Annotated in this window: 201 protein-coding genes, 1 tRNA gene and 1 other RNA gene (2 of these 203 only partly in view); 128 read left to right on the top strand and 75 right to left on the bottom strand. The window is 43.7% G+C overall.

The features are described 5' to 3' along the window. Positions 1 to 378, top strand: partial view of an endonuclease gene (locus Q4549_RS00520; RefSeq protein WP_303553528.1) — the final stretch only. 900 nt of this gene lie to the left of the window's left edge; 378 of the gene's 1,278 nt are visible here — the last part of the coding sequence; the start codon falls outside the window, past its left edge; it ends in the stop codon at positions 376 to 378. Between the two features lie 202 nt (positions 379 to 580). Here the strand turns inward: Q4549_RS00520 and Q4549_RS00525 are convergent, their stop codons facing one another. Beyond that, positions 581 to 892: a DUF2834 domain-containing protein gene (locus Q4549_RS00525; RefSeq protein ID WP_137675108.1), complete on the bottom strand. Its 312-nt coding sequence runs from the start codon at positions 890 to 892 to the stop codon at positions 581 to 583. A 53-nt stretch (positions 893 to 945) separates the two neighbouring features. Here Q4549_RS00525 and Q4549_RS00530 point away from each other — a divergent pair, with 53 nt between their 5' ends. Continuing rightward, complete coding sequence (locus Q4549_RS00530; protein WP_303553527.1) at positions 946 to 1,413, top strand: MarR family winged helix-turn-helix transcriptional regulator; 468 nt, start codon at positions 946 to 948, stop codon at positions 1,411 to 1,413. 2 nt (positions 1,414 to 1,415) lie between these two features. On the opposite strand, the gene Q4549_RS00535 is transcribed toward Q4549_RS00530, so the two are convergent. From Q4549_RS00535 to Q4549_RS00550, 4 genes are all read right to left on the bottom strand, one after another. After that, a complete protein-coding gene (locus tag Q4549_RS00535; RefSeq protein ID WP_303553526.1) occupies positions 1,416 to 2,195 on the bottom strand; it encodes a DUF4344 domain-containing metallopeptidase in 780 nt (259 codons plus the stop codon). Positions 2,196 to 2,316: 121 nt separating this feature from the next. Then, on the bottom strand, positions 2,317 to 3,372 hold the full coding sequence (gene arsB, locus Q4549_RS00540; protein WP_303553525.1) for an ACR3 family arsenite efflux transporter: 1,056 nt from the start codon (positions 3,370 to 3,372) through the stop codon (positions 2,317 to 2,319). Positions 3,373 to 3,478: 106 nt separating this feature from the next. Next, complete coding sequence (locus Q4549_RS00545) at positions 3,479 to 3,820, bottom strand: helix-turn-helix transcriptional regulator (protein WP_303553524.1); 342 nt, start codon at positions 3,818 to 3,820, stop codon at positions 3,479 to 3,481. A gap of 179 nt (positions 3,821 to 3,999) precedes the next feature. After that, positions 4,000 to 4,290: a DUF1330 domain-containing protein gene (locus Q4549_RS00550; RefSeq protein WP_303553523.1), complete on the bottom strand. Its 291-nt coding sequence runs from the start codon at positions 4,288 to 4,290 to the stop codon at positions 4,000 to 4,002. A 488-nt stretch (positions 4,291 to 4,778) separates the two neighbouring features. Here Q4549_RS00550 and Q4549_RS00555 point away from each other — a divergent pair, with 488 nt between their 5' ends. The 6 genes from Q4549_RS00555 to Q4549_RS00575 all read left to right on the top strand — a co-directional run bounded on the left by Q4549_RS00555 (position 4,779) and on the right by Q4549_RS00575 (position 9,375). Next, positions 4,779 to 6,848, top strand: a complete 2,070-nt coding sequence (locus Q4549_RS00555; RefSeq protein WP_303553522.1) for a bifunctional 2',3'-cyclic-nucleotide 2'-phosphodiesterase/3'-nucleotidase — start codon at positions 4,779 to 4,781, stop codon at positions 6,846 to 6,848. Positions 6,849 to 7,056: 208 nt separating this feature from the next. Next, positions 7,057 to 7,644, top strand: coding sequence for a TetR/AcrR family transcriptional regulator (locus Q4549_RS00560; RefSeq protein WP_303553521.1), 588 nt, complete (start codon positions 7,057 to 7,059; stop codon positions 7,642 to 7,644). A 60-nt stretch (positions 7,645 to 7,704) separates the two neighbouring features. Beyond that, the gene (locus Q4549_RS00565) at positions 7,705 to 8,019 is read left to right on the top strand and encodes a cupin domain-containing protein (protein ID WP_303553520.1); all 315 of its coding nucleotides are present in this window, start codon (positions 7,705 to 7,707) and stop codon (positions 8,017 to 8,019) included. Between the two features lie 252 nt (positions 8,020 to 8,271). Continuing rightward, positions 8,272 to 8,682 carry a hypothetical protein gene (locus Q4549_RS00570; RefSeq protein ID WP_303553519.1) on the top strand — a complete coding sequence of 137 codons (411 nt, stop codon included), beginning with the start codon at positions 8,272 to 8,274 and terminating at the stop codon, positions 8,680 to 8,682. A 66-nt stretch (positions 8,683 to 8,748) separates the two neighbouring features. Next, positions 8,749 to 8,856: a hypothetical protein gene (locus Q4549_RS21860; protein WP_336622630.1), complete on the top strand. Its 108-nt coding sequence runs from the start codon at positions 8,749 to 8,751 to the stop codon at positions 8,854 to 8,856. 93 nt (positions 8,857 to 8,949) lie between these two features. Further along, the gene (locus Q4549_RS00575; RefSeq protein ID WP_303553518.1) at positions 8,950 to 9,375 is read left to right on the top strand and encodes a hypothetical protein; all 426 of its coding nucleotides are present in this window, start codon (positions 8,950 to 8,952) and stop codon (positions 9,373 to 9,375) included. Between the two features lie 15 nt (positions 9,376 to 9,390). On the opposite strand, the gene Q4549_RS00580 is transcribed toward Q4549_RS00575, so the two are convergent. Next, on the bottom strand, positions 9,391 to 10,011 hold the full coding sequence (locus tag Q4549_RS00580) for a DsbA family protein (RefSeq protein ID WP_303515152.1): 621 nt from the start codon (positions 10,009 to 10,011) through the stop codon (positions 9,391 to 9,393). Between the two features lie 547 nt (positions 10,012 to 10,558). On the opposite strand from Q4549_RS00580, the gene Q4549_RS00585 reads away from it, so the two are divergent. The 5 genes from Q4549_RS00585 (at position 10,559) to Q4549_RS00605 (ending at position 14,625) form a co-directional block, all read left to right on the top strand. Continuing rightward, on the top strand, positions 10,559 to 11,635 hold the full coding sequence (locus Q4549_RS00585) for a GGDEF domain-containing protein (protein WP_303553517.1): 1,077 nt from the start codon (positions 10,559 to 10,561) through the stop codon (positions 11,633 to 11,635). A gap of 97 nt (positions 11,636 to 11,732) precedes the next feature. Then, positions 11,733 to 12,134 carry a VOC family protein gene (locus Q4549_RS00590; RefSeq protein ID WP_303553516.1) on the top strand — a complete coding sequence of 134 codons (402 nt, stop codon included), beginning with the start codon at positions 11,733 to 11,735 and terminating at the stop codon, positions 12,132 to 12,134. Positions 12,135 to 12,285: 151 nt separating this feature from the next. Further along, on the top strand, positions 12,286 to 12,534 hold the full coding sequence (locus Q4549_RS00595; RefSeq protein ID WP_137675097.1) for a DUF3297 family protein: 249 nt from the start codon (positions 12,286 to 12,288) through the stop codon (positions 12,532 to 12,534). 260 nt (positions 12,535 to 12,794) lie between these two features. After that, entirely contained in the window at positions 12,795 to 13,427 is a 633-nt protein-coding gene (locus Q4549_RS00600; RefSeq protein WP_303553515.1) for a LysE family translocator, read from the top strand. A 31-nt stretch (positions 13,428 to 13,458) separates the two neighbouring features. Beyond that, positions 13,459 to 14,625 carry an MFS transporter gene (locus Q4549_RS00605; protein WP_137675134.1) on the top strand — a complete coding sequence of 389 codons (1,167 nt, stop codon included), beginning with the start codon at positions 13,459 to 13,461 and terminating at the stop codon, positions 14,623 to 14,625. A gap of 1 nt (position 14,626) precedes the next feature. On the opposite strand, the gene Q4549_RS00610 is transcribed toward Q4549_RS00605, so the two are convergent. Continuing rightward, positions 14,627 to 14,881 carry a hypothetical protein gene (locus Q4549_RS00610; protein ID WP_303553514.1) on the bottom strand — a complete coding sequence of 85 codons (255 nt, stop codon included), beginning with the start codon at positions 14,879 to 14,881 and terminating at the stop codon, positions 14,627 to 14,629. 315 nt (positions 14,882 to 15,196) lie between these two features. Between Q4549_RS00610 and Q4549_RS00615 the strand changes: the two genes are divergently transcribed. Beyond that, positions 15,197 to 17,254 (top strand): methyl-accepting chemotaxis protein, encoded by a 2,058-nt coding sequence (locus Q4549_RS00615; protein WP_303553513.1) that lies wholly within the window; start codon positions 15,197 to 15,199, stop codon positions 17,252 to 17,254. Here the strand turns inward: Q4549_RS00615 and Q4549_RS00620 are convergent. Further along, on the bottom strand, positions 17,251 to 17,517 hold the full coding sequence (locus Q4549_RS00620; RefSeq protein WP_303553512.1) for a hypothetical protein: 267 nt from the start codon (positions 17,515 to 17,517) through the stop codon (positions 17,251 to 17,253). The genes Q4549_RS00615 and Q4549_RS00620 overlap by 4 nt on opposite strands. Before the next feature lie 191 nt (positions 17,518 to 17,708). On the opposite strand from Q4549_RS00620, the gene Q4549_RS00625 reads away from it, so the two are divergent. The 15 genes from Q4549_RS00625 (at position 17,709) to Q4549_RS00695 (ending at position 41,076) form a co-directional block, all read left to right on the top strand. Then, positions 17,709 to 19,454 carry an SgrR family transcriptional regulator gene (locus Q4549_RS00625; protein ID WP_303553511.1) on the top strand — a complete coding sequence of 582 codons (1,746 nt, stop codon included), beginning with the start codon at positions 17,709 to 17,711 and terminating at the stop codon, positions 19,452 to 19,454. Between the two features lie 491 nt (positions 19,455 to 19,945). After that, a complete protein-coding gene (catB, locus tag Q4549_RS00630) occupies positions 19,946 to 20,575 on the top strand; it encodes a type B chloramphenicol O-acetyltransferase (RefSeq protein ID WP_303553510.1) in 630 nt (209 codons plus the stop codon). Positions 20,576 to 20,804: 229 nt separating this feature from the next. Beyond that, entirely contained in the window at positions 20,805 to 21,170 is a 366-nt protein-coding gene (locus Q4549_RS00635; protein WP_303515129.1) for a DUF2200 domain-containing protein, read from the top strand. 292 nt (positions 21,171 to 21,462) lie between these two features. Continuing rightward, entirely contained in the window at positions 21,463 to 22,893 is a 1,431-nt protein-coding gene (locus Q4549_RS00640; RefSeq protein ID WP_303553509.1) for a Wzz/FepE/Etk N-terminal domain-containing protein, read from the top strand. A gap of 13 nt (positions 22,894 to 22,906) precedes the next feature. Beyond that, positions 22,907 to 23,989, top strand: coding sequence for a glycosyltransferase (locus Q4549_RS00645; RefSeq protein WP_303553508.1), 1,083 nt, complete (start codon positions 22,907 to 22,909; stop codon positions 23,987 to 23,989). 10 nt (positions 23,990 to 23,999) lie between these two features. Further along, positions 24,000 to 25,811, top strand: coding sequence for a sugar transferase (locus tag Q4549_RS00650; RefSeq protein WP_303553507.1), 1,812 nt, complete (start codon positions 24,000 to 24,002; stop codon positions 25,809 to 25,811). A gap of 348 nt (positions 25,812 to 26,159) precedes the next feature. Continuing rightward, on the top strand, positions 26,160 to 29,228 hold the full coding sequence (gene amt, locus Q4549_RS00655) for an ammonium transporter (RefSeq protein WP_303553506.1): 3,069 nt from the start codon (positions 26,160 to 26,162) through the stop codon (positions 29,226 to 29,228). Positions 29,229 to 29,366: 138 nt separating this feature from the next. Next, positions 29,367 to 31,277 carry a methyl-accepting chemotaxis protein gene (locus Q4549_RS00660; protein ID WP_303553505.1) on the top strand — a complete coding sequence of 637 codons (1,911 nt, stop codon included), beginning with the start codon at positions 29,367 to 29,369 and terminating at the stop codon, positions 31,275 to 31,277. Between the two features lie 262 nt (positions 31,278 to 31,539). Then, positions 31,540 to 31,902 (top strand): STAS domain-containing protein, encoded by a 363-nt coding sequence (locus Q4549_RS00665; protein ID WP_303553504.1) that lies wholly within the window; start codon positions 31,540 to 31,542, stop codon positions 31,900 to 31,902. Between the two features lie 21 nt (positions 31,903 to 31,923). After that, the gene (locus Q4549_RS00670) at positions 31,924 to 32,739 is read left to right on the top strand and encodes an OmpA family protein (protein ID WP_137675087.1); all 816 of its coding nucleotides are present in this window, start codon (positions 31,924 to 31,926) and stop codon (positions 32,737 to 32,739) included. Between the two features lie 11 nt (positions 32,740 to 32,750). Next, positions 32,751 to 34,889, top strand: a complete 2,139-nt coding sequence (locus Q4549_RS00675) for an SLBB domain-containing protein (RefSeq protein WP_303553503.1) — start codon at positions 32,751 to 32,753, stop codon at positions 34,887 to 34,889. After that, a complete protein-coding gene (locus tag Q4549_RS00680; protein WP_303515114.1) occupies positions 34,886 to 35,584 on the top strand; it encodes a hypothetical protein in 699 nt (232 codons plus the stop codon). Before Q4549_RS00675 ends, Q4549_RS00680 begins: the two co-directional genes overlap by 4 nt. 1 nt (position 35,585) lies before the next feature. Further along, positions 35,586 to 36,527 (top strand): phosphate/phosphite/phosphonate ABC transporter substrate-binding protein, encoded by a 942-nt coding sequence (locus Q4549_RS00685; RefSeq protein WP_303553502.1) that lies wholly within the window; start codon positions 35,586 to 35,588, stop codon positions 36,525 to 36,527. A 31-nt stretch (positions 36,528 to 36,558) separates the two neighbouring features. Next, on the top strand, positions 36,559 to 39,636 hold the full coding sequence (locus Q4549_RS00690) for a PAS domain S-box protein (RefSeq protein ID WP_303553501.1): 3,078 nt from the start codon (positions 36,559 to 36,561) through the stop codon (positions 39,634 to 39,636). A 9-nt stretch (positions 39,637 to 39,645) separates the two neighbouring features. Beyond that, positions 39,646 to 41,076 carry a sigma-54 dependent transcriptional regulator gene (locus Q4549_RS00695; protein ID WP_303553500.1) on the top strand — a complete coding sequence of 477 codons (1,431 nt, stop codon included), beginning with the start codon at positions 39,646 to 39,648 and terminating at the stop codon, positions 41,074 to 41,076. Between the two features lie 492 nt (positions 41,077 to 41,568). Here Q4549_RS00695 and Q4549_RS00700 read toward each other — a convergent pair whose 3' ends face one another. Beyond that, a complete protein-coding gene (locus Q4549_RS00700) occupies positions 41,569 to 42,222 on the bottom strand; it encodes an IS110 family transposase (RefSeq protein WP_303553499.1) in 654 nt (217 codons plus the stop codon). Continuing rightward, a complete protein-coding gene (locus Q4549_RS00705) occupies positions 42,219 to 42,365 on the bottom strand; it encodes a hypothetical protein (protein ID WP_303553498.1) in 147 nt (48 codons plus the stop codon). The genes Q4549_RS00700 and Q4549_RS00705 overlap by 4 nt, the downstream gene beginning before the upstream one ends. 376 nt (positions 42,366 to 42,741) lie before the next feature. Here Q4549_RS00705 and Q4549_RS00710 point away from each other — a divergent pair, with 376 nt between their 5' ends. The 6 genes from Q4549_RS00710 to Q4549_RS00735 all read left to right on the top strand — a co-directional run bounded on the left by Q4549_RS00710 (position 42,742) and on the right by Q4549_RS00735 (position 49,053). Then, entirely contained in the window at positions 42,742 to 43,896 is a 1,155-nt protein-coding gene (locus Q4549_RS00710) for a hypothetical protein (RefSeq protein ID WP_303553497.1), read from the top strand. Positions 43,897 to 44,150: 254 nt separating this feature from the next. Next, entirely contained in the window at positions 44,151 to 44,387 is a 237-nt protein-coding gene (locus tag Q4549_RS00715) for a hypothetical protein (protein ID WP_303553496.1), read from the top strand. A 111-nt stretch (positions 44,388 to 44,498) separates the two neighbouring features. Further along, complete coding sequence (locus Q4549_RS00720) at positions 44,499 to 44,912, top strand: GFA family protein (RefSeq protein ID WP_303553495.1); 414 nt, start codon at positions 44,499 to 44,501, stop codon at positions 44,910 to 44,912. Between the two features lie 408 nt (positions 44,913 to 45,320). Next, on the top strand, positions 45,321 to 47,435 hold the full coding sequence (locus Q4549_RS00725; protein ID WP_303553021.1) for an LruC domain-containing protein: 2,115 nt from the start codon (positions 45,321 to 45,323) through the stop codon (positions 47,433 to 47,435). Positions 47,436 to 47,442: 7 nt separating this feature from the next. Continuing rightward, entirely contained in the window at positions 47,443 to 47,985 is a 543-nt protein-coding gene (locus tag Q4549_RS00730) for a hypothetical protein (RefSeq protein WP_303553022.1), read from the top strand. Between the two features lie 12 nt (positions 47,986 to 47,997). Then, the gene (locus Q4549_RS00735; RefSeq protein ID WP_303553023.1) at positions 47,998 to 49,053 is read left to right on the top strand and encodes a glycosyltransferase family 4 protein; all 1,056 of its coding nucleotides are present in this window, start codon (positions 47,998 to 48,000) and stop codon (positions 49,051 to 49,053) included. A gap of 93 nt (positions 49,054 to 49,146) precedes the next feature. On the opposite strand, the gene Q4549_RS00740 is transcribed toward Q4549_RS00735, so the two are convergent. Next, positions 49,147 to 49,323, bottom strand: a complete 177-nt coding sequence (locus Q4549_RS00740; RefSeq protein ID WP_154675871.1) for a hypothetical protein — start codon at positions 49,321 to 49,323, stop codon at positions 49,147 to 49,149. A 359-nt stretch (positions 49,324 to 49,682) separates the two neighbouring features. Beyond that, positions 49,683 to 50,627: a glycosyltransferase family 2 protein gene (locus Q4549_RS00745; RefSeq protein ID WP_303553024.1), complete on the bottom strand. Its 945-nt coding sequence runs from the start codon at positions 50,625 to 50,627 to the stop codon at positions 49,683 to 49,685. Positions 50,628 to 50,697: 70 nt separating this feature from the next. Between Q4549_RS00745 and Q4549_RS00750 the strand changes: the two genes are divergently transcribed. From Q4549_RS00750 to Q4549_RS00775, 6 genes are all read left to right on the top strand, one after another. After that, the gene (locus tag Q4549_RS00750; RefSeq protein ID WP_303553025.1) at positions 50,698 to 52,095 is read left to right on the top strand and encodes an O-antigen ligase family protein; all 1,398 of its coding nucleotides are present in this window, start codon (positions 50,698 to 50,700) and stop codon (positions 52,093 to 52,095) included. A gap of 101 nt (positions 52,096 to 52,196) precedes the next feature. After that, positions 52,197 to 53,249: a glycosyltransferase family 2 protein gene (locus Q4549_RS00755; RefSeq protein ID WP_303553026.1), complete on the top strand. Its 1,053-nt coding sequence runs from the start codon at positions 52,197 to 52,199 to the stop codon at positions 53,247 to 53,249. Then, on the top strand, positions 53,249 to 54,214 hold the full coding sequence (locus Q4549_RS00760) for a glycosyltransferase family 2 protein (protein WP_303553027.1): 966 nt from the start codon (positions 53,249 to 53,251) through the stop codon (positions 54,212 to 54,214). Before Q4549_RS00755 ends, Q4549_RS00760 begins: the two co-directional genes overlap by 1 nt. Next, positions 54,201 to 55,640 carry a lipopolysaccharide biosynthesis protein gene (locus Q4549_RS00765; protein WP_303553028.1) on the top strand — a complete coding sequence of 480 codons (1,440 nt, stop codon included), beginning with the start codon at positions 54,201 to 54,203 and terminating at the stop codon, positions 55,638 to 55,640. Before Q4549_RS00760 ends, Q4549_RS00765 begins: the two co-directional genes overlap by 14 nt. Positions 55,641 to 55,985: 345 nt before the next feature. After that, positions 55,986 to 56,705, top strand: a complete 720-nt coding sequence (locus tag Q4549_RS00770; protein ID WP_303553029.1) for an acyltransferase — start codon at positions 55,986 to 55,988, stop codon at positions 56,703 to 56,705. A 1-nt stretch (position 56,706) separates the two neighbouring features. Next, positions 56,707 to 57,894, top strand: coding sequence for a glycosyltransferase (locus Q4549_RS00775; RefSeq protein WP_303553030.1), 1,188 nt, complete (start codon positions 56,707 to 56,709; stop codon positions 57,892 to 57,894). Between the two features lie 57 nt (positions 57,895 to 57,951). On the opposite strand, the gene Q4549_RS00780 is transcribed toward Q4549_RS00775, so the two are convergent. Beyond that, positions 57,952 to 58,578: a hypothetical protein gene (locus Q4549_RS00780; RefSeq protein ID WP_303553031.1), complete on the bottom strand. Its 627-nt coding sequence runs from the start codon at positions 58,576 to 58,578 to the stop codon at positions 57,952 to 57,954. A gap of 161 nt (positions 58,579 to 58,739) precedes the next feature. Between Q4549_RS00780 and Q4549_RS00785 the strand changes: the two genes are divergently transcribed. Together Q4549_RS00785 and fusA are read left to right on the top strand one after the other, a co-directional pair. Next, complete coding sequence (locus Q4549_RS00785; protein WP_137673096.1) at positions 58,740 to 59,081, top strand: YajD family HNH nuclease; 342 nt, start codon at positions 58,740 to 58,742, stop codon at positions 59,079 to 59,081. Between the two features lie 294 nt (positions 59,082 to 59,375). Then, complete coding sequence (gene fusA / locus Q4549_RS00790; RefSeq protein WP_303508248.1) at positions 59,376 to 61,460, top strand: elongation factor G; 2,085 nt, start codon at positions 59,376 to 59,378, stop codon at positions 61,458 to 61,460. A 136-nt stretch (positions 61,461 to 61,596) separates the two neighbouring features. Here fusA and Q4549_RS00795 read toward each other — a convergent pair whose 3' ends face one another. Continuing rightward, positions 61,597 to 62,040 carry an RNA-binding S4 domain-containing protein gene (locus Q4549_RS00795; protein WP_303553032.1) on the bottom strand — a complete coding sequence of 148 codons (444 nt, stop codon included), beginning with the start codon at positions 62,038 to 62,040 and terminating at the stop codon, positions 61,597 to 61,599. A gap of 166 nt (positions 62,041 to 62,206) precedes the next feature. On the opposite strand from Q4549_RS00795, the gene Q4549_RS00800 reads away from it, so the two are divergent. After that, positions 62,207 to 63,109: an alpha/beta fold hydrolase gene (locus tag Q4549_RS00800; protein WP_303553033.1), complete on the top strand. Its 903-nt coding sequence runs from the start codon at positions 62,207 to 62,209 to the stop codon at positions 63,107 to 63,109. Between the two features lie 3 nt (positions 63,110 to 63,112). Here Q4549_RS00800 and Q4549_RS00805 read toward each other — a convergent pair whose 3' ends face one another. From Q4549_RS00805 to Q4549_RS00820, 4 genes are all read right to left on the bottom strand, one after another. After that, the gene (locus Q4549_RS00805; RefSeq protein WP_303553034.1) at positions 63,113 to 64,024 is read right to left on the bottom strand and encodes a heparin lyase I family protein; all 912 of its coding nucleotides are present in this window, start codon (positions 64,022 to 64,024) and stop codon (positions 63,113 to 63,115) included. Positions 64,025 to 64,053: 29 nt separating this feature from the next. Continuing rightward, on the bottom strand, positions 64,054 to 66,078 hold the full coding sequence (locus tag Q4549_RS00810) for a methyl-accepting chemotaxis protein (protein WP_303553035.1): 2,025 nt from the start codon (positions 66,076 to 66,078) through the stop codon (positions 64,054 to 64,056). Positions 66,079 to 66,321: 243 nt separating this feature from the next. Beyond that, positions 66,322 to 67,095 (bottom strand): family 16 glycosylhydrolase, encoded by a 774-nt coding sequence (locus tag Q4549_RS00815; RefSeq protein ID WP_303553036.1) that lies wholly within the window; start codon positions 67,093 to 67,095, stop codon positions 66,322 to 66,324. A 200-nt stretch (positions 67,096 to 67,295) separates the two neighbouring features. Beyond that, entirely contained in the window at positions 67,296 to 67,418 is a 123-nt protein-coding gene (locus tag Q4549_RS00820; protein ID WP_303553037.1) for a hypothetical protein, read from the bottom strand. A gap of 482 nt (positions 67,419 to 67,900) precedes the next feature. On the opposite strand from Q4549_RS00820, the gene Q4549_RS00825 reads away from it, so the two are divergent. From Q4549_RS00825 to Q4549_RS00840, 4 genes are all read left to right on the top strand, one after another. Further along, positions 67,901 to 68,830, top strand: coding sequence for a GGDEF domain-containing protein (locus Q4549_RS00825; RefSeq protein WP_303553038.1), 930 nt, complete (start codon positions 67,901 to 67,903; stop codon positions 68,828 to 68,830). A 212-nt stretch (positions 68,831 to 69,042) separates the two neighbouring features. After that, positions 69,043 to 71,100, top strand: a complete 2,058-nt coding sequence (locus tag Q4549_RS00830) for a TonB-dependent siderophore receptor (protein WP_303553039.1) — start codon at positions 69,043 to 69,045, stop codon at positions 71,098 to 71,100. 8 nt (positions 71,101 to 71,108) lie between these two features. Next, positions 71,109 to 71,651 carry a YfiR family protein gene (locus tag Q4549_RS00835; protein WP_303553040.1) on the top strand — a complete coding sequence of 181 codons (543 nt, stop codon included), beginning with the start codon at positions 71,109 to 71,111 and terminating at the stop codon, positions 71,649 to 71,651. Next, entirely contained in the window at positions 71,648 to 73,690 is a 2,043-nt protein-coding gene (locus Q4549_RS00840; protein WP_303553041.1) for a bifunctional diguanylate cyclase/phosphodiesterase, read from the top strand. The genes Q4549_RS00835 and Q4549_RS00840 overlap by 4 nt, the downstream gene beginning before the upstream one ends. A gap of 19 nt (positions 73,691 to 73,709) precedes the next feature. Here the strand turns inward: Q4549_RS00840 and Q4549_RS00845 are convergent, their stop codons facing one another. Beyond that, on the bottom strand, positions 73,710 to 75,011 hold the full coding sequence (locus tag Q4549_RS00845; protein ID WP_137673087.1) for an inosine/guanosine kinase: 1,302 nt from the start codon (positions 75,009 to 75,011) through the stop codon (positions 73,710 to 73,712). Between the two features lie 161 nt (positions 75,012 to 75,172). Beyond that, a complete protein-coding gene (locus Q4549_RS00850; RefSeq protein WP_303553042.1) occupies positions 75,173 to 75,838 on the bottom strand; it encodes a tRNA (adenine(22)-N(1))-methyltransferase TrmK in 666 nt (221 codons plus the stop codon). A gap of 314 nt (positions 75,839 to 76,152) precedes the next feature. Between Q4549_RS00850 and Q4549_RS00855 the strand changes: the two genes are divergently transcribed. The 7 genes from Q4549_RS00855 to Q4549_RS00885 all read left to right on the top strand — a co-directional run bounded on the left by Q4549_RS00855 (position 76,153) and on the right by Q4549_RS00885 (position 81,885). Then, on the top strand, positions 76,153 to 77,211 hold the full coding sequence (locus Q4549_RS00855) for a porin (protein ID WP_303508279.1): 1,059 nt from the start codon (positions 76,153 to 76,155) through the stop codon (positions 77,209 to 77,211). Between the two features lie 106 nt (positions 77,212 to 77,317). After that, the gene (locus Q4549_RS00860) at positions 77,318 to 77,590 is read left to right on the top strand and encodes a hypothetical protein (RefSeq protein WP_303553043.1); all 273 of its coding nucleotides are present in this window, start codon (positions 77,318 to 77,320) and stop codon (positions 77,588 to 77,590) included. A gap of 368 nt (positions 77,591 to 77,958) precedes the next feature. Continuing rightward, on the top strand, positions 77,959 to 78,210 hold the full coding sequence (locus Q4549_RS00865) for a DUF4212 domain-containing protein (RefSeq protein ID WP_137673083.1): 252 nt from the start codon (positions 77,959 to 77,961) through the stop codon (positions 78,208 to 78,210). Continuing rightward, the gene (locus Q4549_RS00870; protein ID WP_137673082.1) at positions 78,211 to 79,947 is read left to right on the top strand and encodes a sodium:solute symporter family protein; all 1,737 of its coding nucleotides are present in this window, start codon (positions 78,211 to 78,213) and stop codon (positions 79,945 to 79,947) included. Between the two features lie 145 nt (positions 79,948 to 80,092). Further along, on the top strand, positions 80,093 to 80,533 hold the full coding sequence (locus Q4549_RS00875; protein WP_137673081.1) for a hypothetical protein: 441 nt from the start codon (positions 80,093 to 80,095) through the stop codon (positions 80,531 to 80,533). Between the two features lie 79 nt (positions 80,534 to 80,612). After that, positions 80,613 to 81,500 (top strand): LysR family transcriptional regulator, encoded by an 888-nt coding sequence (locus Q4549_RS00880; protein WP_303553044.1) that lies wholly within the window; start codon positions 80,613 to 80,615, stop codon positions 81,498 to 81,500. A gap of 139 nt (positions 81,501 to 81,639) precedes the next feature. Beyond that, on the top strand, positions 81,640 to 81,885 hold the full coding sequence (locus Q4549_RS00885; RefSeq protein WP_137673079.1) for a hypothetical protein: 246 nt from the start codon (positions 81,640 to 81,642) through the stop codon (positions 81,883 to 81,885). 3 nt (positions 81,886 to 81,888) lie between these two features. Here Q4549_RS00885 and Q4549_RS00890 read toward each other — a convergent pair whose 3' ends face one another. Beyond that, entirely contained in the window at positions 81,889 to 82,284 is a 396-nt protein-coding gene (locus Q4549_RS00890) for a SufE family protein (protein WP_303553045.1), read from the bottom strand. After that, a complete protein-coding gene (locus Q4549_RS00895; protein WP_303553046.1) occupies positions 82,277 to 83,491 on the bottom strand; it encodes an aminotransferase class V-fold PLP-dependent enzyme in 1,215 nt (404 codons plus the stop codon). Before Q4549_RS00895 ends, Q4549_RS00890 begins: the two co-directional genes overlap by 8 nt. Before the next feature lie 108 nt (positions 83,492 to 83,599). On the opposite strand from Q4549_RS00895, the gene Q4549_RS00900 reads away from it, so the two are divergent. Both Q4549_RS00900 and nhaD read left to right on the top strand, forming a co-directional pair. Continuing rightward, positions 83,600 to 84,775 carry a GGDEF domain-containing protein gene (locus tag Q4549_RS00900; protein WP_303553047.1) on the top strand — a complete coding sequence of 392 codons (1,176 nt, stop codon included), beginning with the start codon at positions 83,600 to 83,602 and terminating at the stop codon, positions 84,773 to 84,775. A gap of 60 nt (positions 84,776 to 84,835) precedes the next feature. Further along, the gene (gene nhaD / locus Q4549_RS00905; RefSeq protein ID WP_137673075.1) at positions 84,836 to 86,251 is read left to right on the top strand and encodes a sodium:proton antiporter NhaD; all 1,416 of its coding nucleotides are present in this window, start codon (positions 84,836 to 84,838) and stop codon (positions 86,249 to 86,251) included. An 80-nt stretch (positions 86,252 to 86,331) separates the two neighbouring features. On the opposite strand, the gene Q4549_RS00910 is transcribed toward nhaD, so the two are convergent. The 3 genes from Q4549_RS00910 to Q4549_RS00920 are packed head-to-tail and all read right to left on the bottom strand — an operon-like array spanning position 86,332 to position 91,051. Next, complete coding sequence (locus tag Q4549_RS00910) at positions 86,332 to 87,831, bottom strand: SpoVR family protein (protein ID WP_137673074.1); 1,500 nt, start codon at positions 87,829 to 87,831, stop codon at positions 86,332 to 86,334. A gap of 7 nt (positions 87,832 to 87,838) precedes the next feature. After that, entirely contained in the window at positions 87,839 to 89,110 is a 1,272-nt protein-coding gene (locus Q4549_RS00915) for a YeaH/YhbH family protein (RefSeq protein WP_303553048.1), read from the bottom strand. 18 nt (positions 89,111 to 89,128) lie between these two features. Further along, complete coding sequence (locus tag Q4549_RS00920; RefSeq protein WP_303553049.1) at positions 89,129 to 91,051, bottom strand: PrkA family serine protein kinase; 1,923 nt, start codon at positions 91,049 to 91,051, stop codon at positions 89,129 to 89,131. Positions 91,052 to 91,820: 769 nt separating this feature from the next. Here Q4549_RS00920 and Q4549_RS00925 point away from each other — a divergent pair. The 6 genes from Q4549_RS00925 (at position 91,821) to Q4549_RS00950 (ending at position 97,137) form a co-directional block, all read left to right on the top strand. Continuing rightward, a complete protein-coding gene (locus Q4549_RS00925; protein WP_303553050.1) occupies positions 91,821 to 93,500 on the top strand; it encodes a sodium:solute symporter family protein in 1,680 nt (559 codons plus the stop codon). 237 nt (positions 93,501 to 93,737) lie between these two features. Then, positions 93,738 to 95,150 (top strand): triacylglycerol lipase, encoded by a 1,413-nt coding sequence (locus Q4549_RS00930; protein WP_303553051.1) that lies wholly within the window; start codon positions 93,738 to 93,740, stop codon positions 95,148 to 95,150. A gap of 126 nt (positions 95,151 to 95,276) precedes the next feature. Continuing rightward, entirely contained in the window at positions 95,277 to 95,486 is a 210-nt protein-coding gene (locus Q4549_RS00935) for a DUF2061 domain-containing protein (protein ID WP_303508314.1), read from the top strand. Between the two features lie 126 nt (positions 95,487 to 95,612). After that, positions 95,613 to 96,014 carry a hypothetical protein gene (locus tag Q4549_RS00940; RefSeq protein WP_303553052.1) on the top strand — a complete coding sequence of 134 codons (402 nt, stop codon included), beginning with the start codon at positions 95,613 to 95,615 and terminating at the stop codon, positions 96,012 to 96,014. An 83-nt stretch (positions 96,015 to 96,097) separates the two neighbouring features. Next, positions 96,098 to 96,697 carry a hypothetical protein gene (locus tag Q4549_RS00945; RefSeq protein WP_303553053.1) on the top strand — a complete coding sequence of 200 codons (600 nt, stop codon included), beginning with the start codon at positions 96,098 to 96,100 and terminating at the stop codon, positions 96,695 to 96,697. Then, positions 96,697 to 97,137: a DUF411 domain-containing protein gene (locus tag Q4549_RS00950; protein ID WP_303508321.1), complete on the top strand. Its 441-nt coding sequence runs from the start codon at positions 96,697 to 96,699 to the stop codon at positions 97,135 to 97,137. The genes Q4549_RS00945 and Q4549_RS00950 overlap by 1 nt, the downstream gene beginning before the upstream one ends. An 83-nt stretch (positions 97,138 to 97,220) precedes the next feature. Here Q4549_RS00950 and Q4549_RS00955 read toward each other — a convergent pair whose 3' ends face one another. Together Q4549_RS00955 and Q4549_RS00960 are read right to left on the bottom strand one after the other, a co-directional pair. Next, positions 97,221 to 98,096, bottom strand: coding sequence for a radical SAM protein (locus Q4549_RS00955; RefSeq protein WP_303553054.1), 876 nt, complete (start codon positions 98,094 to 98,096; stop codon positions 97,221 to 97,223). A gap of 225 nt (positions 98,097 to 98,321) precedes the next feature. Continuing rightward, positions 98,322 to 99,167 (bottom strand): enoyl-CoA hydratase/isomerase family protein, encoded by an 846-nt coding sequence (locus tag Q4549_RS00960; RefSeq protein WP_303553055.1) that lies wholly within the window; start codon positions 99,165 to 99,167, stop codon positions 98,322 to 98,324. Positions 99,168 to 99,482: 315 nt separating this feature from the next. Here Q4549_RS00960 and Q4549_RS00965 point away from each other — a divergent pair, with 315 nt between their 5' ends. The 4 genes from Q4549_RS00965 (at position 99,483) to Q4549_RS00980 (ending at position 103,913) form a co-directional block, all read left to right on the top strand. Next, positions 99,483 to 100,472, top strand: coding sequence for a zinc-dependent alcohol dehydrogenase family protein (locus Q4549_RS00965; protein WP_303553056.1), 990 nt, complete (start codon positions 99,483 to 99,485; stop codon positions 100,470 to 100,472). A gap of 88 nt (positions 100,473 to 100,560) precedes the next feature. Continuing rightward, a complete protein-coding gene (locus Q4549_RS00970) occupies positions 100,561 to 101,934 on the top strand; it encodes an MATE family efflux transporter (protein WP_303553057.1) in 1,374 nt (457 codons plus the stop codon). Between the two features lie 4 nt (positions 101,935 to 101,938). After that, a complete protein-coding gene (locus tag Q4549_RS00975) occupies positions 101,939 to 102,868 on the top strand; it encodes a LysR family transcriptional regulator (protein ID WP_303553058.1) in 930 nt (309 codons plus the stop codon). Positions 102,869 to 103,025: 157 nt separating this feature from the next. Beyond that, entirely contained in the window at positions 103,026 to 103,913 is an 888-nt protein-coding gene (locus Q4549_RS00980) for a LysR family transcriptional regulator (protein ID WP_303553059.1), read from the top strand. A 49-nt stretch (positions 103,914 to 103,962) separates the two neighbouring features. On the opposite strand, the gene Q4549_RS00985 is transcribed toward Q4549_RS00980, so the two are convergent. The 11 genes from Q4549_RS00985 to Q4549_RS01035 all read right to left on the bottom strand — a co-directional run bounded on the left by Q4549_RS00985 (position 103,963) and on the right by Q4549_RS01035 (position 118,100). Continuing rightward, positions 103,963 to 104,427 (bottom strand): nuclear transport factor 2 family protein, encoded by a 465-nt coding sequence (locus tag Q4549_RS00985; protein ID WP_303553060.1) that lies wholly within the window; start codon positions 104,425 to 104,427, stop codon positions 103,963 to 103,965. 77 nt (positions 104,428 to 104,504) lie between these two features. Continuing rightward, positions 104,505 to 104,693, bottom strand: a complete 189-nt coding sequence (locus Q4549_RS00990) for a hypothetical protein (protein WP_303557068.1) — start codon at positions 104,691 to 104,693, stop codon at positions 104,505 to 104,507. A 276-nt stretch (positions 104,694 to 104,969) separates the two neighbouring features. Continuing rightward, positions 104,970 to 106,046 carry a DUF3179 domain-containing (seleno)protein gene (locus tag Q4549_RS00995; protein WP_303553062.1) on the bottom strand — a complete coding sequence of 359 codons (1,077 nt, stop codon included), beginning with the start codon at positions 106,044 to 106,046 and terminating at the stop codon, positions 104,970 to 104,972. A gap of 324 nt (positions 106,047 to 106,370) precedes the next feature. After that, positions 106,371 to 107,687: a lysine N(6)-hydroxylase/L-ornithine N(5)-oxygenase family protein gene (locus tag Q4549_RS01000; RefSeq protein WP_303553063.1), complete on the bottom strand. Its 1,317-nt coding sequence runs from the start codon at positions 107,685 to 107,687 to the stop codon at positions 106,371 to 106,373. 9 nt (positions 107,688 to 107,696) lie between these two features. Next, the gene (locus tag Q4549_RS01005) at positions 107,697 to 110,441 is read right to left on the bottom strand and encodes a GNAT family N-acetyltransferase (RefSeq protein WP_303553064.1); all 2,745 of its coding nucleotides are present in this window, start codon (positions 110,439 to 110,441) and stop codon (positions 107,697 to 107,699) included. After that, entirely contained in the window at positions 110,441 to 111,061 is a 621-nt protein-coding gene (locus Q4549_RS01010; RefSeq protein WP_303553065.1) for a nitroreductase, read from the bottom strand. The genes Q4549_RS01005 and Q4549_RS01010 overlap by 1 nt, the downstream gene beginning before the upstream one ends. Then, positions 111,058 to 112,977, bottom strand: coding sequence for an iron ABC transporter permease (locus Q4549_RS01015; RefSeq protein WP_303553066.1), 1,920 nt, complete (start codon positions 112,975 to 112,977; stop codon positions 111,058 to 111,060). Before Q4549_RS01015 ends, Q4549_RS01010 begins: the two co-directional genes overlap by 4 nt. Further along, positions 112,970 to 113,911 carry an iron-siderophore ABC transporter substrate-binding protein gene (locus Q4549_RS01020; RefSeq protein ID WP_303553067.1) on the bottom strand — a complete coding sequence of 314 codons (942 nt, stop codon included), beginning with the start codon at positions 113,909 to 113,911 and terminating at the stop codon, positions 112,970 to 112,972. The genes Q4549_RS01015 and Q4549_RS01020 overlap by 8 nt, the downstream gene beginning before the upstream one ends. Next, positions 113,908 to 114,678, bottom strand: a complete 771-nt coding sequence (locus tag Q4549_RS01025; protein ID WP_303553068.1) for an ABC transporter ATP-binding protein — start codon at positions 114,676 to 114,678, stop codon at positions 113,908 to 113,910. The genes Q4549_RS01020 and Q4549_RS01025 overlap by 4 nt, the downstream gene beginning before the upstream one ends. A 10-nt stretch (positions 114,679 to 114,688) precedes the next feature. Next, complete coding sequence (locus tag Q4549_RS01030) at positions 114,689 to 116,914, bottom strand: TonB-dependent receptor (protein ID WP_303553069.1); 2,226 nt, start codon at positions 116,912 to 116,914, stop codon at positions 114,689 to 114,691. Between the two features lie 28 nt (positions 116,915 to 116,942). After that, the gene (locus Q4549_RS01035) at positions 116,943 to 118,100 is read right to left on the bottom strand and encodes a hypothetical protein (RefSeq protein WP_303553070.1); all 1,158 of its coding nucleotides are present in this window, start codon (positions 118,098 to 118,100) and stop codon (positions 116,943 to 116,945) included. 144 nt (positions 118,101 to 118,244) lie between these two features. On the opposite strand from Q4549_RS01035, the gene Q4549_RS01040 reads away from it, so the two are divergent. Continuing rightward, on the top strand, positions 118,245 to 119,999 hold the full coding sequence (locus Q4549_RS01040) for an IucA/IucC family siderophore biosynthesis protein (RefSeq protein WP_303553071.1): 1,755 nt from the start codon (positions 118,245 to 118,247) through the stop codon (positions 119,997 to 119,999). A 159-nt stretch (positions 120,000 to 120,158) separates the two neighbouring features. On the opposite strand, the gene Q4549_RS01045 is transcribed toward Q4549_RS01040, so the two are convergent. From Q4549_RS01045 to nikA, 6 genes are all read right to left on the bottom strand, one after another. Further along, positions 120,159 to 121,463, bottom strand: coding sequence for an MATE family efflux transporter (locus tag Q4549_RS01045; RefSeq protein ID WP_303553072.1), 1,305 nt, complete (start codon positions 121,461 to 121,463; stop codon positions 120,159 to 120,161). Next, on the bottom strand, positions 121,460 to 122,242 hold the full coding sequence (locus Q4549_RS01050) for an ABC transporter ATP-binding protein (protein ID WP_303553073.1): 783 nt from the start codon (positions 122,240 to 122,242) through the stop codon (positions 121,460 to 121,462). The genes Q4549_RS01045 and Q4549_RS01050 overlap by 4 nt, the downstream gene beginning before the upstream one ends. Further along, positions 122,243 to 123,049 carry an ABC transporter ATP-binding protein gene (locus Q4549_RS01055; protein WP_303553074.1) on the bottom strand — a complete coding sequence of 269 codons (807 nt, stop codon included), beginning with the start codon at positions 123,047 to 123,049 and terminating at the stop codon, positions 122,243 to 122,245. Next, the gene (gene opp1C / locus Q4549_RS01060; RefSeq protein WP_303553075.1) at positions 123,043 to 123,873 is read right to left on the bottom strand and encodes a nickel/cobalt ABC transporter permease; all 831 of its coding nucleotides are present in this window, start codon (positions 123,871 to 123,873) and stop codon (positions 123,043 to 123,045) included. Before opp1C ends, Q4549_RS01055 begins: the two co-directional genes overlap by 7 nt. Beyond that, positions 123,870 to 124,814 carry a nickel/cobalt ABC transporter permease gene (opp1B, locus tag Q4549_RS01065; protein ID WP_303508383.1) on the bottom strand — a complete coding sequence of 315 codons (945 nt, stop codon included), beginning with the start codon at positions 124,812 to 124,814 and terminating at the stop codon, positions 123,870 to 123,872. The genes opp1C and opp1B overlap by 4 nt, the downstream gene beginning before the upstream one ends. A 74-nt stretch (positions 124,815 to 124,888) precedes the next feature. Then, on the bottom strand, positions 124,889 to 126,475 hold the full coding sequence (gene nikA, locus Q4549_RS01070) for a nickel ABC transporter substrate-binding protein (RefSeq protein WP_303553076.1): 1,587 nt from the start codon (positions 126,473 to 126,475) through the stop codon (positions 124,889 to 124,891). Between the two features lie 646 nt (positions 126,476 to 127,121). On the opposite strand from nikA, the gene Q4549_RS01075 reads away from it, so the two are divergent. Then, entirely contained in the window at positions 127,122 to 128,003 is an 882-nt protein-coding gene (locus Q4549_RS01075; RefSeq protein ID WP_137673043.1) for an NAD(P)-dependent oxidoreductase, read from the top strand. A gap of 110 nt (positions 128,004 to 128,113) precedes the next feature. On the opposite strand, the gene Q4549_RS01080 is transcribed toward Q4549_RS01075, so the two are convergent. Continuing rightward, positions 128,114 to 129,109: an HAD family phosphatase gene (locus Q4549_RS01080; RefSeq protein WP_303553077.1), complete on the bottom strand. Its 996-nt coding sequence runs from the start codon at positions 129,107 to 129,109 to the stop codon at positions 128,114 to 128,116. Between the two features lie 276 nt (positions 129,110 to 129,385). Here Q4549_RS01080 and Q4549_RS01085 point away from each other — a divergent pair, with 276 nt between their 5' ends. Beyond that, positions 129,386 to 130,930, top strand: a complete 1,545-nt coding sequence (locus Q4549_RS01085) for an arylsulfatase (protein ID WP_303553078.1) — start codon at positions 129,386 to 129,388, stop codon at positions 130,928 to 130,930. Positions 130,931 to 131,038: 108 nt separating this feature from the next. Then, positions 131,039 to 133,195, top strand: coding sequence for an ammonia-forming cytochrome c nitrite reductase subunit c552 (locus Q4549_RS01090; RefSeq protein WP_303553079.1), 2,157 nt, complete (start codon positions 131,039 to 131,041; stop codon positions 133,193 to 133,195). 647 nt (positions 133,196 to 133,842) lie between these two features. Here Q4549_RS01090 and Q4549_RS01095 read toward each other — a convergent pair. From Q4549_RS01095 to Q4549_RS01105, 3 genes are all read right to left on the bottom strand, one after another. Beyond that, positions 133,843 to 133,919, bottom strand: a tRNA-Pro gene (locus tag Q4549_RS01095). Positions 133,920 to 134,005: 86 nt separating this feature from the next. Continuing rightward, a complete protein-coding gene (locus Q4549_RS01100; RefSeq protein ID WP_303553080.1) occupies positions 134,006 to 135,820 on the bottom strand; it encodes a DUF3413 domain-containing protein in 1,815 nt (604 codons plus the stop codon). A 29-nt stretch (positions 135,821 to 135,849) separates the two neighbouring features. Then, positions 135,850 to 136,068 (bottom strand): DUF1414 domain-containing protein, encoded by a 219-nt coding sequence (locus Q4549_RS01105; RefSeq protein ID WP_303553081.1) that lies wholly within the window; start codon positions 136,066 to 136,068, stop codon positions 135,850 to 135,852. A gap of 75 nt (positions 136,069 to 136,143) precedes the next feature. Here Q4549_RS01105 and yejK point away from each other — a divergent pair, with 75 nt between their 5' ends. The 5 genes from yejK to Q4549_RS01130 all read left to right on the top strand — a co-directional run bounded on the left by yejK (position 136,144) and on the right by Q4549_RS01130 (position 142,461). After that, entirely contained in the window at positions 136,144 to 137,148 is a 1,005-nt protein-coding gene (gene yejK / locus Q4549_RS01110; RefSeq protein ID WP_303553082.1) for a nucleoid-associated protein YejK, read from the top strand. A gap of 286 nt (positions 137,149 to 137,434) precedes the next feature. Beyond that, entirely contained in the window at positions 137,435 to 138,616 is a 1,182-nt protein-coding gene (gene malE / locus Q4549_RS01115; RefSeq protein WP_303508404.1) for a maltose/maltodextrin ABC transporter substrate-binding protein MalE, read from the top strand. Positions 138,617 to 138,703: 87 nt separating this feature from the next. Continuing rightward, positions 138,704 to 140,335 (top strand): maltose ABC transporter permease MalF, encoded by a 1,632-nt coding sequence (gene malF / locus Q4549_RS01120; RefSeq protein ID WP_303553083.1) that lies wholly within the window; start codon positions 138,704 to 138,706, stop codon positions 140,333 to 140,335. A gap of 12 nt (positions 140,336 to 140,347) precedes the next feature. Next, entirely contained in the window at positions 140,348 to 141,238 is an 891-nt protein-coding gene (gene malG / locus Q4549_RS01125) for a maltose ABC transporter permease MalG (RefSeq protein WP_016402572.1), read from the top strand. 86 nt (positions 141,239 to 141,324) lie between these two features. Further along, entirely contained in the window at positions 141,325 to 142,461 is a 1,137-nt protein-coding gene (locus tag Q4549_RS01130; RefSeq protein WP_137673034.1) for an ABC transporter ATP-binding protein, read from the top strand. An 82-nt stretch (positions 142,462 to 142,543) separates the two neighbouring features. Here Q4549_RS01130 and Q4549_RS01135 read toward each other — a convergent pair whose 3' ends face one another. Further along, positions 142,544 to 143,239: a flagellar brake protein gene (locus Q4549_RS01135; RefSeq protein WP_303553084.1), complete on the bottom strand. Its 696-nt coding sequence runs from the start codon at positions 143,237 to 143,239 to the stop codon at positions 142,544 to 142,546. Between the two features lie 147 nt (positions 143,240 to 143,386). On the opposite strand from Q4549_RS01135, the gene Q4549_RS01140 reads away from it, so the two are divergent. After that, positions 143,387 to 144,259, top strand: a complete 873-nt coding sequence (locus tag Q4549_RS01140) for a 6-carboxytetrahydropterin synthase (RefSeq protein ID WP_303553085.1) — start codon at positions 143,387 to 143,389, stop codon at positions 144,257 to 144,259. A 45-nt stretch (positions 144,260 to 144,304) separates the two neighbouring features. Here Q4549_RS01140 and Q4549_RS01145 read toward each other — a convergent pair whose 3' ends face one another. Then, entirely contained in the window at positions 144,305 to 146,341 is a 2,037-nt protein-coding gene (locus Q4549_RS01145) for a methyl-accepting chemotaxis protein (RefSeq protein WP_137673031.1), read from the bottom strand. A 312-nt stretch (positions 146,342 to 146,653) separates the two neighbouring features. On the opposite strand from Q4549_RS01145, the gene Q4549_RS01150 reads away from it, so the two are divergent. From Q4549_RS01150 to Q4549_RS01185, 8 genes are all read left to right on the top strand, one after another. Then, positions 146,654 to 148,114, top strand: a complete 1,461-nt coding sequence (locus Q4549_RS01150; protein ID WP_303553086.1) for a COG3014 family protein — start codon at positions 146,654 to 146,656, stop codon at positions 148,112 to 148,114. 13 nt (positions 148,115 to 148,127) lie between these two features. Continuing rightward, the gene (locus tag Q4549_RS01155) at positions 148,128 to 148,520 is read left to right on the top strand and encodes a YcfL family protein (RefSeq protein WP_303553087.1); all 393 of its coding nucleotides are present in this window, start codon (positions 148,128 to 148,130) and stop codon (positions 148,518 to 148,520) included. Between the two features lie 14 nt (positions 148,521 to 148,534). Next, the gene (gene lpoB, locus Q4549_RS01160) at positions 148,535 to 149,125 is read left to right on the top strand and encodes a penicillin-binding protein activator LpoB (RefSeq protein WP_137673028.1); all 591 of its coding nucleotides are present in this window, start codon (positions 148,535 to 148,537) and stop codon (positions 149,123 to 149,125) included. A 7-nt stretch (positions 149,126 to 149,132) separates the two neighbouring features. Then, positions 149,133 to 150,155 (top strand): beta-N-acetylhexosaminidase, encoded by a 1,023-nt coding sequence (gene nagZ / locus Q4549_RS01165; RefSeq protein ID WP_303553088.1) that lies wholly within the window; start codon positions 149,133 to 149,135, stop codon positions 150,153 to 150,155. A 53-nt stretch (positions 150,156 to 150,208) separates the two neighbouring features. Next, positions 150,209 to 150,757, top strand: a complete 549-nt coding sequence (ycfP, locus tag Q4549_RS01170; protein WP_303553089.1) for an alpha/beta hydrolase YcfP — start codon at positions 150,209 to 150,211, stop codon at positions 150,755 to 150,757. A 179-nt stretch (positions 150,758 to 150,936) separates the two neighbouring features. Further along, the gene (locus Q4549_RS01175; RefSeq protein WP_303553090.1) at positions 150,937 to 152,232 is read left to right on the top strand and encodes an NAD(P)/FAD-dependent oxidoreductase; all 1,296 of its coding nucleotides are present in this window, start codon (positions 150,937 to 150,939) and stop codon (positions 152,230 to 152,232) included. Between the two features lie 156 nt (positions 152,233 to 152,388). Continuing rightward, positions 152,389 to 153,291, top strand: coding sequence for a LysR family transcriptional regulator (locus Q4549_RS01180; RefSeq protein WP_303553091.1), 903 nt, complete (start codon positions 152,389 to 152,391; stop codon positions 153,289 to 153,291). 225 nt (positions 153,292 to 153,516) lie between these two features. Beyond that, positions 153,517 to 155,601 carry an alkyl/aryl-sulfatase gene (locus Q4549_RS01185; RefSeq protein ID WP_303553092.1) on the top strand — a complete coding sequence of 695 codons (2,085 nt, stop codon included), beginning with the start codon at positions 153,517 to 153,519 and terminating at the stop codon, positions 155,599 to 155,601. A gap of 64 nt (positions 155,602 to 155,665) precedes the next feature. Here Q4549_RS01185 and Q4549_RS01190 read toward each other — a convergent pair whose 3' ends face one another. The 5 genes from Q4549_RS01190 to Q4549_RS01210 all read right to left on the bottom strand — a co-directional run bounded on the left by Q4549_RS01190 (position 155,666) and on the right by Q4549_RS01210 (position 161,908). Then, positions 155,666 to 156,109 carry a hypothetical protein gene (locus tag Q4549_RS01190; protein ID WP_303508452.1) on the bottom strand — a complete coding sequence of 148 codons (444 nt, stop codon included), beginning with the start codon at positions 156,107 to 156,109 and terminating at the stop codon, positions 155,666 to 155,668. A 193-nt stretch (positions 156,110 to 156,302) separates the two neighbouring features. Next, a complete protein-coding gene (locus tag Q4549_RS01195; RefSeq protein WP_303508454.1) occupies positions 156,303 to 156,686 on the bottom strand; it encodes a DUF2919 family protein in 384 nt (127 codons plus the stop codon). A 7-nt stretch (positions 156,687 to 156,693) separates the two neighbouring features. Further along, positions 156,694 to 157,881, bottom strand: coding sequence for a peptidoglycan binding protein CsiV (locus tag Q4549_RS01200; protein ID WP_303553093.1), 1,188 nt, complete (start codon positions 157,879 to 157,881; stop codon positions 156,694 to 156,696). Continuing rightward, complete coding sequence (mfd, locus tag Q4549_RS01205) at positions 157,865 to 161,320, bottom strand: transcription-repair coupling factor (RefSeq protein ID WP_303553094.1); 3,456 nt, start codon at positions 161,318 to 161,320, stop codon at positions 157,865 to 157,867. Before mfd ends, Q4549_RS01200 begins: the two co-directional genes overlap by 17 nt. A 9-nt stretch (positions 161,321 to 161,329) precedes the next feature. Beyond that, positions 161,330 to 161,908, bottom strand: a complete 579-nt coding sequence (locus Q4549_RS01210) for a hypothetical protein (RefSeq protein WP_303508460.1) — start codon at positions 161,906 to 161,908, stop codon at positions 161,330 to 161,332. A 216-nt stretch (positions 161,909 to 162,124) separates the two neighbouring features. On the opposite strand from Q4549_RS01210, the gene Q4549_RS01215 reads away from it, so the two are divergent. Genes Q4549_RS01215 through lolE form a run of 3 tightly spaced genes read left to right on the top strand, consistent with a single transcriptional unit; the run spans position 162,125 to position 165,240 of the window. After that, complete coding sequence (locus tag Q4549_RS01215) at positions 162,125 to 163,309, top strand: lipoprotein-releasing ABC transporter permease subunit (protein ID WP_303553095.1); 1,185 nt, start codon at positions 162,125 to 162,127, stop codon at positions 163,307 to 163,309. Next, the gene (gene lolD / locus Q4549_RS01220; protein ID WP_303553096.1) at positions 163,302 to 164,000 is read left to right on the top strand and encodes a lipoprotein-releasing ABC transporter ATP-binding protein LolD; all 699 of its coding nucleotides are present in this window, start codon (positions 163,302 to 163,304) and stop codon (positions 163,998 to 164,000) included. Before Q4549_RS01215 ends, lolD begins: the two co-directional genes overlap by 8 nt. Before the next feature lies 1 nt (position 164,001). Further along, the gene (lolE, locus tag Q4549_RS01225; protein ID WP_303553097.1) at positions 164,002 to 165,240 is read left to right on the top strand and encodes a lipoprotein-releasing ABC transporter permease subunit LolE; all 1,239 of its coding nucleotides are present in this window, start codon (positions 164,002 to 164,004) and stop codon (positions 165,238 to 165,240) included. Between the two features lie 43 nt (positions 165,241 to 165,283). On the opposite strand, the gene Q4549_RS01230 is transcribed toward lolE, so the two are convergent. Next, positions 165,284 to 165,787 carry a DUF2062 domain-containing protein gene (locus Q4549_RS01230; protein WP_137673015.1) on the bottom strand — a complete coding sequence of 168 codons (504 nt, stop codon included), beginning with the start codon at positions 165,785 to 165,787 and terminating at the stop codon, positions 165,284 to 165,286. Between the two features lie 68 nt (positions 165,788 to 165,855). Between Q4549_RS01230 and Q4549_RS01235 the strand changes: the two genes are divergently transcribed. The 6 genes from Q4549_RS01235 to Q4549_RS01260 are packed head-to-tail and all read left to right on the top strand — an operon-like array spanning position 165,856 to position 172,242. Further along, positions 165,856 to 168,039, top strand: coding sequence for a DNA internalization-related competence protein ComEC/Rec2 (locus tag Q4549_RS01235; RefSeq protein WP_303553098.1), 2,184 nt, complete (start codon positions 165,856 to 165,858; stop codon positions 168,037 to 168,039). A gap of 56 nt (positions 168,040 to 168,095) precedes the next feature. Beyond that, positions 168,096 to 169,844 carry a lipid A export permease/ATP-binding protein MsbA gene (gene msbA / locus Q4549_RS01240; protein WP_303553099.1) on the top strand — a complete coding sequence of 583 codons (1,749 nt, stop codon included), beginning with the start codon at positions 168,096 to 168,098 and terminating at the stop codon, positions 169,842 to 169,844. Next, positions 169,844 to 170,830 carry a tetraacyldisaccharide 4'-kinase gene (gene lpxK, locus Q4549_RS01245; RefSeq protein WP_303553100.1) on the top strand — a complete coding sequence of 329 codons (987 nt, stop codon included), beginning with the start codon at positions 169,844 to 169,846 and terminating at the stop codon, positions 170,828 to 170,830. The genes msbA and lpxK overlap by 1 nt, the downstream gene beginning before the upstream one ends. Beyond that, on the top strand, positions 170,814 to 171,002 hold the full coding sequence (locus Q4549_RS01250) for a Trm112 family protein (RefSeq protein ID WP_137673012.1): 189 nt from the start codon (positions 170,814 to 170,816) through the stop codon (positions 171,000 to 171,002). Before lpxK ends, Q4549_RS01250 begins: the two co-directional genes overlap by 17 nt. Beyond that, the gene (gene kdsB, locus Q4549_RS01255; protein WP_303553101.1) at positions 170,999 to 171,733 is read left to right on the top strand and encodes a 3-deoxy-manno-octulosonate cytidylyltransferase; all 735 of its coding nucleotides are present in this window, start codon (positions 170,999 to 171,001) and stop codon (positions 171,731 to 171,733) included. Before Q4549_RS01250 ends, kdsB begins: the two co-directional genes overlap by 4 nt. 32 nt (positions 171,734 to 171,765) lie before the next feature. Continuing rightward, entirely contained in the window at positions 171,766 to 172,242 is a 477-nt protein-coding gene (locus Q4549_RS01260) for a DUF2947 domain-containing protein (protein WP_137673010.1), read from the top strand. A gap of 70 nt (positions 172,243 to 172,312) precedes the next feature. Here Q4549_RS01260 and gltA read toward each other — a convergent pair whose 3' ends face one another. Continuing rightward, the gene (gene gltA / locus Q4549_RS01265; protein WP_137673009.1) at positions 172,313 to 173,584 is read right to left on the bottom strand and encodes a citrate synthase; all 1,272 of its coding nucleotides are present in this window, start codon (positions 173,582 to 173,584) and stop codon (positions 172,313 to 172,315) included. 336 nt (positions 173,585 to 173,920) lie between these two features. On the opposite strand from gltA, the gene sdhC reads away from it, so the two are divergent. The 9 genes from sdhC (at position 173,921) to Q4549_RS01310 (ending at position 185,766) form a co-directional block, all read left to right on the top strand. Further along, positions 173,921 to 174,364 (top strand): succinate dehydrogenase cytochrome b556 subunit, encoded by a 444-nt coding sequence (sdhC, locus tag Q4549_RS01270; RefSeq protein WP_137673008.1) that lies wholly within the window; start codon positions 173,921 to 173,923, stop codon positions 174,362 to 174,364. Further along, positions 174,358 to 174,699: a succinate dehydrogenase, hydrophobic membrane anchor protein gene (gene sdhD / locus Q4549_RS01275; RefSeq protein ID WP_137673007.1), complete on the top strand. Its 342-nt coding sequence runs from the start codon at positions 174,358 to 174,360 to the stop codon at positions 174,697 to 174,699. The genes sdhC and sdhD overlap by 7 nt, the downstream gene beginning before the upstream one ends. Positions 174,700 to 174,704: 5 nt before the next feature. Further along, positions 174,705 to 176,474, top strand: coding sequence for a succinate dehydrogenase flavoprotein subunit (gene sdhA / locus Q4549_RS01280; protein WP_137673006.1), 1,770 nt, complete (start codon positions 174,705 to 174,707; stop codon positions 176,472 to 176,474). Positions 176,475 to 176,485: 11 nt separating this feature from the next. Beyond that, positions 176,486 to 177,199: a succinate dehydrogenase iron-sulfur subunit gene (locus tag Q4549_RS01285; protein WP_137673005.1), complete on the top strand. Its 714-nt coding sequence runs from the start codon at positions 176,486 to 176,488 to the stop codon at positions 177,197 to 177,199. A gap of 124 nt (positions 177,200 to 177,323) precedes the next feature. Further along, on the top strand, positions 177,324 to 180,125 hold the full coding sequence (sucA, locus tag Q4549_RS01290; RefSeq protein WP_303553102.1) for a 2-oxoglutarate dehydrogenase E1 component: 2,802 nt from the start codon (positions 177,324 to 177,326) through the stop codon (positions 180,123 to 180,125). 21 nt (positions 180,126 to 180,146) lie between these two features. Next, complete coding sequence (gene odhB, locus Q4549_RS01295; protein ID WP_303553103.1) at positions 180,147 to 181,331, top strand: 2-oxoglutarate dehydrogenase complex dihydrolipoyllysine-residue succinyltransferase; 1,185 nt, start codon at positions 180,147 to 180,149, stop codon at positions 181,329 to 181,331. Between the two features lie 92 nt (positions 181,332 to 181,423). Then, on the top strand, positions 181,424 to 182,590 hold the full coding sequence (gene sucC, locus Q4549_RS01300; protein ID WP_303508495.1) for an ADP-forming succinate--CoA ligase subunit beta: 1,167 nt from the start codon (positions 181,424 to 181,426) through the stop codon (positions 182,588 to 182,590). Next, on the top strand, positions 182,590 to 183,462 hold the full coding sequence (sucD, locus tag Q4549_RS01305; protein ID WP_303553104.1) for a succinate--CoA ligase subunit alpha: 873 nt from the start codon (positions 182,590 to 182,592) through the stop codon (positions 183,460 to 183,462). The genes sucC and sucD overlap by 1 nt, the downstream gene beginning before the upstream one ends. 216 nt (positions 183,463 to 183,678) lie before the next feature. Next, on the top strand, positions 183,679 to 185,766 hold the full coding sequence (locus Q4549_RS01310; RefSeq protein ID WP_303508499.1) for a hypothetical protein: 2,088 nt from the start codon (positions 183,679 to 183,681) through the stop codon (positions 185,764 to 185,766). 53 nt (positions 185,767 to 185,819) lie between these two features. Here the strand turns inward: Q4549_RS01310 and Q4549_RS01315 are convergent, their stop codons facing one another. Beyond that, the gene (locus tag Q4549_RS01315) at positions 185,820 to 185,972 is read right to left on the bottom strand and encodes a hypothetical protein (RefSeq protein ID WP_303553105.1); all 153 of its coding nucleotides are present in this window, start codon (positions 185,970 to 185,972) and stop codon (positions 185,820 to 185,822) included. Between the two features lie 462 nt (positions 185,973 to 186,434). Between Q4549_RS01315 and pfkA the strand changes: the two genes are divergently transcribed. Further along, a complete protein-coding gene (gene pfkA, locus Q4549_RS01320) occupies positions 186,435 to 187,397 on the top strand; it encodes a 6-phosphofructokinase (RefSeq protein WP_303509126.1) in 963 nt (320 codons plus the stop codon). Between the two features lie 73 nt (positions 187,398 to 187,470). Here the strand turns inward: pfkA and Q4549_RS01325 are convergent, their stop codons facing one another. Next, complete coding sequence (locus Q4549_RS01325; RefSeq protein WP_303553106.1) at positions 187,471 to 188,262, bottom strand: DUF547 domain-containing protein; 792 nt, start codon at positions 188,260 to 188,262, stop codon at positions 187,471 to 187,473. A 59-nt stretch (positions 188,263 to 188,321) separates the two neighbouring features. On the opposite strand from Q4549_RS01325, the gene ffs reads away from it, so the two are divergent. Next, positions 188,322 to 188,418, top strand: an RNA gene (gene ffs / locus Q4549_RS01330) — signal recognition particle sRNA small type. 363 nt (positions 188,419 to 188,781) lie between these two features. Here ffs and Q4549_RS01335 read toward each other — a convergent pair. The 3 genes from Q4549_RS01335 to Q4549_RS01345 all read right to left on the bottom strand — a co-directional run bounded on the left by Q4549_RS01335 (position 188,782) and on the right by Q4549_RS01345 (position 191,696). Beyond that, positions 188,782 to 189,666 carry a hypothetical protein gene (locus tag Q4549_RS01335; protein WP_303553107.1) on the bottom strand — a complete coding sequence of 295 codons (885 nt, stop codon included), beginning with the start codon at positions 189,664 to 189,666 and terminating at the stop codon, positions 188,782 to 188,784. 61 nt (positions 189,667 to 189,727) lie between these two features. Next, positions 189,728 to 190,645, bottom strand: coding sequence for a hypothetical protein (locus tag Q4549_RS01340; RefSeq protein ID WP_303553108.1), 918 nt, complete (start codon positions 190,643 to 190,645; stop codon positions 189,728 to 189,730). Positions 190,646 to 190,691: 46 nt separating this feature from the next. Beyond that, a complete protein-coding gene (locus Q4549_RS01345) occupies positions 190,692 to 191,696 on the bottom strand; it encodes a hypothetical protein (RefSeq protein ID WP_303553109.1) in 1,005 nt (334 codons plus the stop codon). A 192-nt stretch (positions 191,697 to 191,888) separates the two neighbouring features. On the opposite strand from Q4549_RS01345, the gene Q4549_RS01350 reads away from it, so the two are divergent. The 3 genes from Q4549_RS01350 (at position 191,889) to Q4549_RS01360 (ending at position 194,826) form a co-directional block, all read left to right on the top strand. After that, positions 191,889 to 193,049 (top strand): arginase family protein, encoded by a 1,161-nt coding sequence (locus Q4549_RS01350; protein ID WP_303508530.1) that lies wholly within the window; start codon positions 191,889 to 191,891, stop codon positions 193,047 to 193,049. 54 nt (positions 193,050 to 193,103) lie between these two features. Next, the gene (locus Q4549_RS01355; RefSeq protein ID WP_303553110.1) at positions 193,104 to 194,333 is read left to right on the top strand and encodes an MFS transporter; all 1,230 of its coding nucleotides are present in this window, start codon (positions 193,104 to 193,106) and stop codon (positions 194,331 to 194,333) included. Between the two features lie 214 nt (positions 194,334 to 194,547). Next, positions 194,548 to 194,826: a DUF6356 family protein gene (locus Q4549_RS01360; RefSeq protein WP_303553111.1), complete on the top strand. Its 279-nt coding sequence runs from the start codon at positions 194,548 to 194,550 to the stop codon at positions 194,824 to 194,826. A 15-nt stretch (positions 194,827 to 194,841) separates the two neighbouring features. Here the strand turns inward: Q4549_RS01360 and Q4549_RS01365 are convergent, their stop codons facing one another. Together Q4549_RS01365 and Q4549_RS01370 are read right to left on the bottom strand one after the other, a co-directional pair. Beyond that, entirely contained in the window at positions 194,842 to 195,594 is a 753-nt protein-coding gene (locus Q4549_RS01365; protein ID WP_336622626.1) for a pseudouridine synthase, read from the bottom strand. Positions 195,595 to 195,667: 73 nt separating this feature from the next. Then, positions 195,668 to 197,281 carry a transmembrane adenylate cyclase gene (locus Q4549_RS01370; RefSeq protein WP_303553112.1) on the bottom strand — a complete coding sequence of 538 codons (1,614 nt, stop codon included), beginning with the start codon at positions 197,279 to 197,281 and terminating at the stop codon, positions 195,668 to 195,670. A 306-nt stretch (positions 197,282 to 197,587) separates the two neighbouring features. Here Q4549_RS01370 and Q4549_RS01375 point away from each other — a divergent pair, with 306 nt between their 5' ends. Then, positions 197,588 to 198,745 (top strand): Ldh family oxidoreductase, encoded by a 1,158-nt coding sequence (locus Q4549_RS01375; protein WP_303553113.1) that lies wholly within the window; start codon positions 197,588 to 197,590, stop codon positions 198,743 to 198,745. A gap of 135 nt (positions 198,746 to 198,880) precedes the next feature. After that, entirely contained in the window at positions 198,881 to 199,678 is a 798-nt protein-coding gene (locus tag Q4549_RS01380; RefSeq protein WP_303553114.1) for an SDR family NAD(P)-dependent oxidoreductase, read from the top strand. A gap of 78 nt (positions 199,679 to 199,756) precedes the next feature. Here the strand turns inward: Q4549_RS01380 and mepA are convergent, their stop codons facing one another. Further along, entirely contained in the window at positions 199,757 to 200,602 is an 846-nt protein-coding gene (gene mepA, locus Q4549_RS01385; protein ID WP_303553115.1) for a penicillin-insensitive murein endopeptidase, read from the bottom strand. Positions 200,603 to 200,747: 145 nt separating this feature from the next. Here mepA and Q4549_RS01390 point away from each other — a divergent pair, with 145 nt between their 5' ends. After that, a complete protein-coding gene (locus Q4549_RS01390; protein WP_303553116.1) occupies positions 200,748 to 201,293 on the top strand; it encodes a GNAT family N-acetyltransferase in 546 nt (181 codons plus the stop codon). Between the two features lie 186 nt (positions 201,294 to 201,479). Continuing rightward, positions 201,480 to 202,538: a hypothetical protein gene (locus Q4549_RS01395; protein ID WP_303553117.1), complete on the top strand. Its 1,059-nt coding sequence runs from the start codon at positions 201,480 to 201,482 to the stop codon at positions 202,536 to 202,538. 88 nt (positions 202,539 to 202,626) lie between these two features. On the opposite strand, the gene Q4549_RS01400 is transcribed toward Q4549_RS01395, so the two are convergent. After that, positions 202,627 to 203,556 (bottom strand): polysaccharide lyase family 7 protein, encoded by a 930-nt coding sequence (locus tag Q4549_RS01400; protein WP_303553118.1) that lies wholly within the window; start codon positions 203,554 to 203,556, stop codon positions 202,627 to 202,629. Positions 203,557 to 203,908: 352 nt separating this feature from the next. Here Q4549_RS01400 and Q4549_RS01405 point away from each other — a divergent pair, with 352 nt between their 5' ends. The 9 genes from Q4549_RS01405 (at position 203,909) to Q4549_RS01445 (ending at position 212,747) form a co-directional block, all read left to right on the top strand. After that, the gene (locus Q4549_RS01405; RefSeq protein ID WP_303553119.1) at positions 203,909 to 204,337 is read left to right on the top strand and encodes a GFA family protein; all 429 of its coding nucleotides are present in this window, start codon (positions 203,909 to 203,911) and stop codon (positions 204,335 to 204,337) included. Positions 204,338 to 204,449: 112 nt separating this feature from the next. Beyond that, the gene (locus Q4549_RS01410; protein WP_303553120.1) at positions 204,450 to 205,364 is read left to right on the top strand and encodes a dienelactone hydrolase family protein; all 915 of its coding nucleotides are present in this window, start codon (positions 204,450 to 204,452) and stop codon (positions 205,362 to 205,364) included. Between the two features lie 187 nt (positions 205,365 to 205,551). Next, positions 205,552 to 206,475: an arginase family protein gene (locus Q4549_RS01415; protein ID WP_303553121.1), complete on the top strand. Its 924-nt coding sequence runs from the start codon at positions 205,552 to 205,554 to the stop codon at positions 206,473 to 206,475. Continuing rightward, positions 206,475 to 207,005 carry a GNAT family N-acetyltransferase gene (locus Q4549_RS01420; protein WP_303553122.1) on the top strand — a complete coding sequence of 177 codons (531 nt, stop codon included), beginning with the start codon at positions 206,475 to 206,477 and terminating at the stop codon, positions 207,003 to 207,005. The genes Q4549_RS01415 and Q4549_RS01420 overlap by 1 nt, the downstream gene beginning before the upstream one ends. Before the next feature lie 112 nt (positions 207,006 to 207,117). Beyond that, on the top strand, positions 207,118 to 208,164 hold the full coding sequence (locus Q4549_RS01425; protein ID WP_303553123.1) for a bifunctional transcriptional activator/DNA repair enzyme AdaA: 1,047 nt from the start codon (positions 207,118 to 207,120) through the stop codon (positions 208,162 to 208,164). After that, positions 208,157 to 208,537, top strand: a complete 381-nt coding sequence (locus tag Q4549_RS01430) for a luciferase family protein (RefSeq protein ID WP_303553124.1) — start codon at positions 208,157 to 208,159, stop codon at positions 208,535 to 208,537. Before Q4549_RS01425 ends, Q4549_RS01430 begins: the two co-directional genes overlap by 8 nt. Before the next feature lie 115 nt (positions 208,538 to 208,652). Beyond that, positions 208,653 to 210,518, top strand: coding sequence for a putative nucleotidyltransferase substrate binding domain-containing protein (locus Q4549_RS01435; protein WP_303508559.1), 1,866 nt, complete (start codon positions 208,653 to 208,655; stop codon positions 210,516 to 210,518). An 8-nt stretch (positions 210,519 to 210,526) separates the two neighbouring features. Continuing rightward, on the top strand, positions 210,527 to 211,228 hold the full coding sequence (locus Q4549_RS01440; RefSeq protein ID WP_303553125.1) for a 3'-5' exonuclease: 702 nt from the start codon (positions 210,527 to 210,529) through the stop codon (positions 211,226 to 211,228). A gap of 1,003 nt (positions 211,229 to 212,231) precedes the next feature. Further along, positions 212,232 to 212,747: an adenylate kinase gene (locus tag Q4549_RS01445; protein ID WP_303553126.1), complete on the top strand. Its 516-nt coding sequence runs from the start codon at positions 212,232 to 212,234 to the stop codon at positions 212,745 to 212,747. 241 nt (positions 212,748 to 212,988) lie between these two features. Here Q4549_RS01445 and Q4549_RS01450 read toward each other — a convergent pair whose 3' ends face one another. Beyond that, complete coding sequence (locus tag Q4549_RS01450) at positions 212,989 to 214,767, bottom strand: sodium:solute symporter family protein (protein ID WP_303553127.1); 1,779 nt, start codon at positions 214,765 to 214,767, stop codon at positions 212,989 to 212,991. Positions 214,768 to 215,244: 477 nt separating this feature from the next. On the opposite strand from Q4549_RS01450, the gene Q4549_RS01455 reads away from it, so the two are divergent. After that, the gene (locus Q4549_RS01455) at positions 215,245 to 215,967 is read left to right on the top strand and encodes a FadR/GntR family transcriptional regulator (protein WP_303508565.1); all 723 of its coding nucleotides are present in this window, start codon (positions 215,245 to 215,247) and stop codon (positions 215,965 to 215,967) included. 551 nt (positions 215,968 to 216,518) lie between these two features. Next, the gene (locus Q4549_RS01460) at positions 216,519 to 218,354 is read left to right on the top strand and encodes a polysaccharide lyase family 7 protein (protein ID WP_303553128.1); all 1,836 of its coding nucleotides are present in this window, start codon (positions 216,519 to 216,521) and stop codon (positions 218,352 to 218,354) included. Positions 218,355 to 218,405: 51 nt separating this feature from the next. On the opposite strand, the gene Q4549_RS01465 is transcribed toward Q4549_RS01460, so the two are convergent. Continuing rightward, positions 218,406 to 218,660 (bottom strand): hypothetical protein, encoded by a 255-nt coding sequence (locus Q4549_RS01465; RefSeq protein WP_303553129.1) that lies wholly within the window; start codon positions 218,658 to 218,660, stop codon positions 218,406 to 218,408. 309 nt (positions 218,661 to 218,969) lie between these two features. On the opposite strand from Q4549_RS01465, the gene Q4549_RS01470 reads away from it, so the two are divergent. Beyond that, the gene (locus Q4549_RS01470) at positions 218,970 to 219,740 is read left to right on the top strand and encodes an SDR family NAD(P)-dependent oxidoreductase (protein WP_303553130.1); all 771 of its coding nucleotides are present in this window, start codon (positions 218,970 to 218,972) and stop codon (positions 219,738 to 219,740) included. A gap of 131 nt (positions 219,741 to 219,871) precedes the next feature. Here the strand turns inward: Q4549_RS01470 and Q4549_RS01475 are convergent, their stop codons facing one another. Genes Q4549_RS01475 through imuA form a run of 4 tightly spaced genes read right to left on the bottom strand, consistent with a single transcriptional unit; the run spans position 219,872 to position 225,644 of the window. Then, positions 219,872 to 220,501 carry a CDP-alcohol phosphatidyltransferase family protein gene (locus Q4549_RS01475; protein ID WP_303553131.1) on the bottom strand — a complete coding sequence of 210 codons (630 nt, stop codon included), beginning with the start codon at positions 220,499 to 220,501 and terminating at the stop codon, positions 219,872 to 219,874. A 48-nt stretch (positions 220,502 to 220,549) separates the two neighbouring features. Next, on the bottom strand, positions 220,550 to 223,609 hold the full coding sequence (locus Q4549_RS01480; RefSeq protein WP_303553132.1) for an error-prone DNA polymerase: 3,060 nt from the start codon (positions 223,607 to 223,609) through the stop codon (positions 220,550 to 220,552). After that, positions 223,609 to 224,991 (bottom strand): DNA polymerase Y family protein, encoded by a 1,383-nt coding sequence (locus tag Q4549_RS01485; RefSeq protein WP_303553133.1) that lies wholly within the window; start codon positions 224,989 to 224,991, stop codon positions 223,609 to 223,611. Before Q4549_RS01485 ends, Q4549_RS01480 begins: the two co-directional genes overlap by 1 nt. A gap of 26 nt (positions 224,992 to 225,017) precedes the next feature. Next, positions 225,018 to 225,644: a translesion DNA synthesis-associated protein ImuA gene (gene imuA / locus Q4549_RS01490; protein ID WP_303553134.1), complete on the bottom strand. Its 627-nt coding sequence runs from the start codon at positions 225,642 to 225,644 to the stop codon at positions 225,018 to 225,020. Between the two features lie 221 nt (positions 225,645 to 225,865). On the opposite strand from imuA, the gene fbp reads away from it, so the two are divergent. Then, positions 225,866 to 226,882: a class 1 fructose-bisphosphatase gene (gene fbp / locus Q4549_RS01495; protein ID WP_137672964.1), complete on the top strand. Its 1,017-nt coding sequence runs from the start codon at positions 225,866 to 225,868 to the stop codon at positions 226,880 to 226,882. A gap of 2 nt (positions 226,883 to 226,884) precedes the next feature. Here fbp and Q4549_RS01500 read toward each other — a convergent pair whose 3' ends face one another. After that, positions 226,885 to 227,703, bottom strand: coding sequence for a DUF1853 family protein (locus tag Q4549_RS01500; RefSeq protein ID WP_303553135.1), 819 nt, complete (start codon positions 227,701 to 227,703; stop codon positions 226,885 to 226,887). Between the two features lie 136 nt (positions 227,704 to 227,839). On the opposite strand from Q4549_RS01500, the gene Q4549_RS01505 reads away from it, so the two are divergent. The 3 genes from Q4549_RS01505 to Q4549_RS01515 all read left to right on the top strand — a co-directional run bounded on the left by Q4549_RS01505 (position 227,840) and on the right by Q4549_RS01515 (position 229,136). Next, positions 227,840 to 228,043: a DUF2517 family protein gene (locus Q4549_RS01505; protein ID WP_137672962.1), complete on the top strand. Its 204-nt coding sequence runs from the start codon at positions 227,840 to 227,842 to the stop codon at positions 228,041 to 228,043. A gap of 77 nt (positions 228,044 to 228,120) precedes the next feature. Beyond that, positions 228,121 to 228,873 (top strand): Nif3-like dinuclear metal center hexameric protein, encoded by a 753-nt coding sequence (locus tag Q4549_RS01510; RefSeq protein WP_303508587.1) that lies wholly within the window; start codon positions 228,121 to 228,123, stop codon positions 228,871 to 228,873. A gap of 71 nt (positions 228,874 to 228,944) precedes the next feature. Next, positions 228,945 to 229,136 (top strand): bacterioferritin-associated ferredoxin, encoded by a 192-nt coding sequence (locus Q4549_RS01515; protein WP_137672960.1) that lies wholly within the window; start codon positions 228,945 to 228,947, stop codon positions 229,134 to 229,136. A 13-nt stretch (positions 229,137 to 229,149) separates the two neighbouring features. Here Q4549_RS01515 and Q4549_RS01520 read toward each other — a convergent pair whose 3' ends face one another. Together Q4549_RS01520 and purT are read right to left on the bottom strand one after the other, a co-directional pair. Then, the gene (locus Q4549_RS01520; protein WP_303553136.1) at positions 229,150 to 230,511 is read right to left on the bottom strand and encodes a hypothetical protein; all 1,362 of its coding nucleotides are present in this window, start codon (positions 230,509 to 230,511) and stop codon (positions 229,150 to 229,152) included. Positions 230,512 to 230,513: 2 nt separating this feature from the next. Beyond that, positions 230,514 to 230,686, bottom strand: partial view of a formate-dependent phosphoribosylglycinamide formyltransferase gene (gene purT, locus Q4549_RS01525; RefSeq protein ID WP_303553137.1) — the end only. It continues 1,003 nt past the right edge of the window; 173 of the gene's 1,176 nt are visible here — the last part of the coding sequence; its start codon lies beyond the right edge, outside the window; its stop codon occupies positions 230,514 to 230,516.

Here is a 230,686-nt window from a genome sequence, read left to right on the forward strand (position 1 = left end):
TATGGGCACCCAGAACGAGGTAACCAAAATTATTTCGTGTTTGAGCCTATTAACGAGTTTAAAGGTGATATTGCTCGCGCGTTATTGTATTTGGCTATTCGTTATGAAGATAAGGTGTCTAATTGGATAGATGTATCCAACAGCAACGTATCGGTAAGCCGTATTCTTGATGGAAGTAACGATAAAGTGTTTAAAACTTGGCAGTTACGCACCTTAATGGAGTGGCACCTTAACGATCCTGTTAGTCAAAAAGAACGAGATCGTAACGACGCAGCTCAACGTTACCAAGGTAATCGAAACCCATTAATTGACCACCCTGAGTTGGTAAAACTCATTTGGCAAGTTGAAGGGACTACTGCATGGGAAGCCTTTGAATAAAAGGTACTAGCGCATGAGATGGTAATCATGAGGTTTAGTTAAGGGTAACCACTTTTTTAGTCAGCGTCTTACACTGGGTCGTGACTCCCTTTTTACATTTTTGCATATAGCCTTGTCCTGGGTGTCAACCAACCCAGGATAAGGTTTTTTTGTTCGCATTTACTTTTGATTGAAGCACTTTGAAAAGCTTAAACCTTGCTTGCTAAAGCAAACTGTCGGCTTTAGTTTTTGCATATAAGTAAGCAGGTAGCGCACAACTTAAGCCAATGGTGAGGTTCAGTACAATGAACAAGTAGGGCTTGGGTGAGTGAGCTTGTTGGTTTTTAAACATGAATAGCCAAAACACTAATGAGCTAATTAGCAAGTCGGCACTGAAGCCCGCTGCGGCGCCATTGGCAAATAAGGCACTAACAAACAGCGTTAAGCTTATTCCGTGTAGATTAAAAAACTCAAAGAAAAACAGGTAAGGAACTACCGCACCCACAATAGCTAACAATAAGTAGAGATGTTTCATATTCTGTCCTTATGTATACTTGGTTGACATAAGCCTAGTGAGAGGAAATGACTATGTCAACAAGGTTGACAAATAAAGGCGTGGCAATGGTAGATAGCCGCTCGCTGCAGTTGGTTATGACGGGTGCTAAGGTTCAAGATTTAGCGGGGCATTACTTGTGTACTGCATTGATGGGCAAAGGTTATCGCTCAATCACGCCAAATACTCTGCACTTCTTAAGTGCCTTAGAGTGCGGTATTAACTACGGTTCTGAGATTGCTCGAAACTTAGGTGTTAGCCGACAAATGGTGGCTAAAACAGTGAAAGATTTATGCTTAAAAGGCTATTTAGAGCAAACCGATGGCGTGGGTAAGCAAAAGCAAATAGTGTTTACTACGCAAGGCGAGTTGTTGATGGCCGACGCTAGGTTACTGCTGTCTGAGCTAGACAATAAACTCACTACAGAAATAGGGAGTGAGGGTTTAGCTCAAGTACTAAAAGGTTTATCGGCTATTCAAGCTGTGTTAGCCAACATCGAGTAAACTTAAGGCTGAGCCAAGTAGTAATGCCATGCATAGTTACTTTGCTCAAACTGATAAATACAAAACTCTTTTCGCTCTGCTTGGTAGTCTTTTTCTATTTCATCTAATAGCTGCTTATGGCGCTCGGGATCTGAACCATATACCAAGCAAAGGGTGGAAAAGTAACGTTGTAAATCAAAGCTATGCTCGGCGATGTATTCGCTCATTTCGTAATATCTGGGTTTTTCATCCGATTCAAAGGCAAACATATCAGCGGCACTTATCGCAATGTCATCGCCGTGCTCTACATAATTCAACAACATTAACGTTGCCAGGTTATCTGCTGCATCTTCTTCTTTGCCCAATATGGGAATCTGTTGGTCTGCAATATAAGCGTGGGCGGCCTCGTGCAATAGGGTATGTAATAGCGTATCTAAGGCGGCCTTTTCAGCGGAAACGCCTTGCTGCTCGGCGTAGTTATTGTTTGTGAAAAACTGCAGAGATTCACTAACAAAAGAGTAGGGGATGAAAATGGTGTGTTGCTCGGGATCATACAGTGGCCCATCGCTGCTGCCGTATTGCAGCGTAACAGCATGTTCAAAGGGAAAATGTTGCTCTAACAAACGCTCGAATTGCTGATTAACTTCACTGTGTTTAATAAGCTCATAGCTTGCTTGCTCTTGGGCGGCCGGCTGCTCTAAGACTATTGAAACAACCTTATCCGTTATTGGTGCAGGCGTTGCGCTTACACTTTGACTAAATGCTAAGCAAGTTAATACAAATAACAATCTAGAAAACGTCATAATAATTTTTACTCGCAGCATTTTTGTTTCTTAAAGCATACCGCAGTTTGGTTCGTGACATGAAGAACATACAGAAGGCTCAAGCAAAGTAACCAGAGCCTAATAAAGCCAAGCCCTTGCGTTAGCTAACCGTGAGCGGGTAGCGTTTTTTCATACGCAACGCGACGTTCACTAATGCAATCAATACTGGCACTTCAATCAGCGGACCAATCACGCCAGCAAAAGCTTGGTCTGAATTAATACCAAATACAGCAATAGATACCGCGATGGCTAATTCAAAGTTATTACCAGTAGCGGTATAAGCAATAGAGGCGTTTTTGTCGTAAGGAATGCCCATTTTTTTGCCCACCATAAAGCTGGCGAAGAACATTAATACGAAGTAGATCGCCAGCGGTATCGCGATGCGTACAACATCCATCGGCAGCTCTACAATCATTTCGCCTTTAAGGCTGAACATCAGCACAATGGTGGCGAGCAAAGCGACTAAGGTAATTGGCGAAATACGAGGAATAAATACCTCGTTATACCACTGCTCACCTTTAGCTTTAACCAAAATTTCGCGACTCAAAAAGCCTGCTAGAAAAGGAATGCCCAAGTAAATTAATACGCTGCTAGCAATCTCTAACATTGAAATATCAACTGCCATGCCTTGATACCCAAACAACGGCGGTAATACGGTAATAAACAACCACGCCATAAAGCTGTAGGTAACGATTTGGAACAGGCTATTTAATGCCACTAAGGCTGCGCCGTATTCTTTATTGCCGCCACCAATATCATTCCATACCAATACCATGGCGATACAACGGGCAAGGCCAATAAGAATAATGCCCACCATGTATCCTGGGTGGTCGCCTAAAAAGATCAGCGCCAAACTAAACATTAAAATAGGCCCAACAATCCAATTCATAATGAGCGAGAGCTTTATGGCTTGTTTGTCTTTAGCCACCTTGCCTAGCAAGCGGTAATTCACTTTCGCTAACGGTGGATACATCATCAAAATTAGTCCAATAGCTAAAGGAATATTGGTGCTGCCTACCGACATGGCTTCATTCAGTTCTACAACCTGTGGAAAGGCCACGCCAATTGTTACACCTACTGCCATGGCGACAAAAATCCATAGGGTGAGGTAGCGGTCTAAAAAGCTAAGGGTAGGTTGGTCGGTGTCAGTATTCATGGTTAAACCTGTTGTGAGTTAAGTGGTTTACTCGCTCTTTCGTTATTCGTCGAATAGCGATTGATTTATTTGTAATAAAGAGCAAATTGGTCGAACTGATCTGCTTTTAATCGGTGAGAGTATTCAGTAATTCTTTATATGCTGTCAGTGCGCTGTGATTTACTCGATAGCACATTTTAGGCGGCATTGGCTCTGCGCTAATAAACTCAGCTTGCTTAAGAATGCGTAAATGCTCCGACACGGTAGATTGCGCCAAACCTAGCTGTGAGACTAGATCACTATTCAGGCAGCCACCTAATTTATCCAAGTTAATCAGAATAGATAATATTCTTACTCGCGCTGGATGTGCTAAAGCTTTTGACCAAGCAGCAAATTGCTGTTCTTGAGCTAATTGTTGTTCGCTTGTAGAAAACGCTTGGTTATTGGCTTTGTTACATGCTGTTGTCATAAATCACTCGGTGATGGCTTATATATAGTTAATCGTCGATTTGCGATTGATGTTACGCCTTTCATTTTTTTTCTCAAGGTTTTTTATTAAGCAATTTAAAGAGCAAGCTAAGCACATAGCGCTAAGGCTAACAGAGGTTAAATAATTGGCCGATGATTAATCGGCCAATTATGAGTCTGTTATGCGGGTACCGCGTAGGTGCTAATACTCATATTTACGGCTTCTTCTCGCAGGGGAATAAGGGCTTGGTAGTTGTCACTTTTATACCAATTTTGCAGGGCGTCCATAGTGGGGAATTTAATCACACCTACTGCATCATGTTCGGCTGTTCCTGCAAGCGCTTCTGAAAATTTACCTTTAATTACCAACTCTCCTTGAAACTCAGAAAGTGTGGAAGCCGCCTGTTGCCCGTAGCGGGCAAATTTTTGAGGATCTTTAATTTGGCTTGTTGCAATAAAAAACGCAGTCATAGTTCGGTAATCCTTTTGTTTAGCTATCACACCACGCAGTGATGAATTGCGTAGACATGTAAAATGTACATGTGTGTACAATATATTCGCGATGTTTTATTTTGTCCACATGTGTACATAAATAATAACTATTTGTTGCTTGGATGCGTTGATTAGCAAAGAAAGAGGGCGCAAAGAGAAATCCAATTAACGCCACGAGACAAATGCTCAGTACTATCTTGTTTAGTTTTAACTAGTGAATAAATTTGCATGAGTTTGCTTTGTTGGTCTTAACGTTTGTTTTAAGTTTTAGATTTCTTCACAGGCTAAAAACAGGAGCTAATTTATAACTTATTGTTAAATATGGCTATATTTTACTTTCTTGTGAATTATTATTGTTTTTGTCATATATTTCTCACATATGGCTCTTATGCTTTTGTTCTTTAATTTATGTCTTCAAGTGGTTTTTAATACTTGAGTAAGTGTATGAAACATACAAAGGATTGATTGTGTTAAATAAAAAACTCCTGGCTGTAGTTGTTGCTTCGTCAACGGCTTTATATGGCTGTAATTCTGATAACGATACCCAAGTTGCAGAAGTAACAGTGAACCTACGAATTATTGAAACCAGCGATTTACATACCAATATTATGGATTTCAATTACTACAATAATCAGCAAGATCCAACGATTGGTTTAGCGCGAGCGGCTAGTTTAATTGCTGCTGCTCGCGACGAAGTAACGAACGCAGTGTTAGTTGATAACGGTGATTTGCTGCAAGGTAGCCCAATGGGAGATTACATTGCTAGTGTAGGCTTGAGTGATACCCACCCAGCCTATAAAGCCATGAATACCCTTGATTATGAAGTAGGGAATATTGGTAATCATGAGTTTAACTATGGGCTCGATTTTCTTGAAACCGCTATTGCTGGCGCAAACTTCCCTTACATTAGTGCAAACGTAATTTGTGCCAATAAAGAAGGGTGTTGGGGCACCGTTCAGTTTAACGAAAACATGTTCAAGCCCTACCTGATTAAAGAAACCTCGGTAGTTGATACTCAGGGCAATAGCCAAACGCTTAATATTGGATATATCGGCTTTGTTCCGCCGCAAATTTTGCAATGGGATAAAGCGCATTTAACCGGTGAAGTGGAAGTATTGGGCATTATCCAATCTGCTAAAAAGTTTGTACCAGAAATGAAAGCAGCCGGTGCCGACCTAATTGTTGCTATTCCGCACTCGGGCATTGGTTCTAGTGAAAACCCTGGGGACCCTTGGGCAGAAAATGCTACGTTTGCGTTAACCAGTGTAGCGGATATCGACGCGATAATGTTTGGGCACAGTCATTCGGTATTTCCAGCAGCGCGATATAGTGATTTACCCAATACCGATGTTGAGAAAGGTTTGCTAAATGGTATTCCTGCAGTAATGCCAGGCCGCTGGGGCGACAATATTGGTATTGTTGATTTACAGCTAAGCAAAAAAGGGAACTACTGGATAGTTGACCACTCTGCTGCGCAAACCGAAGCAAGGCCCGTTTACGACAATACTAACAAGGTAGAACTGGTGAGTGGCGAGCAGAGTATTCGTGATGCCGTCGCGTTAGAGCACCAAGGTACCGTTGAATTTGTTAGCCAGCCTATCGGTGTTGCGGCATCAGATATGTTTAGTTTTTTAACCTTGGTACAAGACGACCCATCTGTTCAAATTGTGTCGTTAGCGCAAATTGCCGGTGTAAAAGCAAAATTGCCTGACAACTTGAGCAGCTTACCCATTTTATCTGCCTCTGCACCGTTTAAAGCTGGGGGGCGTTACCAAGAAGGTGACGCTAGCCAGTTTGTCATGGTGCCTGCGGGGCCGCTGTCTTACAGCAATGCCGCAGACTTATATTTGTATCCCAATACCATGGTGGTACTTAAAGCCACAGGTGCCGAGTTAAAAGACTGGTTAGAATGTAGTGCTAATCAATTTAATCAAATTGATCCAAGTATTAGTACCCCACAAAATCTGATTAATCGCGATGGACACCCAACGTATAACTTTGATGTTATCGACGGTTTGAATTACAAGATTGATGTCACTCAACCGTCTAAGTTTGATCGTAATTGTGAAGTGGTAAACGCTACCGCTAACCGTATTGTTGAGCTTAGTTATACCGACGAGATGGACAATGTTATTAGCGGAGAAGACTTGGCGGCGAAAGAGTTTTTAGTGGCGTCGAATAACTATAGAGCTTTTGGTGGTGCTTTTGCTGGAACGGGCACCGACCACGTCGTTCTGGAGTTGCCTGATACTAACCGTGAAGCATTGGCTGCTTACATTAGCGAACAATCTCAACCAGATGGTTCTGGCGGTTATGCCAGCGAAGTTGACCCTACAGCAGATTACAACTGGGACTTCAAAACGATTACTGCAACAGCCGCGTTAGATGTGCGTTTTGAAACACAAGACAGTGAATTGGCCGATACCTTTATTGCTAATAATCAGCAACGTACCATGGAAAAACTGACTGGTGTAGATGCCGTCGCGGGGTTTGCGATTTACCGCATCGATTTAACTAGTGAACCTGTGCGCCCTTAAATTAAGCTAGTTTTAGCAAGACTAGCCCATGTTATTTGCCAAGTAACATGGGCTTTTTTATTTTTGTCCCGCTTTAACCAAATCACTAATAAACAAAGCATGCTCTGCAAATATCAACAATTGTTATTGAGCACTTAGCGAGCCGGTAACTCTTATGTTAATTTGTACATAAGTGAACAGTAATTAAGTAAAGTGCGCAGAGGCTAAAATGGGTAGAGCAATAAAGTTTGATAGGGCAGTTGCCGTAGAAACGTGCATGAACGAATTTTGGTTAAACGGTTATGAGGCCTGCTCAGTAAAAGCCTTATCTGAAAAGCTCGGCATTACCCGTTCAAGCTTTTACAATGCCTTTGGCTCTCGCCAAGATTTGTTCCTAGAAACCTTAGATTTATATGCGACCAAAACGCCAGACCAAGTGCTGAATCACGCTGAGTCGGCGAGTTCTGTACTGGGGTTACTATCTGACTTTTTTGCCGATGTTTGCCGCTTTAGAGCCAGCGACCCGCAAGCTCGCGGTTGTTTGGTGATCAACTCAGTTTCTGAGTTAGCGGCGGTTGATGAGGAATTGGGCGAGAATCTACAAAGTATGGTGTTAGAAAACGTTTCACGTTTTGAGCGTTTACTCGATCTAGCTGTCGCTAAGGGCGAGTTACAGCATATTAATGTTCATGAGAAAGCGCTAGCCTTGCAAAGCCTGCTGATGGGGGTAAGCGTGTTATCAAAAGTGCTTACTAGCGAACAAGAACTATTAGCCATTGTTAGGCAAACGCTGACTGGTTTGTTTCCCTCCAATTAACCACCGCAAACGCTATTTGACACCACACACTCTATTTTACGCTACCCAGGTCAACTCGTCATGGCTAATCTATTCGCTGAACTTCCTACAGATGTAAGCCAAGAGCACTTTAACGATTTGCTAAAAAGTGAACATGTTCGAGTTGAGCGAATTGTGTCTTATGGGCAAAGCTCCCCAGAACAAGGTTGGTATGACCAAGATGAAAACGAGTGGGTAATAGTGCTAGAAGGCTCGGCCACCTTAGCTTTTGAAGGCGGTAAAAGCCTTGAATTGGACAAAGGAGATTATCTGAATATTCCTGCACACCAAAAACACAAAGTACTTACCACAGCAGCCAAGGGCGCAACCATTTGGTTAGCTGTTTTCTACCGTTAAACCGCTGACAAAAAAGGCTGACTCAAGCGCTTAGAAATACAACCTAGCGCAATGATATTGTTACTTTTTAGCGTATGTTCAATTTATGTGTTCAGAAAGTGAGTGCCTTATTATCCTATACAAAGTACTGGCAGATATTGAAACGTCAATTGATGAAGCCTCATCTCACTATGAGGTGTGGTGGGCTTTGGGTTTTTCGGGTAATCGTAAAAAGTATCGGTAAGCGTTTGATAACTAAGAGTTTAATTATTTATGCATACTTGTAGTGTTGCTAATCAAATCGCAATGTTTATGGCTCTCAGCCGCGCTTTTGATACGAGTTCAAATTCTTCTAGGTTTAGGGAGTTGAAAACTTTGTTAAAGGCAGAAGGGTACAAGGAACTGGCTAATGTTGTTGATAAAGCTCTTTATCCTCACCAGTCATTAGTTGTCAAAATTTTAGATATTCGAAGTCAATTAATTGCTCACACTGAATCAAATCAAACGGATGAAGCCGTTCTTAAAAGAAACGGAGTCAAACCGGAAGAAATTAAAAACTTAATAGATGTCGCTAAACGAGTTCTGGTTAGAGTTTCGACCACTTTACGTGTTTATAACCGTTGTTTTATAACAGGATTTCATAATCAATCCACTTTGGATGTTTTAGCAAAGCTAAAGTCTTAGTTTATGCATTGTTATCTTTTAGTATCGTATTCAAATGGAAGCGGGTATGTTTAATGTAAGCAATGGATACAAACCATTAGTGAGTTGGAAGGTAAGCTCATTCCTGGCTTGAGCATTAAAGCCTTTGATATGAACCAAGTGGACCAAGCTGAATTGTGGCTGGCTAACCCTTAAACCTCGCAGGGTTCTTACAAATCTTTGCTATTCAAGTTTTACCTTTGCTGCTAGGGTTTAGCTATCTCGCCCAGCAGCTAATAAGGTTTATTCATGCAAGGTCAATCTGTTTATTTGTCTCGTTTTATTCAAGCATGCTATGTAGCCGCTAGCTTGTTGGTAACGTCGGTTTTTGCTAATGATGTCACCATTGTCGCCGCAGAATTTACCAAAGACGGCCAACGCACTTGGAAAGTAGATGTCTCTTTGCTGCATGAAGATAGCGGTTGGGATCATTATGCCAATATGTGGCGAGTGGTAGATGCTAAAGGCACAGTATTAGGTGAGCGTGAGTTACTTCACCCCCATGTTAACGAGCAGCCTTTTACTCGCAGCCTGAGCAATGTACCTCATCCAGAAGTGGGCTCTATCGTTTACATTGAAGCTCGCGATAAAGTTCATGGTTGGTCACCGCAACGCTTCGAAGTAGATTTAAGCCAAGCTCAACAAGGGCATTTGCTTATAGAAATGCCCAAGTAAGCGTTGGTAGGGGAGTTATGCTTGTAGAGCTAAGTGGCTTATTAACGCTTCTAGTTCGTCAAAACTCTTTAATGACTGCATAGATATTTGCTTGTTGCCATTCACCACAATAGTCGGCGTTGATCTTATTCTATAGTCACTCGCGAGTTGGTTGTAAGTGTTAACTTTTGCTTTTACTTCGTTGGCTTGGCAGCTACTCATAAAGTCGTTCATGTTTACCCCACAATCCGCTACCACTTGTTCTAGTTCTTGTACGGTTTTTGGTGCACCAGCTGCGCTAAAGTGGATCTTCTTCATCAGTGCTTGGCTAAATTGATGTTTTACGCCTAAATGCTCGGTGGCCGCCATTGCTAATTGAATCTCGCTAGCCATTGGGCCACCAACCGCTAGCGGAACATCTACCATGGCAATGTTTAGCTTCTGAGCAATGTTAGCAATGGGCTCGTGCACCATGGCACAAGGCGCGCAATAGTGAGTATAAAACAAAGTAATGCTGGGTTTTTCGCTAGCTGGCTGTTTTAACGTGGTGTAATGACGATTTTCAGTAAAATCGGCAGCGGCTGTTTTGCTCAGAACCGCAGAGCCACTTACAAGGAATAGCGAGGCGATAAAAAAAGACGATAGTTGTTTAAGCATAGAAGGTGTTCCTAGAGTAAACCCAAGATAGATTCAGTAAGGCTCGGGCAAGTTGATAGTTAAATATCTGTTTCGAACAGGGTGACGAATGAATTAGGTTTGAATGTTATTCGTTATTTTATTAAGAGCGGCCGACCACACTAAGTAGTTCTTTGAAAACAACTCTATTGTACCTCTCTTGGGACAACCTATCTCTGCAGGCGTGTGGGTATTTACGTCGTTAATCTGACGGTAATCAAAGTAATCCCCAAAACGGGCTTTGGCTTTTCGAATACATTGAGCTTGTGTAAAGCCTGCGTAATGGGGGCGGCCGTGACCACTGCCAGATTGGCGAGCGGGGTTAAATGCTTGTTGCCCTAAAGCAGTCTCTAGTTTGATGAAGTTTTAGTTTATGATAAATAAACAGTTACGCGATCTTACTGGCTTTTAGCGTATTTATTGCCGCGTTTTCCTACTTATTTTGTTTAATTATAAAAATAAACATTGCCACAATTTGTTCGCTGTTTGTGTGTTAGGCTGATGCCGGAAAGGAAGCAAGCAGAACAACATGGATATTCAAAAAATACTAAATGTGGGGGCCGAAGGGCACTCATTTGCAGCCGTTAGTCGTATACGTCTCACCAATATCATCACCCTAATTACCACCATTATTTCTGGTGTATATTCGTTAAACTATTGGTTACTGTTAGACAATACACCGGTAGCTTTAATCAATTTTGGTTTCACCTTAGCCTATCTCGCGACTATCGCTTTTATGGCTAAAGGTTATGTATCGGGCGCTAAAACCTGGTTTTTTTCTGTGCTGATGGTACATCTGCTTATCTGCACCAACGTGTATGTAACCAATGCTAGTGGCTTTCACCTTTACTACTTTTTAGTGCCAACCGGTGCATTTTTGCTGTTTGAATTGCGCCAGCGACGAGAAATGCTAGCGCTGAGTGCTGCCTCCGTAGGCTTATTTCTATATTGCGAAAATACAGCCAATTTAACACCGCTAATTGAATTAGATGCTGCCACCAATCATTTGCTTTATCAGTCGGTAGTGTTGGTGAACATGATTGAAGTGGTGTTTGTTTTAACCATTTTTGCTCGGCAAATAGAAGCCAACGAACAGCAGCTAACCTTGCAAGCCTCTACTGATTCACTCACTGGTTTGGCCAACCGCCATTGTTTTTTTGCTCAAGGCAATACCATGTTGCAGCAGTCGCATAAACTTCATCAGCCTTTTAGTTTGGTATTGCTCGATTTCGATTATTTTAAAAGTATTAACGATCGCTATGGTCACATAGTGGGGGACTTGTGCTTGGTTGAAATCAGTAAAGAGGTAAAAGCTATTTGCCGCGAACAAGATTTGTTTGCACGGATTGGCGGCGAAGAGTTTGTGATTGCCATGCCAAATACCAGCCTAGAACACGCTCAACAGGCTGCCGAGCGGATGCGAGAGCGTGTATCCAAACATATTATTCCTATTGTTGGTGAAACATCTTTTAGCTGTACCGCCAGCTTTGGTGTGGCTAGCAGCCTACGTAACCAAGCGCTAAAAGAAACCCTTCAACAAGCTGATAAAGCGCTGTATTTAGCCAAAGAACATGGGCGTAACTGTGTGCAGCTATATACTGCATAGTGAAGCGGCTTGCCTTTATATTTTACCGTTTAAAATACTCCCTAAAGTGTTTGTTGGGCGAGGGCGTAAGGTGTCTATTTTTACTTAGGGAGTTATTGTGAAAGACATTACAGGGATTAATCATCTAGGGTTGAGAGTTCAGGATCTTGAGCAATCAAGAGCATTTTACGAAAAGCTTGGCTTCGTATTTTTAATCGGCCCGCTAGGGCCAGAGCCTGTTGCTATTATGGAACACCCATCAGGGGTTAACATTAACTTCATCCTCAATGCCAACTCAGGCGTTTTGCACAATGTACTGATGGATGTGCCAGAAAAACACCCTGGTTATACCCATGTCGCCTTAACCGTTTCTGATATCGAATCGGTAGAGGCATCTTTGAAGAGTGAAAATATTTCAATCAGCGAAGGGCCAATTACTATGGATAGTGGCGCGGTGATGCTATTTGTACGAGACCCAGATAAAAACGTTATAGAGTTTCATCAAAACCCACGCGCATAGCCCAAGCTAAGATCTCAGGAGGTGGCAGTTTTCGGCTGAAAACTAGTGTGGGGCAAACGATAGATTGCACCTAAAAGCCTCAGCGTTACTGTTGAGCGTTTTCCCTATATTGACTACAATGACGCACTTTTATTTACCTTGAGCCCAAGCCATGAGCAATAACGAATCACAACCTACTTTACCTGATCGCCTGTCAGGCAACCCTCGCAGCCCGCACCATGTAGCGGAAGTGTTTGAGCACGACATCGGTATTAAACTGAACGGTAAAGAGCATTTTAATGTTGAGGAATACTGCATTAGCGAAGGTTGGGTAAAAATTCCGTCTCCTAAGGCATTAGACCGTCGTGGCCAGCCGTTAATGGTGACGCTAAAAGGCACTGTTGAAGCCTTTTATCTTTAGTCGAACGGCTAAATTTTTATAATTATTGCTTAGGCTAAGCGGTTTTCACTTGCTTAGCCTTAGCTTTCTATCAATTCGGTCGTCAGCCCTTTAAGCGTTAAGCATACTTAGTACTATCGCTGGCATAGCCATCTACTCACCAAACTTTCTACCAGTTTTTGCCAAACTAAATGGGCATTTCCTCTTAACGTATTAAACAAACTCCGTGTTAATCTTGTGAGCTAGGCCACATGGCGCACAAAGCTAACGGAGTAGTAGCAATGTTAGGCATTAATGATTTCTGGTTATTTGTGGTGTCGGGAATACTGCTTAATCTCATTCCAGGTCCCGATTCTCTATACGTTGTTGCACGCAGCGCTAGCCAAGGCTTTAAAGCCGGCTCGGTAGCGGCTTTTGGCATTGGCGCAGGAACATTTGTACATATTAGTGCTGCTGCATTTGGGCTTTCTGCCATTCTGGCGAGTTCTGCTGCGGCCTTTACCGTGTTAAAAGTGGTTGGCTGTATTTATCTTTTGTACATGGGGCTTTCAATGGCTTTACGTAAAGAGCAAAGCCAGCCTAAAACCGAACCACTCTGTAGTACGGGTTACGCAAAAATATTTCGCCAAGGCTTTCTTACCAATAGTCTAAACCCAAAGGTGGCGTTGTTTTTCTTGGCCTTTGTTCCCCAATTTATTGATGCAGCTGAGCCCAATAAAGCCTTAGCTTTTATTGTGTTGGGCTTGGTGTTTAACCTTAATGCGATGATTTGGGGGCATATATTGGCATGGCTGAGTGCGTCTATTTCTCATCGAGTGCAAACCAGCCAAGGGGCTAAGCGCTGGCTAAACCGCGCGTTAGGTGGAGTGTTTGCTGGTTTTGGTCTTCGTTTGGCATTTTCTGAGCTCAGTTAAGCCCGCTTGTTTGATGAATTAAAGGATTATGATGCAACGTTCTAAAAAGCAATTGCTGTTGATGATGGCATTTTTAATGCCGTTTAGCTTCTCGATTTGGATGGTATTGCTAAATAACTTTGCCATTGAAGTGGCGCAATTCACAGGGCGCGAAATTGGCATTTTGCAAAGCCTTCGCGAAATCCCGGGCTTTTTGGCTTTTACTGCCATTTTTGTATTGCTAGTGCTTAAAGAGCAAACCTTTGCCTTGATCAGTTTATTGGTGCTGGCTATTGGTATTACGCTTACTGGCTTTTTCCCCAGTGTATATGGCTTGTATTTTACTACCGTTTTAATGTCGGTGGGTTTTCACTATTTTGAAACAGTGAATCAATCGCTTACTTTGCAATGGATACCTAAAGCCGAAACCCCCGCTTTTATGGGGAAGGCCCTTGCGGTTAAAGGTGCTGCGGCGGTATTAGCTTATAGTTTGTTGTGGGTATTGCTGGAATACAGTGAGTTTGAGTATGTGTCGCTGTACGCCTTGTTTGGCGGCATTACCATATTAGCGGTACTGTTTATTGCCTTGCGTTTTCCGCATTACACCGCCGAGCACGAGCAACATAAAAGGCTGATTTTACGCCAGCGTTATTGGTTGTTTTATACCTTGGTGTTTTTAAGCGGCGCGCGCAGGCAAATCTTTGTGGTGTTTGCTGGTTTCTTAATGGTAGAAAAGTTTGGGTATTCAGTATCAGAGATTGCCTTACTCTACCTTGCTAACCAAGTTCTGAACATTATCTTTGCCGGTAAAATTGGCCAGCTGATTGGTCATATTGGTGAACGCCGAGCATTAATGATTGAATACACTGGCTTGGTGTTCGTTTTTGGCGGTTATGCTTTGGTAGAAACAGCAGAGTGGGCGGCAGGATTGTATATTATCGACCATCTATTTTTTGCAATGGCAATTGCGATTAAGAGCTACTTTCAAAAAATTGCCGATCCAGCAGATATTGCTAGTTCAGCGGGGGTGAGTTTTACCATTAACCATATAGCAGCAGTAATACTGCCTGCACTATTAGGTTTTGTTTGGTTATATTCGCCGTCGTTAGTATTTTGGTTTGGCGCTGCTATTGCTGTAGCTTCACTGGCGTTTTCATTCTTGGTTCCGCGTCATCCAGAGCAACATCGAGAAACAACCTGGGCGCTTAAAACCCAGTAATTTACACCATAATGGCGATGATGCTGCCTACCGTTCCAATGGCTTTAAGCACTTGGCCTGCGGTATAAGCACCATCTTCGTTTTCTTCTACTTCATTAGGCTTGTCCATGCCTAGTGCGCCATAAGCAAAAGATTTTACGCTGCTGTCTTCTTCTGCTTTATCTGTTTTTAACGGTTCTGGCATAGTGGGCTGTGCTTGCTTAGGCTCAACCGGTTTATCCATAACGGGCGTTTGTTTAGCTTTTGCCTGAGCCATGTATGCATTACTTGCTGCTGAGTTGATTGACGTTATCGACACTGCTGTTCTCCGATTAAATCCCTTTAACTCTTTCTATATCGGCGGTATTGAGTAAGAGTTGAGCAACAGTTTTGCTTAACTCAAGTTATTTTGAGAATTTAGATTTTTATTAATTAAATCAAAAGCTTGAAATATAAAAATAAAGCCATTATGAATTACCTGATAATTATTGATCGCAACCATAAAAAAACGTAAATCTGATTGCTGAAAATGTTTACCCTCGCTAAGTTGCTATCAGCGCTACGGAAAGTGATGTTGGTTATGGGGTACAGCATGTTTAAAAATTTTCAGGTTTTTTCATTTATTGGTCGTTTACGCAAAATGTCCATTCCTAGGCAGGTAGTAACGGTAGTTGCGGTGATCGCGAGTACCTTTGTTACCGCCATTTTAATTGCCATTATTGGCTTAAATACCATTCAAAATCGTAATCAGGAATTGGCTAGTCATTCGTTAGTTGCTTTGCAAAACGCCTCTGATGCCGAAGCTGCCTATTTGCAAATGAATCACTTAGTGCTGGCCATTCTCACGTCAAAAGACCAGTCCCAGCTTGATGTTCTTTATGCCGATTGGCAACTGTTGCGCGATAGCACTGAGCAATTACTGGCGCAAGCGGTCACTCGTTCACAAGTGCAACAGCAAACTAACGCCGCCACTGGTTTTGAGTCTTCTCGACAAATGATAGAGCACTTGGATAAGGAATTGTCTCTGGTTTACCAAGCGCTTTCTCAAAGCTATACCGAAGAGGCTGAGTTAAAGAAAATATTTAGCCAGTTTGTTTTGCAGTCTACCGAGTTATACAACGACATGGGCTATCAAGTAGAGCCTTACGCCTTAGAAGATCAATATATTCGCGACATTTATCGAAGCTATATGTCTTCATCTCAGCGGGTGCAATTAAAGAGCTTTGAGTTGGTATCTGTAGACAGTCCTGCGGCCATTGCTAAATTATTGGAAACGATTCGTGCCAGCACCAAGCGCTTAGCGAATAGTTTTGACGACCTTGGCTTTGAAGTGGAATCTATTACTAAGCATGCAGACATCACAAGTAACTGGGCGTTTTTTATCAAGCATGTAAATGAGCCACAAGGTTTGTTATCTAGGGTGCTTAAAAACCAGCAAAGCATTGAACAAGTTGGGCTAAAGCGTACCCAGCTAGAAGCTGATATCAAGGCTCAAATAGTTGAACTAAAACATTTGGTTACTAGTATTGACCAGCAAAGCACACAAATGGTGAATGATGCTGAGCAGCTCGTTACAAAGGTAAGCGTTAGCGCCAGCATTGCCGGTATTATTGCTTTGTTGGTTGCAGTTGGTTCGTGTATTTCAATCAATCGCTTGATTAAGCGGCCGATTGACGACTTAGCAACGGTAACCCGCGCGATGGCGAACGGCGACTTTACTTTGCATATGCAAAAGGGATGGAGCGGGGAGTTTGCTAAAGTGGCTGGCTGGGTGAATGAGGTAGCAAAAAATACCAATCATTCATTGAGTGAAATCGTTCAAGTGACTAGCGAACTAGAAACTATGGCCACCAGTAACGCCAGTATTACCGGTGACATTAAAGGTAAAAACGACAATCAAAATACTAGTTTAGGCAGTGTTAGCTCGGCGATTGAGCAAATGGCTAATGCCAGCCAAGAAATCGCCGGCATTGCGAGTGACTCTTTCCAGCAAACAGAGACCGCCGATAAACGATTGAAAAGTGGTACCGCGGTTATGCAGCAAAACCAGCAAACTATTCAAGCCTTAGATCAGCACATCAATAGCACTCATGGGGCAATGGAAAGTTTACTGAAAGATATTGGCGACGTTAAAACAGTACTAGAAGTGATTCAATCAATCGCAGACGCTACCAACTTACTGGCATTAAATGCGGCTATTGAAGCGGCTCGTGCTGGGGAATATGGGCGCGGATTTTCAGTGGTCGCTGATGAGGTGAGAATGTTATCTAAGCGCAGTGGCGAGCAAACCGAGCAAATAGCTAAAGTCATGGCGCGTTTAGAAGAACAAGCGAGTACCTCTATGCAGTTAATGGGTGAAAGCCGCAGCAAAATGGGCGATACACTTAACTTAAACAGTGAGTTGTCAGAGGCGATTACGGCGGTGAGTAAAGATATTCAAAAGCTTCGCGATATGTCGCATAGCATTAATACTGCCACCGAGCAGCAGCGAGAAGGTGCTGCCAGTATCACACAAGAAATGGGTTTACTGGCTCAGCAAGCTAAAGAAAACAGCCTAACGTTAGATACCCTTGCCGCGGAAGGACAGCGCTTAAACGCGCTGTCTAACCAGCAAGAAAGTAATGTAGGCAAGTTTAAGTTAGTGAGCTAAAAGTGTTCACTATAATCTTGCTCGTTTAGGTTCATTACATCCCATTGGCATAAGCTCAGCATTGATTGCAGCGCAGCTTGAGCCAGCGGGCTTTGGCTTTGCAAAGCACTATGTTTAGTATGTTGCGCCATGGTGGCTGGCGAAGCAGCTTTGATAACGCTGCGTTTTAGCTTTGCTTTGGGAGCTGCACTGTTTAAATGACTTACCTGGCAACGGTATTGGTTTAGCTGCTGGTTGTTGGCATGTATGTTTACGCTGGTCATGAGTTGGTTCCTCTATTACTGGTTGTTGATACCCTTATAGTTTGCGCGTTAATCGCGGAATTAAAAACAGATGGTGTTTCTTAATTTTGTTCCTTATTTTTCTTTTTATGCCTCTTTTTAATCGGTAAATCGTGAATACTTCAAACTATTGCGTAAAATAGGGAAGAGCTATGAAAATATAGGTGAGGGTTTTGCAACAACTTAAATTATTTAGGTACTACTTAAAACTCATTCAATTTGGTACTGAGCAGCCAGTAAAAGTAGCCTTGGCCGATATTGCAACGGCGGTGAGCACTAGCCCACGGCATGCACGCACGTTGTTAAAGCAAATGGCCGACGCAGGCTGGCTAAGCTGGCAGCCCAGTGTTGGTCGCAATCAGCGCTCTAGCTTGCAGTTGCAGTTTACAGAAACCGATCTAAGGCAAAGCCTAGCTAAACAGCAAATTGCTTTGGGTGACTACAGCGCTGCGCTTGGATTGTTAAACCATGACCAGCAATGGTTTGGCCGTATGCTGATTGCTACCTCTGGCGCTAGTCATCGCGATGGTACACTTAATCTACAGTTAACCTATTCCCGCCAGTTCTCTCCTATTTTGCCGCATTTGTTGCAGCGAAATAGCGAACGCTTTTTACTTCGGCAGCTCTATGCCAACTTAGTAAGCTGTAACGCTGAAGGAGTAATTAGTAGTGATTTAGCCCACCATTGGCGAGTGGATAACCAAGCTACTCGCTACTGTTTTTATCTTCGCCCGCAGTTACAATTTCATGATGGTAGCTCGATTAATGCCACCGCAATTGTCAATTTGTTTTCAGCTTTAATGGATGATCAACAATATGCCCAAGAACTGAAACATGTTGCTACCATTCGGGCACTAAACCCTTTAACCATCGAGTTCAATTTGTCACGCAGTGACAAAGGTTTTGCCGGCTTATTGGCCGATCCTAAGTATTCTATTCAGCCGGCACATCAATTAGCCAAAACCCACACCAATGATAAAGAACCTATAGGCTCTGGTCCGTTTGAGTTGGTTAGCCATAACTCTCAGCGCTTACATTTGCGGGCTAACCAAGCTTATCATGGCTACCGTGCCTTACCTGATGAGGTAAGTATTTGGTTTGTTGAGCGAAGTACCAGCATTAAAGAAGGGCAATATGCCTTTGCTAACAACGATAGTGGCGAGCAACAACATGTACAGCAACGTTTAGAATTTGGTTGCCAATACTTGCTGTTTAATCAACAAAATAACTCACTTAACTATGCCCAACGGCGCTGGTTAGCGGGTTATTTACAGCCAGAAAAAATTCTGGATGTTGCACAGAAAAGCTTACAAAGCTTAGCGCTAGAGCCGGCGTTAAGCTTGCTAGATATTTGGCCAGATTGTTTTAGCCTAGATGCAGAAGAAGTAGAGCTGCCTGCTCAGTTAAGCATTGGCTTCTACCAGCACGATGATTTGCAATTATATGCCGAGACGATTGCTCAGCTATTGTCACAATTAGGCGTAAGCACTGAGTTAAGTGCTTACTCTTACGCCGAGCTGAATCAAGCTGCTCACCACGGAGCACTGATACAAGATATAGTGATTACCAGTTATAACCTCGATGACAATCGCCCAGCCTCGGCTTTTCGTTGGCTATTTAACGACCCACTCATAAAGCATTGCGTAGGCCAGCAACATTGGCAGTGGATGCAAGGACAACTCGAACAAGTGCGAGCAAACCATCATCTACAAGACTATTTCTCTGAGATGGCAGCAGTAGCTAACACCATGGTGAGTGAATATTGGTGCTTACCTTTGTTCCACCATTGGCAGTCGCTACGTTTTCAGAATGTATTACAAGATGTGGCAATGACGGATTGGGGCTGGCCACAGATAAAAGATGTATGGACGCCACACGAGCAGCCATTAGAGAGCCAAAGTTTAGATATTCGTTGTTAGTTTAAGGAGTACTTTCCGGGTAAGAATAAGGTCAACGTTTTGTTGTGTTGCTTGGTAACAATTGAGCATGGCATCGCACTTGTTGGTTTAACCTTATCACCAAGTGCCTTAAAGATAAGGGTGGGGCATTCAATATCATGTTTCACTAAGTGGCGGTATAGCCAAAAGCCACCGCTTCATAAACTACCTAGAGATGGGTAGCCAAACCTTTGTATTTTTTATAAGTTTATTGATAGAACAGATATGGGGGGATGGTGCCATGGAAAATAGGCTCATCACTCGAATTATCAAAACAATAAGCGACATCAGTCGTCTCTTTGTTAACATCTAGTCCAATGAAAATGTGTTAGATGCGGCCATGTCGATCTCTAATTCAGTTATGACTTTGCCTCTAACAGCGTGGCCCTAGTTTAAATAAGCCACGATAAACGCAGAAGGTCGATACTTTCTCTGGGGATCGCTATGGCTATAAGCTTCCAAAAGGAATCAAGTTGAACAACTATTTTGAAAGCCCTTTTGTGGGTAAAACGTTGAAAGAACAAGTCACGAACCCAAATATCATTGTCGGTGAACACAGTTACTATTCTGGTTATTATCATAATCATAGTTTCGATGATTGTGCTCGTTACTTGCTACCAGATAGAACTGATATTGATAAGTTAATTATCGGAAGTTACTGCTCGATTGGCTCTGGTGCTGTATTTATGATGGCAGGAAATCAAGGGCATCAAAACAACTGGGTCAGCACATTTCCATTTTTCTACCAAGATAATGAAAATTTTTCGAATGCTAAAGATGGTTTTGAGCGTTCGGGTGACACGGTTATTGGTAACGATGTATGGATTGGCACTGAAGCCATGATTATGAGTGGCGTATCTGTGGGAGATGGTGCGGTTATCGCCAGTCGTGCAGTTGTTACGAAAGATGTGGCTCCATATTCAATAGTTGCTTCAAATCCTGCGAAACTTATACGTTACAGGTTTACAGAAACTGAGATATCTCTGCTTTTAGAGATGAAATGGTGGGAGTGGAGCGACGATCAAATTCAAAATGCGATGGGCTTAATGTGTTCGTCAGATATCGAAAAGCTTTATGATTATTGGCAAACGTCAGTACGCTGATGATAAGGGACTGTGGTTTAACGTTATCAAGCTTTTTCCCGATTGCTTTTGCTCACCTAAAACTCAATTATTAAGCTAACGTACTCAGATATAAAGTTAGTGATGTATATTTTGTAAGGGCTAACATGATAAATGAGTATTTGTGTTAATCCCAATAAATCAGCATGCGCACTATAGAGATGCTATTACAAGGTTGTCCGATATATCGGACTGAATTTCTAGGCAAAAAATGAAAACTACTCAAAAACAAGATGACCAAATCGCAGGAATGACTTTTTCAAAGATTTACCCTCTTTATGCGGCAAAGGTAGAAAAGAAAGGGCGTACTACTGAAGAGCTTAATCAGGCGATTCGTTGGCTTACTGGCTATAGTGAAGCCGAGCTAAAAGCCCATATCGAAGGTTCTGCTACATTTGGGGAGTTCTTTTCTGGTGCCATGGTTAACCCTAACTCCAGCTTAATTACCGGAAAGATCTGTGGTTATAAAGTTGAAGAAATAGAAAACCCTATTACGCAACAAGCTCGGTATCTTGACAAGCTAGTCGATGAACTTGCTAAGGGGCATACAATGGAAAAAATATTGCGTGGCTCTTAATGGAAGCAAGTAACAAGGTGTTTAATCAGCCGCTTCGCATCATAATGTTAATGATTTCGTTTGTGCTGGCAATAGCGCTTGGGAGTTAATGGCTTTACTCGAAAAAAACGCAGCCTAGGTTTAACGGGTTTTAATTTTCCCCTTCACTTTTTCCCCTAGGCTAGTTTTGCCATTGCAAAATGCAACTGGTCTTTTCCCTCTACATGTTTTCCCCCTAAGTTACTGATAATTAAAAACTAAAATTGTTGGTACGGAATTCGCTATTCAAAGCTTGAATCAAGTGGAGAATACAATGGGCGAATTACTACCAAGAATATATTTAATTGTTGATGCCCTATGGCGTCGACGTTACTTAATTGCTCTACCTATTCTATTGATGCCGATTGCTGGGGCTGTTGTGTCACTAATGTCGGACAAACAATATGCATCGCATACCAGTATGTTGGTGCAGGAAACTGCCAGTCTTAATCCATTTTTAGAAGATTTAGCCGTATCGGCCAATGTAGAAGGCCGAATGGAAGCGCTGACCACCTTGTTGCATAGTCGCCACGTATTGAGCGAAGTGGCTATTGAGCAAGGCTTGATGTTTGAAACCGACAGCCCGCAGCGTAAAGAACAAGTGATTGCGCGTTTATCGTCGGCCTTAACGGTTCGCCAAGTGGGTAAGGATTTGATTCGAATTGATTACAAATCAACCACTCCGCAGGGCATGAGTCAGTTATTAGAAACGGTGTCTAAACATTTTATTGAGCAACTTTTAGCCCCTGAGCGCTCGTCTATTCAAGAGTCTGAGCGTTTTCTTCGCGAGCACTTAAGTACCAGTAGCATAGAGCTTGAAGAAGCAGAGCAAGCGTTAGCGAATTATCGCACGTTACATTCTGATGGTTTGCCCGAGCAACATGCTGCAAATACAGAGCGACTATCGCGAGTGCGCCAGCGCTTAATTGAACGCGAGGCCGAATTGGCGGGCGCTAAGCAAAGCTTAGGCAGCATTGACCAACAGTTATCTCGTACTAATCCTGTGTTAACCCGCTTAGAAGAACAAATTGTGCTTAATCGTGCTGAGCTGGCCACCCTCATGTCTCGCTACACCGAGGGGCACTCTAAAGTTTTGGCGATTAAACGGGTACTGCGCCATTTGGAGCAAGAGCGAGAAGAAGTGCTCGCGTTGCCGGAATCTGCGGTAAGTAAAACCGATAGTTCTGCCTTATTACAGCAGCAAATCTCAATTACTGAATCCAACGGTGAAATGCTAATTGTGCAAGTAGAGGCCTTAATGATTGCTCGCCAGCGAGTAGACGCCTTAGCAGCAGAGGTATCGCAATTAAAAAGTTTGGCAAATTCTATACAGCAACAAATTGGCTCGGTGGGTGAGCAAGAGAAACAACTCCGTATTCTAAATCGCAATTTGCGAGTGAAACGCAGCCTATATGAAAACATGTTAACCCGCTACGAAATGGCGCAAGTCACCGGAGCATTAGGTGTGTTTGAGCAAGCAGACCGAATCAAAATTATTGACCGCGCTTATACCCCTAGTGGTCCGTCTACCTTGCCATTATGGATGTTTGTTGTTGCTGGTTTTGTGGGTGGCATTGCTATTGGTATCAGCTTAGCGATGATTGCTGAGTTAACTGATTCAAGTTTACGCACCATTAAAGATATTGAAGCTATAGCTGGAGTGTCGGTGTTAAGCCGTATTCCTCCGCTTAATGAATCGCATTAAAGAGGATTACCTAATGAGTATTTGGATCCAAGTCGTACAGCACTTACAGCCCGGTGGCATAGAAACCATGGCCTTAGATTTACAACGGATGGAAGAGACGCATGAGCAGGGGGTAATTATCTCACTGGAAGGCAACAAAGAAGAAGCACTGGCGGCATGGCCGCGCCTTCGCCCCTTTGCTGACCGCTTGATGTTTTTAGACAAAAAGCCGGGTTTTCGACTTTCAACCTTGTGGAAGTTGGTTAACTTGTTTCGCCGCTGGGCAGTGCCTGTGGTGCATACCCACCATATTGGCCCGCTTATTTATGGTGGCATAGCCGCACGTTTAGCTGGCGTGAAAGTAGTGATTCATACCGAACATGATGCATGGCATTTACGCCAGCAACGCCGCCGCTTGGTACAAGCTGCCGCACTCAAATTTGTTAAACCCATGCTGGTCGCCGACGCCAACTTAGTGGCTGGTGAGTTAAAAGCAGCCTTAGGTTTTGATGATGAAAAAGTGCAGGTGATTAAAAACGGTGTGGATACCCGCAATTTTGCGCCAGGTAGCAAAGTAGTGGCTCGTCGGGAGCTGGGTTTACCAGAGCATTTTCGTTTAATTGGTTGTGCAGGCCGCTTGGAACTGGAAAAAGGCCAAGCAGTATTGATCGAGTCGTTATCGTTTTTACCCGAAGATGTGCATTTAGCATTTGCCGGCGATGGCAGCCAACGTAAGCAATTAGAACAATTGGTTGAATCTTTGCACTTACAAGAACGGGTGCACTTTTTAGGTTCGATTGAGTCAATGCCACGTTTTTACCAAAGCTTAGATTTGTTTTGCTTGCCTTCATATTTCGAAGGTCTGTCGTTGGTGATTTTGGAAGCGCAGTCTTGTGAGGTCCCCGCTGTTGTGACCAATGTTGGCGCATCTACTGAAGCCTTATGTCCTCGCACCGGCACATTAGTTGAGCCGGGTTCAGCGTTTGCTATGGCCCAAGCTTTAGAGAAAAAGTTGGAAAAGCCAGCTACTGGCAACCCGCGCCAGTTTGTTAAGCAGTCTGGTGATTTACGCACCACCGCGCGTAACTACGCTGCACTCCGTCATCGTTACTTATAAGGGCATAATTATGAATATTCTCATTTACTTAACCCTCATCGCGATGTTTTTGGTGGTTTATCATCATGCACTTTATCCTTTATTGCTTAAGCTTCTCAGTAAAGGGCATAAACAGCCAGCGCAGGCGGTACCTGTTTCAGTAGTGCGTAAATATCACCATTGCGAAGACGATGCTCAGTTACCGCTTATTGAGTTGTTGATTCCGGCTTACAACGAGCAAGATTACATTGCCGCTAAGTTAATTAACCTAGCCACGCTGGATTACCCAGACGACCGTTTAACGATTAAGATTATTTGCGATGGCTGCACTGATGATACGGCTGCAGAAGCGCGAGCGTGTTTGGAAGAGCTCACTTTTTGCAGTTTTGAAATAGAAGTCTGTGAGCAGTTACAAAATCAAGGCAAGGTGGCGGTATTAAATCAGCACATCAGTCAAAGCAAAGCCGACATCGTGGCCTTGTCGGATGTATCAGCCCTTATCTCGGTAGATGCCATGCTGATTGCGGCAAGCCAATTTAAGCAAAGCGATGTTGGTGTGGTTTGTGGTTATTATCACTTGCTTAGCCCTGGTTCGGTAGGTGAGCAGGCATATTGGAACTATCAGCGCGAAGTGAAACGTTGTGAAGCAGAAATGGGCGCGCCACTAGGCGCTCATGGGGCATTTTATCTAATTCGCAAATCGCTATTTAGACGTATGCCTGAAGACACCATTAACGATGATTTTGTTATTCCTATGGATATTGTAGCGCAAGGCTACCGCGCCATATACGAGCCCAATATTCGCGCCTTGGAGCTTGAGCATGCGGCCGATAGCCAAGATCGTAGTCGCAGAAAACGCATTGGTGCCGGTAACTTGCAGCAATTAATTCGCTTGCGTCATATGTTGTTACCGCGTTTTAAAGGTGTGGCTTTTACTTTCTTCTCGGGCAAGGCTTTACGCGTAACCATTCCTTTGTTTATGTTAACTAGCTTCTTTGGTGCAATGATATTAAGCACTCAATCTACCGTGTTCGCGGTACTCTTTACCTTGCAACTGTTAGGTTACAGCCTTGCCATGTTGCCAAGAATATTGCCTAAGCTGACGTTGCCTGGTGCCATCGGTAGCCTTAACTATTTAGTCGAAGGCCATTTTTCTAGCATGTTGGGCTGTGTGGATTATGTGGCTAAAAAGCTTAAGAAAAAGCGTTTAACATGTTTTGTTAGTCCATGGGTTAGTGCAGGCAAACGGTTTTTCGACATAGTGGGCGCCAGTGTATTACTGGTTGTGTTTAGTCCCTTATTTCCGCTAATGGCCTTAGCGATAAAGCTAGATTCAAAGGGGCCTGTGTTTTACCAGCAAACCCGAGTAGGGCTAATCACTAAAGACTATGTGCAGCTATTTGATATTTATAAATTTAGAAGTATGCGCAGTGATGCCGAGCAAGTGAGTGGAGCGGTGTGGGCCACCAAGCAAGATAGCCGAATTACTCGCGTAGGTAAGTTTCTCCGTAAAACACGCATCGACGAATTGCCGCAGTTAATCAACGTACTCAAAGGTGAAATGTCTTTGGTAGGGCCGCGCCCAGAGCGCCCAGTGTTTTATCAAAGCTTGGAGCAAGCCATTCCCTTTTATAGCGAACGCACGGTAGGCATTAAACCAGGAATCACTGGTCTAGCACAAGTGAATTTAGCTTATGACTCAAGTATTGAAGACGTAAAACAAAAGCTAGCTTATGACCATTGTTATGCCTTAAGCCTAAGCCAGTGTGGTAGTTGGTTAATACAAGATATGGGAGTGTTAATAAAAACAATATGGGTGGTAGTGGCTGGTAAAGGGCAGTGATAAGGCTGTAATAGAGCAATTAATCAGTAGGGTAATCTTCGAGCGTTTGCTGCTTGCGTTGTTAAAAACCTGTATTTTTCGCTAAGTATGAAGAAATGCTTGGTTTTTTGCTTTGAGTCAGTGTTTTCTAGACTGTTTCTACTAACAATTAGTTTGTTAATATTGGCTTCTTTTACAGCAACTTATGAAGATCTAGCTGCACAGTTTGCTCTTGCTATGCTGTATTATTGTATGGATACTGAACAGATAAATGTAAGCAAATATGCATTACCTTGCGGCTAGGATGCCGCTTTCTGTTGCTAGATTAGGATTTATTCTGAACCTAGCTCGATACGATGAGGGTAAGTAATGGACTACTCCTGGCTGTTGATCGCGTCATTTTTAGTGTTTTTAATGCAAGCCGGTTTTCTATGTTTAGAAAGCGGAAAAATTCGCAGTAAGAACAGCATTAATGTTGCGGCAAAAAATATCTCCGATTTTGTTATTGCTGCACTCATTTATTGGGCATTTGGTTTCGCTCTCATGTTTGGTGACTCTACTCATGGTTGGTTGGGCGGGAGTAACTTTTTCTTTGGTGAGCAGCAATCCGCCTTTCAAATTAGTTTCTTTCTATTTCAAATGATGTTTTGCGGTACCGCTGCCACTTTGTTATCTGGTGCAGTGGCGGAGCGCATGTCTTTTATGGGCTATTTGGCCGTAGCAATAATGATCAGTGCCGTGATTTATCCGGTAACGGGTCACTGGGCTTGGGCATCGGTCTACCAAGCAAGCAATCAAGGTTGGCTTGAGCATCTGGGTTTTGTCGATTTTGCCGGCTCTACAGTGGTTCATTCAGTGGGGGGCTACGTTGCTCTTGCTGCGGTGTTGGTGATTGGACCACGAATCGGTCGATTTGATAGTGACAAACCTTTGCCAGTTGGTAATAACCTGCCCATGTCGGTACTTGGCGCATTGCTTATTTGGCTCGGTTGGTTTGGCTTTAATGGAGGTAGCACCTTGGTGCTTAACCAGCAAGTACCGGGCATTATTCTTAACACCTGTTTGGCAGCAGCAGGGGCTGGCTTAGTGAGTTCGGTTTTTCACTACAGCGTAAAACGTTACGTGGATGTGGGTTTTATTCTAAATGGAATCATTTCTGGTTTAGTGGCAATTACCGCCGGTTGTCATGCTGTTTCGCCTCGCTATGCTTTACTGATCGGCATTATTGCTGGGGCTGTGTTGTATTTAGGTACGCAGCTAATTGACCATTTAAAAATTGACGACGCATTAGGCGTCGTTCCTGTCCATTTGTTCGCTGGTATTTGGGGAACTTTGGCTGTTGGTATTTTTGCTGATGTAGACATGCTAGGCACAGGTTTAAGCCGTAGCGAGCAAATTACAGCTCAGATTTATGGCATAGCGGCTATTGGTTTATACAGTTTTGGTTTGAGTTTTGTTGTGCTTTACGTCCTTAATCGCTTTTTTCCTTTGCGGGTGAATGCCGAAGAAGAACGACAAGGCATGAACGTGAGTGAGCACCGCGCATCTACCGAGCTTATTGATTTATTAAGCTCTATGCATCAGCAGCAACACCAAGGACAGTTTTCTGAGCCAGTGCCAGTAGAGCCATTTACCGAAGTAGGGCAAATTGCCACCCAATATAACCAAGTGATTGAGCGCGTAAGTGTAGAAATTTCTAAACGCGACACGGCAATAAATGACTTTAGATCCAGTGAAAAGCGTAAAAGTGCGATTTTAGATTCGTCGATGGACAGCATTGTTACCGTGGATCTGATGGGGAAAATTATAGAATTTAACCCTGCATCGGAGCGTATCTTTGGCTTTCTAAAGGAGCAAGTCAGCGGCAAGAGCTTTATTGATTTGTTTATTTTGGAGCAAGACCAACCAGCGGTAAAAGCAAGTTTGGAGCACAAGTTTTCTACCTCACAAGGTTTGCTACGCAATCGGCGTAACGCGATTACCTTAACCCGAAACTCTGGAGATAAATTTCCTGCTGAAATTGCCATTACAGGTGCCAGCTTAGGAAGCGAGATAAGAAACGAGTTTACCCTGCATATTCGCGATGTCACTCGGCAGCTCAAGCTGCAAGATAAACTTAAACAGCTAGCATATAGCGACCCTCTCACTGGCTTATATAACCGCACTTATCTAATGGGGCGCTTACAGGAAGTGATTGAACGATCAAAACATACCAAAGAAGATATTGTTTTATTTTTTATGGACTTAGATCGCTTCAAAAAAATTAACGATACCCTTGGCCATAACGCGGGGGACGAATTGCTGCGAGAAGTTGCTAAGCGCTTAATTAGTGTTACCCGAACTACCGATGTGATTGCTCGCTGGGGGGGCGATGAGTTTGTGGTGTTGTTTTCTGGCGCAGTGAGTGAAGAACAGGCGCGTACTAAAGCTCACGACATTCTTACTGTTATGCGTGAGTCGGTAGAGCTAGAAGGGAGAATGATTAATATTCCAACCAGTATTGGCATTGCGCCTGCCGAGTTAGGTAAAACCACCAGTGAGCAGTTAATTCAGCATGCCGATATTGCCATGTATTATGCCAAGCAGCGTGGTCGTGACAATTTTCAAATGTTTGAACCTGAAATGGCCCATAAAGCCGCCCGTAGCTTTGATTATGAGCAAGAGATGGCTAAGGGCATTGAGCAGGGTGACCAGTTTACAGTGATCTATCAACCGCAAGTAACGGCCACTGGCAAGATAGTGGGTTTAGAGGCGCTGATGCGTTGGCATCATCCCAAAGAAGGCGATATATCTCCTAGCGAGTTTATTCCCTTGGCAGAGGAATCTGATTTGGTGATTCAACTGGGCGAGCTGGCACTTACTCAAGCGGTGGAGTTAATTCAGCACTGGCAGACTAATGGCATTAGTAAAGTCCCTATTTCAGTAAATATTTCTGGTAAGCATTTGGTTTCAGGTACCTTGGTTAGTTACATTCAACAGCTTTGCCAACGGGCGAATATTGAGCCTAGCCACTTGGAACTAGAGATCACCGAAGGCGTATTGTTGAGCGATATTGAACGTTGTATTGAGGTGATGTCGCAACTTAAAGCCTTGGCGGTGAAGATATCGGTAGATGATTTTGGTACGGGGTATTCGTCGCTTAATTATCTGAAGCGTTTACCTATTGATGTACTAAAGATAGATCGTTCTTTTGTTGAGGAATGCGCTACTACGATTGAAGACGGCCAAATTTGTTCCACCATTATTAACTTGGCCAATAACCTCGAGCTTAGCACCGTTGCAGAAGGGGTGGAAACACAAGCTCAATTGGCGTTTCTTAATGATAAGGGCTGCCAAGTTTATCAGGGCTTTTTGTTCTACAAACCGATGCAGGCTGAACGTATCTCCGCTTTACTGGCTGAAAATGCCCGCGAACCAGATGCTGAATGTGTGTTGTAGTTGAAATATGTTTGTGAGGCGTTAAAAGAAGGTATTTACTCTGGAGTCATAGAGTTTCATTTTGTTGAAGTGTTTAACATTAAGTGTCACTCAAAAGTAGTATTGTTATATATATAATATTATAAATGGTGAAAATGGATGAATCGCTTTGGCTTTAAATCAAGCTTACTGTCGGCTATGACTTTTATGCTTGTTTTATCTTTATTAGTAACAGGTTACCTTTCTTATACTCTGCTAAAAGATCAGATTACCAATAGTTTGTTAAGGGATATTCATCATACTATTGAACAGAAAACTACAGAGATTAATACCTCGTTCCAGCGCACAACCGGCGCGGTTAATCAGCTCGCTAAGTTATACCAAGAGAAAAACATAACCAGTAACCACGTTGCTATGACCGAATATACCGCTCGCTTAGGCGGTGTGTATAAGGTGATTATTGGCTTTGACGATGGTTCCTCGTTTGTATCTAAAGCTTCTGAGTCTTTTCCAAAGGGAGTGGGGCGTTTAGATAAATACGATCCTCGTACTCGTCCATGGTATAAAGCCGCTAAAAAGACCGCCACTTTATCACTCAGCGATGTGTTTTTTACGCGCAGCGATGGCGTGCCAATGGTTGGCGTGATGCACCCAATTAAGCAAGGGGTGATTATGGCTGATTTGCGTTTTGACCATCTGCAAAAGCAGTTGAGTTCTTTAAGCGAAATTGCCGGTGCAACAGGTTTAGTTGTTGATAAAAGTGGCTTGGTATTAGCCTCAACTAACGAGTGGGTGAAGCAAAAGGATAATGTTGCTGATCTGGACGTGTTTAAGCAGGTTTATAGTGGCTTGATAGGACAAGATAAAGCGATTCAGTATGCCGATGTTAATCAGCAATCAACGTTGTTTGTCAGCCAACGAGTGAGCTTACTAGGCGATAACGAATGGTATGTGTTGATTGCGGTAGATGAATCAACAGCGTTTGCGCCCCTGCAAGCAACCACCTATAAAGTGGCAACCATTATTACTGTTGCAACCTTAGTATCGGTTATTATTCTATTGTTTGTATTGAATCAGCTTTACCAGCCGATTATTAAGCTTCGAGATTTAGTGACCGAACTAGGCCAAGGTAGTGGTGATTTAACCCAGCGTTTAGAAGTGAAAACCGACGATGACATTGGCATTATTGCCCAAGGTATCAACGGTTTTATCGCACAGTTGCAAACTATGCTATTAGAAATAAACAGTGCCCGCTCTAAGCTTTCTGACGGTATTGAAACGTTGGATAAATACAGCCAAAGCAGCAGTGAGATTCTTAATCAGCATACCAACGAAACCACCCAAATTGTGGCTGCTATTGAAGAGTTATCTAATACTGCTGAGCTAGTAGAAGGTAATACGTCAGCCGCAGCCAAATATGCCAATGAGGCCAATCAAAGCGGTGAAGATTCGGTGCAAACCATTAAAACTACTCAACAAAAAATTGAAGCCCTAGCCAGTGAGATTCATGAAACCTCTAGCAACGTAGAGAATATGAATAATGAAACGGCCAGTATTCAAAATATTGTTGAAGTGATTGGCAGTATTGCCGAGCAAACCAACTTGTTAGCGCTTAATGCGTCGATTGAAGCCGCGCGAGCGGGAGATCAAGGACGAGGTTTTGCTGTGGTGGCCGATGAAGTTAGAGCACTCGCCAGTCGTACTCAAACCAGCACCAGCGAGATCGGCTTGGCCTTAACCAAACTGAAACAAGAAGCTAGCCTAGTGGTCTCGTCTATTGGCAGTACCGAACATACCTGCTCAGATACGGTAGAAGAGGCCGATAAAACCTCGGTGAGTTTGCAAAAGCTGGGTGACTTTATTCATCAAATTAACGAATTGAATAGCCAGGTATCTACCTCGGCCAGCGAGCAAAATATTGTTATTCAAGAAATTAATAAAAGTATGCACCAAATCCACGGCATGGTAGAAAACCTCAATAATGAAGGGAAAAGCCAGCGTAGCGAAACCCAGCGTATTGCTGCCATCAATAATGAATTGGGTGACATGATTAACCAGTTTAAACTCTAAGCAACACCGCTTCGTTTACCAAGCCTGAGCCCAAAACGCTCGGGCTTTTTTATGGCCTAAATTGCCACTGCCCACTAATTAAGCGTTAGCTGTTAAAGCCTAAACTAGCCAAATTGCAATTTGCGAAAGCACTGTTAACCCCATCTAAATTTACTGTATTACTTCACGATTTTCATATAACCCATTGTTTATAATCACTAATATGTAAGTGGCACAGAACTCGCTTTAACAGTCTTGAGAATCAGGAATTGTGGAGCGAATTATGAATATGCAACTAACTACTTCAGACCAAGGCGACGTAACAGCATCTATCAATGGTGCCTTTGATGCTAAGTCTTGTGCTCAGCACAAAAATCAGTTTGAAAACATTTGTCACCAAGCAGCCAGCAAGCTGGTTATTGTGAATTTGGCACATGTCGATTTTTTAGATGCTTCTGGTATTGGCGCGTTGGTATTTATGTTCAAACGCATTAATGCAGCGGGTGGTCGTCTTATTATTGTAGGCGCTCAGCAGCAGCCGCGAGATTTACTCGTGATGCTTCGTGTTAACCACATCATCACCATGTTAGACACGCTTCCTAATCAACCAAACAGTGTTGACACCTTACCTTCTATCGCCGCTTAAGCAGGACTCAAGGAGCCTATCATGCGTAGCATTATTATCCCCGTATTGTTAACAATGACCTCAGCTTGTACCAGTTGGCCAGAACAAGGACGCGGTGGTTTTGCTGAGCATCAACACGCTATATTGGCTTGGATGGACGGCGACACTGGCACTACCGACCTTCGCGAATTAGGCCCAGAACACGGTCTACATTTTGAAGCGGTATTAGTTAAGCATCAGCTAGATTTGTTGGTGTTAGAAGGTGCCGAATTATGTTTCCCTGCTTCAGTTACTCAGGCTCGTTTGCAGCAGCAACGCATTGTTCGTGAATTAGAGGGTGGCTTAACCTTTGATGCTGCCAACGATATCGAAATTCAACAACACTTTGTGAACATGCTTGAGCAGCGGCTAGATCGAGTAACCGAAAGCGGTGCTTGCCAAACCGACCGCTTAGGCCACATTCAATCTTCACAATTAATGGTAAGCATTAGCGACGCGTTAAACAGCAATAATCAGTTTGCTTTTGATTCAAGCGAACTGACTCCAGCCTACAAAGACCAACTCACTAATCTCACGCCAATTATTGCCGCGAGCAAAGTAGCGTTAATTATTACCGGCCATAGTGACAGCAAAGGTGATGAGGCTTACAAGCAGCGTTTATCTTTAGCTCGCGCCCAAGCGGTGGCTGACTACATGGCTGAGATGGGTATGAACGAACAACAGATTAAGCTAGCAGCAGTGGCTGATTCACAACCTTATTCTGAAGGCGAAAGCGACGCGATTCGCCACTCTAACCGTCGAGTTACCATTAGTGTTATCGACGCCGACAATCACTTTTTCGCTCAACGTGGTCAATAAGGAGCACGCTCATGAATACTTCAAAAGTATGTAAAGGCATTGTGGCGGCATGGATGATTCTAGGTTTTGTTATGAGCATTGTGTTTAGCGCCAATGCATTCGCGGCTAGTCCTCAAGTACAGGCAGGTGACGTGGTACGCATTATTCTTCCTGGTGAAGCCTCGCTCGATAAAAGCTTTGAGGTAGACCGAAATGGCCGATTAATTCTGCCGGAAGTGGGTCCAATCATGGTATCGGGCTTTACCGAGCAGCAAATGCAAGAAAAGATTAAGCGTGAGTTATCTAAAGCTTATCGTGATTTAGCCGGTTTGCGTGTGTTACTCGAAGAGCGTCGTATCCGCATTAGTGTATTAGGTTTTGTTGGCCAGCCAGGTGAAGTGGTGTTAGCCGAAGGTGCTGGCATTCAAATGGCGATTCAAGCCGCTGGTGGTTTACGTTCTGGCGCGCAGTTAGACCGCATGCAACTGCGCCGCGACAGCTTTGAGCAAGCCAAAATATTTAACTACAAGCGTTACTTAGATTCTGGCGATTTGAGTGTATTGCCAGAGCTGGAATCATTAGATGTATTGTTTGTTCCTGCATCGCCAAAAATTGGCAATGTCGCGGTGGATTTTGACCCTAAAACACTTAACGACAAAGGCGACGCAGCAGAAGACCGTACCGCAGTTAAAGTATTTGGTGAGGTGTATAACCCAGGCAGTTTTTCTTATAAAGAATCAGCCTCGTTAGTGGATATGTTAATGCGTGCTGGTGGGGTGACTCGTTATGCCAGTGTGGAGCAAATTCGCGTCATCATTAATGGTGAGCCAAAGCTGTTTAACTTAAAGCGCTACTTAGATACTGGTGACAGCAACATGTTGCCACAGTTAAGTGCCGGCACTACCGTGTTTGTGCCCAAGCAAGAAGAAGAGATTAAAGCCGGTGCAAATACGGTGTATGTAATGGGTGAAGTATTTAAGCCTGGTGCATACGAGGGCAATAAATCAGCTGGATTTTTAGATGTATTAGCTAACTCTGGTGGCCCAACGCGCTTTGCTGAAACTCGCCAAATCAGAGTGATTCGCAGCAACGGAACGGTTGAACGTTTTGATTTGCAATCGTTCACCGAAGGGCGCACAGCCCAGCTGCCAAAAATCACACCTGGTGATGCGATATTTATTCCTGAGAAAACTGACTTAAATGAAAAGTCGTGGACCAAGGTATCACCAAACCGTGCAGTAAAAGTAATGGGTGAAGTAAACCGCCCAGGCCGCTTTGAGTGGGCCAACGAGATGAACTTAATGGATCTATTAGCGCATGCTGGCGGGCCTAAACCTAATGCCGATATGGCTAAAATCACGGTGTTGTTTAGCGATGCTAACGGCAATACACGCTCGGTTAACTTTGATTTAAATGCTTACCTAGCGGGTAAGATTAGCAATAAGCGTTTACCTCAGATTGTGGCGGGTACCACCATTATGGTGCCGCAGTTGCCAGATGACCCAAGTGACAACAAATCACAATGGGTACGCCAAGCTAGCGAAGACTCAATCTACGTATTTGGTCAAGTGGTTGCCCCTGGGCGCTACCGTTTTGACCCTAGCATGCACTTTCTGGATATTCTTGCAGCGGCCGATGGCCCGTCGGAAAAAGCCGACATTAGCAATGTGCGAATTAGTCACCGCAACGGTAAACACTCGCAAGTATCAAAGCTAGATTTAGCAATGTACTTCGAAACGGGTGATGAGTCTTTGCTACCAAACGTAGTACCGGGTGACTCTATATACATTCCTGAAAAAGACCGCAACTGGTTGTCTGAAAAGAAAGAGCGCACCGTGCGGGTATTGGGTTCGGTAAACAAACCTGGTCGCTACCGTTTTAACGATGATATGACCTTGTTGGATTTATTAGCCGAAGCGGGTGGTGTAGATAACGATGGTTTCCCAGAGAAAATCACCGTAGTAAATCTGTCTTGCTGTAAAGACCAAGCGCGTACTTTCAACCTATTAGAGTTCTCTAAAACCGGTGACTTTGGCATGTTGCCAGTGATTAGAGCTGGCGACACTGTGTACATTCCATCACGCGAAGAAAGCGGTTGGCACAAAGCTCGCCAGGGCATGGAAGACGTATTCCGTATTGTAACCATTAGCGCATTGTTGGGGTTCCTATGATTAATTTACCGTCAACTTATCAAGAGTTGGAGCGCATTTATCAGCGCTTACCGATTCAACAAAACACCTGTATTGGGGTGAGCTCAAGTCAACCAGAGGAAGGGGTTTCTACCTTGGTAGATGCCATTGCAAGGCGCGCAGCCGGAGCAGGGCGTAGCGTATTAGTGGTTGATTTTAACTTGCACCACCCTCGTCACTTTGAGCAACCCGTATTTGATTTAGGCTGGGACAGAGGCAAGGTGCAAGGAATGATTAAAGACCCGCAATCGGGCATTGACTATTTGCCAGTACCCTTAGACAAAGTATCGCTGTTGTCGTTAAAAGAACCGGGTGTGATTGAGCAATGGACAGAGCAGTGGAAACAAAGTTACCAATTGGTGCTGATTGATACTTCAGCAGTTAACCAAAACAACTGTGGCAACGTTTCGGCGCAACGCGCCCTTGCGGGTTGCGATGCCAGCATTATGACCATGATGGCAGGGGTGACTTCTCGCCCGGCGTTTGAAGCTGCCATTGCAGACCTGCGAACCGAAGACATTCGTTTACTCGGTGTTGTGATGAACGATCGCTTTAATCCCAGCCTGCAATCTGAGTTAGTGAGAGAAACCTCACGAATTACCATTTTGTTTCCTCGTTTCCAGCGTGTGCTGCAAAGAATTCTTGTTAACTCTCAATTACTTTCGATAAGGGTATGATATGTTTTTTATATTACAAACCAACAATGGAGCATCAGCCACATTGAGTAAGCAGAAACCAGATATAGCGTTTCTCGAGATTAAGAGTAAACAGTACAAAGCAAAGCGAAAAATGCAGATTAAAGTCACCGTGTTGTTGGTGGCTATTTTGCTGGTGATCTTGGCGATTATTAGCAGCAGTGCTGAAGCAAAAAGCTATACCTTTGGCATAGTGCCACAGCAATCGGCTACCCGTTTAGCGTTGCAGTGGAGCCCTGTGTTAGATGCGGTTAGCGACACCAGTGGTTATCAAGTGGAGTTTAAAACGGCCCCCAGTATTCCTGAGTTTGAGAAGCGTTTAGCCAACGGTGAATATGACTTTGCCTACATGAACCCTTTTCATTACCAAGTGTTTTCTGCTTCGCCAGGATATAAAGCTTTTGCTAAAACTAAAGACAAAAAGCTAAATGGTATTATAGTGGTAAGGACTGATAGTGATATCAATATCACCGATGTTCAACAATTGAATGGTAAAACCTTAGCTTTTCCGGCGCCACGGGCTTTTGCGGCGAGTGTAGTCACTCGAGGATACTTAGAACAACAGGGGGTTGCGTTTGTACCCAAGTATGTTGGTTCGCATGACTCGGTATATCGCGCGGTAGCGGCAGGCTTGTATCCAGCTGGTGGCGGAATTCCGCGCACTTTTGCTAATGGTGACGCAGACGTTACTGACCAACTGACAGTATTGTGGGAGTCGCCAGATTATACACCTCATGCCATTGCTGCCCACCCAGAGGTGCCAGCAGAGGTGGTTAAAAAAATTCAGCAAGCTTTGGTTGAAATGGAGAATAAACCTGAGCAGCAAGCCTTATTGGATGGCCTTAAAATGAAAGGTTTTGAGGTGGCCAAAGACAAAGATTGGGACGATGTGCGCCAGCTCAGTATAGGTGATACACATCATTAACTAGCCTTAATGACAAGCATGGAAAGGCGCGATGAATCTAAGCTTTAAAGCGAAAACCGTTCTCGGCGTGGCCCTAATAGAAGCCGTATTGTTAGGGGTATTGGTTTATAGCAGCATTGGATGGCTGCACGATTCAAATGAGTTACAAGTGGAACAGCATGGCAGAATGATGTCGTCGCTGTTTGCGTCTACCACTAAAAATGCCATTATCACCACCGACTTAGCCACACTTGATAGCCTAACTGAAGAATTTTCCTCGCAAAAAGATGTCGCCTATGTGGTGATTACAGACCAGAACAAACGTTTATTGTCTAAAGGCGGAATCGACCCTCATCAGCATCCTTCGGTAGATCCCAATCTTGGTGACCATGAACACAAGATATTTGTTAATGAAAGTGATGTTGTTATCGGCAACAAACTCTATGGTCACATTCAAATTGGCATTTATGATCACGGCCTACACGGCTTAATTTCTGAGGCGAGTTCCTTTGGCGTAAGCATTGCGCTGTTAGAAATTAGCTTAGTGGCTTTGTTTTCGTTTTTGCTTGGCACTTACCTTACCCGCCAACTCGGTGGCCTGCGCGATGCTGCTAAAACCATTACGCAAATTGGACCGGGCATTCAGCTTGATGTGAAGGGCAAAGATGAGATCTCAGAAGTCTCGCGAGCCTTTAACAAAATGTCTGCCGCGTTGGAGCAATCACATTTAGAGTTTAAACAGGCCATAGAGGTACAAGAAAAATTAGCCTTAGAGCTAGAGCAAAATCAGTCGATTTTAAAAGCAACAATTAGCTCGGCCATGGACGCAGTAATTACAACCGATCGCCATGGTTACGTGCTGGAGTTTAGCCAAAGTGCCGAGCGTATTTTTGGCTTTACTCACGATGAAGTGGTGGGCAAAGAACTGGCGAGCTTTATTGTGCCTGAGGCCTTTCGGGATGCTCACCGCAATGGCATGAAACACTTCAGAGAAACCGGCGAAGCCCCGGTGCTTAATCAACGTTTAGAATTACCTGCATTGCATAAAGATGGCCGAGAGTTTCTCTCAGAGCTCACCATTAGCTCGGTTGAAGTGGGCGATGACACAATATTTACCGCGTTTATGCGAGATATCTCCGATAGAAAGCGCACCGAGCAAGAGTTGCAGTTAGCCGCTGAAGCTTTTGACGCCAACGAAGCCATTTTTATCACTAATCAACACGCAGAAATTGTTCGAGTAAACCACGCTTTTAGCCGAATTACTGGCTATTCAGAAGAAGAAGCCATTGGCCAAACACCGTCTATTTTAAGCTCCGGTGAGCATGATCAAGCCTTTTTCAACAACATGTGGTTGCATCTCAAACAGCAGGGCGAGTGGTCGGGTGAAATCGTAAATCTTCGTAAAAATGGTGAGCGATTGCCCGAGTGGTTAAGCATTTCTTCGGTTCAAGACAGCGAAGGCGAGGTGACGCATTATGTTGCGCATTTCACCGATTTAAGCGAGCAGAAAGCCGTTGAGCAATCCTTAGAGCGTGCCAGGCAAGACGCCGAAGCAGCCAGTTTAGCCAAGAGCCGTTTCCTTGCCAGTATGAGCCATGAAATTCGTACCCCGCTAAATGCCATTATTAATATGAACCAAATCCTTAAAGACACCGACTTAAGCTTAGAGCAGCAAGGCTTTGTTGATACCGGCAACGAAGCAGGCCATACCTTAATGGCCTTGGTAAACAACGTATTGGATTTTTCTAAAATTGAAGCCGGCCAATTAGAGTTTAACAATGAATGGTTTTCTGCCGCGGAGACCTTAAAAAGTATCGTTAGGTTGTTTAATACTACCGCTCAGCAAAAAGCCTTGAAATTTGAGTTGCAGATAGACGATGACATTTTCCCCGAGTACTTTGGTGAGCCGCTGCGCTTTAGGCAAATTGTATTTAATTTAATGGGCAACGCGATTAAATTTACTTCTGAGGGTGGGGTAACGCTGGCGCTAAAACCTATCCAGCCTTATGGCATGGAGCTAAAAGTAAAAGATACTGGCATAGGCATTGAGAAAGAAGATAAAGAACGTTTGTTTGAAGAGTTTTTCCAAGTAGAAAGCGGTGTCACTAAACGATACTCCGGCACCGGCTTAGGCTTGGCGATTACCCGTCAGTTAGTGGAGAAAATGGGGGGTGAAGTTGAAGTAGAGAGTGAAGTTGGCCGTGGCACAACCTTTACTGTTCGTTTGCCATTTAGAGGGCGACATGCGCCTACCATTCAACTAGACGATGCGCTGGAACAGAAAGAGCCTAATCCCGAATTAGCAAAACATGCGCGCATTTTATTGGTGGAAGATAGCGCCATGAATCGCGCTGTGGTGACTCAAGTGCTTAAAGACTTTATTAAAGAATTGAGCAGTGCTGAAAACGGCCAAATAGCCGTAGAAATGTGTCAGCATAATCATTACGACATTATCTTAATGGACATGGCCATGCCGGTGATGGATGGCTTAGCCGCCACTCGTAAAATACGAGAAGCTGAAGGGCTTAATCAGCAAACGCCAATATTAGCCATGACCGCCAATGCCTTTGCCGAAGACAAACAAGCGTGTTTTGCAGCAGGTATGAATGATTTTATCACTAAGCCTATCGATATCCCCTTGCTTAGAGCTAAACTAGTGCAATGGTATAAGGAAAAAACACCAACACTCACCGTTGTTGAAGCTCCTTTAGTTAGTCATACGCTTGATCAAGTTGACGTTGCTACTGAAGTAGCAAACGATGAACCCGAACAAGATCTTAGCTTACTGCTTAACCGACAAGTGCTTGAACAGTTGGTAAAAGACGCAGGTTTAGACGCACTGCCAGTAATGCTTTCGTTGCTTTACCAAGAAACAGAGGCTCAATTGGCCACCATTACACTGGCACATCAGCAGCAAGAGTTTGATGATGTGGCCTTAGCAGCCCACACCATGAAGGGGAATGTGGCAACATTTGGTGGCGAACGTTTACGTAAGTTAGCGTTGGCTATTGAGGTAGCAGGTAAAGCTTCCGACATATCAGCGTTAGATGAACATGTGCCAAGGTTGGCGAACACCGTAGAACAAACGCTTACTGCAATTAAGCAGTTTGAAAAAACAGTTATTGCCTAGGGAGATGCTATGGGAACTGAGCTTAAAGCCTCGGTATTGTTAGTAGAAGATAGCGAAACATTGGCTGCCACTTATCAAGCGTATCTTAGTAAAGAAAACCTTAAACTTGAGCGCGTAGCTACCGGCAGCGCAGCAATAGACTTCTTATCAAAACAATCGCCTCAGGTCATGCTACTTGATTTAAACCTACCCGATATGGGCGGTATGCAAGTGTTAGAGTGGATGGTTGAGCGCAGCTTACCGACCTCGGTGATTATTATTACCGCCTATGGTTCTGTGGATGTAGCGGTAGATTCAATGCGCTTAGGGGTGGTGGATTTTATAGAAAAACCCTTTGATGCCAGCCGCCTAAAAGTGACCGTGAACAATGCCGTTAACCTGCACAAACTAAAATCGTTAGTGGAAGACTACCAAGCCGATGCCGGGCGCGACAGCTTCCATGGCTTTATTGGTGGCAGCTTAAGCATGCAAAATGTGTATCGGATGATTGAAGCAGTAGCGCCCAGCAAAGCCACAGTGTTTATAACCGGAGAGAGTGGAACAGGTAAAGAAGTGTGTGCGGAGGCAATCCACAAACAAGGCGGCAGAGCCGACAAACCTTTTATTGCAATAAATTGTGGCGCTATCCCAAAAGACTTAATGGAAAGTGAAATTTTTGGCCATGTAAAAGGCGCCTTTACCGGAGCATCATCTATGCGTTCTGGCGCGGCTTCGCAAGCCCATGGAGGAACGCTGTTCCTTGATGAAATTGGCGAAATGGACATGGACTTACAAACAAAGCTACTGCGCTTTGTGCAAACGGGGCGTTTTCAAAAAGTAGGTGGCAGCCAAGAAGAGCAAGTAGATGTGCGTTTTTTGTGTGCCACTAACCGAGACCCGTGGGAAGAAGTGCAAGCAGGGCGTTTTAGAGAAGACTTATATTACCGTTTGTACGTTGTGCCTATTCATTTACCTCCACTGCGTGAACGTGGCTTAGATGTACCAGGCATTGCCCAGAAGTTTTTGCGCCGTTATGCCAAAGAAGAAGGTAAACAATTCCGCCGTTTTTCTAGCCTAACCGCTACGGTAATGAGTAACTACGATTGGCCGGGCAATGTTCGCCAATTGCAAAATGTGATCCGCAACATTTGCGTGTTGCATGACGGTAAAGAGGTGTTAGCTAGCCAGCTTCCACCACCTATCAATACGCTGGTGCCAGAAGGCGCGATTGGTAAAGATGGTCGCCATCAGGAAGAAGTAGAAGCGGCTGAAGTTAGCGCAAATGTAGTGGGTGGCAGTCAGTATCAAATTCAACCCTTGTGGATCACCGAAAAAGAAGCCATTGAACATGCGATTGATCACTGCGACGGCAATATTCCAAAAGCCGCCGAGCTATTAGATGTAAGCCCTTCAACCATTTACCGCAAAAAACAATCATGGGAAGAAGCTGAGGCTATTTAGCTTATTTAGTGATTGCCGGTGATAAAAGCCCTGTTCGCAGGGCTTAGCGCCGGTAAACAATAACGTTTGAGCATTCACAGTAAGCTTGAATATTATTGCTTTAAAGAAACTGTTGGGTGTTTGTGGTCTGTCTCATTCCTGCTATTTTACGTGTTTATAGCGCTTAACGCCCTCGAGGATTGCTCTCACCGCTGCCGCAGATCTTACTCATTCAAGTTGTTTTACACTTTTAGCTTCTTTCTATTTCTACCCTATATGTTGGCTCTTTGGGTCAAAGCGCTGCGCAATATCCCAGATGTAACCGAGGAGTTCTCTGGCCACTGCGGTCTCCACTTTGTTGTGTTCCTTACCACGGTGTTTGAGCTGGGCGAAGCGTCGACATAATCGAAGCTGCGCGTCCCATGAACGCTGCTGTAGATTGAGTGATTGGTCTTGCTGGCGTATCAGTAACTCTCGCGAGACTTTGGGTGTAAAGCGGTAAGCCCAAGTCGCTTAGATGAGTATTCGCCGTGCATGAGTATTGCCACACTTGGTAATACCGCCTTGTTTTTGTCGGTTGCCACTGGAGTATTCCGACGGCGTTAAACCTACAAAATTCATCAGTGAACGTGGGTTAGCGAAACGGCGCATGTCACCCAGCTCTGCTACTAAAGTAATGGCCGATAAGAAGCGAATGCCTCTTAACACCGTTAGGTATTGCACTAGCGGATACCAGCTCCAATCTTGTGCAATAATTTGTAGTTCTTGCTCAAGGTGTTGTAGCCGCTCATAGCGCTCGGTAACAATGTGGATGTAGTGCTGAAAAGTAAGTTTTTTAGCAGGTTCTAAGAAATGAATATCGGCCAAATGACGTTTGAAAGCGTCATTCCACACCTGTCGACCCGAGCAAGGATGACCATTACGCAATAATAACAGCTTCAAACGCTGCCTGGCTTGGCGACAATCCAACATGGCATCTTCTCGGCAACGGATTAAATCTCTTACCGCTTCATCATCGGCATTGGGCACATGAATAGAATGAATAAATCCCGTTCGTGCCATTCTTGCTAAAGCGATGGCATCGCGCCTGTCGGTTTTAACCTTATCACCGGGCGCTTTAGGGATAAGGGCGGGAGCCACTACCCAGCATTCGATTCCGTGTTTCACCAAGTGACGATAGAGCCAAAATCCGCACGGCCTGCCAAGCCTTGGTTTTTTCTGATAGGTTTGTCTATAGTGAGAATATTGGTGGGTGAGGGTGCCGTGAAATACGGGCTTATCTCTTCAGTCACCAACACAATAAGTGACATTAGTAGTCTCTTTGTGAACATCTAGTTCAATGAAAAACGTGCTAGATGTAGATATTTTGATCTCCTGTTCTGTTAAGACTTTACATCTAACAATGTGGCTCTAGTTTGACTAACCCACGATAAACGCAGGAGGTCGACACTTTCACTGAGGATCATTATGTCTATGTGCGCGCCAATTGTCGTCCAGAAGGCGGAATATGATATGGCGGATATACAAAGGGAGCTGGTCTTTAGCCATCTAGATCGGCGTGCTAAAGACCAGTATGAGTAAAGATACAGTCGAAAATAAAATCCACTGTGGATTTTAGGATCAAGTTATAGGCAATGAAAAAAGCCTATAACAAGCGATAAAGTCCAAATTAAAAAGGTTTGAGATATGTATGCACAAGTAGAGAAGCCGAAAGAGAATAAAAGTAGGGTGGTTGCTAGTTCTGTTGCTCAGAAGAAAAATGATGTGAAGCAAGCATTTGGGTTTGTGGATAATCGGTCTGATGCTGTTACGCAAAGAAGACTACAGAAAACGATAAGTGATAGTCAACGAATTATGCAGTTAATGGCTATTAGAGAATCGGTAAACAATAATTCTCAGACTAAATCACAAACAGAACTATTGCATGATAATTCCGAAGTACGGACAATTGAACAAACTACAGGCGAAGGATCTTCACTTAATCGAAATGAACTAATACAAATGTATCCACTTGGTAATCTAGGCACACAAAGCGTTAAAAATACAGAAGACACAAGTCAACCTAGAATTATAGAAGAAATTCTAAAAAAAACAAGAGGTACTCTTGAACTGATTAATTTACAAGATCATGTTCGAGATGATACTCCACACGATAGCCAGGAAGAATGGATATTGCAAATAGCTCTCGAATTTAACCGGATGCAACAAGGTCATGTTAGAGAGTTAAAGCGGACTAAAGGTAATATTTATATGTCCGCAAATGTATTATTTGAAAATAGAATTCTCGCAACTTTTGGCCCTACTGTTGCGGGAAAACAAGACAATCCCAAAGATAATGACTATACACTACAAGACAAAGTGGATGATTTAAATGAGTTATCAGGTGATCAACATCAAATGTATGTTTCTAGAAATGACGCTGATGGTAAAGTACTTACGGATGTAGTTCGAGAGATTCCAAAGATGGAAAATGAGATTGTAGGAGGGGGTGAGTTAAACATTAACCTGCACGATGGAACAGGCCCTTGTGATGGTTGTAAGACTCGTATCGAAAAGGCTACGAATGATGTTGCTACTATAGTCGGTGCAATGCCACTTACAGCTCCCGTAGATTTATATTCACATACATTTTATCCGTCAAAATCGCTCCTAGCACTTAGGAAGTACGGGCCAAACACTAGTTTAGGGTGGGCTGAAGATACTAAAAATGGGATTATGTCTGATTCTTATTATCACGCCATTGGACCATATCTAATAGATGTTCCTTTGAGTGCAGAAGAGCAAGAAGCGGAAGATCGTTACCAAGCTTTTGCTGAAGAACTTGGACCTTACAGAAGCTAAATATGAAGCCTTTGGATAGTGACAGATACATAATTGGTTTTCAAGACACCTTGATTATCGAATTCCATAACAAAACCTAAAAATCATTAAAACGCTTTTTAGCCCAATTGTTACGAAATTAAATACAATGCACATAACAAAGCAAATCACGCGGACTTGGGTAAGCTGTCTTCCTTTTTGCAAAAAACAGCAAAAAGGTAGCCATCTCACCCAATCCGGTGTTCGCAGCGTTAAATTTTCACAGGAGGTGAACTATGAGATCATGGATCATTATTTTGGCCGGTTTGTGGTCAACATGGCACTTTATGGACATTGAGTCTGATAGTGGTTTTTTTAGTGTGTTTCTTCCAATCCTGTTTGGCCTTTTTGTTCTTGCCTTAGTAATAAAACTTTCTGGAGTTTCAGGTAACAGTGGTGGCGGTTATTGCGGCGGTGGCTTTGGTAGCGGAGACTCAGGCGGTGATTCGGGTGGTTGTGGCGGTGGTGATTGACGCTACACGATTTAACAATCGTTTCTAGCGGAACAATTAGCGCCGCTTAGCAGCTAAATACGGCGTTAGCGGCTATTATAGTTCACACACATTGCAAAGATTGAGGGATTTATGAAAGGTAAAGGAACGTGTTTATGTGGCTCGGTTAAGTTGGAAGTAGAGTACGTTAGTAACGAGTTGGCTGCTTGTCATTGTAGTATGTGTAGAAACTGGTCTGGCGGCCCGATGTTAGCTATTGATTGTGCTGATTCAGTTAAAATTTCAGGTGAATCAAATGTTGTTAGATATCAGTCATCTGATTGGGCTGAAAGAGGTTTCTGCGGTAAATGTGGTACTCACTTGTTTTACTATTTAGTGCCAAGTAACCAGTATCATCTTCCTGTTGGATTATTGATATCAGGGGATGATTACACGCTAACTCATCAAATATTCATTGATGAGAAGCCCGAATACTACGAATTTAAAAATGAAACACAAAATATGACGGGTGCGGAAGTTTTTGCCCATTTTGAAAGTGGAGAGTAAATAGCTAATTGGTCGTTAACCCCGTCTATTCAATGCTTCCGTTAATCTTAACCCCTTTTGAATAAGCGAATGCGCTAACGCATTTCTGTACAGAAACGCGTTTGAAAATGGTCAATATTTAATGTCTTCCGGCACTTTGTTGTTTTACTTAAAAGCTATTGCCAATAACGCTTACTCGTCGTAACAAAGCAAGCAAATTCAAGTGGTAGCAGCAAGCGCCTGCAGAAATTTGTTAGCTAACTTTTCCATTTAATATTTTAACGTATCGTCTTTTGCAAGATGCAAAAGGCTTTAGCTTTTCTTTTATTTACCTCATTTAATTTCTTACTAATCATATTGTTACAAGTTTGGCTCGGCTCTTGCTGATAAGCAGTATCTGACCTAAATCAGTAAACGATAGGATTACTTATGAAACCATGGAAACCTTTAGCTTTTGCCTTACTCTGCTCACCATTGAGTAGTTATGGTGCAGCATTTTCTAGTTGCCCTACACAGGCATTTCTCGTGCAACAGAACGTGGCGCAATTGTTTGGCGTTAATCTCGCCACCGGCTATTACCAAACGCTATCTGAAGACATGGGAACCACCGGTAAACTTAATGCCATTGGCTTTAACCTGCACGACGATTATTTGTATGCTTGGAGTTACCAGCACAAGACGCTGGCGCGAATTGGCGACGACTACCAAGTAGAGCCTTTAACACTGGATTGGAATGGCTTTGCTAGCGATGTGAGCTTTTATGTTGGTGATGTGGCTGTAGAGAACAATGCTCATTACCTTTACCGCAGCGGTTCGGCATATGGCTTGTTTAGAGTGTCGTTAGACTCAGCAGATGCAGATTATTTAAGCATGCAACGTGTGATTGATGGCAGTGCGCTTAATCTTAGAATTTTTGATATGGCGTTTCACCCTGATAACGGCATGCTTTATAGCGTAGATAACCAAGGGCGTTTATGGCGAATTAACCCAGAAACTGGCGCCAGCGAAAACCTTGCCAATGTTGGCCAAGTAGGTACGTTTGGTGCGGTGTATTTTGATGTAAGCGGCCACTTGTACATTAGCCGCAATTCAGATGGTTTAGTGTTCCAAATTGATATCGCGTCTAACTCTCCTGAGGCTCAGCTTTATGCTCAAGGCCCTGCATCAAGCAATAATGACGGCGCACGTTGTGCCATTGCTCCTATAGTAGCCGCCGATGATGCCAATATTGACTTTGGTGATGCTCCAGACAGCTTTGGCACTTCATTAATTAACAATGGTGCTCGCCACCAGCTAGTTGATGGGGGGATTCAGCTTGGTTCAAATGTTGATGGTGAAGCAGATGCTTATGTTTACCCGGCTAGCGATGATAGCTCACGCTTATTTGATGATGAAGATGGAATAGCATTTGTTACCGATGTGCAAGTAGGTTTGGACTTTGTTATTCAAGTGGACAGCTCGGCGAATGGCTTTTTAAGTGCTTGGTTCGACCTTAATGGCAATGGCACTTTTGATAACGAGGAGCAGTTGCTTACCGACCAAGCTGTAGTGGAAGGTGTGCAATCACTATTGGTGTCGGTGCCCGAAGGCTACGAAAGTGGCGACCGTTGGGCGAGGTTCAGAATCAGCTCTGGCGGCGGGAACACTGCTACAGGTGGTGCGCCAGATGGTGAGGTAGAAGATTATCAAATCTATGTGGGCGACTCTGCTACGCAAGTGAGTTACTACCCAAGTGCTGATGGTTATGCCACGGTAGCGTTTGAAGATAATTGGCCGGCTGCCGGTGATTACGACTTAAATGATTTAGTGGTTAATCTGCAAACCAAGGTGCTTAGCTTTGCTAACGGCGATGTAGCCCGCATTGAGCTGCAAGGCGAAGTACGTGCAGTAGGTGCCAGCTTCCATAATGGTTTTGCTATACGCATACCGGGGATTGATAAGTCGCTAGTTGATGTTGCCGCTATTCGTTATGAGATAAACGGTGAATTACTACAAGCCAGTGTATTGGACGAGAATACTAACGATATTACCGCCATCATTGCCGCTGACGTACGTAAATACATTAATAATCAAAATCAGTGTGACTTTTATAAAACCCAAGCTGACTGTAGAGGTGCCGGGCAATTGCACTTTAAAGTGCTACTACCCATGCATGAAGGCTTAGCTAAAAATGCCTTACCAAGTGCGCCGTTCGACCCATTTATTTATGCCACAGAGCATTCACGTAACCCTTATTTTGCCAGCTCGCCAGGCCGTGGTTTAGAGATTCATAGTAAAAATCAAAGCCCAAGTGCAGCTGTAGATAGCAGTTTATGGGGAAGCTTTGATGATGTATCAAATCCTTCAGCCAGCAGCTATTACCAAACAGGTAATGGCTTACCGTGGGCGATTATTGTGCCTTACAACTGGCAGTATCCATTCGAGCGTATCAGCGTGGCTGATGCTTATCCAAAATTCCTAGAGTACGCCCAAAGCGAAGGCCAACAAAGCAGTGATTGGTATCTGCTTGAAAATGCCCGCGGCGAACTTATTTATCAAGATTAGGAGCAAGATGATGACTCAGTTAATTAAGCTAAAACAGTGTGTAAACAGTAGCCTATTGGTGTTAAGCGTTAGCGTATTGGTGGCTTGTGGCGGCGGAGGTGGGGGTGGAGAGAGCGCGACAGTTGTTGATACCCCCGAGCCTAGCCCTGAGCCGGTAACAACAACGCCAACCGAGCCTACTACGCCAGAACCAAGCCCAGAGCCAGTGGCAACCAGCTTAGAAGAAGTACAAGTAGCAGAAAGTTTTACGTTTAGTAACCAGCAAGACATGGCGGTAAATGTCTCTTACCCCTATCAAGAAAGTGAGCGTGCTTACTTAAACATTTGCACTCAATGGAAGGATCTTGCTAGTAACAGTGTTGAATACAGCTCTTGTGTATGGCGTGGTCAAATTAGCCAAGCACAAATGGCAATCAACTTTACTTTGCCTGCACATGCTTCAACCTTAGTTGCCGAAGTGTGGCAGCTATCTTCGGGCAATGTAACGCGTATTCATCAAGAGCTAAGTATTGATGAGCTTAGTGCTGCTACACCTACGTTTAGCTTTTAATAGGTGACCACTATGCAAGCCTATATCACCAGCATCACTAAGCCTCGACAGGATGCTGTTTGGCTGTTTATCGACAGCCAAACAGTGGGAGGCATTGAGTCTCATGTGGCTAATTTAGCTATTGCGCTACACCAGCGAGGTCATAAGGTGTCGGTGGTGTTTTGGCGAGATTACACCCAAACACACCCGATGTTGCAGCAGCTAAATCAGCAAAAAGTACCTTGGCTGATTTTAGATGGCAGCGTTGGCAGCTTATTGCATGCGGTGAACGATTTGTTACCTAGTGTGATACATAGCCATGGCTATAAAGCTGGTTTAATCAGTCGTATGTTACGACTCCTCAAACCCATTAAATTAGTCTCTAGCTTTCATGCTGGCGAGGTGAGCAAAGGGCGTTTAGCCTGGTATGACTGTATCGATCGCTACTCTGCGGGCTTGTCTCATGTAAGAATCGCAATAAGTGAAGATATTGCGAACCGTTTAGCGGCTAGCTCAGAGATCATCAATAACTTTGTTGAAGTGCCAACCCAGGTGCCTGCAATTGATAGCCAAGATAAACCCACCATAGGATTTGTTGGTCGTTTAACCCACGTTAAGGGGCCTGATCGTTTCTACCAGTTAGCGAAAGCCTTACCGCAGTTTAACTTTGTTGTGTTTGGCGAAGGTGAGCTTAAGCCCAGTAAATCATATGCTTTACTGGAAAACTTACAATGTCGTGGAAAGCAAAATTGTATGGACGCCTGTTGGCAAGAGATTGATTTGTTGTGTATGCCTTCGCGAAACGAGGGATTGCCCTTAGCGGCACTTGAAGCGATGGGGCGAGGTATTCCGGTAATAGCGAGTGATGTTGGCGCATTGCCTAAGCTAATTTCAGATCATAAAAATGGCTTTTTGTTATCGGGGTTTGATTTACAGCAGTGGACCTCTTCTATTGTTGAGTGGTCTGAGAATGCAGCACTAAGGCAGCGTGTAGCCATTCAAGCCAGCAAAACGGTAGAGCAGCATTATTCTGCGCAAGCGGTACTGCCGCATTTTGAAAATATTTACCAATGTTTAAGTGAGGCGTAGCAGACGGTTGAGCTGAAGAGTGTTGCCTTATAGTGGCTTAGAGCATGTAAAAAAGCAGTGAGTTTATCACTGCTTTTTTGTTTATGCTCGACGCTAGTTTTTCATTTTCATCTTGCAATCATCTATCACCGCTTTTGTGATAGGGCCACGAGACTGCTCGCTTTTAAGTACCTTAGTACAATCGAAATCTTGATTGAAAACGTAAATACCGACTGCTTGAGCAGAGCCCGCTGCAAAGGCAAGCGCTAAAAATAAACTTAATACTTTCATAGTTATCCCTTTTTCAAAGACCTCTTTTGCGTAACTACCAAGAGGTAAAACCGTTAAGTAGATTGAAAGGCCAATGCGTTCATTAACGATACTGCAATGATCCATCACGCAGTGTAAGTAATGAGTTAACTTACAATTAAATGTTAGGTTAAAGATTCAAATTTGTGAAATAAAATAAAGGTGAAGTATTAGTCTTTTCTTTAGGAGAGGCGTATTTTACTTTTTGTTGTTATTAAACATGGGTTTGAGCGGTTTGGCCGATGCTAATATTTTATAGTGGCGGGTTTTAATAAACGATATTTCGTAATTCGCTTTACTTTTTAGTCTTTACTTAAAAAGTAAAGCGAGCCATGCATGCTTCATTTTAATAGGAGTAAGTTGCGAGCATCTGCCAAAGTTTCGATGAAGCGGCGTTTATCTGGCGATAAACTTAAGGCTTTTAGTCTCATCATCATCGCTGACATTCGTTGTTTCCTCTCATTGAATAACTCTGCTTCAGCAGTGGCTATTCTGGCTTTCGCTTGGGTGAGAGCGGCAGTGGATTGGCCGCTGATGCGGCTAGCATAGCGCTGATAAATAATATGCATTGCGTTAAGTCTCTGCTGACTTTTGCTGCTTTCAGAACCATCGCGCATTAGATATTCGCAGTCACAATAGCTACCCACAGCCACCGGCCCGGTTAAGGCGAGTTTTAACCAAAGATCCCAGTCTTCTGCAGACGGTAGGTGTTCGTCAAAACTGAAACATGATAACAAGGCCTCTCTAGACGCTAGCACGGTTGATGTGCCCACTACGTTTTCAGCAAATAACTTAGCTGCTGCATTAGTTTGGAATTGGTATGATTTTTTTTGTTGGCTAAGGTGGCGGTAGCTGGGCCAAAACTCAAAGCAGGTTCCGCGGTCTTCGCCTTGTTCGCTTACGTGGCGATAGTCGGTAAAGCTAAAGCTAAGTTCGGGGTGTTGTTGATGGTAGTCAATTTGGCGCTGTAATTTACCTTCCAGCCAAATATCGTCGGCATCTAAAAAAGCGATGAGTGGGGCATTGGCTTGTTTAATTGCAATGTTTCGCGCATAGGCTGGCCCGTTTCCGCTTAATTTTATACTGCGTAGGTGAGGGTGGCTGTGTTGATACTGCTCTAGCCATTGCCAGGTTCCGTCACTGGAATTGTCGTCGACAACAATGATCTCTACGTTGTCTACGCGTTGTTGCTCTACGCTCGCTAAAGCTTGCTTTAAATAGTTTAAGCAGTTGTAGCTAGGAATTATCACACTACAAACGGGGTTTGGCTTAGTGGGCTTCGACATATTGGTGTCCTTGGCATTGAGGTTGCTTATGTAGCTACATAAGCACGACTTATGCCAGAGAGATAGAAAGATGAATTTAAGCCTTAAGCAACACTCAAGCATTCCCCGTAGTTACTTAGCAGTAGTGAGCGCTTTGTTAGCGGTAGCCTTAATTAGCTTAGTGTGGCTTAAGTTACCTAATGTACTGATTCCCATAGCTTTAGGGATTATTCCTTTGTGTGTTGTGGTGGTATTTAAGCTACCTTTTTGGGTTGTGTTAGGCTTTGTTTGCTTCTCATTTTTTCGTATTCACGAGGCTTTTCCCGCACTGTATGTATTACGAATACCGCAGCTTTTGGCGCTAGGTTCGCTAGCCTGTTTAGCTTGGCATTTGTTTATCTCTCGCAAATTGCAAATCTTCTGGAGTAGAGAGTTAAGCTGGTTAATGGCTTTTTTTATTTTGTGTGCGATTGGGGTTATTTTTGCAAGTAGCAGACCCGTAGCCATGGCCTACTTTAATGGTGTATTTAGTAAAATTGGTTTAATGACGGTAGCTATTGCATGGTTAATGCGTAAGCCGGAAGACTTTAGTAAAGCTGCAATCGCCTTTTTTATCTGCGGTTTAATGATTGCCATTGTGGCCTTGCAAAATGCTGCTGCTGGCAGGGAGATGGTAGAGGGGACTCGCGTTACTATTGGTCGTTCTATGGGATCGGTACTGGGAGATCCTAACGACTTAGCCTTAACCTTATTGTTTCCTTTAGGTTTTGCCTTAGCATTTAGTTTGCAGCGAGGATCTTGGTTTATTCGGCTGTTAGCCGTTTGCAGTACCATTGCGATTATCGCGGCTATGTTAGCCACTCAGAGTCGCGGCGGATTGCTCGGCATTGCTACTATTAGCGCGGTATTGGCTTGGCGACGGGTTGAAAACAAAACCCTATTAATCAGTATTGGTGCCTTAGCTCTACCCATTTTGTTTGTGCTAGCCGGGGTGTCAGAGCGCAGCTCGGGTGGTGCCGGCGAAAGCGGTATTGACGAATCTTCAATGGGGCGTATTTATGCCTGGCAAGCGGCATTTAAAATGGCTCTGTATAACCCCTTAACCGGGGTTGGTTTAGATAACTTTTACGCCAATTACTATTTCTTTTCATCGCATTGGGATGGAAAAAACCATGCCGTTCATAGCACGTGGTTTGGGGTATTGGCTGAAACAGGTTTTTTAGGATTTACGGTCTTCTGTATCTTAGTGTTTAAAGTGTGTCGCTTGGCTCATGGGAATCTGCATTTGTTAGCCAAACAGCAAGCCAATGTTAATCTAGGTTTGCTTGCATGCGCAGAAGGCGTGTTTGCTGGCTTACTTGGCACCATTGTATCTGGCACCTTTTTAACTCAAGGGTTTACTTGGCCAGTGTATATTTTTACCGCCTTAGTGGTGGCTATTGCTCAGCTACTTCGTCAACCATTGCAGAATGCAAAATCCGCCATTTAGCATAAGTGTTATTTGCTGTTTCCTTCCTTATCTTACTGAAATTATTAAACTTTAAATTAGTGGTCTAGCTCTTGCTGTATTGCTGTTATAGGCGCTGCTTTATGAGATTTAACCATTATCGGCAGCATCATAACAATGAGGGCTATCCCATGTTTAATGTGTCGATAATCGTTCCGGTATATAAATCTGAACAATACCTAGCTAGCTGCTTAGATTCGCTAGCCAAACAAACCTTAGAAAACGTAGAAGTAATAGTAGTGATAGATGCTTCTCCTGATAGCTGTGCCGCTATTGCGGGAGAGTATTGCTTAAACTACCCGGAGCGTTTTAGAAAAATTGTTTTAGAGAAAAATGTCGGTGTATCAATGGCTCGCAATATCGCTATGCAATCAGCTCAAGGTGAGTACATTGGTTTTGTTGATAGTGATGACTACGTTGAAGCCAACATGTTTGAACTGATGTTTTCCGAAGCGCTAAATAGCAACGCTGACGTAGTGAGTTGCCAAATGCGCTCATTTGAAACACATGACTCTAGTGTTGAGTATCACAACCTTCCTACTAAAGAATATTACGACGATACCTTTGTTACCAATAAGCTATTTCGCCGAGTGTACCTGCTGTCTAAGCAAATTAATTTTTACAGCAATGTGATTTTTGAAGATGAACCTTTTGCTTACACGGCGCGTTTCGCCACCGATAATCTCGCAGAGGTGAACCAGGTTCTTTACAACTACCGTATGAGCCCCGAAGGACTATGTAGGGGTGACAATCATGGCCGATTTAACCTTTACGACAAGCAATTAATGCTGGCGCGTTTTTTAGCTGACATGGAACGCCGAGGTGCGATTGATGCTCACGCTGAAGAGTTATTGCAGTGTTTAGCTAATCACGCTTTAAGCGCGCTTTACTATCATATTTCTGCGATTGATTTGGTCGGCTTCTTTAGTTTTGTTGATCATTTAGTGATTAAGTATCAACTACTAGAGCGTGCAGGTGATTGCTCGCAGGACTACAAGGTGAGTCGCTACCTTAAATTTAGAGGCTCTGCTCCCCGCATCATTTTGCTCAGCTATTTTGTGAAGGCTCGTCAAGCAAAGCAAAAATTCTTAAACAATATTGATCTTGCCAACCTCACTGCACAGGGAGCCAAGTAATGAGTGTGATTCTTAATCGTTCGCCTAGTGTTTCAATTGTGGTGCCAGTGTTTAATACCGAACAGTATCTGTTGCAATGCCTAGAAAGCCTAGCCGAACAAAGCTTATCGTCGATTGAAGTGATTGTGGTGATTGATGCTTCGCCAGACAATGCTTATCAGCTAGCTAAACAGTTTGCCGAGCAATCAAACTTGGCGATGCGAATAGTCAACCTTACTACCAACGTAGGATTGGCTCAGGCTCGCAATATTGGAATGAGTCACGCCAAAGGGCAGTACCTTGGTTTTGTGGATAGCGACGATTATGTTGATAAGCAAATGTATAGCCATTTGTTTAACCAAGCGGTTGCTAACAATGCTGATTGGGTGAGTTGTGGGTTTAGCAAGTTCTCTGCTCAAGGAATAGAGCAATACGCACATAGCAACATAAGTGAGAATACTTCGGTATGTAACAAGTTGTTTCGTCGTAGTTTTATTCATCAACACCAAATTTGTTTCCCCGCAGGGGAATTATTTGAAGATGAAATCTTCTCTTATATGGCGGAGCTATACGCCCAAACAATATTGCATATTGAAAACCCGTACTATTTTTATCGCCATAACGCCAACGGTATTTGCCGCAAACCGGGGGCTGACAAAAGCCGTTTGTATGCGCGTATGTGCTCAATTGGCGACTTTATGCAACGCATGGAACAAAGCGAGTTATTACCAAGTGCAGCGCCATTATGCTTAGAAATGCTTTGTCGACATGCCTATTTGCAGTTACGTACCCAGGTGAGTTGGTTTGATTTACTGTGCTATTGGCGATTCACTCAACATTTAATCGAGAAGTATCAATTAGCTCAAAGCATCGACCTGGTTAAAGACAACTATTTTGTGAGCAGCTTTAACAAGTGGCAGCATCGCGAATGGGCCTTATGGCTAATTCGCCTTCGAGCGGGGAGAGCCAATTATGCTGTGGAATAAGATGCGCAACGCTCGCCAATCGCTGCAAGAAATGGGTGTGTATGGGCTACTAATGGTGTTGCAAAAAGGCATGGGGCTGATGATGCTGCCTGTTACTACGCGTTACCTAAGCTTGCATGAATACGGCTTGTTAGAAAGCTTAGTTGTGGTGTTCTCTCTGTGTTCATTACTAGAAATTAGCGCAGGTGCCTTGCCGCGATTTTATCCAGAATGCAAAACGGCAGCGGCAAAAAGTAACCTAATTTCATCTTCATTATTACTTAGCCTCACTTATGGTTTATCGCTGGCTGTTTTAGCCGCTGTTAGCTTGGCAACGCTGCCTTTTGATTTGTTCTCGGCTTTACACTTTTGGCAGTTTGCTGGGGTAGCTGCGGTGATTGCCTTTTCGATTGCCCTGCAGCCTTTAATGATGTGGTTGCGAATTGAGCGCCGAGCCGATTGTTACTTCTATTTGGTCGTTTGCCAATGCCTTACTCAAGTAGGGCTTACTTTGTGGGGGCTGCAACAAGGCTGGGCTATGGACGCCGTTATCGTAGCCAGCGTTGCGGCAAATGCCGTTGGACTAAGTTTAGGTATTTGGTTTTGTCGGCAACAACTCAAGCTTAAACTTGATTGGGCTTTGGCTAAATTAACCATGAGTTACCAACGCTGTTTAATTGGAGCATCGTTAGCCTTGTTTGTTATGCACGGTCTTGACCGACTGTTATTAGCTGAATGGTTGGGGGCAGAAACGCTGGCGCAATATGCCATTATGATTAAAGTGGTAGAAGCAACCGCGATGGCATTTGGCGTGTTAGAAAGCTGGTGGTTACCGCGCAGATTTGCGGTATTGCAGCAAGCCAATGGCCAAGCAGAAGTGGCCTTAACTCATCAGCGTTTACTGTTGGTGATTATGTTATTGCTATTAAGCGCTGCGCTATTTGCCCCCTTACTGATTAAACAAGTGCTGCCGTTAGCTTATTTGGGCGGTATTGATTGGTTGCCATTAATGCTACTAGCGCTAGGCTTTAAATTAGCGACAGCGGTTACCGACATTGGCTGTTATTTACCTAATAGCCCAGTTTGGTTACCGAGAATTAATATTGCTTCTGCACTATTGGCGGTTGTGCTTTATTACAGCTTGATTCCTACTTGGGGAGTGTGGGGTTTAATTGTTGCCTCGAACATTGTATTTGCCTTGCGCTTTGTATTGTTCACCACCATTAGTTTGGTTCTACAACCTTTGCGCTATCGCGTATCGACTTTGCTAAGTGCTTTTATTCCTCCTTTATCAGTGTTGCCTGCATTGGCCCTGTTAAACAACAGCATCTGGTTACACATTCTGCCCGCTTTGGCGTTATTGTGGCTGTTGGTATGGTCTGTTTGGATCATAAAGCCTAGCTACGATGTATCCAATACTGCCTTGGGCACCGTAGCTAACCAGTGATTTTATTTAAGGCTGCACCAATGAGCGCTTAGTCAGATTTTAAGTGCTTTGTGTTTTGCTTGTGTCTTCTTTTTATCTTTGTGTAAGCGCTGTTAGTGCTTACACGTTTCTTCCCCCTTCTCGTTTTAGCTAAAGCTCGTTCTGCGCGTAATGCATTTGGTAGATAAAGCTTGGTCATTTAGCCCTTATTACGACCTTAACTTAGCCGTTAGTCGCTGATTTTCATTTTGCAAAACCACTTTTCGAAAGGCTATAAGTGATTGTTTTATAGTTTATTTGTTTGCTGGCACGGATGCTGCTAGTACCTATTCAATAGCAACAATATGATGAATAGAGGAAAAGCGGATGAGCAGCCTTTTTTTGCACAATACCAAGTTATGGTTAAAACGTAGCGAATCGCCGTTAGCGAAAGCAGTGTTTTCATTCTTAAAAAACCTACGGCTTTTTCAATTACCTAAAATCCCCGTGTTGTTTAGCGGCTTGTATCGTTTACACAAACTGCTGAGTGGCGTGATGCAAAGTACGCTGAGGATCTTATGGTGGACTCCGCTATTTAGAAGCAAAACTCTGGGGCCGTCTAAACGCCTCTACTTATATGGTGGAATGCCGTTGCTCGGAGAAGGCTTGGTTATTCACTTAGGCAACGATTGCCGTGTTTCGGGCGCAACCACATTTAGTGGTCGCTGCAGTGCTACGCAGCAAGCGGTATTGCACATTGGCAATAATGTTGATGTGGGTTGGCAAACAACTATCGCAGTGGGTAGCAAAGTAACTATTGGGAATAATGTGCGTATTGCCGGACGCTGCTTTATTGCGGGTTATCCGGGCCATCCATTAAACGCCGAGCAGCGAGCGGCCGGATTACCTGAGAAAGACGAGCAGGTAGGGGATGTAATATTGGAAGATGATGTTTGGCTGGCTACCGGGGTGTCTATTATGGCCGGGGTCACTATCGGCAAGGGAACCGTTGTAGCGGCGGGCAGTGTAGTAACTAAAAGCCTGCCAAGTGGTGTTATGGCTGCTGGCGTTCCTGCCAAAGTAATAAAAGCCATTGAGGAGAAGTGATATGAAACGCGATCTCATTGTATTTGGTGAAGATTGGCAACGTCACCCTAGTAGTAGCCAACATGTAATTACCGAATTGGCTAAAAACCATCGTATTCTTTGGGTTAATTCTATTGGCTTACGTCGTCCGCGTTTAAGTTTTCGAGATGCAAAGCGGGTTATAGAAAAAGCTAAGTCGATGTTAAGGACAACTAAAAACGCATCTGGAGAAAAGGAACCGTCGAGGGAGTCTTCAGTTAAATCTTCAATTAAACCAAGTAGCATTCATGTGTTATCTCCGATTGCATTTCCTGCACCTCGTAGTCGTTTTTTTCGTTGGTTAAATCGCTGTATTTTGAAAATGCAGGTTAACAAACAAGCTCAACAGTTGGGCATTAGTAACCCCGATCTTTGGATAGCGCTGCCGACTGCAGTAGATATGCTGGGGCACCTTAACGAGCGCCAAGTGATTTATTATTGTGGCGATGACTTTAATGCTTTAGCGGGAGTTGACCATCAGCACGTGACCCGTTGCGAACGAGAGCTGGTGAATAAAGTTGATCATGTACTAGTGGCTAGCGATATGCTGTTGCGTAAATTTAGCAAACAAGCTGCGGTAGCAGCGAAAACTCGAGTACTACCTCATGGCGTTGATTATAATTTGTTTGTACACCCATCAAGTCCTGCGCCTTCATTGTTGGAAGGTGGGCCAGTAGCCGGATTTTACGGCAGTATCGCTGCTTGGTTAGACATTCCGCTAATCGTAAAAGTAGCGAAAGCACTGCCAGAATGGCGCTTTGTATTTATTGGCGATGTTCAAACTGATATATCTGCATTTAAAGGGCTGAGTAACATCGAAATCATCCCAGCGATAGCGCACAACGAGTTACCGCGTTACGTGCAACATTGGCAGGTCTCTTGGCTGCCGTTTAAAGCCTGTAAGCAAATTACGTCGTGCGACCCACTTAAGTTACGCGAATACCTCGCTGCGGGTAGGCCGGTGGTGAGTACGCCATTTCCGGCTCTAAAACCTTATGCCGGAATGGTGACTCAAGTGAAAGAAGCTTATCAAATGGTACAAGCTCTAGAAGATAGTTTGAATACACCACAAGCCTTGCAGCATCGCAGAACCTCATTCCAGCGGATGAGCGTACGGTCTGAGAGTTGGTATGAACGGGCTAAGCAAGTGAATCAATTGCTATCTTGTTAGGTATAACATAGCCATATAAAAGGTGAGGCTTTGCAAATGAGCAAAGCCTTGGCTTTATTAAGCCACATTTTGCTGGTTCTTATCATCGAGTGAGGAGGGATTTATCAAGCCTTTCGAATCTTGTTGATTCTCCGCTTGCTGAGGAATAGCTTGGTTGTTTACTGTTGTGGATGCGGGGCGAGCAATGAACTCGCCGCCACAATTGGGATGAGTTAAACCGGTAGCAATGCTATGTGGTTCATGTTGTTGCCAAAACTGTTCGATGAGGTTGAGTGACGAGTTAATCACTGAAACCTCTAGCGAGCCACAGCTTATACATTTGGCTTTATTGGAGCGCTGCCTAGCAACATCTAGCTCAGCTCCTAGCGTTAATAATGTTTCCACCGAGCGGCGGCGCATACGGCGTAGCTTTCGGTTAAACAAGCGTTGCCAATAATTAGTTTTAAGGGTGCCCTCGTAAGCGGCAACCTGTTGTACCAATTCACCCATTTCTTTAATGATAAGGTCAAGGTCTCTCAATTCTTCGGCGCTAACCAGTTGTTCACACTGCTTACACCAGCCTAAGGTTTTACGTAACGGTAACGCCAAACCATGGTGTAAAAATACTCTCCAGCCATTGACTTGTTTAGTGGTGGTTTCACAATCACAGCGGTTACAAAGTATTTGGGTAAGCGGCTTCGGCATAGCGTCATCCATTAGTGATACTGATTTAAGTGTGGCTTATGATTGATAGTTTTGAAACCGCTTACTGAGTTTAGGGTGTAGATTCAAAATATTATTTTTTGAATAAGCGTTTTTCGACCCGCCAGTGGTATAGTATTTGGCAAAAATAGCTGGAGATGAACATGGCTAATATTCCAAATAATTATGCAAGCTTAGAACAAGGGTACCGCGAGAAAGCGCTAAAGCTGTTTCCTTGGGTATGTGGGCGTTGTGCTCGTGAATTTCCCTATTCAAATTTACGTGAATTAACGGTTCACCACATTGACCATGACCATACCAACAACCCCAATGATGGCACTAACTGGGAGTTACTGTGTTTGTATTGCCACGACCACGAGCATTCTAAATATACCGAGGCAGCACAATATGGTTCAACGGTAGAAGCTGGAGCCGACTTAAAACAAGAACAAGCTACTTCTAATCCTTTTGCTGACCTTAAAGCAATGATGGCAAACAAGAAGTAAATACCTCTCTGTACCTTTCATTTATGTTGAGTTGCGTTGCGTTGCTGCTTAAGCCCACTATGCTATTTAGTGGGTAGGGGAGTCGCCCAATTATTGTTATGACGGATTGAAAAAAGGCTTTTTAGGCTCAAGTTTGCTAGTTATTGCGTTTTTAATTAACCAATTGCAGCAGTTTGAGATACTTTTTTTAAGAAAATTTGCAATAAATCGCTCAAATACAGTTCACCCTCTCGCCTTGTGCGACAGTAGTGGTATACTCCCCGCGAATTTGAAACAATTGATTAGAGTTGAACAATGGCTGATTTATCAAAATATAGAAATATTGGTATTTTTGCTCACGTTGATGCAGGTAAAACTACCACAACTGAGCGTATCCTAAAACTTACTGGTCAGATCCACAAAACTGGTGAAGTACATGACGGTGAGTCTACTACTGACTTCATGGAACAGGAAGCTGAGCGTGGTATTACTATTCAGTCTGCAGCAGTAAGCTGTTTCTGGGATGACCACCGCTTCAACGTTATTGACACTCCTGGACACGTTGACTTCACTGTTGAAGTATACCGTTCACTTAAAGTGCTTGATGGCGGTATTGGCGTATTCTGTGGTTCTGGTGGTGTTGAGCCTCAGTCAGAAACTAACTGGCGCTACGCGAACGAATCAGAAGTTGCACGTATTATCTTCGTTAACAAACTAGACCGTATGGGCGCTGACTTCTACCGTGTTGTTAAGCAAACTCAAGACGTACTAGCGGCTAACCCGTTAGTAATGGTTCTGCCTATCGGTATCGAAGACGACTTCGTTGGTGTTGTTGATCTACTAACTGAAAAAGCGTACATCTGGGATGACACAGGCCTTCCAGAAAACTACGAAGTAACTGATATCCCTGCGGATATGGTAGAAAAAGCGGCTGAATACCGTGAAATGTTAGTAGAAACTGCCGTTGAGCAAGATGATGACCTAATGGAAGCTTACATGGATGGCGTAGAGCCAACTATTGAGCAACTTAAAGCGTGTATCCGTAAAGGTACGCGTACTATGGACTTCTTCCCAACTTACTGTGGTTCAGCGTTTAAAAACAAAGGTATTCAATTAGTACTTGATGCTGTTGTTGATTACCTACCAAGCCCAACAGAAGTTGACCCACAACCTCTTATGGACGAAGAAGGCGAAGAAACTGGCGAAAAAGCTATCGTTTCTACTGATGAAACATTCAAAGCATTGGCATTCAAAATTATGGATGACCGCTTTGGTGCATTAACCTTCGTACGTATCTACTCTGGTAAACTGAACAAGGGTGACACCATCCTTAACTCGTTTACTGGTAAAACAGAACGTATCGGCCGTATGGTTGAGATGCAAGCTGATGACCGTAACGAATTAACGAGTGCGCAAGCTGGTGACATTATCGCCATCGTGGGCATGAAGAACGTACAAACTGGTCACACATTATGTGATCCTAAAGACCCTTGTACGTTAGAGCCTATGGTTTTCCCTGTTCCAGTAATCTCGATTGCTGTTGCGCCTAAAGATAAAGGTGGTTCAGAGAAAATGGGTATCGCAATTGGTAAAATGGTTGCTGAAGATCCATCTTTCCAAGTTGAAACTGACGAAGATTCAGGCGAAACCATCCTTAAAGGTATGGGTGAGCTTCACTTAGATATTAAAGTTGATATCTTGAAGCGTACATACGGCGTAGATCTTGTTGTTGGTCAACCACAGGTTGCTTACCGCGAAACTATTACTCAAGAAATTGAAGATAGCTACACGCACAAGAAACAATCTGGTGGTTCAGGTCAGTTCGGTAAAATTGATTACCGTATTAAGCCTGGTGAAGCAGGTTCTGGTTTCACTTTCACCTCTTCGGTTGTTGGTGGTAACGTACCTAAAGAATTCTGGCCTGCAGTACAAAAAGGCTTCAATTCAATGATGGAAAATGGTCCTCTAGCGGGCTTCCCATTATTGGATATGGAAGTTGAATTGTACGATGGTGCATTCCACGCAGTAGATTCATCAGCCATTGCTTTTGAAATTGCAGCTAAAGGCGCTTACCGTCAATCTGTTCCTAAGGCGGGACCTCAACTTCTTGAGCCAATCATGAAAGTTGACGTATTCTCTCCAGAAGATCACGTTGGTGATGTTATTGGTGACTTAAACCGTCGTCGTGGCATGATTAAAGACCAAGAAGCTGGCGTAACCGGTGTACGTATTAAAGCTGACGTACCACTAGCAGAAATGTTTGGTTACATTGGTTCTCTACGTACTATGACTTCTGGTCGTGGTCAGTTCTCTATGGAATTCTCGCACTATGCTGCTACTCCACAAAACGTGGCTGAGTCAGTAATTGCTGAAGAAAAAGAGAGACAAGCTAAAAAGTAACTTAACTTTTTAGTACGAAGCCGCTCCTAGAGCGGCTTTTTTTATGCCTAAAATAAGGTTCTATCTATTTTAGTTAGCGATTAAAAAAAGCAGCCGCTGGCTGCTCTTTTGATTTGATTAGAATGAAAGTTGCCGGTTAAAACTTAATGGAATGGCGGCCGGTTTTTTGATTCTTTTTTGACGTATCTGCATGCTGTTGGCGTGCTTTGGTGGATGGCTTTTTGCTCTTGGCTTGTTTGGTCACTTTATTGTTGGTTTTAGAACTGGCCACTTTTGATGTTTTATCTTGGGGGATCACCGCAGGCATTTTTTTCTCGGTAACAGCTTGATCGCACACGACATACAAAAATTGGCCATTAAACTCAATGATGTCGCCAGCATAGATCTTCTTACGCTTTTGTTGCTCTAACTCACCATTTACGCCAACGTAACCCTCGGCTATGGCCATTTTAGCTTCGCCACCACCGTTCACTAAGTTGCCAATTTTCAGCACTTTATAGAGTTCAATGGGCTGTTGTTCTACAAAGACTTCAAGTGCTTCTACTTCAATTTCTTCGGGAGAGTCTTCGTATTCGTTCATTGATATTGGCCATTCTTTTAAAGTGCAGGGATTATCGCGAGCCGCTTTGCTGGGGTCAAGCGAGTAATCGGGTCATTCATGATGAAATAATAGTAGCCGTTTGGCTTTCTAGTGCATTAAGGGTTAATAATATGTTCAGCTAATAGTGTATAGAGGGCCAAGTAGAATGGGCGTACGCCACGGATTAACCATACTCTTTTTGGGCGTTCTCACTGCTTGTAGTCCAATGCCTGAGGCGATTCAGCAGCAACAAGACTTTATTAAAACAAACTTGTTAAACAACCCTAATGTTAATCATTACCAAGTAGCTGATGGTGAATTTTCTCTCAGCGTACACAGCAATGGGTGGGCTAATAAAGCGGTGATGCTTTGGGTACACGGCACGCCAGGTTCTTGGCAAGATAGCGCTTATTTGATCACCGAACCGAGCTTGCTTAGTGAGGTATTAGTGGTCAGTATCGATAGGCCAGGCTGGGGGGAATCTCAATACACAGCTGCTCCTCAACCTGTTGCGAGTATGTTTGACCAGGCGCGATTGATAAGCCCTCTTATTCAACAACTAAAACGGCAGCATCCTGATGTGCCGTTGATTGTTGTGGGCCACTCTTGGGGAGCGTCTTTAGCGCCTATTTTAGCCCAACAACATCCCAGTGACGTAGGCGGCTTACTATTATTGGCTGGGGGACAAAGCGCTGAGCTCACCGAGCCTCGCTGGTACAACAAATTTGCCGCTAACGGAGTGGGCCATTTTTTGCTGTCTCTATCTGAAATGGGGAGGAAACTTAATCAAGCTAATTTAGATATGTACGCTTTACAAGATGGGTTAGCTAACTCTGCTGAGCGTTTAGCATCGATAAGTATTCCGGTCGTTTTGGTGCAGGGCGGTGAAGACCATTTGGTTGATCCTAAAAATGCCGATTTTGCTGAGAAGTATTTATCAACGGAACATAGCAAGGTGATTCGTCTGCCCAAGCAAGGGCATTTTATGCAGGTTGAACAAGTTAGCTTAATTGTTAGCTGCACATTTGCATTAGCAGCCAATCAGCTTGACGATTGTAATCCCGTTTAGCCGCTATTTGTTAGCAAACTGCTTTACCTGAAAATTAGCAAAGTCGACATGCGTTTCTGGCTTGAGTTTGTGCGCTTCGACTGTTGAGCGGTAGATCCCCCATTTCGGGCGCACAAAGTGCTTGCTAGTGTTACCACGCCACATATCAAGGTTGTTCTCATGAAGATTAAAAATCTGATGGCCGTCGCTCAGTCGAGTGAGGGTTAAGCTAAACCAACCTTGGTCACTGTATTGAGCTTTTACCACAGCTTCTAGCCATTGTCCTTGTACCAAATGCCAATCGTTACGAGCTAACACATTGGTTTTTACTAAAGGGCTATGACGAACGTCTATACCTGATTTTCCATTTCGGGTATTGCCGGTGAGGGTAATAATTGGCATTGAATCCTCGCCCCCCACGGCTTTTAGCTGAAATAAGTGCGTAAACTTGTTGGTTACTTGCATTTGCTCACTGACTCTAAACTTCCAAGAGTATTCGAAAACGCTATTTTCATAGCCTTTTAGTTTATCTGGCGAGCCGCCGTATATTTTGATTTCGTTGCGTTGACGGTCAATGAACTTGCCTTTGTTACCATCTGCATCACGATGCAAGATAAAACGAAAGTAAGGGCCTATTTCTAGGTCACTGTGTTCTTCAATGTGGGCTACACCTTGATGGTCACCGCTGAATCTATCGGGAGATTCAGCGGCGTTACTTCCAAACTGTGCTTGTACTAATTGGTAAGGTGTTAAACCGCTATTTTTGCCATCTGCGTCTAAACGAGCGCTGGCTATCACTCTTTCACCAAGCTCTTGGCTTGAGGGCTCATGCTTAAGTGCTGAGTGGGTAGGTATTGCGCTACTGCAAGCCAGTAACGCAGGTACACTAACCAATACCAATAAATACCCAACGGCGTGTTTAGCTTGAACATTCATCCTGTTTACTCTTGTTTAAGTGTATGTGCTTAAGTGGTTAATGGTTGCTCACAAGCTGCAATGCAGTCTTTAAGTTTAAAGATGGCTAGTTGGCCAAGCTGTTGCTCAGACTTAACTTTTAATGATTCACTGGCTTGCTCGTTGTGCTCTGCGTCTTTATGAGCCGAATGACCGAGATCTACTATTTTTTGTACATTGTTTGCAACTTGCGAGGCTACTGCCATTTTCTCTTCAGCAGTGCTGGCAATTTGTTGGCTATAGGCGCGAATTTGCTCCAGCATGACCGCAATATTCTCTAATTGCTGGTCACTTTGCTCGGCTTGGGTTAAGCATTCTGCCACCATTGACTCACCTTGTTTCATTAATGCTACCGCAGCGTTGGCACCTTTTTGTAGTCCGTCTATCACACTGAAAATCTCAGTCGTTGAGTTTTGGGTTCGGCTAGCCAGATTGCGCACCTCGTCTGCAACGACCGCAAAACCGCGACCTTGTTCACCAGCTCGGGCGGCTTCAATGGCTGCATTTAGCGCGAGTAGGTTAGTTTGCTCGGCGATGCTTTGAATAACATCAAGGATAGAACCGATGTCGTCGGAATTTTGTTTTAAGGTATCTACTTTCTCAGCGGCATTAATAATGGTGGCCTTAAGTTGAGTGGTTGTATTGCGGGTAGTATGTGCGGCTTTTCGCCCTTGTTCAGTGAGTGCAGATACATCACCAATATCATCGCGCGAGGTATTAGCTTGCTGGGAGACATCTTGTACGCCTTCTTCCATGGCTTTAACGGCATCGGCCACAATGTTGGTTTGAGCGCGTTGTTCGGAAATAATGGTGCGAGAATGCTGGCTAGCATTTAGGCCGGTTTCGGCACTGCTTTCTAGTTGTTTGGCACTGTCTACCATAGAGCCTATAACCTGGTTAAATTGCTCGGTGAGTAAGTTGAGTTGTTGGGCAATTTGGCCAAATTCATCATTCTTCTCAATAGTAATTTGCTCACTAAAATCACCGTCTACTAGCTTTTTCATTTGTGCCAAAGTGCGTTTTAGTGGCCCTTTGATGCTAGAGGTTACGCTCCACGCTACCACCAGTGAGATAGTTAACGAGGCTAACACCACCGCAATCATGGTTGTTATGGCAGTTTGAGAGGTGTTGCTTACTTGGGCTTTTGCCTTAACAATCATGGATGACACTGCATTGCTAGCGAGTGTTAGTTGTTCTAGGGCTTCTGCGGTTTGGGTATTAATTACCTCAAAGTTATTGCGTTGTTGTTGGCTCAAATGAGCGAGGTGATCAATTTCACTAAACAAACCATTTTTGTTAATGGATTCATTGAGCAACACAAAGTAGTTCACGACACTTTCAATATCATCTTCAATGTAGAACTCAAGCTCGTCGCGTTTTTCTATCATTTGTGCATAAAGCTTTTTAAGTTGAACCAATTGCTCGGTGGTTTGTTTGACCGTTTTGGCATAAAAGGCTTCGTCTAGCAGGCGCTCTAAAATGGCACCATCGGCTTGTAAAGCAATAGCTATCCATTGCGCATCACCATCTACAGAGTCAGCAATAAACTGAAGATCCTCGTGGTAGCCACTCCATTGCTGCTTAAATTGGCGACGCAGGCTTTGAACGGCTTTGTTAGTTTTTACCCATTGTTGGTGATTGGCAAACTGGGTGCTAGCTGTGGTAAAGGTTGTTTCAGCGTGGGCTTTAACGGGTTTAAGTATTTGGTTTAGCTCAGGGTAGCTTTTGGTTAATGTCAGTAAGTCTTGATAGGTGTTTTGATAGGTTAGGGTAAGGGAGGCTGCTTGGCCTTCTAACTGATTCATTTGCTCAAGAGATTCGGTGTTGCTATGTAAGCCAATCACCCAGGCTGAGTTAAGCAGCAAGCCCGATAAACGGTTGGATAGCTCCGCAGTGGGCGTTAGCTGGTCAACAGTCTCGTTGAGTTGAGACTCCAAACTTCTAATATTAAATTGGCCAATCAATGCGATGGCAATTAACAGCACCAGTAGAGTGGCAAAACCGATTAGCGTTCTCATCACAACAGAAATTTGCATGGGCCATCCTTAGCGTTCAGTCAATTTACAGCTTGTTTATTGCGCAATGTATTTTTGTTGTTATGGTATTACAATTAAATTATTGCGCAGATGTGATTAAACCAACACTTATGCCATAAATGAAAAGCGTTAAAGAGAGCTAACGCAGATGCTTTGAGAGCGATATATTTAGGAATGGTTCAAGGGGGACTTAGATAGAACTTGAAACAGCAGACTTAAAATAAAGTCTGCTGACAGCTTAGATTACTTTGGGGTGTATTCTAGATAATCGTAGTAAGCCCAGTTGTTTTGGTTGAAGTACTCTTGTGGGAAGTACTTTGCATCTGCTGAGTTATCACCATGCCAATGGTTAATCATTATACGCGTGGGATCAACTGGCCAAGCATATTGTGGAACCTCGTTGGCAGCAACATAGCCATCTCCATTGTCTTTATATAAGCTGCGAATGATTCGCGTATTTCCTGAAGAGTCTATTAAGTACCAATCGATTTTCCAACTCGACCAATCAAAGCCTATATGGACCATATCTTGGTGAATGTTGAGTCCGTATTGGCCTAAATCTATATCTTGCTCCCAACTCTGATATTGGCCTCCTTGAGGCTGGTAGATAAGATTAGTGTGCACCACGTTGCCAAGGCTAGGCAAAAACTCGATATCAATTTCTTGCCAAGCTCGGCCAGGAACATCGTGCCATGAGGTGTAAGTAAAGATTGAAGATACAGTGCCGCGTGCGTTACCTGTTTTTAGGCTCGATTGCACTTTGCCATAACCTAGTAACGATTTTGTTCTAAGTTCGGCGCATTGGTTTGGCGCTACGTTAAGTGTAATTCCGTGTGAACTGGGTGAAATTTTGGATGGGGTAAACTTACAGCCAAAGGGGCTGCCGTTACTGCCATCGCGAGCTTGCCAAATGCCTGAGTTGTATCCCCAGCTAAAATCATCTTTAAAATAATTAGCATGCGCAGGTGTGATCGTCGCTACGGTTAATGCAATTGCAAATATAGAGGTAACTTTCATTTCTATCATTTTCCTTATGTAGAGTTTGTTGTTTTTTTAATGATGTTACTTTTGTCTAAACGTCGCTAAACCCAATAAATACTGAGGCTGAGTAGCGTTTGGGACTCGGTGCAGCCCTGCCTAACACAAGGTTAATAGCTCAACATTAACTGAAGAGGTATTGATATAGGCACGGCTTTTAAATGCGTTATTGATAGCGATTAGCCATTGATTGCGTAACTGCTTAGGCCTGTGACTATCGACACGAAAATGGCTAGGCGAATCAGTGACGCAGCTAGAGAGCCTAGCCACTTAGTAGAGTTTAATGCTGTAAATGAGTTCATTAATTGTCCCTAGCGTTCATAAATTCTTAACAATTGATTAATACTTTTATCTTGAACGCTTGGTAACACAATTGTTGTTTTATTAGGCTGTGACAGTTTTAACGGTTAAAAGCATTTGCCTGAAACACCATCAAGAAACTTAGCTTTTACTGGTTTTAAGGGGACGATGCTCTAGAAAACGCGTTACCAATAAGCTTAAGCACTAGCATGAGAACGCTGGTCTCAGAGAGATTGTTGGAATGTTCTACTTTAGGTGGACAAATATTCTTGGTATGTATGATTTTTTAGATTTACTTACTATTTTTTTAGCTAATTGATATAAATCAAATTTGGACTTGGGTGGTCGGAGTAGTCTGATAGTTGAGCTTAAACTGAAATTGTCATCCTTGGTTGAGCATAATAATTCTAATAAATTCAAACTAGTATTTGATACGCGTAACTAAACCTTGTCGATTGTTTTTGCAATTAGTTAAGGCTCCAGAATGCATTTATCTACTGCCCAGTTACTAGAAATCGTTTCAGCATTTCCTGACTCGACCCTCGTGTTCACTGAAGACGGCTATTGTATCGCTCACCTTGGCGACCAAGAAACACACTCTTTTTCCTGCAGCCGCTTGTTAACCGGACGTTTTGTTGCGGACGTATTTTGCGAAGAAAAAGCTAAGTGGTTTATGCAGCAAATACGGATGAGTATCTTTGACCAAAATTTACGCGTATCCGAATATTCCATCTCTCCCATGGATATGAGACTTCCTTGTAGCGAGAGCAGCAAGCTAGAGCGTGAAGAGTGGTTTGAAGCCCGAATTTTACCATTACAGTCCTTTATTGATGGGCAGCGCGCGGTGGTGTGGGCTGCACGCAACATCAATGAGCGCTATAAATTGGAGCAGCAGTTGCGCTTTTTGAGCGAAACCGATGCACTAACAGGCGCTTTTAATCGTCGTCGATTCTTCGAAAGCTTAGCGAATCATTTTCAAACTTATCATCGCCATTATTTGGATTGCAGTTTAATAATGATCGACATTGACCACTTTAAAGCAATTAACGATGAGCATGGTCATCCTTGCGGTGATCGTATTTTGAAGCAGTTATATGAGGTTATAAAGTCTCAGTTAAGAGATGTAGATCTATGCTCTCGTATGGGCGGAGAAGAGTTTGCGATTTTGTTACCGCATACTAAGGTTAATGACGCGTTCGTAAGTGCTGAGCGAATTAGAAAAGCCGTAGAACAGCAACTGTTTAGTTATCAGCACGGTTGTTTACATGTCACCGTTAGTATCGGGGTTAGCAGTATTGAATCAAGTGATATTAGTCGTGACAGTGTTTTACAGCGGGCTGATGATGCCCTTTACCAAGCTAAAAAATCGGGGCGAAATCGTAGCTGCCAACATCGCCACTTAATGAAAGTTTAATTATAATTTTCAATAGTTTGTTTATTATTTTAGCAATTTAAAATCCCCGCCAACATTATTAGTTTGTGGTTTTCCTTGATCTATTTCTTTGAGATAAATACTATCAATTTTTGCTGAATAAATGCTCATGGCCTTAGCCATTTCATACCCTTGTTACCTCGAGCTTTTTTGTTTCAGATACTAAGGATAGTTTTAAAGACCAAGGAGTTGTCTTGTTGAAGCCTTCAACTAGTGCTTGTTTTTTGTTGTTTTGCGCAAGCAATCTGGTCGCAGAAGAAAATAATCCTCTGTCGAGCTTAGAATTAGAATCGCTAATGGCCACCGACGTGCAAGCTACGTCGGCGATGAAGCGTGCCCAATCTGCGTTTACCACAGCCGCCTCTTTATACGTATTAAGCAAAGAAGATATTAAAGCGTCTGGTGCGGTTACCGTTGCTGAGTCTTTAAAGCTGGTTCCTGGTTTAGAAGTGAGGCAGCTTGATAATAATCAGTGGGCTATAACAGCAAGAAGTGTGGCTGGCCGTTATACCAGTAAACTGTTAGTGATGGTGGACGGCCAAAGTGTATATAACCCGTCTTTTGCTGGCGTTTACTGGGAAACCTTAGATGTGCCTTTATACGATATTGAACGTATTGAGGTGATCCGCGGACAAGGTGGCTTGTTATGGGGCAGTAACGCCACCAATGGGGTGATTAACATCATCACTAAAAGCAGCCTAGATACGCGTGATACATTGGTACAGGTGAGCAGCGGTGACCAGCTTAATTACGATGTAGGTTTGCGTCATGGCGGCAATTTGGGTAATAACGGCAGTTATCGCGTGTATGGTAGCGTACGTGATTCTGATGCGTCGAAACATGGAACTAAAGCAGAACCTAACGATGATGCTAAGCAAAAAAGTATCGGCTTTCGATTAGATTTTGCGCCGAATGATGATTTATCTATTCTTACTCAGCTGAACTATACCCACACTGACATGGGGCAGAATTTGAAAGCTTTGTCAGTAGAAACTAATCAAAACACACTTCATCAAGATCGGTTTCAGCGCCAAGATGGGCGGGTAATGGCGCGAGCGGAACATCGTATGTCGCACTCATCGAATCAAATGTTGCAGGCTTCGTGGGCGATTCAAGATGGTGAGCAGCTTTATTTAGATGAACGCTTTCAGTCATTAGACATCGATTATCAAATGAATACTTTATTTGGTCGTACTCAGTTTGATTGGGGTCTAAATTACCGTAATAGTGACCTACCTTTCGAAGAAAATGCGTTAATTAGCAGCGACGCAGACCTGTCGCGTTTGCAACAATATGGCGCATTTGTTCAAGCTCAGTTTGCGCTTGTTCCGGAAACCTTAAATTTAATTGTGGGTAACAAGTCTGAACACAATAGTTTTACCGGCTGGGAACACCAGCCTGTGGCACGATTGTTATGGCAACCAAGCAATAACCATGTAGTTTGGGGGGCTGTATCGCAAGGGGTGCGCATTCCTTCGTTGGCCGAGTATGATTACGACTCGGCGCTCAACGGCACCCGCGTAGGGGAGTTTATACAAACCGGTATCGATGCAATTGATCAGTATCACCTGCGAACGGTTTTAAATGGTAACCAACAAGTCGAGCCAGAAAAGTCCCTGTCTTATGAATTAGGCTACCGTTTTAGCCAGTCTAACTGGTCTTTAGATGTGGCATTGTTTCATACCCAATCTAAAGATGTATTTGCAGTTCAACCCAATACGTCTCCTGAAGGTGTTGATGAAATTTTTGCGTTGTTAGCGGCCGGCAAATACCAAGAGGCACAGCAGGCGCTTACTGAAACGGTAGTAGAGTTTGATGTTGTATCCAATGCAGAACTCAATGTGAAAGGCGGCGAGGCCTTAATTGCTTGGCAGCCTAACCCTCGATTTACCAGTGAGCTGGGCTATAGCCAAATGTCGTATCGCTATAATTTACAGCCAGATACCCAGCCAGCCATTGGTTACGATTCTGATTCAAAACAGTTGTTTGCTAAAGCAGGTTGGCAGGTATTTAAACAGCATTCTTTGTTTGCGCTATTCCGTTCAATCAACAGCGATGCCTATAGAGTGGATGACTATGATGTTTTAGATCTTAGTTGGAATTGGCAGTTTAAACCCAGCACCCAATTATCTCTTAGTGGTAAAAACCTGTTAGCTGGTAGCCATGTTGAGTATAACAATACCTCGGAAACATTTACTGTCCCAAACTATATTGAGCCCAGTGTAGTGATTCGTTTAATGGCTGAGTTTTAGGTTGTTTAATGCGATTAATTAAGCGCTTTTTAAAATCAATGGGTGTGCTATTACTGCTACACGTAGCGGCTGTAAACGCAGAACTCAATGATAAAGAAGCGGCGCTAAAAGCTGGCTTTTTGTTTAACTTTGCGCGTTATAGCGATTGGCAAGTACCGGCGACTCCGGTGGGATATTTTAAGCTGTGTAGCCCCGATAGTGACTTTTTAGATACTGCGAGTTGGGTATTACACCAGCAAACTATTCATGGCTTAGACATTAAAGTCGCCCTTGTCGAGCTAGACTCATTAAATATTAACCAATGTAACTTGTTGTTTGTTACTCATCGTTATCGTGAGCAATGGGTCAACACCGATAAAAGTTTGCTGCTACATACTATGCTAGTGGGCGAAACTCCCGATTTTATTAAGCTTGGCGGTCATATACGATTTTTCTTAGCATCAGGGAAAATTCGCTTTGAGGTTGCTCCAGAGTCGTTGAAAAAGGCTGACATTGTTATGAGCTCCAAGGTATTAAGGCTGAGTAGAATTGTTAAAGAGGGCGAGCAATGAAATCCTTTTTTAGCATGAATACCATGAGCAAAAAGTTGCTACTGATATTAATGAGCATGGCTATTTTTTCCAGTGCGATGGTGGCGGGTGTATTTAGTGCCTACGAAGTGGTCAGTGCCAAGCGTGATCAAACCGAAAGTCTGCAGAATATGGCTGACATTTTGTCACCCAATATCACCGCGGCTTTGTTGTTTGATGATCAAGAGGCGATGCAAGAACTGGTTGAATCTTTGTTGTTACGTGAAGACGTAATGAAAGCAGAAATAAGAAATACCGAGCTTAAGGTACTCGCCAGTATTCAAAGTATGACTAAGCATCATGAGTTTGGTGAAGAACCTGGTGAAGTTATTGAAATCATCAGTTTATTGATACTCGATGAGCAAGTGTATGGGCAACTGATTGTTTGGGCTAACGATAGCTATATTGACCAACGAATTGGCTTTTATAGTCAGTTTTTAGTCGTACTTTTATTGTTTACCTTTGGTTTGAGCCTGTTCTTGTCGCTGTTCTTGCAACGCGGTTTTTTACGTCCTTTATTGCACCTTTCCCAGGTGGCAGAACGAGTAACGCGTAGCAGCGATTATAGCTTGCGCGCTCAACAATCTAGTGCCGATGAAGTGGCTGATCTCACCGAGTGCTTTAACAGCATGTTAGAAACCATTGAGTTACGTGAACGGATGTTAGAGAAGCAAGTGAGCGTACGAACGCAAGAGCTTGAGAATGCCAATGAACAATTGTTGCAATACGCCTACACCGATGGGTTAACGGGTTTACCTAACCGCCATTATTTCTACGAAAAAATCCAAGAGTTAGTTAAGCAAAATAGTCATTTTGGTTTGATATTCATTGATTTAGATGGCTTCAAAGAGATTAACGATACCTTAGGCCACGATTATGGCGACATTTTACTTAGCCAAGCTGGTCAACGGATCCTCAGATGTGTACGAGAGCAAGATACGGTCGCGCGCTTGGGGGGCGATGAGTTCACCATTGTTATTGAAGGGGTGAGTGAACAACAACCATTGGCCAACATTGCAGAAACCGTGCTGCAAGCTTTAGCTAAGCGCTTCACGATTAAACAGGAAGATGCCTATGTTAGTGGCAGTATCGGCATCGCTTTTCATCCTTTAGATGGCACTAACGTAGAAGAGTTAGTGAAACATGCCGACCAAGCGATGTATGTTTCAAAGGACCGTGGGCGTAATTGTTATCAGTTTTTCTCATCTGCTATGCAGGTAGAAGCTCAACAAAAACGGCGCTTGGTTGAAGAGTTACGTACCGCTTTGATTGAGCAGCAATTTGAGTTGTATTTCCAACCCATTACTGCCCTTGAGTTCTCGGCAGAAACAAGCGCGGTGACTAAGGCTGAAGTACTCGTGCGCTGGAATCACCCACAACGTGGTTTAGTTTATCCAGGCGAGTTTATTGAGGCAGCTGAACAAGCCGGGCTAATTAGAGAGCTTAGCCAGTGGGTCATGCATCAAACCGTAGAAACGGTGGCCGAGTGGTATCGACAAGGGGATTGCAATATTCAAGTGGCGGTTAATACCTCTCCCTCGCAGTTTAATGACGGCGGTAAATGGATTGATGATTGGTTGCATGCCATCGCAATGCATCAACTTCCAGCTCATAGCATTATGATTGAAATCACTGAAGACGTGTTAATGACTACCGATGCATCGATTAAAGATCAACTTGCGCGCTTACATCAACGAGGTATTGATGTTGCTATTGATGATTTTGGTGTGGGGTATTCATCGTTAGCTTACTTGCAGCAACTCGATATCGATTTACTTAAAATTGATCGTTCGTTTATTCAGCACTTAACGACCGACAAAGATAGCGTGGCTTTAGTTAAAGCGATTGTAACAATGGCCCATCATTTGGGTTTGAAAGTTGTTGCGGAAGGGGTGGAAACTGAGCAGCAACGCCAACAGGTATTAAGCGTTGCTTGTGATTATGTGCAGGGTTATCTAGTCTCTAAGCCAATACCTAAAGACTTATTTAGTCAGCGCTATTTGTTCCAAACTACCGAATAGCTTTGTTGATTAAGCTCACTTAACGCTCCCAGTAAGCCTCTTCTAGGCTTTCTTCTCGCTCTGGCAGACCACGTGATAAACGTGGACTGTGCTGGGCGAGTACTTCATAACTTACCCGGTTAGCGTATTTACAAATTTGTGCAAATGATGAATAGCTAAGTGCATCGAAGCGATGTTTGCTAGATTGCTCAACATTGCTACGGTGGAATACATTGGCTGCCATGTCGTGCAATAGTGCAGACAATGCGCCATCGCCCGCACCGTTGGTATTGGTGATTTTTTCAGGCCCACCCATAAATGGTGCAATATGCGAGTAAACCTTAACTGCTTGTTTACAATCTTGTTTTAGCATTGGGCGAGAAAACTCATATTGATTGAATTCTGGTATCGCTCCTGGCAATAGCGTGTGGCTTGTTACGCGTTTATGGCTTTCATCGGTGTAACCTGCCATAAACAGCCCCCGAGAACCGGCAGTACAAAGGATTAAATCACACCATTCAAGTGCGGCTTCACAAGCCAGCAATACATCACTATGTCCGGTTAGGGCTTCCGCCTCTTCTTCGTTCATTGCTAGCACAGTAACGTGCTCCGCGACAAACTGTTGCCACCACTTTGGGTCGTCTTCAATTAAGAAGCGAGTCCCTAGTGTGAGAACAACAGGTACCTCTGCTTGCTTGGCGTAGTCAATCGCCTGCATGGCGGCTTGAGTAATAGGGTCGTTACCCGCTCGCATCAAGTAGGCGGTAAGTGCTAATGCTGCGCCAGATTTAACTAAGCTTTCATCAATGTATTCTGGGCTTAGTTTGTCCATATGCCCTTTAGAAATGGCAAAGGTACGCTCGCCGCACTCGGTAATTAATGTAAAACAGCGGCCAACGGGCCCGTCTACGGATTGCAGATGGTTTAAATCAACTCGAGATGAGGTATTACAAAGATAGCGGTAGGCATAGTCACCTACTGTAATGTTTTGGCTCATCACGCCAAACATGACAGAACGGCCGTCAGCAAGGGTAGAATAATTGTGTAAAGTATTGCCAATAGTGCCGCCAGCAAATTCTGCTGCGATCAGTTGCTTGTCTTGCAGCTCTTGATACAAGGATTGAGCCGCTTGATCGTCAATCAGTAACGAATTTCCTTTTACCAGTTTATGGCGTTGAATAAACGCGTCATCTACGTGCGCCTCTATATCCACCAAGGTTTGGTCAATGCCAGTAATATGGGTGAGTTTTGGGCGTAAAACCGGGTTTAGCTCGTTCGTTAGTGGATCGCGAGACTCAACCGGGAAATAGTGCTTTGACTTACGTTGACCAGGAAATTTCATGTAAAAGATCGCTTGTTTTTATTTAGTCATATTTTAGCAGTGTAGTTGGCTCACTACTCAAGGGCGGCGATTCTAGCACACCCAATACAAAATGTTGCTTACTGTTTTATATGTAGATTTAAATATTTTATTTATTGAATATAAGTGATTGATTCGGCCTCTCACTGCCATTCGTTGAGTAGAGTTTGGTAGGCCAGTAATGCGGGGTGAGCATGGCTAACACTTATACGTTGGTAGTGAGCGATGGTTTTTTCTAAATACTGCTGGTGTTCAGGGTTATTGGCCTGCCACATTTGGCTGCCGGTTAAGCTTATTGCTTGTGGCACATCGGTGCTTAAATGAACAACTTCATAATAGCGTTTGTTTTCAAGTACTAGATGTTCGCTAATTAATCCCAGTTTTTGTTGGCTCAAAAACTCACGAAGTTCGTATTGGTGATGTACCGGGCACAAAATCAACTCAAAGCGTTTACCGACATTTTGGGCGAAGAACTTTTTCAAAATACTGATACACAACTCTCCACCAACGCCGGCGATAATTACTAGTTGCTTAGCGGTATCTTCAAGAGAAATTTCAGCCGAATCCATACAATAGACCCGCCACGAACTGGTGTTGGAATTAGCCGAGTAGGGCAGGTGTTTTGCCAGTTTTATCTCAAGTTGTTGAGTGATCTTGGGGACGCAATCTACAAAGTGAACACGCTCGGCCGCCTTGCGCTGAACTAAGTGTGCGCCAAGCATTCCATGGTCGCAGCAGCAGTCCCAAATATCTTGATAAGAGTGTGTTATCAGTTGGTCGATACAGGCTAAACGGTGGCTGAGTTTCACAAAATACTCCTTAGTAAGGTTATGAATAGTAGTTATTTATTCAGTGGTGGCAAGAAACTTTGCCAGCTTGAATAGAAGTAAATAGCAAGAAAGAACACATACACGCTAAAAAACACTGATTCTTTGTTGATTATTAACAAACTTCACTAAGTTACTCATAAACCTATCAATGTCAGCATTATCTTCTTACAACAGCCAGTTTGTTCATTTAAAGATTCGTTACTACGCTAAATTTTGGGGTGTTTAACTGTTAGCACAATTTCCCACCTCATTTGTGAAGAGTTTATGAAGAAAGCTCAAACCAAGGAGTGAACATGAATAAGTTAATTGCAGGGCTCGCACTTAGTGCGATGGCAAGTAGCGTCTCAGCCGCTACTATTTATGAAAATGGTAAAACAAACGTCAGCATAGGTGGCTATCTAGGTATAGAAGCCTTCTATCAGGCGGGATACGGAGATGGGGCTAATAAAGACAGCTCGTTTGAACTACAAAATAAGACCTCACGGATCCGGTTTGCCTTTGAGCATGAAATGGTCCAAAACTGGATAGCGGGGGCTCAGCTAGAGTGGGGGTTTAACCCTACAGAAGGCTCTAGTGCTAGTGACCCTCTGTTTAGTAATCGTTTAGGTAACATCTACTTTAATAACGATGGCTTTGGAGAATTGCGGGTTGGTAAGCAATGGTCTGCTTATTACGACATTGCAGTATGGACCGATCAATTCTGGAAGTTTGGTGGTGATGCCTCTGGCACCTATGACGGTCGTAACGGCGGCGATGAATCTGGTATGGGTCGTGCCGACGAAGCGATTGTTTATCGCAAGTCATTTGGTGGTTTTGGTATAGCCGCTCAATATCAATTTGAAAAAGATGATAGTGCTAGGGATTATGGTTATCAAATTAGCGGTAAGTATGATTTTGATTTTGGCTTGTCCTTTGGTGCTGCGTACGCGGCGAATGGATATGACAACACTAAAACAGGTTACGTAGGTGCTGCTGATCAAGATAAAGCCAAATCTTGGTTAGCGGGTGCGGTGTACGAAGACGATATGTTTTATGTGGCCGGTTCCTACGGTGAGTATGAAAACCTGAGTCGGAAGTTTAGTACCTTAGCCGATAAAGCTAATGGTGTAGAGCTAATAGGTTTCTACAAAATCGATGGTGGTCTCTATCACGTATATGCCGGTTATAACGGTTTAGAGGATAAAACCAGTGGTAGCCAAGGCGAGTTAAGTTACGCCGCGGCGGGTGTGGGTTGGAAGCCAGGGCAAGTATTGCTAGCACTTGAGTACAAATTCGGTTTAGAAAATAAAGACGCAGCAGGCGCCGACAAAAAGCAAGATGAAATGTCGATTCAAGCGCGTTACTACTTCTAGCTAAACGTTATGGCGCTAGTTAAGCTAGCGCCGCTTTTTAATCTGGGTCAACACGCTTCATTTGTAAAAGCTGATACAATTGCTTCTTTTTAGTTAGAGATTGAAAATGAAGTGGTTAACGGTGTCTTTTCTGGTGATTATTGCTTTGGTTAACTTTGGCCCTAGAGTAAGCGCTATGTTTTTTTCTAAACCTAATACCACGGTGTTGTTTAACAGCGGGTGTTTTCTTTACGGCGAATTACGGATTAATCCCGTTAACCTTTCCTACTTTATCGTGCTAGATGATGGCCAAGAGCTGTCTTTTGCTGATGATAGTTATGCTGAAATTTCTTCTGAAGATAAGCCTATCGATATCTCTGATGTAGATTTTTGCGTATAGTTTGATTACAAAATATTTACATTTGTAAGCCTGAACCCTCAGGCTTTATTATTCTTCTCCATTGGTTTTTCACCCACATAGCTGAAGTGGTTTGGTGTTCAGCTTATCCCTCATAATAATTCCACTTATTTTTATAGCCTAGATCTCAGTTTTTGCCTATATCACTTGGGTTTAGACTAAAGATTAATACCTAGCCTGTTAATCGTTTGTTAACTTTTACTTCGATAGGCTTGAATTGAGTTTATATGTGTATCTATCTGAGTAGCTGCAGATAAAAACTCAATGATTTGTTCGGCCGTTAACATTTTGGTTACATCCTTAATACCATAACACTGCAGTATCCTTTGCGATCTGCTCGGAGAAATATCATGGAAGAACAGACTACATATTGGCAAGAAAACTTGCGTCTAATATTTACCTGTCTCGTCATATGGTTCGTGGTTTCATTTGGTTTTGGTTTGCTATTAGTAGAACCGCTAAATGAAATTCGATTAGGTGGTTACAAGTTAGGTTTCTGGTTTGCACAACAGGGCTCAATTTACACCTTCGTAGCTTTAATATTTTGGTATACCGTCAAAATGAACAAGCTCGATAAAAAATACCATGTTGAGGAGTCTTAGATGGACGAGTTAAAACTCTATACATACATCGCTGTATTCGGTTCGTTTGGTTTGTATTTTGCTATTGCTTGGTGGGCGCGTGCGTCTTCTACTAGTGACTTTTATGTGGCTGGTGGGGGTGTTACACCTATTCAAAACGGTATGGCAATTGGTGCTGACTGGATGAGTGCAGCTTCGTTCATCTCTATGGCGGGATTAATTGCCTTCCTTGGATATGGTGGTTCTGTTTTTCTAATGGGCTGGACAGGTGGCTACGTTCTATTGGCCATGTTACTCGCCCCGTATATGCGCAAACACGGTAAGTTTACCGTCCCTGAGTTTATTTCCGACAGATATTACTCAAAAGGTGCGCGTATAGTTGCTGTGCTGTGTTTAATCATTGCATCTCTTACTTATATTATTGGCCAAATGAAAGGTGTAGGTGTTGCCTTCTCTCGCTTCTTAGAAGTTGAGTACGACATGGGCCTATACATAGGTATGTTTGTTGTTTGGGTTTACGCAGTACTAGGCGGCATGAAAGGAATTACCTATACCCAAATTGCCCAATATTGTGTGCTTATCTTTGCTTACACTATTCCTGCTGTGTTTATTTCATTGCAACTTACCGGTAACCCGATCCCTCAAATTGGCTTGGGTAGTACCTTGGCCGATGGTAGTGGTGTATATCTGCTAGACAAGCTGGATATGGTCGTTACCGACTTAGGCTTTAAGGAATACACCACCGACAACTTGGGTGGCACACTTAATATGTTTGCTTACACCATGTCGTTGATGATTGGTACTGCAGGCTTACCTCACGTAATTATGCGCTTCTTCACTGTTCCTACGGTACAAGCTGCGCGTTCTTCAGCGGGTTATGCCTTAGTATTTATTGCCTTGCTGTACACCGTTGCCCCTGCGGTAGGTGCTATGGCTCGCTTTAACTTAATGAATACTATTGTTCCAAGTGCCGGTGATAACCTGGTTTACAACGAGCGCCCTCAGTGGTTTAAAGATTGGGAAAAAACTGGCCTACTTCAATATGAAGATAAAAACGGCGATGGCAAGATCCAATATGTTGCGGATAAAGAAACCAATGAAATGGTGAAAGTAGACCGAGACATTATGGTATTGGCTAACCCAGCTATTGCTAACCTACCTAACTGGGTAATTGCCTTGGTGGCTGCTGGTGGCTTAGCCGCAGCATTGTCTACAGCTGCGGGTTTGCTGTTGGCTATTTCGTCCTCGATATCTCATGATTTGATGAAAGGGGTGCTTACGCCTAATCTCTCGGATAAAAATGAACTGTTAGCGGGGCGAATAGTGATGACCTTGGCCATTTTGGTATCCGGCTATCTCGGTTTAAATCCGCCAGGCTTTGCCGCAGGTACTGTAGCCTTGGCCTTTGGTCTTGCTGCATCCTCTATCTTCCCGGCATTGATGATGGGTATCTTTGCTAAGAAAATGAGTGGCACTGCGGCTGTAGCTGGTATGTGTTCAGGTATCGGTGTAACTATGCTGTATGTATTCCAGCATAAGGGCATTATGTTTATCCCTGGCACGTCATTCTTGGGTGATATGGGACCAAACTGGTTCTTAGGTATTTCTCCAAACGCCTTTGGTGTAGTGGGTGCCTTAGTGAACTTCGCTGTTGCCTTTGCAGTATGTAAAGTAACAGGGCCAGCGCCTCAGCATATTCAAGATATGGTAGATAACTTCCGCGTTCCACATGGTGCGGGCGCTGCTCACGACCATTAATTCTGAATGAATCTAATCCCTAGTAAGCAAAAGGCTCCCTAGTGGGGGCCTTTTTTTGTAAAAGTATTTGCAAAAGTTGTTACTATTCAACGCGCTGCCTATTAGGTAAAGAGAACTAAATAATCGAATACAGGAAGTAGTAAGGATGAATAGACATACCAAGTTGGCTTTATTAGTAATGCCTTTTTTGGCGGTTGGTGGTTACATTGCATCCGACATTTATTTAGAGCATGACGCAGACAAAGACCGAATTTACCAACTGAGTACTTTTGGACATTGCGACATTATTAATCAAAAATGTATTCTCGAATCTGGTGAGTTTCAGTTAAACATTAGCGATGAAATGGGCACCACCATTGTAAATTCGACTTTCCCGCTCGACAGTGCCACGTTGTTTTTAGTGGACAGTTCTAACGAAGCCACTGCTTATCCGCTAGGTATGAGCGACAGTCCTTATTATTGGCAAAGTGAGACTCAGCTACGACGTTTTATCCCAAACCAAGGGGATAGTTACAAGCTTAGGGTGATAGCAAATATTAAAGGCGGTAAATATATTAGTGAGTTTTATAGTCAAACGGTACGTTAATCTCCACGCGATGGGTAGGAAACTGTGGTGGTCAGTGCTACAGTTTAACTAATAAAATCAATACCCTGATAGGTACCGCATGCACATTACTCCTGAACGTTTGATTTATTTGGTCACAGTTGCAGAAACTCGTTCATTTTCAGCCGCAGCTCGGAAACTAGGGGTTAGCCCCTCAGCAGTAAGCCAAGTTATTCAAAATATGGAGTTAGATTTAGGCGTACGCTTGTTTAATCGCGTGTCAGGGCAAGCACCTACTTTGTCGGATGTTGGGAAAACCTTGTATGTACAAGCTTTAGAAATCTTACCGCGCTTACGCGCGATGGAGCAAAAAGCACAGTCTTATCTCGATGGTGTAGAAGATAAGCTCACTATTGGGGTATCGGGTTATAGCTTTTTCCCGATTTACAGCGAAAAAATTAAAAGTTTAATGGCGAAGTTTCCCCAACTAACCCTAAATATTATCGATGTCGACGAGTTTGATTCAAGTAATTTTGGTATTGATACTGCAGCCGACATTCTGATTACTCCTGCAGAATTAATTCCTCGCAGAGGGGTTGAGAGTGTTTTAATTGGCCGTATTAAGTGGTTGTGCGTGTGTGCCCCTAATCACCCTCTCGCCAGCATCAAACATGCTTTATCGGTGCAAGATTTACTGTCGCATATTCAGATAACTCCTGCAGTTTCAAACTTTATTAGTGACGAGATGGCCGAGTCGGTGCGCCTAAGTTCGCAAGTGGTGAACTGTTCTAGAATGTATCAATTCAAGCAGTTGCTTTTAAGTGGTGTTGGTTTTGGTTTGTTTCCAGAGCCTTTGGCGAAAGAGTTACTTGAAAGTAATCAACTAGTGGAATTAGAACGTGATTTTATTATTGATGACTTTGAATGGCCGATAGAAGTGGTGTGGAGCCAAGCAATTGGCCCTGCAGGCGAGTGGTTTATTGAACAGCTAACCCGCATTGATGAGTAAAGCTGTTATAATTGTTACCGGTTGGCGAGAGTAAATCACTGGCTAGATCATTAATTGTTTAAATTGTTGTGATTAATCCAAGATGATCAAATACACTTAGTAATTATGTCTTTTCCCCTTGTTTGTATAGGAATGAGTAGTGAGCTCTAATCAAAAATGCCCATCTTGTGGCGGCCATAAACCAGCACTCATGGCATGTCGCGATTGCGGCTTTACATATACGGTAACTAGCCGTCCGCCTGCCGCAGCAAAACCAGTAACACCCGTCGCTAAATCTGTACCGCGCAGTGAGTACCGCGCAGTAATGGAAGAAGGTGGCCCTAAATCGCAGGTAGTGATTAAAACCAAAAAACGTCGTACTTACACTATCCCAAGTGAAGAGTAAGCCCTAATCTAAACTAGATATTTCCCGCCAAATAGCGCTTATACCATTGTTTCTAGATTCACTTAAATGGTGAGCCAAACCTAGCTCTTGTAGGGTATGGTTAAAAAGCGCTTTAGCCTCTTTAGTTGGCTTGTTTAAGCAAGCGAGTACAATGACTAATAGGCCTTTTATGATGCGAGCATTGCTATCTACATAGAGCTTGTTATCGTGAAAGTGGAGCCACACCTCGCTTTCACAGCCTTCAACTTGCTTCTCTTCTATTTTCAACGAAACATCCATGGGTTTAAGTTGTTTGGCTAATAGTAATAGCTGTCGGTAGCGTTCTTCCCATGCGCCACAGTCTGCGAAACGTTGTGTTATGGCCTCTAAATCAAGTTCTATTTGTGGAGTGTTAATCATCAAATAACTCCATAATTTTGTTGATGGCGTCTAAAGCTTGGTCAATGTCTGATTGCTCACTGTAAATACCTAGCGACAAGCGAATACTGCCTTGCGGAGATAAAGTATTACTCAATGGCATGGCGCAGTGGTGCCCGCAACGCAAGGCGACATTATATTGGTCGAATAGCGTGGCAGCGTCTTGTGGGTGAACATTTCTTAGATTAAAAGCAATGATGCCCGCTCGCATCATTGGTTTGCCAACCAGTTCAACCTGAGGATGCTGCTCCAGTTTTTGCAACGCATAGTTGAGCAGTGAACGCTCAACATTAAGGCGCTCTTTAAGGGGGAATTGGTTCAAAAATTGGACCGCAGAAGCGAGACCAATTGCACCAATAATATTTGGAGTACCTGCTTCTAGCCGGTAGGGAAGAGTATTCCAAGTGCTTTGCTCAAACGACACCTTGCTGATCATTTCCCCGCCAAACACGCTGGGCTTTATTTGCTCAAGCGCTTGCTCGGTACCGTAAAGCACGCCAATGCCGGTTGGTCCGTATAGTTTGTGTCCGGAAAACAAATAGTAGTCACAGCCTAAACGGTTTACATCAATGTCTAAGTGAGCCACTGCTTGCGCACCATCTACTACAATTTTAGCGCCTACTTGATGAGCAATACGAGAAAGTTCTGGTATTGGCTGCATTGCGCCTATGCTGTTTGAGACATGCGTAACGGCAACTATTTTACATTTATCACTGATATGTTGACGAAAATACCCAAGGTCTATATCACCATTCTCTAATACCGGAATGACTTTTAGCTCGGCGTTGTTACGTTTAGCGAGCTGTTGCCAAGGAACTAAATTTGAATGGTGCTCCATTTCCGATAACCAAATGTGGTCACCTTCAGCGACTATGTGCGCTAAGCCATCGGCGAGTAGATTTACCGCTTGGGTGGTTCCGCTAGTAAAAATGATGTTTTGCGCTTTGGCCCCTATAAACTCTGCTATAGTTTTTCTTGCCAACTCAAAGGCGTTGGTCGCGTTGCGAGCAAAGCTATGGCTTGCGCGGTGTACATTTGCGTGACCCTGGCGGTAGTATTGTTCTATCTCTGACAATACCTGTTCAGGAACTTGAGTTGACGCGGCGCTATCAAGATAAGCAATTTGTTGATTGTTACCGTTTAGCGACGGGAAAAACTGGCGATAGCGAGTATGCTTAAGAGAAGTCACATTGATTCTTTATTTGGCAACTAAAACCGATATTGTAGCCTTAGGTGCTTAGCTAAACTAGCTTATATCGGTGTTCTCTTCGATTTAACATTAGGAGTTAAGGGTAAGATGCAACAGCCTCCCGTTTCGCAGGCATGGAAAAGTGTTTTTTTAGGCTTCCCCCTTCCTAGTCAAGAGCGGCAATTTAGTAATTTTCAATGGCAGCAACAACGGCGGTTTCTCGCTTGGGTACAGCTTGTTTATTGTGGCTGCATATTAGGTTTTTTACTTTTCACTGGTTTATTGCTCGAAGGGTGGCAGCAAGCTAATTGGCAAGCGTCTTTGGGCTTGTCGTGCTGGCTACTTTCACAGTTGATACTGACTTGGTGTAGCTTACAGATTGTAAAAGCGCGGGTCGCGCATTGTTTGTTTGCGGTACTGACACTGCAGCATTTTGTGTTAATGGCTGTATTAATGAGTTCGGAAAGTTCGCTTAGCATCAGTGCGCCAAGTTGGTTAGTGTTTAGCCTGCCAGTATTACTGATGTTGTTTTACATGCCATTTTTCTTAGCATTGCTCGTGTTACTAGTCGCTAGCTCATATTCCTTTGTTGCAGCAAATTCATTGCATATAGAGACTCAAAGCGACTGGTTTAATAGTGAGCTGGTAAATACTTCACTCATTTACGCTTTGCTGGCCTTGCTTATTGGTTTGTCACATAACTTAAGGCGCTTCCGCTATACCTACGAACAAGGTATTGATTTATGTAACGATAAAGCAGAAGTGTCCGCGGGAGCTTCAAGCTTAGAGCACTCCTCGAACGATACTGATGAGTTAACGGGCTATGCTAATTTTGTACGGTTTAGGCAGTTTTCTGAAATAGAAATTGAACGTAGCTCCCGTTATCAAAATGCCTATTCGATACTTTTGATTAACGTCAACCATTTCAGCGTGTATCGTGATAAGTTAGGCAGTGATGACGCTAATCAGTTGCTGGTGAAACTTGCCAATTTTTTGCAATCTAAAATTCGTAAAGTTGACCTGCTAGCTCGTTGCGACAATGACCAATTTGTTATTGGTTTACCTGAGTCGAGCCTCTATCAAGCGCTAGATACCGCCGAGCGGATCCACGATGCGCTGAATAGTGAGTTTTGGGAAATATTCCCTGATGATTTAGATTTAGGATCGCGCTTAGGTGTTGCTTGTATAGACGGCACAACAAACACCATTGACCAGTTAATGGCCAAAGCTGAAAATGCAATGAACAATCATCGAAGTGCAAGTGCGCTAAGCTACGGGCGTTAGCACTAATTTCAAAAAACAATCGTTAAACAAAATCAGCATTCGCCTAAGGAGTGGGAATTGATGCGTATATTGTTGTCCTTACTATTGTTGTTATTCTCTTCCGCCAGTTATGCCTCTGAAGGACTCAACTTAGTGAACTCTTGGGTGGGTTATACCGCCTTGGTCATTTTTGCTTTTGCCTATCTACTGGTTATGAGCGAAGAAGTGATTCATTTAAGAAAATCTAAACCAGTACTAGTGGCCGCTGGCTTAATTTGGTTTTTGATTGCCATTTATTACCGGGGATCTGGCCAAGAAGAGCTGGTCACCGCGGCCTTCAGGCATAATCTTCTCGAATTTTCTGAGTTAATGCTGTTCTTGCTGGTGGCGATGACCTACATCAATGCCATGGAAGAGCGCCGTTTGTTTGATGCCTTACGGGCTTGGCTAGTGAGCAAAAAGCTCAGCTATAGAAAATTGTTCTGGCTTACTGGTTGCCTCGCGTTTGTGATTTCTCCAGTCGCCGATAACCTTACTACAGCCTTGTTAATGTGCGCAGTTGTCACCAAGGTGGCTCATGGTAACAGCCGCTTTATTAACTTGGCTTGTATTAACATTGTGGTAGGCGCTAATGCCGGCGGCGCCTTTAGTCCGTTTGGTGATATCACTACCTTAATGGTTTGGCAAAAAGGTTTAGTCACTTTTGGTCAGTTCTTCGATTTACTGGTTCCGTCTTTTGTTAACTTTGTCGTGCCCGCTTTCATTATGTCGTTTTTTGTATCTGCTGAAAGAGTCGAGGCTGAAAACGAAACGGTTGAGTTAAAACGCGGTGCTCGCCGTATTGTGGGTTTATTCCTAGTTACTATTGCTACCGCTGTTATGGGGCACAGTTTGTTCCATATGCCGCCAGTGATGGGCATGATGATGGGCTTAGGTTATTTGCAGTTCTTTGGTTATTTCCTACGTACAACATTGGCTAGCAGCTTACACAAAAAAGCAGTAAACGCGATTTCTCACCGCGATGATGCTCGTTTAAAAGCCCTGGGTAGTGTGGTGCCTTTTGATATCTTTAACCGGGTTGCGCGTGCTGAATGGGACACGTTGCTGTTCTTTTATGGTGTTGTTATTTGTGTGGGAGGCTTAGGTTTTATTGGTTATTTAGAAATGGCTTCTAATATGATGTACCTGAACTGGGACCCTACCTACGCCAATATTGCGGTAGGGGTATTAAGTGCCATTGTTGATAACATTCCAGTGATGTTTGCAGTGTTGACTATGGAGCCTAGCATGTCTTTAGGCCAGTGGTTGCTAGTGACCTTAACGGCTGGTGTTGGCGGCAGTATGCTATCTATTGGTTCTGCAGCGGGTGTGGCATTAATGGGGCAAGCTCGTGGTCACTATACCTTTATTAGCCACTTACGTTGGGCACCGGTAATTGCAATTGGTTATGCAGCTTCTATTGTGTGTCATTTAGCCATTAACAAAGCCTTGTTTTAATCGTGGCGTATAATGACCATGTTTAGTTGAAGTAAAAGCCACCCTAGGGTGGCTTTTTTATTGGCTGAATCACAATGCAACTATTCGGGCTTAGGGCAACGAGCTAGCTCTTGTATGCTGCCGTTATCATCCACTTGTTCTAGTATCACATCAAAGCCCCATAAGCGGTGGAGGTGTTTTATTACTTCTTCTTTGCTTTTACCTAGGGGAATGTTTTGGTGGGGAACATAACGAAGTGTTAATGAACGGTCACCTCGCAAATTAACATTGTGTACCTGAATATTGGGCTCAATGTTACTTAGGTTGTATTGCGCGCTTAATGCCTCTCTTACTTGTTGATAGCCATGGTCATCATGAATCGCCTTCACTTTAAGGTAAGGTTTACTTTCGTTGTCATCAAGCGTAAATAGCTTTAAATCGCGAATGACTTTAGGGGATAGAAACTGACTAATAAAGCTTTCATCCTTAAAGTTTTGCATGGCGAAATGTAAGGTTTTTAACCAATCACTACCGGCAATATCAGGAAACCATTGTCGGTCTTCATCGGTCGGGTTTTCACAAATACGACGAATATCAGTCATCATGGCAAACCCTAGTGCGTAAGGGTTGATGCCATTAAAGTATGGGCTGTTGTAAGCAGGCTGCATCACCACGCTGGTATGGCTATGCAAAATCTCCAGAATAAAACGCTCGCTGACTTGTCCATGGTCGAACATATGGTTAGTAATGGTGTAATGCCAAAAGGTGGCCCAGCCTTCATTCATGACTTGAGTTTGTTTCTGCGGATAAAAGTATTGGCTAATTTTACGCACAATACGTACCACTTCGCGTTGCCATGTCTCAAGCAAAGGAGCGTGTTTTTCGATGAAATAAAGAATGTTTTCCTCTGGCGATGCAGGAAAGCGTTCGCGCTGTTCTACATCTGGGTTTTCTTTAGTGGGAATGGTTTTCCATAGCTCGTTAATTTGGCTTTGTAGGTACTCAGCTCGCGAATCTTGTCGGGATTTTTCTTCTTCCATAGAAATAGGGGAAGGGCGCTTGTAGCGATCTACACCGTAATTCATTAAGGCATGGCAAGAATCGAGCAGATCTTCAACCGCTTGCACACCGTGGCGAGCCTCGCACTTGCTGATGTAGTTTTTAGCAAATACTAGGTAATCAATAATTGAACTGGCATCAGTCCATGTTTTAAATAAGTAGTTATTTTTAAAGAAACTGTTGTGGCCGAAACAAGCGTGGGCAATCACCAATGCCTGCATCGGCATGGTGTTCTCTTCCATTAAATAGGCTATACATGGGTCTGAGTTAATCACGATTTCGTAGGCTAGCCCCATTTGACCGCGTTTATAGGTTTGCTCAGTTTGAATAAACTTTTTGCCGTATGACCAGTGATGATAACCAATTGGCATACCTACACTGGAGTAAGCGTCCATCATTTGCTCTGCAGTTATCACCTCAATTTGGTTGGGGTAGGTATCTAACTGGTAATGCTGAGCTACCTTTTCAATTTCTTGATGGTATAGCTCTAACATTTCAAAGGTCCAGTCTGGTCCATCGGGCAACATTTTGGTTTTGCTCATGTGGGCCTCACGCAGTGGTTTTTTTGAAGAGGTCTCTAAAGGTCGGCAGAATTTCTTCAGCATTTTTAACATGACGAATAGAGAAGTTGGGGAAAATTTCACTGAGTTGTTCGTATTCGTGCCATAAGCTTTGGTGGGCTCGGCTGGTGATTTCTATATAGGCGTAGTGACGACTTAGTGGAAGTAAGGTTTTTTCTAACAAGGCACGACATTTTGGGGAGTCGTCAGCCCAATTATCGCCGTCTGACGCTTGCGCGGCATAAATATTCCATTGGTTTTTGGGGTAACGCTCTTCAATGATTTTATCCATTAAGTTGAGCGCACTGGATACAATGGTTCCGCCCGTTTCTTGGGAATAGAAGAATTCGTGTTCGTCTACTTCTTTAGCTTGAGTGTGGTGGCGAATGAATACAACGTCAATTTTTTCGTAGCTGCGGGTTAAGAACAAATACAGTAATAAATAGAAACGTTTAGCGATATCTTTAGTCGCTTGATCCATAGAGCCTGATACATCCATTAAGCAAAACATGACCGCTTGGCTGCTAGGCACAGGATGTTTGGCAAAGTTATTAAACTTCAAATCAAAGGTATCTATAAATGGGATATTCTTGAGTTTTCTTTTTAGCTCAGTTATTTCGGCTTTTATCGCTTCAATTTCGCTATGAGGAACCTGTGAGTCCTGCTTATTCTCTTCAAGCTGAGTCTCTAATACCCGTAATCGCTTGCGTTTATCGCCACCCATGGCCATACGCCGGGCTAAAGAATTTTGCAAAGAACGCACAATATTAATGTTTGCTGGCACACCATCGTTAGTAAAACCAGCACGCGCAGTACGGTATTCAACAATACTGTCTACGTCGGTTTCCTGCAGGTTAGGTAGTTCTAAATCGTCAAACAGAATGTCTAGATATTCATCTTTTGAAATGTTGAATTGAAATTCTTCAGACCCTTCGCCTTGGTCACTAGCATCGCCATCACTAGGGCCTCCGCCGCCTTCTCCTTGAGGCGGCCGTTCTATTTTGTCGCCGGTGCCAAATTGGTCGTTACCGGATAGGGTACGTTGGCGATGGCCGCCTTCGCCCTGATGAAAAAATGGCTCGGTAATATCTTTATGCGGAATGCTAATGCTTTCGCTGTTTTCCAAATCTTGAATACTACGCTGATTAACCGCGTCGTTTACGGCGCGTTTGATTTGGCTTTTATAGCGGCGAATAAAGCGCTGGCGGTTAACCGCGCTTTTATTCTTACCGTTTAAACGTCGATCGATAAAATGAGCCATAGGCGCCCTCCAACAAATCTATGAAGATTTACGAACGCGTAAATACCATTCCGATAACAAACGAACTTGTTTGCGGGTGTAGCCTTTTTCCATCATGCGAGACACAAAATCGTCGTGTTTTTGTTGGTCGTCGGCAGAGGTTTTGGTATTGAATGAAATAACCGGTAATAGGTCTTCAGTATTTGAGAACATCTTTTTCTCAATCACTGTGCGAAGTTTTTCGTAACTGCTCCAGTTTGGATTTTCTCCATCGTTTCCGGCGCGAGCGCGGAGCACAAAGTTTACAATCTCGTTACGGAAGTCTTTGGGGTTACTGATACCTGCCGGCTTCTCTATTTTCTCTAGCTCAGCATTTAATGCTGCACGGTCAAATAGTTGGCCAGTATCTGGGTCTCGGTACTCTTGATCTTGAATCCAAAAATCAGCATAGATTACGTAACGATCGAAGATGTTCTGCCCATATTCGGAGTAAGATTCTAAATATGCGGTTTGAATTTCTTTGCCTATAAAGTCTACATACTTAGGAATTAAGTAGCCTTTTAGGTGCTCTAAGTAGCGGTCTGATACTTCTTGGCTGTACTGCTCGCGTTCAATTTGTTGCTCTAATACGTAGAAGAGATGCACCGCATTGGCGGCGACTTCGGTGGTATCAAAGTTAAACACCCGAGATAAAATCTTGAAAGCAAAGCGAGTAGACAAGCCTTCCATGCCCTCGTTTACTCCGGCAAAGTCTCGGTATTCCTGATAAGACTTCGCTTTAGGATCAGTATCTTTTAAGGTTTCACCGTCGTAAACCCGCATCTTAGAGTAGATACTTGAGTTTTCAGGGTCTTTGAGTCGAGATAACACTGAGAATTGAGCGAGAAGTTCTAAAGTGCTAGGCGCACATTTTGCTGTGTTTAGTTCGCTATTATCTAGCAGTTTCTGATAGATGTTTATTTCTTCGCTTACTCGTAAACAGTAGGGCACTTTTACAATGTAAACACGGTCTAAAAAGGCTTCGTTATTTTTGTTATTTCTAAAGGTTTGCCACTCAGATTCATTAGAGTGGGCCAAAATAATACCTTCAAATGGAATGGCTGATAAACCTTCGGTGCCGTTGAAGTTACCCTCTTGAGTGGCGGTAAGTAGTGGATGTAGCACCTTAATTGGGGCTTTAAACATCTCCACGAACTCCATCAAACCTTGGTTGGCCCTACATAACGCGCCAGAGTAGCTGTAGGCATCGGGGTCATTTTGAGCGAAATGCTCTAACTGGCGAATATCAACTTTACCCACTAAGGATGAGATATCTTGGTTATTTTCATCACCAGGTTCAGTTTTCGCGACAGCTATTTGATTCAATATTGATGGGTAACACTTAACCACTTTAAACTTGGTAATGTCCCCACCATACTCTTGCAAGCGTTTAGCGGCCCAAGGCGACATAATAGTCCTGAGGTGGCGCTTACTAATACCATATTCTTTTTCGAGGATGTGGCCATCTTCATTGGCGTCAAATAGGCAAAATGGGTGGTCATTAACAGGTGAGCCTTTAATGCGGTATATAGGTACTAGCTGCATTAACGCTTTAAGTTTTTCGGCTAAAGATGATTTACCCCCACCCACAGGCCCAAGTAAATACAATATCTGCTTACGTTCTTCTAGGCCTTGAGAGGAGTGTTTTAAGTAAGACACAATCTGCTCGATACTGTCTTCCATGCCATAAAACTCTTTAAAGGCTGGGTAGCGGGCAATAACACGGTTGGAAAATAGTCGGCTTAAGCGGGGGTCTTTAGAAGTATCGACCATTTCTGGCTCACCAATGGCCAACAACAAGCGTTCGGCGGCACTGGCATAAGTGCTAGGATGTTCTTTACAAAGTGTTAAAAATTGATCGAGAGATAACTCTTCTTCTTGAGCTTGCTCATAACGCTGTTGATAGTGGTCAAAAATACTCATGGCCTAGGCCTCCTAAAACAAGCTATCTCTATAAAAGATAGAATTTGGAAACAAAAGATTTCATGAAGCGCTAAAATAAGCTTATACCATGGTCAAAATAAATTTATAAAAAATAAGCATTTTTTTGCAAAGTTAAAGTCATCAATTGTTGCCACGCGGTCAGATAAAATCAGATTGTTCAAAATTCGGTATATTAAAAAATTTTTTCTAAAAACATGAGTTGTTGTTAAGTAAAGTACGTTTGAAACCTTAAAAGAGATCGAAAAATGGTTCGTTTCTTCAGCATGTTAGTTTGTTCACATAAAGTTAATGAATTGTAAAATTTAAGGTTGACCTTCCAAATTAACATGCTAATTTAGATTGGTAGCTTGAACCTTCTAGCTTTGGTCGGCGAGCACTACATCGAGGGGAGTAGTGTTGAAGGTTTCCAAAAAGCACGTTTCCATTGGCTCTTGCTTTGCAAGAGCTCTTTTTTTGTCTTTTCCTATGTGTCCTACGTTTGTATCCGCTTGAATTATCCTCGTTAGACTAAAGGATAGCTTTTTAACCCTTGGTCTTTACTCTTTGTATTTCATGTTGTTACAGCTTCAATTAGATTGAGAGCTGCGTTTATCACTATTGAGTCACTCATCTATACCAAAGTCTAAGTTTCAAGCACTTAATAAACACCTAAGTTGATATGTAACAATTATTTAACCTTTGGGTTTTTGTGACAGATTTGTTCAGTGAGCAACTAGCACTATCTTTTAAAAAAGTAGCGCTGCATTAGATGGATATTCAAACTTGGACATCGATATTTATCGCTTCTAGCTTTACTCTGTATATGATTATTGCGGTATGGGCTAAGGCTAAGACTACCCACGATTTTTATCTCGCCAATGCACAAATTCATCCTCTTACAAATGGCCTCGCTAGTGCTGCTAATTGGATGTCGGCTGCTTCTTTTATTTCCTTGGCTGGACTGATTTCTTTTTTAGGCTACGACGCTGCGGTTTATCTCATGGGCTGGACCGGCGGATATGTGTTGCTAGCTTTATGCTTAGCCCCGTATTTAAAGCGTTTTGGTCAGGTAACCGTGGCAGACTTTATTGGCGAGCGCTATTACTCCCAATCGGCGCGTTTATTGGCCGTAATCTGTACGGTGTTTATTAGCTTTATCTATGTTGCAGGCCAAATGCGCGGCGTAGGTGTAGTGTTTGCTCGATTTCTTGATGTAAATGTAAACCTTGGTGTCATGTTAGGCATGGCTATAGTGTTTGTTTACGCAGTATGGGGAGGAATGAAAGGCATCACCTATACGCAAGTGGCACAATATTGCGTATTAATTTTTGCCTTTTTAGTGCCCGCTATTTTTACCTCGTTCGCGCTTACCGGGCAAGTATTCCCACAAATAGGCCTCGGAGCCAGTTTAAGTGGCAGTTCTGAGGTGTATTTATTAGACCGCTTAGATGGTTTGTCGCAACAGCTAGGTTTTAACTCTTTCACCAATGGCGCACGAAGTTTAGCCGATAGGTTCTTTATTACCGCTGCATTGATGATGGGAACAGCGGGCTTGCCGCATATTATTATTCGCTTTCAAACCGTTGCGAAAGTAAAAGATACCCGTTTATCGGTGGCTTACGCTTTGGTGTTTATCGCTATTTTGTATACTGCCGCACCTGCTGTTGCCGCTTTTGCCAAAGTGAATATTATAGAATCAATTAATGGCGCAAATATGCAGGGTGTTGCTGAAGAGCAAAGCCCTGCCTGGTTGCGTAATTGGCAGCAAGCCGGCTTAGTAGAGTGGAGCGACAACAACGGTGATGGACGGTTGTTTTATTCAGGCGACCAGCGAAATGAGATTGGCATTAATCCCGATATTATTGTGTTAGCTTCCCCCGAATTAGCCCAGTTACCCAATTGGGTGGTCGCCCTAGTGGCGGCCGGTGGCTTAGCAGCCGCGTTGTCTACCGCTGCAGGTTTATTGCTGGTGATTTCTAGCTCAATTTCTCACGACATACTTAAGCAAACGCTGAACAAAAATTTGAGTGACCAACAAGAGCTAAAGTGGGCGCGAATAAGTGCGGTTTTAGCGATTATTGCTGCCGGCTATTTTGGTGCTAATCCCCCTGCGCTTGTAGCTGAAGTGGTTGCTATTGCTTTTGGTTTGGCGGCGAGTTCGTTGTTTCCGGGAATCATCTTAGGCATTTTTGTACGTAAAATGAGTCGACAAGCCGCTATCGCAGGCATGCTTAGCGGAATGTTATTTACGCTTGGTTACATTGTATATTTTAAGTACCTGAATCCTCCCGCTAACAACGCCGATGGCTGGCTTTGGGGAATATCACCAGAGGGTATCGGCGCTTTAGGGATGGTGATTAACTTTTCCAGCGCATTTGTGATTCAATATTTTGTTAAACCTGCCCCTAAAGCTATCCAACAACTGGTTATCAGCTTGCGCAAACCTTAGTCTATTGGCTATGTTTTTGTGGTTTAGCCTGCTCGTTACTGTTCATTATCTGCTACAGCCAAATCGGCAAATATTGGCTTTACTGCCAAGCTAATATCGCGAAACGTCAGGTTTCTTCTTAAGCTCATTATTAACGATAACAAAAACTATCGTTGCTATTTGTTAACTATTGTTTAACATCTTGCCTTTTGTTGTAAAGTACTGAAATAAATCTACTAATTACATGGAAGTAATAAAATGAAGCTGATTTTTGTACATGGTTGGAGCGTAACCAATACTTCTACCTACGGGGAGTTGCCGCAGTCCTTAGTGGCTAAGGCTGGCTCGGTAGGCCTTAGCATCAATATAGACCACATCTATTTGGGTAAATACATCAGCTTTCATGATGAAGTGTCGATGGATGATATTGCTCGCGCTATGGAGCAAGCCTTAAAAGATCTTCCTGGCAATCAAGACCAGATTCAACCTTTCTCATGCATTACTCATTCTACCGGGGGACCCGTTGTGCGTGCCTGGGTTGATAAGTATTACGGCTCTGCGGGACTCGCCACATTGCCCTTGCAACATTTAGTGATGTTGGCGCCGGCAAATCATGGATCTACTCTGGCGGCTTTAGGTAAGCAGCGAGTAGGGCGAATTAAATCTTGGTTTGCCGGCGTTGAACCTGGTCAGCGAATACTTGATTGGCTTTGTTTGGGTAGCCAAGGGCAATGGCAACTTAATGAAAACGGTATGGCTTATGATTATGCCAATAACAACTTCTATCCTTTTGTGTTATCTGGCCAAGGAATTGATAGCAAATTCTATGATTTTTTAAATGGCTATCTGGTTGAATCAGGATCTGATGGTGTTGTAAGGGTAGCTGGCGCTAATATGAATTACCGATATTTAGCCTTGGAGCAATCAGAAGAGCTGATTAATGGGGTGGCGGGCAAAGCTTACCGCTTAAAACCCAGTGACATTGAACCAATTCGTCGACCCGCTGCCGTGCCTATTGGCGTGTTAAGTGAGTTTAGCCATTCGGGTACCAAAATGGGTATTTTGGCAAACAAAGCCAACACCGCAAACCACCATATTGTGGTAGACCAAGTACTTGCCTGTTTAACAGTAAACTCAGCTGCGGATTATTCTCAGCGAAGCCAAGAGATGAAGCTACTGACTCAATCTGAACAGGCCAAAGTGCCTATCGGTAAAAAGCAACTTATTGGTAAGTACTGCATGTTGGTGGTGAGAGTACGTGACCAAAATGGCGAGCATATTCAAAATGAAGATTATGATATTTTGCTTCTGGCAGGCAAAGGTTATAAGCCTCACCAACTGCCCGAGGGCTTTTTTGTTGATAAGCAAATGAACACCGCAACTCATAGCTTGGTGTATTACATTGATGCCGACAAAATGTCGCAAATCAAAGATAACTGCTTTGGTTTGCAAGTGATGGCAAGGCCAAACAAAGGCTTCTCTTTTTACTGCAATACACAGTTTCGCTCAGAAGGTTTAGCCATAGACGAAGTGTGTGGTGCCAACCAAACCACTTACATTGATATCACTATCCACCGAGAGGTAGATAAGAATGTGTTTAGGTTTGATAAGGCCAGTAATCCTAGCGGTAGCTTTAAAAATGTAAAACCTTCAGGTGATGTTATCTCTTAAATGAACTTCGTTGCGGCGTAATGGTGAATCGCTTACTGTTACGCCCGCCTAATATCAGGTTACCGTAAGTTACTGCCTGTTGATTCAAATTCCGGCTAAGTTGGCTCTTTATTTACGGGAGTCCTTATGCAGTTATCTCAAGAGTTTCTTAAAACTATCAGTTTTGCCATTTTACATTTTAGTGTAGCGTTCTCGGTGACCTATACCTTAACCGGAAGCGCTTTAATTGGTGGTGTGATTGCCCTTATTGAACCAGCGATAAACACAGTGGCTTTCTATTTTCATGAGAAGTTGTGGCAGCAATTTGACAAGAAGAAACTGGCGCAAATAAATTAATAAAAGTGGTGTTGGTAAACGGCTCTTATTACACCCTGTTACCCGTTTGCAGAGTTGAGTCGCTTAGCTTGCAATTGTATAGGTGAGTGGGTATCGTCGCGTAGATTCAATCAATAACGTGGTGCTATGTTTACGCGCAGTATTCAAACTTGGTTAAGTTACTTTAGTTTGCTGGCATTTTTGCTAAGCGGCTTAAGTGCGAACGCGACAATGCTTGAAATGTCCTTTATGCCTGCGCATAGCTCTCAGCAACAACTTGAATCCTCGACCCTTTCTCATCATTCAATGGCAGACTGCCACTCTAGTCTTTTCAAAGGCTTTGACAATCGGCTGGGTGATAGTTCGACATCGCACACTATGCCTAACAGCCCCCAATGCTGCGGTGCTGCATGTGTTGTCCCGCCTTTAACTATCACTACCGCTTTACATGTTACTGAGTTAGCCAGTACTCGCTCGGTGCTACATTTGGAGCAACAACATGCTCCCTCAATCATCACCGACTCGCTCTACCGCCCTCCGATTCTATAAGTTTTGTTGTTTTTAAACACATCACCAACGCGGTGTTGTGACTATCCCTATTGGGATCTTTTAAATAATAAATCGGAATAGATATGACAATTTTTGTGATTAGCTCAAGGCTAATTCAGGTATTGGCTAGAGGGTATAAACCCATCAACACAAAACACCTACTTGTGCTACTTGTATCGTTTAGTCTAACGGCGATAGCTGACGAACATCTATACCAAACGGTAGGAGGCTATGGTTGCTCTGCTTGCCATGGTAAGTACGCAAATGGTGCTGGCAATGTGGGAGGCAATATTCGCGGGGCTAGTTTGAAACAACTCAATCAAGCTTTAGAGAATGAGCCCACTATGCAGTTGTTAGCCCCTGCGTTGAACGCGCAACAGCGCGTTTCGTTGAGCGATTATCTGCAGGCTCTAAATGAAATGACGCTGATCGAGTGGAATCTTGCCGAAGGGGCTAAGCCTAGCCAAGTTCATTTGTTGCCTAATACGTCCCATCAATTGGTGATTAAAAACGACACCTTTAGTGAACTATTGCTTGATGTGAGTCTGTTAGGTGAACCGCAAGCTTTAAAAATTGCTCCCCTCGATACCCAAGCCGTTAGCTTTGTAACGCCTAAGCAAGTCGTAACCCTAAATGCTTTAAACAATCAGCTAACCTTAACCAATAAAGAATATGAGAACTAATGATGAGATTAACTAGAAACTTCAGCCTCATGCTGGCATTGCTTTTTAGCAATGCACTATTTGCTGCAACCACTATCGAACTCTATAAATCGCCTACTTGTGGATGCTGTAAGGAATGGGCAGCGATTATGGAACAGAAAGGGTATACCGTAAACGTTCACCATCAAGGTGATTGGACACCTATTAAGAAACAGTACGCAATGCCAGCGCAGTTACAATCTTGCCACAGCGCAGTAATAGACGGGTATTTGATTGAAGGGCATGTACCAGAAGCGGATATTGCCCGTTTACTAAAAGAGCGCCCAGCTAACATAAAAGGCTTGGCTGCTCCGGGGATGCCACAACATTCACCGGGTATGGCTAAACCAGGGCAAGCATACAAAGATTTTAAGGTGATTAGTTTTTCAGAAGAGGGACTTGGCTTGTATCAACAATATTAACTTTTGGTCTCAGTGATTAGTGGTCGCTGCTAAGCGAAAAACGCTTTGCTTAGGCAAAGCGTTTTTTATCGACAGTTAAACTGCTACCACGCGAAGGTTTGAATGATGTTTTGCTTAGTCACAGGGTTGTGTGCAATGTTGTCATTCACTTTATCTAAGAAAGGCTGGCGTACTCCGGGAAACATCCCCCGCATTGGCGAAATGTTATTGCCATGGTCGCCCCAGTAATAGCAATTGAAGTCAGCTAAGTTTTCTAAGAGGTATTTTTCTTCTTCTAAAATTTGCAAGGGTGTCGGTAATATAAACTCACCGTGCGCTACTTCACGCTCTAGTTCAGAGCCTGGTTGAACCGCCAAAGCCATTGGCGCGATGGCATCCGGCTGAATGATGTTAAGTAAACTCGTGGTATTGATGGCGTGCTCTTTTGAGCGCTCTTTACCGCCCAAGCCAAAAATAAACGAGGCTAATACTTTAATGTTGGCTTCTCGCGCCAGTTCCATACCTTCTATTGCATGTTCGCGAGTCATCCGTTTTTGGATACGCTGCAATACAATTGGGTCGCCAGACTCTAAACCGGTATATGCCATATCCAAACCAGCAGATTTGATTTCTTTAAGCTCGACAATGCTCTTACGGCGAAAATCATTAAAACCTGAGTAAAGCGAAATATTTTCAATTTCGGGAAAGGTCGTTTTGATTTTGTCCAATATGCTAACCAGCATTTCAGTGCGAATCGCCATCACGTTACCGTCAATCAAAAAGATTGATTTTACTCGTGGGTAAATAACTCTGGCTTCTTCAATATCAAGAAAAATGTCGGCTAGTTCGCGCACTTTAAACCGCTTATCATCAAACATGGTGCAAAAAGTACATTGATTGTTGCTGCAACCTAAGGTTGTTTGAATCAATACGCTCTCGGCCTCCATCCACGGGCGATAAATTTTACCTTGGTAATGCATAATAGCTCCTCAGCCATGCGTCTTTTGTTAGTGGTGAGCAGTGTAACAAGCAGCATTAGTGTTGATAATGAGCGCTGCAAGGGAATCAGTTTTAAGAAAAGTTTAATAATCAATTTGCCTTGAGTGAAACCATGTTCATGAGCGTTTAGTTACGCTATTGAAGCCCAAAACGCCAAAAGAAAAGGATCGCCATCGCGATCCTTTTAAGCCAATTATCTATCTTAATTAGTTGATGTCTTGAACATTCATTACCAGTTGATTCCAGTTTCGTTGGTTTTCTATGTCGTGCTCAAGGCCTTGCTCGTCAGCCACTGTGAAGCGTTTAATCGCTGCAGTTTTGCTGGCGGCTTGGTATAGCCAATACGCTTCTGCTTTAAGCGCTTCGTCGATTGGTTTATCAATTGATTCATAGACGGCTTGTTTGCAGGCGTTAATTGATTCAGCCGGGAAGCTGGCAATACGTTGCGCTAGATTATCTACGTATTCTCCAATTTCATCAGGTCCTAAGGCTTTGTTGATGGTGCCATAAGCTTCGGCTTCATCTGCGGTAAAGTCACGGGCACTAAGAATGATTTCCAAGGCGCGACCTAAACCTACTTGGCGCGCCATGCGAGAAGCGCCGCCGCCACAAGGCAAAATGCCCATCCCCACTTCCATTTGCATCAGTTTGTATTTGCCACGCGCGGCGAAACGCATATCACACGCTAAGGCAAACTCATGACCACCGCCTCGGGCAAAACCTTCTAATTTAGCAATGGTTGCTTGTGGTAGTTTGCTGATCCGCTCTAATACTACTTGCAGGTCGAGAAGGGTGACTTCATCTCGCGATACTGCTTCGGTAGACATATCCTTCAACAAATTTGTGTCGTAGTGACAGACCCAAATCTCTGGATTTGCCGATTGAAATACCACCACCTTTACTGTTCGGTCTCGTTCTAAGCGTAAGGCTAAGCCGTTTAAGTCGGCCAGCATTTCCTGGCCTTGTACATTCACGGTTCCAAAATCAAAGGTGACATACAAAATGCCACCTTGCTGCTCTGCGTTAAATGTTGTGTAGCCCTGATAAGCCATAGTGTTCTTCCTTTTATCCATTTGCCTTGTGTGCCCACAACCTGCTGCGAGCACCTAGTCCAAATTCAAGGTATCAGTTGACACACTGCTCAACAATTAAGCAGATATAGAAACAGTGTTAAGCAAAATTTAAAGGTTATTTGAGTGTTTTGGTGTAGCTCTCTCAACGCATTGATTGCTTGCCTATCTACTCAGTAAGGCTCTTCAAAGGATTATTAACGAAATCTTAAAACTCATTCTTTATTAAGCTGAATTATCATTTGTGACAAAGCTGAATACACTGCCTTCATTCCAACAATATTTAGGGTAAAGTTTATGAAAGCAATGGTTGTTCGAGAGTTTGGTGGCGCTGAAGTATTTGAAGCAGCAGAATTAGATAAGCCACAAGTTACAGCAGGCAATGTTGTGGTTCATATTGCCGCTTCCAGTGTTAACACTATTGATATGATGATTCGAGAAATGGGCGAAGGCCTGCCGTTTTCACCACCCGCGCCAGCGGTGTTGGGAATGGACTTTGCCGGCGTTATTGAAGAAGTCGGTGAAGGCGTAAGCGACTTTAATGTTGGTGATGAAGTCTATGGTTGTGCCGGTGGTTTAGGTGATTTACCTGGCAGCTTAGCCCAGTACATATTGGCCGATGCTAAGTTAATCGCTCGCAAACCAAGCAACTTAAGCATGCGCGAAGCAGCTGCTATTCCGCTTGTGGGCATTACCGCATTTGAAGGTTTGACTCGCGCAGGCATTAGTCGAGGCCAGAAGGTGTTAGTACACGGTGGCGCAGGCGGTGTAGGGCATTTAGCCGTGCAGTTAGCCCGTTTCTACGGCGCTGAAGTATATGCAACTGGCGCTGCGGGCGAACAAGCTAAGCTGATAGAGAAGTTAGGCGCTACCGCGATTGATTTTGCCGCTGAGCCTGTGGCCGACTACGTTTCTTGCTATACCCAAGGTGCGGGTTTTGATGTGGTGTATGACTCAGTAGGTGGTTCTAACTTAGTAAACTCGGTGGAAGCGGCTAAGTTGAATGGTCAAATCGCCACAACCCTAACCTTTTTAGAGCTAGACCTGTCGATGATTCACATGAAGGGCTTGTCGCTACACGTGGTGTTTATGCTCATTCCAATGATTCATAACCAAGGTCGTGAAGCTCACGGTAAAATTTTAGCTGAGCTCGCTAAAATCATTGAACAAGGCGCGTTAACGCCAGTGTTAGACGAAAAACGTTTTGCGCTAGATGACGTCAGTGATGCTCACGCTTACTTAGCCAGTGGTAAAGCCATTGGTAAAGTGGTTGTAGACCTAGAGTAAGCTGTACCAACGTTAATGGCTTACCCAGCGGTAAGCCATTTATTTCCTCGCTAGGAAGGCTTGTTTAGACCCCTTTCGGAACACTGCCATGTTAGCTGTATCACCAACATTAACACTTATCATCAAAAAGACTCTGCCACTCAGCTTAGGCTTGTTTGCGGTTATGCTGGTGCAACTGGTGGACTCGGTATTCATTAGTCGCTTGGGCTTAAATGAATTAAGCGTTCACGGTATTACTCTGCCATTTCAAGCTGGCTTAATAGGTTTGCAAGTAGGCATTGGGGTCGCAGCAACATCGATTATTTCTTGTGCGGCAGGTGCTAAGCAACATGCTCAAGCTGGAGTTACCGCCAGTTTGGCTTTTATATTTGGTTTGTTGTTTATTGCCCTTATTTGTTTGTTATTGATTGTGTTTACGAACAGCATCTTTGCTTCGTTTGTCGAGCGCGGGCCGGACGAGGCGCAATTTGAGTTGCTGTTAGGCATTTTCGCGGCTTATTGGCCGGTGTGGTTGTTAAGCGCTAGCGCGGGAGCGGCGCTTTATTTGGTTACTTGTGTCTATCGGGCCAATGGCGATACCAAAACAACCGGAGCCATGTTTGTTCTGGCGAGTGTGATTAACTTGATTTTAGATCCATTGTTGATGTTCAGCTTGGATATGGGCATTCAGGGAGCGGCGATTGCCTCTACCTTAGGTTATGGCTTAAGTACCCTTGTTATGCTGCTGAAAGCCAAAAACAAAAATTGGTTTTACGCTATCCGTTTTAAGCCTGAAACGCTCAAGTGTTTTACTGCTCTTATCAATATGGCTATACCGACTACTGCTAATCAGCTTTTGCCTTCAGCGGGTGCTTTTGTAGGAATGATGCTGATAGCGCGGTTGGGCACAGAGGAGATCGCTTTTTGGAGTTTGCTTGCTCGCATTGAAAGCTTTTTGTTGGTATTTACCCTTGCGTTAACCATGTCGGTTCCGCCAATGATAGGACGTTATTTAGGAAAGGCGCAGCCAGAGAAAATAGCGCAAGTGGTCAGTGCGACAGCAAAGTTTGTATTGGTATATCACCTGCTGGTGGCGGTGATTTTGGCATTGGCCTCCCAACAACTGATTCCTACCTTGAGTCAAGATACGGGGATTCAGCTTTGGCTAAGCAGCGCTTTATGGATCATCCCTTTTAGTTATGGAGCCTTAGGTTTGTGCATGGTGGTAGCATCGATTTTTAACGCACTAGGTTTAGCTAAAATTGCGTTATTAGTATCATTCGCACGCTTGTTCGTACTGTATATTCCGGCCTTGCTGATAGGCACCTTAAGCGGTAGCGTATTGCACGTAGTTATCGCTGCAACAGCCGCTAACTTTTTGGCGGGTGGGTTCGCGTGGTATAAGCTAAACACCTATATTAAAAGCAATCTTTCTGGCAATACCATTGTCAATCAACGCCAAGTAAGGCTACTACCGAGCTAATGTAATGAATATAGAACACCTCAAATTGTTTGTGAGGCTAGCCTCCACCCATAATATTAGCCAAGCGGGCCAAGAATTAGGTTTGTCTCCACCGGTTGCTAGTATGCATATTAGCCGTCTTGAAGAGAGCTTAGGTGCGCGATTAGTGCATAGAACGACTCGTAAGGTATCGCTTACCGAAGAAGGTGTTGCCTTTCTACCTCATGCTAAAGAGATACTGTTAAGTGTAGATGCGGGCAAAGCCTCTGTTGGGTCTGGCAGTGCGTTGCCTCAAGGCGTGCTTCGAATCGCCGCGCCGTCTTCTTTTGGGCGAATGCATATTATTCCTGCCTTAAAAGAGTTTTTGGCGTTGTACCCAGATTTGTCGGTGGATATTTCCTTAAGCGACAGTATGTTTGATTTAGTTGAAGGAGGTTTCGATGTATCTATTCGTAACGCCACATTGCATGACTCAAGCCTGATTGCGCGAAAACTGGCGGCGGATAAACGTATTATTTGTGCATCTCCTGAGTATTTAGCTAAACACGGCAAACCGGAAAATCCTGAGCAGCTAGTAAATCATCATTGTATAAAGCAAGCGGGTTTAGCCCATTGGAATTTTGCTACCTCTAATGGTCCTTTTAACTTTAAAGTAAAGGGGCATATCCGCGTTGATAATGGAGAGGCCGTTCGCGATCTTTGTGCTGATGGAATGGGCTTGGCGAAGTGCGCAACTTGGATTGCTTATGAGCAGCTTAAGTCGGGTCAACTGGTGCAAGTATTGGACGATTATCCGTTACTCGATAACGCCGCTATTTGGGCTGTTTACCCCAGCGCGACCTTACTTGCACCTAAAGTTAGAGTGTTTATTGATTACTTTTTGCAATGCTTTGGCAGTCCGCCTTATTGGTGCGAAGATACTCAAACAATCGATACCCAGCCAGCAGACGCATAACTAATAAGTCGCCATTCTCATTTCGTGGACTCTATGTTCTCAGTAAAGGGCTGGGTAAGCGCCTTTTTTCACACCTTAACAAGTGGCTTTAGATAAAAATAAACACCCTAAAGGTGCCTATGCTATAAATAAACAACTTACCCTTACGAGCAATAAGATGAACTATTCACTGAGCCAACTTCAAGCCTTTGTTAGTACGGTGGAGTCAGGCAGCTTTAAGCATGCTGGTATGCTGCTAAATAAGCGCCCGCAAGTTATCGCTAAACTGGTGGGCGCTTTAGAAGATAGCTGTAACTTGAGCTTGTTTGAACGCAAAGTGCGCCAGCTAGTGATTACCGATGAAGGCAAAATATTGTTTCGGCTTGCTAAAAGAATTATGCAAGACGCCCAACAATTTGATAGCCAGCTAACGGCATTTGACCAAGCCTTGCCGAATGAGTTTAAGGTTGCCATTGATAATAGCTTAGTTTGCCAGCAAGTGACCGAATGTTACTTGGAAGTATTGAATCAAATTCCTACCATTGAATTAGAAGTGTTAAGCGGCGAAACCCTGCAAGTATTGGATTGGGTGAACGCAGGCGATGCAGAGCTTGGTTTAGTATTTTCACCATTAGCAGAGCAAAGTGAGCTAGCCCAAATTAATGTCTTTCATTTTAGTATGGTAGAGGTGGCGGCTAAGCAAATAGTTACTCAAGGCAGTGTTCTCAGCGAACAAGAGGTGGCAAAACTTAGCCAAATAGTGCCTAAGTTTATTTATCAACTGGGTCACCAAGAGGTGTATGTATCCAGTGACCGAAATATCATCTCTAACAATGCGCAGGAAAGCATTGCTATGATGCTTGCTGGCACTGGTTGGTGTCGATTACCTTGTTATATTGTGCAGCCTTACTTAGATTCTGGAGACTTAAATGAGTTTTCTTTAGAGGGTGCCAATCGAATCATTTGGCATGGGTCGGTGATTCATAATAAGAACAAAGAACTGAGCATGGCTGGCGATATATTTTTGGAAAAAGCCATGGCACTGCAAGACCGGATTAGTCAGTAATGTACTTTAACACCTGCTAAAATTGGCCTGGCAGTATAAGTTGTTGTCTTTAGTTGGTTGCGGGGAATGACTGATGAGAGTGCATGTTTAACCAGTGACCATTGACCTTTTTTAGAACCACTGTAATGACATAAGGGCCAGACTCTAGGGGCTGTTCACTAACATCAAATTGGCTGTAATGCATGTCTGCTACATAGAGAGCAACAGTGTCAGATAACAGCGTTACTTGCTCTTTATGGGTTTCTAAGTGCTGTTTTACTACGCCATCAAAGGCTAAACCATACAAACCCAGCGTCTCTTGCTTTGACCAAAGAGGGTGGCCAGCCATTACGTAAGTGTGGTTATCAGGCGCTTTGCTAAACATTGCATCTACATCGGCCTTGCTCGCGTGATCCCACATTTCATGCACTGCGGTTAATACTTCTGATTTGCTATCGTTAGCAAAAGCGGCACCCGGTGACGCCATAGTCAGAACTAACAGCGCAAGACCAATTATAAAGTTGATGATATTCATAGCTTGTTCTCTTGAGGTCATAGCCTGATAAAGGGCTTTGAGGATTGAATGTAATCGACGACTTTTTGCGCGTGTAATTACTGCCATCGGTATTGTTGGTAATCTGCAGAGCCATAGATAGATTCATACTTGTACTTGGATGAGGCTTCCATAGAACCTGCAACAAAGGCGTTTCCATTAGCTTCGAAAGTATTGTGAGAGTATGCGTTGGCAGCAGAGGCAATTAACGCTGCAGTTGCAGTTGTTACAACAAATAGCTTTTTCATAACTGTTTCTCTTAGGGTGGAAAGCAACAAGTTTTTGTTTGGTCGCTGCATTTCAATGACACCATTATCAACACCCTTTTGAGTACTTGATAATCGTATTAGACACCTTTAGGGTGTTTATGATTAAGAGAAAGAATTAACCAGTATTGCGGCAAGTTGGCGAGAGGATAAAGCCGCCTAAGCCAAAGGCTTTGTGAAACAGCGGTGAAAATCGGATGGCGCTAAATAGTAAAGGCCGCATTCGCGGCCTTTGTAAGGATGTTTGTTGGTCGTCGCTTAGCTAAGTATTACTGTGTTTGGAAAAAACTGTGTCCAAATACCGTAGTGAACACCGTTATGGGTAGCCACTTGTTCACCTTGTTCATTGAGCAACTTAACAATCTCGCCATCACTAAATATCTGCAGAGTTTCACCCCCTAACTCAAAAGTGAAGCCATTATTTTCATGGGCAAAGTTTGGGTCAATCGCAATTTGCTCTTGGCCGTTGTCGTATCCAAATATTTCTTGTTTCGGGTTGATTCTAGTATCAGCCAAGTTCAAGGTATCAAAGATAAAGTCTGGATTATCAATGTTACGTTGGTCTTTCAGTGGTTGTTCAAATAAGCCAAGTAATACCTGGTCGATTAAACGCTCCATACCATAAACGTATACTTGTGCATCTGGGTATAAGGTTTTAGCCGTTTCCCATTCCATTTGGGTATTTGGGTGTACCGTAGTTTGATGTTCGGTAAATTCAGACTGCATAGTAATTTGCTGAATTGCCGTGCCATTATTGGTGTCTTTGAACACTAGGTTGTTATGTACTTGCCCTAATACTTGTAAGTTAGATTTACCCAAACCGTAGTCTGTTTCTACTACCATTGGTAAGTTAGATAATCCACAATAGGTAACTGCGTACTCAACACCGTCTTGTTCAAAACCAGCAACATGCGGTACTTGTAGGTGGTAGCGAGGGAAGATAAAGGTTTCGCCTTTTAGCTCAACCATATAAACCCGAGAGTCTTCTTCTGGAATGAACATATCCGCATCTTCGGTTGAGAAGTACTGCGCGTTAAACTGCTCAGTAGGGAAAGCGGTAGGCATTGCATAAGACTGCGCCCAGAAAGTAAGCGCTACACCTGCAGTGGATAAGCCCATCCATACAGGTTTCCAAAACTTCCCTTTACTATTTATCAACCAAAGTAGGGCTAAAGCCAATGCTTGGGCTGCCCAGAAATAAGGCATGTAGCGGAAATAGTGCAGCACTAAGTCTCTTGGTACACCAATGGTTTGACCTGGCTCTGTCATTAATACCGCACAAAAAATAGCGAAGCTAGCCAGCAGCAGTGCATATATATTAAAAAATATCTTCATCGTTATCTCCTCAGAGCACCTGGTAAATTTGGTGCTATTGACGCTAGTGATCAACACAATCTAAAAGTTGTTAGGGCTAACCACGTTGTCGCTGTTCTCACTGTGTTGGTGAGCGATGGCGCTAACTAAGTGGCTATGAGTTGAGTGAATTTTGTCATGAGGATGATGAAAGAGTAAGCCGAGTGGCTGGAAAGCATTGTTCCACTAAATGGTTCAATAATGCAGACTCGTTATTTAATTTTGTTAGCCGTTCAGGCTTGGTTGGCGGAGTTTAGGTAAGTTCTTTGGGTTATAAAAGCACGGCAAACGCCGTGCTTTTTACTTTTAAACTGCAGCTTTTGCTGTCGGCTGAATAAGCACTTCTGGGGTCGATAGTCCCCAATCTACAATGGCTTCTTGCTGGTTTATTTCGTAAAGGTTTTTGCCGCTGGCATGGTTAATAATTTTTGCAGCTCGCCAGGTGGCTAAACTGAGTTGCGGCTCGGCAATACCGTGGCTATGAATGCCGGCATTCACCATGTAAATACGGTTGTTGTTAGCTGCTGGCCATTTTACGCTAAAGTCAGGACAAAGCTCTGGCAAGCCTTGGGAATTTAGAGGGATTTGCGAAGCTAGTTTGGTTAAACAACTCGGCAGTGCACGGCGGTAACCGGTACATAATATCACTACGTCGGCGTTGATTTGAGTATTGTCGTGGGTGAGACCATGCTCCAAGTGTAATTTGTAGCCATTTTCGTTATGCGCCAGCGAAATCAGTGTTCGATTGGGCTGAATAGACCACCAGCTTGGATTATTAAGCACATATCGGTCGTGATAAAGGCGCTGGTAAATGCCTTGTAAGCAGTCGTTTGTAATTCCGTCACTGGTGAGTTTTTGGCGGGACACTTCACTGTTTTTGGTAGTTTGCGCTAGGTGATAAAATCCATCCACATAATCAGGCATAAAATACTGATCGGTAAAGCAGCTTTCATCTAGTGCTTCAATGTTTGAGCGGCGCGATATCCAGTTTATATCTGCTACTTCGCCGAAGGTTTTGTCGAACAAGTGCTGGAATACATCGGCACCGGTTTGTCCTCCGCCAATAATAGCCACACGTTTGCCCGTTAAATTGGGTTTTCTCAAGCCTAATTCGCTGGCATGAAAACAGGTATTGCTAATGTGGGGCTCACAAAATGTAGGCACTTGTGGCTGCATGCCTGTGCCAACGACCAAGTGTTTACTTTGGTAACTGTGTTCACTGGTTTCAACGGTAAATACGTCGCCATTAAACTCAACCGACTGAACGTCTTGATTAAAGCGTGTGTTGTTTAGGCTATTTGCCGCCCAGCTTAGGTAATGAGAAAATTCGATGCGTGAAATTACCGACTGGCCTGAGGCAATAAAGGGATAGAGTTTTTGTTGTTCTACCAAGTAATTTAAGAAACTATAGGGATTGGTGGGGTCAATGCCTGTCACCAAATCCTTCAAGTAGGAGGTTTGCATTTTTGCATCATTTAGTAACAGCCCAGGATGCCAAGCAAAAGCCTTTTTACGTTCTAAAAAAAGCGTTGAAAGATCAGGCTTTGTGCTGGCTAAGGCGGCAATACTCAAGTTAAAAGGGCCAATACCAACGCCGAGTAAATCTACTGTTTGTGTGTTCATATTTAGTCCCTAAATGGCAAATTGATTAAAGAATCGCTGGCGGCTGCATTGCAGTAATGCCGCCCGTTTGTGTGGAAAATCGAACTCAAATTGTTTTTCTAAACCCAGTCGTTCGGTAATGCTGACCACCCGGTGATTGTCGGCCCTTGGTTCGCCCATTACGTTGTTGGTTTTAGCTTCATCTAAAAAGCAGTACTGCAATATTGCGCAGCCCCAAGTGTCAAAATACACGCCGCCCCTAAAGTTGAAGTTGCCCACTAAAATATGCACGCCACGGTCGTATTCTTGATAGCTATAATGAGGACCTAAGCGATCTTCTGCTGTCCAATACACTTCAAAATAGCCAAACGGTACCCCATCAAATTCGCCAATGACGGCATATTGATGTGGGTCTTTTTCCATTTTGCTTAAATACTCGTTATGGCTTTGTTTATCGCCTTCTAGCTCCCAAACCGGAAATATTTTGGGGTGGTTATGCCAACGATTAAAGCAGGCTAAATCTCGCTCTTTATCAATGACCCGAAAGGTGAGTTGGCGTTTTAAGTGGTAAAAGTAGCGGCTATATACCTGGCCACGAGGCCTTGCTGGACGAACCGGGTGCTTATTACCATTGTCGGCGCGTATTAGCTCAGCACTTTTTGCGGTAGTTTGTTGTTCTCGCCATAGTGGCGCTAGCTGCAAAAATTGCTGCAACGTTAAGGCATTCAATTCGGATTGATTCACCGCGTGTTTGGCAGAGGCTGGGTAGTAGTCACACTTTAGGGCGTCGAGCTTAAGCTTGAATAGGCCATGCTCCGCAATACTCCACCATAACAAGTCGTCTGTTTTGTATAGTGCGTTTAATGTGGAAACATCGCCATCAAAGCGCAGCTGGCAGCAGTTTTGATGGTTTTCTATGGAGCCTCTCGCCAGCGTTTCGCCATTTTCTCTTACCGCAAACTTTATTGCGTAGTCTGAGGATTGTTCATCTTCAAAACATAGCGTTCTGCCGCCTGCCAGCTTTTTAAAGGTGAGCAACGTTGCCTTAGTTTGTTTTAAAGGGTTGTCGATAGAGCAGTAAATTTGGCTAGGATCTTCTAGCGTGGCTTCGTTGTGATTCGCCAAGAAGCAATAAAAATTACGTTTCCAATGTAAGTTTGGAGAGCTAAGTAAATACGTATAGAAAGAACCATCTTGAGGATGGCTTGCTTGCAACTCACTTATTTTATCCCGGCACAAATCCCATAACTTAGTTTCGCTGATCAAACCTGCGGCACCAATAGCGGTAAGGGTATTTAGTAGGCTGTTGCCGATTAAATAGTAGGCATGGTAGGGGTTTACCTGCTCAGCCTCCATAAAGTACTCGGGCGTTTCGTCGCCAAACTGTTGTTTAAACAAACTCATTGCTTGGCTGGTTAAACCAATACCTTGGCAATCTCTATACGCTGCGCCGCTAGGTAGGTTTTTTTCAATCTTAACAAGAATATTTTGTTGGTGGGCTAACAGCACAAATCCGTAGTCGGTGCGCGCAATACATAGCGGCTTAATCACCTTGTCCCAAAACGCTGACACCCATTTAAGCGAAGCGTGCTGGTAACATAATTGGTGTTGTTGTGCGTAGCTCTTAATCCAGTGAACAACTTTGGCATCTTTTTGCGCGCTGTTAACTTGGTTTACACTTGCCAAGCAAAACATGTTTTCAGTATTTAATTTACTGTTAGCAGCATGTGATTGATGGAATGGGTTTTCTCTAAAGCTAATCAGTGGTAGGTCTAATACTTCGCCGTTTATGCCAGTTACACTTGCCCATAAGGGTTCTTCTATAAAGTAGCTATCAGGCAAGCGCTGACGCAGCTCTTCACCCGCGGGGGTATTAAGTAAGTGACTGAACTGAATTCCTCGTTTGGCTTCTTTACTGGTGAGTAAGCGTAAGGAGTTGGTGAGTTTGACTGGCAGCGAGACCTTTAGCATCCAAGCTTGCTGGGGATGGTAAATAGCCCGACTAGAAGATGTGGCTGTCCAGCCTGCAGATTCTATTCCTAGGTCTTTTACCACTTCGGCAAGGCTTAGCGCCTGTTCACTCTCACGCCAGGCTTTGGCTTGTAAAGGGTGCATAGGGAAGGGCACCCATTGTTTATCTTCTAGCTGATCTGCAGTGAATGTAGCGCCATTAGCTTGATTGGCCTGTTTTTCACTATTGCTGTAAAGCTGTTTTAGTTTGTCTGCTAAGTCTCCAACAAGGCTTTCGCCGACCAAGTGAGAGGAGTGTACTGCAAACCATTCAATGGCAAAATCGCTGGCAAACTCCGGCAAATACTGGGCCTGCTCTTGTTCACTTAAGGGTTCACAACTTTTTCCTGCAGGGTGCATGCTATGGCCGCCTGTCAAACTTTGCTCAGACAAAATAAACTGGTCTAATGCAACGTTAGAGCGGTGGCTAAGGGCTTGTTCGGCTCGAGTAATATAATGATTAGAATCTTCGACACGCTGACGAAATAGCGCTTTTTCTTCTTTGCTTAGCTGAGGGTACAAACCCTCGACGATTAATTTTAATGCCACTTCAAATAAGATTCTTGTTTGTTGTTGAGCTTGATGTAACACCAGTTCACCGCTGTAGCGGTGCCGCCAACTGGGCGATACATAACTCAACTTAATCTCTAGGCTAGAGCTTGCTGATAAGGGCAAAAATACTGAGTTGCCTTCTAAATGCTTGTTAGCGGTTTCGGCCAGCAAACTGTTGAAAAATGACTGATGGCAAAGTGCGTGAGTCTTCATTACTGCTGTTCCTGTTTAATTGATTGAGTTGATCCCCAAGGGCTTACAGTAGCCGCGCCTTGCCACTCAACACTGAGCTCGGCCACGTTACTACGCGATTTAGTTCGTTTGGTGATTGGGCTGCCGATGACTAAAAATCCCACCGGGTGGTGCCTGTCTTGTAAACCTAACAAGTGCCTAACGTTAGGGAGTTCAACGGCGTCGGTGCTATACCATACGCCGCCGAACCCCTGCGCATCGGCCGACAGCAAAATCATTTGGCAGGCTGCTGCAGCCGAAAATATTTGGTCTTGTTTAGAAATGTGACTGTCTTCGGCAAGCTCGGCTGAAACCAGCACTATGCTGGGGGCTTGCTTTAAATAACTGGCTAAGCGTTTGGCGCGTTGTGGCTCTAAGCTCGCGTTGGCAGTTTGCCAAGCGGTTTGCAACAGTGAGATAAGCGCCTCAATATTTTGTTGATTAACCACTAAAAAATGCCAAGGCTTTAGTTTTCCATGATCGGGTGTGCTCATAGCCGCTTGCAGTATCTCTGTCATTTGTTGTGGCTTGGGCGCTGGTTGTTGCAGCTCATGAACGTGGTAAGACACTCGTTCATTTAAAAATTGGCTAATGGCATTCATGTCCGTTTCCTGTAGCTAATCAGAAGTAGCAAAATAAAGTAGATAGACCCGATTACCGACACCATAAGGCCGGCAGGGATTTCGTTGGGCGCCATGAGTCCTCGGCCTAAGCTGTCGGCCCATATCAGCAATATTGCTCCAGTAATGCCCGAAGCAGGGATAAGGTGTTTATGGCGGTATAAACCTAAAAGGCGCGCGCAGTGCGGGGCAAGCAAACCTACAAAGCTAATGGAGCCAATGCTTGAAACACAAATGGCAGTGAGAAGGGCAGAAATAGCCAATAACAGTAGCCGTTGCTTTTGCAGCGCTACGCCTAAGGTTTTTGGCAATATTTCGCCCAATGGCATTAAGTCTAACTGTCGCAAAAGGGGCACAATGGCCAATAAACTAAGGGTAGTAATGCTGGCGATGGGGATGATGCGTTCAAACGTTGCCCCATAGGTGGTACCCGCTAACCACATCATAGTGACCGACGCGGTGGAGCTGCCAAAGGTGAGTAATATTTGGGTCGCAGTGCCAGCAAAGGCGGTAATCACTATGCCAAACAAAGCTAATTGAGATACGCTGAGTTGTTGTTTTAGTCCCCATGACAGCAAGGCCATTACCGCACTACCGCCTACTAACGCTGCTAGAGTAAGCTGCAATTGATTGGCGGCGGGGAAATACACCAATACGCAAGCAATCAGCAATACTGCCACAGCACTTACCCCAGATATATCGGGGCTCGCCATGGGATTTTTAAACAAGGTTTGCAGCAAAGTGCCAGCACACGCTAGGCCAAAACCGCCAAAACCTGCCAACAATACCCGTTGGTTAATCCATACCGCGCCTATGTCTTGTGGCTTGGCTAAGCAAAAGTACAAACTAACAACTAACAAGCCACTGAGGGCGCCAATAACAAGGGTGGGGCTGGCGTGAATAAAGGGCTTTAAACCTAAGTGTTGAGTTTCTACTGCGGCTAAGGCTTTGCCAGAGCGTTGAAACAATAAAAACACAAAGTAAGGTGCACCTAACAGCGCTGTAAATGCGCCTGTGGGTAAGCGATAGCCCAAGAACAACAAGCTTCGTGAGCACCACTCAGCGGCTAAAACTAGCGCTGCACCAATAACAATGGTGATAAACCACTGCAGGGCGATATTGTTGGCCCCTTTGCTAAGCCTTAATACTAAACGTGTTAGATGTGGAGCCATTAAACCCACAAAACCTATCATGCCAACAATAGACGTGGCCAAAGCTGCTTGGCTAATGGCTAACAGCAATATTGTCCAACGCCAAGGTTTTATGGCGAGGCCTAAAGCGGCTGCATGAGTATCACCCAATAAGAATAATGCTAGCTTAGGCAGTACCATCACACTCAGTAATAAACACACCAACATCGGTAGGGCAGTTTGTTCTAACACCAGAGTATTGGTTTGCAATACCTGGCCACTTCCCCAAAGAAATAATCCGTCGGTTTGGTTTTCAAAGTAGAGCATAAACAACGACGATAGCGCTCCGGCACTTAAGCCTAAGGCCATGCCAATTAACACCACCGGTAGCTTACCGCCGCCAATCAGTTGGCTAACTGCTAGCACTGCTAACGAGAGTACAAATCCACCTATTAATGCGCCAAGCCAAACTAAATTAAGACTTGCCTCGGGCAATAATACGCGGGTTAGCACCGCGCCGAGCAACGCGCCAGCGGCGATGCCCAAGGTAGAGGGAGAGGCAAAATCATTATCTAAGCTGGTTTGAATGAGAAAGCCTGAGCTGGCGAGCAGGGCGCCGGTAAATAAAGACATAATGGCGGTAGGTAGCCAAATATTGTTTAGCATGGCTTGCGCCAATTCTTGGTTGGCTATTTCTGGCCTACTTAAGTAATAAGCAGCCATCAGCAACAGTAATACCATTAGGCTAGAAGAGATGGATTTAACCACGGTTACTCTCCTGCCAGTTGAGTAAAGACTGGGCGAATGCTTCGGCCATTTTTAGTGAAGAAAGTGGGCCGCCAAAACTAAACAAAGGCTCAACGTCAGAGAATTGCTTCTGCGCAACAAATGGCAATAGAGGCCATACCGGAGATAACATCATTCGTTCACCGTCGACTTGATTGCCGGCCAACAATAAATGGCTGTTGCTAAGCTTTGGCAGTTGCTCTAGTTGTAAGTGAATAAAATCTTTACCGGGTAAGCCTTGTTGCCATGCGTAACGTAGCCCTAGCTCTTGGCTAATCGCGCCAGCTAAGCTCTTATCGGTAAATACGCGCAAGCCATATCCCATGCCCACAAACTTGGCATAGGCCACTGCTTTATTGCTTAAACCCTGGGCGGCAATGCGCTGTTTTAACTCGGCTAATCGCGTGTTTAAGCGCGCCAATACAGCACTTGATTGATTCGTTTTATTTACTGCTTTAGCAATGCCACTGAATACCCGCTGGGATTGTTTAAAGTAACTAAAGGTTTGTTGGTCAGCGCTAGGGAATTGCTGATACAACAAAGTGGGGGCAATTTGCTCTAAGGCGTCTAATATTCGGCGGTGACGAAACTCGTAACCAATAATTAGATCTGGCTTTAAGCGAGCAATCGTTGCGAGGTCAGGTTCTTGGCGACGACCAATTTCAGTGACCGATTCGGGCAACCTTGGGTGGTTAGTTTGCCACTTTTGGTAGCCCTTGGTGAGGGTTAAACCAACCGGCACAACGTCAAGCGTTAGCAGCATTTCTGCGGCAGACCAGTTCAGTGCGATAACCCGCTTAGCAGGCTGCTGTAAACTTACGCAGTTGCTTAAACACACCTCAGTAACTTGGGCAAAGCTTGGTGGAGAAAGAATCAGCATGAGCATAGCCGCTAAGACTTTTGGAAAACGTCTCATTGCTGTTGCTCCGGCCACAAAACCTGTTGTGAACCAATTTGGTGGCAAGTTACCGGGGTCTGATACACTTCGCTAACGTCTTTGGCATTGATCACTGAGCGGGCGTCTCCACTGCTTACAATTTGTCCGTGATTAATCAACATAGCTTGGTCACTAAATTGGGCGGCCTGGTTTAAGTCATGCAATACCCACACTATGGTTTTGTTGTATTGTTGATTTAAGCGCTGAACAATCTTCAGCAAACCTAGCTGATGAGAAATGTCTAGCCACGAAGTGGGTTCATCGAGCATTAACACCTCGGTATCTTGGGCAAGAACCATCGCCAGCCAAGTGCGTTGTAACTCTCCTCCAGACAAGTCAGTAAGCAACTGCGATGCATACTGTTTTACGCCTGTTTCCTGCATCGCCCAGTCGATAATCTGCTTATCGTCATTTGAAATGTTTTTATACCAAGGTCGATGAGGGTGGCGGCCAAAACAAACCAAGTCAGCCACATTTAAAGTGGCGGGCACTGGGTTTCGTTGCGGTAGCAAAGCGAGCTGTTTGGCCAGCTGTGCGCGACTAATACTTGAGAGCGGCTGTTGCGCAAAACTTACGTCTCCAGCGCTGGGCTTTACCAAGCCAGCCAATACCGACAACAAGCTGCTTTTGCCTGAACCGTTAGGGCCAATCAGCGCGGTAACCGCGCCTTTGGCAATCTTTCCGCTCATATCATTGAGGATGGTATTTCCCCCCAATTGGAGGGAAATATGATTAAAAGTAAACAAAGACTATCCTCTAGAATTCAGCGTTGTAGCTAAGTGCGTAGGTTCGGCCTTGGCCTTTAAAGCTAAACAATTCAGGGGCTGAAATGCTGCTATAAAGGATCTGCGCACGTTGCGACCAAAGGGTTTCATAATCTTTGTTGAACAGGTTTTGAATACCAAAGTTAACTCGGCCAATTGGCAGCGCGTAGTAGGCGCTGAGGTTAGCCAGTGAATAGCCCTTAAGCTCGCCGCCATTGTCGTCACTGTAGTCAGCCAATGTTTGCCATTGCAGTTCGGCGCCGTAGTTCAAATTGTCGTAGCCACCCCGTAGCACCGCATTTGAGGGGCTAGTTTCTTCTGCCGCTAACGCAGACCAAGAACCATCGGATTTAGTTTGGCTTTTAATTAAATGGGCTTGAACGCCACCATACCAGTCTTCGGTAAACGAATAATTGGCTTGTCCTTCTAGGCCATAAATTCGGCGTTCATCGTCATTCACCACTACTGCTAAATTGCTTCGGTCGTAGGAGGTGGTTTTATCTGACAGCGAGTAATAGGCGGCTAATTGAACGTCGTAATCGGCTTGTGCAATTCGCCAACCAAATTCTAGCGAGTTAGTTTTTACTCCTTCCAGGCGATTGTCGGCAACGTTAATGCTGTCTACTAGGGTTGGGCCATCTCCATAAGTGCCATTGTAAGTGCCGTTACCGTAATACTTGGCGGGGTCGGGTAGGTTAAAACCTTGGCTAAAGTTGGCCCATAATTGTTGTTGCTCGGTAATTCGGTAAATAGCACCTAGGTTGAACAACAATTCGCTGTAGTCAGTTTTTCCGCCTTCAATGGCATCTGGCGAAGCGCCTCCATAAGCACCAATGCCGGCAAGGTGCTGCTGCAATACACCAACGTTGTCGCCGACCTCGTGTTCAATGTATTGGTAGCGCAAGCCACCAGATATCGCCCAATCTTGGTTTATCTCCCAGTTTGCTTGACCAAAAGCTGACAGCTTTTGGGTATCAATATCTGGGTAGCGTTGTAGGGTTTGCACTTGTTTAAAGTTCATGCCGCCAGAGGATAGGGCAGTATTGGTGTCGTAGACTTTTTGCTTAGCAGAAAACGATTCTGACTCGGCATCTATACCGTAATTTATTTCTAAACTATCTATGTTCTTAATGAACAGAATTTTTCCGCCAAATACATCGGTTTCTTGTAAAGATGCGCCGTATAGCGGGTAGCTATTGCCGGGAAGCGGAGACCCTGTTACACGATAAATTGATGGGAAAGGGTAAAACTGCATCGACTCACTACGGTAATAGGCCTGTGCTAACATCGTTTGATTTAGCAAGTTATCGTGGCGATATTGACCATTAAGCAAAAAACGCTCGGTGGCTGGTTGTTCCTCTAACTGCAAACCTTTTTGAATGCTAATGAGTTCAGGCGCGCCAAAAATACCCGCTAAGTTAGGCCCTAGATAAGTACCGTATTCGGTATCTTGCTCGCTGTTGTAATATTGCCCCGTTAGCGATAAAAGCTGCTCATTGGTAGGTTCAAATTCAACATTACCCATAATGTCGATACTTTGATTAAACTGTAAATCGGTTTGGGTGATATCAGGCAAAATCATTTGCCCATCGGCATCATAAGCTGCACCGCGACCTTCATAGGCGGCAGATAAGCGGCCACGTAGTTTGTCACTGCCACCAGATACCGCTAACGCGACATTCTTATTAAGAACTTCACTGCTGTTAAAACCCGATGAGGCACCTACTTTTAACTCAACTTTAGTCTCGTTTGCGGTGGCCTTTTTAGTGATGATGTTAATGATGCCACCTGCTGCGCCAGCACCATAAATAGAGGTAGCACCAGATAACACTTCAACATGGGCAATGTTGAAAGGATTAATACTGTCTAGCTGGCGGCTAATAGCCCGAGTAGAGTTTAGCGATACGCCATCAATCATTACTAGGGCAGAACGTCCACGTAGGTTTTGGCCAAAGTTAGTCCGACCTTCATTACCAAAATCAAAACTAGGGATTAAACGGCCTAGTGCGGTTTTTAAATCAGCGCCAGTATTAATTTCGCGTTCGATTTGTTCTGGGTCAATTACCCACATAGTGGCGGCAATATCTGAAATAGTGGTATCTACCCGGTTTGCTGTAACCACTACCGTATCTAAAGTGGTGTTGGCGTAGCTAAAGCCCGCAAATAACACCAAAGCAATGGGCGTTAGTGTTGTATTTAAAGTGCTAAGTTTGTTCATTATCTTCCTTGAACCGTAGTGATTATTATTAATTTGGGGCTGGCTGTAATCGCGCATGCTGGTTGACGACCAACACCAGAGCGACCATCGCCAAACTAAAGACCCAAATAGGAGTGAGCAGGGGAATACCCAGCATTAAGCTAGCGCTAGCTACCGCGGTACCTATTAAGTAACCGGCGGTATGAGCTCTTGCTAAAAAGGCACTTCGTTTTGCTCTAAACGAAATCGAAGGATTGTTTGCGTAGGCCTGTTGGCTGTACCAGCTGGGTAAGCCTGAAATAGCAAATGCCATTACCGCTAAAGCCAACAATACCAATGACCAGTTTGAGAGAGGCGCACTGAGTAGCAGGACTCCGACGAGTAGCGACCCGATTAATGTTGCGGGTAAGCGTGCTTGGCTGCGAGCAAACAAAGGAAGCAACACAAACTGATACACGATGATGATTACACTTAAATAGAGCAGTAATGAGGCGTAAATTTGGGTTGCTTGGGCGCCTTGATAACCAAAACCAATCAGAAGTGGCAGTATCAAATATTGCACCGTACTAACCAGTGAAGTGGTGAATACAGCCAGCAGTAAGATGTATTTGAATGGCAGAGACTCAGGAAGAGAGGACGGTGTAGCTAAAGGTTTGTTTTGCTCTATCTCAGCTGGCCAACTTGACTTCGCTACCAGGCAGTAAATCAGCGCTATTAAGGCAAACAACACTGGAGCGCTCAAGACCCAAATGCCTACCAAAGGCAGCAGGGCGAAGCAGGGGCCTAGTAGTCTGCCAATAGTAATTGAGCCGCTGGTTTTAGCCAGTTGTCCAACGTTGCTGTTGTTAATTATTGCTAGGTAGCTGTGCGCTAGAATGATAAATGCACTGCTAAATAGGCCTAGCAGTAAGCGACTGGCAGACACTAATAAAAGCGATGGTGATTCACTAACAAACAGGGTGAGGGAAAACACCAAGTTTGCGAGTAAAAAACCGCTAATCGCTAAAACAGTGCTACGCCACAAACCAAGTTTACTGAGCTTACTTCCCCAAAATGTAACGCCAAACCAATAGCTAATTAGGTTTACGTTTAGCACTAAGGCAACGAAGCCTAGGTCTTTTTCGGAATGGCTAAAACCTAGCAACAGCGAAAGCTCCGGCAAAAACGCCAGCACCAGTGTTTGGTTAAGACCTAGAAGAACTAACAAGCCGCGATACAGCAAAATACAATTCAAATACAAATGATAATAATTTGCATTATCATTGTGTATTTTTGTGGCCTATGTCAATATCTTCATAACAAAAATAGCAATAAAAAATAAACCTGCTTTTACAAAGGATTAGGAGAAGTGATGTTTAACGAAGCGCATTGGCATGCCGCAAACGTAAATTTAGTAGCAAAAATTTTAAGTGAGCTGCATTTCGAAGAACGGCTTCAGTTTGAGACCGACCATGAACATGAGCATGACGGCGAACCTCACCTGTTGCGCTCTTATTTGCTTGTGGGTGCCCAACAACGCTGGGCTTTTAAAGCGAAGAAAACTATTTGGGGCATGTTGCTTATAGACCCAAGAAGCATTGAAGTGAATGACCAATGTGTACCTTTAGCGGCTGAATTACTGCTCGACATTCAAGTATTAATAGATATTAACGATATTAATTTGGCAGGCCTGCTGGAGGAGATTCAACAGACCTTGTATAGCGATACGGTTCGCTGGAAACAGCAACAAAATGTCAACGCAACAGATTTGGTATTGTTAGACGAAGCGTCTCGCCAAGCGTATTTAGATGCCCATCCTAAAGCCATCGCCAATAAAGGACGCTTGGGGTGGGGAAGCGATGAGCTAGCTAAATATGCGCCAGAATCAGCCAAAGGCATTCAACTTAGCTATCTAGCGATTAAAAAAGAACTGTGTAAGGTAGGGTTTAAGCAAGGCTTAGATCAATCCACTTTACTCCGCGACACCTTGGGCGAGGCAGCATTAGCGGCCTTAGTGAAACCATTGCCTAGTAACTGGCAGGATGGTTTTTATATTTTTGCCGTTCACCCCTGGCAATATGAGCGTTTTATTCAAATTCAGTACGCCCAATATTTAGCGCAGGGAGAAGCGATTTATTTAGGTAGCATCAAGGGTGATTGGTTGGCACAGCAATCAATTAGAACCTTAAGCTCTGCTGACCAAGCGCAGCCTTATGATCTGAAAACAGCATTAACCATTCTCAATACATCTTGTTTTCGTGGGATCCCGGGACAGTTTATTGCGCAAGGGCCGCGGTTATCCAGCTGGTTGGCGAACTTAGCAGCGCAAGATCCCTTATTTAAGGAACGAGGGCTACATGTTCAACAAGAGGTAGCAGGCGTGTTTTGCGACCACCCCCAGCAACAAAAAATAGCCGCAGGTGCTTATCGTTATAACGAAATGCTAGGGTGCATTTGGCGAGAACGGGCTGAATCCTTAATCCCCAAACATCAGCGAGTCATGTCGATGGCAACCCTCATGCAAGAAGATAGCAACGGCGAAGCTGCCATTGTGGCTTTAATTAGTCTGTCTGAAATTAGCGCTGAAGCTTGGTTAAGAAAACTGTTTAAACATGTAGTGGTGCCGCTGTATCACTTAATGTGCCGATATGGTGTAGCTTTAGTGGCGCATGGGCAAAACATTACCCTAGTATTGGAAAATCATCAGCCTGCTGGCTGTACCATTAAGGACTTTCATGGTGATTTACGCTTGATTGATCAAGCATTCCCTGAGCTAGAAAGTTTAGATAAAGAGGTGGCAGATACCTTAACGCGCTTACCAGCCCACTATTTAATTCATGACTTAGTGACAGGGCACTTTGTTACGGTGTTACGTTTTGTTTCTCCCAAACTACAACGAATTGCGGTGTCTGAGCAGCAGTTTTATCGCTGGCTAGCTGAAGAAATCTACGATTATCAAGCCAGCCACCCTGAGTTAAAGCCTCGTTTCGAGCTATTTGATTTGTTTAAACCAGAAATTGAAAAGATTTGTGTTAATAGAGTGCGGTTTAAAATTGGGTACGGAGATAGCGAAGAGCGTCCTTTGCCGGAGATTGGCAAGCCAATCTCTAACCCATTATGTTGTTAAATAGATGATTGGAGCAGGCTGTTTGTAACATCAAAGATGAGAAGCCAAACAGATAGGCTTATAAACTCAAATTTGCTAAATCTTCACCAACGCTAACGTAAACAATAAGGGCAAGCTCAGCTTACCCTTATTGTTTCTCTATTTACGCGTTTAACTTAGTTAAAGGCATTTTTTCTTCACCTCAGAAAGGTAAGGGTACAGAAACACAAAGCGGCCTACATAGAACATGATAAAAGCAAACCATAAGCCGCTATTCCCCCATGGTTTTAATGCAAAGTGCACCACTAGCAAAAAGACAATTAAAGTAATTACACTCGAATTTCTCACCGGTTTTGTGGTACCAGTGCCGGTAAAGATGCCGTAAATAGTTAGTCCGAAGCCGGCAACTAGAGGAAACACTAATAGCCAAGCCGACATGTCCTGATACAGCGTGACTAACTCGGGTATTTGCGTGAAGATTAACACTAAGTCATGCTGGGTTAAGGCGATTAGCACGGTTAACAGTGCAACAAAAATGCTGGTCCATTGCCAGTTTAAACTTAAGGTGCGTTTAAGCAGGGCGGGGTTCTTTTGGCCAACAGCTTTACCGGCAAATACACTAGACGCATTGGCGATACCATCGAACATATAACTGACTAAAAATGTTACCTGCATCATAATTGCGTTGGTGGCGAGCACCTCTGCGCCTAGCTTAGAGCCGCTTCTTGCCATTACGTTGAAGAACACCAAAATACATATTGTTCTTAGCATTAAATCGGTATTAGAGGAGATAATGGTGGCGAGGTCTTGCTTACTCATTCGCATATAGCCAATGTATTGGAGAAGTGAGAAATTACTGCTCTTGATCACCAATATAAAACCTATCGCAAAGGTTGCGGCTTGGGCGATTAAACTGGCGTAGGCGACACCTGCCACCCCAAGATCAAAATCTAATACAAACACCGCATCAAGGATGATGTTAAGTACGTTGCCAAATACTTGAGTAAACAGGGTTTCTTTTACTTTGGCTTGACCCATCAACCAGCCAATAATGGTGTAATTGAGAAGCACGAGTGGTGCGCCCCAAATGAGTATGTCGAAGTAACTTTTAGCGTGAACAGCAACATCATGTTGGGGTTCTATTACCGCCAGTGCACCTTGCCAAATGAAACTTTGAGTGACAACAAATAAGAGCCCTACACACCCTGAAAGCATCAGGGGCCTAATCAAACTACTTGCGCGGTCTTGATTGCTATTTTTCCCCATAGCAATGGCACTTTGGCCGGTAGTACTCACCCTAAAAAAGCCAAATAGCCAATATAGGGTATTCATAATTACTGTACCAATGGCTACGCCGCCAATTAACTCGGTTACTCCTAGTTGGCCAATTACTGCTGTGTCAACAGCCCCTAAAAGGGGTTGACTTAAGGTGGCAATAATAAAAGGTATGGCGATTTTGTAATAATCGTTATGGCTTAAGGTCATTTATCTACATCATTAATATCAAAGGGGATTTCTAGGTAACTGGCGGCATTTAATAAGTTTTTTGTATACTCGTTAGTCACCAATGGCAGGGCTGCAATATCGTTTACTTGCTCTACAATTTTACCGTCTTTAAAAAACATCAAGCGATCACACAGGTAACTCGCCACCGCGATATCATGCGTGATGAACAAGTAAGCAATGTTGCGTGATTGCTTCAGTTCAAGCAGTAAGTCCAAGATTTGCACTTGAATAGAGACATCCAGTGAGCTGACAGCTTCGTCGAGCAAAATAAATCTAGGATTGGCTGCGATGGCGCGAGCAATGCAAACTCGCTGTAACTGCCCACCACTTAATTGGTGCGGATACCTTGCTCGCATATTGTCTTCAAGGCCAACTTCAATCAGCAGTTTACTGATTTGCGCTTTTAATTGAGATTTCTCAAGGCCTTCATTGATCAGTGGTTCGGCAATAATCTGGGCAATGTTAAGTCGTGGATTGACCGAGGTATTGTAGTCTTGAAATACTACGCTAACGGCTTTGTGCCGAGGCAACTGAGAGATTTCATTGTTGAATGTAACCGAACCACTATCTTGTGTTTCTAAGCCCAAAATAACTTTGCCTAAGGTACTTTTACCGCTACCAGATTCCCCTACAATGCCTATGCATTCACCTTCATTTAAATTAAGAGAGACACCTTTTAAAACATCTTGGTAGCGTTTAAAAAACCAGCTGTCGTCTTTAGCAAAAGACTTAGTAATGTCTTTAAGTTCAAGCAGCATTTATACGCCTCCCATAACGTGTTTAAAGCGATTGATTAACTTCAGTCTGGTATCTATCAGGTAACGGGTATGCTGGCTGGAAGGCGCGTTAAACACTTGCTGAGTGCTACCGTAATCAACCATTTTTCCTTGATGCATGACTAACACTGAATCGGCGATGTGCGATACCAAACTGAGATCGTGACTAACAAAAATAATGCTTGTACCAAAGCGTTCTCTCACCATTTGTAGCTCATTGATGACTTCGCGCTGGCTAATATAGTCAATGGCAGTGGTGGGTTCATCTGCAATAATTAGCTTTGGTTTTAGTACTAAGGCTAAGGCCACCATGATGCGCTGCAGCATGCCTCCGCTTAATTCATGAGGGTATTTGCTTAACAGGTATTGCGGGTTTTTAAGGTTTACTTTGCTGAGTACCTCGCAAAAAAGCTTTTTAGCATCACGTGTTGAATGAGGCTGATGTTGCTTGATGGTTTCAACTGCTTGGTTGCCAATGGTAAACAGCGGGTTAAACGCTGTCATTGGGCTTTGCATTATCATGGCTATTTGTTGTCCACGCATGTCTTGGCGCTGTTTGCTCGGCATTGTTAACAAGTTATCACCGTCAAATATGGCTTGACCACTCACGGTAAATTGCTCGCCAAGTAAGCCGTTAATTGCAGAGCAGCTTACGCTTTTACCACTGCCTGATTCTCCTAATATGCCTAAGCATTGGTCTTCTTTAAGAGTAAAGCTCACGTCACTAACTAAATGAGATTGGGTGTTTCCTGTTGCTACCGATATATTTAGGTCTCTAATCTCTAGCATTGTTTGTGCTCCGTTCTTGGGTCAAGCACATCGCGTAAGGCATCGCCTAACAAATTGCAGCAAGCCACCACAACCATAATGGCTAATCCCGGCACTATCATTTGTTCTGGGTTGGAAAACAGGACTTCTTTGGCATCGTTTAGCATGGCTCCCCATTCCGCCGTTGGCGGCTGTACCCCAAGGCCAAGAAACGACAGGGTAGAGATACTTAAGATAATCCAACCTAAATCAAGTGTGGCTAAAATGATCACTTCAGCGGTGATATTGGGCGCCAGGTGTTTAGCGAAGATAAAGCGCTGCGGAGACTTCACTGTTTTCGAGTACAACATGTAGTTTTTGTGATTAAACGAAATCACTGAGCCACGCACAATACGCACGTACCAGGCTATTTTTGCGATGAAATTGGCCAAAATAATGTTGCCGATCCCCGGCCCTAGAATGCCAACAATACTTAGAACTATGATTTCATAAGGAAACGACAACATGACTTCGCAGCCACGCATAATTAAGGCATCCACCTTGCCTCGTAAATAGCCCGACATAATGCCAATTAACGCGCCCACCACCGCGGTAATCACCATCGTGATGAGCGAATAGTAGAGGGTAGTGCGGATACCAAACAGCAGTCGAGAGTAGATACACCTTCCCAGATAGTCAGTGCCTAAAGGATACTCTCCAGACATGGGTAATAAGGTGTTAATCACGTCGGCTAAGTTTGGATTGTGAGGCGCTAAAAACGGTGCAAAAGCCCCCATTAAGCAAATAATGGACAATAGAATTAAACATATTAGTGCGGTTTTATTATTGAGTAGGCGCTGGGTCATTGGTATTCGCCTTCTGATTTAAGGCGCGGATCGATCACCGTTTGCAGGATATCAATAATCAAATTCGACAGAACAAACAAGCAACCCATCACCAGTATGTAGGCTTGAATTACCGGGTAATCGCGATTAAAGATTGCCGATAGCGCTAGCCGGCCAAGCCCAGGAATGGCAAAAATACTTTCAATAACCACTGTGCCGGCAATTAAGCGAACCACACCAATACCCAATGCTGTCATTGAAGTTTGTAATGAGTTTTTGAGTAAGTGCTTCCAGATAACTTGGTATTCAGACAAGCCTCTAGCCCTAGCATAACTTACGTAATTATCTTGCATGGTGTCGAGCATTGAGTTGCGAATTAAACGTATATACGTGGCAATGTATGCCATACAAAGTGTAATTGAGGGCAGTACGTAGTGGCTCCAACTGGTCGCGCCGCTGCTTGGTAGCCAATACAATTTGATAGAGAAAAACCAAATCAGAATAAAGGCTAACCAGAAATTGGGCATGGCGGTACTAGCAAAAATAAAGGTTCGAACGATTTTGTCTAGCCAATGGTCTTTGTACACCGCGCTCAATACGCCTAGAGGAATACTCACTGCAATGAGCAGAACTAATGAGATGCCAGCCAAGGTTAAAGTGTAAGGAAAGCTCCTCGCTAGTTCGTCAAATACAGAGCGATTAGCGTTAGTAAACGAGGTGCCAAAATCGCCTTGTAGCGAAGCACTTAGCCAGTGGGTATAACGCACCAAAAAAGGTTGGTCTAAGCCCAGCTTTATACGGATCTCTTCAATGGCTTCTTCGCTGGGTGTTGTGTCGTTTACCCTTAAGGCGACTTCGGCTGGATCTGCCGGGATTAAGTTAACCATGGTAAAGGCGATGAAAGACACCAGCAGTAAGGTGATGCAGGCGCCAAGCATTCGCTTAAAGATGTATTTTGCCATTATTAATTTTTACCAAAAATAGAAAAACTGACGCTCATCTCTGAGCGCCAGTTTAATACAGCAACAGTAGCGTGTTATTTAATAGACATACGCTGCAGCGGAATTTCGAATTGAGAAGGGTTAAAACCTACGCCTTCGAGTTTATTACTGAAAATTGCACGGTTTTGCTCATAGGTTAGCGGTATATAGATGGCTTGATTGTGCAGCGTTTCTAATACATAGCTGTAGTGAGCTTGGCGTTCTTGTTCGTTGGTGGCTTCCAAAGCGTCCAATATATGCTGGTCTAATTGGGCTTTTTCAGGAATGCCTTGCTGCGCAGCGTAATCGCCATAAACGGGTTTACGCATGCCACCCAAAAATGATTGAGGATCATAAGGTGTCCCCCAAGAAATATTGAATGAAAGGTCAAATTCGCCGTGCTTTAAGCGGTCGCGGTGGGCTTGTTCTTCTTCACCTACAAGCTTTAAGGTTAACCCCAGCTTCGACCATTCACTTTGTAAGTACTGGGCAATGGTGCGCTCAACTACCTTGTCACTGTCGTAAGACAAGGTGATCTCAAAAGGCTTTCCGTTTTTCTTGCGCACCTTTCCATCTAATGTCCAACCAGCAGCGTTAAGCAATTGCTCAGCCGTTTCAACATTGTATTGGTAAGGTGTTAGATCAATGTCGGCGTAAGGTACATTGCGAGCCAGCAAGGTGTCTGCTGGTTTCTCTAGGCCCAACAAAATGCGCTCGGCAATAACCGCTTTATTGGTGAGGTGGCTTAAAGCCTGACGTACTCTGGTGTCATTTAGGTTGTCGCTTTTTGAATTCAAGATCAGCATTCGAGTAGATACTGGCTCAGACAAAATTGTATTAAAGCGAGGGTCAGTTTCAAACTGTTTAAATGCGCGTGCGGTTATCAGTTGTAAACCGTACACCATATCTACATCACCACTGCGCAGAGCTAACAGTCTCGCTTGGTTATCAGGGATAACCTTAGCAACAATCTTTTCTATTTGTGGCTTTTTACCCCAGTAACTGGCGTATTGTTCAAAGGTAGCTTGTTGGTCAACAGTGTTGCTGCTTAATTGATAACTTCCAGTTCCTATATAACAAAGAGTGCCGTCTTTGGTGGTTCCCTCTTTAAAACATTTAGGTGATAAAAAGCGAAACGGCCTGGTTACACCTAACTCTACCAAGAATGGGTAGTATGAATTAGCAAACTCCACCTCAACGGTGTAGTTATCTACAACTCGAATGCTCTGCTTGCCAGTTTCTTCTACTTCTAACATCAAGCGAATCGACTCAAGCCAAGTATGGCGATTACCATTGTCTAGCAGGGCATCAAAGTTTTGCTTTACGACTTCGGCATTAAATGGTGAACCATCAGAGAAAGTTACACCTTCACGTAGTGTGAATGTATATAGCTTACCGTCTTCAGAAACCGACCAATTAGTTGCTAGCCATGGCTCAAGCTTGCCGTTTTCACCTAAATGAATCAGACCTTCAAATAATAGGTTTTGAGCAAAAATTTCCCCCCCATAAAGATGAGGATTCAAATCGCGAATATCACGGTAATTAGCAAAGGTTAATGTTGAGTCGTTAGCCAATGTAGCTGGGCTGGTTATTAAGGCACTCGCAAAGCATGTAGCAAGAGTAAGCAGTTTCTTTAGCGTCATAGATTTCTCTCATATGAAAATGGGAATCATTATCATTTGGTGGTGTAAGGATGATAATAATTATTATTTAGCTTGGCAACCATGATTTGAATCAACTTGTTATTGCAAGGCTGGGGAAAAAATGAATTTGTTGTCTACATACTGTAAACACAGACATTAAACGGCCTTTATCGCTGAAATTTAAGATGAAGTAGAAGCGGGTTTTTTAACCAACAGTGATCGGTGTTATGTGTTCACCATCGTTCCTTTTAGCGCTTTATCTAAAAAGATGTTCTTGAGTACACCTGAAATCTACAAGTGACAATGGTTAATTCGACAAATGAAAGTGTGGGGTTTAAACAGTGATTTGATTACTAGCACTGGTAAGTGCCTTGTTGTAACTCTGCTTCACATTAAGATAGATGATAAGTCATATTAATGAAGATTTAAGCTTAATGAGTGGCAAATAAAGACGCAGTACCTAGCAGATAAACTAGCTAGAACTATAGCTTGCTAGCCACTATCGGTACTTTTCTTGAGTAATAATTTAGTTTTTTATAGCCTAGTTATCACTTTTAACAGAAAAGCTTGTTAATGATTGCCTAAATTGATAGGCAGGTATATCATGGTCTTATTGTAATACAATTGATTATTTTAGGAGTTTGAAATGACAAAACCTGTCATCGGTTTCATCGGTCTTGGCCTTATGGGCGGCAACATGGTTGAGAACCTACAAAAACGTGGTTATCAAGTAAACGTTATGGATCTTAGCGCTGACGCCGTTGCTCGCGTTATTGATCGTGGTAATGCTACTGCATTTACGTCGGCTAAAGAATTAGCTGCTGCAAGTGACATCGTTCAGTTTTGTCTTACAACTTCAGCTGTTGTTGAAAAAATTGTTTACGGCGAAGATGGCGTATTAGCTGGTATTAAAGAAGGTGCAGTATTAGTTGACTTCGGTACGTCTATCCCTGCTTCTACTATCAAAATTGGTGCTGCTCTTGCTGAGAAAGGCGCTGGTATGATCGATGCGCCTTTAGGCCGTACTCCTGCTCACGCTAAAGATGGTTTGTTAAACATCATGGCTGCTGGTGACCAAGCGACTTTTGATAAAGTGAAGCCTGTTTTAGAAGAGCAAGGTGAGAATGTATTCCACCTAGGTAAACTTGGTGCGGGTCATACTACTAAGCTAATCAATAACTTCATGGGCATGACTACCGTTACTGCTATGTCTCAAGCATTTGCTGTAGCAAAACTTGCGGGTGTTGATGGCCAACAGTTGTTCGACATTATGTCGGCTGGTCCTTCTAACTCGCCGTTTATGGCTTTTTGTAAAAACTACGCTGTAGACAGCAACCCTAACCTAGGTTTCTCAATTGCTAACGCAAATAAAGATCTTGGTTACTTTAATGAGATGGTTAAAGACTTAGGTAGCGAGTCTCTTATTGCTCAAGGTACTTCTACTAACTTGCAAGCCGCTGTTGATGCTGGCCTTGGTCAAAGTGACGTACCTGTAATCTTCGACTACTTCACTAAACTAGAGAAGTAATTCGAAGACCACCTTACTACTGCATATTGGCTACTTGCTTAGCTAGGCAGTAGTAGGGTTCAATCTTCACCTCATCGTTACTAAAACTGCTTTCCAAGCCTAAATTCAAACTACTTTTTAGCGGGGAAAATTGTTTTCCAATCCTGCTTCATGTCTACCACTGTCCAGCCTTTTTCTTTGGCTTCATCAAGTCCCTTATCAAAACGCCCAATACTAGACTCTCTATCATAGGCCCATTCACGCTTGTCATCGGTATGGTGGACGTATAACGCAAACCTTGCACCATCGCCGGCCGTTGTCCATTGCAGCATTTGTAAGTCGCCATCAGAATTGCCAAAGGCTGCGATAGGTCGGCGGCCTATTTGCTGATGAATAGCCACCACTTTTCCTTCTTTATCATCGTAAAAATCCAGCTCAGGCTGACGAATTAGAGTAGGGGAGCCATCCAGCATTTCAAATTCCACTTTAATGCTGCTACCGATTACTTGTTCAGGTGGAATGCCATAAACTTGCTCGGTCCAAGGGCGCATAAATTCGATACCGCCGCCGGAAACAATAAAGGTTTTAAAGTTGTTTTCTCTAAGATAATGCAGCAGTTCTAACATCGGTTGATAGACCATTTCGGTGTAGGGTCTACCAGAGTCTGGATGAATGGCCTTAGCTAGCCATGCGTTAACGATAACTTCAAACTCAGTGGTGCTCATCCCGGCATGGCTGGTCATAACTAACTCCAAAATAGCATGTTCGCCACCGGCCAAAACACCTTCCATATCGCCTTTTAACACAGAGGCGAAGGGTTCTTTGGTTCTCCACTCTGGGTGCTCAGGTGCTAAAGCTTTGATACGATCGACGGCAAAAAACAACTGGAAATACATAGGTTGTTCGGCCCACAAGGTTCCATCGTTATCGAACACTGCTATGCGTTCTGAGGGCGGGACAAAATCAGCTGAATCAGTGCTTACTACATTTTCTACAAAGGCCATAACCGATTGTTTAGCCTTACCCTCATTCCAGGAGGCTAGCGGAGTGTTTGTCTCGGCTGTTACTTTACCTACAAAGCACAAGATAAATAATAGCGGCAGCATGGTTAACCTAATGTTGTTCATCGTATTCCTTCCCTGAATCGTCAAAATATGCAGAAAAAATCAAACAACAGGACTATGGAAGTAAATCTTTAAATGCGCCAATAAATATCCTAAATAGTCTCAAAGTAAGGCAGCTTGTCGGCTCCTTCAATAGGATTAACTGTTTGCTCTGCGCTATTGGGCGCTAATGGTTCAGGGAACAGATTGCTTATATTGATTAAAATGATTTTGACGCTTCAAAGTTTCCAGACTGCTGCTACGCTTTTAGTGACTTTTCTAACAGGGAGCGTTTAGCAGATGCTTAAACTTTTAAAAGATAGTATGACTTTATTGTCTGCTGGGGCACTAGGTTTGGCGTCGGCCAGCTTAATGGCTGCAGAAAAACCCAATATCTTGGTGATTTGGGGAGACGACATTGGCCAATCTAACGTAAGTGCTTATACCTTTGGCTTGATGGGTTACAAAACCGCCAATATCGACAGCATTGCCAAAGAAGGCATGATGTTTACTGACTATTATGCCGAGCAATCTTGTACTGCGGGGCGCTCTACCTTTATTACCGGTCAGAGTGTGTTGCGCACCGGCCTAAGCAAAGTAGGGTTTCCAGGGGCTGATTTAGGTTTACGAGCCGAAGACATCACGATTGCTGAAGTACTAAAACCAATGGGTTATGCGACCGGACAATTTGGTAAAAATCACTTAGGTGATAAAGATGAATTTTTACCAACGGCTCACGGCTTTGATGAATTCCTAGGTAATTTGTACCACTTAAATGCGGAAGAAGAACCTGAGAATGTCGATTATCCAAAGGATCCTGAATTCCGTAAAAAATTTGGTCCTCGTGGTGTGATTAAGTCGTCTGCCGACGGAAAAATTGAAGACACCGGGCCATTAACCAGAAAGCGCATGGAAACTATCGACGACGAAACGGTAGAAGCTGCTATGGCATTTATGGAGAAAACCGTAAAAGCGGATAAGCCATTTTTTGTATGGTGGAATGGTACTCGAATGCATTTTCGTACTCACATAAAGCCTGATTTACAAGGCAGCTCTGGGGTGAGTAATTACGCAGATGGTATGCTAGAGCATGACCGACACGTAGGTTTGTTGCTTAAAAAAGTGGATGATTTAGGCATAAAAGACAACACCATTGTGTTTTACTCTACCGATAATGGCCCACATATGAATAGCTGGCCTGACGCCGGTTTAACGCCGTTCCGCGGTGAGAAAAATACCAACTGGGAAGGGGCTTACCGCGTGCCTGCTATGGTACGTTGGCCGGGTAAAATTAAGGCGGGTGAGGTATCAAATGAAATCATGCACCACATGGATTGGTTGCCAACCTTTGCTGCAATTGCCGGAGATGACAAAGTAAAAGACAAACTGCTCAAAGGCCACAGTGCCAATGGTAAAGATTTCAAAAATCACTTAGATGGTTATAACTTCCTCCCATATTTAATGGGGAAAGAGGAAGTAGGGCCGCGGGATGAAATGTTCTATTTCTCTGACGATGGTGATCTCACAGGACTTCGTTATAAAAATTGGAAGATAGTCTTTATGGAGCAGCGAGCTCAAGGCACTTTGCAGATTTGGGCTGAACCTTTTGTTGAGCTGAGGGTGCCTAAAATCTTTAATTTAAGAATGGACCCTTATGAAACCGCAGATCGGACATCTAATACTTACTGGGATTGGGTGATTGATCGAGTGTATTTGCTGGTACCGGCGCAAACTTATGTTGCAAAGTATCTAGCCAGTTTTGAAGAGTTTCCACCTCGTCAAAAAGCGGCAAGTTTTAATGTCTCCCAAGTGATGGAGAAATTACAACAGCCTGCGTCTAAATAATTTACATTAATATCAAAAAAGGGCGCAACTCGCCCTTTTTTAACGTTTTTTTGTTGTTAGACTAACCGTATTAAGCCCCGATTGATTGTATTGCCCATCGAGATTCCCATGTGTTTTCTAAAGCAATGTTTTAAACTTTTCTTCATTCTTATCAGTCCTATTGTGCTAGCTCAGGAATACGTAGGTAATCAAAGTTGTGCTGCTTGCCATAAAACAGAAGTCGAAAACTGGTTGCCTTCTCATCACGCAAAAGCGATGCAGCTTGCTACCGAAGAAACAGTATTAGGCAATTTTGATAATGTGCGATTTGAGACAAATGATGGCTGGACAAAGTTTTTTCGGGACGAGCAAGGTTTCTATATAGAGACAGGAAAAACCGACGAAGTAGGCAAGCGTTACTCAGTGCCTTATGTGTTTGGCTACACGCCTCTGCAACAGATTTTGGTTGATATCGGTAGTGGCCGTTTACAAGCTTATACTGTGGCCTGGGATTCAAGAACTAAAGCACAGGGCGGGCAACGTTGGTATAGCCTTTATCAGCAAACCCATACTCCTGATACCCCGTTTTATTGGAAGAGCCAATTTAATAACTGGAACGCACGCTGTGCCGAATGCCACTCTACAGATCTAAAACGTGGCTACGATGCCGCAAAAGACGAATATGACACTACTTGGAGCGAAATCAATGTTAGTTGTGAAGCTTGCCATGGTGCAGCAGCTAAACATGTAGCCTTAAAAAGTGCTGATAACGCTGAGAATACCGATGAACCAAGCGCTAACTCAGGTTTTGACAAAACCTTGCTCAAACGCAGCAATTGGATATTCAGGCCAGAGCAAGCTAGCGCCGAGCGTTTAGGCAATGGACTTGTATCTTTAGACCATGGCCAAGTAGATCAATGTGCTGCATGCCATAGTCGGCGAACGGCGCTTACTGACGGGGCTGGACCGCACGATTTCTCACAACACTATATTCCTAGGCTGGCAGTACCTGATTTGTACCATGCTGATGGCCAAATACTTGATGAAGTCTATGTTTATGGCTCTTACAGCCAAAGTAAAATGGCCGCGGCAGGGGTGGTATGTAGTAACTGCCATGAGCCACATAGTGGCAAAGTGCTGAGCGCGGATAATAGTTTGTGTGTCCAGTGCCATTTATCTAACCAGTTCGATACTCCTGAGCATACTTTGCATGAAACGGGTTCTGAGGGGGCCCTGTGTATCGATTGTCACATGCCTTCGCAGCGTTACATGGGGGTGGATGATAGAAGAGACCATAGTTACCGGATTCCCAACCCATGGGTAAGCGAAGCCTTAGCTTCGCCAGATGTGTGCTTAAATTGTCATCAAGATAAAAATACCGAGTGGTCTCAACAGCAATTGGAACATAAAAAAGCTAAAGTGTTCGGTGATTATGATGATATAGGCACTGCTTTGTACCTAAACTTGCAAGACCCAACACGGGGTCAACAGCAGATTGCCGCATTGATATTAGATGAAGAACAACCTGCAATGCGCCGAGCAGTATTGCTTAATCATCTAGATGTAAATATTAGCAGTAACCTTGAAGTGCTAAACACCGCAGCAAATAGCCCACAAAGCTTAGTAAAGTTAGGCGTACTAAATGCCCTTGAATCAGCGCCTTATGCCATGCAGCTACAAATAGGCTTTGGTTTACTTTATGACGAGCATAAAAATGTTCGACTACAAGCTATTCGACTATTAGCTCCTGCATTTAGGCAAGCATTGCCTGAAAAGGCTCAGCAGCCCATGCAAGATGCTTTAATGGAAGCTGTGCTGACTTATCAAGGGCAACAAGACTTACTTTCAGCGCAACTCGCTTTAGCTGATTTAGCCTACAAAGTTGGGGATCTTGAACAAGCAAGCATTCAGTACTCAAATGCGATTAATCTTCAACCTAGCTTTTTGCCAGCCAAGTTAAATTTGGCGAGTGTGTATCGGGAGAGTAGTCAGCTAGAAAAAGCCCAAGTGTTACTACAAGAAATTTTGAAGGTAGAGTCCAATCATCCAATGGCTTTACATAACCTTGGCTTAATTTATGTGGTTAAAAGGCAGTGGGCTAAGGCGCTACAAGCCTTACAAAAAGCAGCAGACTTAGAGCCCGATAATCACCGTTTCGCCTATGTGTACTTACTAGCCTTGGAAGCCAGTGGTAACTTAGAGCAAGCAAAAAAACAGCTGGCCAAGCTAGAGGCGATGACGCCTGGTGACCCAGCATTATCTGAAATTCGCCAGCGCTTAAAGTAGTGGTAGGGCACTACCGTGATGTTGGCTGTAGTCGGCGTATTCCTCGCCGAAAAAACACCTAAACTGGCTTGGAAGTTTTAGCGTTTAGCTTAGGTGTTTAGCTCAGCTAGCAATTTGAAAGTGTCTAACCCTTCAGAACACCCCTCTTTGGGAATTATGACTTCACTAAATTGTTGTTATCTTTACTGCCGTTTTAACGGCGCGTTTCAAGTATTGCATCATCACTGGGCCTAGTAAGGGCAGAGCTGCAGCTACTTTGGCTGCAATTGATTCATTTAGGTCAATGCCGGTTCCATACATCCGCCAAAAACTTAGTTACGTTTGTTCTCTATGGTTTTGGAGAAAGCTTCTCAACCCCCTTTAGTGATTATGATCATGCTAATACTAATACCTCCAAAACCTATTAATATGGTTGTATTTGCAGCCACTTTGCATGGCTGATTGCCTTTGCCAATTATGATGATGAGAGCTGATAGTCAAGAGTGTTCAGCTTCATTGTTTGAAAGCGGAATGTGTTTACAAAAGTACTGAGTGTATTGATGGTATTAAGGGTGTAGCTATTCGATATCGCTGGAATATACAAGAGAACAAATGTTGGAACTCATCAACAAAAAAGCCCGTAGCTCATCGAGCTACGGGCTTATATATGGTCGGAACGAGAGGATTTGAACCTCCGACCCCCGACACCCCATGACGGTGCGCTACCAAGCTGCGCTACGTTCCGAATTGAATCTGAATTTACTTATCAAACCGCTTAGTGTCAATACACGGCTAGTGTTTATACGCTTAAGTGCTCAGCGATTGTACAAATTACTGTTCTGGCTGATAAAAACGTTTTAAGTCGTTTAAGACTTGCACCAGCATTGGCACCGAGACTCGGGCATTACTAGGTTTTAAGTCACGATCAAGTACCTGGTAGCTGCCAGATTGGTTAAATAAGGTAATTTGATTACCCTGTAATACGGCTTGCTGTTCTTGGTTACCGATTAATAACCAATCTCGCTTACGTTTGGAATAGATATTTTGTCCATTGCTATAGTCGGCACTGTTTGATGTAACACCTAACATCCCTTCCAAAATAGTAGGAATAATATCGTTATGGCTTGTCTCATCGTGCATTAGCGTGGGCAGGCGATCTGGCCAAGAGATAAACAAAGGAACCTGAGTTTGGTAGCGACTAAAGTTACTGGCATTACCCCAATAGTTGCTGTTGTTATCGTTTAGCTCGTTTCCGTAGTCGGACGTTACCACTAAGATAGTATTTTCTATCTGACCCGTATTAGCGAGCTCTTGGTAGACTTTTTTAAGTTGTTTATCTACGTTCTGAGCAGCTTCGAAATAATGCTGCTTGATTAACTCCGGCGTCACTTTTTCCATACTTTCGCCACTAGCGTTATCGTATGCTGCTACGCCATTTAGATATAAAAAGTTGAACCAAGGCAGCTGAGAATATTGACTGTGTTGCCACATTAACCACTTTTGCAGCGCTTGCTCATCGCCTGCCGCACCACCGGGCCACTTGGTCATATCAAGATTTTTAAGAGAACTAAAGCTGGAGCCTGCGATTTCTGGGGTGTTTAATCCTTTGCTGCTAAACAACTCTATTTGGTAGTTATTGTCTTGCAGAGCAGAGACTAAAACTGGGCTTTGTCGGCCTGCTTTAATACTTGGCCAATAGCTAGTGGGTAAGCCATAAAGCAGGCTTAGCATACCTTCTGGTGATTTATTACTACCACTAAAATGACTGAAGAATTGGCTAGAATTTTTAGCTTGTCGCCAGCTGTGGGGCATTGCTTCTTTTGTCAGCATGTCCCAGCGTAAGCCTTCTACAACCACTAGCATTAAATTATAGCGTTGTTCTACATGGCCATATTTGATGGGCGATATCGGGTATCGCATATTGCCTTGTTGCTTTTTCTCTTGAGCTTTAATGCCTTGATAATAAGCATCTACATCAAATATACCTTGCTCTTGTAAGAAGCTACGGGCAGTTAACGGATAGAATAACGGGTAGTTATTCTTTTGCTGGGTAATTGTTCGGTAGTTGGTTGCATCGGCCCAAGCATGCACAAAGTGGGTTAATACAAAACAAACAAATAGAATCGCCGCTAACGGCACACCCAAGCGTTTGTGTTCTAATCGGCGTAAATACTTCCAACACAAACGGGCTAGCCACAATTCCAGCAAGAAGATAAAAGGGACTGAAACAAACAGTAAGTTAAGTGTATTTGCTTGGCTATTTTGGTCTTCATCTAAGAGCAGCTTTAACAACTCAGGATTAAGGTGAAGGTTAAACGTAGCAAATACTTCGGTATCTACAATAAGTAAGCTGATCCCCACGGTAGCAAATAAAGCACCCACAAATCGCATTGACCGATTGCTAGGGATAACAAAGCTAAGAGGGAATAAGGTGAGTAGGAAAATAACAAAGGCGATAAATGAAAATTGCCCTAACCAGCTTACTAATAAATAGCTTTGCCCCAAAAATGTTTCTGGCGGCGCAGCTAACACTAAATAGCGTAAGCCAACAATTAAGGCCAAAATAATGTTAGATAAACAAAACCAATGTCCCCAGCTAATTAACTGAGACACTTTATCGCGGTACTGTTTTGAGCTATTTACCATTGCGGGCTTTACGGTCCTTTGCTTTATTCTTATTTTTCGTCAATTGAGCTTTGAAGGGCTTTTGCAAATCCTTCGCTTAGCTTTTTACGTTGCTCTGGCGCAACCCGTTGATTGATCAAACAGGTGGTAGCATTACCGAGTACCATAAGGGCTAAATCGGTAGCTACGTTATGATTATCGACTACTTTGAGTACGTCATTAAGTAATTGTTCCACTTGCTCTGTGGAATATTTTGAAACTATTGCCATTACTTCTCTGCAAATTTGCTGGTAAAGACGCGTATAATAACCCACCTCGTCAGCAAACACTAACAGTAAGAGACTATGAGCATTTCCCTAAAACACCTTATTTTACATTCACTAGAATTGACTGAAGACGGCACTATCGCTCTGCAAGCTAGGAGCGAAGAGATGGCTCATAGCGAAGAAGCGCTTAGTCTTATAGAAGGCCTACATCTCAACTATAGTGGGCGAGCTGCCAAAGGTTTTGGTTTCTATAATGAAGAGAACAATAGTCCTTTTAAGCTTCAGCTAGATGCTTTACTAAATGAAGAAATCGATTTTCACCGCTACAGTGTAGATAGCGGCACAGTATTAGTAGAGGAGCTCAAAAAGTATGAGTTTATCGAGCAAGGTGTATTGCTACTGGCCAACTACGAGCATGTAGCGGGTGAATACCTGTTAATCATGTTGTTGGAGAATAAGATCTCTCCAGCCGTTGATGACAGCTTAGAGCTAACCGCTAGTCGCTATTTAGAAACAAGTTCTGTGCAGTTAGCGGCGCGCATTGATATTACCGATATGCAGCGTAATCCTGAGTCTCAACGTTATGTTTCATATGTAAAGGGAAGGGCTGGACGAAAAATTTCTGATTTCTTTGTGGAATTCTTAGGTTGCGATGATGGTTTAGACGTAAAGGTGCAAAATGCGGTCTTAATGCAAGCCGTTGACGACTATTGCCAAGCGACCCAATTAGATAAAGAAGAAAAGCTTGCTTATAAAGGTGAAGTAAAATCTTATTGCGAACAGCAACTTAAAGATGGTGAAGAAATCGTAGTAGGGGAGTTAGCTAAAGCCCTGCCCACCGCCGAAGACACCGTAGACTTTTACCAGTTTGCCGCCGAAAACTACCCTTTGGAGGATCAATTCCCTGCCGATCGTACTGCGCTTAAGAAATTAGCCAAATGCTTTGGCCAAGGTAAAGGTGTGTCTGTAAGTTTCGAACAAAAATTGTTAGGTGATCGCGTTTTTTACGATGAATCAACCGATACATTGACGATTGTAGGTGTGCCGCCTAACTTAAGAGAGCAGTTAAAAAATAACAAATAACTTAATTAACAAGCATGAAAAGGTTATCAGTTTCAAATGTGTTGTAAAATTACCACATGGAAAGGTTTTCACAGGCTTGGTAGGTTATTTTTGTTGTTTTATTACCACTGTTAGGTGATAAAACAACCGCTCAGGGCACGCGGGGCCTTGCTCTAGTGCTTTGTAGTATAATTTCAAAAGTGCGAGCTAAGTCATGTGCTCGCGTAGGCAATTGGGCTAGAATCAAGCGCAGCAAGTAACATTGCGACCCAAAATTATAATCATAACGACAGTTAAGGAAAGGCTAATGAAAAAGACAATTCTTGCATCTGCTATAGCGGTTGCTTCTTTAGGCATGGCATCTAATGCTTTTGCTGCGATTGAAGAAGGCCAGTTAACCATTTGGGTAAATGGTGATAAAGGCTACAACGGTTTAGCTGAAGTAGGTAAACGCTTTGAAGCTGATACTGGTGTTAAAGTAAGTGTTGCTCACCCTGATGATGCCCCTGGTAAATTCCAGCAAGCTGCTTCTACAGGCTCTGGTCCAGACATCTTTTTATGGGCTCACGACCGTTTCGGCGACTGGGTTGACGCTGGTTTATTAACAGAGCTTAAGCCAAGTGCTGAAAAGAAAGCAGCAGTTGAAGACTTCGCTTGGAACGCTGTTACTATCGACGGTAAAGTTTACGGTTACCCTATTGCTATCGAAGCTGTAGGTCTTATCTACAACAAAGACCTAGTACCTACCCCTCCTAAAACGTGGGAAGAGATTCCAGCACTAGACGCTAAACTTCAAGAGTCTGGTAAGCACGCAATCCTTTGGGATTACAACAACACTTACTTCTCTTGGCCTCTATTGGCTGCGAACGGTGGTTACATCTTCAAATATGAAAACGGTACTTACGATGTTAAAGATACCGGTGTAGCTACAGATGGCGCGAAAATGGGCGCTAAAGTAATTAAAGACCTAATCGAAAATGGTCACATGCCTAAAGGCGCTGACTACGGTGTAATGGACTCTGCCTTTAACAAAGGCGAAGTAGCCATGGTTATCAACGGCCCATGGGCTTGGGATAACATGGAAAAAAGTGGCATCAACTACGGTGTAACTTACATTCCAACTATCAACGGTAACAAAGCTAAGCCAATGGTTGGTGTTTTAGCAGGTGCAGTTAACTCTGCGTCACCAAACGCTGATTTAGCGGTAGAGTTCTTAGAAAACTACCTTGTTACTAATGAAGGCTTGAAGTCTGTAAATGACGATGTACCACTAGGTGCTGTTGCACTTAAATCGTACATGGAAGAACTTTCAAGTGACCCTCGCATCGCTGCAACATTCGCAAACGCTCAAGATGGTGAGCCAATGCCTAACGTAGCTGCTATGGGTAAATTCTGGTCTGCGATGGCAACATCACTAACCAACATCACTAGTGGTCGTCAACCTCTAGAGAAAGCTCTAGACGCCGCTGCGCGTCGCATAGCGAAATAATACGGTCATATTATTTCGGTCAGGAGGAGGATATTGGTCTATCCTCCTCTTTATTAATTTCGGTCAAATACAAAGGTTGTACATAAGATGGGTCTTTCTGCGTCTCCAGGTTTTATGCAGGGCAAGTATGCCTGGCTAAAACTGCTGCTGATCACAGCGATTGTGTTGCTTAACGGCTATGCAATTGTTTTGATGTATGCAGGTGGTGAATATGCATTTGCATTGCTCACCCTTGTTGTTGTTTCTACCGGTGTGTATGTTTTTACTACTAAAAAAATGTATGCCCACCGATATATCTTCCCTGGTATTGCTGGGATGGTGGTCTTCATCATTTTCCCTCTGGCTTATACGATAGGCATTGCGTTTACTAACTACAGCGGAACAAACTTGTTATCGCTAGAGCGTGTAGAGCAGTTGCATACCCAGAAGACTTACATGGCTAAAGGCGGTTCATTTGGCTTCCAGTTGCATCAAGCAGCAGAAGGTAAATACGTAATAGCTCTTTCTCAAGACGATAAGTTGTTTGTAACTCGTCCTGTTGAAGTTGTTTCTAACGCCGATGTTCGCGCTAGAAAGCTTACTCTTGAAACTAAACGGATTAAGTTGCAAGTAGTAGACGCTTTACCTACTAGTGAAAAAGCCCCGATTAAAGAAATCATTTCTCATCGCCAATTCTTCAACAACATCGTGCTGGTCACGCCTGAAGCTGATGAATTAGTCATGAATGGTCTACGCAAGTTCTCAGCAATGAAACCACTATATTCTCGCTTAGCCGATGGTGTAGTACTTAAAGAAAGTGGTGCCATTTTACCTGGTCCTTCTATTCTTCGTAACAACCAAACTGGCGAGCTGATGCTGCCGAATATGGAAACAGGTTACTTCCAATACATCGATGGTGATGGTGAATTTGTTGGTAGTCGTTTAGCACCTGGTTTCACCGTAGGTGTTGGTTGGAAAAACTTTGAACGTGTCGCTACCGATAAAGGTATTAAAGAACCGTTTATTGAAATCTTCATTTGGACGGTTATTTTTGCCGGTGTTTCAGTAGCCCTAACATTGGCTATTGGCATGGTGTTAGCCTGTCTAATTCAATGGGAAGAGCTTAAAGGTCGCGCTTTTTATCGCGTGGTGCTTATTCTCCCCTATGCAATTCCCGCGTTTATCTCAATCTTGGTATTTAAAGGTTTGTTCAACCAAAACTTTGGTGAGATTAACGGTATTTTAGAGTCACTATTTGGCGTTAAGCCGGATTGGTTCACCGATCCTATCATGGCTAAGTCAATGATTTTGATTGTGAACACGTGGTTGGGTTACCCATACATGATGATCTTGTGTTTAGGTATGCTTAAATCTATTCCTGAAGATTTATATGAAGCGTCTTCAATGGATGGTGCAGGCCCAATCAGTAACTTCTTCAACATTACTGTTCCACTATTGATGAAACCACTAACGCCATTGTTGGTTGCATCGTTCGCCTTTAACTTTAACAACTTTGTATTGATTCAGTTGTTAACAAATGGTGGCCCAGACATTATCGGTGCTTCAACACCAGCTGGTACAACCGACTTGCTCGTAAGCTACACCTACCGAATTGCCTTCCAAGGTGATGGTGGTCAGGATTACGGTCTAGCCAGTGCGATTGCGACATTGATCTTTATTGTGGTTGGTGCACTAGCATTGATTAACTTGAAACTAACTAAAGCTGATAAGACGGCGTAAGGAGAAGCTACTATGGCAATGGTTCAACCTAAATCATTGAAATATAGAAAACTAGCTACTCACGTAGTGTTATGTTTGTTTCTATGTTTAATTATTTTCCCATTATTAATGGTAATCACTATTTCTTTCCGTACGGGTAACTTTGCGGTAGGTGAATTGATTCCTTCAAACCCAACTTTGGATCACTGGCGTTTGGCCTTGGGGATTACTGTTGTAAACCCAGATGGCTCATTAACTCCGCCTCCATTCCCAGTACTTACTTGGTTATGGAACTCGATTAAAGTTGCGGGTATTTCAGCCTTATTAATTGTTGCCCTTTCTACCACAAGTGCTTACGCGTTTGCTCGTATGCGTTTTAGAGGTAAGGCAACCATTCTTAACGGTATGTTGATTTTCCAAATGTTCCCATCTGTTTTGGCCTTGGTGGCAATTTACGCCTTGTTCAATAAGATTGGTGAGTATATTCCTTGGTTGGGTCTAAACACTCACGGTGGTTTAATCTTCGCTTACCTTGGTGGTATTGCACTTCACGTGTGGACCATTAAAGGCTACTTCGAAACGATTGACCCAGCGCTAGAAGAGTCTGCAGCGATTGACGGTGCAACTCCATGGCAAGCGTTTAGATTGGTATTGTTACCGCTTTCTGTGCCTATTTTGGCGGTTGTGTTTATTCTTGCATTTATCGGTGTTATTACCGAGGTTCCAATGGCCTCAGTATTGATGCAAGACGTTGATAAACTCACACTCGCTGTAGGTGCTCAACAATATCTCTATCCGCAAAACTACTTGTGGGGCGATTTTGCCGCTGCAGCTGTTTTGTCTGGATTCCCTATCACCCTGGTGTTCCTCATGGCTCAACGTTGGTTGGTCGGCGGGTTAACAGCTGGCGGTGTTAAAGGTTAAATTATTTGGGCGTAGCTGCGAATGCAGCTACGCAAAACAAGATTGATTGCGAGTAAAGCAACGCTTTATTCAGTTTGGAGCTAATAATGGCTGATGTAATTCTAAAAAATGTACGTAAAAACTACGACCCGGCAATTCACCAAGATACCTTGCGTGATATTAACTTAGACATTCAAGATGGCGAGTTTGTAGTATTCGTTGGTCCATCAGGTTGTGGTAAATCGACGCTGTTACGTATGATTGCTGGCTTAGAAGATATTACTAGCGGTGAGCTTAATATCGGCGGCAACTTCATGAACGACGTGCCACCAGTAGAGCGTAACGTAGGTATGGTATTCCAATCTTACGCTTTGTACCCACACATGGACCTACGCGAGAATATGTCGTTTGGTCTTAAGCTGAAAAAAGTAGAAAAAAGTATCATTGAAAAGCGTGTTAATAACGCTTCAGATATTTTAGGCCTAGATCCTCTACTTGATCGTAAGCCAAAAGAGTTAAGTGGTGGTCAGCGCCAACGTGTTGCAATTGGTCGTTGTATCGTACAACAACCAGGTGTTTTCTTGTTCGATGAGCCGTTATCAAACTTAGATGCTGCACTTCGTGTGAAAATGCGTATTGAGATCGCCAAGCTTCATAAAGAACTACAATCAACCATCATCTACGTTACTCACGACCAAGTGGAAGCGATGACCTTGGCGGATAAAATTGTAGTACTAAGCCCATTAGATCCAAATGCTGCTACAAACTTAGAGCAATATGGTTCACCGCTTGACCTATACCATAACCCAGCAAACAAATTTGTTGCTGGCTTTATTGGCTCACCAAAAATGAACTTCATTGAAGGTGAAATAGTAGAAGTAGGCGAGCAAGAAAGTAAAATTAAACTGGTAACTGGCGATATTGTTAGCGCTGCGGTAGATACAAGCCGTGCAAGCGTTGGTGATGCTGTTGAGTTTGGTTGCCGCCCTGAGCATTTGGTTGAAGATACCCATGCTCATGCAGAGAACTTTATTACAGGTACTGTAGTAGTTGCCGAGCACCTAGGTGCAGAGTCTTACGTTTACATGGACGTTAAAGGCTTTGATTTCACCTTTAAAGCGCGTAGCGAATTCCCAACGAACAATGGTGATGAGTTGCGTGTTGGCTTACCAACTAAAGCTAGCTACTTGTTTGACAGTAATGGCATTGCGTTCCCACGTACTGCCAAGTACAACAAAGACTAGAAGTTGACCGTTAATTCAAAGCGACCCTCGGGTCGCTTTTTTTTGCTTAAAATAAACTTAGCTCTGGGGAAAAGAATAAGATTTAATTTGGGGTTTTGTTTTCGCGTTGAACAATCTCTAGCAGGGCCGTTTGGATAAATTTTTGTTTTACCGACTCATCTGCATCAAAGCTCAGCCCGTAATGAACCCGTTCTGGAGATCGTTGTTCTAAGTGTTGGTTACAAATACTTGCCTTAATGCTTAATGTTTCATATTCATCTATTGGAAGGTGTAAATTAAAGCTTCGTTTTGTTAAGGGTAATGGTATTGGAGCGCTTATAAAGCCACCACCATTTAGCGATAAGTCTTTGAGTAAGCCTTTAAAAGATTCATTGCTGTCGCTTTCACTTTGCATTTTACAGGGTAACGACACCGGTAAACGGCTATGTTGCCGCAAACTAATTTTTTGGATATTACGTGGATAATCTAATACCACCCAGCGTCCTACACTGCTCATTAACTTTGAAATTGAGCCGCGGTAAGCAAAAATAGTAGCGTTTGGATCGCCTTCATTAACGATTCTCACCACAATAGATTGACCTTCGCGAATTAAGTCTCTGGCCGCTTCCCATTGTTGGTCCATGCCTCTAGATAGAATCACGCACATACCTGGTTCAATACCAATCAAGCGACTACGTAAGCGCAAAGGGTTAGTTGGGGTAGGGATCTGCAAGTGCACTTCGGTTTGGCAGGGAAGGGCATTAAACTCATTGAGTAACTCAGGCGCTATCGGGTCCACGGCGTTATCTAGTGATTATTCAACATGGTTAAACCTTATCACAGTTAGTTGAATTTTGGTTTTTCCGCTTGTTGAGATTGAGAAGCAACTGCCTAAATGATGCCGTTGTGGCTATAATGTGCCGCATTAGCGATAACGGACTGCAATATGAAACTATTTGTAAAAGACTTAACAGTGATTGACTCAACCTACTTATGTCCAGACCGAGGGTTAGTGGGGGAAAGTTGGTTAGTGGATATTGAATTGGGCGGATCGCTAAATGATATGGATATGCTGCTTGATTTTGGCCAGGTTAAAAAACTGATTAAACGGTTAATCGACGATAAAGTCGACCATAAACTATTGGTTCCTCGTCGCTCTCCATTGTGTAAGGTAAGTAACAGCGAAGGCTACACGCAATTAGACTTCCAACGTCCAGGTGGTAAAAGTATTCACTTACGCTGCCCCGATGAAGCCTACACATTTATTGACGCGGTTGAAGTGAGCAACGAAGCCTTAACGGCATACGTTAAAGCAGTGGTGCTCGAACAATTACCCAGCAATATACAAGATATAAGCATTAACTTGCGTCATGAAGCGATCGACGGACCGTATTACCACTACAGTCACGGATTGAAGAAACACGATGGTAATTGTCAGCGAATTGCTCATGGTCACCGCTCGACGATAGAAATTTTAGTGGATGCAGAGGGTGATGTAGACCTAGCCACTAGCTGGGCAATGAAATGGCGTAACATCTATCTCGGTAGCGCCAATGATGAGATATCAGTAAATGATATTAGTTTTTATCAGCGACAGGAATGGCAGCAGCATTACGCCTTTGCCTACCAATCCCCACAGGGCTTTTTTGAGTTAGTGGTGCCTAAGCAAGAAACCGATATTTTGCCCTGTGAGACAACGGTAGAGAATTTAGCCGCTTATATTGCGCAAACCTTATCTAAAGCGATGGATGGTCATACACTAAAAGTGATTGCTTACGAAGGGGTAGGTAAAGGCGCAATTTCAGAAGTATATCGATAAAAAAAAGGCTCCTAGTTAGGAGCCTTTTTAGTGTTAGCTCATTGTTTACAAGGTAAAACGTTTTACCAATGAGTCTTGTTGTTGCGCCAGGCCACCCAGTTCTTCACTGGTACTGGTGACAATTTCAATGCTTTGGTAGTTTTCGTCACTAATATCGGAAATGCGATTTAAGTTATTCGATATTTCCGCGCCAGTGGCTTGCTGCTGTTCTGCGGCTGCGGCAATTTGGCTACTCATATCCGAAATTTGGGTAATAATTCCCTGAATTTCTTCCATTGCGCCATTGGCATCTGATGATTGTGAGATGCTCGCCTGCATTTCTGATGAACATTCTGACATTACCGATACTGCACGTTGGGCACTTTTCTGCAGGTTTTCAATCATTGATTGAATCTCTGTTGTTGAGTTAGTGGTTTTTTGTGCCAGCACTCTTACTTCGTCGGCAACAACCGCAAATCCTCTACCTTGCTCACCCGCACGTGCGGCTTCAATGGCAGCGTTTAATGCAAGTAGGTTGGTTTGGTCTGCGATACCACGAATCACATCCAAGATAGAACCAATGCTGTTGCTCATGCTATCTACTTCGCCGATTACTGAGCTACTATGCCCCAGTTTTTCAGACAGTTGATGGGTAGTCGTGATGTTATTGCTCATGATCTGACGACCAGAGTTAGAGGCCTCTTCCACTTCCATTACTTTTTCCAAAGTAATGTTCGCGCTCTTGGCTACTTCTCTTACCGATTGTTCCATCTCGGTCATGGCGGCGGCAACAGAGGCCGTTTCTTGACGTTGATTATTTAGCTCTTCTTTAGCGGTATTTAGGGTCGTGGAGTTACCCTGAGATACATTCGACAGGCTTTCTGCCGCTTGGCTTATGTCATTTAGCACCGAGCGCATCTGCTCCATCATACTGTTGGCTGAGTCCGCAAGTTGTCCAAATTCATTAGTACTTTGGTAGTTTACCGTTTCCGTCATGTCTCCCGCTGCAGCTGCCTTAAGCGTTTTAAGTAACTGATTTAGCGGTTGTTTGATTGAGCCCGCCACGTTCCAAGCAACGAGTAACGCTAAAGGAATGGCAATAATCATCGCGGTTATTAGCTGAATACGGCTTGATTCAAGCATCTTATTTGCATTAGACGCCGCCATATCGACCTGAGCATTTGCAATATCATTGATCGCTGAAAGCTGGCTAATGGCATCGGTAATTTGAACTGCAGTATCGGCTACTCGTAGTGAGATAGCTTCTTTAACTTTGGCGACTTCTAAATGGTTGGCAAGTACGCCATCATCTTTGGTTGAGTCTTTTACAAACTGGTCAATTTGGTGACCCATGTCGTTGCGCAACTCTGGAATTTCGTCTTCTAAATCAGAGGTGGCGCTCATGAAGTTTTTAATAAGCTTGTTATTTCGCTTCAAAATCACTGCAATTTTTTTAGACTCTACAGTGTTTAAACCTTCCAAAGTGTTTAGCTCAATTACGGCCATTGCATTCAGAAAGCTTTCGGCTGCCCAACGAATGTAGTCATCGTTTAGCTCTACCACTTTGTCTGAGAGGTTCTTTTTAAGCTGTGGCAACATTACCGTGAGTTGGTTGGAGCTACGCTTTACTGATTTCAGTTCTGATAAGTAATTTAAGTTGTCGTCCATCACTTGTTTAGCAACCTGAAAGTAGTTCTGATCGAGGCTGTTTAGCGTGTCTAAACGAGCTTCTAGTTCAGCGTTGCCTTCGGCCATCGAACGCAAGGTGCCTAAAGATGAAATGAACACTAATTCACTTTGCTCAAACGACTCGCTGCTTGCTTTGATAACTTTAGTATCAGCAGAGGTTAATGCATCTTTAAAGTATTTGTCTGCGGTCAGCAAATCTACGGCAAACTCACTACTTTGAATAACCAAAGGTGTGGCTTCTTCGGTCACCACGTCAAGCTGTTGGTTAAACTGACTGCCCGTTTGGAGTGACAATACATTAGTTAACACCATCATTAGAACCAAAAAACCAAATCCGATGTTTACTCGATGAACAATAGAAATGTTTTTAAAAAATTGGAGCGATGAGGCTACGTTTAGTGACTTTTTTTTCATAATTCCTCGACCAACCGATCTGTTAGCTATTTATAGTTTTTATATTATTTTATTTAGTAAAAAGTATGCCTTTAGTTGGCTATTCTTACTATGCAAGAGATCACAACTCTAGACGCTGGAAGCCCTTTTATACTGATAATAGCGGCCAACTTAACAAAGAGTTTACCTTTTAAAATATAAAGCAAAATAAATTGTACAAATATAGAACAATCACAAGCAATTTGTAGAAATACTTCGCGCTAGATTAGGTCTAGCTCGTAAAATAGTTTATAAATAGACTTCTCCCGAACATCTGGTTTTTGGAACGCATTAATGGCTGATTCATCGCCCATCAAGTGGCGCGTTTTACATACTCGTAACACTGCGTTTTTTAGCAAGATGAACAAACAAGCTATCGCTTTCGCTTTATTTACCAGCTTATTGCTAGTTGGTTGTAGTAGCGCAGTTTTTAGTGATCTTTTTGTGAGTTACGACGAGCAACTTAATGCTAGTCGTTATCAAATGGGGTCTGGGCAGTTCGAGTTAGCCTCGGACCTTATTTCTGAAGGCAGTAAAAGCGATAATAACTACTATCTTAAGCAGTTGGAAAAAGGCCGCTTATCTTATCTAGCGGGTGACTTTTCTGGCAGTCAGGCTCATTTTACCCACGTTGATGAGCAGCTCACTTGGTTGTCTCGCCAAGCTGAGTATCGTTTATCTACCGGCTTACAAAATGTTTCAGCCTTAGCAACCAACGACAATTTTATTGAGTATCACGTGCCGGTTTACGAGCAAGTGATGTTACATCATTATCAAGCCATCAATTACTTGCACAGCGACGGTTTGGAGTCTGCTCTGATTGAAATCCGCCGCGCCGGATTGATTCAACAGCAAGCTATGCAAGAAGTGCCGGTGACTTTAGAAGAGCAACTTCGTGATTATAAGTCGCAGTATGACGACCTAATGACGGATTACCCGCAGCTAAAAACTCAAGACAAAGCCTTAGCGAACGCCTTTCAAAACGGCTTGAGTTTTACGCTATCAGCCGCTTTATATTTGGCCGCAGGGCAAGAAGATGATGCTTACATTGATTACCGCAAAGCGCTAGCGCTAGCGCCAAACAATGGTTATTTGCAGGCAGAGGTCGCTCGTTTGGGTCAAAAGCTAGCCATGAGTGATTACCAAGAATACACACCAGCCAAACCTAAAGCCTTAACTAAGCAGGAAGGGTTATTGGTTGTGTTGCACGAACAATCAATTGTGGCAGCGCGCCAAGAGGCTCGCTTTACTTTACCCCTATATAATCATAATCGTTGGGAAACCTACACAGTCGCGCTACCCGTTATTTCAGGGAATGCGCAAATAGCTATACCGCAATGGATGAAAGTGGGTAACGAGCGATTCTCCGGTGAGCGCTTAGTGCAGTTTGATGAGCTAGCAGCTAAGCAGTTACAACAAGATTTACCCGCAATATTACTGCGGCAAATTTTGCGTGTGATAACCAAAGATCAATTTCGTCGTGAAGTGAATAAAGATAAAGCAGATGACGAAGAAAACTGGGCAAACGCGTTGGTGAATGTTTACAACATTGCGTCGGAGCGGGCAGATACACGCAATTGGCAAACCTTACCAGCCTTGGCGCAAGTGGCGATTAAGCCTCTGCCAGCTGGCGAACATACTCTAGAATTTGAAGGCTTGTTGCAAAACCAAGCAGCAATTAATATAACTGCTGGTAGAGTAACCTTAATACTGACTAATGATTTGGGCTCTCCAGCTCAAATATTTAATTTATAAAGAGGGTAAAGCTATGAAATATTTGCTGTTATTAACTGCACTGCTTGTCGTAGGCTGTACCACCGACACCTCTGGCATTTCGGCAGATTCAGATAAGCCCGATGGGAAGCAATGGCTAATTGTAGACAATATTAGCTTGGGTCGAAAACTCACCGTTCTAGATGCTGCTACTCACCAAGGAATGGACCGCTTGCGCGGTGTGGCAACAATACAATCTTTATTCAAAGGTGACTTAGATTTGCAGTATCGTTTTTACTGGTATGACAGTAACAACATGCAAATTAATAGTGCAACTACCGCATGGACGCCTCTAAGCTTACACGGCAAGCAACAAATTCAAGTGCAATCAGTTGCCTTGGTGAATACCGCGAGCCATTTCAAAATTTATGTTAGAGAAGTTAAATAACAGAGAGATATCCCATGAAAAAACTCGTACTCGCTGCATCTGTACTAGCCCTTACCTTAAGTGGTTGTTCTACCCAGGTAAGCTACGGCGACCCGCAAGAAGTTGAAACAGTAGATGTTGCTTTTGGCTCAACTGACTTACAAAAAATTGCCGGTGAAATGACAGACTCGATGATTTCGTCTCCATTGCTAACCGACATTACCAATAACAATCGCCCGATTGTGTTTGTTGAACGCATTAAAAACAAAACTACCGAGCATATTGATACCGAGTCAGTGACTGATTCAATTAGCACTAAATTACTGCAATCGGGCAAGTTCCGCTTTGTTGATATGACACGCGTAACGGCGGTACGTGAACAGCTTGATTTTCAGAACGACGGCGGGTTAGTTGACCCATCTAAAGCGATTGCTTTTGGTCAGCAAGTGGGTGCTGAGTATATGCTTTATGGCAACCTTTCAAGCATTGTAAAAACTAACAAGAAAACCAAAGATGTTTATTACAAAATGACTATGCGATTAATGGACTTAAAAACTGGCTTAGTTGAATGGGCTGACGAAACTGAAATTCGCAAGGGCGAAACTAAATCTACTTTTGGTTGGTAGTTAGTACATGGGACCTCTGTTTTTAGATTTACTCGGTACGGAGTTGAGCGCTGAGGAGCGCGAGATGCTCCAGCATCCCCTTGTGGCTGGCGTTATTTTGTTTAGCCGCAATTATCAAGATCGGGCTCAGTTGTTAGAGTTAGTTCGTACCATTCGCTCTGCGAGTAAACAGCGATTATTAATTGCTGTTGATCACGAAGGGGGCCGAGTACAGCGCTTTAGAGAGCAATTTTCAGCTATTCCTGCCATGGGCTTGATGGCGAAAGGCGCAGACACTCTTCATATTTCTCACCAAGACTGGGCTAAGCAACTGGGCTGGTTAATGGCAGCAGAGTTACGTGCTTGCGACATTGATATTAGCTTTGCACCCGTTTTAGACATTGATGGTGTTAGTGATGTAATAGGGCAACGCGCTTTTAGCAATAGCCCTAGCGAGATTATACGTAGCGCAAGTGCGTTTATTGATGGAATGAACTTAGCCGGCATGAAAGCTACAGGTAAACACTTTCCTGGCCATGGCAATGTAAAAGCGGATACTCACCATTTAGAGGCTCGTGATCCGCGCCCATACGCAGAAATTAAGCAGCAAGATATGCAAGTATTTGCCGCGCTTATTGCTCAGAATAAACTTGATGCAGTAATGCCTGCCCATGTTATTTACAGTGACGTAGATGACAAGCCAGCGGGGTTCTCGCAAATATGGCTGCAAAAAATACTACGTAAAGAGTTAGCGTTTAACGGGCTTATTTTTAGTGATGACCTCAGCATGAAGGGCGCTGCAGTTGCGGGTAATCATATAGATCGTGCTCAGCAAGCCTTAGCGGCAGGTTGTGATTTATTGCTAGCCTGTAATGATAGAGAAGCTAGCATTAGTTTATTAGATGGCTTAGATCATAGCTTTGTTGTGAATGCCGAAACCTTAGTGGGTAAAGCGTTTGCGCATAGTTGGTCAGAGCTCGAATCGCAAGCTCAGTATCGAGAAATTGCCGCTCGTGCTGCACAAATAATGCAAATGAGTAGTGAATGGTAACAATTATAAATACACTTGGTTTTAGTGTGTGAATGTAAGGAAGGTATTGCAGGATGATTATTTATCTACACGGCTTCGATTCAACAAGTCCGGGTAACCATGAAAAAGTGCTTCAGTTGCAATTTGTAGATCCCGATGTGCGACCGATCAGCTACAGCACCATTCATCCGCGGCATGATATGAGTCACTTACTGAAAGAAGTGCATAAACAGCTCATGTTAAGTGCCGAAGAAGAAGTGGTTATTTGTGGTGTTGGCTTGGGGGGCTATTGGAGCGAGCGCATTGGTTATTTATGCGGGATCCCATCAGTGATTTTCAATCCTAACTTACATCCAGAAAAGAACATGCAAGACCGAATTGAACGCCCAGAAGAGTACATCGATATTGCATCAAAGTGTGTTAATGAGTTTAGAACCAAGAACAAAGGTAATTGTACCGTGGTGCTCTCAGAGAACGATGAAGTGTTAGACAATTCTCATTCTGAGCAAGAGCTTAAAGCCTATTACGATGTTATTTGGGACAAAGAACAAAGTCACAAATTTAAAGACATCAGCCATCACCTGCAGTTGATAAAGTCTTTAAAACGCCTACCAAGTTTATAGAATCTTAAATTTTCATAAAAAGAGGGAATTAATCCCTCTTTTTTATTGGGCGCTTTTTGTGATCTTAATCAAGTTACGTATAATGAGCCCACCTTAGCTAGTTGTTAAAGGCATAACAAAAATAAAAGCCTTTGTAGTAGAGCTAAACACTTCAAGTTGTTACAAGGAAATATTCAAGCATGACTAGAATCGTTGTAGTTGGTGGTGGGGCCGGTGGTTTAGAACTGGCGACGCGCTTAGGCCGTAAACTCGGTAAACACGGAAAAGCTAACGTAGTGCTGGTAGATAAAAACCGCACCCATTTATGGAAGCCGTTATTACATGAAGTGGCTACCGGCTCTTTAGATGCAGGCATTGACGCCTTGAGCTATCGCTCACATGCTGCTAATCATGGCTTTGAATTTCAACTTGGCGAAGTGGCTGATGTAAATCGTGAAGATCAATTGGTGACTTTAAAGGCTATGGTCGAAGAGGGCAAAGAAGTCCTTCCAGCGCGCCAGCTAAATTATGATTACCTAATCATGGCGATTGGCTCTGTTTCAAACGACTTTAATACCAAAGGTGTTAAAGACAATTGTATTTTCCTCGACAACCCAAGCCGCGCAGATTTGTTCCATCGTCGCATGCTGAATCGCTTTTTACAGTATTCGCAAAATGACGAAGCACAAAAGGGCGAGAAAGTACGTGTCGCTATTGTGGGGGCCGGCGCAACTGGCGTAGAGCTCTCTGCTGAGCTGCATAACGCCTTAGATCAACTACGCGCCTATGGCGTGCCAAACCTAAGCCATTCAAGCCTAGCGGTAACCTTAGTAGAAGCGGGTGAGAAAATTCTCCCGGCATTACCTGTGCGTATATCTAGCTCAGCCCATTCAGAGTTACAGAAAATGGGTGTGGACGTACGTACTAAAACGATGGTGACGGAAGCGACTGAAGAAGGCTTAACGACTAAAGACGGTGAACTGATTAAAGCTGACTTAATGGTGTGGGCGGCAGGCATTAAGTGCCCTGATTTTATGAAAGAACTCGGTGGCTTAGAAACCAACCGCATTAACCAGTTAGTGGTTCGCCCAACCTTGCAAACCTCGCGCGATAGTAATATTTATGCGATTGGCGATTGTGCGAGTTGTGCCATGGGAGAAACCAGTTTTGTACCACCACGGGCTCAATCGGCTCATCAAATGGCGACCTTAGTATTTAAAAATATTGTGCGCCAAATTGAAGAAAAACCACTGCAAGAGTTTGAATACAAAGACCATGGTTCACTGGTATCACTCAGCCGTTACTCAACAGTCGGTTCGTTAATGGGCAACCTTATGCAAGGTTCAATGATGATTGAAGGGCGCATTGCACGAGTAATGTATATTTCGCTTTATCGGATGCATCAAATCGCCTTACATGGCTATATGAAAACTGGCTTAATGATGTTAGTAGGGCGAATTAACCAAGTGCTAAGACCTAAGCTTAAGTTGCACTAAGTTTATTAGTTAAAAGCAGCTCAAGGGCTGCTTTTTTGTGCAAGTGTAAGCTGAAAGAATAGGCTACTAGTATCGTCGTATTAAACAATACACTTGCAAATCAGCGCCTCCCCTCCGATGATAGCCAAGATATCATTTACAACGTTCACTTACTCTATGTCTCAGTCTAGTCAGTTTGACCTCAATCTTTTACGCGTTTTTAAGTCAGCTTATGAGCATGAATCAGTCACTCGAGCCGCAGAACAGCTTGACCTGACTCAATCGGCAGTTAGTAATGCACTTTCTCGTTTAAAAGAAACGATTGGCCAAGAGTTGTTTAGCCGTACTGGTCGAGGCATCAAGCCAACGCCATTTGCACGAGACTTCTATTCTAGCCTGCAAGCGCCTTTGCTTAACATTGAAGGGCTTATCGAAAGCGTTCAAGATTTTACGCCGACTACATCCTCACGTCAGTTTAACGTTTATTGCCACGAGGCGATGTTTCATAAGCTACGACAAAAGCTCGATATTGCACTTAAAGATAGCGCGATAGATGTGATGTTGATTGAACTGCCCAGCGATGAGCAAAAAATCTACGAGGATTTGAGTAATGAAAGTGTCGATGTTGTTATTGATGTATGTGCACCTGAGAGTTTAACCTTTAACTCTCTGGTCATTCAGCGAGATAAACTGTGTTGCATTGCTAATCGATCGCACCCTCGCTTACAAAGCGGAGCCCTGACCCAGGCTGCTTATTTAGCCGAGCAGCATGCAATGTTCGATATGCGCCGCTTTGACCTTACCTTTGTAGACTGGATTACTGATGAAGTGCTACCGCGCCGTAAAGCCTATAGTGAGCATAAGTCATTAATGGGAATGATAGCGGCCATATCTTATAGTGATGCCGTGGGAGTGGTACCTTGTTCGCTTGCTCAACAATATAGTGAGGTATTTAATCTTCAGTTAATGGATTTTCCTTTTAAAACTCAGTCTTTTGATTCTTATCTAGTGTCCTTATCTAAAATGCAAACTAACCCAGCTAATCAATGGCTTAGAACCTTGTTGATTGGCCAAGTTTAAGCTCAGTGTAATAGCTGTATCTTGGTTCATTACTGTCATAATATTTGTTTGCTAGTCTTCACTTAAAATAATAAACCTTACTTTTATCCTCAACCTGATATCACTTACGTAAATATCTGCTTTAGCTTGGAAGAGTTGTTTGCTGCCTAAGTGTTCGCCAAAATAGATTCAACAAACGAATTATATTTTATGACTGCAAGGATGCTGCGACAAAAGGTACGACATATGAAAAAATCTATTTTAACGGCATCTATTCTTTCAGTATTCACCACCAGTGTTATTGCACATAGCCATGATCATGATGACCACGCTGGTCACGATCATGAGCATGTAACCACCGAATCCTTAGCAAACGGTAAAGGAAAACCTGCTTCTGTTCATACCATTGAAGCTAATAAGGCATTTGCCAAGACTCTAAACTTTGAAGACACGACGGTATTTTTTGATAACGACAAAGGATTAGTGGTTCCATTAGATGCTAAAACATCAATGTCTCTGCGCGACCGTTTCAAAAATTTGCACACCGGATTGGAAGCACACGACAACTCGCCTGATACCGTTAACCCTTCTTTGTGGCGTCAAGGACAAGCAAACTTTGCCGCAGATGGCTTGTATAAAGTTACCGACGGCATCTACCAAGTTCGTGGTACCGATTTAGCGTCAACGTCGTTTATAAAGTCTGATTCAGGTTGGATTGTTTACGATGTACTGATGCACGATAAAGCCATGGAAGCTTCACTAGAATTTTTTTTAGCCAATGTGCCAGAAGGCGGAGATGAGCCGGTAGTGGCAATGATTTACTCTCACTCTCATGCTGACCACTTTGGTGGCTCGCGCGCTGTTCAAGACCGTTTCCCTGAAGTAAAAGTGTACGCGCCTCACGGGTTTATTAAAGAAACCGTAGATGAAAATGTACTGGCGGGAAATGCTATGTCTCGCCGCGCGGCATACCAATACGGTGCTACGCTGGGTCAAGCTAATACAACAGGTATTGTAGATGCCGCCTTATCGAATGGCTGGTCGCAAGGTGAAGGTTATCAAATTACGCTTGTAGCACCCGACCAAACCTTTCCATCTGGTGATGAACAAAAGTTTTTTGACTATGAGATAGACGGCGTGAAATTTGTATTTATGGACACCGCTGGAACCGAGGCTCCATCTGGTCACGTTGCGTACTTGCCTGAGCACAATACATTGTGGACTGGCGAAATGGTCTATCAAGGTATGCACAACGTGTACACTTTGCGTGGCGCCAAGGTTCGTGATTCGTTGAAATGGTCTAAAGACATCAACGAAATGATCAACGCGTGGGGCGGGGAAGTGGAGATGTTAATGGGCTCTCACTCTGCGCCTATGTGGGGTAACGAGAAGATTAATGACTACATGAGAGCACAACGTGACAACTATGGTTTTGTTCACAACCAAACCTTACGTTTAGCTAATAGCGGCATGGGAATACAGGATATTGGCGCATCAATTAACGATGAACTGCCAACTAGCTTACAACAGTTATGGCACACCAACGGATACCACGGCACCTACAGCCACAATGCGCGGGCTGTATACAACATGTATCTTGGCTATTTTGATATGAACCCAGCCAACCTCGACCGCATGGGCGTTGCAGATGAAGCTGAGCGTTTCACGCAAGCTTATGGTGGTTGTGAAGCAGGTTACGCGACAGCAAAAACTTACTTTGATAAAGGTGAGTATCGCTTTGCAGGCGTAATGCTCGATCATATTGTACGTGCTTGTGATAGTTCTTCAGAAGCTCGTTCATTGCTTGCCGACAACTGGGAGCAACAAGGTTATCAAGCTGAAGGTGCAGGCTGGCGTAATGTGTTTTTAACTGGCGCGCAAGAAATTCGCATAGGCACTATGCCTGGTTTGCCTAAAACCGCTTCTTCCGACCTGTTGTCTGAAATGACGATAGAGAACATTTTAGACTTTATGGCAGTAAAAATTGTTGCCACTAAAGCCGATGGCAAAGATTTTACGCTAAACGTAAATGTTCCTGATATTAAAGAAGTGCATTATGTGGAGTTAAGCAACGGTAACCTAAACAATATTCAGGTGGCTAAACTGGCTCCTGCAGATGCAACGTTGCATATAAATAAAGCTGATGTAACTAAGATTTTGTTAGAGCAAACAACCTTAGCAGCCTTGCTTGAATCAGGCAAAGCAGGTATCGAAGGGGATAGCTCAGTAATGAAAACACTGGCAGAGGTATCAATAGACTTTAATGGTTCTTTTGAAATCGTACCTCGCCCATCAAAAGGCCAAGAAGTAGATGCTCACATCTACAACTAGCTAACACAGAATATGGGTACCTGTTAGCGAGAACAAAATGGCCACATTAATGTGGCCATTTTTACTATTCTGTGGCGTGAATAATCGCGGACACATGGTTTTCAACCACGGTAAAAACCACTTTATCTCCTACTTTGAAATCGTGGCCATGCACTAAGCAGTTATATTCTTTGCCTTGTTCGTCTTTCAGTATTAGGCGGTCAATATACTCGCCAAATTTTTCGTTAGTAATGTCTTGGCCTATGAAAGCGCCTGCGGTACCTATAATGGCGTTAGCGCTTCCACCACCAATTTGTCCGCCGACTAAAGCGCCAATAAACGAGCCGCCAAATTGTTTACCTAATGAGGCATCTTTCTTTACTTCGCGAATATTTGATACCTCACCGACATGCCGAACTATATTGGGAGAGTTATCGAGTTGATCGGTAGGCACTTCTTTTTGAGGTGAAGTACAGCCTTGAATCGTTAAGAGTAGAGTGGCCAATAGGCAAGTCCGTAGCATATTCATGTCATTTCCTTATCGGTGCTTTATGAGCTTGGCTTAGCGGTAGAAAGTGCTCAGAAAAAGTATAATCCAATAAGGTATTTTAGTTGTTGAAACTAAGTAAGCACCAAGAATTTTATTCATGGAAGAAAAGAGAGGGTAATCATTGAGGGCTGAATCCCCAGTTAGAGGCTTAGATATGGAGAGAAATTCAGGGTTATGGCTTGTCTAACGCAGACTTAAACACGATAAAACTCATCATTAAGCTAATCCATAAGGTTACTGCATTCAGCGCCTCAAAACGCCAAAAATTGAGATTTATGGAATGAACTTGAATCGCTATATCGGCAAGGAGTAAAACTAAGATCCCCCATAACTGCCAGCGTATCGAAAGTTTCTGCCACAGCTTAGGGAAGATTAAACGAGTGAGCGGCAGAGCGCCCATAGCAAGCCCAAAATAGAACCAGAAATGGTCGGGGTAAAGCAGCCCCAGTATTTTATCACCAGTTTGGCGAGAGCTGGCGGCAATCGCCAGCAATAACCACGTTCTGCTTAACAGCGCACAGGCAAACAGTACGCTGGGTTGATTCGCTAATAACACCGCTTAATTAAGATGCTGGCGCAGCGCTAGCGCTTTGTTCAGGCGAATTATCGTCGGTTAGCTGTGCTTGTTCATTTACCGCAGGGCTTTCTTCAACAGTATCTGCAACGGGCAACGACTCAGCGCTGTTTGTTAGGTTTGTTTGCTCTTCTGGGCTACGGCGGATCTGAATCAGCATTCCCATTAATGGGTGATCAAAATAGTGAATTTCGCTGGAGCGAACTCGACGCTTTTGGTCAAATTTAAAGCTCTGTAGTTGCTCTTCTGTTTGATACTCGGTGACTAAACTACCAGCTTCAACATTGTTAGCATCGGCGCTTAACAACACCACTTGTTGCTGCTCTTCTTCAACAGAAAGAGGCGCTTCTACTACCACTGTACTGAGTTCAGTTTCGGTAGTTAACGGATCTTCGCTAGCATTAACATCAAGCAACTCTTGCTCGGGTTCGTTGATTAACAGCTCTACATCTTCAGGTCGCTTAAGCAGCAGCTCTGTTTCAATGTATAAGTAGTGTTGAAGGTACACACGAATGCCGCCTTCTAATTCCCAAATCGCAGCAGCGGCTTCAGGCTCTACATCAAATGCTCCCACGGCAGTATCGGGAGCGTCAAACAGCGAAATGTTTTCAGCAGCTAAATCAAAGCCTTGGCTTTCCTCTATTATTGCATCGTCAGAGAAATTTAATGAGCCAAGTAAACGTCCGTCTTCGTTAAAACGGGTCGAGAAATCTTCACCAGCTTGAATTTGGTAGTGTTTAGCGCGATTACGCGGTGCAACTATTTCACGCCAACCAAGGTGAAGTAAAGGCGTAAAAGCAGCATGCTGTTTGAGCTTATTAAACTCATCATTTAGTTCTAGTTGCTGTTTGCTTAGCATTTGGCGTTTTGTTGAACCAGTAATAGGCCAGCCTCTGCCGTCTATGCTCACCGGTAACTTATCAAATCGTGGGGCAATGCAGGGCTCTAATTCATCATTACAACCAAACAGCGGCGCGAGTAATGGTTCGCTGGTATTTACGCCTAGCGTTTGTGGCTGCGGCCAATATTCTTGGCTACTTTCCACACTTACATTTCGCTTAAAAAAGATAACTTCTATGTCAAACCAGCGAGGTTCTTGAGCAACACTCGGTAAGCTGGTTAGTGTTACTGCTGCTAACGTGGTTAGCTGCAGGGCATTTTTAAGAGTTTGTCGCATTGGCAGTAAATTGCTCCAATAATGATTCGATCAAGCTTAATCGTTGTTCTGGGCTGTCGCTAGGTACCGCAAATTTAAGTTTATTTGCGCCTTCTAGGCGATAAATCGCTGGTTGTGATTGTAACAGGCTTACTAGAAAAGCGGCATTAACTTTTGTTGATTCGCCAAACTCTACCACACCACCTTTTGGTCCTGCTTCTACTCGTTTGATACCGAGTTCTTCGGCTTCAATTTTTAGCTTTTGTACTTCAAATAGGTTTTTTGCTTGCTCTGGCAATAAACCAAAACGGTCGATGAGTTCAACTTGCAATTCACGCATTTCTGGTTGGTCAGCACAATTGGCAATGCGTTTGTACATGGTTAGGCGAGTAGTAACATCAAAAATATAGTCGTCAGGCAGCAATGCTGGCACGCGCAATTCAATCTCACATTGGTCTGTTTGGCTTAAGTCCCAATTCAGGTCTTGGCCGTTTTTAAGAGCAGTCACGGCTCTATCAAGCATTTCCATATACAAGGTGAAACCTACCGCTTCAATTTGTCCGCTTTGGTCATCACCTAATAACTCGCCAGCACCACGAATTTCTAAATCGTGAGTGGCAAGTGTAAAGCCTGCGCCTAAGTCTTCTAACTGGGCAATAGCATCCAAACGTTTAATCGCGTCTTTGGTGATAAGCTTTGGCGGTGGCGTGAGTAAATACGCATATGCTTGGTGGTGTGAGCGACCAACTCGCCCACGTAATTGGTGCAACTGGGCTAATCCAAAGTTGTCGGCGCGGTTAATAATAATGGTGTTGGCGCTAGGGATGTCAATACCGGTTTCGATAATGGTGGTACACACTAAAACGTTAAAACGCTGATGGTGGAAGTCACTCATTATTCGTTCTAGCTCACGCTCGCGCATTTGTCCGTGAGCCACGGTTATACGGGCTTGCGGTAACCATTCACGTAGTTCTTGGGCCACGCGGTCAATGGTGTCTACTTTATTATGTAGGAAGTAAACTTGGCCACCACGCATCACTTCACGGCTTATCGCTTCTTTAATTAAAGCTGAGTCGTACTCACGAACAAAGGTTTTTACCGCTAAACGCTTAGCTGGCGGTGTGGCAATAATCGATAAATCTCGCATGCCGCTCATCGCCATATTCAAAGTACGTGGAATTGGCGTAGCGGTTAGCGTGAGAATATCGATATTAGCCCGCATGGCTTTGATTTGTTCTTTTTGCCTTACTCCAAAACGGTGTTCTTCATCTATCACCAACAAACCTAAATCTGAATACTTCACGTCTTTACTAAGTAACTTATGGGTACCAATAATAATGTCGACTTTGCCGGCGGCTAAGTCTTTAAGCACTAGGTTTTGTTCTTTGGTGGTTTTAAAGCGCGATAGTGAGGCGACTTCGATTGGCCAATTAGCAAAGCGGTCGCTAAAGTTATCGAAATGCTGCTGGGCTAATAGGGTGGTCGGCACTAATACAGCGACTTGCTTACCGGCATTCACCGCCACAAAGGCAGCACGCATGGCGACCTCTGTTTTACCAAAACCTACATCGCCACATACTAGGCGATCCATGGCATTTGGCGTTTGCATGTCTTGCAGTGTGGCCCCAATTGCTTGTTGCTGGTCATCGGTTTCTTCAAAGGGGAAGTCTGCCGAAAACTGCTGATAAGCTGCATCGTCTAATTCATAGCCAAAACCAGGCTTGGCGGCACGCTTGGCGTACACTTCCAGCAACTCGGCGGCAACATCGCGAATTTTCTCTGCTGCTTTTTGTTTGGCTTTTTGCCACTGGTCGTTGCCCAGTTTATGTAGCGGAGCGGTTTCGTCGTTTGCACCTGAATAGCGACTAATTAAATGCAATGCATTAACGGGAACGTAAAGCTTGGCTTGGTTAGCATATTCAAGCGTTAAAAATTCAGTTTTGATGCCGCCATTTTCAAAGCTGGTTAAACCGAAATAACGACCCACACCATGCTCAATGTGAACCACTGGCTGACCAATAGTTAGCTCAGCCAAGTTGCGAATAAGTACATCGGGATTTAGCGTTTTGCTAGAGGCCTTGCGTTGTTTAGCGCGAACCTTATCGCCCAGTAAATCTACTTCGCTAATGAGCTGTATATTTGGTTCTTTGAGTTCAAAGCCTTTGTCTAGCGGCGCTACCACCATGGCTAAGCTATCTTTGCTGGCAATAAAATCGGCAATGCTGCTGTAGTCTTTTAACTGCAACTTTAGTGGACTTAGCAGGTTTTTAAGGGCTTCGCGGCGGCCTTCTGTTTCTGCAATAAAGCAGGTCTTTGGCTGCGGGTGATGCTCTAAATAATGACTAAGCGCTTGTAAGGGAAGATTTAAACGATGATTAACACTTAAATCGGGCAGGGTATGCGCGTCTAAATTTAGTTTGCCTTGGCTGCTACGTGCAGGGCCTTTATGTAGTTTTACTCCAGCAAACAGTTTTAATTCTTTAAAGCACTGCTCAGTACTTTGGTAAAGCTCATCAGGCGGCAAGATAGGGCGCGCTTTATCGTAGCGGCGGTTTTCGTAGCGCTCACCTAACTCGCTCCAAAACTGTTTGCCCGCATGATCTAAATCGCCCACCTTTAAAATAACGGTATTTGCTGCAAGTTGGTCAGTTAGGCTTTCGGTGTGCGCATGAAACAGCGGTAAGTAGTATTCGATACCAGCCGGCATGATGCCTTTAGATACTTGCTGGTATATCGAACCTGCATCCCGGCTGGGTTCAAAACGGTCTCGCCATTGCTGGCGGAAGGTTTCAATACCGCTAGCATCCGTTGGAAACTCGTGAGCGGGTAGCAAAGTGATGCTTTTGTGCTGTTCGGCACTGCGCTGGGTGTCGGGGTCAAATTCACGAATACTGTCGAGTTCGTCATCGAAAAAGTCTAAGCGAAAAGGAAAGTTGCTCCCCATGGGGTATAAATCGAGCAAGCTGCCGCGTAGTGCAAATTCGCCATGCTCCATGACTTGATCAACATGCTGATAACCAGCACTCACTAAGCGTTCTTTAAATGCCGCCAAATTTAGCTGCTGGCCTACCTTGAGCTGTAAGCTGTGTTTAGCTAAAAACTCTGCGGGGGCACAGCGTTGCAACCAAGTGGCAATAGGCGCTATAAGCACACTATTTTTATCGTGACTTAACTGATTAAGGCTTAATATTCGCTGCGATACAATGTCTTGGTGAGGTGAGAAGGTATCGTAAGGGAGTGTTTCCCAGTCGGGTAATAAATGCAGGGCACGCTGTGGCTGCAAGCCATTTACTTCTCGCTCGATTTGAAGTGCACTGCGAGTATCTTCAGTGAGAATAACAATTGGGGCGTCAAGTTGAGCAATATATTCTTGAATAACAAACGCTAATGCGCTGCCTGGGAGGTTGCTAACTTGTTTTTGATCGCCTGCAGATTCAGGACACGGTAAATTTAGTAACACAGAAAACTCTTATTTGTCGGCTTGCTGGCGAGCATCAGCTCGGGCTTTTAGTTGTTGGCTTTGCACGTGTAAGCTTGCTCGTACCAAGGCTTCTACGTCTTCATCACGAATAAGTTTGTAGCTTATTTCAATAAGGTGTTCGCTGCGATGGGCAATCGCCTTTGATTGCAATACCTCACCATAACAAAATACTGCGGTAGACTCTTCTGGTAGAAAAATCTTTAACTTGAGTAATTGGCCTTTCGGTAGTGCTTCTTTCCAAAAGCAGTGTATTTCAGAACCACCAAATTGTTGGCTTAATGTGCGCTGTGCTGGGCTGTCTTGTTGGACTAATACATAACTGAGCACGCGGTTCAGCTTTTGTTCTTGCGCATGTAAATAGCTTAATAATTGCTCACCGGCTTCGCCCAATTGTTTAATGGCACGTAAACCTAATAATGATTGATGTTGACCAGGGTTAGCCAAAATAAATGGCTCGGGAATGCTAGCTTCAAATTCTGCAGTTGACTGAGGTAGCGCGCTGTTATCAATAGTTTCTAGATTAACGTTGAGCTGATGGGTAACACTAAAATACTGTTGATCCTGCATATTTCCCTACAAGCGCCGAGCGGCGAGTTATCAAATAGACCATGCTTAAAAGCGTAGTTGAAGGCGAAATTACAACAAGTTGTGTAACGGATTGCAAATAAACTGAATATCTTTGTTTTTTATGTGATTAAGCTAAGGATCTGACTTGTTGGGCTAACTGGCGCGCGGTATGATTAGCGCGATTTTTTACAACGCCTAGGGATGTCTGCCGCTTCGATGAAATTGATTGGCTTTATAGCATGGCGGTTCTCGCGAGGAGCCAAACAACAACGCTTCGCTTCATTTGTAAGTTGGTTCTCTACCTTGGGTATTACCCTTGGCGTGGCAGCACTCATTACGGTGATCTCGGTAATGAATGGTTTTGAACACCAGCTCAAACAACGTATTTTGAACTTAGTTCCTCATCTCACGTTATCTTCTCAACAACTCGCGCCAAGTGCCTTAAACAGCGTAGCAAATGCTCCTTTGGTATTAAGCGAAGTAGTTTTGCAAAGCAGTACTAATTTGCATGCCGCAATGATGCAAGGCATTGATGTGACTCAGCAAGCTGATGCAGCGTTGTTACGTAAAAAAATGCTAATTGGTGACTTGGATAGCTTACAGGCCGGCAGCTATAACGCGGTTATTGGTATTGGTGTAGCAAACGCGTTAGGTGTGCGGCTTGGCGATACTATTCGTTTATTGGCCACCGATCGGCTGGTGTATACACCGTTAGGGGAAATGCCTTCACAACGTAACTTTGTGGTATCGGGGGTGTTTGAGTTTGCCGCAGAGGTCGATAAACAGTTCATCTTGGTGAATATTGAAGACAGCGCTCGCTTGCTTCGCTCACCTGTGGATGCAGTAAGTCAACAGCGCTATTTCTTAGATGATCCTTTTCAAATTGAAACCCTCTCTAAACAGTTAGATGCGGCCTCGATTGAATATGAAGATTGGCGACGTTTTTACGGTGAGCTATTTGCTGCAGTAAAAATGGAAAAAAACATGATGGGTATGCTGTTCTGTCTAATTATTGCTGTAGCTGCCTTTAACATTCTTTCTAGTCTAGTGATGATGGTCGGCGAAAAACGCAGTGATGTTGCCATTTTGCAAACACTGGGTTTATCTCGCGACAAAGTTGTGATGGTGTTTGTTATGCAAGGTGCTTGGAGTGGCTGTATAGGCGCGGGGGTAGGGGCGCTAAGTGGTTGGTGGCTGAGCAATAACATTAACATGGTTATGTCGGGAATCGGTTTGAACTTTGCGGCTAATTTAGGCGGCGCAGGTTTACCTGTATTACAACGTAGCGACCAAATTATCTTTATTACGGTTGCTGCCATGCTGTTAAGCATTGTAGCTACCATTTATCCCGCTTGGCGAGCCAGCAAAATTCACCCTGCAGAGGCACTTCGTTATGAGTGAGCTTAATGCTCAGCCCGTTTTAGTGGCAAAAAATATTTGTAAAACTTACCAAGATGGTAGCCAGTTTACCGAAGTACTGCATGGCGTAGATTTTAGTGTTTACCCAGGAGAAGCGGTTGCTATTGTTGGAAGTTCTGGCTCTGGTAAAAGTACTTTATTGCATATTCTTGGTGGGCTCGATGAGGCCAACGAAGGCGAAGTAAGCATTGATAAACAACGTATCGATGGGCTAACGAGCAAGCAACTTGCAAAACTGCGTAATCAAAAGCTAGGTTTCATCTACCAATTTCACCACCTGTTGGGTGAATTTTCGGCAATAGAGAACGTAGCAATGCCGCTGTTAATTGCTGGTCAGCCTAAAAAAGTAGCTTATGGCAAAGCAAGGAGTTTGTTAGAACGTGTAGGTTTAGGGCATCGCTTAACGCACCGACCTGCCGAGCTATCTGGGGGGGAACGGCAACGTACCGCTATTGCCAGGGCTTTAGTGAATGAGCCGAGTTTAGTGCTAGCCGATGAGCCTACCGGTAATCTAGATAGCCACAGCACAGAGTCTATCTACCAACTAATTTTAGAGCTTAATCGCGATTTAAACACAGCTTTTGTGGTGGTGACTCACGACTTAGCATTAGCTGCTAAGTTTAGCCGCCAAGCGTATATGCAAGATGGCAACTTTGTTGCCAAAGGCGAATAGTATGCGCCTGCCTTTATCTTTTTTTATTGGCTTACGTTACCACCGCGCTAAAAACAGTAATGGCTTTATTTCGTTTATTTCAGCGTCTTCTACCCTAGGTATTGTATTAGGTGTGGCGGTGTTAATTATTGGCTTGTCGGTAATGAATGGTTTTGAAAGAGAGCTGCGTGACCGTTTTTTAGCCATTGTAAGCCATGGGGAGTTAGAGGCTGTAAATCCTCCCCTTAGTGACCACGAGCAACTATTAAGCTCGGCTACCAATAACAGTCAAGTATTAGGTGCCGCCCCTTACATCAGCTTTAGTGCTTTGGTACAGAAAGGCAAAACCATGAAAGCCTTGGCTCTTAAAGGTATTGACCCTGAGCTAGAAAAAAACGTGACTAATCTGCATCAGTACGTGGGTGACGATGCTTGGCACGCTTTGGCCGAGAACCAAGCTCAACTGGTGTTAGGTGCGGGTATCGCTGATTTGCTAGGCGTATTGGTAGGTGAGCAAGTGACCTTGTTGCTACCCAAGGCTAATCAGCAAAATCGGCTCAGTTCGCCACAGCGTATTAGAGTAAAAGTGGTGGGCTTAATGAACGCTGGCGGCCAGTTAGATAACCAGCTAGCATTTATTAATTTGGCTTATGCTCAAAAACTTATGCAGTGGCAAGAGGGCGTATCTGGAATTAATTTAAGAGTTGTCGACCCACTGAAAGCCGATAAAGTGGTGCGTTCGGTGGCTAAAACCTATCCGCAGTTAGTATATATCAAAAGCTGGATCCGCCAACATGGGTACTTGTATCAAGATATTCAATTAGTCCGCACCATTATGTATGCCATCATGTTGTTAATTGTTGCAGTTGCTAGCTTTAACATTGTTTCCACCCTTATTTTAGCTGTGAGTGAAAAGCGCGGAGATATTGCGATCCTCAAAACCATGGGGGCCAGTGATGCTAGTTTGTTGCGCAGCTTTGTGGTTTACGGTTCTTACAACGGTGTATTAGGTTGCGCTTGGGGAGCCGTTTTAGGTATTGCCGGTAGCTTTGGTTTACCCAAATTAGTCGGGTTAATTGAGAGTTTAATGGGACATACTTTGTTATCTGCCGATATCTACTTTATCGATTTCTTACCCGTTAAACTAATTTGGACAGATGTATTAGCGGTAGTTGGGGCGGCATTGTTGCTGAGTATGTTGGCTACTATTTGGCCTGCTTGGCAAGCTACCAGGGTGAAGCCTGCTCAAGAACTGGGTTAAGGTAATGCAGATGCAAAAAAGGAGCGATTAAGCTCCTTTTTTATTAACGACGTTTACGGTAACGGCGCCGCACGGAGTATCGCCACAGTGCGTTTATTGAAAAGTAACCAAGTATTGAAAAGATAATGCCGCAGACCAAACTACCTAACAAGAACGCCGGACCGATGGTCGCTATTAAATGTTCTAAGCCATGCCATGATAATTCTAAATGATAATCAGCAACGGGTTGCCCCAATATGCCAGTGCCTACGATATAACAAAAATAGAAAATAGCGGGAATAGTAAAAGGATTCGAAATCCATACTAATGCTACTGAAAGCGGCAAGTTTACTTTAAACATTATCGCTAAAGCCGCCGCAATAATCATTTGCGACGGTAAGGGGATAAAAGCAACAAATAGCCCAATTGCAAAGGCACCAGCCGCAGAGCGTCGATTAAGATGCCACAGATTAGGGTTGTGCAACCAGTCACCAAAAAACTTAAGGTGTTTGTTAGCTTTTAGCTCTTCTGTTTTAGGAATAAATCGTTGTATCGTCTTTTTTGGCATATAGTTTGTTATTGATAATAAACTTCTTATGACATATGAACGTCTTTTTACTAGCAAGTTTGCTAGCAATGACATCATCGTTAATCTGGCCTAGTTTACTGAGCCTACCTTTACTATATGTTAGCTACGTTGCACTAGCGGCTTTACTTTGGAAAAGAAAGCTCTGGGCTGCTGGCTTCATATTTGGCGTGTGTTGGATAAACAGCCATGCGCTGTATTATCAGTCATGGATTGTTGATATCCAACAAAAAGCGGCCAACTTTAGCATACATGGCGTGGTCTTGGCAGTTGATAATAATCAATACTGGCAAAAAGTTACGCTGCAAGTTGACCAGCTCGATAGTAGATCAAGTTTAGCATGGTGGAAGCCTAAGCTAAGTTTGTACCATTCGCCTCAGAATAATCAAAGCCAAATATTACAACCTGGTCATTCGATTCAAGCTATCGCTAAACTTAAACCCGTATTTGCCAGTATTAATCCTGCGGGATTCAATTACGCTCGTTGGCTCGTTTCAAAGTCAATGGTGGGACGGGGTAGTTTGGTTTCGCACCAAGTCTTAGGTGAACAGCTGTCGTTTCGTGAGCGCTGGGTGGCGAACTTAGCGGGGCAATTAAGTGGTTACAAATATGGTGGAGAGCTACTTGCCTTAATGGTAGGAGATAAACGCTTATTGAATTCTGAGCGGCGAACGCTGTATCAACAATCTGGTTTAGGTCATTTATTTGTTCTATCAGGTTTGCATTTAGGCATCGCAGCAATGTGGTCTTGGTGGCTGTTTCGTTTAATAGGGCTAATTATTCGAATGCCTCACGCTAGTGGTCCGTTGATCGCGAGTTTTGGGTGTTGCCTGATTTATTGCTGGTTGGCAAATTGGCAGCTATCAATGATGCGAGCTTTGTTGATGTATGGCTGTTTATTGGTGTTTGGTTTAACTACCCAAAGGCGTAACTTAGCCTCTGGCATTGTTGTTAGCGCTTTTATCATTCTGTTGCTTTGGCCGTTTAGTTTGTATAGCAACGGCTTTTGGTTGTCATATACAGCAGTATCAGTGGTTTTACTTTGTTTATGGCTAGGGCCTAGTAACAAGCTACTGATGCTTATTCTTATTCAAGCGATGATTGGTATCGCTATGCTACCGATTCAAGTGGCTATGTTTGGTCAGTTACCGAGTGGCGCTTTATTGCTAAACCTCGTCGCTGTTCCGTTATTTAGTATGATTTTGGTGCCGCTTAACTTGTTGTTAATGTTAGGGCTCTCTTTTGATTTTCCTGGTGTGGATAATTTAGCCGAGTTACTCAATAAATTGTTTGCGGTGTCGTTTCGAGGTTTAGACTTTTTGGCTGGTCTTCAAGCAGTGAGCTTTACAACACCCATTGCCTTATTGGGCTTGTGTGTGTTGTTGTTTAGTGTGTTGTTAGCTGTTAGCTCAATAGGCCGGCGCTTTGCCATTGCTTATCTAAGCGTTTTGCTGTTAGTTCCTTTGTTCAACTCATTTTGGCCTAGAAGCCTCAATTGGCAAGTATATGTATTGGATGTTGGGCAAGGCTTGGCTGTTGTTATTGAGCATAACAATCAAGCCCTAATTTTTGATAGTGGCCCGCGCTTTAGAAGTGGTTTTTCCTACGCAGAAAGCGTGATTCTGCCACTATTGGTAGATTTACGTATTGAGCACGTGACAGCTATTGTGACCAGCCACGGTGATAACGACCACGCAGGAGGAAGAAGGGTACTTGAAGAGGCTTTTCCTAAAGCGTTACGGTTTTATGGCCGCGATAAACGATTACCTGCTGAACGATGTAATGAGCAAATCAATTGGGGAGAGTTAGCGCTGACATTTCGCATGGCGAATTTAGGTGAGGGAAACAACGGCTCATGCACTTTGCGGGTTTTCGATGGTGACTACAGTTTGTTACTGACTGGAGACATAGAACAAATGGCTGAACAACAATTGTTAGCGGAAGGCTTGAGTAAAGTGAGTTTTTTACTGAGCCCACATCATGGTAGTAACAGCTCATCTTCTAACGAGTTTATCAATGCATTACAGCCCGAAATAGTGATGCATAGCAGCGGTGCTTATAATCGTTTTGGTTTTCCTCACACATCAGTTACCGAGCGATATTCTGCCAGTGAGCAGTTTGTTACAGGAAAGGGCGGCGCCATTCATCTTGAAATTGGTGACCGTTCATACCAAGTCACTCAGCAGCGCTATCTCACTTCAAGCCCATGGTACCAACAAATCATCAGTTGGTGATTTCTCTATAAACCGCTAAACTAAGGCAATTTTTCCGATGGAATAACTCTGTTCTTATGATTCCAGAAACAGCTACTGATACAAAAGCGAACTATATCCGCTTATTAAGCTACGTAAAAGATCGCAAAATTGGCCTGATTGTCGCGATTATAGGCATGATTGGTTACGGTGCGGTTGATACGCTATTTGTGTATTCAATTAAACCTCTTATCGATGAAGGCTTGTCGGGGAAAAACCCAGACATTATGACTTATATGCCGATCTTCATTTTGGGGATTGTGTTATTGCGCGGTATATGCGGATTTGCCAGTAGTTACGGGATGTCTTGGGTTGGTGGTCACCTTGTGATGAAAATCCAACGGCAAATATTTAACCACCTGATGTTAATGCCAGTGTCGTTTTTTGATAAAAACCCAACCGGCACCTTATTGTCAAAAATCACCTATGACTCTAACCAGGTGAGTACTGCAGCTACCGCTAGTTTAGTGAACTTAGTTCGCGAGAGCGCCACTATCATTGGCTTATTGTGCTTGATGTTCTATAACAGCTGGCAATTGTCATTGATCTTCTTTGTTATTGGCCCTCCGGTTGGTTTTGCTATTAGCTTGGTGAGCCGCCGTTTCCGTAAAATTAGTACTCATTTGCAACATGCGGTAGGGAATGTCACCACCACTAGTGAACAAATGTTGAACGGACATCGTGAAATTCTATCTTTTGGTGGTCAGCCAAAAGAAGAAGAGCGCTTTAACAGTGCCAGTAATATGATTCGACGTCAGCAGATGAAAATGGCAACGGTAAGTGCAATTGCTAACCCTGCGGTGCAATTTATTGCGTCTATTGGCTTATCGGTGGTGTTGTTTGCAGCATCTTCTCCAGAGCTAGTACAAGAGCTTACGCCGGGTACTTTTACCATTATTGTTACGTCAATGATGATGTTACTAAAACCGCTTCGCGTGATTACTCAACTAAATAACGATGTACAACGTGCAATGGCCGCTTGTACAAGCTTGTTCTCAGTGCTAGACATGGATCCTGAAAATGATAAAGGCACCTTCGAAACGCCGAGAGCTAAAGGTAAAGTGGTTCTAAAAGATGTGCAGTTTACCTACCCAACTAAAAATGAATTAGTGCTTAAAGGCATTAATTTAACCATTGAAGAGGGGCAAACGGTGGCGTTAGTGGGGCGCTCAGGTAGTGGTAAAACCACTATTGCCAGCTTGTTACCCAAGTTTTATGAAGTTCAGCAAGGCTCTGTGTTGTTAGACGACAGACCTATTCAAGACTACAAACTCGCCAATTTGCGTGAGCAGTTTGCCCAAGTGTCTCAAACAGTACACTTGTTCAGTGGCACTATCGCCGACAATATTGGCTATGCCAAAGAAGACGCAAGCCGTGAAGACATTGAGCGAGTTGCTGAAATGGCTAACGTGACCAGTTTTGTTGATAAGTTTGAAGACGGCTTTGATACTATTATTGGTGAGAAAGGTGTGATGTTATCGGGTGGTCAGAGACAACGGATCGCCATTGCACGCGCATTGTTAAAAGATTCACCTGTGCTGATTTTAGATGAAGCGACTTCAGCCTTGGATACGGAATCAGAACGTAAAATTCAAGAAGCGATAGATAGAGTATGTTCAGACAGAACCGCAATTGTGATTGCTCATCGCCTTTCAACCATTGAAAGTGCAGACGTTATCGTTGTACTGGATGAAGGTGTGATTGTAGAGCAAGGTAGCCATGCTGAGCTAATGGCTCACAAAGGAACTTATCACCAATTACACCAAATTCAATTTGGCGAAAAATAGTGACCTTTTGGTATCAACACGCGCGGCAGCATAAAGGAAAATTACTTTTATTACTGCCGCTTAGTTATCTGTTTCGTTTAGTAACGATTGTTCGGCGTTTAGCTTATAATCGAGGCTGGGTGGCGAGTTACAGACCACCTGTACCCGTGGCGATAGTGGGTAATATTAGTGTTGGCGGAAATGGTAAAACACCGGTTGTTCTAGCCTTAGTCAAAGCGGCTCAAGAACGTGGGTTTAAGCCCGGTGTAGTGAGCCGCGGATATGGCGGTACTGCCAAAAATTACCCCTACAATGTGACTGAATTTAGCGCAGCGGCAGAATGCGGTGATGAACCTTTACTGATCCACCTACGTACTCAATGCCCTGTTGTGGTGGATCCTAATCGTAGCCAAGCCTGTAAAAGTATTGTTGAACAAGGTGTCGACCTCATCATTTGTGATGATGGTATGCAACATTATGCTTTACAGCGCGATATAGAAATTGCAGTGATCGACTCGCAACGCCGCCTCGGAAATGGCTTTTGTTTACCTGCAGGACCGCTGAGAGAACCCGCATCTCGTTTAGTTGATGTAGATTTAATCGTGAGTAATGGGCAACCTAGTTATTCAACTGAAAGCCATCTATTGCAATTGCAACCTAGTGCGCTGAAAGCCGTTAAGGGCAGTGGCGATATTCAAAGTGATAAACATTTTGATGCAGCCTTTGCAGGGATAGGTAATCCTGAGCGCTTTTTTGATTCTCTTGAATACTTGGGTTTTTCAGTTAAACAACGAATCAACTTAGAAGATCACCGCCCCCTAAGCCAAGAACAACATAAAGAATTGCTTGATAAAAGCGTGATTATGACAGAGAAAGATGCCATAAAATATCGCGATAGTGCCGGCACTAATTGGTATTATTTACCCGTAGATAGCGTGTTGCCAGAGCAGTTTTATCAACAGTTCTTCTCTTTATTACAGGAAAAATCTCATGTCAGTAGAACATAACCTATTAGAAATTGTGGCTTGCCCTCTATGTAAAGGTAAGTTGCATTTCGATAAACCTAACAACGAGCTGGTGTGTAAATTTGACCGCTTAGCTTATCCAGTGAAAGATGCTATTCCTGTTCTATTGGTTAACGAAGCACGAGAAATGTCGGCCAATGAGTTACCGCAATGAAGTTTGTGGTAGTTATACCGGCGCGTTATCAATCTACGCGTTTACCTGCAAAGCCCTTACAAGATATTGCAGGTAAAACCATGATTGAAAGGGTGTACCAACAAGCGTGTAAGTCGGGGGCTGAACGAGTAGTGATTGCTACTGATGATCAACGCATTGTTGAGGTTGCTAACAGCTTTAACGCAGAGGTGATTTTAACCGCTGATACTCATGAGTCCGGCACTGAACGTTTAGCTGAAGTATGTGAGCGGCTAAATTTTGCCGACGATACTATTGTGGTAAACGTACAAGGCGATGAACCGCTTATTCCTCCAGCGGTGATTAGTCAGGTTGCAGGTTTATTAGATAAAGCGCCAGAAGTGAAGATGGCGAGTTTATCGGTGCCTATTACCGATGATACAGATATTCATGATCCTAACGTGGTGAAAGTGGTGTGTGATAAAGATGACCACGCCTTGTATTTTAGTCGCTCGGCCGTGCCACACGAGCGCGATGGTGATTGGCGCAGTGAGCTTTACTCTCGCCATATCGGTATTTACGCATACCGTTGTCATTTTGTCGGCGAATATTTGCAGTTAAGTCCTTCTCCTATTGAAAAAATGGAGAAGCTAGAGCAACTGCGAGTGCTTTGGCATGGACACAAAATAAAAATGGCTCGAGCGATAGAAACACCTGCGCATGGCGTGGATACACCCGAAGATCTAGAGAAAATCAGAGCCCTTTTTAATTAGCCTTTTTATAATGGTAAGTAACCAGAGAACGTATGAATTACATTCCTTTAAGTGAGCATAAAAAAGCATGGATCTTTAAACGTGCTGATTTACCCGTGAGTGAGGCAGACTCCAGCCTGATAAAACCAATGACCGACACTCGCGCTACGTTACTTTGGAAAGAATCCGTCAGCAAACAAGTGGATCACCCAGACTTTTTTAGAAAAGGGGATTGGGCTTTTAATATGGATACTTGGACTGAGCAAGGTAATTGGGAAGATGTTTGGGATAGCGATCAACTTACCTTGCCGGAAGAACTGTTAGAACACCTACAGTGGCAAGATAACACGGTGGTTTATTACTGTAACGACCAACACAATGTGATTGAAACGACCTGGGCGGTGTTTAAGCGATGCTGGAAGAACTTTCTGTTTATGGACGATGGTGCATTGCTGATGGCTAAAAAGCGTAGCGAAGTCGCGCAGTTTCTTGCCAATGGCAGTTATCAATACGGTAACAAGCCTAGTTAACTAAATTGAAAGATAAAAAAATCCGAAACCTAGGTTTCGGATTTTTTGTTTAGCGCTCAGTAAATAAGATTTACTTGAACGGGCGGTGTGGTTCACCAGTGTAAAGCTGACGTGGACGACCAATTCGCTGAGTCGACTCTTCCATCATTTCTTTCCAGTGAGCAATCCAACCTACTGTGCGAGATAGCGCAAAGATTACCGTGAACATACTTACTGGGATACCAATAGCTTTAAGCACGATACCAGAGTAGAAATCTACGTTAGGGAATAATTTCTTCTCTTTAAAGTACGGGTCAGAAAGGGCTATACGTTCTAGTTCCATTGCAACATCCAATAATGGATCGTCAATGTTTAGCTCGTTAAGTACTTCATGACAGCTTTCACGCATTACAGTAGCGCGTGGATCGTAGTTTTTGTAAACGCGATGACCAAAGCCCATTAGGCGGAATGGGTCATCTTTGTCTTTAGCGCGTTCAATAAACTCAGGAATACGGTCTACCGAGCCTATTTCTTCTAACATAGTTAGACATGCTTCGTTGGCACCACCGTGAGCAGGCCCCCACAAACAGGCAATACCAGCAGCGATACAAGCAAATGGGTTAGCACCTGATGAACCAGCTAAACGCACTGTAGAAGTAGAAGCGTTCTGCTCGTGGTCTGCATGCAAAGTAAAGATGCGATCCATAGCGCGTTCTACAACTGGGCTTACCTTATATTCTTCAGTAGGTACTGAGAACATCATATTCAAGAAGTTTGCTGCATAGCTTAAATCGTTACGAGGGTAAACGAACGGTTGGCCAGCAGAATACTTGTAGCTCATGGCTGCAAGCGTTGGCATCTTGGAAATTAAGCGGTAGGCCGCTATTTCGCGGTGACGCTCGTTAGAAATATCCATCGAGTCGTGGTAGAAAGCAGATAAAGCGCCAACTACACCCACCATGATCGCCATAGGGTGCGAATCACGACGGAAACCTTGGAAAAAGTGGATTAACTGTTCGTGCACCATGGTGTGGCGTGTAACAGTTGTTTTAAATTTCTCGTATTGTTCAACGTTTGGTCGCTCGCCGAACAAGAGAATATAACAAACTTCAAGGTAATCAGCATGTTTTGCTAGGTCCTCAATTGAGTAACCTCGGTGTAACAAAATACCTTGCTCACCATCAATATAGGTGATTTTTGATTCACATGAAGCGGTCGCTAAGAAACCTGGATCAAAGGTAAAATACCCTTTTTTACCTAGAGTTCGAACATCAATTACGTCATGTCCCGCTGTACCAGACATTATAGGCAAATCGTATGCCTCTTGGCCTGGCAGCGTTAGGGTGGCTTTATTGTCAGCCATAGCACGTCTCCCTTGCTTGTTCTAATTGTATTGTTATTTTGGATACAAAGCGCAGCACATTCTGACCCAACACTAGACCAAATGTCAATTAGCCTTGGTTGTGATTTATGGTGACTTATAGCGTTAATGTTAATTTTTCGATTTAAGTTGGCTGTTTCGTTGCGCTAAATTAGCTAAATGAAGGAAATGTTAATTGTATTTGTATAATGTGGGCGTTATACTTTGCTCGAAGTATAGCGCTAGTCCGAGCATTTTTTGCGCAATATAAATGGTAGTTTTTAGACTTTAGTCTAGTTTATGGCCTTAAGTTCACAAAATTAACATTATCGCAACTCGATGCCCTGTCCAGAGCTTCACTTTATAATCATAATAATACTCAAGGACCTGAGTGGGCAGAGAATCGTGAAAACAAAACAAAGACCAGTAAACCTCGACCTACAAACCATCAGATTTCCCATTACCGCTATTGCATCCATCTTGCATCGTGTTTCCGGTGTGATTACATTTTTCGCCTTGGCTATTTTGCTTGGCCTACTTGCTGAATCCCTTCAATCAGCAGAAGGTTTTGCAAATGTGCAGTCTATTATGGATAACTTCTTAGTTAAGTTAATCATTTGGGCCAGCCTAACTGCGTTGATGTATCACATAGTTGGCGGAATACGTCACTTGATTCAGGACATGGGCTATTGGGAAGAGCTAGATAGTGCCTCATCTAGCGCTAAAATCTCATTCATTATCACTGCTGTACTGGCAGTACTAATGGGAGTAATCGTATGGTAACTAATGCTGCAACTTTTGGCCGTAGCGGCGTACATGACTATTTGCTCATTCGCGCAACCGCCATCATCTTAACTTTATATACAATCTACTTGTTAGGCTTCTTCGCATTTAACGATGTGACATATCAGTCTTGGAGTGGATTCTTCGCTTGGCTTCCAACCAAAGTATTTACCTTGCTTGCGCTGTTCTCGATGTTGATACACGCATGGATTGGCTTATGGCAGGTACTAACCGACTACGTTAAATGCACGTCATTGCGTTTAGGTTTACAGTTTTCTTTAACAGTTCTAGCGCTTGTCTATGTTGCTAGTGGCTTGTTTATTATTTGGGGGTAAGTCGAGTGGCAATTTCTATTCGAGAATTCGACGCCGTAGTTATCGGCGCAGGCGGTGCGGGTATGCGCGCTGCTCTACAAATTTCTGAAGAGGGCAAGTCTTGCGCCCTTATATCTAAAGTGTTTCCTACTCGCTCTCACACCGTATCTGCTCAGGGTGGTATTACGGTTGCTTTAGGTAATTCTCACAAAGATAACTGGCAATGGCACATGTACGATACCGTTAAAGGGTCTGACTACATTGGTGACCAAGATGCCATTGAATATATGTGTAATGTAGGCCCAGAGGTCATTATTGAGCTAGAGAAAATGGGCTTGCCATTTTCCCGTTTCGAGGACGGTTCAATTTACCAGCGACCATTTGGTGGTCAATCTAAAGAATTTGGCGGCGAGCAGGCAGCGCGCACTGCGGCTGCAGCCGACCGAACCGGTCATGCCTTGTTACATACGCTTTATCAACAAAACGTTAAGAAAAAGACCACCATTTTCTCTGAATGGTATGCCTTAGACTTAGTGAAAAATGCTGAAGGCGAAGTGGTGGGTTGTACCGCCATGGATATCGATAGCGGCGAAGTAGTTTATTTCAAAGCAAAAGCAACGGTTTTAGCAACGGGTGGAGCAGGGCGTATTTTTGCTTCTACTACCAATGCACACATTAATACTGGCGACGGTGTTGGTATGGCGTTACGTGCTGGCGTACCAATCCAAGATATGGAGATGTGGCAATTCCACCCAACGGGTATTGCTGGTGCTGGAGTACTGGTTACTGAAGGTTGTCGTGGTGAAGGTGGTTACCTTCTTAATAAAGATGGTGAACGCTTTATGGAGCGTTACGCGCCAAATGCTAAAGACTTAGCCGGCCGTGATGTTGTTGCTCGCTCGATGATGACAGAAATTCGTGAAGGCCGAGGCTGTGACGGCCCATGGGGTCCACACCTTAAACTAAAACTTGATCACCTTGGTGAAGAAGTATTAGAAAGCCGTTTACCGGGTATTTGTGAATTATCTCGTACCTTTGCTCACGTTGATCCAGTAAAAGAGCCTATTCCGGTGATTCCTACTTGTCACTACCAAATGGGTGGCGTGCCTTGTAACGTAAATGGCCAAGCTATTACTAAAGACGAGAACGGTGAAGATAAAATCATCAATGGCTTGTTTGCGGTGGGTGAAATTGCCTGTGTGTCTGTACACGGAGCAAACCGCTTAGGTGGTAACTCATTGCTTGATTTGGTGGTGTTTGGCCGCGCAGCAGGTAAGTTCTTAGGTGAATACTTAAGCGATGACATCAACATGGCTGACGCTACTGAAGAAGAGCTAGCAGCAGCGATGGCGCGATACAATCGTTGGGAAAATTCAACGTCTGACGGTGAAGACCCAGTGCAAATCCGTAAAGACTTGCAGCAGTGTATGCAGCTTAACTTCTCAGTATTCCGTGAAGGCGAGTCTATGGCTCAAGGTTTAGAAGAGTTACAGGTGATTCGTAAGCGCTTAGAAAATGCTCGTCTTGATGATAAATCAACTGACTTTAATACCCAGCGTGTTGAATGCCTAGAGTTAGATAACTTAATGGCTACCGCTATTGCAACGGCTCACGCTGCAAACTTCAGAACTGAAAGCCGTGGTGCGCATAGCCGCTTCGACTTCCCAGAGCGCGACGATGCACAGTGGTTATGCCACTCGCTATTCGATCCAGCTACTGAAACCATGGGGCGTCGTGAGGTGAACATGTCACCAAACCTGCGTGAAGCTTTTGAACCTAAAGTTCGTACATATTAAGGAGGCGGCAAATGAACGTTAATTTTTCTTTGTACCGCTACAACCCGGATACTGATACCAAGCCAAATATGAAGTCATATCAACTTGAGGTCCCTGAGGGCTCTGATATGATGGTGCTAGACGCATTAATTTTGCTTAAAGAACAAGACCCTAGCATTGCTTTTCGCCGCTCTTGCCGCGAAGGGGTGTGTGGTTCAGACGGTATTAACATGAACGGTAAAAATGGTCTGGCATGTGTTACACCTTTGTCAGACTTATTGGGTAAAGGCGATATAGTTATCCGCCCATTACCTGGCCTTCCTGTGGTTCGCGACTTGGTTGTGGACATGGGACAGTTCTATGATAACTATGCTCGCATTAAGCCATTTTTGATTAATGATGAGCAGATTCCGCCAGCTCGCGAAAACTTGCAGAGCCCAGAAGAGCGTGAAAAGTTAGACGGTATGTACGAATGTATCTTATGTGCATGTTGTTCAACTTCTTGTCCTTCATTCTGGTGGAATCCAGAGAAATTTGTTGGTCCCGCCGGTCTACTTGCAGCCTATCGCTGGCTTGCAGACAGTCGTGATACAGCAACAGACGAACGATTATCAGAATTAGATGATGCTTTCAGCGTTTTTCGTTGCCATGGCATTATGAATTGTGTAAGTGTTTGTCCTAAAGGATTAAACCCGACAAAAGCAATCGGCCATATTAAGTCGATGCTGATAAAACGGGCTGTTTAGCAAAAGTTAATTTTTATAATTAGCTTGGTTCTAAATAGCCATTTTACTTCGGTAGAATGGCTATTTTTTTATCAAACCCTATAAAGTCATACAGTGACGTAGAAAATAAAGGGATAGCGTTTAAATGCAAAATGGCGTAATGAAAGCCTGGCTAGAGTCCTCGCATTTAGCTGGTGCCAATTCGACCTATGTGGAAGACCTCTATGAGGCGTTTTTAGAAGATCCTTCATCTGTATCTGAAGAATGGCAGGAAGTATTCACTGAACTCCCTGCTGTAGAAGGTACATCTGAAGATACCCCGCACGCTCCAATTCGTGATTACTTTCGCCGTTTAGCGAAAGATACCTCTCGTTTTAGTTCACCTGTTGAAGATCCTCAACACGGTGCCAAACAAGTTAAAGTGTTGCAGTTAATTAATGCTTACCGCTTCCGTGGTCATCAGCATGCGCAACTGGATCCTTTAGGTTTATGGCAGCAAGAACGTGTAGCCGACCTCACTCCTGAGTTTCATGCTTTAGACAGCGCAGACTTTGAAGAAACCTTTAATGTAGGTTCTTACGCCATTGGTAAAGACACCATGGCGCTTAAAGATTTGCACAAATCTTTGCTTAAAACCTACTGTGGCTCAATCGGTGCTGAGTATATGCACATCACTGATACTGACGAAAAACGCTGGATTCAAAGCCGTTTAGAGTCTGTAGAAGGCCAAGGTGAGTTTACTCAAGAAGATCGGGTTCGTTTCCTTAAAAGCTTAACCGCAGCCGAAGGCTTAGAAAAATACCTAGGGGCTAAATTCCCTGGTGCTAAGCGTTTCTCGCTAGAAGGCGGTGACAGCTTACTCGTTATGCTAAAAGAGATTGTTCGCTCTGCGGGCATTCAAGGTACTAAAGAAGTTGTAGTGGGCATGGCTCACCGCGGTCGCCTAAACGTATTGGTGAATGTGTTAGGTAAAAATCCATCAGAATTGTTTGATGAGTTTGCTGGTAAACACGACGATACTTGGGGTACTGGTGATGTAAAATACCACCAAGGTTTTAGTTCAGACTTTGCCACTCCGGGTGGTAACGTGCACATGTCATTAGCGTTTAACCCGTCTCACTTAGAGATTGTTAATCCAGTCGTCATGGGTTCGGTACGTGCCAGGCAAGATCGACGTGCAGGTGAGAATTGTCTGCCTATTACTATTCATGGTGATTCGGCGATTGCCGGGCAGGGCGTAGTTCAAGAAACTTTTAATATGTCACAAGCGCGTGGCTTTAAAGTGGGCGGTACGGTGCGTATTGTAGTCAACAACCAGGTTGGTTTTACTACCTCTAATCCTCGCGATACTCGCTCAACACAATATTGTACCGATATTGCGAAAATGGTTCAGGCGCCGATTTTCCATGTTAATGGTGATGACCCAGAGGCTGTCGCTTTCGTTAGCCGCATGGCCTTAGATTACCGCAATACCTTTAAGCGTGATGTCGTGATTGACTTGGTATGTTATCGCCGCCATGGGCATAACGAAGCCGATGAGCCAAATGCTACACAGCCTTTGATGTACCAAAAAATCAAAAAACACCCAACGCCGCGTAAGTTTTACGCCGACGTATTGGTAGAACGTGGCCAGTTAGATAGTGCCGAAGTCACTGCGCTAGTTAATGGTTACCGTGACCAACTCGATAATGGTGATTGTGTTGTCGACGAATGGCGACCAATGACCGAACACAGTGTTGATTGGCGCCCGTACCTTGGTCACGAGTGGGACATGGAGTACAGCTCTTCATTGCCTATCGAAGCCGTTAAAGATTTAGGTGAACGTTTAACCAAACTGCCGGAAGAGCACAAGCTTCACCCTCGAGTTAAGAAAATTAACGATGATCGTATGTTAATGACCCGTGGAGAAAAACCGGTTGATTGGGGCTTTGCAGAGAACTTGGCTTATGCGAGCTTGCTTGATGAAAAGCAAAATATTCGTATCACTGGTCAGGATTCTGGTCGTGGAACATTCTTCCACCGTCATGCTGTATTACACAATCAAACTGATGCCTCTACCTATGTACCGCTTAAGAACTTAGCTGAAGACCAAGGCCATTTAGCCCTATTTGACTCAGTATTGTCAGAAGAAGCTGTGTTAGCGTTTGAATATGGTTACACCACTGCAGAGCCTTCTACTTTAGTGATTTGGGAAGCGCAGTTTGGTGACTTTGCTAACGGCGCTCAAGTGGTTATTGACCAATTCTTATCCTCAGGCGAGCAAAAATGGGGCCGTATGTGTGGCCTGGTTATGTTGCTTCCCCACGGTTACGAAGGACAAGGTCCAGAGCACTCATCAGCGCGTTTGGAACGCTACCTTCAATTATGTGCTGAGCACAACATGCAAGTGTGTGTGCCATCTACGCCAGCTCAGGTTTACCATATGTTGCGTCGTCAACAGGTGCGTCCAATGCGTCGTCCACTGGTGGTTATGTCGCCTAAGTCGCTATTACGTCATCCATTGGCGGTATCTAGTTTAGAAGAGTTGGCCGATGGTCAGTTCCAAAATGCGATACCAGAGATTGATGATTTAGATCCAGCGCAAGTGCGTCAAGTGGTGATGTGTTCAGGTAAAGTGTATTACGACTTACTAGAACAACGCCGTAAGAACGAGCAGACTGACGTAGCGATTATTCGCGTAGAGCAGTTATACCCGTTCCCAGACCAAGACGTGCAACAGATTTTTGAGCAATACAAACACGTAGAAAGATTTGTTTGGTGTCAGGAAGAACCACTAAATCAGGGTGCTTGGTATAGTAGCCAGCATCACTTTAAATCGGTAATCCCTGCCGGAGCAGATTTACGTTATGCTGGCCGACCAGCATCAGCATCACCTGCGGTTGGGTATATGTCTCTTCACTTAAAACAACAACGCGCCCTCGTTACTGATGCGTTGACAGTTGAATAAAAAAGAATAAAGGAAGCCTTAATGAGCATTGAAATTAAAGTGCCAGACCTACCCGAATCAGTAGCTGATGCATCGATTGCAACATGGCATAAACAGCCGGGTGATGCGGTTGAGCGTGATGAAGTCATTGTAGATATTGAAACCGATAAAGTTGTTCTAGAAGTGCCAGCAATGGAAGCCGGTGTTCTGGAAGAGATTATTGAAGCTGAAGGCGCTACCGTTCTTGGTCAGCAGCTTATCGGCCGGATGAAAGCTGGCGCAGTTGCTGGTGAAGAAGTCAGCACCAAAGCCGCTGACGCTGATGGCGAAAAAGCCGACAGCGGTGATGAGTTATCACCTTCTGTACGCCGCCTAGTGGCAGAGAAGGGCATTGATGCTTCTGCAATTAAAGGCACAGGCCCTAATGGCCGAGTGACTAAAGAAGATGTTGAAGCGCATATTGCTAAGCCAGCTTCTAGCGCTGCTGCACCTAAAGCAGAAGCTGCTCCACAAGCACCATTATCTTCACGTAGCGAAAAGCGTGTAGCAATGACTCGTTTACGTAAGCGCGTAGCTGAGCGTTTGCTTGAAGCGAAAAACACCACGGCGATGTTAACGACTTTTAATGAAGTAAACATGAAGCCAATCATGACATTGCGTAAGCAATACCAAGAAGTGTTTGAAAAGCGTCACGACATTCGCCTTGGTTTTATGTCGTTCTACGTGAAAGCGGTAGTAGAAGCATTAAAACGTTTCCCAGAAGTGAATGCTTCTATTGATGGGGACGAAATTGTTTATCACAACTATTTTGATGTGAGCATTGCCGTATCAACCCCGCGTGGTTTGGTAACGCCTGTATTGCGCGACTGTGATTTGCTGAGTGTTGCTGATATCGAAAAAGGTATTCGTGAACTGGCTATTAAAGGTCGTGATGGTAAGTTAACCGTTGAAGAGTTAACCGGTGGTAACTTTACCATTACCAACGGTGGTGTATTTGGCTCGCTAATGTCTACGCCAATTATTAACCCACCGCAAAGTGCTATTTTAGGCATGCACAAAATTCAAGACCGTCCAATGGCTGTAAATGGCCAAGTGGAAATTCTACCAATGATGTACTTAGCATTGTCTTATGACCATCGCTTGGTAGATGGAAAAGAGTCTGTTGGTTTCTTAGTAACCATTAAAGAGTTACTCGAAGATCCAACACGCTTATTGCTCGACGTGTAATAAAAGTTTGTATTGGGCCTGAGTTTCAGGCCCTTATTCGGAAAGGTGTTCAGCACCTCTAATGTATCCCCTAACACTATGGATAGAACATCATGAATTTGCATGAATATCAGGCCAAGCAATTATTTGCCGACTATGGCTTGCCAGTGCCAGAAGGTTACGCCTGTGATACCCCACAAGAAGCAGCTGAAGCTGCGGGTAAAATCCCTGGCTCTACCTGGGTAGTTAAAACTCAAGTTCACGCAGGTGGACGTGGTAAAGCTGGTGGCGTAAAAGTTACCTCTGATAAAGAAGAAATTAAAGCCTTTGCTCAGCAATGGTTAGGTAAGAACTTAGTGACTTACCAAACGGATGCTAACGGCCAACCAGTATCAAAAATCTTGGTTGAAGAAGCATCAGATATTGCTAACGAGCTTTATTTAGGTGCGGTAGTAGACCGTGCTTCTCGTCGCGTTGTATTTATGGCTTCAATTGAAGGCGGAGTGGAGATCGAAAAGGTCGCCGAAGAAACGCCTGAGCTGATTCATCAAATGGAAATTGATCCATTAGTGGGTCCACAACCATATCAAGCGCGTGAGCTAGCGTTTAAATTAGGCCTAGAAGGCACTCAGATCCGTCAATTCACCAAAATCTTTGTTGGTTTGGCTGAAATGTTCACTGACCATGATTTAGCTTTACTAGAAATTAACCCTCTAGTAGTAACCGGTAGCGGCGATTTAGTGTGTCTAGATGGTAAAATCACCATCGACTCAAACGCCATGTACCGTCAGCCTAAGCTACGTGAAATGCATGATCCTTCGCAAGAAGATGAGCGCGAAGCACATGCCGCTCAATGGGAACTAAACTATGTAGCCCTAGATGGCAGCATTGGTTGTATGGTAAACGGTGCTGGTTTAGCAATGGGAACCATGGATATCGTGCAATTGCACGGTGGTTCTCCGGCTAACTTCTTAGATGTTGGCGGCGGCGCAACCAAAGAGCGCGTAACCGAAGCATTTAAAATTATTTTGTCAGACGACAAAGTAAAAGCGGTATTAGTAAACATCTTCGGCGGAATCGTTCGTTGTGACTTAATTGCAGACGGTATTATCGGCGCAGTTGAAGAAGTTGGCGTAAGCGTACCAGTAGTTGTTCGCCTAGAAGGTAACAATGCTGAATTAGGTACCCAACGTTTGGCTGAGTCTGGCCTTAACATTATTGCAGCTACCAGCTTAACAGACGCTGCAGAGCAAGTAGTTAAAGCTGCGGAGGCCAAATAATGAGCATTTTAATCGATAAAAATACCAAAGTGATTTGCCAAGGTTTCACTGGCGGACAAGGTACCTTCCACTCAGAGCAAGCGATTGAGTACGGAACGCAAATGGTAGGTGGTGTATCACCTGGTAAAGGCGGTCAAACTCACCTAGGCCTTCCAGTATTTAATACAGTAAGAGAAGCTGTAGAAGCCACTGGCGCGGACGCAACAGTGATTTACGTTCCTGCTCCTTTCTGTAAAGACGCTATTTTAGAAGCAATCTCTGCGGGCATTAAAATCATCATCACCATTACTGAAGGTATTCCAACATTGGATATGCTAGACGTAAAAGTGAAGTTAGATGAAGCTGGTGCTCGTATGATTGGCCCTAACTGCCCAGGCGTAATTACCCCTGACGAATGTAAAATTGGCATTATGCCTGGTCACATTCACAAAGCTGGTAAAGTAGGTATTGTATCGCGTTCAGGAACTTTAACTTATGAAGCAGTTAAGCAAACTACCGACGAAGGGTTTGGTCAGTCTAGCTGTGTTGGTATTGGTGGTGACCCAATTCCTGGTTCAAACTTCATTGATATTTTGGATATGTTCCAAAATGATCCGCAAACAGAAGCCATTGTAATGATTGGTGAAATTGGCGGTAGTGCTGAAGAAGAAGCTGCTGCTTACATTAAAGCTAATGTGACTAAGCCGGTAGTCTCTTACATTGCTGGTGTTACAGCTCCTCCTGGTAAGCGCATGGGCCATGCTGGCGCTATTATCGCAGGCGGTAAAGGTACCGCAGCAGATAAATTTGCTGCTTTGGAAGACGCTGGTGTTAAAACAGTACGCAGTCTTGCTGATATTGGTAAAGCATTACGCGAAGTAACAGGCTGGTAAGCTTTTTACGTTTAATATTAAGGCGCCGTAGGGCGCCTTTTTTGTGACTATTGTTTTAGCTAGAACAATTGGCTCTTAACATTTTGGTAAACTCAACTAACTACAATCACAATAAACAGCGCGAGAAGCCTGAATTACTTGATTTTGTGAGGGGAATGAACAAGGATGGAGGTATAAAAAATAAAATTAAAACTAGACTAACAACAAGGATGAACTATGAAGGATTCACCTCCTATAGAACACTTGTATTACACCGAACCTAGCCTAGATAAAATTCTAGGTAACCTTGATAAGGTGAGACAAAACATTTTCCCTAACTTATCTGAAGAAAAAGATCTGTTAGAGCAAAGTTTTCCATCGGTTTGTTTAATTGGCCTTGGCCGATGTGGTTCGAATATAGCACTCGATGTAGCCACCTTGGTTTACAACTCCCGCACACATTACCTCAACGAAATTGAATACCAAGATCAAATCGCACAAGAGCGTGAATTTAAGCCAATGCGTTGGATTAAAAATCATTTGCCACTGGATAACGGTAACGGTGACAACCCAGTATTTTTAATCGAGCCTGTGGTGTTGGTGGGGGACTTAGATAAAGACATCGCGGGTCGTATTAAATACTCCTCGCAAGCTGGGCGTCAAAAATTCTTAGAGGAATACAAAAAACTCCAGCTAATGGATTTGTCTGAAGTACATGCCGGTGGTGCGGGTAACGCACCTATCTTAGGCCAGTACTTAGCCAAAATTATTCTTAATAAAGAAACCGGCAGTTTTAGAAATGAAGACTGGCGACATATTCATTCTTACTTGGTTGACTCTTGCGGTATCAAAGCTAACCAATCGCGCTTGTATTTTTATATTTTCAGCGCGGGTGGTGGTACTGGCTCTGGTATGGCATCAGAGTTTGGTTTAGCGCAACAGTTTTCCTACCTTAGCAAAACCTTCGACTACCAAGTATCGCCGTCTAATCAGCCAGATAAACGCGACTCATTTGTTTTCGAGCCTATCTTTACGTCGGGTATTTGTATTCTGCCAAATATTTCTGGTAGCAGTATTGAAGTGTCTGAAGCGCTGCACATCAACGCCGGACGCTTGCTGTGTAAATATCTTTCTGAGGAGTGGGATTTCTCCTACAACGTTGAGCGCGAAAGCAATGACGCACCAGAAGATGTAATGAAACGCATTCGTCCTTGGAACTCAATGATGCTGATCTCTAACGACATCATGCGTTATGTAGAGCAAGAAGAGAGCGAAAACGGCAAAGATATTGATGTAAACACCATGGAGAAATACGCTAACCAGTACATTTCTCAGCAAATATTTAATATTTTAACGGCTCAAGCCGTTACTACCGATTACGACGAGAACTACTTCCGCCGTGCGGGTATCGATATCTCTGAAACCGTGCGTTTAGACGCCAACGATTTGTTCATGAGTATGGCTGGGCCGGTTGCAGTCGCTTACGCAGAAAGCGTAGTGAACAAATCAGTGAACGATGATGTAGACATTGACGAGCTATTCTTCCGTTCTATTGATTTGCCACACTTTAACCGCGATACCCAAGCGATTGAAGGTATCAGTATTCTGCCTATCGAGTCTCAGCGCTATAAGCAGTCTTTGAAGAAGTATCAAGAAAGCAAATATGATGCTGAACAGTTAAACGATTTACACTTCTTTAAGCATTGTTCATCGGTAATTTCGATTATTTCGCTGCCTAAAGATTACAAGTTGTCGTTTATGGACTTGAATAAACTCAAGGTTCATATCAACAAACTGTTCCCAAATACCACGCTTAAACGTTATGCCTTGGTCATTGGCGCATCAGCGAATTTATCTTTAACCACCTTGGTGGCCAAAAGCCCTTGTTTAAGTGACGACTTCTTAACCTTAGTCGTGGCTTACATTAAGCGCTGTTTTGCCAAAGAAGAGTACCGTTATAACGATGATATCGACCAAGCTATTTTGCGCTTTATTACTCAAGAAGAGTTTAAACCAGAAGAGTTACAAGAATTTTTGTGGGACTTTGAAAACCCAGCCAAGATTTTAGATACAAACTGGTACGCCATTAAACCAATGTACGAGAAGAAGTACCGTGAGTTAATTGGCGAGCCAGATAAGTTTGTTTCTATTAACGATATCCGTTTAGACTTTAAAAATGTTGAAAATGCGATTAAATATCTACGCGAAATTTATCGTCATAGAATCAGCAAAACCAATATTTTGTCTTTAGATAATCAAGCTGAGGGGGTGATTCATTTATCACCGGGTTTACATTCTATTGAACCTGTTCCAGACGCTAAATAGTAAACACTAAAAAAGGGGCTTTAGCCCCTTTTTTGTTGAGTAAACGGTAACAACTAATTGTTGCTTAAGTTCTCGCTGTTCAATACTAAGTGCTGTTCTTCAGCGTCTAGGTTTTGCTCTTGTTGACGCAATAAATTGTAGTTTTCTATAGCTCTGCGGTTGGTCGCAACATTTCGTTCGATGGCATATTGAAGATCAGACTTCATGGGATTCCCTTTAAATACATGATCAAACTTATTGACCTCATGGTCGGCACAAGTTTGCAGGCGGTATGTTACATTTATGTGAATGAAAAGTGAAGTCTTAACTTGCGTTTTAAACAGACCTTGCTGCTTAAATGTGCAAATTTAGCAGAAAGCCTAAATCCATCTATAATCCGATGCATGCCTCGTGATTAAACTTGGACAAGGGTGAAAATTTGTTTCAAAATGTGGGTGTTATCTGATTAGGGTCATAAAACTTTTACCCATGGCGTGGCACAATGCGCGCACTTAAAAACAGTTCGATGAAAACGCGGCAACGCAGGCTTCGAAGCTGTTAACAGAAAATATTTATTGCCCCCGACTATTCTCGTTAAGCAAATAAAACCAATAAGCATTAACAGGGTAGTGGGAGGAATCGTTGAATTATTACGTAAGTTTTGGTCAGTTCAGCTTGGTGAGGGAATGATGGTTAAGAAAATTGGTGTTTTAACGAGTGGCGGCGACGCTCCTGGTATGAATGCAGCAGTACGCGCAGTTGTGCGTAGTGCTTTATCTAAAGGTATTGAAGTATACGGCGTATACGACGGTTACATGGGGCTACATGACGATAACATTAAAAAGTTAGACCGTTATAGTGTGTCTGATGTTATCAACCGTGGTGGCACGTTCTTGGGCTCAGCACGTTTTCCTGAGTTTAAAGAACTTGCAGTGCGTGAAGTTGCCGTACAAAACATGAAGAAACATGGCATCGAAGCGCTAGTAGTAGTGGGCGGCGACGGTTCTTACATGGGCGCTAAAAAGCTAACTGAAATGGGCTTCCCATGTATTGGTCTACCAGGCACTATCGATAATGATATTGCAGGTACCGATTACACGATTGGCTTCGACACCGCATTAAATGTAGTGATTGATGCTATCGACCGTATTCGTGATACGTCTTCTTCACATAACCGTATTTCTGTTATCGAAATCATGGGCCGTTACTGTGGTGACTTAGCCATGCAAGCAAGTATTGCTGGCGGCGCAGAATACGTGATTATTCCTGAGAAAGGTTTCGATCGCGAAGGTTTGTTACAAAGCCTTCAAGATGGTCAGAAAAAAGGTAAAAAACACGCCATTGTTGCTATTACCGAACACATTACTAATGTGAACGAGTTAGCTGCCGGTATCGAAATGGCTACAGGCCGTGAAACTCGCGCAACCATTCTTGGTCATATTCAGCGTGGCGGTACACCAACCGGTCGTGACCGCGTAATGGCTAGCCGTATGGGCGCTTACGCCGTAGAGCTGTTGCTTGAAGGCGAAGGTGGCCGTTGTATCGGTATTCAAAACAACACCATGGTTCATCACGACATCATTGATTGTATTGAAAACATGAAACGTCCATTCAACGAAGAGTTGTACGACTTATCTACAAGCTTGTTCTAAGCTTTTAGCGTTGAATAAAAAAGCCCGCTACAGCGGGCTTTTTTGTACCTGTGTTTTAGCTTAATCGCGGTAGCTAGCGGTAATCATTTAGCGACCAATTGTAATCTAAGTAGCTAATTTTTGCCGCTTTCACTTGCTCTGGTGTAATCCTTAAATCAACGGCATAGTCACTAAGGTAGCTATTTAAGCTCTTACCAAAGTCACCTTTGTACCACTTAAAAATAGACGACAGCTTTAAGCGATTGCTCTCTTTGTCATAGTGGTTTTTGTTACTTTGCAAAAATTCTCTAAAAGCCTGTTTAAGCTGTTGTTCAACAGCATCGCCGGTAAAGGCAACGCTTTGCAAAGGCGGGCAACTAATGGCAGCACACACCACCGCCGCATGAATATGCGGGTTGTTGTAGCCTGGGCGAATCAAATCATGTTCGATATGATCTAGGCTGACTTTCTCACCAAACAATAAGAAACGTTTTTTCTTCCAAGGCGATTGAAACAAATTACCTAAATCACGAATTGAGGTGATGTTGGGGTAGGCAGTAAGAATAAACTGAACCGTATAGGCGTTATAGGCATTGATAAGAAACGCCAGTTGTTCATTGTCACTCCACTTATCAAACTGAGCTTGGCTCACTGATGCGATAGACGCTAAATATTGATCTAATTGCTGCTGATTAAAGTCACCGTAATCAACGCGGCTTTCTTGGTTTGCTACTGGCCAATGTACGTATTGTTTAAGCAAACCATCCCATTGCGAGTGATCGAAAGACTCAGCCAATGCCAAGGGCGAAGAAATTAAACTCAGAAGGATTAAAACTTGAGCAAACAAACGTTTTACTGGGCTAAAAAGCGCGTTTAGCGTTTGCAATACTGTAAGGCTTAAGCGAGAATAGCCTCGCTTCTTCGGAAGCTCATCTATGGTGGCCCTATTGGTCCTCCCGCATTGATACTCTGTGAACTCGGCCAGGCCCGGAAGGGAGCAACCGCAGCAGACGACTCGAGTGCCGGGATGTGGCTGGTAGGGTTGCCACCCAATCTTATAAGTTACTAATTCGATAAGATTTCTCACATATCTTCCTTTTTAAAATTCAATGCTCAGTCAGCGCTGTTTATTTGTATAAGCCTATTTGAGCTTAGCTTATCCAACTCTTAAGGTGTTTTATCTAAGCGCAATATTGCTGTTAGTTAAGACAGGGATAGTAGAGGATTACTTTCAATGTCGCGCACAAACTTCGCATCGTGTCGTAATTGATATTCAATTAACCCATTGAGACCTTGTTGAATGAACGCTTTAGTTGTCAAACTGGCTAAACGTCCTCAACAAGTGCTGTAGGTTTGCAAGGCCGGTTAATAGAGTCCACGTAACAAGCAATGAACCTAGAAGAACTCAAGGCGCTTTAACTTTCTCTTCGTGTTCTAGGTCGCGAAAAAGGTTTTGTCGCCAATCAAATTCTAAGCTGCGGTCGTTGGGGGTGGGGTTGTAGTAGTAGGTGAATCTAATAGCGCCTGCGCTTTTTTTCTTTACTTGAGATGAGGTATTAATATAGCCAAGTACTTTTCCATAATTTGCGTTTATTATTTCACCTTCACTATTGATCTCGGTATTTACACGAAAAATATAACCTAAAGCAGATTCATCATAGTTTAGGAGCCGTTTGCTATCCAAACCTTCGCGTGACTTCTTAAGTACTAGGCTGTTTTTATATGACTGACTATAAGCCAGATAAGGGAATTTAAATTCAGAGGTACTAGTGTTTTTACTTACTTCAATTATTCCATCTAGTGAGTTTGGGAAGGTTATATTTAGTGCGCTGTGGTGATTCCACATATCTACATACTCTCCATCAAGGTTAAAGTAGATATGGGCGGTATTTCCCTTACCATAAGGAGCAACCCAATCGGCTTGCTCAAAGTCAAAACCAATCTTCGCTTGTTTCTTTGGAAAACGGAGAATATGTGTTTTGGCATACATAGCCGTTGGGTTTTTCTTTTTGCGCAGCTCTACAGTGAGGTTTTGGTCGCTAGGACCGGTTCTTAATTTAGATTGGTAGTAACCTTCTTTATTTACTCTGACTATTACCCCGAGGTTTTGTCTACGAGTAGCTTTAAGTTGTCCATTTTTATCTGTTAATTCTTTGACATTAGCTCCTTCATTACCAAGGATAAAACCCAAAAAGACTTCAGCATTCTCTACAGGTAGACCATCTTGATCTACCACTTTAAGTTTTACGCTAGTTAATGTGCTTGCGCAGGCGCTCAAGTTAATCAACACTAGGATTAGCGTTAGGCGTTTAACTAATAAAATCATTATCAATTCTTTAGTACTTGGCGGGTTACGGCTCATAGACTTTCTCTTCGTGTTCTAGGTCGCGAAAAAGGTTTTGTCGCCAATCAAACTCGAGGCTGTGGTCGTTGGGGGTAGGGTTGTAGTAGTACGTGAATCTGATGAACCCGAAACTTTTCTTCTTTTTGCTTTCTGCTGCTGAGGCCCAAATATCCCCTGATATTTTTCCATAATTAGCATGTATTACCTCACCTTCACTATTGACCTCGGTATTTACGCGAAAAGTATAACCCAGAGCAAATTGGTCGTAATCGGTCACTTTATCTGAGCCAGAACGAAAACTTTTTAATGTGATACCATTTTGGTAATTGTCTTGTGATGCAAGGTAGGGAAACTGGTATTCGGAAGCTGTGGAGTTTTTTGTTAGCTTAATCAGTCCATCTTCCGGGTTTGAGAAGCTTATTCTCAACTCATCACTGTAGTTAGTGGTGCTTATAAATTGACCATCTAAGTAAAAGAAAACATGGGCAATATTTCCTTTTCCATAAGGTGCAACCCAGTCGGCTTGTTCGAAGTCAAAACCAATTGCGGTTTTTTTCTTGGGGAAGCGAAGAGTCAGCTTTTTGGCATACATAGCGGTGGGAGTTTTCTTTTTACGCAGCTCGATGGTGAGGTTTTGGTCGCTAGGGCCGGTTCTTAATTTAGATTGGTAGTAACCTTCTTTATTTACCCTGACTATTACCCCAAGATTTTGTCTGCGAGTAGCTTTAAGCTCTCCATTTTTATCTGTTAATTCTTTGACATTAGCTCCTTCATTGCCAAGGATAAAGCCCAAAAAAACTTCAGCATTTTCAACAGGTAGGCCATCTTGATCTACCACTTTTAGCTTTACGCTAGTTAAGGTGCTCGCACACGCTGTCATGCTCATTAAAAGCAAGCTGAGTATGAGCCTTTTAGTTAGGGTCATTTACCTGTTCCTTGGTGTTTCTTTTTATTGCTGCTGGTTTGCAAGCTTAAGGCTCCCTAATTGTCTCATTGAGTTTTAGATCTATGAAAAGGTTTTGCCGCCAATCATACTCTAGGCTACGGTCGTTGGGGGTAGGGTTGTAGTAGTAGGTGAATTTTACAAAACCTACATTTTTGCGTTTGGTGGTGCCGGTGTAAGATGAGCCGAGGAATTCACCTGATATTTTTCCATAATTGGCATGTACAACCTCACCTTCACTATTTAGTTTAGTATTAATCCGAAAAATGTAGCCTAAAGCAGAATTGTCGTAGGTGGTAAAGCTCTTGCTGTTGGAGGATGTTTGGTGTTTTAATGTGAGGATATTTGTGTAACCTAATTGAGGTGCCAGATAGGGAAACAGATACTCGGAGTTAGTTGTAGCTTTATTTAATTTAACTAAGCCATCATCTGCATTAGCAAAAGAGATTTGCAGTTCATCGTTGTTGTTGTGTACATCAATATATTCACCGTCTAAGTAAAAGAAAATATGAGCAGTATTCCCTTTACCATAAGGGCTAACCCAATCAGCTTGCTCGAAATCAAATCCGATTGCTTCTCGTTTCTTGGGGAAGGGAAGAAGAAGCTTTTTAGCATACATGGCAGTGGGGTTTTTCTTTTTGCGCAGCTCCATGGTGAGGTTTCTATTGCCACTGCCGCCGGTTCTTGTTTTTGACTGATAGTATCCCTCTTTGTTTATTCTCACTATTACCCCAAATTGACCAACGCGTAATGCTGTTGCCTCTCCCTTTTCATCAGTCGTTCCTTTAAATTTATTACTGCCTTTGCCGAGCAAAAAACTCATACTCACTTCTGCATTCTTAACAGCTTGGCCATCTTGATCAATCACTTTGAGCTTTATTTCGGTTAATGAACCGAAGCAGGCAGTTAGCCCTAAAATTAGCAAACTTAGCGCTAAGTGTTTAATTAAGATGATGTTTGGCCCCTTGGCATAACCCGTTATTCCTTTAACTTTATGGTTAGCTAGTGTGTCTTTTGTTACTAGCCTTGTCAAAGCTATTGATTTAAAAACATTAGCTTTTACATGATCTTATGGCGTTATCTCATCCTCTTGTTACCCTTTGTCACCGGGTTACTCCAGTAACTTACTTCTTTGTGTTCGCTCTAAAATCCACAATGGCTCCGTCAAAACAAAACAGCGTTACGCCAACTGCTTAATCGCTGATTTAAACCGGAGATTTATACTATGACTACATCTACTTTTAAAAAGCATCCGCCAATTCCAGCTGAGCGTTTGGCTAAATATCAAGATTTATGGATGAATTCGCAGAGCATCGATGGTATCGATCAAGACGTGATGGAACACTTAGTGCGCATTAGCGAAATGGGCGGTGTTGGCCTAGAGGTGGTAGGTAACCTAAACAAAGAATACTTAGGTGCATTTATGGCGCCGTTCTCTCGCGATACCAAGAATGCCGATATTGTGGTGGTGGGGCAGCCTTTAGAAAAAGCCGCACCTATGAATAGCTCGCACAAATATGGGCCAAAGGCCTTGCGTGAAATTTCTAAAAACGCCATGGGTACTATTGAGCCAAGCCCAACCGGTGGATGGGATATTCCGTTTGATGATGCGCGTATTATTGATTACGGCAATATTGATACTTACGGCCAGTTTGATATGAAAGATGAGGTGCAAAAAATTGTTGAAGAGTACGAGAAAATTGTACTGGAAGACGATTGCGTTACCTTTACCTGGGGCGGCGACCATACCACCAGCTATGCACCCATTGCGGCTTTAGGTAAAAAGTTTGGCCCATTAAGTTTGATTCATTTTGATGCGCATTATGACTTGGTAACATTCGCTGACTTTGAATACCCGTACCATTCGGGCAACCAGTTTACTCGTAACTTTGCTGAAGGGAATCTAGATCCGGAACGCATGATTACCATGGGCATTCGTGGTCGAATGACAGCTTTAGTCGGCGGCCATGCTAAAAACTTTGGGGTAGAAACTTATACCTCTGACGATGTGTTCGACTTAGGCACCACCGAGATCGCCGAGCGTATTTTGCAGCGAGTAGGTGATGGTCCTTGTTACTTTAGCTTTGATCTTGATTCATTAGATGCCACAGACAATGCCTCTAACTCGGCGATTGAACCCTTTGGCCTTAAGTCACGCCAAGTGTGGGATATTATTCGTTACTTGCGTAAGCACGGTAACATTAATTTAGTAGGGGCCGACGTGGTGGAATACACACCACAACACGATATTTCTAAGCGTGATGGTTACATTGCTGCGGGTATTAGCTGGAAGCTGCTTTGCTGGTTAGCCGACTGCACTGCTAAGCGTAACGGTGAAAAACGTAAAACAGAATGGCCACAAGCCTTTGGCAAAGCCAGTTTGTAATGAATGAGGCGGCAGTAATGTCGCCTTTTTGTTTTTCCCGCTTAGGAGTTATTTATGAAAACACCACGTTTCTGGGGTTTAGAAGGCTGGTACACCGCGCATTTGTGTTACGGGGTTATTCAGCTGGTGTTTATCCCGATCCTCGTCCCTACTTTTATTTATGAGCAAACTGGCAGCGCTACGCAAGTGGGCTTGGCGATGGGAATATTGGGTTTATCGGGTTTATTGGCGCCGTTACTTGGAGGCTTGGCTGACAAGTATTGTGCGCATCGAGCTGCACAGCTAATTGGATTGGCCGCCATTGCCATTGCAGCATTGCTTTTTGCTGCTTCTGGTGCAAGCTTTGCGCTGCATCTTATTGCTTCGGTTTTTCTGGGTTTAGGTTCCGCTTCCCTTCTGATGATTAACCCGGCGTTTATCGTCTCCGGGGGTTATGACGCAGAAGAGGAAGCCTCTAAGCTTACAGTACTTAATCAGGTCGCTATTGTTGGTTCATTACTGGCGGGTGTGGGTTTAGCTGCATTAACCGAGGCAGGCGTATCGTTTGAAATACGCTTTGCAGTAATGTTTGCCGTGCCTTTAGTTGCCTTAATCATTACCGCCGCCACCAATAAACAAGCTGCCTCTCGAATTAGGGTTGATCAAGTCGAACAAGGTGGAAGTGGAACCGGTGGAATTAAACAGATCGTTTTCTCTCGTTTTGGTTTAATTTTGCTGGCTATCTTTTTTGTGTCGATAGGTCAGGGAATTATTACTGGTCAATTTCCCAACTACATGGGCAAAGTGTTCGCAATACACGCTGCATCGTCGGCTATGGCTTTGTCGGTATCGGCGGTGGTGAGCTTGGTATTGTTGTCGTTTGTGGGTAAAGCCATGGCAAAAGTGGGCGGGGAGAAAGTATGGCTACTCGCAGTAGTAGTGAAAGTTTTTGTGATGCTGGGCTTAGTGGTACTAGCATTAAGCAGCAATAATGCGGCGTACTTACCTTTGGCGCTGTATGTGGCGTATTTGCAAGGCGTTACCACTGTAGATATGGTGCAACCGGCGATCGCCGCTAAAGCATCGCGAGCCGGCGCTGGCATGACTCAAGGTTTACTAATGTTTGCGATTGCCGGGGCGTATGCATTAGGCAATTTTGCTAGTGGGATAAGTGCCGATGCCTTTGGCTGGAGCTCGTTGGCCTGGTTAGTTGCTATGGTGAGCGCAATCGCATTGTTATTGGGTTTACAGTGTATGCGTGCTAAACCAATAGTTGAAATGCACCGAGCCAGTTTTAACGGCTAACCACAACTTTGCGACAATATATTTAAGCACTCATGGCGTTACGCTGTGAGTGCTTTTTTATTTTTGGCTGTTTATTAGCGGCGTTTTCTAAAGATATCGTCTTAAGTGAAATCAATTTCTGTGTTTGTCACGTATTAGCTATGTATAAGCAAACTTTTTGTCTGGTTTAAGAATTACTCTTTAACAAGGTATTAACATCAATAGAGGTTGAATTATGTGGTCACATTTAGTTCGAATTTTTAACGAGCATCCCAGTAGTGTTAACGAGAGTTATTTTCAGCACTTAATGACTGCAGGGCGTTTTTCTTTGCGGCTATTTTTTGCAGCAATTGTGTGTTTAGTTCACGCTATATTGCCCTTTGCTTTTGTTAAAACGGGCAGCCAACAGATTCAGGCTTTACACGACAGCATGCTAAAAAACCGCCAAGCGAACGCATCAAGTCACACACCTGATAGTGAAACTCAGGTAAACAGTTTCAATTTTGAAATCTAGCCCGTTGAGTAAACTTTACTTCTCGCTTTCCACCTGTTTAATGCAGGCTACCTCTGCTGAGCTTAGCTCTCGCCAACTGCTAGGCTCAACGTTAAGACAAATATCAGCAATTTGTTGTCGGTGTAAGGCGGTCACGCGATTGCCAACTGCCGCAAGCATTCGTTTCACTTGATGAAACTTGCCTTCACTAATACTCAGTAAGATTTGTTTATCTGATATCAGCTTTACCACCGCAGGGCGAGTGGGTTGTGGTTCACCTTGCAGTTGTAGGCCAGTTTCTAAGGCTTGAATGGCTTGTGGAGTTAGCGGTTTACTTAGGTTCACCCGATAAACCTTAAGGCAGCGCTGCTCTGGCCGAGTGATAGAAAATGACCAGCGGCCATTGTCGGTGGCTAATACTAAACCAGTAGTGTCGACGTCTAATCTTCCTGCTATATGCAGTTGGTCATCTAAGGGGAGGCCTACCGCGGTGAAAACCGAGGGGTAAGCTTCATCAACATTAGAGCATACACATCTGGCCGGCTTGTTAATCATTATATAGCGAGAAGGGCGAGCAAAGAGTTGCTTGCCAGCCAAACTAATATGGTTGTTTTCATGTACCTGTGTATTTATATGCAAAACACATTGCTGGTTTACGTGTACTAGGCCTTTTTCTATCACTTCCCTGGCTTGTAGCAGGCCTAGCGAAGTGCTTTTACAAATAAACTTATCTAGGCGCATAAATAGATAGAGGGTGAGTTGAAGAAAATAGCTCGCGAGTGTAACCAAATACACTGCTTTTGAATACCATTAAGCCCAGCAAAGCTGGGCTTAATGGTATTCAAACAGGCTTTGCTTGGGCTTATAAGCGGTCTAATGAGGCAAGCATTTGCTGCTTAAGTTTAGGGCAAACAATATAGGCGCTAAGATACAGTTCTCTGGCTTGCTTAAAGTCAGGGCAAAGTTCTAGCACCTTTAAGTAAGCCGATTTTGCTTGTGCATATTCGCCTTTTTCTAAGTGCAGAATGGTTCTTAACAATGGTTGCCAGTAAAGTTGGCTTAAAGAGAATTGATCTAAAGCTTTTAGGGCCTGATCAAAATCTTGTTCAGAATAAAAGTAGAGTATGTCGGCTAAAGCAAACCACGGTGGGCGGAACGGATTCAGCGCTTTAGAGCTCGCTAGTAAAGCTCGGCCTTGATTAAATTCACCGGCTAAACACAATGCCCAACCCGCTAAACCCACTTGATAAGCCGCATTAGGGTTAAGCTCTACCACTTTGTTTACCGCGGCAATTAAACCTTGTTGATCACCATTGCTTTGGTAAGCCATGGCTAAGGCCATTTGACACTCAGGGTTATTAGCCTCTAACTCAACCGCTTTACGCGCGCAGTCAAAGCCCAGTTCAACTGCATTAGGAATACTGGCCATTGCTAGTCGGTCGGCATCTATGTACAGCACCGCTAACATTGCCCAAGCAAGGGCAAATTCGGGCTCTTGTTGGGTGGCCTGTTGCAGCGCTGCTAAAGCGGGCTGATAGTGCTCTTTGTTCAGCGTCATTAAATAATGGCGGTAACGCAAGGTGGCTTCGTAAGTGGATAATTGCTCAACTTTTTTATGGTTGCAGCTTTGGTAAATCTCGCGATGAATAATGCCAAAGCTAGAGGCGAGTTCTGCCACTATCTCGGCAATAATTTGGTCCTGTGCGTCAAACAAATCTTGAGTAGACATATCACAGGTGTATTTTTCTGCCCAAATTTGTTGGCCAGTGTCTGCGCGATATAAACGAGCGTGGATGCGCATTTTATCGTTTAGCGCGCGCATGGTGCCGGTGGCAATAAAAGATACGTTTAGCTCTTTCCCTACTTGGCTAATGTCGGCAGCAGTTTTTATGTCGAAGTTGGTATCGCCCATGGCATACATAGACACCACGTTTAAACTGTCGAAACGAGACAGTTCGGTGGCAAGCTCCTCACCAAAGCCGTCGGCAAAAAACTGTTGCTGATCATCGGCTGCTAAAGACAAAAATGGCAACACCGTTAGGCTAGGGCTTAAGCTCTCTGCCTTATTCGTAACTGGCGTTTGTGCAGTAGGTTCAGGTGAAAGGTCTTCTTCACTGCGTAGTTTAAAACTAGGGGCATAACGGCCTTTAGGGATATTGATGTACAGGGCATCATTAACACCTGCGGTAAAATAATAGGTATCTAAAGAGCGACGCACTCGACCCGCTTGAATACGTACAATGGGGTCTGATTGGTGATCAAAATCAACGCCTCGGTCAAAGATCTCAATGGCAATGGTGAACTGCTTAAGGCGGTCGCCATTACCCTGCAAAGTTTGCTCAACCAAAAAGCTGAGCAACTCTTTCATTTTTGGACTTTGCTCAAATACGCTGCTTTCAATAATTCGTTCTAGCTGCTCGCGTATTAGTATCTGATGCTGCTGATTCGCTACATCTAAACTTTTGCCGTTTGCCACTGTTTATCACCTGTTTCTTATTATGCTGAGTTCATTCTGCCATTAATAGGCGCCTAAAAGTAGCACCTTGCTTAGCAAAGCCTTTGCTAACAATAGCTTAGTTACTGTTTAGGGAATCGTTGTCTGCTGTTACTTATTGTTACCTAAAAACACCTTTAAATGATCACCTTTAAGTGTTTGTTTATATGTGATTTTTAATCTATTCCGGCTTGGATCCAGTGTGTAACTTCGAGATTTCTAGCCATTGAGTAAACTGGCTTTCGTCAAACAAATACACATTGTTTTTAGCTAATAGAGAGACAGATTATGAGCACACAAGTTCAAACCAAATCAGTTAATGCGGGTTTCATGGAGTTTTCTTTAAAGCGCGTATGGCAAGCAACGGGTGCCAGTGAGGAACACGCAAACGCAGTGGCTAGCGCATTAATGACCGGCATACGCCAAGGTAAATTGAATCAAGGCCTAGGCGTGTACGAAGCGATTGATTTAACCTTTCAAGCTGGCGAGTTAGACATAAAGGCTGAACCAGAAGTTGTAGAAGAAGGTGACAGCTGGGCAGTGATTGATGGTAAACGCTCTAGTGGTTACTGGACAGTAACCAAAATGGCAGAACTGGCGATTGCTAAAGCTAAAAAACACGGTATTGCCATTGTATTTGGCGGCAACCATAACGACGCCGGTAGTTTTGGCTCGTATGCTTGGATGGCTCATCAACATAATATGTTTGCTCAAACGTCTAACAACAGTGTACCGATGAATTCTCCATATGGCGGAATGGGCAATGTGCTATCTGTTCCACCATTTGATGCCATTGCCCCGTCGGGTAAAGAAGCGCCCGTTTGGACCAGCGTTAAGTTGTGTGAATGGTACGACGGCCACACCGCTCAAGCGGTATTACAAGGCACCAAAGTACCAAGCAATACAGTGATTGACCCAAACACCGGTGAACTAGGTCACGATTTAGCGCCTTATGCGCGACCTGTAGAAGGTTATGGCCGAGTATTTGACCAATCTTGTTACCAAAACTTGACCGACCCTAGAGTGTATTCACTAAACCTGTGGAACGAAGCACTAACGGCAATTATTAACCCATTAGGGGTGATTGCGCCTGAAATGCCAACACTGACTGATTACTTAAATGGCGACGCCGACAAACCATCAGTAGGGGGGAGCTATTACATCGCTATCGACCCAAGCCACTTTGGGCCAATTGGTGAGGTACTGGCTAAGGCCGATCGCTTTACTCAAGCGGTGCAACAAACTCAGCCATTACCAGGAAAAGGCGCTCCACGTATGCCTGGGCAAAAAGGTTATTACAGCCTTAAAGCACAAACCGAAGAAGTGGAAGTACTTGCTAGCCATTGGACACCGTTCTTTGAACAAACGGCAGCGAAATACGGCTTAAATGAAGCGAAATTACGTGAAGAGTACGCATTATTAGTTGCTGAAGACGCAACAGTGTAAACCCATTAATAACAGTCTCGTACGAGAGCTTAAATACAGTCGAGGGATAGATTGAGGAGCGCAGGGAGCGCTTCGTTTTAAGTCCTTAATTGAAGACTATTTGCATTTAGTTTCAATTGATATCAGAGGATTATTATGACGCTTACAGGTAAAGTCTCCATTGTAACGGGCGCAACAAAAATGAAAGGTTTAGGCAGAGCAATTGCGTTAAAACTGGCTAAACAGGGCGCTAAAATAGCCTTAACCGGACGAAGTAGTTCAGCAGAAGGCTTGCAGCTGGTGGTTGATGACCTGACTGCCCAAGGTGCTGAAGTAATCAGTGTGATTGTTGACGTCTCTCAGCAAGCTGAGGTGAATACAGCAGTTCAGCGAGTGATAGATCATTACGGCAGCGTAGATATTTTGGTTAATAACGCCGGTGTTGGTGCTGGCTCTCCAGTGTTTCTAGAGAACCAAAGTAAAGATTGGGATGCCAATTATGCGGTAAATGTAAAAGGCACCATGGCAATGTGTGCAGCCGTACTGCCGCATATGGTGCGTCAAGGCGCTGGGGCTATTGTAAACATTGCTTCATTAGCCGGTTTAGGTGCCTTATCGGGTATGCCTTATCCCTATACGGCAACCAAATTTGCCTTAGTGGGTATTACCAAGGAACTCGCGCTTGAATACGCAAACAAAGGAGTGAGAGTAAACGTAGTGTGCCCCGGCGCTATCGCAACCGACATGTTACAGCAAGCTTATGAGGGTTTAGCGGAAGCAGAAGGCATAAGCATTGAAGAGGCCGCTAAACTTGAGAATGCAGGTATTGCGATGGGGCGCCCAGCTGAGCCGAGTGAAATCGCAGATACCGTAAGTTATTTAGCGAGCCCAGCCGCCAGCTATGTAACGGGGGTAGCGATGCCGGTTGGTGGCGGAATGTTACCGGGTTTGTAGTTAGCCATTTAAGGCCGTAATTAGAAGCGAAGTATCGATTAAGGGCTTCGCTTCTTTGGTTATTTAGTCCAAGCTCTTTTATTGCTTTGCTTGTAAATTTTGCACCAAGGGCTCGCAGGGTAGCGGTTTTACTTTTAACGGCTTTGGTTTTTTAGCGGGCTTAAGAGTAGGGGCATTACTGAGTTGGGTTTTCCACCAATCTAACTCGTCACAGCCATGGCCTTTGGCAATCGGCTTCTGATTTTTACACTGTTTATCGCCAGCAGGACACACTAGTCGCACATGCATATGCGAAGTATGCCCCCACCAAGGGCGAATTTTTTGCAGCCAATCGTCTTGCTCGGTACGCTGATTACAGAGCTGCTCTTTAATCACTGGGCTGACAAAAATACGCGCAACTCGCTCATCTTGAGCGGCAACTTTAAGCATGGTTCTATGCTCACCCTTCCAGTTGCTTTTATTAATGGTTAGCTGTTTTTTGTCTACTACGCTTACCGCATATGGTTTAGCCAGTTGCTTAGTGCTGAGTGTATCGTTTTCAAGTTTGAGCCAAATGTCTACGTCTAAGCCAATTTGATGGCTGCTATGGCCAAAATTAAACTGGCCGCCGCGTGGCATAGACATATCACCCACCAAAATATTGTTGATACCTTGTTGTTTCAGTTGTTTGGCGTAATCACTGATGAAGTTCACCAAATTGGGATGCCCATAGTAGCGCTGGCGTTGGCTACGAATAACTTGATAACCTTCGCCCTCAAGCGGTAACGCTTGTGCACCGGCTAAACAACCATTTGCATAAGAACCAATTGCAGCAGCGGGTGCTTTATAGGTGCTGGTGGCTGCTTCCCACGGGTTGTTTTGCGCAAGTGTTGGTTTGCAAGTTAGCAATATGAGTAGTGAAACAATCACCTTTAACAATTTCATTTAGCACCTTTATTCCTTAACATTGATAGCAACTATCCGCTTAAACAAATCTATCACTTAGTGTAGCGGGCATGGCGTTGGTCGGGTGAGAATATTCAATGAAGGGCTTGTACAAAGAAGCGGTGAAGATAACTAGGAGTATGTTGTGAGCAATGCGCCTATACCAAACTTGAGTATTTACAGTACCAAGCGACTCTATGTGGAAGCTGCTGATACCGCTTACATTGCAACAAACAAACCTTTGCTTATGTTGCGCGCTGTGGAGTTACTCACTCCAGCTGTAACCAGTGAGTTGCCGCCTTATTTTCAGAACGTAACCGACTTAGGTAAGGCTGAGCAGTGGTTAACACAGGTGAGCCAAGGCAGTCGCTTGTTTGTGGTAACGAAAATGAGTGACCAACAGATGATTGGTTTTATGTTTGTTTACCCTGATGACCAAAGCCGCGCGCATTTAGGATACTTACTGGGTGAAAATTATTGGCGGCAAGGTTTTGCGCTAGAACTGCTAGAGGGGTTTATTACTTGGGCGGAGCAGGAGCGAAAATTTACTACTGTTATTGCAGGCGTAAGCCAAGATAATACTCCCTCTCAAAGGTTACTAAATAAGCTAGGATTTTCCACGCAAGGCGGTGCAGATAACACTGCTCAGTTTTATCACTATCATTTAAGAAATAGCGAAAATAGACAATAAAACGGCTCGGGTCACTACGATCTTCGCCAAAATGTACTGAACATGGCTTAAAAGCGCCTGTTTTCTATTCATTCGGTCGTTTTGCTGATATTACTTTGGTTTATAGGTTAGGCTAGCGCTTCGCCCAATAGCAGCTAAGCTGCTGTTTTACATATTTATTTAAGTATTTACTAAACTTTAAAGCCAATGCCTATCTATTCTGTTCGATCTCTTATTCAATCAACCCTCACTGTTTGTTGTTTATCGCTAAGCCTTAGTGCTTTAGTCACTGTTGCTCCGGTTAGCGCAAAAACCTTGCTTAAGCCCAGTGCAGATAGTTACTTCTCTATTACTGGGGGCAGTGGTATTACCCATCTAGATGACGGCGCAACAGAAGAACAAGAGAAGCAACAATTCCGCTCTTTTGATATTCGTTTTGGCCAGCATTTTCATCGTAACTGGCGGGTCGATTTAATTCACGCCAATGAAGGCCACCCATATAACCATCATCGAGATGGGTTTTCTGCTCACGCTACCTATGTGTATGTGCCTTCAGATGCTTTTCGCTTAGAAGTGGGTGCTGGCCCGTATATGTCTTTCGACACAACAGTGGATGAAACAGGCTTAGAGTTAAATGAAAAAAGGGTAGGGGCGATGAGTACATTGGCCTTTATCTACCCCTTAAAGCGCTTTAGCGATAGCGCGCATTTGCGCTTGCAGTTAAACAGTTATCTTATGTCTGCACGACCAAACGGCAACTCCTTATTGATTGGTGTGGGTTGGGATATCGATAATTCAGATTACCAGCCAAGAGAAGCACGCTATCGCTGGGTTGATGATGTTTGGGCCTCAGTGATGAATGTAAAAATTAACCATGGCGGACCTGAAACCAAGGTGGGTTATAGCGTAGATATGGCCAAGCGCTTCCATAACAACCTCGCCTTATCACTGGGTTACATTGATGAGGGTGGCTACAACGGCGCAACAGACCGTAGCGGATTTACCACACAGCTATGGAAAATTATTCCTTTGGGTAACAACTTTGAAGGCCGAATGGGCGGTGGTGGTTACTTTGTCGTGGATAAGGTTGAACACACCAGCGCTTATGATTTGAAAGGCATTGTGAGCTTTGGTGCTAATTACTACCCGCATTGGTCATTTTTCGAAGATGGTTACTTTGGGGTGAGTATTAGTCGGGTGATTGACCGGAAAGGCCACCAAGATGATGCCGACTTATTCCGCTTTAGTGTGGGTAAACGTTTCTAGCGCTCATTATGGCCGAATAGAAAAAAGCGCATTGAAAGTTTAACTTCAACGCGCTTTTTTATTTGGTTGTATAGCTACAATGTTGTGTTTATTTAGCCGCGCCGTGAGTGACGTCTAAGCTGTAAAACGTTGCTTGAACGTAGTCTTCTGGCTCACCAGAGCGGTTTTGATTGTATACACCCGCTTTGAAATACATCCATTGGTCTTCTAAGCCGTAGCCAGAATTTTGCATATCTACTTTTTGCACTACATCGGCTTTGCCTTCACGGCTAATCGTTACCGTCATATCAGCGCCGTTAATGTCAATTTCGTAAGAGAATTTCTCGCCTAAAGCGATACCGTCATCATATGACTTAGCGATGTCTTTATCTTTTTGTTTCCAGTAATTTGGTTTAGTTGGGCCAATCATTGGGAAGGTAATATCATCGCCACCATTTGGCTCGTGGCTTATCCATACTGAACCCGTTTCATGGTTAGGCAGTTTACGGTAGTAAATTTTAACTGGCTCATCATCGGGTGCGTGAATTTGACCAATAATAACCCGGCCTTGTTGCCAAATTTCACCGGTAGAGGTTACGTGGTCAACAGACAGAGTCGCTTTTAAGTTACCATCCACACCTGCTGCATTTTTCAATGAATCTACTGACTCGTTGTGACCAAATACCCAGTTGTTACCGTTAACGCCCTTTGTTTTGTGGCTGGTGTTGCCGCAACGCATCATTTCACGAAGCTCTGAGCGAACATACTTCGTGTTTTTAGAGGTTTTTATCCCTTGAACAGGAGAACGGAAAACAACGCCATCTTTTGCTTCATTTACGTAAAAGTAATCAGCGTGCATCGCGCCTTTAGCGATCTCTTTTTCACTGAATTCAGTAGGGCGATCGCCATTGTCTAAAGACACTGGCAACGTTACTTTCCAACAAGATAGGTCTAGCACCTCTGCTGGCGTGGTATTGGCAGCGGCTACACTAGTGCTTAAAGCTCCTAGCATCATAACAGCAAGAGTTTTTACTTTCATAAGCTCACCTTCAACTACTTAGATTGATATTTTGTACTACAATAACACCAAGATACCTCTGGTTAAAAACCGAGGTCAATGAGAGCTTGTGCTAAATGAGACATCAAACTGTCTTGATTCAAATTATCAGCGTTTAATTGAGTTGATGTATCAAACTCAAAGCTACGCTCTAGGCTTGAAATAACGTTGTTAAGCCCAGTACCGAAACACTATTAGCAGCATTTGTTAGCGCCATAGCGTCGTTCGGCTAAGGTATTTAAAGTTTTTGGGGAGAAGCATATAGCCACTGCTGCCTCAGTAATACTCGCTACACTTAGCGTAGTTCAGTAGGCAAGGAAACCAAGGGGGATGTATGCAAGAAACCGATATAGAGGGGAGCTGTTTATGTGGAGAGGTGAGCTACCAAATAAACGACAATTTAGGCATTTTTCAATACTGTCATTGCTCTCGATGTCGCAAATTTACTGGTAGTGCCCATGCTGCTAATTTGTTTGTATTGCCCAGCCAATTTCGGTGGTTGGCCGGTGAAGACAAGGTTCAGCGCTATCAACCTGAGCACACTAAGTACTTTGCTACTGCCTTTTGTCGCACTTGTGGTTCGTCTTTGCCTTGGCTCGCGAAAACTGGAAAAACTATGGTGATCCCAGCCGGTACCTTAGATCAGCACCCCAACATAGAACCGATTCAGAATATTTTTTGTGCCCACAAGGCACCTTGGTTTGTCGACAGCCAGCAGCTTCCGCAATTTGCTGCATTACCACCGCGTAAACCCAAAGCATAAATGGATATTGGGTCACTTAACTTAGGTGATCGAAGTGATAGTTTGTAAAGTAATACTAAGTACTTTTAATTGAGCTAAAGTAATACATTAAACCAAAGGGTAGGAGCAAGTAATGGAAACACCAATGACAGGACAGCAACACAGCAAACCACAGTATGCCATTCCTCAAGAGGCCTTTGATTGGTACGACGAGTATGCTCATGGCCTTATTGACCGCCGTACTTTTTTAGCGCGCTTATCTAAATTGGCGGCTGTGGGGTTTTCTATGGCGGTGTTGTCGTCAGCCTTGTTACCTAATTACGCCTTGGCAGAACAAGTATCGTTTAACGACCCAGAAATAAAAGCACAGTTTGCGACTTTTGATTCCCCCAAAGGGTATGGAGAAGGGCGTGGCTATTTAGTGATGCCTACCAATTTGGAAGGAAGCGCACCGGTGGTCTTGGTTATTCATGAAAACCGAGGGCTTAATCCTTATGTTAAAGATGTCGCGCGACGTTTAGCGAAAGATGGTTTTATCGCCTTTGCACCAGACGCGTTACATAGTTTAGGCGGCTACCCTGGCAATGATGATGAAGGGCGCAGTATGCAAAAATCTTTAGACCGCGCCAAAATTGAACAAGACTTTTTAGCTGCCGCCAGTTTTCTAAAAAGTCATTCTGCCAGCAACGGCAAGCTGGGTGCAGTTGGTTTTTGTTTTGGTGGTTATGTGGTGAACATGCTGGCTGCGCGCATGGGCACCGAGCTTAATGCAGGTGTACCGTTCTACGGCACCCCTGCAGCAAAAGAGTTAAGAGCCAACATTAAAGCGCCGCTGCAGATTCAGTTAGCTGAGTTAGATAAACGGGTAAACGCTACTTGGCCTGAGTACGAGCAAGACTTAAGGGCCAATAACGTCGACTTTGACATGCATATGTACGCGCAAGCCAATCATGGATTTCATAATGACTCCACAGGCCGTTATGACAAAGACAATGCTGAGCTAGCGTGGAACAGAACCATCGCTTTCTTTAAACAGCATTTAGCTTAATTAGTCCCATCTAGGGCTTTGCTTATTGATGCCAGCAAAGCCCTTTTTATTCTAGAATTGCTTGACACGGTAGCTGCCCACTTCATTTTCCCGTTTAATCAATAGATTACTGATGAATAAGTTATTTGTTAGTGGTTTAATTGATCTCTATTTTTAGCGTTAGCTACCACTCGTGAGTTTACCCAATATGACCAAACGCTTTGACATCATCGGTGCTCCCTTTAATCATTTAGGTTGCGTGATCACTAAGCAAAATACCGTAAATGGCCTTAGGCAAGCTGGCCAAAATACTTGGGTAGGGCTATCGAATTGGATCGATGTTAGAAATAGCCGCTGGGATGCGGACATTAAAGATTGCGGTGATGTGAGCCCTTCTAGTGAGGTAATGGGTTTGCTTGAGGCAGAACAAAAGGTAAGCGCCTTAGCGGATTACGGAGACGCGCTTTGCGCTGCCGTACTCAATAGCTTTTATCAGGGGCGCATTCCTATAACTATTGGTGGGGACCATTCTATCGCAGTGGGTACGTTGCAGGCGGTAATGACCTTTTATCAGAAACAACGGGACAAAAAGGTAGCGGTTATCTGGGTGGACGCACATGCAGATTGTAACGATAAGCTAGATGGCAATTTGCATGGTAAACCTTTAGCGATGCTTATGGACAAATACCCCGATAAAGTGTGGGATATTGATCCAGAACGAGTGCTTAAGCCTCAAGATATTTATTACATTGGGGTACGAGATGTAATGCCTAACGAGCAACGGTTGATTAGCGAACTTGGTATTCGCCATTACGGTATGCCAAGCATAGATAGCTTAGGAATAAACGGCGTTATTTCTAGTTTGATGACTGAGCTAAATGATAACTACGATCATATTTATTTATCTTTCGATTACGACGCGCTAGACGGCAGTATTTATAGAGCGTGCGCTACGCCTAATGTAGGTGGCTTAAGTGCTAGAGAGGCAATTCACTTAGTCTATTCGGTTGCATCTAGCCCTAAATTTATCGGCGCTGACTTTGTAGAATATATGCCAGAACTGGATGACAATGGAGTATCCAAAGAACTGATGATTAAGCTGATAGATGCAGTGTGGGGGTTTAGAACCTAATGGTTACGCTACGGGCAATTACCGCTAAGGAGTTTGCAGACTACTGTGAGTATTTTGTTGATGATTACAGCCGCGATATCGCAGCGAATCAAGGGCACTCTAAAGAAAGGGCGTTAGAGTTAGCCCAACAAACACTAGAACAAAGCTTTCCGCAAGGGGCAGAAAGCCAAGGCCACCAACTGTTTTGTATCGAGCAGCAATCAGAGTTGATTGGTTATTTATGGCACTCTATTCAAGCGAGTGACCAATCCACTTACATTTATGATTTTTATATTTTCCCCAAGCAGCGCAACAAAGGGTTTGGGAAACTGGCGATGAAGGCGCTTGAACAGCAGTTGACGGGGTTTGGTATTAACCAAATCAAGCTTAGAGTCGCATTTAGTAATCAGCGCGCGTTAGCATTGTACCAAGAGCTTGGCTTTGTGTTACCGGCTACAACATGTCTAAAACCATTACCCAGTAGCGTAAACCTAGTTGGCTTTTGGCGCCGTCATTTAGCGGATTGCCTGGCAACCGTATCGATTTCTTAATCGACCGCTTTGTTAGGCATTACTTAAAAAATACTTGTTCATTTTTCGGTAGCCGATAAATCTACACTGAGTTATTTTGGTTTTATCTACTCTCATTAAGCAGTAAAGGTTTATGGAACCACTAAGCTTTCAGCAAAAGTATGACGCAATGAGCCGCAAGGATGCCCAGTACGAAGGGGTGTTCTACACCGCAGTAAAAACCACCGGTATTTTTTGTCGACCAAGCTGTCGAGCGCGCAAACCTAAAATCGAGAACGTTACATTTTACAACAGCGCGCAAGAAGCCCTGCAACACGGCTATAGAGCTTGTAAAGTATGCAAACCGATGCAAGCTTTAGACGAAGCCCCAGATTACATAAAAGCGCTGTTAGATGATATTCAGCAAGACAACTTTACGCGAATTAAAGACGTTGATTTACGCGCGCGTCACCTAGATCCTGCTCAAGTGCGCCGCTGGTTTAAGAAGCACCATGGAATTACTTTTCATGCCTATCAACGCATGGTGCGAATTAACTCGGCCTTTAGCCAAATTCAACAAGGCGATAGCATTAGTAATTCAGCCTTTGATTCGGGTTACGAATCGCTAAGTGGGTTTAATGAAGGGTTTAAGAAAGTGTTTGGTGGCGCGCCAACTGGCAAAACCAGCAATGTGATTAATATTGTGCGTTTTACCACGCCAATTGGGCCCATGTATGGCTGCGCCACTCAGCAGGGTATCTGTTTGCTAGAGTTTACCGACCGCCGAATGTTGGAGACTGAATTTAACGATCTTACTAAACGTTTAAAAGCCGTTATTCTGCCGGGAGAAAACCCACACCTGGATCAAGTTCAGACTGAGATTGCTGAATACTTTGCTGGAACCCGCAAACAGTTTGACGTAGCACTAGACACTCCAAGCACCGAATTTAGGCAATTGGTATGGCGTGGGCTAATGGATATTCCCTATGGTGAAACACGCAGTTACGGCCAACAAGCAGAGTACTTAGAGGTACCTAATGCCGTGCGGGCGGTAGCCTCGGCCAACGGCCAAAATCGTATTAGCATTATTATTCCCTGTCACAGAGTGATTGGCGCTAACGGCCAGCTAACAGGCTACGGTGGTGGTATTCATCGTAAAGACTGGTTGCTGAAACATGAAGCGGGTTTGCCCAATGGCTAAACAAGAAAGCTCTGAGCAAATGGCCGCTTTACAGCAGCAGGTAAAGCATTCTTACTCGCCACTAAAACAGCAACTGCATACTTGGCTGTTAGCGAAAGCGGGTATTAGCGAGACGTTTTGGCCAAACGACAGCGGAGGCTTTTACGGCTTTGTTTATAAAGGCAAAGAGTTTGCTCACTTTCATCAAGGCGATGAGTTAGATTTAAAACTAGGGCGAACAAGCATTGCTGAGCAAGGCTTACGGCATCCTGTGCTCTCTATATCCCACCCTAAACGCAGCCCACGTTCGGCCTGGATAGAGCTTGGTTTTTCAGACCAAGGCTCTTTGCAACAGATACAAGCGTTGGTCCTATTAGCTATTTCGCCTCTATAGTTGTCACTGTTCTATTGTTGATAAGTGGCTAAATGGGCAGCAAATTCGAGTTAGCTCATAGTAATTACATGTAATAACAATATAATAATACTATTGCTGAAGATAGGTTATTACCATGCCGCAAACACTGTTGCCGAACATTATCGAATTTTTGTCGCAGATTTATCCATTTAATTTATTGCCGCCAGCCTTGCAGCGGCAAATTGGAGAGTCGGTAACCATTAGCTATTTGGCGCGAGGCGAGCAAATTCGCTTCGGTTCCGATAAATCAGAGTGTTTCCTATACATTATTCGCACTGGGGTAATGGAGCAGCGTAAACCTGATGGGGTGTTACGCTCAAAACTCGGCGAAGAAGACTTATTTGGTTTTACTTTTTTAGAGCCACTAAAAGACGCGCTTGATGGCTATAGTGCAACAGCAATTGAAAACACCTTGCTGTACATGGTGCCGCATACCGAGTTAACCCAACTGCTTGAGCAGCATCCAGAATACGCCGACAGCTTTGCTTCTAAAGCGCGAGTACGCCTGCAGTCGGCGCTAAACGTGGTGTGGTCTGACAACGAGAAAGGCTTATTCTTTAAAAAGGTGTCGGAAGTTGCTAGCGGAACGGTAGCTGTGGTCACTGCCGATATGTCGATACAAGCGGTGGCGAACGAAATGCGAGTGCAGTGCCGCTCGTCTACTGCGGTGATTAAAAAAGACGGTGTTATATGCGGCTTAATCTCAGACCGTGATATGACCAAACGGGTGATTGCCGAAGGCTACGACATCACTCGCCCGATTAGTGACGTAATGACCTCGCCAGCGGTCACCACTAAACCGAACGATCTTATTCTTACCGCCGCCTCACTGATGATGGAACACAACATTCGCAGCTTGCCAGTGGTGGAGAACAATCAGGTATTGGGCTTGCTCACCACTTCACATTTAGTGCAAAAGCACCGCGTGCAGGCGATCTTCCTGATTGAAAAAATTAAGTACACCGAAACTGTAGAAGGGCTAGCAAAACTGACTTCAGAGCGCCAAGCGATATTTGAAGCGCTGGTCGAAGGTAAGGTGAGGGTAGAGGTAATAGGCCGAGTTATGGCCATGATAATGGATGCCTATAATCGCCGACTGATTCAAATGGCCGAAGCCAAACTAGGCGATCCACCTTGTGCATATACTTGGGTAGTAGCGGGCTCTCACGCTCGTAACGAAGTACACATGTTGTCTGATCAAGACAGTGCTATTATTTTGCCAGAGAACGTTAGTAAGTCTGACCGCATGTACTTTACCCATTTAGCCATGTACGTGTGTAACGCCATGGACGCCTGTGGTTACCCCTTATGTACCGGCAAGTTTATGGCGGCGACACCAAAGTGGTGTCAGCCGATTAATGTATGGAAAGAGTATTACCGTAAATGGGTGTCTAACCCTGAATACAGCATGTTGTTAAATGCCACGGTGTTTATGGAAGTTCGCAGTATTTATGGCGACGCCAGTTTGTCGGAGCAGCTTCAACAGCATTTGTACGCATTACTTAATAACAATAAAACCTTCTTAAACTCACTGGTCACAGACTCTGTATCGGTACAACCACCCCTAGGTATTTTTAACAACCTAGTGTTGGAGAAGGGCGGCGAACACAGTGAAATGCTCGATATTAAAAAGTATGCTTTACTGCTTATTGTCGACTTAGGCCGCATTTACGGTTTAGCGGTTAATAGTGACGATACCGGCACCGAGCAACGCTTCACCAGTGCTGCAAAGAAAAAAATACTCAGTGAAGATGCTCTAAAAGACGTACTAGGCGCTTATCGGTTTATTACACAACTTAGATTCCGCCATCAACTTAAAGCATTAAAAGAAGGTTCTGCGCCAGATAACTATATTGCCCCTAAAAGTTTTGGTAACTTTGAACGAGAGCACTTAAAAGACGCATTTCGTATCATTAATAACCTACAAGATGCTGCTAAGCTGCGTTTTAGCGAAAAATAGGGTAAGCAATGTTCACACGTTTTAAACCACTGGCGAAGCTAGGCCGCGCCCGCGCAAAGGTGATAGCTAGTGGTGGTTTACCTAAAAAGTTTAATCGGCTGTTAGAAGCCACGCTTCCCAGTGAAAGCTCCAATATTAAAGACCTCGAGTTTCTCGCCTTCGATCTTGAAACCACCGGCTTGCACCCAGAAAACGATCATATTCTTAGCATTGGCTACACAGTGATGAAGAATTTGAGCATAGACCTAAACAGCGCCTCGCATTGTTACATCAACAGTGGCAACAAAGTTAAAGCAGAAACCGCGGTTATTAACCAAATTGTGCCAGAAATGCTCGCGCAGGGGATCAGCCTAGACCAAGCTATGGATCAGCTTTTTGAAGCGATGCAGGGCCGAGTATTATTGGTGCATGGTTGTTGTGTAGAGCAGCAATTTATTGATTATTATCTAAAGCAGCGATACCAGTTGAATACCTTACCTTTAGTTTGGGTAGATACCTTAAGTTTAGAAAAATCGTTAATTGCCAACGCTAATCATCAAAAAACTGGGGATTTTCGTTTATCGGCTATTCGCCAACGTTATGGCTTACCCGAGTACAATGGGCACAATGCACTGATGGATGCCGTAGCCACTGGCGAGTTATTTCTCGCCCAAACTAAGCGCATTTTTGCAAAATCTCCGCAAGTGATTGGATCACTGATTAAAAAGTAAAAGCAGCTATTCAAGTTGCTTTAACTGCGCCTTCTTACACAGCTGGTATCCACCAAAGCTCGCATTCCTTTATTGTGAGAATTTTGTCATTTTCTTTTTAGGCTACTGAAACTTAAAGGTTTAGGTGGTAGAGTAAACTGTATAAAATGTGCCATAACTGGGAAAAGGCATTCTTAAAATAAGATGCCTTTCTCTTTATAACGCTCTTATATCGGTTGCATATAGGGGAGCTAAAGTTGTTCGATGAACTGTTAAAGAACGCTGAAGAAAGTTCCGCGAAAATGGTCATGAAGTTGACTATGAGTCTGTCATTGAACTTGCAGCATCAGTCTTGAACGAAAGTAACAATGAGCTAGAAGAGGCGAATGTTAAACTAGTTATCTCTGAACATGATGCTTTCTTAAAGAGGAATCGAGAGCGCTGTGTAGTGGTCAACTAAATTTGCTATGGTGTGTTCCTATTAAAAGAATAAAATTATGAAGTGTTTTTGTTGTGAAAGGAAGTTTTTCTGCGATGGTCTACTTGTTATTAAAGCCCAAAACTATTGTCGAAACTGTGCTGAAGGACTTTTTGGTAAAACCTCGTTAAATAACTCAAGCCCTAAAAACACTAGGTTTTTTACTAAACTCGCCTCCCATTTTATAGTGTTTATTTTTCTCGTCACAGGCTTATGGCTATTTGTGCTTCTATATGAACTTTTGGAAGCAGGATACAAATTTTTTAAATTCAGATTTAAATGAAACATGGAATCAGTTAAGTGCTTTATGATTTAGACGTTTTCGGGCAAAAAAGACAGAATACGTTTCTCCCACCACGATTGACAACGCCCTCTCCATCGTTAAGGATAAGACTATGAATACTTATCTTACGCAACAGGCGCTACGAATTATCATCATTCCTTAGGAATGGTGGGATTGTTAATGCGCTGTTGATGTGTAAAACCCACCCAAAGAGGTGGGTTTTTTGTATCTGCCTCAGGGGATTATTACTACAAGGAGTTCACATGAAGAAAATAGCTGTTTTTGGTAAGCCGGGCAGTGGTAAATCTACCTTAAGCAAGGCGTTGTCCTCAGCGGTAGACATTCCCTTATATCAACTCGATTCGCTGGTGTTTAAGGCAAATGGCGAAAGGGTAGCGCGTGAGATATATGATCAAGCACATCAGGATCTCTTGTCTCGCGAGCAGTGGATCATCGACGGTTTTGGTCCGCTAGCTTCCTTCAATCAGCGTTTAGCAGCGGCAGACACCTTAATTTACATCGACCTGCCTTATTCAACCAGTTATTGGCTTGCGACTAAACGAATGCTTAAAGGCTTGTTGGTAAAGCCTGAGGGTTGGCCAGATGGTAGTTCGGTGCTAAAAGGCACGCTACAGAGCTATAAAATGCTCAAGCTAAGCCCAACATTCTGGAATGATGATTTTGTAAAAGGCTTAACAGAGCGGTCGCAAGATAAAGAGTTGCATCATATTAAAAGTGTTGCTGAGCTAAATGGTTTTGTTAGGTGTGTGACTAAGTAGTGGTGTATACACTGGCAAATGGCGGCTTACTTTAAGCGAGAGCCTAGCAAACTCGTGTTGTTCCGCTCTTTAGAAAAAGCAAAAAGAAAAGCTAAGCGGGTTACGCTTAGCTTTTTATCTACTAGAAGAGACCCAGCTTTGGCGTTTTACCAAGGCCTAGAACCAAAAAGGCAGTGTTTAGGCCAACACCCTAAACACTGCAAAAGAAGGAATGGTCAGTTCCTATATACTACAGGTCTTACTATGATTCTGATTCTACTGCTGGTTGGCTAGTAGGGGGTGTTTTGTTACTGGTGTTCGCTTTAATCAGTAGCACACCAACACAAAGGATAATGGCTCCACATAAGATAAACACTAAACGGTCACCCATGCTGTTTGGCAACACTACTAATAACATTACAAAGGCACCCGCTGCGGCGATTAATTTACCTAACATGCTACGTTGTTTGTTATCTAGCACTTCTTGTTCTGCAGACTCGTTCACTAATGGTGTATGCAAGTTGTTAAAGAACTTGTCTACATCTTTAGAGCGCTCTTCGCTCAAGCCTTTGTAGAACAACTGAGACATTACAAAGAAACCACCGGTTAGAGCAATGTGACCAATTAGAGCAATGGCTACTTTAAGGTCTTTCCACTCACGGTTAGTTAAGTCTTGGTCTAGGTTGAAGATATCTTGGATATGCTCTGGACCAATCACAAAACCTACTACGTAAGATACACAAGCACCTACTAGTAGTGTTCCCCAGCCAGCCCAATCTGGTGTCTTCTTAATGAAGAAGCCAAGGAAGGCAGGAATTGTCATTGGGAAGCCAAGCATGGCACCGGCAAACATCATTGCGTCGAACAGGCTTAAGCCTTTGAGCGAGTTAATGAATAGGGCGAATAAGATAATTAGTACACCAAACACTGTAGAGGTGATTTTTGAAACGGCGACTAACTCTTTTTCTGATGCGTCAGGGCGTAGTACTGGTTCGTAGAAGTTTTTAACAAAAATACCAGAGTTACGGTTAAGGCCTGAATCCATTGAGCTCATTGTTGCGGCAAACATTGCAGCGATAAGCAAACCTACCATACCTGCAGGCATGTATAGCTCAACAAAGGCTAGGTATGCTGCGTCGGCTGCTTTGCTGCCCATTTCTGGGTGCATGGCGGCTAGATCTACGCCTTGGCCTGCTAAGAACCATGGTGGAATAAACCAAATCACCGGGCCTAAGGTCATTAAACAACAGGCTAACAAAGCCGCTTTTTTAGCATTTTTTGAATCTTTAGCCGCTAGGTAACGGTAAGAGTTAAGCATGTTATTGGTAATGCTGAACTGTTTAACAAAGATGAAGAATGCCCAAATGGTTAAGATGCTTACGTAGTTAAGGTTGTCACCAATAACGAAGTCACGTGGGAAGTCATCTAGAATGTTACCTACGCCGCCAGAGTGGATAATGGCAACAATACAACAGGTTACTGTTACGGCCATAATCACCACCATCTGCATAAAGTCAGATGCGATTACCGCCCAAGAGCCACCCGTTACAGACATAATAAGTACGACTAAACCGGTTAGTACAATGGTCCAGGTCATGTCGAAGCCAAAAATACCAGAGGCAATAATAGCCAAACCATTTAGCCAAATACCGGCAGATACCACACTGTTTGGCATACCAGACCAAGTAAATACTTGCTCGTTATATTTACCAAAACGCATGCGGATTGCTTGAATTACCGTTACAACACGAAGTTGACGGAATTTAGGCGCGAAGTAGGCGTAGTTCATAAAGTAACCAAAGGCATTGGCTACGAAGATAATGGCAACGGCTAGGCCGTCGGTGTAGGCTTTACCTGCGGCACCGGTAAATGTCCAAGCACTAAACTGTGTCATGAAGGCGGTTGCACCTACCATCCACCACAACATCTTGCCGCCCCCGCGGAAATAGTCACTGGTATTATTGGTAAATGTACGGAACATCCAACCGATTGCGATTAGAAAACAAAAATAAATGAGTACGATAAGGACGTTTAAATCCATGTCTGTAATTCCTCTTCCATAGTAGATAACCTTACCTTAACAAGCACTATGGCATTATTGTATGACATAAGGGGCTAAGTGAGATTATGATCTCACTTTTATATCTTGTCAGATTGAAAACGTTATCTAGATCCCATCAAAATAGTCTCAAGCTTCTTATTTGATTTTTAGTTATCGGTGACTCTCTCGCACAAACAGCATTTAGCTATTACGTTTAGGGGGAAGTGAAAACAACATTAATTGTAATACATATGTGATGGTTTTTTAAGCGATACTGTCGGGAATAGGCAACACATTTAGTCATTTTTGACAGTGACTGTATTGAAAAAAGTACAGTAATATCAAAATCCTATGTGCAGTTAGCTAGTGTAAATGTTGAAATCTGTTAACGTAGACACACTTTAGTTGAGCGGTATTGAATATGCTGCACTAAATTAATATGTATGGTTGATTTCATAGGATAGCAAAAGGACACCTATGGCTAACGAATTTGCAATGATTGAAGGCGCATCGCGCAGCTTACACTTACAGGTAGCAAGGGAAATAGCTAAAAGCATTTTGTCTGGCGCGCTTCCTCAAGACAGTATTATTCCTTCAGAGATGGAATTGTGTGAGCAGTTTGGCGTAAGCAGAACCGCGTTGCGTGAAGCAATTAAACACCTCAGCTCTAAAGGCTTGTTAGAATCGCGCCCCAAAATTGGCACCCGAGTGAAAACAAGGGACCATTGGAATATGCTGGATTCTCAGTTGTTAAGTTGGATGGCAGGGATAGGCGAAACCCAAGACCTGCTAACCGAGTTTTTAGCACTGCGACGTGCCATTGAGCCAGAAGCCGCAGCACTAGCGGCAAAGAACGCTTCGGCTGAACAACGGGTATTGTTGTCTGAATGCTTTCAGCACATGGTAGCCATTGCTAATGGTGATGAAGATGCCTCTGGTTGGGTACAGGCTGATTTACAGTTCCACCGTTTGGTTTACTTAGCAACCGCGAATAATTTCTATATTCCATTTGCTAACGTGCTGCAGGTAATGTTTGTGGGTTTCTTCAAACACTCTTCAAAAGAAGGGGGCACATGTATGGCCGAGCACACTGCTATTTATCAAGCCATTATGGCAGGTGACTCTGAAAAAGCCCGAGCAGCTAATTTAGAGCTCTTAAATAACAGTAAGCACCGCCTTCCAGAGGAAGATGTGGCTTAAAACGGCGAGTAATGAAAAAAAGCCTCGCGTCGCGAGGCTTTTTTATTTCATTTAGTTAGCTTACACCTTATATGCCATACAATTGGTAGCGTATTACCTCATTATATTTTGTCTTAAAAAATCACCAAATCCTCATTCATTACCGCTTTTGCACAAAAACAGCCTGCCAACTTATTTCGTCCATTGGTTAAATTGACGGCTTACTCTGTAAATTCAGTGATACTTACATTAAATCACTATTTCTCGTTCAATTTACTGATTTTATTGCATTTATGTAATTGAAGTTAATTAACCAGGCTTAGTGAGCTACCTCAAGTTTTTGGCAGAGAATTAGCTCGGTGGTCAGAAATGTGATCATTACAAAGGTGGTATTGTATGATTTATTGTTAAGGTTTATTTAACATTTCTAAGCAGTAGTGAATAGGAAATTACCGCAATGTGGTATAGCGGCTAGCCTGTTAGCGCATGGATGTGTAAGCGATGCCAACGACGAGAGCGAGGGCACGGAATGGACAGCCTTTATTGGGCGCATATACATAGGACATATAATAATGAAACTGACGCGAAATCGCATCACTGCTGGGCTAGGTGCCTTAGTATTGTTGCAATCTCCTGTATTGCTAGCAGAAACAATTTCTCTTACTAACCCCGGATTTGAAAGTAGCAGCCAATTTGATGGCTGGACAGATACCGATCCTTCTTCTTTGTCTGGTGTTGCTCAAACCGGCAGTAAATCAGTAAAAATTAACGGCAGCGGTGGAAGTGTAGAGCAAACGCTTAACATTGCGGCTAATACTTCCTATACGCTAACGGCTTTTGTTAAAGGCTCTGGCACTATTGGTTTGCGTTTTGGTTCGCAAGAATATACTAAAAAAATTAGCGCTAGCAGCGATTGGACGGAAGTGAGCGTAACCGCCAGTGCTGGCTCTGCTAACCAAGTGACGGTATTCGCAGAATACAACGGTGCTGAAGGCCGTTTTGATGATTTCTCTTTGAGCAGCAGTTCTGAACCTAGCTCTGTTACTCCGCCTGTCAGTGTTGGTTCATGTTCTTCGCCAGCTAACCTTACTATTGCGTCTGCCAGTGATAATGGCAGTAATGATGGTCATGGCCCAGAAAACGCTATAGACGGCAACCTAAGCACTGAGTCTCGTTGGTCATCTCAAGGTATTGGCAAACAGATAGTGTTTGATTTACAAGCTAACGCCAATGTGACGAGTTTAGATGTGGTGTTTTTAAAAGGCGACCAGCGTTCGAGTTACTTCGATGTGGCTACCTCTAGTGATAACAGTAATTGGACATCGGTATTAACTGGTGCGATGTCGAGTGGTATTGAAAGCGGTTATGAAAGTTTTGATATTAGCGACAGTGACGCTCGTTATGTAAGAGTTACCGGGCAAGGGAATTCTGCCAATAACTGGAATAGCATTATTGAAGCGAAAGTATTTGGCTGTGTTGATGGAAGTGCTCCCGTTGACCCTGTCGATCCGGTTGACCCTGATCCCGTAGACCCAGTAGATCCTGCACCGGTTGATCCTAACCTTAATCCGTCTTTACCTCCATCGGGTAACTTTGATTTGTTAGATTGGACCTTAAGTGTGCCAGTAGATGATAACGGTGACGGTAAAGCTGATACGATTAAGGAGCAAGCCTTATCAAGCGGTTACCAAAGCAGCGAATTTTTCTATACAGCGACAGATGGAGGCATGGTATTTAAAGCGCCGATTAGTGGTGCTAAAACATCCTCGAGCACCTCTTACACACGCTCTGAATTACGCGAAATGTTGCGTCGTGGCGATACCAGCCATAGCACGAAAGGGGTTGGCAAAAACAATTGGGTATTCTCAAGCGCTCCTTCGTCGGCTCAAAATGCAGCGGGTGGGGTAAACGGCGTTTTAGACGCAACCTTGGCAGTAAACCATGTAACAACCAGCGGTGATAGCGGTCAAGTAGGCCGAGTAATTATTGGTCAGATCCATGCAAATGATGACGAACCAGTGCGTATTTACTACCGTAAGCTAAAAGACAATGCACGTGGTTCAATCTACATTGCTCACGAGCCACGTAGTGGCAGTGAACAATACTACGAGATGATTGGTAGCCGAGATAATAGTGCCAATGATCCTGCTGACGGCATTAAATTGAATGAGCGTTTTTCATATCAGATTAAAGTGGTTGCTAATACCTTAACAGTAACTATTAGTCGTCCTGGTAAGAGTGATGTTGTTCAAGTGGTTGATATGAGTAATAGCGGTTACGATATCTCTAGCCAATATATGTATTTTAAAGCTGGGGTTTATAATCAAAATAAAAGTGGCAACGATTCAGACTATGTTCAAGCAACTTTTTATTCTTTGAGTAATACCCACAATGGTTACTCTTACTAAGTTAACCGTTGAATAAATAAAAGCGGCAGCCTATGGCTGTCGCTTTCTATTTTAATGCGATGCATATATACGACGACTGTATGATACATTCTTTGGTCGAGTTAATTCGTTTACCTTGATGTAGCTATCTACCGAAGAGTACTGCTTGATAGACGGCGCTGTGTACATGTTGCGCTGCATGTCCTCAGTTTTTTCCCACATGCTAATGGTAGAGTAATGCTTATTACAGCAAGGGCCGCTGGCCATACTGAGGCTAGAATAAAACATTCCCATAAATAAACTTAATGCGATTAGTATTTTATTCATTGTTCTTTCCTCTTATTGATTACACTTAAATAGAACGTTTGTTTTTGTGTTTATGTTCACGTTTATTTTAATTATTTTTTTTTACTGCTTCTGAATCTTCGATGTTCTATTTAAATCATTTACTTAGCGCCTTTACCTGTTTAATTCGTTTTTAGTCTTTTAGATGCATTGAGTAAGTCACTGCTTGGTGATTTGCTAGGTAACTTACCTTGTCCCTCCGGTTTGTAACTCTGTTACTCGCGCCGTAAGCGTTAACTTAGCGTCATTCCAGAGCAGCAAGTGGCTGCACAAACAGAGTAGGGGTAAGCAATGAATCACTTTTTTAATTTAGATGGAAAGGTAGCGGTAATTACTGGCGGTACGTCTGGCATTGGTGCTGCCACTGCTGAGCGCTTAGCTAATGCAGGCGCTACTGTTGTAGTTGCGGGTCGTAAAAATGCTCAAGAGTTTGCCGAGCGCTTAGGTGGAAGTTTTGTTAAAACCGACGTCTCTGATGAAACGTCAGTTAAAAACCTAATGGCAGTCGCCCATGACCTCTATGGAAAAATCGATATTTTGGTTAACTGTGCTGGTGTAAATCGTGGTTACAACACGCTATTGGAGTCTGAGCAAGAAGATTTCGACTTCAACTTTAAGGTTAATACCATGGGAGTGGTGTTTGGAATTAAACATGCGACTCCTTATATGCCAACAGGCGGTAGCATTGTGAATGTCGCCTCAGCCGCAGGTATGCAAGGGGTGCCATATTTAGCTCCCTATGTTAGCTCTAAGTGGGCAGTGTTGGGTATAACTAGAACTGCCGCCTTAGAGCTTGGTGAGCAAAACATTCGGGTTAATGCCATTTGTCCTACCTCCGTTGATACGCCAATGGCGCGCGCCGAAGGCGGAGAGCCGCAACTGCGTATGGAGCAAAAAGCTGTGCCGCTTGGCCGAATAGCAGAACCAGAAGAAGTTGCCGCTATCATTCATTTTTTATCCGCACCTGATTGCGCCTTTGTTAATGGCCAAACTATTGGTGTAGACGGTGGCTTTACTGCAGGTATGAGCATTAATGCTTATAACTGTTTAGCCGAGAGTTAAGTTACATAAACCGATAAGTATCTGGTGAGTGGTAATCACTGCCTGTTGCCACTTTGGTGCTTATTCATGGCTTTATTAGCCACCGGTAATACGCGGTATTACCGGTTTTTTTAGGTTCTAAAAACGCTTTGTTAGTCGCATTCTTTGGGGCTGACGTCGATAAAAGTGGCTTTGGCCGCCAATATGCGAGTGACTGTGGTAATGCTGCACAATGCTGCAAAGGTAAACGCCAAAACGGTAAAGTACTGCGGAAATAAACAAAACAATACAAAGGTGGCAATAGTTTCGGTTCCCTCAGTTAACCCGCCCAGATAGTACAACGACTTATGCGGGTACACTGTATTATCTATGTCGCGTTTAGCGGCCATAATGGCAAAGGTTAAAAAGCTAGACCCGGTGCCCATAAATGTCCAAATAAGCACATTGGCGGCGATGGCATTTTGCTCTGGCGCAGCGAGGGCGAATCCCAATACAATGCCGGAGTAGAAAATAAAGTCACAGACAATATCTAAATATCCGCCAAAATCGCTACAGCCTTGTCGTCTTGCCAATGCGCCGTCTAAGCCATCAAAGATCCGATTGAGGATTATCAGCAACAGAGCCATTTGATATTGTTGAAAGGCTAAAAATGGAATGGCACTTAAGCCAATAAAAAAGCCGATAATGGTGACTTGATTAGCACTAAGGCCTGCTTTGTCGAGGATTTGTGCGCTTAAATCTAACGGCGTCTTTATGATTTTTATGGCGTAGCGGTCTAACATTGTTGTCCTATTTACTTGCTGCTTAACTGTACATTGCCGTTGATTAGTTCAGTGAAAATCGCGTGAACGCACTGAAAGATCGGCTAATAACCACGAACAGTCTTCTAGCTTCCCTGCAATAATGTGTATTACCTCATCGCAGCGCTCTAAACGACCATGAACCTTAAGTAAACGAGATGAGATAAGGGCTTGGCGCTGCGCTTTAGCGGTTGCTGACCAGACTATCACATTGCTGTTGCCTGTTTCATCTTCTAAGGTAACGAAGGTGACATCGGCCGAAGAACCGGGTCGTTGTCGACCCACGACTAAACCTGCCACCTTAACCAACTGACCGTGCTTGCACTGATGTAATTGCGTTTGCGAGTAACAATTTTTTAGTGCTTGATGTTCGCGCAATAAATGCATGGGGTGGCGCCGTAAGCTTAAGCGTGTAGCGAGGTAATCTTGTTTAATATCTTCAATTTCGCTAGGGGCAGTGAGGTTTACCTCGGCTTCCTTGGGCATATCAAATAATGGCAGTGGTGCTTCTGTGCCACTCATTTGCCAGCGAGTTTGATGGCGATGACCCGCTAGGCAAGCAAAAGCATCGGCGGTAGCTAAAGACTCTAGGCTGGTTTTATCTAACTGTTGGGTGAGTTGATTTAAGTGGCTAAACCCTTGGCTAGGGCGGTTTGCTAATAGATGAGCAAATTTGCCTTTATTTAAGCCCTTAATTTGCTTTAAACCCAGCCTAATTGCCCCTTTAGCATGTTGACTGTAATCAAGACTATGCTCCCAATCACTTTGGTTTATATCGATAGGCAGAATGCTTACGCCATGGCGTTGAATATCTTGAATGAGCTGGCTAGGGCTATAAAAACCCATGGGTTGGCTATTGAGTAAGGCACAGCAAAAAGCGGCGGGCTCATGGCATTTTAACCAAGACGATATATACACCAATAATGCAAAGCTGGCGGAATGTGATTCTGGAAAACCATATTCGCCAAAGCCCTGAATTTGTGAAAACACCCGCTCGGCAAAATCTGTAGGGTAGCCACGCGCTTGCATACCGTTAATCAGTTTGTCTTTAAAGTAAGCCAGTTTGCCGTTACGTTTCCAGCTGGCCATTGCGCGGCGTAACTGGTCGGCTTCGCCGCCACTAAACCCTGCGGCCACCATCGCGAGTTTAATTACTTGTTCTTGAAAAATAGGTACGCCTAGGGTTCTGGCTAATACCGACTCTACTTGGGGGCTAGGGTAGTCTACAGTTTCTTCACCATTACGCCTGCGTAGGTAGGGATGCACCATGTCTCCTTGAATAGGACCTGGACGAACAATGGCCACTTCAATGACTAGGTCATAATAGTTACGCGGTTTTAGCCGCGGTAGCATGCTCATTTGCGCCCGCGATTCCACCTGAAAAATGCCTACACTGTCACCTTGGCACAGCATGTCGTAGGTGGCCTTATCATCTTGAGGAATATCGCTAAGGCTAATGGTGCGTTGTTCTCGCTGGCTTAAACTGGCTAAGCAGCGGCGAATAGCACTTAACATGCCAAGGGCGAGCACATCTACTTTCATTAAATGCAGCGCTTCTAAGTCGTCTTTATCCCATTGAATAATGGTTCGGTCTGGCATGGCGGCATTTTCTATCGGTACTAAATCGCAGAGCTTATCTTGTGCAATCACAAAGCCGCCAACATGCTGCGATAAGTGCCGAGGAAAACCACGTAATTGCGATACTAACTCTGCAAAGCTGCGGGCATTATTTTCGGGTAACAAACCCGCCTGCACAATTTTACTCACCGTATTGCTGTTGCCATCGCGCCAATCAATATTGTGGTTTAGCCCATGTAAAATATGCGCGGGGATCGCCAAAGCTTTACCTATTTCGTTAATTGCACTGCGAGTGCGATAGGTAACAATACTGGCAGCCAACGCTGCACGGTCACGGCCATATTTGTTGTAAATATATTGAATGACTTCTTCGCGGCGTTGATGCTCAAAATCTACATCAATATCAGGTGGCTCATCGCGTTCTTTTGAAATAAAACGCTCAAACAATAAACCCACTTGCTGGGGGTTAACTTCGGTTATGTTTAAGCAATAACAGACCACCGAGTTAGCCGCTGAACCGCGGCCTTGGCATAAAATTTCTTGGCGCCTTGCATACGCCACAATGTCGTAGATAGTGAGAAAGTAGTGCTCGTAATGCAGTTCACTAATTAACGCCAGCTCATGTTCTATTTGTGTGCGTAACTCTGTCGATAGGCTATCTCCAAAGCGTTGCTTAATGCCTGCTTCTACAAGTTGACGCAAATATTGCTGGGCGCTGTAGCCTTTAGGGACATTGTCTTTGGGGTATTGGTAGCGTATTTCCTTTAAGTTAAAAGTACATTGCTTTGCTAGTGCGGTGCTACGCGTCAGCTCTTCAGGTAAATAGCGCTGTTGTAAATGCGACCACTGTAATAAACGCCGCTCGGCATTACTGCTAAGTAAAAAACCAGCCTGTTGTACGGTACTGTGTTGACGAATGGCATCGAGTATATCGGCTAACTTTTTTCTATTAGCAAGGTGCATGCGGGGGTTGATAGACGCTACGCAATCAATTTGTTGTTGTTTGGCGAGTTGACGATAGCTATCGAGCAGGCCAACAGGTTGCGATAAATCGTTATGCAGCAGTAAATAAATAGGCTGCTTTAGCTGCTGTTTAAGTTGACTAAGTTGAGCGGCTTGCAGATTTTTATTGGCTTTTACCAACACCAAACACTGATCTAAGCTTTGATCAAATTGCGCCAAACTTAGTTGATAGCTGCCTTTTTTACTGTATTTTCTGGCCTGAGTAATAAATCGGCAAAGTTGCTGATAAGCATTAAGGTTTTTAGCCAATACCACTAACTGGCATTGCTCATCGGTGGTGAATTGGCTGCCAATGATCAAGTTAATATTGCGTTGCGCGGCCGCTTGGTGCGCTCGAACGACACCACTTAACGAGCAATCATCGGTAATTGCAATGGCTTGGTAGCCATAGTGTTCAGCTTGTTCCACCATTTCTTCTGGGTGAGACGCGCCATACAAAAAACTAAAGTTACTTTGTGCGTTAAGCTCGGCAAAAGGGAGAGTACTCATTAGGCAAACCAGCCATGTAAAAACCATTGTTTATTTTCATGGCAAATCCACGCAATGCCTTGCTGCGGGCATTGCGCCATATAGTAATCTCGATTAATGCTTTGTTCATCCCACCAACCACTGGCGATACGCTCTGGTGGCGAAAGCAACGTGAAGTGCTGAATATTAATAGGTTTTAACTGGGGCAATAGCCAGCAGGGCCGAGGAAACAGACTCGGGTAGTTAAGCATATCTTGCTGTTGCAGGGGTAAATACTGGCTGGCACGCTCGGGGCGATAATCGGCTTGGCAACTTAAGCGGCTGATGGAGTGCTCGCCTAAACGTACGCTGAGCTGATCAAACAATAAGTTGTCATCGCTGGATTGCTGCTGTTCAAATAGGCTACTCACCTCACTACCTAGGGGATAAAGCGCCTGGCAATAAAGGGAAAATTCGAGCACCGCCGCAGGCAGGCGTAGCGTTTCTAGTTTTAGCCTAAATAGGGCTAACCAATCTTGGCTGGTTTGTAATAAGCGAGCGCTTTTAAGGCTTACTTGCTCACTGGGTTTATCGCGAAAAGATAAAGTAAGCAGTAAGGTGTTACTGCATAGCTGACGCTGCCTTAACCACTGCTGTAAATGCTGGCAGGCTTGCTTGAGGGGAAAGCTTAAACCTTGGATAGTGTGAGTTTCACTTAATAAGGGGAAGCGCTGTTGATAGCAGGCCTTTGCTTGAATAAAAGTAAGCGGCGTATTTTGCAAACCCAGGGCTTGGTCTAGAGCACCTAAGCTCTCTTCACCAAGGCGTTTACGCAATTCGGGACGGGGCAGGTTGCTAAGCTGTTTGATGGTATATAAACCCATTGCCTGCAAGCTAGTGACTTGGGCACTAGGAAGATCGCTATAACTTAAAGCTAGGTCGGGCAAATGTTTGGTACCTGTTTCAGGGTGCTTTATATCTTGCGAGCGCACTAACCAACGCGCGGCTATGGCTGTTTCTGCGTAAGCGATCCGAAAACTAACTTGCTGGCGCTGATAATGCTCTGCTAGTTGTTTTAGGTGCTTTTCTGGTTGCTGGTAAATACTCAGCATGCCAGCCCCGCTGATGTATAAACCTTGCTCTTCATGTAAAGCAACTTGAGCGCAATACTGTAAAGCTTGTTGAGCCAAGCTGTCGAAATAGGCCTCGCACGATAAATCGGCTTGTTCGTACAAATGTAATTGTGGCGCTAGTTGGTAGGCTGTGTTCAGAGAGCTACCTAAATATACACCTAGCTGATAAGCGACTTGGTTAAGTTGGATGATCTGCTTGTTGTGATGAATCGCCAAGGCGTGCTCAGCGGGGTGCTCGCGCTGTAGTAAGTCCAGCGCGAGCTGAGGAAAATCAAGGTAAATCCAGTACATGTGTTGCTTGCATCATTAGCACTGGCTTAATTAAGTCGTGGCATGCTTTGCTCGTAGAGCGGCGCGCCACCACGGCGTTTTAGCAAGTGGTAGTTAATTTGGTTAGGCGCCTTACTAGGGTGTAGGGCTATTCGTACACTGGCGCTAGAGCTTTGCTGTTGTTGCTGTAGCGGTCTAAATAAATAACTTAGGCTGTCGCCTTGTTCTGCAGCCAGTTGTAAACGGCGACTGGCTTTTAAATCTAAGCCATCTACCCAACCTAATACCGCACTGCATGAGCCACTTTTTAGGGCTTGCTCAATGGTCCACGTTATATCGCTACATTGCTCTGGGCGAATAACAATCACTTTGCTTATGTCTACGCCATGTTGTTGTAGGGCAGGCGCGTTAGGCATAAATGGCGGTGCTACCCAAATGATCCAGCGAGATTGTTGACTCAATTTTGCCAGAGCAGGAAGCAGCAACTGTAATTCGCCAATACCGTGTTGCTGATAAAGCACCTCGGTAATACCGCCTTGTGGCCAGCCATGGTTAGGTAGCTGTTGGTCAAGCTGTTCAAAGCCACTTGAATGAACGTCAAGATGACTGTGTTGCCATTGGCTGCCTTGCCATACCTTGTTGCTTTGTAGCAGTTGTTCAATTTGTTGTGCCATTGTTCGCTCCATGCTCTAAGTCAATGTCGAAGTTTAACTGTGTTTTTATACAGTGTATGGATATACAGTATTACCTGTTCAAAGAATTTGCAAATATTTTTTTCAATTATATGTATGACAATTATCCCTCGGCGCTAGTAATTTTTCGTAAATACTTGCAAAATAACATTGAGGACTGAAAAGGTTTTCATTAGGAAGCGTGCTAATAAATAGGGATAAAAATGATAACTCTTGGTGAATACATAATAGAAAAACAACACCAGTTTCCCGATGCAACAGGGGAGCTAACCCAGCTGTTGGGGGCTATTCGTTTAGCTTCTAAAGTCGTTAACCGTGAAATCAACAAAGCCGGCCTGGTTGATATTATTGGTGCGACGGGCATTGAAAACGTTCAAGGAGAGGTACAACAAAAGCTAGATTTGTATGCGAACGAGAAATTTAAAGCGGCCTTAGAAGCCCGTGGTGAGGTATGTGGTGTAGCCTCTGAAGAAGAAGATGAGTTTGTGAGTTTTGATAGCTCGCGCTCCATAGACAGTAAATACGTCGTATTGATGGATCCTTTAGATGGTTCGTCGAATATTGATGTAAATGTATCAGTAGGCACCATTTTTTCTATCTATAAGCGTATCAGTCCCTGTGGTACGCCTGCAGTATTAGAAGATTTTTTACAGCCGGGTAACCAGCAAGTGGCAGCAGGTTATGTGGTATACGGCTCCTCAACCATGTTGGTATATACCACGGGTCATGGGGTTCACGGTTTTACTTGCGACCCATCGCTAGGGGTGTTTTATTTATCTCACGAGAATATGTCCATTCCAGAAGATGGTGTGATTTATTCAATTAACGAAGGTAACTATCTTAAGTTTCCTACGGGCGTGAAAAAATACCTTAAGTACTGCCAAGAAATAGAACCGGACACTAAGCGCCCATATACCTCGCGTTACATTGGCTCGTTGGTCTCTGATTTTCACCGTAATTTATTAAAAGGCGGGATTTATATATATCCTTCTACGGCTTCGGCACCAGAGGGTAAGTTACGCTTATTATATGAATGTAACCCAATGGCCTTTTTGATTGAGCAGGCAGGTGGTAAAGCGAGCGATGGCTTTGATCGGATTATGGACATTGTTCCTAGCGAGCTTCATCAGCGTATTCCGTTTTTCTGCGGCAGTACCCAGATGGTAGAAACCGTAGAAGGCATGATGCGCGAATATTCCTCTGAAGAGCGAAAGCGCTAAATTTACCGGCTATGTAGCTTAGCATTTGCCCTAACGAGCCAATCGTTAGGGCAAATGAATACTCGTTTGGCGGGTTGTTGGCCATTTTTAGGTAGGTACAACTGTATTGGTCCTTTACTGAGGTCTAAGGCTTTTTCACAATCGCTGAGATGATAAGCCGCTGGATTTAACCATTGCTGCTTAGTTAAACGCTTCCACTGGCTTTGCTGCATGTGTTGCCAGTGCTGAAGGTCATACCAATGAAGATCTTGTGGTTGAGTGTGCTTAGGATCAGCAAGTTTAAATAAATAACCCGGTAATAAAATTCGCTGTTTAAATGTGTAATTGGGGTAGGGGCTGCGCAGTTTTTGAATCTGCGGATGACGGCCAAGCGGTAGCTGCTTTAGTAATAGTTTACTGAGCTTATTGTTGAGTCGATCTTGCTGGTTGGGCCCTAAATAATGTTCACTCTGCGGAGATAATTGAGCGGCTAGGTAAAACTTTACCGCCAGTTCCCAATGTTCTATCTGTTGCTGCGAATGATTAAGCAATAGAAAATCGATAGCTCCTTGAGTGCGACCATCTTGTTGCACCGCTACATTGTCGGCCAATAACTGCCAATCGGGATGAAGCGCAATTAAACTGCGCCACAGCTGCTCAAAGTACAAACCTAAACGAGGATTAGCATCAACTTGCTTGGCTAATGCTAAATGCTGCTCTAGTGCTTGTTGCCAGCCTTTCTGCCAACCCTTATCTACGGTAAAAGGAAGTGGCTGAATACCTAGCAGAGCAGGGGCGTGTAAACACCAACGTAAATCCTCAATGAAACTCTGCCTATCCAAAAATGTTATTCCTTTGTTATTTTTTTACATCTTTTTAAACCAATAGCTTTTTATTTCGACATTTTTCATGGTTTTTGTAGTTTTATTACTAAATGTTGGCTACTATTTAGTGGTCAAACCAGTCGAGGTGTTCGAAATGAGTAAGCAATTTTCTACCAGCATTATCATCGTTCGTCGTATCGCGTTATTTCTAGTTGGCCTAGTGTCTTTCCCTTTTGTAGCAATGGCTGGTGTTAGAGCGCCATTTTACAGCGCATTACATCGCCAATGGATCAAACGTAACGATCGTCCAAGCTGGATGCAACAAGCAGAGCAAAACAGCCAGTTTGTATTGTTTTAAGTAAAGCCTACCAGCTAAAGCTTGTTTCTGATCGGGTCTGCTACTTACAATGTGCCAAACCATTGTGAGTTAATGTAATGAAAAATACCCGATTAGAAAACATATTAAACCAGCATTTAGAAAGCGTTAAGTTTAAAGACTATTGCCCTAATGGTCTGCAAGTTGAAGGCCGTGAGCAGGTTAAGCGAGTGGTTACAGGGGTTACTGCCTGCCAAGCCTTAATTGACCAAGCTATTGAAGTAAACGCCGATGCTATATTGGTTCATCATGGTTTTTTCTGGAAAAACGAAGCCGCAGTCGTTACCGGTATGAAACGCCGTCGTCTACAAGCGTTGTTAAATCACGATATCAACCTTTATGCTTATCACCTCCCATTAGATGTTCATCCCGAACTAGGCAATAACGCACAGTTAGCCAAGCGTTTGGGGATTACTTTAAAACGCGGTTTAGAGCCGTGGGATCCACGCAGTGTGGCAATGGTAGGCAAGCTCGCCGAACCTGTCTCAGGTGAAGCTTTTGCCGAGCGTATTGAACAAGTATTACAGCGTAAGCCTTTACACATCTCCAATCAGAAAAGTATTCAAAAAGTCGGTATTTGTACTGGTGGTGGTCAATCATATTTAACACTGGCCGCAGAGCAGGGCTTAGATGCCTTTATTAGCGGTGAGATATCCGAAAATACCGTACATACCGCCAGAGAGATGGGCATTGACTACTTTGCGGCGGGTCACCATGCTACCGAGCGCTATGGCGCACAAGCATTAGGTGAGTGGTTGGCTGTAGAGCATGGTCTCGATGTCAGCTTTATTGATATAGATAATCCAGTATAAACTGAAAAAGATATTGCGAATGATAATGGTTCGCAATATAATTGCTGTATTGTTATTAGTGAGGTGCAGCAATGTTTGTATGTTTATGCCACGGAGTTACCGACAAGCAAATTAAAGAAGCGGTGCAGCAAGGCTGCGAAAGCTTAGCCGATGTACGAGAAAAGCACGGTGTTGCGTCGCAATGTGGTAAATGTGCCAGAATGGCTAAAACCATCATTGATAAAGAATTAGAAATAACCCCAAAATACTACGAAGTAGCCTAACGTATTGGGCTACTTACTCCGCATCATCGCGGTGGATCAGCAAGTCAAAGCCTTTATCCCGCCAATATTGAATCAATTCAGATTGTACTCCTAGGATCGCCAGCGACACTTGCTGATCTTGGCAGCGTTGTTTTACGCTTTGCCAAAAAGCGCGGTTATCATTATTCACATTTAGCAAAATCCACATATCCAGTGAAATCACTAATACATCTACTAAATCTAATACCGTAGGGTGGTTTTTGAGTTGAGCTACTAAGTTAGGCTGCCAAGCTAATTTTACTTGTTGTTGCTTAATTCTTATCAGGCTCGACAAATTATCCATGGGAAATTCAGGGCTAAAGGCCAGCATGATATTGCTATAGTGCTTGGCAATACGCGTTAGCTCTATGTTGTTTTTTAACAGCTCATATTTGAAGTGATGCCAATACACCGCGTTAACCGGTTCACTAAATTCGCGTGTTTCGTCGCTTCGTCGCTGCGTTTCTGGCCAGTCCCAATATCCTATTAGTTCATTTTCATAGGTACAGTGAATTAAGTAGTGGCTATGTTTAGTGGTATCGCTGAGCTGATTAAGTTTATGTCGATAGAGCCGGAAAAATTGTCGGCTAAGGTAGGCAACTTGATGCGTAAACTGGTTATAAAGCAAAGACGTATAAAGATTTAAACCATAGTGTTTAGTGAGCAAAGTAATGCTGTTTTTAAGGGTAGATTGTTCTTGAAACAATAAAAACAAGCCAGGGCGGTGTAACACTGAGGCGAGACTTTCTATCACGTCGATGATTTCTGGGTCATCATCAAATACCGATACCACGACCAAATTAGCCTGCTGCAATAGCATTTGCACATTGTCTTGTTTAGCTTGCCAGGTATGGGTTTCGCCAAACCCTAGGTTTTTCATCTGCTGTTGCAAATCTTGGTCTGCCACTGGGCTATAAATGTAGACCGATTTGTTTGCTGCCCACTCACGATATTGCGCATTAATTGAATTACACCAATGGGTAAAGTGCTCGTTCAACTCTTGTTGGCTTTCGCAGTAAGTAAAGTCGGGTAAATTAAAGGCCATATTGGGCATTTTCCCTACCAAAAATACCGAAATCTGCGATTGTTCTTCTAACAAACCCGCTAATAGCGTGAGTTGGTTGCTATCAAGCTGAGCGCAGTTAAACACAATGGCATCAAATTCATTAGACTGCTGCAGTTGTAACTGCAATTCGTCTATTTGCGTGACTTCTACATTTTCTAAGGGGTAGTGGGATGGGATCGCGGTTTGCTGAAACCACAATATTCTAAGTAATTTTGAGGAGACAGGAGTGGTACTTGGCGCCAGTAATAGCGCCAATTCATCGTCATTTATGGAAAATGACCCCGAGGTCATGCTTAGTAAGTGACCTTAACCTTAGCGGCTACGTGCTTAGCGTTAGTTACCGCTTGCTCGATGCTGTCGCTAAGATTTAGCGCTACGCCTAAACGGCGCTGACCATTAATATCTGGCTTGGAGAATAAACGCAATTGGCTGTCGGGGAAATCTAAAGCCTCGGCTAAACCACTAT

The organism is Agarivorans sp. 2_MG-2023 (assembly GCF_030548085.1).
Lineage (GTDB): Bacteria > Pseudomonadota > Gammaproteobacteria > Enterobacterales > Celerinatantimonadaceae > Agarivorans.

Coding starts and splice junctions, on each gene's coding strand:
- Q4549_RS00525 (WP_137675108.1), bottom strand. CDS start 892: ATGAAACATCTCTACTTATTGTTAGCTATTGTGGGTGCGGTAGTTCCT.
- Q4549_RS00530 (WP_303553527.1), top strand. CDS start 946: ATGTCAACAAGGTTGACAAATAAAGGCGTGGCAATGGTAGATAGCCGC.
- Q4549_RS00535 (WP_303553526.1), bottom strand. CDS start 2,195: ATGACGTTTTCTAGATTGTTATTTGTATTAACTTGCTTAGCATTTAGT.
- arsB (WP_303553525.1), bottom strand. CDS start 3,372: ATGAATACTGACACCGACCAACCTACCCTTAGCTTTTTAGACCGCTAC.
- Q4549_RS00545 (WP_303553524.1), bottom strand. CDS start 3,820: ATGACAACAGCATGTAACAAAGCCAATAACCAAGCGTTTTCTACAAGC.
- Q4549_RS00550 (WP_303553523.1), bottom strand. CDS start 4,290: ATGACTGCGTTTTTTATTGCAACAAGCCAAATTAAAGATCCTCAAAAA.
- Q4549_RS00560 (WP_303553521.1), top strand. CDS start 7,057: ATGGGTAGAGCAATAAAGTTTGATAGGGCAGTTGCCGTAGAAACGTGC.
- Q4549_RS00565 (WP_303553520.1), top strand. CDS start 7,705: ATGGCTAATCTATTCGCTGAACTTCCTACAGATGTAAGCCAAGAGCAC.
- Q4549_RS00570 (WP_303553519.1), top strand. CDS start 8,272: ATGCATACTTGTAGTGTTGCTAATCAAATCGCAATGTTTATGGCTCTC.
- Q4549_RS00575 (WP_303553518.1), top strand. CDS start 8,950: ATGCAAGGTCAATCTGTTTATTTGTCTCGTTTTATTCAAGCATGCTAT.
- Q4549_RS00580 (WP_303515152.1), bottom strand. CDS start 10,011: ATGCTTAAACAACTATCGTCTTTTTTTATCGCCTCGCTATTCCTTGTA.
- Q4549_RS00585 (WP_303553517.1), top strand. CDS start 10,559: ATGGATATTCAAAAAATACTAAATGTGGGGGCCGAAGGGCACTCATTT.
- Q4549_RS00595 (WP_137675097.1), top strand. CDS start 12,286: ATGAGCAATAACGAATCACAACCTACTTTACCTGATCGCCTGTCAGGC.
- Q4549_RS00600 (WP_303553515.1), top strand. CDS start 12,795: ATGTTAGGCATTAATGATTTCTGGTTATTTGTGGTGTCGGGAATACTG.
- Q4549_RS00605 (WP_137675134.1), top strand. CDS start 13,459: ATGCAACGTTCTAAAAAGCAATTGCTGTTGATGATGGCATTTTTAATG.
- Q4549_RS00610 (WP_303553514.1), bottom strand. CDS start 14,881: ATGGCTCAGGCAAAAGCTAAACAAACGCCCGTTATGGATAAACCGGTT.
- Q4549_RS00615 (WP_303553513.1), top strand. CDS start 15,197: ATGTTTAAAAATTTTCAGGTTTTTTCATTTATTGGTCGTTTACGCAAA.
- Q4549_RS00620 (WP_303553512.1), bottom strand. CDS start 17,517: ATGACCAGCGTAAACATACATGCCAACAACCAGCAGCTAAACCAATAC.
- Q4549_RS00635 (WP_303515129.1), top strand. CDS start 20,805: ATGAAAACTACTCAAAAACAAGATGACCAAATCGCAGGAATGACTTTT.
- Q4549_RS00640 (WP_303553509.1), top strand. CDS start 21,463: ATGGGCGAATTACTACCAAGAATATATTTAATTGTTGATGCCCTATGG.
- Q4549_RS00645 (WP_303553508.1), top strand. CDS start 22,907: ATGAGTATTTGGATCCAAGTCGTACAGCACTTACAGCCCGGTGGCATA.
- Q4549_RS00650 (WP_303553507.1), top strand. CDS start 24,000: ATGAATATTCTCATTTACTTAACCCTCATCGCGATGTTTTTGGTGGTT.
- amt (WP_303553506.1), top strand. CDS start 26,160: ATGGACTACTCCTGGCTGTTGATCGCGTCATTTTTAGTGTTTTTAATG.
- Q4549_RS00660 (WP_303553505.1), top strand. CDS start 29,367: ATGAATCGCTTTGGCTTTAAATCAAGCTTACTGTCGGCTATGACTTTT.
- Q4549_RS00665 (WP_303553504.1), top strand. CDS start 31,540: ATGAATATGCAACTAACTACTTCAGACCAAGGCGACGTAACAGCATCT.
- Q4549_RS00670 (WP_137675087.1), top strand. CDS start 31,924: ATGCGTAGCATTATTATCCCCGTATTGTTAACAATGACCTCAGCTTGT.
- Q4549_RS00675 (WP_303553503.1), top strand. CDS start 32,751: ATGAATACTTCAAAAGTATGTAAAGGCATTGTGGCGGCATGGATGATT.
- Q4549_RS00680 (WP_303515114.1), top strand. CDS start 34,886: ATGATTAATTTACCGTCAACTTATCAAGAGTTGGAGCGCATTTATCAG.
- Q4549_RS00685 (WP_303553502.1), top strand. CDS start 35,586: ATGTTTTTTATATTACAAACCAACAATGGAGCATCAGCCACATTGAGT.
- Q4549_RS00690 (WP_303553501.1), top strand. CDS start 36,559: ATGAATCTAAGCTTTAAAGCGAAAACCGTTCTCGGCGTGGCCCTAATA.
- Q4549_RS00695 (WP_303553500.1), top strand. CDS start 39,646: ATGGGAACTGAGCTTAAAGCCTCGGTATTGTTAGTAGAAGATAGCGAA.
- Q4549_RS00705 (WP_303553498.1), bottom strand. CDS start 42,365: ATGTCACTTATTGTGTTGGTGACTGAAGAGATAAGCCCGTATTTCACG.
- Q4549_RS00710 (WP_303553497.1), top strand. CDS start 42,742: ATGTATGCACAAGTAGAGAAGCCGAAAGAGAATAAAAGTAGGGTGGTT.
- Q4549_RS00715 (WP_303553496.1), top strand. CDS start 44,151: ATGAGATCATGGATCATTATTTTGGCCGGTTTGTGGTCAACATGGCAC.
- Q4549_RS00720 (WP_303553495.1), top strand. CDS start 44,499: ATGAAAGGTAAAGGAACGTGTTTATGTGGCTCGGTTAAGTTGGAAGTA.
- Q4549_RS00725 (WP_303553021.1), top strand. CDS start 45,321: ATGAAACCATGGAAACCTTTAGCTTTTGCCTTACTCTGCTCACCATTG.
- Q4549_RS00730 (WP_303553022.1), top strand. CDS start 47,443: ATGATGACTCAGTTAATTAAGCTAAAACAGTGTGTAAACAGTAGCCTA.
- Q4549_RS00735 (WP_303553023.1), top strand. CDS start 47,998: ATGCAAGCCTATATCACCAGCATCACTAAGCCTCGACAGGATGCTGTT.
- Q4549_RS00740 (WP_154675871.1), bottom strand. CDS start 49,323: ATGAAAGTATTAAGTTTATTTTTAGCGCTTGCCTTTGCAGCGGGCTCT.
- Q4549_RS00745 (WP_303553024.1), bottom strand. CDS start 50,627: ATGTCGAAGCCCACTAAGCCAAACCCCGTTTGTAGTGTGATAATTCCT.
- Q4549_RS00750 (WP_303553025.1), top strand. CDS start 50,698: ATGAATTTAAGCCTTAAGCAACACTCAAGCATTCCCCGTAGTTACTTA.
- Q4549_RS00755 (WP_303553026.1), top strand. CDS start 52,197: ATGAGATTTAACCATTATCGGCAGCATCATAACAATGAGGGCTATCCC.
- Q4549_RS00760 (WP_303553027.1), top strand. CDS start 53,249: ATGAGTGTGATTCTTAATCGTTCGCCTAGTGTTTCAATTGTGGTGCCA.
- Q4549_RS00765 (WP_303553028.1), top strand. CDS start 54,201: ATGCTGTGGAATAAGATGCGCAACGCTCGCCAATCGCTGCAAGAAATG.
- Q4549_RS00770 (WP_303553029.1), top strand. CDS start 55,986: ATGAGCAGCCTTTTTTTGCACAATACCAAGTTATGGTTAAAACGTAGC.
- Q4549_RS00775 (WP_303553030.1), top strand. CDS start 56,707: ATGAAACGCGATCTCATTGTATTTGGTGAAGATTGGCAACGTCACCCT.
- Q4549_RS00780 (WP_303553031.1), bottom strand. CDS start 58,578: ATGCCGAAGCCGCTTACCCAAATACTTTGTAACCGCTGTGATTGTGAA.
- Q4549_RS00785 (WP_137673096.1), top strand. CDS start 58,740: ATGGCTAATATTCCAAATAATTATGCAAGCTTAGAACAAGGGTACCGC.
- fusA (WP_303508248.1), top strand. CDS start 59,376: ATGGCTGATTTATCAAAATATAGAAATATTGGTATTTTTGCTCACGTT.
- Q4549_RS00795 (WP_303553032.1), bottom strand. CDS start 62,040: ATGAACGAATACGAAGACTCTCCCGAAGAAATTGAAGTAGAAGCACTT.
- Q4549_RS00800 (WP_303553033.1), top strand. CDS start 62,207: ATGGGCGTACGCCACGGATTAACCATACTCTTTTTGGGCGTTCTCACT.
- Q4549_RS00805 (WP_303553034.1), bottom strand. CDS start 64,024: ATGAATGTTCAAGCTAAACACGCCGTTGGGTATTTATTGGTATTGGTT.
- Q4549_RS00810 (WP_303553035.1), bottom strand. CDS start 66,078: ATGCAAATTTCTGTTGTGATGAGAACGCTAATCGGTTTTGCCACTCTA.
- Q4549_RS00815 (WP_303553036.1), bottom strand. CDS start 67,095: ATGAAAGTTACCTCTATATTTGCAATTGCATTAACCGTAGCGACGATC.
- Q4549_RS00820 (WP_303553037.1), bottom strand. CDS start 67,418: ATGAACTCATTTACAGCATTAAACTCTACTAAGTGGCTAGGCTCTCTA.
- Q4549_RS00825 (WP_303553038.1), top strand. CDS start 67,901: ATGCATTTATCTACTGCCCAGTTACTAGAAATCGTTTCAGCATTTCCT.
- Q4549_RS00835 (WP_303553040.1), top strand. CDS start 71,109: ATGCGATTAATTAAGCGCTTTTTAAAATCAATGGGTGTGCTATTACTG.
- Q4549_RS00840 (WP_303553041.1), top strand. CDS start 71,648: ATGAAATCCTTTTTTAGCATGAATACCATGAGCAAAAAGTTGCTACTG.
- Q4549_RS00845 (WP_137673087.1), bottom strand. CDS start 75,011: ATGAAATTTCCTGGTCAACGTAAGTCAAAGCACTATTTCCCGGTTGAG.
- Q4549_RS00855 (WP_303508279.1), top strand. CDS start 76,153: ATGAATAAGTTAATTGCAGGGCTCGCACTTAGTGCGATGGCAAGTAGC.
- Q4549_RS00860 (WP_303553043.1), top strand. CDS start 77,318: ATGAAGTGGTTAACGGTGTCTTTTCTGGTGATTATTGCTTTGGTTAAC.
- Q4549_RS00865 (WP_137673083.1), top strand. CDS start 77,959: ATGGAAGAACAGACTACATATTGGCAAGAAAACTTGCGTCTAATATTT.
- Q4549_RS00870 (WP_137673082.1), top strand. CDS start 78,211: ATGGACGAGTTAAAACTCTATACATACATCGCTGTATTCGGTTCGTTT.
- Q4549_RS00875 (WP_137673081.1), top strand. CDS start 80,093: ATGAATAGACATACCAAGTTGGCTTTATTAGTAATGCCTTTTTTGGCG.
- Q4549_RS00880 (WP_303553044.1), top strand. CDS start 80,613: ATGCACATTACTCCTGAACGTTTGATTTATTTGGTCACAGTTGCAGAA.
- Q4549_RS00890 (WP_303553045.1), bottom strand. CDS start 82,284: ATGATTAACACTCCACAAATAGAACTTGATTTAGAGGCCATAACACAA.
- Q4549_RS00900 (WP_303553047.1), top strand. CDS start 83,600: ATGCAACAGCCTCCCGTTTCGCAGGCATGGAAAAGTGTTTTTTTAGGC.
- nhaD (WP_137673075.1), top strand. CDS start 84,836: ATGCGTATATTGTTGTCCTTACTATTGTTGTTATTCTCTTCCGCCAGT.
- Q4549_RS00910 (WP_137673074.1), bottom strand. CDS start 87,831: ATGAGCAAAACCAAAATGTTGCCCGATGGACCAGACTGGACCTTTGAA.
- Q4549_RS00915 (WP_303553048.1), bottom strand. CDS start 89,110: ATGGCTCATTTTATCGATCGACGTTTAAACGGTAAGAATAAAAGCGCG.
- Q4549_RS00920 (WP_303553049.1), bottom strand. CDS start 91,051: ATGAGTATTTTTGACCACTATCAACAGCGTTATGAGCAAGCTCAAGAA.
- Q4549_RS00925 (WP_303553050.1), top strand. CDS start 91,821: ATGGATATTCAAACTTGGACATCGATATTTATCGCTTCTAGCTTTACT.
- Q4549_RS00930 (WP_303553051.1), top strand. CDS start 93,738: ATGAAGCTGATTTTTGTACATGGTTGGAGCGTAACCAATACTTCTACC.
- Q4549_RS00935 (WP_303508314.1), top strand. CDS start 95,277: ATGCAGTTATCTCAAGAGTTTCTTAAAACTATCAGTTTTGCCATTTTA.
- Q4549_RS00940 (WP_303553052.1), top strand. CDS start 95,613: ATGTTTACGCGCAGTATTCAAACTTGGTTAAGTTACTTTAGTTTGCTG.
- Q4549_RS00945 (WP_303553053.1), top strand. CDS start 96,098: ATGACAATTTTTGTGATTAGCTCAAGGCTAATTCAGGTATTGGCTAGA.
- Q4549_RS00950 (WP_303508321.1), top strand. CDS start 96,697: ATGATGAGATTAACTAGAAACTTCAGCCTCATGCTGGCATTGCTTTTT.
- Q4549_RS00955 (WP_303553054.1), bottom strand. CDS start 98,096: ATGCATTACCAAGGTAAAATTTATCGCCCGTGGATGGAGGCCGAGAGC.
- Q4549_RS00960 (WP_303553055.1), bottom strand. CDS start 99,167: ATGGCTTATCAGGGCTACACAACATTTAACGCAGAGCAGCAAGGTGGC.
- Q4549_RS00965 (WP_303553056.1), top strand. CDS start 99,483: ATGAAAGCAATGGTTGTTCGAGAGTTTGGTGGCGCTGAAGTATTTGAA.
- Q4549_RS00970 (WP_303553057.1), top strand. CDS start 100,561: ATGTTAGCTGTATCACCAACATTAACACTTATCATCAAAAAGACTCTG.
- Q4549_RS00975 (WP_303553058.1), top strand. CDS start 101,939: ATGAATATAGAACACCTCAAATTGTTTGTGAGGCTAGCCTCCACCCAT.
- Q4549_RS00980 (WP_303553059.1), top strand. CDS start 103,026: ATGAACTATTCACTGAGCCAACTTCAAGCCTTTGTTAGTACGGTGGAG.
- Q4549_RS00985 (WP_303553060.1), bottom strand. CDS start 104,427: ATGAATATCATCAACTTTATAATTGGTCTTGCGCTGTTAGTTCTGACT.
- Q4549_RS00990 (WP_303557068.1), bottom strand. CDS start 104,693: ATGAAAAAGCTATTTGTTGTAACAACTGCAACTGCAGCGTTAATTGCC.
- Q4549_RS00995 (WP_303553062.1), bottom strand. CDS start 106,046: ATGAAGATATTTTTTAATATATATGCACTGCTGCTGGCTAGCTTCGCT.
- Q4549_RS01000 (WP_303553063.1), bottom strand. CDS start 107,687: ATGAACACACAAACAGTAGATTTACTCGGCGTTGGTATTGGCCCTTTT.
- Q4549_RS01005 (WP_303553064.1), bottom strand. CDS start 110,441: ATGAAGACTCACGCACTTTGCCATCAGTCATTTTTCAACAGTTTGCTG.
- Q4549_RS01010 (WP_303553065.1), bottom strand. CDS start 111,061: ATGAATGCCATTAGCCAATTTTTAAATGAACGAGTGTCTTACCACGTT.
- Q4549_RS01020 (WP_303553067.1), bottom strand. CDS start 113,911: ATGAGACGTTTTCCAAAAGTCTTAGCGGCTATGCTCATGCTGATTCTT.
- Q4549_RS01030 (WP_303553069.1), bottom strand. CDS start 116,914: ATGAACAAACTTAGCACTTTAAATACAACACTAACGCCCATTGCTTTG.
- Q4549_RS01040 (WP_303553071.1), top strand. CDS start 118,245: ATGTTTAACGAAGCGCATTGGCATGCCGCAAACGTAAATTTAGTAGCA.
- Q4549_RS01045 (WP_303553072.1), bottom strand. CDS start 121,463: ATGACCTTAAGCCATAACGATTATTACAAAATCGCCATACCTTTTATT.
- Q4549_RS01050 (WP_303553073.1), bottom strand. CDS start 122,242: ATGCTGCTTGAACTTAAAGACATTACTAAGTCTTTTGCTAAAGACGAC.
- Q4549_RS01055 (WP_303553074.1), bottom strand. CDS start 123,049: ATGCTAGAGATTAGAGACCTAAATATATCGGTAGCAACAGGAAACACC.
- opp1C (WP_303553075.1), bottom strand. CDS start 123,873: ATGACCCAGCGCCTACTCAATAATAAAACCGCACTAATATGTTTAATT.
- opp1B (WP_303508383.1), bottom strand. CDS start 124,814: ATGGCAAAATACATCTTTAAGCGAATGCTTGGCGCCTGCATCACCTTA.
- nikA (WP_303553076.1), bottom strand. CDS start 126,475: ATGACGCTAAAGAAACTGCTTACTCTTGCTACATGCTTTGCGAGTGCC.
- Q4549_RS01075 (WP_137673043.1), top strand. CDS start 127,122: ATGACAAAACCTGTCATCGGTTTCATCGGTCTTGGCCTTATGGGCGGC.
- Q4549_RS01080 (WP_303553077.1), bottom strand. CDS start 129,109: ATGAACAACATTAGGTTAACCATGCTGCCGCTATTATTTATCTTGTGC.
- Q4549_RS01085 (WP_303553078.1), top strand. CDS start 129,386: ATGCTTAAACTTTTAAAAGATAGTATGACTTTATTGTCTGCTGGGGCA.
- Q4549_RS01090 (WP_303553079.1), top strand. CDS start 131,039: ATGTGTTTTCTAAAGCAATGTTTTAAACTTTTCTTCATTCTTATCAGT.
- Q4549_RS01100 (WP_303553080.1), bottom strand. CDS start 135,820: ATGGTAAATAGCTCAAAACAGTACCGCGATAAAGTGTCTCAGTTAATT.
- Q4549_RS01105 (WP_303553081.1), bottom strand. CDS start 136,068: ATGGCAATAGTTTCAAAATATTCCACAGAGCAAGTGGAACAATTACTT.
- yejK (WP_303553082.1), top strand. CDS start 136,144: ATGAGCATTTCCCTAAAACACCTTATTTTACATTCACTAGAATTGACT.
- malE (WP_303508404.1), top strand. CDS start 137,435: ATGAAAAAGACAATTCTTGCATCTGCTATAGCGGTTGCTTCTTTAGGC.
- malF (WP_303553083.1), top strand. CDS start 138,704: ATGGGTCTTTCTGCGTCTCCAGGTTTTATGCAGGGCAAGTATGCCTGG.
- malG (WP_016402572.1), top strand. CDS start 140,348: ATGGCAATGGTTCAACCTAAATCATTGAAATATAGAAAACTAGCTACT.
- Q4549_RS01130 (WP_137673034.1), top strand. CDS start 141,325: ATGGCTGATGTAATTCTAAAAAATGTACGTAAAAACTACGACCCGGCA.
- Q4549_RS01140 (WP_303553085.1), top strand. CDS start 143,387: ATGAAACTATTTGTAAAAGACTTAACAGTGATTGACTCAACCTACTTA.
- Q4549_RS01145 (WP_137673031.1), bottom strand. CDS start 146,341: ATGAAAAAAAAGTCACTAAACGTAGCCTCATCGCTCCAATTTTTTAAA.
- Q4549_RS01150 (WP_303553086.1), top strand. CDS start 146,654: ATGGCTGATTCATCGCCCATCAAGTGGCGCGTTTTACATACTCGTAAC.
- Q4549_RS01155 (WP_303553087.1), top strand. CDS start 148,128: ATGAAATATTTGCTGTTATTAACTGCACTGCTTGTCGTAGGCTGTACC.
- lpoB (WP_137673028.1), top strand. CDS start 148,535: ATGAAAAAACTCGTACTCGCTGCATCTGTACTAGCCCTTACCTTAAGT.
- nagZ (WP_303553088.1), top strand. CDS start 149,133: ATGGGACCTCTGTTTTTAGATTTACTCGGTACGGAGTTGAGCGCTGAG.
- ycfP (WP_303553089.1), top strand. CDS start 150,209: ATGATTATTTATCTACACGGCTTCGATTCAACAAGTCCGGGTAACCAT.
- Q4549_RS01175 (WP_303553090.1), top strand. CDS start 150,937: ATGACTAGAATCGTTGTAGTTGGTGGTGGGGCCGGTGGTTTAGAACTG.
- Q4549_RS01180 (WP_303553091.1), top strand. CDS start 152,389: ATGTCTCAGTCTAGTCAGTTTGACCTCAATCTTTTACGCGTTTTTAAG.
- Q4549_RS01185 (WP_303553092.1), top strand. CDS start 153,517: ATGAAAAAATCTATTTTAACGGCATCTATTCTTTCAGTATTCACCACC.
- Q4549_RS01190 (WP_303508452.1), bottom strand. CDS start 156,109: ATGAATATGCTACGGACTTGCCTATTGGCCACTCTACTCTTAACGATT.
- Q4549_RS01200 (WP_303553093.1), bottom strand. CDS start 157,881: ATGCGACAAACTCTTAAAAATGCCCTGCAGCTAACCACGTTAGCAGCA.
- Q4549_RS01210 (WP_303508460.1), bottom strand. CDS start 161,908: ATGCAGGATCAACAGTATTTTAGTGTTACCCATCAGCTCAACGTTAAT.
- Q4549_RS01215 (WP_303553095.1), top strand. CDS start 162,125: ATGAAATTGATTGGCTTTATAGCATGGCGGTTCTCGCGAGGAGCCAAA.
- lolD (WP_303553096.1), top strand. CDS start 163,302: ATGAGTGAGCTTAATGCTCAGCCCGTTTTAGTGGCAAAAAATATTTGT.
- lolE (WP_303553097.1), top strand. CDS start 164,002: ATGCGCCTGCCTTTATCTTTTTTTATTGGCTTACGTTACCACCGCGCT.
- Q4549_RS01230 (WP_137673015.1), bottom strand. CDS start 165,787: ATGCCAAAAAAGACGATACAACGATTTATTCCTAAAACAGAAGAGCTA.
- Q4549_RS01235 (WP_303553098.1), top strand. CDS start 165,856: ATGACATCATCGTTAATCTGGCCTAGTTTACTGAGCCTACCTTTACTA.
- msbA (WP_303553099.1), top strand. CDS start 168,096: ATGATTCCAGAAACAGCTACTGATACAAAAGCGAACTATATCCGCTTA.
- Q4549_RS01250 (WP_137673012.1), top strand. CDS start 170,814: ATGTCAGTAGAACATAACCTATTAGAAATTGTGGCTTGCCCTCTATGT.
- kdsB (WP_303553101.1), top strand. CDS start 170,999: ATGAAGTTTGTGGTAGTTATACCGGCGCGTTATCAATCTACGCGTTTA.
- Q4549_RS01260 (WP_137673010.1), top strand. CDS start 171,766: ATGAATTACATTCCTTTAAGTGAGCATAAAAAAGCATGGATCTTTAAA.
- gltA (WP_137673009.1), bottom strand. CDS start 173,584: ATGGCTGACAATAAAGCCACCCTAACGCTGCCAGGCCAAGAGGCATAC.
- sdhC (WP_137673008.1), top strand. CDS start 173,921: ATGCCCTGTCCAGAGCTTCACTTTATAATCATAATAATACTCAAGGAC.
- sdhD (WP_137673007.1), top strand. CDS start 174,358: ATGGTAACTAATGCTGCAACTTTTGGCCGTAGCGGCGTACATGACTAT.
- Q4549_RS01285 (WP_137673005.1), top strand. CDS start 176,486: ATGAACGTTAATTTTTCTTTGTACCGCTACAACCCGGATACTGATACC.
- sucA (WP_303553102.1), top strand. CDS start 177,324: ATGCAAAATGGCGTAATGAAAGCCTGGCTAGAGTCCTCGCATTTAGCT.
- odhB (WP_303553103.1), top strand. CDS start 180,147: ATGAGCATTGAAATTAAAGTGCCAGACCTACCCGAATCAGTAGCTGAT.
- sucC (WP_303508495.1), top strand. CDS start 181,424: ATGAATTTGCATGAATATCAGGCCAAGCAATTATTTGCCGACTATGGC.
- sucD (WP_303553104.1), top strand. CDS start 182,590: ATGAGCATTTTAATCGATAAAAATACCAAAGTGATTTGCCAAGGTTTC.
- Q4549_RS01310 (WP_303508499.1), top strand. CDS start 183,679: ATGAAGGATTCACCTCCTATAGAACACTTGTATTACACCGAACCTAGC.
- Q4549_RS01315 (WP_303553105.1), bottom strand. CDS start 185,972: ATGAAGTCTGATCTTCAATATGCCATCGAACGAAATGTTGCGACCAAC.
- pfkA (WP_303509126.1), top strand. CDS start 186,435: ATGGTTAAGAAAATTGGTGTTTTAACGAGTGGCGGCGACGCTCCTGGT.
- Q4549_RS01340 (WP_303553108.1), bottom strand. CDS start 190,645: ATGACCCTAACTAAAAGGCTCATACTCAGCTTGCTTTTAATGAGCATG.
- Q4549_RS01350 (WP_303508530.1), top strand. CDS start 191,889: ATGACTACATCTACTTTTAAAAAGCATCCGCCAATTCCAGCTGAGCGT.
- Q4549_RS01355 (WP_303553110.1), top strand. CDS start 193,104: ATGAAAACACCACGTTTCTGGGGTTTAGAAGGCTGGTACACCGCGCAT.
- Q4549_RS01360 (WP_303553111.1), top strand. CDS start 194,548: ATGTGGTCACATTTAGTTCGAATTTTTAACGAGCATCCCAGTAGTGTT.
- Q4549_RS01375 (WP_303553113.1), top strand. CDS start 197,588: ATGAGCACACAAGTTCAAACCAAATCAGTTAATGCGGGTTTCATGGAG.
- Q4549_RS01380 (WP_303553114.1), top strand. CDS start 198,881: ATGACGCTTACAGGTAAAGTCTCCATTGTAACGGGCGCAACAAAAATG.
- mepA (WP_303553115.1), bottom strand. CDS start 200,602: ATGAAATTGTTAAAGGTGATTGTTTCACTACTCATATTGCTAACTTGC.
- Q4549_RS01395 (WP_303553117.1), top strand. CDS start 201,480: ATGCCTATCTATTCTGTTCGATCTCTTATTCAATCAACCCTCACTGTT.
- Q4549_RS01400 (WP_303553118.1), bottom strand. CDS start 203,556: ATGAAAGTAAAAACTCTTGCTGTTATGATGCTAGGAGCTTTAAGCACT.
- Q4549_RS01405 (WP_303553119.1), top strand. CDS start 203,909: ATGCAAGAAACCGATATAGAGGGGAGCTGTTTATGTGGAGAGGTGAGC.
- Q4549_RS01410 (WP_303553120.1), top strand. CDS start 204,450: ATGGAAACACCAATGACAGGACAGCAACACAGCAAACCACAGTATGCC.
- Q4549_RS01415 (WP_303553121.1), top strand. CDS start 205,552: ATGACCAAACGCTTTGACATCATCGGTGCTCCCTTTAATCATTTAGGT.
- Q4549_RS01420 (WP_303553122.1), top strand. CDS start 206,475: ATGGTTACGCTACGGGCAATTACCGCTAAGGAGTTTGCAGACTACTGT.
- Q4549_RS01425 (WP_303553123.1), top strand. CDS start 207,118: ATGGAACCACTAAGCTTTCAGCAAAAGTATGACGCAATGAGCCGCAAG.
- Q4549_RS01430 (WP_303553124.1), top strand. CDS start 208,157: ATGGCTAAACAAGAAAGCTCTGAGCAAATGGCCGCTTTACAGCAGCAG.
- Q4549_RS01435 (WP_303508559.1), top strand. CDS start 208,653: ATGCCGCAAACACTGTTGCCGAACATTATCGAATTTTTGTCGCAGATT.
- Q4549_RS01440 (WP_303553125.1), top strand. CDS start 210,527: ATGTTCACACGTTTTAAACCACTGGCGAAGCTAGGCCGCGCCCGCGCA.
- Q4549_RS01445 (WP_303553126.1), top strand. CDS start 212,232: ATGAAGAAAATAGCTGTTTTTGGTAAGCCGGGCAGTGGTAAATCTACC.
- Q4549_RS01450 (WP_303553127.1), bottom strand. CDS start 214,767: ATGGATTTAAACGTCCTTATCGTACTCATTTATTTTTGTTTTCTAATC.
- Q4549_RS01455 (WP_303508565.1), top strand. CDS start 215,245: ATGGCTAACGAATTTGCAATGATTGAAGGCGCATCGCGCAGCTTACAC.
- Q4549_RS01460 (WP_303553128.1), top strand. CDS start 216,519: ATGAAACTGACGCGAAATCGCATCACTGCTGGGCTAGGTGCCTTAGTA.
- Q4549_RS01465 (WP_303553129.1), bottom strand. CDS start 218,660: ATGAATAAAATACTAATCGCATTAAGTTTATTTATGGGAATGTTTTAT.
- Q4549_RS01470 (WP_303553130.1), top strand. CDS start 218,970: ATGAATCACTTTTTTAATTTAGATGGAAAGGTAGCGGTAATTACTGGC.
- Q4549_RS01475 (WP_303553131.1), bottom strand. CDS start 220,501: ATGTTAGACCGCTACGCCATAAAAATCATAAAGACGCCGTTAGATTTA.
- Q4549_RS01480 (WP_303553132.1), bottom strand. CDS start 223,609: ATGAGTACTCTCCCTTTTGCCGAGCTTAACGCACAAAGTAACTTTAGT.
- Q4549_RS01485 (WP_303553133.1), bottom strand. CDS start 224,991: ATGTACTGGATTTACCTTGATTTTCCTCAGCTCGCGCTGGACTTACTA.
- imuA (WP_303553134.1), bottom strand. CDS start 225,644: ATGGCACAACAAATTGAACAACTGCTACAAAGCAACAAGGTATGGCAA.
- fbp (WP_137672964.1), top strand. CDS start 225,866: ATGATAACTCTTGGTGAATACATAATAGAAAAACAACACCAGTTTCCC.
- Q4549_RS01505 (WP_137672962.1), top strand. CDS start 227,840: ATGAGTAAGCAATTTTCTACCAGCATTATCATCGTTCGTCGTATCGCG.
- Q4549_RS01510 (WP_303508587.1), top strand. CDS start 228,121: ATGAAAAATACCCGATTAGAAAACATATTAAACCAGCATTTAGAAAGC.
- Q4549_RS01515 (WP_137672960.1), top strand. CDS start 228,945: ATGTTTGTATGTTTATGCCACGGAGTTACCGACAAGCAAATTAAAGAA.
- Q4549_RS01520 (WP_303553136.1), bottom strand. CDS start 230,511: ATGACCTCGGGGTCATTTTCCATAAATGACGATGAATTGGCGCTATTA.